We start from the raw sequence: 226454 nt of genomic DNA on the forward strand, positions 1-226454 counted from the left end.
AGGGGGAGGCGCTCCATATCGGCCCGCTGCACGCCCTTTCACCCACCCGGCGCAACAACCTGCTGCGCTACTGGATCCGCCGTCAGGGGGGGAGATGCCATCCCGCGAGCAGCTTGCCCGGTTGTGGCAGGAGGTAGCGCTGGCGCGCGGTGATGCCAATCCCCAGCTCAACTGGGGGCACCAGAGCTGCCGCCGTTTTCAGGAGCGACTCTATCTGGTGAGCCCTGACCTGCAACCTTGCCATCAGGTATTGCCGCTGACCGTGGGTGAGCCGCTGGCCCTGCCGGACGGTTTGGGCGAGCTGGTGGTGCGCATGGCGGAGCACGGCGAGGATCTGCTGCGTTCCCCCCGGCCGGACGAGCCGCTCTCGGTGCGTTTTCAGGTAGTGCCCGGGATCCCCCTCAAACCGGTGGGGCGAAGCGGCAGTCGGCGGATGAAGAAGCTGCTGCAGGTATGGCGTGCCTTCGTGGCAGCGGGGGCGCATCCCCATCCTCTACTATGGCGAGCAGGCGGCGGCGGTGGTGGGGCTCTTTGTCTGCGACGGTTTTATGGCGCAGGGGGCCGGGCTGGTGTGCCACTGGCAGGGGAGCTGTGCAGCTCCGGTTTTGCCCGAGCAGGATCTTTCCTGAGGTGATCGGTGTGAGCGGGGACCCCAAAAAAAGAAGCTCCGGTCACATGGCGCGCATGTGCCGGAGCAAAGAAGAGTTCGGGATTATTCGTTAGGGCTGGCCTTGCCTGCTTTCTTGCGGGCGTAGAGGTGACTGTCGGCCGCCTCGTAGAGGCTCGGCACATCGACCCCGGATTGCCAGCTGGCGGCGCCAAGGCTGCATCCGACCGAGAAGGTGCTGAGCTCCTTGTTGGTCATCAGCATGTGCTGCAGTCGCAGCCAGACCGGGCGCCACGCCTCGGGTTCGGCCGGTTGCAGCAGCAGGGCAAATTCATCTCCCCCAAGCCGGAAGGCTTGATCCGTGCTGCGGATACACCCCTTGAGCAGCTGGGCGAAGCGGCTCAGCACCAGATCCCCCACCGGATGGCCCCAGGTGTCATTGATCTGCTTGAAGCGATCGAGATCCAGCAGCACCAGCACCAGACCGTGGGGCTCGCGGCTGTGCTGTTCGATGGCGCGACCGATGGCCTCGTCAAAGTAGGAGCGGTTGCCAAGGCCGGTCAGGTGATCGAGCCTGACCAGCTGATCCAGTTTTTCCAGCCGCAGATAGAGGGGCAGCAGCAGGCAGAGCAGCTGATGGTATTGCATCAGTACCCGTTGCTGGCTGCCGCTCATCGGATGTTCCAGCTCGTAGTGGAGCTGGCCGAGCAGCTGGCCATGCTGACCGCGCAGTTCGAACGGATAGTTGTGCAGGTTGAGGGTGGCCAGCGGCGGGTGCTGGATCAGCACATGGGGCTGGCCACAATCGAGGTAGAGACCGTGGATCCTGACAATTCTTGCCGCACGATCGGCAAAAGTTGTCAGCAGACCGCCGAGATCGCTCTGCCCCAACAACTGCTCGAGCAACTGGTTGCGTTCAACGCTGGGCAACGGCGTGAGCCGCTCCATCTGGCGAACCCACTGCTCGATGCCATGGCTAAAGCCATTAAGTGACGACGTATTTTCCATGGTCTTCCACCTGTAACACCTGACTACTGTCTCCTCCCTGCAATTGGCATGCCCAATATATCTTTCCTGCCCGCCAGATCGGCTGACTAAGCTTAAGTCGATAAAAGGAGAGGGAAATTTGTACACCGACCTGTTGATCCTGCTGTTCGCCGCCGTCCTGCTGGTGGCAACTTTCCGGCGCCTCGGCTTGCCGGTCATCCTTGCCTACCTGATTGCCGGCGTCTTGCTCGGCCCCCACGGGCTGGCGGTGATCACCGGCCAGTCGATCATGCAGACCATTGCCGAGCTGGGGATCGTCTTTCTGATGTTCTCGCTGGGGCTGGAGTTTTCTCTGCCGAAATTGCTGGCGATGCGCCGGTTGGTGTTGGGGGTCGGGATGTTGCAGGTGCTGCTCACGTCACTGCTTTTCTTCGCCATCGGCTGGTGGTGGGGGTTGGGTCTGGCCCAGTCGCTGGTGGTGGCGGGGACGCTAGCGCTCTCCTCGACGGCTGTGGTGATCAAGCAGCTCGGCGAGCAGAAGCAGCTCCATACCCGCCGCGCCCAGCTGGGGGTGAGCGTGCTGCTGTTTCAGGATCTGGCGGTGGTGCCCCTGCTGGTGATGATCCCGATCCTCGCCCAGCCGGAAGTGCAGGGGAGCGCCCTGGCCGCCGAGATCGCCTGGGCCACCCTCAAGGGGCTGTTTGCTCTCTTCACTCTGCTGGCGGTGGGCAAGTGGTTGCTGCCGCTGCTGTTTCACGAGGTGGCGCGAGCCCGCTCCGACGAGTTGTTCGTGCTGAGTGCCCTGCTGGTGGCACTGCTGGCTGCCTACATGACCCATTCGCTCGGGTTGTCGATGGCGCTGGGGGCATTTCTGGCTGGGATGATGCTGGGGGAGTCTCACTACCGTCATCAGCTGGAGGTGGACATCAAGCCCTTTCGCGACGTGCTGATGGGGCTCTTCTTTATCACCATCGGCATGGCCATGGAGTGGGAGCTGGTAGCGCGGGCATGGTGGCAGGTACTGATCTGCGTGGTGCTGCTGGTGCTCTGTAAATCCTTGCTGGTGCTGCTGGCCGGGCGGCTGATGGGGGAGCGCAAGCGCGACAGCATGGCCGCCGGCATCATGCTCAGTCAGGTGGGGGAGTTCGGCTTCGTGCTGCTGGCACTGGCGCTCCACCACGGCCTGCTGGATCAGCAGCTGGTCTCCCTGCTTATTGGCATCGGCATCATCTCCATCGCCATGACCCCCTGGCTGGTGACCCAGGCCCATTCGCTGGCCCGCAGCCTCACCGATCCGGCGCTGCTGACCCGCTCCGAGGTGGCCCAGTCGGGCCTGAGCAAAAACCAGCATGTCATCATCGCCGGCTTTGGCCGGGCCGGGCAGACCTGTGCCCGCTTTCTCAAGATCGAGGAGATCCCTTTTCTGGCCCTAGACCTCGACCCCGAGCGGGTGAGCGAGGCCAAGCTGGCGGGGGAGCAGGTGGCCTTTGGCGACGCCAGCCGCCGCGATATTCTGCTGGCCGCCGGGTTGTTGCGGGCACGGCTGGTGATCATCACCTTCGATGATCGCAAGCGGGTGGAGGCGATGCTGGCACTGATCCGCGAACTGGCGGGGGATCTCAAGGTGCTGGTGCGTACCCGCGATGACAGTTTTCTGGAGCAGTACAAGCAGGCGGGGGCCTTCGAGGTGATCCCCGAATCCCAGGAGGGGGCCCTGATGCTGGTCTCCCACCTGCTGCTCAATTGCGATATCCCTATCGGCCGGGTGATCCGTCGGATGGAGCTGGAGCGCAGCAGTCAGTATCGCTTCCTGCACGGCTTCTACTGGGGGGATCAGAGCGCCAGCAATCTGGAGGCAGATCAGCTGCTTGAACGCCTCCATCCGCTGTTGCTGCACGATCAGGCGTGGGCAGTAGGTCGTGAAGTGCGCGAGCTGCCGCTCGATGAGGTGCGGATCAAGGAGGTGCAGCGCGGGGATCAGAGCCTAGAGCCCAGACCCGAGCTGGTGCTGGCGGCTGGCGATCGGCTGATCCTGTTTGGTACCGTGGTGGCGATGGAGCAGGCGGAGCAGCGTTTGCTGGAGGGGCGCTGAGTTCCCTCGGACTCATCGGCCGCGCCCTTTATTCCCGCTCTTTTGGTAGCCCTTCGATATCGAGGAAGGCGACGACCCGCTCCCGCTCCCTCAGGGTGTCCTGATAGCCCAGCTTGATCAGCTGCTGACAATAACCCGGATAGAACATCAAAAAGCTGGCCAGACTGCTGGTCTCATCCCCCTTCACACCCAGCACCCGCAACAGGCGGCGCAACTTTAGCGGCAGTTTGCGCAGGTAGGCCAGTGCGATGGTATCGAGATCCTGACTCGGTTTCAGCACGCAGGTTTCCACCCGCTTCAGCTTGAGGCGGTTGCGTTCCCGCTCCGGGATCAGATCCAGAGTCTGGTTGATGCGCCACAGCCGCTCCAGATCGGAGTTGAGAGTGTCGGTAAAGACGGTATCGAGCAGATGGCTGGCGATATTGGAGCTGGTGAGATGGCCGTGATGATGGGTCGGCGCCGAGTGCGCTGGCGGATCCAGGGTGATCAACAGGAGCCGCTCCGCACCCAGATGGATGGCGGGGCTGAGCGGGCTCAGCTGGTGGATGGATCCGTCGCCGTAGAACTTCTCGCCGATCCGGGTGGCCGGAAAGACGAAGGGCAATGCCGAGGAGGCGAGCAGGTGCTCAGATGTAAGCACGGTGCGTACCCCGCGTCGTCTGGCTCGCTCCCAAGGATGGTGGTCGGCTCGCCCTTGAAAGAAGGTTGTGGAGAGGCCGTCATCGTAATCCGATGCCGTGATGGCCAGTGCCTCCAGACTGCCGTAGAGGATGTTGTCATCAATGCGGTGATAGTCGATGAGTTGATCCAGCAGGCGGTGCAGCGGCGCGTTGTCAAAGAGGTGAAAGGCGTGGTTGGTGTGGGGATTGATCAGCCCTGCCGACCCCTCGTACATCAGCCGCCACAGCAGGCGACCGGGATGAAAATCGAAGATGTGGTGGGTCTCGAAGCGGCGCCAGACCCACTCCAGCTTGCGCACCCCCAGATGGAAGCAGGAGGCGTAGCAGGCCAGCGCGGTGACATTGATGGCCCCCGCCGAGGTGCCACACAGGATGGGAAAAGGGATGCCGAGATTGCGCGGGTAGAGCTCCGCAATCGCTTTGAGGGCGCCGACCTGATAGGCGGCGCGAGCACCGCCACCGGTGAGCAACAATGCTGTATTGGGTCTGGCCATATGCTGGCGCCTTATCGTGTTCTGACAAGAATGTTCCCACTGACAAATTAACTATAAGGCGCTGTATCAAATATAAAAACGGGCGCTTGCCCGTTTTTTTCATGGCCCCATGTCAAAGGGCGCGGTGAGGATTTTCCGGTCGCGCCAGCTGATCGAAGGCGGCGAATACCGGGGCGCTGGCGAGGATGCGACCGTGGCCCAGTCCCCGGGTGCTCACCAGCCGGGTATGACCATCCTGACTGGCCCGCAAGGAATCGCCGTGCGGTGCAAATCTGTCCTCCTCGTCGTGCACGATCATCGCCGCGCCGCTGCGACTGGCGAGCCGCCCCAGCGGATCGACCGTGCTCAAGGGGTGCTGGTACTCTTGCTCAATCTCCTTGACCACCGCATCGAACAACCGGATGGAGTAGCCGGAGCGTGCCACCATGCCGTAGAGCTGGGGCACATAGTCGAGCACCGGTGAAATCAACAGCAGCGGCAGGGTATCGATACCCGGCTGACGGCTGGAGAGAGTGACGGCGCCTCCCATGCTGTGGGCGATGACCCCGTGCAGCGGGCCTGCTTCGCTGGCCAGCTTGGTCGCCAGCTTGGTCGCCAGCTCGTCGAAGGCGCGTACGAAGCGGGGCAGGTGGCCAGTGTTGCCTGCGCTCTGGCCGTGGGCCGGATGATCGTAGGCAATTGCGGTGAAACCCTGCGCGGCGATATGGCTCATCAGCGGATAGAACTGGCTGGCGCTGCCGGACCAGCCGTGCATCAGCAGCCACAGCGGCCCCTGACCGAGCCGATAGCTCATCAATACCCCTTCGCTGGTATGGACGGCCTGCTTCACCAGACCGGCTGGTTCGTGGCCACCGCGCTGGTTGCGCTGGGGGGTGAGCAGCAACTTGCTGGCGGTGCGCTTGGCATGGGTGGGGGCGAGTCTGTGGTGCAACCGGGTGCCGATCCCCAGCAGCCATTTGCTCGGGCTGAAGCGGCGGGTGTTGAAGTAGATCTTGCTGCTCATGGTCATCCTGTGGTTTTTATGTGCGAACGGTCGTGCTTTTTTGTCGGTTTTTAAAAAGTCGTGTTGAACGGATGCTAAAACATCAGCGCCAGCTGGCGAGCAGAGCATCCACTTCGGGCCAGAAGTGGCGAGCCGGATCCTGACACAGTTCGAGATCGTTGAACACCTGATCCGCCAGATAGAGGCCATAGAGGCGATAAACGGCGCGCCAGGGATCCATCTCGCGTCGCCACTCGCCTGCGGCCTGACCCTGCACCACCTGACGGGCCAGATAGTCGAGCCAGAAGCGCACCAGTTGCCGGGCGGCTTGCTGCACCTGGCTCTTTTGCTCATGGCCATCCTGCACCGAGGTCCAGGCGTCGAGGAACATGCAGCGTCCGGCGAAGCAGTGGTTCCAAGCCTGCCAGGCACGCAGCAGGGCGATCAGCTTGTCGTGCTGGCTCTGGTGCTCCTGCTGGCGTACCGGCTGGATCACCCGCAGCCGGAACACCTCGGCGGCGTACTCCAGCACGGCTATCTGCAGATTGTCTCGGGATTGAAAGTGGGCAAACAGGCCGCTTTTGGACATCTCGCAGGCGCTGGCCAGCGAGCCGATGGTCAGGCTCTCCAGCCCTTGCTGGCTCGCTTGCTCAAAGGCTTTCTGTAAAATGTTTTCCCGGGTCAGGCGCCCCTTGCTCATCACTCTCTCCTCGTTGGCGCTGGCAGCATAAAGTACGATCGTGCTAATTGTCGAGCAACAAATAGCCAGCATGGCTGGCTATGTCGTCTCGCGCGTGTCACTGCGCGCGGTGTTCAGCTCTCCTTGATATCGAGCTGTTGCAGGGCGATGACTGCCTGAGTGCGGTTCTTGACGCCCAGTTTTCTGAAGATGGCGGTGATATGGGCCTTGATGGTGGCCTCGGAGACATTGAGCTCCCAGGCGATCTGCTTGTTCAGGCTGCCATCGCGCAGCATGATCAGCACCTTGTACTGCTGGGGGGTGAGGCTGGCCAGCTTGCTGGCGAAATCGGGGCCATCTTCCGATTCGGGATGAAGCGAGATGCCTTCCGGCACCCAGTTATCCCCCCCGATCACCGTATTGAGGGCGTTGACCAGCTCCTTCATCGGCACCGATTTGGGAATGAAGCCGAGCGCACCGAGCCGCAGCACCTGTTGGATGATGGCCGCATCTTCCGAGGCGGAGACCACCACGATAGGCAGGTCGGGATACTGGCCGCGCAGGTGGGCCAGCCCCTCGAAGCCATTGGCTCCCGGCATCTTGAGATCGAGCAGCAACAGGTCGACCTCGGGGTGCTCGCCGAGCAGGTTGGTCAGGCTGTCGATGGAGTCCGCTTCCAGCAATTGAGCGTCGTTGATGGCCATGTGCACCGCTTGGTAAAGGGCGCCCCGAAACAGGGGGTGGTCATCTGCGATGACGATGGTAAATTGGCTGTCCATATTTCGGTTAATGGCTCACATTGTTGCTAACTGATTGTTTTGAAAAATCAAACTAGCATCGCTCACCAAGAGGGTCAAACCCGCCGGTGCGCAAATGTGAAGCGACCATCGGATGTTTTGCCATCAGGGCAGATCGGCCGGTCGCAGGCAACTCATGCAGGAGGCAACAGATGGGATCCTTGGTATTGGCGGTGGGCACCGGCTCCACCTGGGCGATGCGGGCGGCACTGGTGCTCGCCATGAGCGGGCTGACGTGGCAGGAGCAGGTGTTCGATCTGGAGGATGCCAAGTCGCTGGCGCGGCTCAAGCGGCTGGCACCGGCTGGGCTGGTGCCCTGGCTCGAACACGATGGCGTGCGGGTTCACGACTCGCTGGCCATCGCCGAATATGTTCACGAGCTCTGTCCCGACCGTCAGCTCTATCCCGTTTCGCTGGCCGAGCGGGCACAGGCTCGCAGCCTCTGCGCCGAGTTGCATGCAGGATTTCGGCAGATCCGTTCTCTGCTCCCCTTCTTTCTTGGGGCACCAACCCGTATCGATCCCCCGGTGGAGGCGGTCGGCGAGCTGGCCCGTTTGCAGGAGATCTGGTCGCAGGCGCGGGGCCCCTTCTACTTTGGCGAGGCGGGCATTGTCGATGCCTTCTATGCGGTGATGGCCTATCGGTTGGCCAGCTATGGCATCCTGTTGCCCGGTCAGGCCGGAGCCTATCAGCAGGCGCTGCTCTCTTGGCCTCTGTGGCAAGAGATGTTGGTCAAGGCGCGGTTGCAGTGGCCAGCGGCGGCGCGCCAGCCACAGTGAACCGTGGCAGATAGATAAACGAGAGAGGGGAGTCAGTGGCTCCCCTCTCTGTTGCTGGTCAATGTGGCTCAAGGGTTACTTCTGCCGACCGGCAAAGACCACCACCACCTTGTCATCCCCCTTCTCCCGCACGAAGGCGTAGGGTGCATCCGAGAGTTTCTGGTGACTGCCTGCCGCAATGGCCGGATGGGCGGCGCGGAACTGGCCCAGTTGCTGCCAGTGCTTGACCAGCTCAGCCTTGTCTCCGCTGGCCAGCTCCTGCCAGTTCATATCCGAGCGCAACGCCTGATCGAACACTCCGCCATCCTTGGCAAGCCCGCGGCCGGACTCGTCGCCGTAGTAGAGCTGGATGCCGCCCGGCAGCAGCATAAAGCTGTTGGCGACCCGGCGCTGTAGCGGCACATCCTGATAGTCGCCAAAGAACAGCTTGGTGTCGTGGGAGCTGATGTAGCTCAACACGTTGAACTCGGGATCCTGATTGATACGGCTGGCGTAGCTGGCATAGGTGGGCTCGGCGCTGGCCATGCACTGGGCCTGGGGCAGGGCAAACTCGCGCTGATAGTCGAAGTTGATCAGGGAATCGAAACCGTTCTGATACCAGAAATCCTTGGCCACCCCGTGATCCCACACCTCACCCACCATGTAGAAGGGCAGAGCGTCGAGGGCCTTGTCCGGGTTGGCGGCTTTCCACTCCTTGAGTGCAGCGGTGCCCGCCTGCTTGAGCTTGGCCCACACTTCGGGCTCCAGATGCTTGACGGTGTCGGCGCGGAAGCCGTCGATGCCAAAGCGGCGCACCCAGTCGGTGTGCCAGGCGATGAGATAGTCACTCACGGTAGTGTCGGGCAGCGCCTTGGCGAGGGTGTCTTTTTTCGCGGCCAGCAATGGCGGCAGCCCTACCGGTTTGGCCGATTCGGTCAGAAAGTCCGGCAGCCCCGCCACCGAGCCGGTGACATCGTCGGTGCCGGGCTGCGGGTAGCCGGGCAGACCGGCGCGCACCCAGTCACCACTCCACCACTTGTTCCACGCGGGTGATTGATAGTCGATGAACTGGTTGTAGCCATGCCAGTTAAGGCCGCCGCTCGGGCGCCACTGGTTCCAGACGGTTGGCAGTTTGCTGCTGTTCTGGGTCAGTTCGGTGAGCCCGAGATCTTGCAGATCGGCGAGGGTGGCGTAACCGGCGTGGTTCATCACCACGTCGAGGATGATCCGCATGCCGCGCTTGTGGGCCTCGTCCACCAGGGTTTTCAGGCTCTCTTCATCGCCGTAGTTGGGGTCAATCTTGGTGAAGTCGAGCGCCCAGTAGCCGTGGTAGGCGTAGAAGGGGAAGTTGCCCTGCTCGCCACCGCCGATAAAGCCGTGCACCTGCTCCACCATGGGGGTGATCCAGATGGCGTTCATGCCGAGGCTCTTGATGTAGTCGAGCTTCTCGGTCAGCCCCTTGAAGTCACCGCCGTGCCAGGTGGCCACCTCGTCCTGACCATCCTTCTGGCGGCCGAAGCTGTGGTCGTTGGCAGGGTCGCCGTTGTGGAAGCGATCGGTCAGCAGGAAATAGACGCTCGCATGATCCCAGCTGAACGGTGCTGACTTGGCTGCCTTGACCGGCTCGAGCAGCAGCAGGCCGCCGCTCTCTTTGCTCGGGGTCAGGGTCAGCTTGCCCTGTTTGACCTCCGCCTCCTGTTTCGAGTAGGCATCCCGCAGTCGGGTGCCGTCGGGCCAGACCCCTTTGAGCGACACAGTGACCGGGCCGCCATTCCAGCTGATGCAGGGCTCTTGTGGTGGCTGGCGCTTGAACTCGCTCTTCTTGGTCGCCCGCAGCACCTTGAGGCTGGGAGTATCCGGGTTGAAGGTGAACTGATACTCCCCGGCCAGCATCACCCGCAGGGTAAAGCTCTGATCCTTACTGCATTTGTCCATTGGTTGGGCGGTGCCGAAGGGAAGTTGCTTGCTCTCGCTCGGGCCAAAGCTGGTGCCGCAACTGTTGCCTGCGTCGCTGATGCGGATCTGGTGGCTCCCCTTGGCAAGGGGATGGGTCAGCTCCACCGTGCCCTTGTCCAGCGCGATCGGAGTCGCCACCGGCTGACCATCCACATAGAGGCGAACCTCGGGGGCGGCTATCGCCTGTTGGATGAACAGAGGGGCGGCCAGCAGGGCGAGCCAGAGAGGGGATAAGTGATGAGCACGACGCATAAGCCATTCCTTGAGCAGGGCAGTTCGGACAAGGGCCCATTCTAGGAGCAGCAAAGCGCGCCTTGGATCGGCAAAACGCCGATTTGTGACATCAGTTCAAATGGTTACGTTTTCAAGCCGAGGAAAGTGTGACGGGGAAGTGGTGGGATGCTTTGTCGATAAAAATAGCGGCCATAAAAAAATGCCGGTCAGGTGACCGGCATTTGGTGTATCAGGCATTGTCGTCACATCAGACGGTGAAAAACTTGAAGTTGACGAAGGCCACCGCGATGAAGGAGGCCACCATGCCGCTGATGCAGAGCACAGCAGGGCGGATGGCTGGCCAGCGATGGGTCAGCAGAATGATGGCCAGCAGGGTCGGGTAGAGCCCGAACATGTAGCGTGGCATGGCGTTGAGGCCGGTCATCAGCGGGATGGTGCAGCAGATGAACATCAGGGTCGCTTCCGCCCAGCGTTTCTGGCTGAACAGGTAGCCGTTCAGGCACCAGCCGAAGATCACCATGATGGAGAGATAAGCCTTGCGGCCGCCCAGCTCGAAACCGCTCAGCCACCAGTCCAGCGGGCTGTCCATGTAGCGACCCCACGCCACCTGAATGTGCTTGAAGGCAAAGGCATCGCCGGTCAGATGATAGAGGTAGACCATGTAGGCAAACAGGCCAAACGGGATCATCCAGAGGGTGAACACCACCTTGAAGGCGCGCTCGGTGAAGTGGAAAAATTCCCGCCAGCCGTAAGCCTGCAGCGCCAGGATCAGCACCGGGAAGACCATCATCACCCCCAGATTGCGGGTGGCGGAGATACAGACCCCCAGCACAGCCACCATCAGCCACTGCTCCCGATAGGCGAACAGGAACATCCCCAGCATCAGCGCCATAAAGGTCGACTCGGTATAACCGGAGACGAAGTAGGCGGAGAAGGGGGAGAAGGCGAGCAGCCAGACGCCGAAGCGGGCGGTATCGTCCCCCAGCTTGAGCTGACGCAACACCAGCAGCATCAGCGGCAGGCTGGCGAAGAAGGAGATATTGGTAACAATGATGAGGCCGATCAGGCTCTCGACATTGAACAGGTTGGAGATGGCACCGGAGACCATCGGATAGAGCGGCATAAAGGCCCAGTTGGCCGCATTGCCCTTGCTCAGCCAACGCGGGTAGAGATCGTATCCGTTCTCGATGATGCGCTGGAACCAGACGCAGTCGAACTGACAATAGGCCTGCAGCGGGCCTATGTCGGGGGAGCCATAGAGCTGGACACCGAAGTAGCCCATGCCATACAGCGCCACCCGGCTCAGCATGAAGGCGGCGATGATCATCAGCCAGTCACGACCGCTGATGCGCAGTGACGGGCGATAGGGGAGTGCAGCCCCGGTTAGCGGGACAGTATTAGTCATATCATTCATCAGGCAAAAACCCAGACGCGAGAGAGAACGTAAGTGAGGACGGTAACGGTCAGGGTGGCGATGACCACCGGCAGCAGACCGGAGAGCCCTGCAAACAGCAGGCCGCTCAGGATCAGGTTACGCACCGCCAGCGAGAAGAGGGCGACCAGCAGAAACTTGCTGGCGGCTCCCTGCTTTTGGAAGGTGATGTAGCGGTGACCAAAGAAGGAGAACCAGAACGCGATGGCAAAAGCCAGCGTGGTAACCAGGTGCTCCGAGATGGTGGGCCAGGTATGAAACAGTGCGATGGAGGTGCCAAGGTCGACGAGGGTAGCCCCCCCGCCGACAAAACCGAAACGTACCAGCCGCCAGAATTCCTCGCGGGAGATCATTGAGGCGCTTACTCCTGCTGCTCTTGCGGGTTGCTGTCAGCGCTCTGCGGTTTGGCCGCATCCTGCTTGGCATACTGGCCATAGACCCCTTCAATGAGGTAGACCGGGCGCTGTTTCACTTCCACGAACATGCGGCCGATGTACTCGCCGATGATGCCGAGCGACAGCAGCTGGATACCGCCGAGGAACAGCACTACAGACATCAGGGAGGCGTAACCGGGCACGTCGATGCCGAAGAAGACCACCTGGGTCACGATCTTGAGGATGTAGAGGAAGGCGACGAAGGAGACGCCGACACCCACATAGCTCCAGACCCGCAGCGGCCAGCTGGAGAAGCTGAGCAGACCGTCAAGGGCGAAGTTCCACAGTTTCCAGTAGTTGAACTTGGTTTCACCGGCGTGACGGGCCGGGCGCTCGTAGGGGACGCCAACGGCACGGAAACCGGCCCAGACAAACAGACCCTTCATGAAGCGGTTGCGCTCCGGCAGCAGCTTGATCGCCTCGACCACGCGACGGTCGATCAGGCGGAAGTCACCGGCGTTTTCCGGCAGCTTGGTGCTGGTGGAGAGGGCGTTGAAGAAGCGGTAGAAGCCACCGGCAGTCAGGCGCTTCATCGGGGTATCGGCGCTGCGATCGACGCGGATGCCGTAGACGGTGTCATAGTCACCGGTCTGCCACAGTTTGACGAATTCCAGGATCAGGGCGGGAGGATCTTGCAGATCCACGTCCATCGGCACGATGGCATCCCCTTTGGCCTGATGCAGACCGGCAGTCAGGGCCGCCTCTTTACCGAAGTTGCGCGCCAGGTTGACCAGTGTCACGCGCGGGTCACGGGCGATGGCCTGTTCGACCACTTCACGGGTGCGGTCACGGCTGCCATCGTTGACGAATACAATTTCAAGCTGGTCTTTCAGCGGGGCCAGTTCGTTGTCTATCGCGTTGATGAAGGCATCGATGCTCTCTTCCTCGTTGTAAACGGGAACGACCAGAGAGAGTCGAAAATCTGGATGCGACATAAGAACGTCCTTATTTGGGATAGTTGTTTTTATAAAATGGTATTCGGGGCAAGGATCACTGGGCTACGGTCAAACGTACCGACTGCACATTGATGGGGGTCGGGGCCGAGAGCGCCAGAAAATTGGGGTGCTTGGGGTCTGCCGTGAGCGAGTCGCCGGGCAGACTGAGACGGATTTCGTTGATACCCGCCTTGGCCAGTTTCACCGTGGTGGTGAAGTCGTGACCCAGCGCCACTTTCAACAGGGCCCCGGCTTGCGGGCTGTTGATGCGGGCGTGTACGGTGAGCTGATCCGGATTGGCCGCCTGTTTGGGCAGCACGAAATAGAGACCGCCCTGACCGCTGAGCAGGGTGCCTTCATCGCTCGGCTTCTTGGCCCAGCCTTCGCTGGAGAGAAAGCGGCTCGGCTTGGTCAGATTGAGCTCGTTACCCGGCTGATAGGTCATGCTGGAGTTGTGTTCCCAGAAGCGGGTTTTGCCTTCCAGATAATAGAGTTTGTAGGCCAGGCTCACGTTGGGGTGAGCAGCCAGATAGAGGGTGTAAAGATAAAAACCGCTTAACGCCAGAATGGCAGTCAAAAAACCGAACTTTTTGTACGTCATATCACTCTCTACGCCTGACAGAATTGGTAGGCCGATGTCGCGCATATGCTAATCCAATTGCAAAAAAAGCATAGTGGATCACAAAAAAATATTTGGTCACATATTAACCCCTTTTTCCCTCTGTTCCAAATGTTGCTGTTTGCTGGTCAAACAAGGCTGGCGGGGCGCAAGTAGCCAGTGGCAAGGGGCGCTCCGGCAGGCAGTTTGGCAGATAGAGATACATTGCTGCGTCATTTTCTAGCGGATGCGATAGTCCGCTGGCCTCTATCGCCATTTTGCAGGGGGCGATTTATGATGACTCACCTTTTCGTCAAGGATGACCTATGAAGTGGCTCTCCCTCTCTCTGCTGTTTGGATTATGGGCGCCAATGGCCTTTGCCAAGGCGCTTTGCCCCGAGCCCATTCAGGTCGGTTACGATAACTGGCCCCCTTACCATTACTATGAGGCTGACTCACCGCAACAGGTGCGCGGTTATGCCGTCGAGGTGCTGACGGCCGTGCTCACCGCCATGCACTGCAAGGTCAACTATGTGGAGCTGCCCTGGAAGCGGGTACTGCATGAGATGGAGTTCGGCGAGATAGACATGGCAATGGAGGCAAACATCAACGATGAGCGCGCCCGTTATGCCTGGTTTTCCGACTCCTACAACCCGGGACGCACCTTGCTGTGGGTCAGCAAGGGCAGCCACTATCCCGAGCAGGATCTGGCGAGCTGGCTGGCCAAGGGGTACTCCCTCGGCGTCACCAAAGAGTACTTTTATGGGGATGAGGTGATGTCGCTGCTCGGCCGATATGCCAAACAGGTGAGTGCGGTAAGCGACAAGCAGAATTACGAGAAGCTGGCCCGCGGGCGCATCGACGGTTTCCTCGGCGACATGCTGGCGACACCCAGCGCCCTTAACAAGGAGGGGCTGAGCGGTCTGTTCACCAGCCACCCCATGGTGGTATCTGAATCGCCGAGCTTCTTTATGTTGGGCAAGCGCAGCGTTTCGCCGCAGTTCTTGCAACAATTCAATCAGGCGTTGGCGCGGTTCAAGGAGACAGATGCGTATGACATTATCTGGCAGCGTTATGCCCCCGGGCGCTAGCAAAGTATTGGCCGTTCACGCATCATGAGCGGCCTGAGCATCGGGTCTGCTTGTCAGGCCCGACAGAGTGAACAAACCGTTTTGAGGTACCCATGGGGATGAAGTATTGGCTGGCCCTTGCCAATCTGGTGTGGCTGGGATGTTTGCCCGCTGGCGCGGTACATGCGACCGAAGCACAAGTTGTGGTGGCGGCCAGTGAAACCGGGCATGACTGGTATCAGGGCCGTCGGGCCGAACAGGCCCGTGTCGAGCTGGAGCAGCAGTTGCAAGAGGCTGTGCTGGCTCAGCTGCACCCCGATTTTTTCACCTTGTGGAAGCGCCTGCAGGCCGCCCCTGCCGCCAAGCGTGGCGCCATCTATGATGACATTTTTGCCAAGCTGAGCCGTTTCCAGCATGCCTGGCGGGGGATGGATCTGGTCTCTCGCGAGCAGATGAAGACCCTCAAGCTCGATTTGAATCGCCCTGTGGTGACCAAGCCCGGCAGTGATGACCTGCTCACCCAGGTGAAATCCCTGCGCCCCCAGGTGGCGGAATACGAGGCGGTGCGGGCCAAAGTGCACAAGCTGCTGGCGATGCCGATGGCCAGCAAGTGGCCGACCCTTGATATGCCGACCCTGCGGGCCGGAGAGAGCGCCGCCGAGCTTGGCCAGATCCGCGCCATGCTCAACGAGCTGGGCGACAGTGCCCCGAGCCATGGTGATCTGATTTACGATGGCGATACCGAGCAGGCCATCAAACAGTTCCAGCGTCGTCATGGCCTTACCGCTGATGGCATCATCGGCCGTCAGACTCGCTCCTGGCTCAATACCGGCCCGCAAGTGCGCGCCAGCCTGCTGCTGCGCAACCTGTGGCGTCGCGATCTGGTGGATCAGCTCGCCGCTGGCCGCTACGTGCTGGTCAATATTCCCGACTACCGCCTGAGTGTGGTGGAGTCCGGCAACGAGGTGTTCACCAGCCGGGTCATCGTCGGCAAGGAGCAGCGGGCCACCCCCATTCTGGCCAGCGAAATTCGCTCCATCGTGCTCAACCCCTCCTGGCATGTGCCGCGCTCGATCCTGAGCAAGGACATTCTGCCCAAGCTCGGCCGTGATCCTGCCTACCTCAATCGTGAGCAGTTCGAGGTGATCGACAGCGAGGGTAACCCGGTGCAGTTCACCGAAGAGGGTTGGCATCAGGCGCTGGCCGCCGGTTTCCCCTATCGCCTGCGGCAAAAACCGGGTGATCACAATGCCCTGGGGCGCTACAAGTTCTACCTGCCCAACAATGACGCCATCTATCTGCACTCCACTCCGCGCAAGGCGCTGTTCGAGCAGGGGGCGCGCGCCTTCAGTTCGGGCTGCATCCGGGTGGAACATGCGGACGATCTGGCCGAGCTGTTGCTGGCCGATTCCCGCTATCAGCCGGACAAGGTGGCCAATATCCTCAAGGAGAGCCAGACCAAATGGTTGCCGCTCACCACGCCGATCCCGGTCTTTACCGTCTACTGGAGCAGCTGGATCGACGAAAATGGTCGCCAGCAACTGCGCAACGACATCTACGGATTTGATCGGGTCAGCTTCCAGAGCCGCCTGCTGTGATCCCTGCCACAGAGTGAAAAGCCCGGCCTGTGCCGGGCTTTTCTGTGGGCGATTGAGGTTTGACAGGCCCCCCCGCCGGAGGGTAGTTTCAAGCGCCTGTATGACATTCACTCAGTGAGCTTATTCACCTATTTTCGCTTGAATCTGCGATGGACGAACCCCTTATGCTGGAACAAGAGATAAGTCGACGTCGCCTGTTGCTGGGAGCCGGTTGCCTGTTGGGCAGCTCGCTGATCTCCTTCCCTGCACTGGCAAGCCGCAGTACCACCGGGCGTGAACTCAGTTTCTTTAATCTCAATACCGGCGAGCGGGTGCGCGCCAGCTATTGGGAGAACGGCCACTATCTGAGCGACGGGTTGGCCGAGCTCAACCACATCTTCCGCGATTACCGGCGCAATGAAGTGTTCAACATCGACAAGAAGCTGTTTGATCAGCTGTTCCTGTTGCAGCACAAGCTGGGTCGGCGCAGCGAAATTCAGCTGATCTCCGGCTATCGCGCTCCGGCCACCAATCGCCAGAAGCGTCACAAGAGCCGCGGCGTGGCCAAGCACAGCTACCACACCCTGGGGCAGGCGGTGGATGTGCGGATCCCCGGCGTACAGCTGGCCCATCTGCGCAAGGCGGCGCTCCAGCTCAAGGTGGGTGGGGTTGGTTACTATCCCCGTGATAACTTCGTTCACCTCGATACCGGCCCGGTGCGCAGCTGGTAAAGGGGTTGGCAAACTGCCAAGCTCTTCCCACCAGAGAGGAGATAGCGATGAAAAAGATAGTGATTGGCGGTCTGATAGCCATGTTGTTGACCGGTTGCAGCAAGCTCAACCGTGAAAATTACGACCAGTTGAAGATGGGGATGAGTTACGCCGAGGCCAGCACCATTCTGGGCAAGGCGGAGCGTTGTGATGATGCCTTGGGCACTACCAGCTGCCTCTGGGGCGGGGAAGGGAAGAACATCAAGGTCCGCTTTATCGCCGACAAGGCGACCTTCTTCAGCTCGGAAGGGATTAACTGAGTCGCAGACCGTCCATGAAAAAAGCGCCGCTCGGGCGCTTTTTTGTTGCTCGCAATTCAACCCGCCTCGCCAGAAGCTGGCGTACTCAGTGGGTCGCGTACTGGTAGTTGAAGGTGGGCAGACCCCACTTGAAGCGAACCGCCAGCAGTCGTAGTACAAAGCCGATCCCGATGGAACCGAACGCGGCCCAGTTGGTCGGCAAGCCCTGATCCAGCGCCAGACAGTAAAGCGCTGCGGTGATCAGCGAAATGGCTGCATAGAGCTCGCGACGAAATACCAGTGGAATGCGCTGGCAGAGCAGATCCCGCAGCACCCCGCCAAAGACCCCGGTCACTACCGCCATGATGCAGGCAATACCGGCGCCGTGGCCCATATCCAGCGCCCGGGCCGCACCGAAGATGGAGAAGACCACCAGTCCCAGGGCATCAAGGGCCATGAACAGCTTGCCGAGATAGCGCATCAGGGGGGCGGAGACCACACCCGCCATCGCAGCTGCGGCAACCAGCAGCACATATTCCGGATGTTCAATCCAGAGCAGCGGATAGTGGCCGAGCAGCACATCACGAATGGTGCCACCACCGATGGCCGTCGCCGAGGCGATGATCACCACACCAAACAGGTCCATCCGTCGCCGACCCGCGGCCAGCGCGCCGGTCATCCCTTCGGCCACCAGGCCAACCAAGAAGAGTGCATGTAACATGAGATATCCCAGGGAACGAGAAAGGCCAGAATCCTACCAACTCGTGTCATATGGGACAAGCTATCGAATGCATGCATTAATTTAATTCATGCTAAATGCGAAAAAGGCACCGTTTCGGGTGCCTTTTTCTAATCAATGTTCAAGGGTTAGCGCCCCAACTGCTCCTGCCGGTAGTGATCGACCCACATGGCGGTGGCACCACAGATGGCGACTGGCATCACGAAGAGGTTCACCACCGGAATGGCGGAGAAGAGGGTCACCAAAGCGCCGAAGCTCAGACACTTGCCGCGGCGTTGCTTCAACGCATCGCGCATGGTGATGAAGTCGATCTTGTGGTTGTCGAAGGGATAATCCACATACTGGATCGCCATCATCCAGGCGCTGAACAGGAACCAGAGCACCGGCGCCAGGGTCTGGCCCACCACAGGGATCAGGAACAGGATCAGGCAGCCAATGGCCTTGGGCAGGTAATACTTCAGCTTGGTCCATTCGCGGCCGAAGGTGCGTGGCACATCCTTGACGATATCCAGCACACCGCTGTCATTGGCGGGCTGGCCGGTGAGGATCTGCTCCACCTTCTCCGCCAGCAGGCCGTTGAAGGGGGCGGCTACCCAGTTGGCAACCGAGCTGAAGATAAAGGAGAAGACCACCAGTATGGTGATGAGGGCGATGGGCCAGAGCAGGTAGTCCAGCCAGTCGAGCCAGGCGGGGATCTGCTGGTGGAGCCAGGCGAACAGGCCGTCCAGTTGCAGCAACAGGGCATAGAAGGCCCCGGCAAACAGCACGAAGTTGACCAGCAGGGGGATCAGCACAAAGGTGCGGATGCCAGGTTGGCGAATAAGGGAAAAACCGCGCAGAAAGTAGTCTGCACCGCTGATTGAATCTTTGACCATATGGGGTGATTGGCTCATGTGAGCTCCATCTATGCATGGGAGAACTGCCAGCATATTACAAACAAGCCTTTGATTTGGTAAAGTCGCCGACTATTCCTTATTTCGTGCCGTGGAGACCAAAAATCGGGCATGAATGGGGATGATGCCTGCATATTACAAACAAAGCCGGGTCTGGATTTGGTAAAGTCACCTGCCCGCATCCTCTTTATTTAGCCACTGATACAGGTCGCCATGCGTCTGAAACTGATCAAACTCGCCGGCTTCAAGTCGTTCGTCGAGCCGACCCGCATCGAACTGTCGGCAGACATGACTGCCGTGGTGGGCCCCAACGGCTGTGGCAAATCCAACGTCATCGACGCGGTGCGCTGGGTGCTGGGGGAGAGCTCAGCCCGCCATCTGCGCGGCGAGAACATGACCGATGTTATCTTCAACGGCTCTATCAATCGCAGTGCACACGGGCGCGCCTCGGTCGAGCTGGTGTTCGACAATCCCCATAACCGGGTGCCCGGCGAGTTCGGCCGCTTTACCGAGATCTCGGTGCGCCGCGAAGTGCTGCGCGACGGCTCCAACCACTATCAGATCAACGGCCAGAAGTGCCGCCGCAAGGATGTGACCGACCTCTTCCTCGGCACCGGTCTTGGCCCTCGCAGCTACGCCATCATCGAGCAGGGCACTGTCAGCCGACTGGTGGAGTCGCGTCCGGCCGATCTCAAGCTCTTTATGGAAGAGGCCGCCGGGGTTTCCCGCTACAAGGAGCGGCGCCGCGAGACCGAGCAGCGCATTCGCCACACCCAGGAAAATCTGGAGCGCCTCGGCGATATTCGCGGCGAGCTGGGCTCGCGCCTTGACCACCTCAAAGCCCAGGCCGAAACAGCCGAGCGCTACAAACAGCTCAAGAGTCGTTCGCGCGCTGCTCGTGCCGAGCTGATTGGCTCCGAGTTGTGGGCGCTGGAGACGCGCCTTGGCGAGGCCAAAACCGAACTGGCGCAGGCCGAGCAGGCGCTGGCGGCGCTCGATGCCAAGCGCACCGCCGATGAGGGGCGCCACGTCACCCTGTCGGTCGCCAGACAAGAGGCGCAAGCCGAGCAGGCGAGCCGTCAGCAACAGATTTTTCTCGGTGGGCAGGCTATCGCCCGCCTCGAACAACAGCAACTGCACCAGAGTGAACTGGGGCGCGACTGGCAGGCCCGTGCAGAGGCGCTGGGCGAACGGATCGCCACCCGCAAGGCGCAGCTTGCCAGCCAGCAGGATCAACTGACCGAAGGGGTATTGCGCGCCGAGCAGGAGAGCGCCCGGCTGGAGCAGTGTGAGCAGTTGCTCACCGAGCAGCAGGAGGCCCGCCAGCACGCCAGCGAGCAGCTGGAACAGGCCCGCTTGCGCCAGCAGCAGTGGCAGCAACAGTTGGCCGGGTTGCAGGGCCAGCTCAACCAGACTCGTGCCCGGTTGGGTGGCTTGCAGGAGTTGCAAGCCAAGACCCGGCTGGCCCGCCTCAAGCTGGAAGATGAACGCGCTGGCCCCCTCGGCACAGAGGCCGACGATCTGCAACCGGCCCTCGATGCCCTGAGTGGTGAGCTGGAGCTGACACGGGCGGCCAATGGCGAGCTGACCGAGCAGCTGGCACAGGCGGTCGACGCCCATGAACAACTCAAGCAGCAGCATGGCCAGCAGTTGAGCCTGCAACGGGAGCTGGAGGCGCGGCTGGCGACCCTGGATCAGATCCTCGGCGAGCAGATGGAGGGGGCGACCCTGGCCGACCGGTTGCAGGTTGCCCCCGAGTGGGCACAGGCACTCGACAAGGTGCTGGGTCGCTGGCTCACCGCAACGCCGGCGGACGAGTGCAATCTGGCGCAAGAGGGACTCTGGATTGGCCCGGCGCAACCGGCGGTTGCCGGTACGCTGGCGGCGCAACTGGGTGGTGCGCATATTCCTGCCTTCCTCAACGCCATCTGGCTGGTGGAGAGCCGGGAGGCCGCATTGGCCCGCCAGCCAAGCCTTGCGGCCGGTGAGTCGGTACTGACTCCTGCTGGCGACTGGCTGGGGCCAAACTGGGCAGATTTGGGACAGGGCGCGGCGCTTGGCACCATGGCGCTGCTGGGTGAGCGTGAGCGGTTGCATACCGAGCAGGAGAAGGTTGCCGCGGGGCTGGCACAGCTGAGCGAGCAACTTGTCTCAGCCGATGCCCGGCGCGCCCAGCTTGCCAGTGCGCAGGAGTTGTCGCAGCGAACCTTGCGCGAGCAAGAGCAGAAATGGCAACAACTGCGCGAAGCCTGGAGCCTGCAACAGGGTCAGCGGCAGGAGCGGTTGCAGCGGCTCGGTCAGCTCGGCGAAGAGCTGATCCGGCTTGATCAGGAGCAGGCCGAAGAGGCAGAGCGACTGGCCAGCGCCCGTGAACAACTGGAACTCGATGAGGCACGCCTTGCCGAGTTGCAGGAGCAGGGGGAGCCGCTGAAGCAAGGGTTGCAGCTCGCTCAGGAGCTGCTGACCCGCTGCGAGCGGGCGGTCGACGAGGCCCGTGCGCGCCGCGAGCAGCAACAAGCGGCCTGCCAGCGTTTGCAACTGGAGTTGGGCAATTTGCGCCAACTCATAACCCTGGGCGAAGAGGAGTTGGCGAGGCTCGGGCTGGAGCTGGCCGGGCTGAAAGGGCCGGATAGCGAGGCAGTGCCGGATCTGGCGCCCCTGCTGGCCGAGCAGCGTAATCTGGAGGCGCAGCAGCTCGCCTGCCATCAACGGCTTGCGGAGCTGGAGCGCCAGCTCGGTGAGCTGGAGCAGGCCAGAAGTGCCGATCACAAGCAGCTGGTGACGTTGCAGGAGAAGCTGGCAACTCTGCGCCTTGAGCGCGAACGCAACCTCACCCGTCGACAGGGGCTGCATGAGCAGTTCGAAGAGCTTGGGGTGAGGCTGGTGGATCTCGATCAGGCGGTGCTGATCGCCGCAGATCGCGGCAAGCTGCGGCAGGAGATCCAGACCCTGGAGGCGCAAGTGGAAGCGCTTGGCGCCATCAACCTGGCGGCGCTGGAGGAGTACGAAGAGGCGAAAAACCGGGCAACCTATCTTGAAAATCAGTGTCAGGATCTCGAGCAAGCGCTGGAAACCTTGAGCCAAGCCATTAAAAGAATTGATAAAGAGACACAAATACGGTTCCGGGACACTTTCGATAAGGTCAACGAAGATTTAAAATCCCTGTTTCCAAAAGTGTTCGGTGGGGGCAGTGCCTGGCTTGAGCTCACCTCCGATGATCTTTTGGAGGCCGGAGTGAGCATCATGGCGAGACCTCCGGGTAAGAAGAATGCTACCATTGCCCTGCTTTCCGGGGGGGAGAAGGCGTTAACCGCGCTTGCGCTGGTTTTTGCCATCTTCAGACTCAACCCAGCACCTTTTTGTCTGCTGGATGAGGTGGATGCACCGCTCGATGAAGTGAACGTCGGTCGCTTCTGTTCTCTTGTCAAAGAGATGTCGAGCACAGTACAGTTCGTTTACATCAGTCATAATAAGGTCTCCATGGAGATGGCTGAGCAGCTGGTTGGCGTCACAATGCAAGAGCCCGGGGTTTCTCGCATTGTGTCGGTCGATATCGGTGAAGCCGTCGCTTTGGCTGAGCAAAACTAGAAAGAGAAGCAGCTAATGCAGGAATTGCGTTACATCTTGGTTGCCCTGGGCGGTATTGCTATTGCGGCATTGCTCATTCACGGGTTGTGGAGCAACAAAAAGAATCGTCAGGCACCGATCAAAGAGAAACCGATTGGACGGATGGACTCCAAGTCGCGGGATCGTGATAACGACGCCTTCGACAGCGATGGCATCGGCCAGGTACGTGTGGTCAGTGGTGGCCGTCGTGCCGAGCCCAAGCTGCGCAGTGAAGAGAGCCGCCAGCCGGAACTCGGTCGTCGCCCTGCCGTCCCCGCCTTTGATGATGAAGATGACGAGGACGATCTGCCGCCGCCCGTAGTGCGCAAGCCTGCTGCCCGCCCGGTTCCGCCGCCTCCTGTCTATGAAGAGGAAACATTCGACGAACCGCTGCCCGAGGAGATCGACGAGGCGCCCGCCGCGCCGGTGCGCAAACCTGCTCAGGTCAATCGTCGTACCCCGGTCTACCGTTCCCGTCCCCAGCGCGAGCCCATGATGCAGTCGCTGGACGACGAGCCGCTGGTCGAGCCCGCTTACGCGACCGCCCCGACTTTTGGTGCCCGTGCAGAGACAGTCCGTACCGCTGACACCGTTCGTGCCGAGCCGGTGCGAGCTCCCGAGCCGGAATATCAGCCGCAGCCCCGTCATGTGGCTCCCGAGCCTGTTTATGAAGAGCCGGCCTATGTGGCACCTGCACCTGTGGTGGAAGAGCCGCGCATGGCGCCCCAGCCGGTCGAGAAGATCTGGCAGGATGTCTATGTCATCAACCTGATGGGCCGTCCGGGTCACGACTTGCAAGGTGCAACCCTGCTCTCATCCCTGATGGCGCAGGGCTTCAAGTTTGGCGAGATGGATATTTTCCACCGTCACGAAGATCCCAACGGCAAGGGTGAAGTGCTCTTCTCCATGATCAACATGGTCAAGCCGGGTACCTTTAACCCGTACCGGATGGAGCAGTTCACCACGCCGGGTGTCTCTCTGTTCATGCAGTTGCCGCTGCGCAGCAATGCCGCGTTTGCCTTCGAGGACATGCTGCAGGCTGCCGATCAGCTGGCCAGCGATCTCGATGCCATGCTGACCGATATGGATCGCAGCCCGCTGAGCGACGAGACCATTGCCCGTTACCGTCACGAGCTGGCTGCCTACGAGGCCAGTCGCGACTAATACGCCATGCGGGTCGAGTGAAGAAAAAGTGCGGTACCCTGGTACCGCATTTTTGTTTCTACCCCGGCCGTACGTTCAATCACACTTCGAGACTTTTTCATGAGCGACACCCTCTCCCGCCACCGTCAATTGTGTGAACTGCTTACCGAATATGGTCACCAGTACTATGTGCTGGATAACCCTACAGTGCCGGATGCCGAATACGATCGCCTGATGCGCGAGTTGATTGCGCTGGAGGCCGAGCATCCCGAGCTGAAAACACCGGCGTCACCCAGCGTGCGGGTCGGCGGTCAGCCGCTGACGGCCTTCAAACAGGTGCGCCACGAGATCCCCATGCTGAGTCTGGACAACGTCTTTAGCAGCGAAGAGTTGCAGGCGTTCGAACAACGGATGAGCGATCGCCTCAAGCGTGACGTGCGTTTCACCTTCTGCTGCGAGCCCAAGCTCGATGGTCTGGCGGTGAGCCTGCTCTATGTAAATGGTCAGCTGGTGCAGGCGGCCACCCGGGGCGATGGCGCCACTGGTGAGGAGATCACCGAGAACGTGCGCACCATCAAGGCCATTCCGCTCGCGCTGCGTGGCACTGGCTGGCCCGAGCGGCTGGAGGTGCGTGGCGAAGTCTTTATGCCCAAGGCCGGTTTCGAGGCGATGAACGCCAAGGCGCTGGCCGCAGGCGAGAAGGTATTCGTCAACCCGCGCAATGCAGCCGCTGGCAGCCTGCGTCAGCTTGACTCGCGTATCACCGCCAGCCGTCCCCTGAGCTTTTACGCTTACGGTGTCGGTGTTGGCGGCGAGCTGCTCGGTGGCTCTCACTTTGGTCGCCTCAATCAGCTCAAGGAGTGGGGGCTGCCGCTCAGTCCCGAGATGAAGCTCAAAGAGGGGGCCGCCGGTTGTCAGGCGTTCCATGACGACATTCTGGCCCGCCGTGGCGAGCTTCCTTACGAGATCGACGGCGTGGTCTACAAGGTGGATGCCATCGCTCTGCAGGAGGAACTCGGCTTTGTGGCCCGCGCCCCGCGCTGGGCGACCGCCCACAAGTTTCCAGCGCAGGAGGAGATGACTCTGCTTGAGAACGTCGAGTTCCAGGTCGGCCGTACCGGCGCCGTAACCCCGGTGGCCAAGCTCAAACCGGTGTTTGTCGGCGGCGTCACCGTCTCCAACGCCACCCTGCACAACGCCGACGAGATCGAGCGCCTCGGCGTCATGGTCGGCGATACCGTGATCGTGCGCCGGGCAGGAGATGTGATCCCGCAGATCGTCGCCGTGGTGGAGGCGCAGCGCCCTGTTGATGCGCGCGAAATTCTCTTCCCGACCGAGTGTCCGGTCTGTGGCTCTGCGGTCGAGCGGCTGGAAGGGGAAGCGGTTGCCCGCTGCTCCGGCGGCCTGTTCTGCGAGGCGCAGCGCAAGGAGGCGATCAAGCACTTCGCCGCCCGTCGCGCCATGGATGTGGACGGCCTTGGCGACAAGATTGTCGAGCAGCTGGTAGACAAGGAGCTGGTGAAGACTCCCGCTGATCTCTTCAGCCTCAACGCCATCCAGCTGGCCGGTCTTGAGCGGATGGGGCAAAAATCGGCCCTCAATCTGGTAGCCGCCATCGATGCTGCCCGCAGTACCACCTTGCCGCGCTTCCTGTTTGCTCTGGGGATCCGCGAAGTAGGGGAGGCGACTGCGCTCAACCTTGCCAACCACTTCCTCACCCTGGATGCCCTGCGCGCAGCTTCGGTGGAGCAACTGCTCGAAGTGGCCGACGTGGGCGATGTGGTGGCCAAGCATGTCTACTACTTCTTGCGTCAGCCGCACAACGTGGAGGTGCTGGAAGCCTTGCTGGCTGCCGGCATCCACTGGCCGGCCATCGAGAAGAAAGAGGCCGCGGAGCAACCCTTTGCCGGCAAGACCTTCGTGCTGACTGGCACCCTGACCACCTTGTCGCGCAACGATGCCAAGGCGGCACTGCAGGCGCTGGGAGCCAAGGTAGCGGGTTCGGTATCTGCCAAGACCGATGTGCTGGTCGCGGGGGAAGCGGCCGGTTCCAAGCTGACCAAGGCGCAGGAGCTCGGCATTACCATCTGGACCGAAGAGGAGCTGCAACAGGCGTTGCAGGGCTGATAGCCCTCACCAAGCCTGCTAACCGCAGCACCCGATAAAAGAGAACCCGGCATGGCCGGGTTCTCTTTTTTTGTTTCGGCGGTTACTCACGCCAGAGGATCTTGTGGCGCCATTTGTCGGGCACGGTGAGCTGCCAGCGGGCCAGCTCACTCTTGCTGAAGACATATTCGCCGCGCAGGGCCGCGCGCGGGGAGATGGTACGGGGCAGGGTGCCCGCCAGTATGGTGTTGATGAGGCTGGCTGCCTGTATCCCCTGATCGTGGCCGTCCAGCACCAGCCCACCGATGGCCATCCCCTTGCCGACGGTAAACTCCCAGAAACAGAAGAGCGGCACCGGCGTGTTGGCGCTGGTCCACTCCAGCACCGTCTTTTCGCTTACATGCTTGCCATTGTCATCGACCAGCGTGTGGTAGAGGCCGAGGAAGATCGCCTGATAGCCGTTCTTCTTGGCGTTGAGCACTGCCTCCTGCCATAGGCTGTAATCCCCCATCAGCTGGCTGTTGATCCGGGTCTGACCGACCCGCAGCTCGGTCTGGGTCTTGAATTCATCCTCAATGGCAGTGAGGGCCACATTGCTGGAATCAAACAGCACCAGTGCCTTGTCGAGCCCTCCCATCATCTGGCTTATTTCGCTGATGTTGCGCTTGAGCAGGGGGCGCTCCAGCACGCCGGTGATCTTGGGGTGGCCGACAAAGCCCTTGAGACGCGGATTCTCGTTCATGCCAAGAAAGACCACCGGGGTGCCCAGCGAGGCGATCTCGTTGGCCAGATAGTTGATGGCGTTGTCATCCCCCAGTACTACCAGATCCGGTTTGCTCTTGAGATAAAAGGCGATGGCTTGCTGGGCTATTTCGTCGAACTTCTCCCGTGGATGGCGTTTGGTATCCATATAGAAGTGGGTGATCTTGTGCTCCCCCTGCAAGCCATCGAGCAGCCCTTTGTTGTAGCTTTGGTCCCACAGGTATTCGGGATTGTAGCTGCTGATCACCAGAATGTTGGCAGCCCAGAGCGGCAGAGAGAGGGTGGATAGCAGTAGCAATAGCAGGGAGGTGCGCATGGGTTGTCCCTTGTCGAGGGGGAAAGAGTTCTTGTTCAGTATGGGCGGTTTTGGTTGACGCTGTCATCTCGAAACCGGTGCGGCGGGGGGCGATTTTTTTTCGGGTGGGTGGATCGGACGCCAGCCCGCACCCCGCTTGAGGTTGGATTTGAATGGGGCTCCTTTGGGTTGGTCGTGAACTGTCCCGCTCGCTGAAAAACCTGTTCTGGATCAAGAAATGAGGCTGCGCTTTGGTGCCTAATAGACACCACATATAGGGACGCATTCGTTTTTAATCCCTATATGTTGTGTTATTAAGCTGTGTATAAGCTGTTCCTCTCCTATCTTCAGCCCAGGCTTGTCAAGCCTCGGCTGAATTTATTTGCGTCCAGGACGAGATGCCGGGAGGGGGGCCCAACAAGGGTGAGCCAGAGGCAAATGCCTGGCCTTTTAACGGGGAAAATCCATGAAACCGGTTGTGATCAAACGTGACGGATGTCGCGCACCATTCAATGCCCAGCTGATTGCAGAGGCGGTCAGCCGAGCGGCGGAAGCGGTCAATCAGGCCAATCCGGCACTCGCCTCCCGCATTGCCAATGCCGTGAGTCAGGAGCTGGGAGGGCGTGGTGAAGTTGATATCCACGAGATCCAGAACCGGGTCGAAAACCACCTGATGGCTTCCGACGACAAGGCCATCGCCCGTGCCTATATCGAATATCGCCACGACAGGGATCAGGCCCGCGAGGCGCGCGGCCGTCTGGCGCAGGAGATCCGTGGTCTGGTCGAGCAGACCAACGCTGCCCTGCTCAACGAGAATGCCAACAAAGACTCCAAGGTGATCCCGACCCAGCGCGACTTGCTGGCCGGTATCGTCGCCAAGCACTATGCCACCAGCCACATGCTGCCCCGTGATGTGGTTCAGGCTCATGAGAGCGGTGATCTGCACTTCCACGATCTCGATTACTCTCCTTTCTTCCCGATGTTCAACTGCATGTTGATCGATCTGAAAGGGATGCTGACTCACGGCTTCAAGATGGGCAATGCGGAGATCGATACTCCGAAATCCATCAGCACCGCCACGGCTGTGACCGCCCAGATCATCGCCCAGGTGGCGAGCCACATCTATGGCGGCACCACCATCAACCGCATCGACGAAGTGCTGGCCCCCTATGTGACCATCAGCTGGCAGAAACACCGTGAAGTGGCCGAAGAGTGGGGCATTGCCGATGTGGAAGCCTACGCCATGGCCCGCACCGAGAAAGAGTGCTACGACGCCTTCCAGTCACTGGAGTACGAAGTCAACACCCTGCACACCGCCAACGGTCAGACGCCGTTTGTCACCTTCGGCTTTGGTCTGGGGGACAGCTGGGAGTCGCGGATGATCCAGCGCGCCATCCTCAGCAACCGTATCGCTGGTCTTGGCAAGAACAAGAAGACCGCGGTGTTCCCGAAACTGGTGTTCGCCATCAAGGATGGCCTCAACCACAAGCAGGGCGATCCCAACTACGACATCAAGCAGCTGGCGCTGGAGTGTGCCTCCAAGCGGATGTATCCGGACATCCTCAACTACGACCAGGTCGTGAAAGTGACCGGCTCCTTCAAGACCCCCATGGGGTGCCGCTCCTTCCTCGGTGCCTACGAGGAGAATGGCGAGCTGATCCACGAAGGTCGCAACAACCTGGGTGTGGTGAGCCTCAACCTGCCGCGCATTGCCCTGAAATCCCGTGACGAAGCAGACTTCTGGGATCGTCTCGATGCCTCCCTGCGGGTCGCCAAGAAGGCGCTGATGTACCGCATCACCCGTCTGGACGGGGTGAAAGCACGGGTTGCTCCGATCCTCTATATGGAAGGGGCTTGCGGCGTGCGGCTCAAGGCGGACGACAACGTCAGCGAGATCTTCAAGAACGGTCGTGCCTCCATTTCCCTCGGTTATATCGGGGTTCACGAGACCATCAACGCCCTGTTTGGTGACAAGGTGCACCTGTTTGACAGCACCGAGCTGCAACAGAAGGCCATCGCCATCATCGCCCGTCTCAGGGCAGCCATTGACGAGTGGAAAGAGGAGACTGGCTACGGCTTCAGCCTCTACTCCACCCCGAGCGAGAACCTCTGCACCCGTTTCTGCCGCATCGACGCCAAGGAGTTTGGCGTGGTATCCGGCGTGACCGACAAGGGTTACTACACCAACAGCTTCCACCTCGATGTGGAGAAGCAGGTCAACCCGTACGACAAGCTGGACTTTGAAGCGCCTTATCCGCCCATCGCCAGTGGCGGTTTCATCTGCTACGGCGAGTACCCCAACATCCAGCACAACCTAGAAGCGCTCGAAAACGTCTGGGATTACAGCTATGACAAGGTGCCCTACTACGGTACCAACACTCCCATCGACGAGTGCTACGACTGCGGCTTTACCGGAGAATTCGAGTGTACCTCCAAGGGCTTCACCTGCCCGCGCTGCGGCAACCACGACCCGGCCAAGGTATCGGTGACCCGCCGTGTCTGCGGCTACCTCGGCAGCCCGGATGCGCGCCCCTTCAATGCGGGCAAGCAGGAAGAGGTGAAGCGCCGCGTCAAACATATGTAAGCGTACAGGCGATGAAGAGCTGGCCCCTGACTCAAGGGGCCATTTTCATTGGAGGGCGGCAACCACGCCGCCTTCCCGTGAACGAGGCAGGAAACAAGCGATGCACTACCACCAATACTACCCGGTCGATGTGATCAACGGCCCCGGCACCCGTGCCACCCTGTTTGTCTCCGGCTGTGAGCACCAGTGCCCGGGTTGCTACAACCAGAGCACCTGGCGGCTCGATGGCGGCAGGCCGTTCGATGAGGCGATGAGCGATCGCATCATTGCGGATCTCAACGACAGCCGCATCAAACGGCGAGGTCTGTCGCTCTCCGGCGGCGATCCGCTCCACCCGGCCAACGTGCCCCACGTGCTGGCGTTGGTGAAACGGGTGCGCGCCGAGTGTCCGGGCAAGGATATCTGGTGCTGGACCGGCTATCTGCTCGGCGAGCTCTCGGATGCCCAGCGCGAGCTGGTCGCCCTGCTGGATGTGCTGGTGGATGGCAAGTTTGAAAAGGCGTTGGCGGATCCCGGTTTGCTCTGGCGTGGCAGCAGCAATCAGCAGATCCACGACCTCAACGCCTGGCGTGATGCCGGTGAGCGAATTCCCTGTCTGGTTTGCAGTTGAAGTCCGGGATGTTTATGGTTAGCCCATTCCAATCCTGACGACATTTTTGAAAAGGAGAGCCGAGATGAACAATCTGCTCAAGATCCTGCTGGCCATTTTCCTGCCCCCGGTGTGCGCGTTTATCCAGGTGGGCTTTAGCCTGCACTTTTTAATCAACATAGTGCTGACCCTGATGGGCGGTCTGCCGGGCATGGTCCATGCGCTCTGGTTGGTGGTGAGCGACAAGCGCGGCTGATGCCAGCGTATGGTTAGTGAGCTTATTGACGATAAAAGGGCCAACCTCTCGGGGTTGGCCCTTTTGTTAATGTTCATACGAATACTTTTTCGTTAGGATGGGTGACTGACCAAGCGGGCCGCGTTGAGCGGCCCGCAGTCCGGCAACAAGCACCGGCAGAGAACAAGGAGCGTTACATGAAGTGGAAAGTCGCAGTATGGTCAGGTCTGGCAGTGACACTGTTACTGGGGTGCTCATCCCGTCAGGAGGTAGCGCACGAGCGCGCTCCGATCGCTATCCCTCTCGAGCAGTTGTCCAGCTACTGGGTTCAGGAGAAGCAGTGGTCATGGCTTGGCAATGACGAGCCGGCCCTGCCGGCCAAACCGGTCAAGGGGTATGTGGAAGTTCGCTATCAAATCGACGCCAGCGGCACGCCGGTCAAGCCGGAAGTGGTGGCGGCCGAGCCCCCCGGCGAGCTGGAACAGAGCGCGCTGGCGACCCTCTCGCGGATCCGCTACAGCCCGGCAGAGGGCAATCCGGATGCTATTCCGGTCGAGGTGACCAACCGCTTCGAAATCGAGATCAATTGATCCCCCACCACTCTGATGCCAGAGAAAGAGAGACCCCGGCCAGGCCGGGGTCACGTTTATTGCTGTTTGCAGTCGTTGTAGGCGGTCTGCCACTCGCCATCCTGATCCCGAAGCTCGACAAAGCCCTCATCCCCCTTGTTCCACCAAACGGCCTCATGTTCGTCCGTATAGCGGGCGCCGGAGGCCGAAATGGCCTGGGGCAGGGTGTAATCCTTGCCGTCCGGCAGTGACAGCTTGATAAAGTTGAGGCTCTCGTCGGAGAGAGAGAAGTAGCGCACCTGCACCTTCTTGCCCTGTTCGCACTGGTAACTGACCGGTTCGCCACCAGTGACTGAGAGGGTATTGCCCTGATTGCAGCCAGCGAGCAGGCCGAGGGCCAGCGCACCAGCGGCCATCATATGTACCTTATTCATGATTACAGCTCCATTGGTGTCATACGGGCGTGAGCCTAACAGGTTGCCGTGATTGTGCAATCAGCGGGGCCATTCGGTGCGTCGCTGGCTGTCCGGCATACCGCGCGAGTATGAGGGGGCGCTATCAGGAAGGAATCGTCAATCAGTAGAGGCCAAGTCTGGTTTCAAACTGGCGGATCAGCGTCTCATAGATGCCGTTGTTCTTGATCTTCTGCAGCCCCTGTTCGAACTGTTTGGCCAGCGCTTCCCCTTGCGGGTGGTGGCGGGAGAATGCGAGCCAGAAGCCATCGGTGGAGAGTTTGCCAACCTTGACCACCTTGCCGGTCAGCTGCTTCTGCTGGATCTTGAGGTAGCCCGGCATGCCGTTCATCAGGATGTAGTCGACCCGGCCGCGCACCAGCATCTCGAGGATCTGGGCATCGGATTTGGCCTGAAAGCGGGTGATTCTGGGGTTCTCCATAAAATCGGTGGGGTAGGTGTAGCCGAGGGTGATGCCCACCCGCTTGCCCTCCAGCGAGGTGAGCTTGAGATCCCGTTGCGGCTCGCTGGCGAGGGCGAAGATGGCAAGATCCTCCTCGAACATGGGGGTATCGTGCCAGTGGTACTGGTAGCGGTTCTCTTCGGTGATGGTGGCGTTGAAGCACCCCGCAAGTTTGCCGCTTTTCGCATCGTGCATGCAGCGGGCGAAGGGGAGGGTGCGAAAGACAATCTCGATCCCTTCGGCGGCGAACACCGCCTTGACCAGCTCAGGCGCCAGTCCGTGGGGCTGGTCATCCTCATTGTCCTTGTCGCGCTCGCAGTAGGGGGCCCAGTCATCTTCGGCACCAATGACAAGCGGGGTGGCCCCGAGCGGGCTGGTAGCCAACAACATCAGACAAACCAGCCATTTTTTTAACAACGGAACCATAAGTGTGCACCTCATCGACAGCAGCCTTACAAGCATAGCCACACTTCTGCGCTGACTTGTAGTGGCAGGAGTATTGGTGAGGGATGTCAACGAGCGAGAGAAAAAACGCCCCGGCAGGCGACGGGGCGAAAGAGAGCTCATCCATGGGCTGACAACAGTGCTTACAAAAGGAGATCAATAACCGAAGCGGGTCGCCTCGAAGCGGTTGAGCAACCGGTGGACGAGGTAGCAGGCCAGCAGGGTGACCACGATGGCAAACAGGATGCTGCTCACCCGGTAGAGGGCGCTGAACACCAGATCGTTGCCCGGGGTGAGGTACTGGCCAAACAGGATGCCGAGGGTGGTGAGGGCGCCAAAGCCGACCCCAGAGCCGCCTGCCTCCTTGACGTGGGCATGGCTGAACAACATGGCGCCGAGCCACAGCAGCGGAGCGACCAGCAACAGTTGCCCTGACCAGTCATAGAGCACCAGCTGGCCGAGCAGGCCGAAGGTGACCCCCAGCAAGGTGCCCATCGCCCGTTTGCGGGCATAACTGAGGGCGCCGTTCCAGTGCATGGGGAACAGCACCAGCAGGGTTGTGGCCTGGGCAGACATGGAGTCGCGCAGGTCAAACACCTGAAATACCAGAAACGACAGGGTGGCCACAGTGGCCCCCAGCAGAGCTTCATGGCGCATCCGGTGCGGCGCCTTGGGGGCCGAGGCTGGCTTGGGTCTGGCTTCCACATCCGGGATCAGCATGGTCATCAGGTAGGCGATCAGCACCGACAGCACGCTCGCCCAGATATTGTTGAGGATCAGGTCGTTGAGGTCGGTCTGCGGATAGCTGGCAAAGTGCAGCATGATGCTGAGGCTCAGCACCCCGTTGGCCCCGAACAGAAACAGGCTGCCCCGCGACATGGCGGCGAAGCGGTAGAGAAACAGCATGAAGGCGATAGGGGTCATCAGCGCCGGATGGCTGCCAAACAGCCCCCCCAGCAGCCCGACCTCCACCCCACAGACCACCGCCGCCGCGATCAGCTGGCGTGCGGCATGGCCATTCATCACCGGCACCATTCCCAGCAGCAGCACCGGCGTGACCGTATAGAAGACCCCGTAATTCCAGCCAAACAGCTTGCAGAGCAGAAAGCCCGTGGTACAGCCAAAGGCGATGCGCAGGCACTGGCGCAGCTCGTTGCCGGTGAGGGGCCGATACCAGAGGTGGGTGGCAGCACCACCGGCGGGGTGTGCTGGGGCGGTATTGGCCGACGGGTGAGTGGCGTGGTTAGTAGACATAATGGAGCAGGCTGAGCAGGTGGATCTGGCCCCGTGCCAGCATGGCGGTCAGGGCATTGTCCGGCAGCAGTTGTACCGTGGCCCGCGCCCCGGCTGGCAGATGGTCGGGGAGCTGCTCCAGCTCGAGGTGCAGCCGCATCCGCTGGGCATCTCTTACCCAGCGATCAGACTCCACCGGTGCGGCCAGTCGACCATTGGCATCAAACTGACCGGCGCTCACTCCGGCATCCAGACTGCTTACCCGAGCAGGATAGAGCTGACCCGGCTCGCCATCGAAGGCGACCAGTGCGCGGGTTTGCTCGCCAACATGGCGCAGGCTCTTCTCCCGAAAATCGGCAATGACATCTACCTGTTCCGACACCAGTGCCAGCAGCGGGCTGCCGGTGCTGGCGATACTGCCCGGCTTGAGCTGCAGGTTGGTGATGGTGCCATCCTGATCCGCGTGGACCTGGCTGTAAGAGAGGGCCAGTTGCGCTTGCGCCAGCTTGTTGCGGGCCTGGCGCAGCAACAGATTATCCTCACCGGTCACGCCACGACTGGCCTTGATCTGGGCCAGTTTGGCCTGACTGGCGCGCAGGTTGGCCTGGGCGCTGCGCAGGGCGCTGTCAGCTTCATCTTTTTGTTGCAGCGAAACCATGTGACGTTGGTACAGCGCATCGATCCGCTCAGCCTCGCGCCACTTCTGGCTGGCCAGGGTCTCCTTGGCGTTGATCTCGGCAACGGCGGCGGTCAGGGCGGCATCCAGTTCACTGTTCTGCTGCTCTGCCTGTGCCAGCGCAAGGCGGGCCTGCTCCACTGCCAGTTCAAAAGGGGCCGGATCCAGCCTGAACAGCAGATCCCCCTTCTTGACCTGCTGGTTGTTGTGAACGGCGACCTCGATCACCTTGCCGCTCACCTGGGGGGCCAGCTTGGTGACCACCCGGGTCGCCATCGCCTGAGGGGTGAGGGGCATCAGCAGGTCGGCTATCAGAAAATAGGCAAACAGGGTGGCAAAGCCAGCCATGGACCATTTGATCCAGCGGGTAAATTGTTGATCCGGAGTCATCTTATTCTCTCTCTGTGTCGGTCTCGGGAGGGCTTGTATCGCCTCCGGCTTGTCGGTCGTGGTGTTGTTCAATTTTGCTGAGGGCGTTGGCCGAGATCCGCTGCACCGTGGCTTCAAACAGCTGCAGGGTCTGCTCGTCGATGCCCCCCAGCAGCTCGCGGCGGATATTCATGATGCGGTCGGCGATCTGATCGAGCAGGGTCTGGCCAGCCGGGGTCACGCAGACGATGCGGGCCCGCTTGTCCTGACTGCAACAGTGGCGCTCAATCAGCCCCTGCTCTTCCAGCTGGCCCAGGGTGCGCATCAGGGAGGGGAGCTCTATCTCGAGGGCTTCGGCCAGAGTCTTCTGGCTGACATGGCTCCCCATGCGGGAGAGCTTCCACAGCGCGGTCCAGCGGGGATGGGTGAGGCCAAGGGGGGCCAGCTCCAGATCGGCGGCAGTACGCCATAGCCGGTGCATCCGCGCTATCTGCTCGGCGAGCGACAGCTCGCGCAACCTTTCCAGATCCGTCATCTTCTCATCCTCAATCTACTTAGCCTGCTAAGTATCATACTTGTTTAGCAGGCTAAGTAAATAGTGTGATGCGGATCATGTTTCTGGTCGGATCTTTCGCTGGTGCGAGTTAGCATCGTTCGAGCCCCTGATATTATTCTCGGGGCTGATCCACTCGAGGCTCTCTTGCCGATTCGGATATTGCGCCGTGAATAGAGGATATCCGGTGGTTATTTTCATGAAATTTTCAGCTTCAGCGAGTAGCTCTTTTTTTATCCGCTAATATTGATGGGGTTATAAAACAAGGGGGAAACGGGTTGTGGATGGATATGACAGTGGATGTGTGTATCTGGCAATTGAAGCGCTGTTGAGTGATGGGGAATATGGTGCAGAATCACATCATGGCGTGAATCGGGAAGGTGCTATCAGCTGTACCGATATCAGTCATGATTTTGACCCCGCCAATATTCCATTGCTGTTGGCAGAATAGACCTGACCGTGTGTGATCCTTGTGAGCTCAAGCCAGTGCTCTGGTATTCGCTGGCTTGGCTCATCACTATTTCAATCTCCCCTTTTTGCATCTTTCTCCTCACCCTTTTTCATCGTGCGTGCTTCCTGCACGCCGACTCAAACCCTGATGTGGCATACCGTGGCACTCGCGTTATGGCAATGACATAGCCCGCTGATTATCACTCACAGGAGCTGTGACGATAAATGGTCGCAGAGCTTGTCATCTGGCTCTGTTATTTCTCCGAAGGGGGAGAGATCATCGCATCGTTATTACTGCTGATCACCCAAATATCCATCATTGGGTTCGCTCGTTTTATCGCCCTATTTCCTGGTCGAGCAGGGCATCGATGGTCTGGTGTTCTATTGTGCAGCGCACGTTGGCGGCACCATGATGTTTAAGTTTTTAATGTTTTTATATGGCTTTGCAATCTGGCTAACCGACAGGGGCGAGGGGGATCAATAAAGTAGCGGCCACAATCACACGCAGAGTACATAACAATGAAAAACCTCTCCCCCCTACAAACCACACAAGAAAAGGCCGCCTTTATGGGCGGCCAACAAATTGCCGGTATGCCGCTCTTTATATTTCTGGGGTTGGCGACCTGCGTTCTCTTTTCCGGCTGGAACGGCTCGCTGCCGCTGGGCATGGTCGGTGCGCTGGCACTGATGTTTGTGCTGGGCACCCTGCTGACCGAGCTGGGGGAGCGGATCATGCCGATCCGCGAATACCTGGGGGGTGGCACCATCCTCGCCATCTTTGGCGGCGCCGCCCTGTTCGAATATCAGCTGCTGCCGGTGCAGGCAGGGCAGGTCATCACCAACTTCATGAAGGAGGGAGGGTTTCTCAACTTCTTTATCGCCAGTCTGGTGACTGGCTCCGTGTTTGGCATGAGCGGCGCTTTGCTGAAAAATGCCGCCATGCGTTACCTGCCGGTCATTCTTGGCGGCGTGGCGCTGGCACTGCTGAGCGTGGGGTTGGTCGGCTCCCTGATGGGGTATGGCTTCAAGAATGCGGTGCTGCTGATCGGCCTGCCCATCATGGGCGGTGGCATGGGCGCCGGTGCGGTGCCGTTGGTGGAGATCCTCTCCGGCCCGATGCAGATGTCCAGTGCGGATCTCTTGTCGCGCATGGTACCGGCGGTGGTGATCGCCAATACCCTGGCCATTCTGGTGGGCTCCCTGCTGGCGCGGCTCGGTCGCCGTTACCCCTCCCTGACTGGCAACGGCAAGCTGATGGTCAAAGAGAATAGCCAGAGCATTGCTGACGAGCAGGCCGAAGCGCCGACCCTGCAGAGTTTGGGTATGGGCCTTTTCATCAGCTCCAGCATGTTTGTGCTGGGCTCCCTGCTTGGCAACTTTATCCCCATGCACCCCTTCGCCCTGATGATTTTGGCGGTCGCCTTTATCAAAGTGAGCGGCCTGCTGCCGCGCCGTTATGAGCAGGCTGCGGCCGACTGGTATCAGTTTGTGGTGAGCAACCTCACTCCCTCCCTGCTGGTGGGGATCGGCGTCGCCTACACCAGTATTCCCGAGCTGATCAGCGCCTTCTCCATCAGCTACTTCGTGCTGGTCATGGTCACCGTGATCGGTGGCGCCCTTGGCGCGGCACTGGTGGGGCGGATGATCGGCTTCTACCCCATCGAGGCAGCCATTACCGGCGGACTCTGCATGGCCAACATGGGCGGCACCGGCGATGTAGCAGTGCTCTCGGCGGCCCAGCGGATGAAGCTGATGCCCTTTGCCCAGATCTCCTCCCGTCTCGGCGGTGCCGTGATGCTGATCTTGGCGACCGCTCTTATCTCCCTGCTTGCCTGATACCGGATTGAGGAACACACAAAATGAACGACATCATGATGGGCACCAGCCTGCCCTATGCCGAGCGCAAGCGTCAGGGCGTGCGGGGGCGTATGCCCCACAAGGAGGAGTCCCTCTCCCAGCAGCGGCGGCGGATCTACCGATTGGTCAGCGCCATGCAGAGTCCGTTTGACCAGCATCTGCTGCTGCGCCAGCTGCAGGAGGACAATCCTGTACTCTTCTACGATCTGGTGCGTCACCACCTGCCGGAGCTGCTGCCGATCATCTACACCCCGGTGGTGGGGGAGGCGTGCCAGCGCCACAGCGATCTCTATCTGCGCAGCCACGGCCTCTACCTCTCCTGGCATGATCGGGACGATCTCGACGACATCCTCGAGTCAGTGGAGCAGGAGGTGGACGTGATCGTCATCTCCGACGGCGAGCGGGTGCTGGGGCTCGGCGATCTCGGCATCGGCGGCATGGGCATCTGTATCGGCAAGCTGGCGCTCTACTCCGCTGCTGGCGGCATCAATCCGGCGCGCACCCTGCCGCTCTGTGTCGATGTAGGCACCAACAACCCCGAGCTGCTGGAGGATGACTCCTACCTCGGCTGGCAATCCCCGCGCATCGACGGCGAGAGCTACTACCACTTCATGGACAAGGTGGTGGCCGCCATTCGCAAGCGCTGGCCGCAGGTGGTGCTGCAGTTTGAAGACTTTGCAGGCAAGCATGCCGCCAACCTGCTGACCCGTTATCGGGACGAGCTCTGCATGTTCAACGACGATATTCAGGGCACGGCGGCGGTCGCCTCCGCCTGCGTGCTGGCCGGGTTGCAACAGGCGGGGACCCCCCTCAGTGATGCCCCGGTGCTGATCGTCGGCGCGGGCTCTGCCGGTTGCGGCATCGCCGCCATGCTGGCCCAGCTGGCGGGGAGTCACGACGGCGTCTGGCTGTTTGATCAGGATGGGGTGGTCTGCGCCGATCGTCCCAACTTGACTCGCGCTCAACAGCCGTTTGCCCGTGCCGTGGAGGAGGGGAGCAGTTCGCTGCTGGAGACCATCCGGCAGGTGCGTCCGGCGGTCTTGATTGGCGTGAGCGGGCAGGGCGGCCTCTTTACTGGCGAGGTGTTGCAGGCGATGGGGGAGGTGTGCGATCAGCCGGTGATCCTGCCACTCTCCAACCCGACCCGCAGTGCCGAGGCTACCCCCGAGCAGGTGTGGGCGGACACAGATGGCCGCGCCCTGCTGGCCACCGGCAGCCCCTTTGCGCCGGTAACGGTGGCCGGGGAGCGGCGGGTAGTCTCCCAGTGCAACAATGTCTATGTCTTCCCGGGGATTGGTCTCGGTGCCTGCGCCGTCAAGGCGCGCCGCATCAGCGATGGCATGTTGCTGGCCGCGGTGCGGGCTGTCGGCGCCTATCCGCTGGTGGCGGGTAGGCTGCTACCCCCCATCGAGCAGGTGGGAGAGGTGGCCCGCGCCGTCGCCAGAGCGGTGGCACTCTGTGCCCGCGAGGAAGGATTGGCCGATTTTGTCGGCGATCCGGCACCTTTGATTGACCAGACCTGGTGGCATCCGCACTATTGGGCAGCGTCCTGACGTTTTAAGGTATGTGCATGAAACTTCGCCACCAGTTGGTCACCCTCTCTCTTGGGCTCTCCCTGCTGCTGATCCTCATTCTGGGCAGCCTGCTGGCCCTCTTTATCCGTCATCTGCTGGAGAGCAACCTGCAGGATAAGGGGAGCGATCTAGCACGGGTCATGGCGGCGGACACCCGGGTGGTCGAGGCCCTGCGTCAGGGCAGTGATCCTACCCTGCGCGACTATGTGGAGGCGGTCTGCAACCGCACCGACGCCACCTATATGGTGGTGACCGACGAGCATGGTCGCCGCCTCAGCCACCCCAACCCCGATCTGGTGGGTCAGAAGTTCCGCGGCGAGGATATCTGGCCCGCGCTGCAGGAGCGGCGCAGCTACTGCTCCAAGGATCGGGGCACCATGGGGCCAGCGATCCGCTGCTTCTCCCCGGTGGTTGGCGGGGATGGGCGCGTCATGGGGGCCGTGGTGGTGGGCTACCTGATGCAGCAGGTGGAGGGCATCTATATGGAGCGGGTGGCCCTGCTCATCAGCGCCATTGTGGCGGTGCTGGGGTGCGGCCTGCTGCTGGCGCTCTGGGTGCAATACCTGCTGCGCAAGACCCTGCTCGATCTGGAGCCGGAGGCGATCGTGCGCCGCTTTACCCTGCAGGATCTGGTGCTGGAGCACATCACTGAAGGGGTGATTGCCCTCGATGGCCGCGGCAACATCAACATGATCAACAGCACCGCCAGCTATCAGCTACGGCTGCCGGTTACCGGGCGCCATGCCCTGCAGGGGCAGTCGCTGGCGGAGCTGGTGCCACCCCTTGCCCCCTGTCTGGAGCAGGAGGGTGGGGAAGTGAGCTTCACCATTCAGGGGGAGTCCTTCGTCGGTCGCTGGCAGGCGGTGCAGGGCAAGGCACCGGGGCGGCTGCTGATCTTCAGCCGCCCAGAGGTGGCTGCCAGTCTGGGGGTGCAGGTGACCCACCTGCGCCAGTATGCCGAGATGCTGCGGATGCAGAGCCACGAGTTCGCCAACAAGCTGAGCAGTCTCTCCGGCCTGTTGCAACTGGGCCATGTGGATCAGGCGGTGGAGCTGATCCAGCAGGAGAATGAGGCGTGCCAGACCATGCTGCAGGAGCTGCTGCGGCTGATCGACAACAAGCCGGTGGCGGGGCTTATTCTCGGCAAGTTCAGCCGGGCTCGCGAGCTGGGGGTGACCCTGGAGCTCGATCCCGATTCGGCGCTGGCGGAGTATCCGGCCTCGGTCTCGGCCGATCTCATCACCCTCATTGGCAACCTGCTGGACAACGGCCTGCAGGCGGCCTGGCGCAACCGCCAGCAGCGACCGCCGCGGGTGCTGCTGTCCCTGTGCGATGTGGGGCGGCGACTGGTGATCGAGGTGGAGGATAGCGGCGAGGGGGTCGACGAGGAGCTGGCCGATCATCTGTTCGATTACGGAGTGAGTCGCCAGAGCGGCGATCACGGGGTGGGACTGTTCCTGGTCAAGGAGACCGTGGGTCGGCACGAGGGTGTGATAGAATGGCGGCGAACCGCCGAGCAGACCACCCTGTTTGGTATCTACTTGAATAAAAACCAATTAATGTGAGCCATGGACCCAATAATCACGCTTGTTATTGAAGATGACGATCGGATCGGTGCCATCTTGTCAGAACTGGTAGCGGCGACACCCGGTTTCTCCCTGCTGGGGCGGGCCGGCACCCTGGCCCAGGCCGATGCCATGATGGCCGGTGTGGTGCCCCAACTGCTGCTGGTGGATGTCTCCCTGCCCGATGGCTCCGGCCTTGAGTGGGTGAGCCGCCTGCGCAGCCACAACCGCGAAGCCTATGTCATCATGGTGACCGCCTCGCGGGATGTGGAGACCATACAGCAGGCCCTCAATCTGGGGGTTCATGACTACGTCATCAAACCATTGCGGCTGTTTCGCATTCAGCAGAGTCTGGATGAGATCCTGCAACTGCACAGCCGTCTATGCGAGCGGGGTCGGCTGGAGCAGGAAGATCTCGACAAGTTGCTGGGCAAGGGGGGGCGCTCCCAGATCAAGGAGATGCGCGTCACTCCCAAGGGGATCGACAGCATCACCCTGCGTCAGGTGCTGGATCTGCTGGCGGGCGAGCCGGAGAACGTCTTCTCCACCGACACGGTGGCGCTGCGGCTCTCCCTCAGCCGCACCACGGCGCGCCGCTATCTGGAGTATCTGGAGTCGGAAGATCGGGTGGATGTAGATCTCAACTACGGTCAGCGGGGGCGGCCGGAGCGGCGCTACCGCTGGCGCCGGGCCGGTTGAGATGCGCACTGGAGTGCATTGCAGAAACAACAAGGGAGCCATGGGCTCCCTTGTTGTTTCCGGACGATGTTGGTTCTCAGGCGGTTTCCCGTTCGGCTACCGGCGCACGCCCCTTCAGCTGGGAGGTCATCACCCCGCCCAGGATCAACCCTCCACCCAGCAGGTGATAGCCGTGGATCGGCTCGCCCAGACCGACGACAGCGATAAGCGCTGTACAGAGTGGCATCAGGTTCATAAAGACCGAGGTGCGCTCTGCCCCCATGCAGGCGAGGCCGCGCATCCAGCAGTAAGCCGCCAGCAGGGAGGAGGCGAGCCCGGCGAAGAGCACCAGTCCCCACCCTTCGGCCGGCACCGCCATCGAGTCGGCGCTGAGAGCGAGCGGCACCAGCAGCAGTACCGCCAGCAGGATCTGCATATAGAGGTTGAGCCAGGGGCCAAACGGCAGTTGCCAGCGGCGGATCAAGAGGCCGTAAAGGGCGTAGCTGGCGGAGCCCAGCAGCATCATGCCATCCCCCGGGTTGATGCCGTTGTGGAGCAGGGCGAGCGGCTCGCCCTTGCCAAGCAGCCAGAGCACCCCGAACAGGGAGATACTCATGCCGAGCAGTGCCTGTTTGCCGGGACGCTGGCCGAAGAAGAGCGCCCCTTGCAGCAGAGTAAGCAGTGGAATGAGGGAGCCGATCACCCCCATATTGGTAGCCGAAGTGCTGTGAGCGGCGTAGTAAGCGAGGCACTGGTAGAGCACCATACCGAGCGCCGTCAGCACCAGCAGCTTGCCGAGCCAGGGGCGAACCTCACTGCGGCGGCGCCACAGCTGCGGCAGGCAGAAGGGGGTCAGCGCCAGGGCGGCGATCACCCAGCGATAGAAGGAGATAGCCGCGGGGTCCAGCACACTGGCGGCCGCCTTGGACACCACGGTATTGGTAGCCCAGATCAGCACCGCCATCAGCGGAAAGAGAAGAGGGGAAAAGATTCGCATCAGAGGCTCCTTATTAACAGGGGGCCAAGTCTACCCTTGTCTTTATATTATCAAGTAGCGTAAAACAGACAGATGACCCAGCAGAAAAGACAACTCTTTCTGATGTACCTTATTCCGGCCCACACGGGCTGCGTCAGCCCGCAACTGATGGCTGCTTTTGGCCTGTGCCGGAGACCGAGCCAACAGGGCGTTGCATCACGCCTGCTCCTCTCTCTCGCTGACAAGGGGCGCTGATGGCCACTCACCACTTTCAGCCGGTAGATGTCGTTCTGCCCGCTCCCAATCCGCTCTATTTCAGTTACCAGCAGATGCTGGCCGACAGCGCGACCGTGCTGCACTCCCACCCCTGGGGCCAGCTCAACATGATCAGCCTGGGGATCATGGAGATAGAGCTGGGGGATCAGCGACTGGTGGCCCCTGCCGACTACCTGATCTGGGTACCGGCGGATCTCGACCACACCTCCTACAACGAGCAGACCCTCGACTACACCTCCATCTACGTCAGCCACGAGCTGGCGGCCAAGCTGCCGCCAGAGCCCAGATTGCTGCTGCTCACCCCGCTGATCCGCGCCCTGCTGAGCGATTTTTGCGAACGGCGGGTAGGCCATATGGTGGATGAGTGGGATCAGCGTCAGGCCGAGTTGCTGGTGGAGCGACTGGCGCGCACCCGCTGTCAGGAGAGCTACCTGCCGATGAGTCAGGACAAGCTGCTGGCTCCCATGCTGGCGGCGTTGCACAGCGATCCTGCCGATCCCCGTACTCTGGCCCAGTGGGCCGGACAACTGCACACCACAGAGCGCACTCTGGCGCGGCGCTGCCTGCGGGAGCTGGGGATGAGCTTCGGTCAGTGGCGGGCGCGGCTGCGGTTGCTCAAGGCACTGGCCTGGCTCAAGGGCGAACTGCCGGTGCAGGAGATTGGCTGGCGGCTCGGTTACGGCTCCACCTCGGCCTTTATCGCCATGTTCAATCGGGAGCTGGGCTGCTCGCCCCAGCGCTATCGCCAGCAGCTGGGCATCGGTGCCGGGCAGGCGGCGCTCTAGCAAGGAACGCTCCAGCAATGAAAAGGGCGCCCGCAGGCGCCCTTGTTGATCATAAGAGGGGCTTAGAAGAAGCCGAGGGGATTGATGTCGTGGCTCACCAGCAGGTTCTTGGTGTTCTGGTAGTGGTCCAGCATCATCTTGTGGGTCTCGCGGCCGATCCCTGACTTCTTGTAGCCGCCAAAGGCCGCGTGCGCCGGGTAGGCGTGGTAGCAGTTGACCCAGACCCGGCCGGCCTGAATGCCGCGTCCCATGCGCCAGGCCAGGTTGCTGTCACGGGTCCACAGGCCCGCCCCCAGCCCGTACTGGGTGTCGTTGGCAATCGCCAGCGCCTCCGCCTCGTCCTTGAAGGTGGTGACCCCGAGCGCCGGCCCGAAGATCTCCTCCTGGAACACCCGCATCTTGTTCTGACCCGAGAAGATGGTGGGCTGGATGTAGAAGCCCCCCTCCAGCCCGCTCACTCTGGCCGGGCCGCCGCCGATCAGCATCTTGGCCCCTTCGCCGCGGCCGATCTCCATGTAGCTCAGGATCTTGTCGAACTGCTCGCGCGACGCCTGAGCACCGACCTGGGTGGCGGTGTCGAGGGGGTTGCCCTGCACTATGGTGCGGGCGCGGGCCAGCACCTTGTCCATGAAGTCGTCATAGATGCTGGCCTGCACCAGGGCGCGGGAGGGGCAGGTACATACCTCGCCCTGGTTGAAGAAGGTCATCAGCATCCCTTCCACCGCCTTGTCGATGTAGCTGCTCTCGTGCTGCATCACGTCGGCGAAGTAGATGTTGGGGGACTTGCCGCCCAGCTCCACGGTGGAGGGGATCAGCTTGTCGGCGGCGCAGCGCAGGATATGGGCGCCCACCTCGGTGGAGCCGGTGAAGGCGAGCTTCTGGATGCGGTTGCTGGTGGCGAGCGCCTGGCCCGCCTCGGCGCCGAAGCCGTTGACCACGTTGACCACCCCGGCAGGCAGGATGTCCTTGATGAGATCCATCATCAGCATGATGGTGACCGGGGTCTGCTCGGCGGGCTTGAGCACGCTGCAGCAGCCGGCCGCCAGCACCGGGGCCAGCTTCCAGGCCGCCATCAGCAGCGGGAAGTTCCACGGGATGATCTGGCCGACTACCCCGATGGGCTCCTTGAAGTGGTAGCTGACGGTGTTCTGATCCAGCTCGGCGGCCGAGCCCTCCTGGGCGCGGATGCAGCCGGCGAAGTAGCGGAAGTGATCCACCACCAGTGGCAGGTCGGCGGCCAGGGTCTCGCGCACCGCCTTGCCGTTCTCCCAGGTTTCGGCGATGGCGAGCACTTCGATGTTCTGTTCGATGCGATCGGCGATGCGCAGTAGCAGGTTGCTGCGCTCGGTGACGCTGGTCTTGCTCCAGCTGGCGAACGCCTTGTGGGCGGCGTCCAGTGCCAGCTCGATGTCGGCGGCGTCGGAGCGGGCCACTTCGCAGAACACCTTGCCGTCCACCGGCGAGATGTTTTCAAAGTAGCGGCCGGCGCGCGGCGCCACCCACTCACCACCGATGAAGTTGTCGTAACGGGACTTGAAGCTGACCAGGGCACCTGCCTGACCGGGAGCGGTATAAATCATCTCATCATCCTTTATGTGTGTGGTCCTGACCGGGCTGGCGGGCAACCCGGTTGCTGCTGTGTATCGCAAGGGGCGTGCCAGAGGGTCTGACCAGCACAGGGAAAGTTACAAAAACGTTATCAAACGAGGTGCGGCAGCGTATCTTGGTTAACCAATGACCAGGGCGAAGGTGAGGAAACTGTGCCGATTCTGGACAGTGACCGTGACAGTCGTGCCGTTTGTGAACAGGAGGCGTGATGAGCGAATTATCTCAATCCAGTGCCAGCCCGATCGAGCGTTCCTGGCAGCGCTGCCTGCATCAGGGGCTGAGCCGCCGGCAGAGCGCCGAGCTGGACTTGCTGCCCCAGGGGGAGCTGTCGGCCCGTCAGGAGCAGCACAGGGTGCTGATCGCCAGCTTCCAGCGCTTCGTGTTGCCGCTGTTTGGCCAGTTGCTGGCAGGGCGCCCCTGTCGGTTGCTGCTGTGCGACGGCGAGGGCGCCATCCTGGCCGCCAGCGGTGACGACGGCTTCGCCCGCCACGCCGAGCGCATTTTTTTGCGCAGCGGCGCCCGCTGGGGGGAGGCGAGCAAGGGCACCAACGCCATCGGCACTGCACTGGCCGAGCAGAGCGAGGTGCAGGTGCTCGGCAATCAGCACTTCTTCGCCCAGCACAGCTTTCTCAGCTGCAGCGCCTGCCCGTTGCTCGGGCCAGACGGGCAACTGCTCGGGGTGCTCGACATCTCCACTGACGCGGCCCATCACGATGGCGACATGCTGGGCACGGTGCGACTGTTGGCCATGACGCTCGAGAACGCCCTGCTGGCGCGCCAGCCGGGCTGGTTGGTGGATCTCGAGCCCCAGAGTCTCTGGTCCGCCCGTCTGCTGCTGGGGGAGGAGGGCGAACTGCTCGGGGCCAACCGGGCCGGTCGGCTCTGGCTCGGCCAGCACCCCTTCGACGGCAAGCAGCTGCTGCGGGATCGGCGCGGCTTGCGGCTGGTGCCAGAAGCGGACGCGACATCTTCCTGCACCGCGCTGCCGGGTCACTCAAGCCCGGTGCCACATCCGCAGCAGGTGCCGCTCAAGATGCTGGAGCGCGGCATTTCGCTGCTTATCGAGGGGGAGACCGGCAGCGGCAAGGAGCATCTGGTGCGGGCCCTGCACCGAGCGTCGAGTCGGCGGGATCAGCCACTGGTGTGTGTCAACTGTGGCGCGTTACCAGCAGATCTGGTGGAAGCCGAGCTGTTTGGGTATGTGGGCGGGGCCTTCAGCGGTGCCCGCAGCCAGGGCAGTCAGGGTTATCTGCGCGCAGCCCATGGCGGCATGCTGATGCTCGATGAAATTGGCGAACTGCCGCTGCATGCTCAAACCCGACTGCTGCGGGTATTGCAGGAGCGCAGCGTGACGCCGGTTGGCAGTCACAAGCCGGAGGCGGTGGATTTCTGGCTGGTCAGTGCCAGCCACCGGGATCTGGCGGCCATGGTGCAGAGTGGCGCATTTCGCGAAGACCTCTATTACCGGATCTGCGGCTGGCGCCAGCAGCTGATGCCGCTGCGCCGTTGGCCTGCCGCTGAGCGTCTGGGGCTGATCCAGCGACTGTTGGCGGAGATGGACCCGACCCTGCGTCTGACCCGCGATGCGGAGCAACAACTGCTGGCCCATCCGCTGCCCGGCAACGTGCGCCAGCTCAAGCAGGCACTGGAAGTGGCCTGTGTGCTGGCAGAGGGGTTGGGTTGGATAGAACCCGCCCACCTGCATCTGCCCAGTGTGGCCACTGAGCCCGGCGCCTTGCCGATGGGGGAGGCGACCAGCTTGCGTGAACAAACCCGGCGGCAGGTACAGCAAACGCTGACGGCATGCGGCGGCAATGTCAGCGAAGCCGCGCGCCAGCTGGGGATCAGCCGCACCACCCTCTACCGGACGCTGCGCGAAGCCCCCTGAGTGCTCACTCCTCCTCACCGGTCGTTTTCAAGACGCATATGACGGCTGGAGCCCTGCCCATCCAGCCGCTATGATGCGCCCTTGCCGGGGCATTGCGCCCGTTGACTCATCCGTTGAGGATTTTCTGCCATGTCACAACACATAGGGGCGCTGACCCTGCTGGTGGCTGATTACGATCAGGCCATTCGCTTTTTTACCGAGGGACTTGGCTTTGCGCTCCTGGAAGACACCCGGCTCGATGAACCGGGCAAACCGGGCAAGCGTTGGGTACGGGTTGCCCCCAAAGGCACCCCCGGTTCCGCGTTGCTGCTGGCACAAGCGGCCAATGCGCAGCAGCAGGCCGCCATCGGCCAGCAGGGCGGTGGCCGGGTATTTCTGTTCCTCGAGACCACTGATTTCTGGGGGGATTACCAGCGCATGCAGGCGTACGGTGTTCATTTTTGTGAACAGCCTCGCGATGAACCATATGGCACCGTGGTGGTGTTTGAGGATATCAGCGGCAACCGGTGGGACTTGTTGCAACGTACTGCTGCCAACTGAATCTGAAAACGTTTATCATCCCGCCTGTCATAAAGTCATAAAAGTGTCACAGAAAATTCTAATAATTGGCGCACCCATCTTCACAGAGGAGAGAGAAGGGAATGGCTAAGCGAATTCTGGTGGTCGAGGACGAAGCACCGATCCGCGAAATGCTCTGCTTCGTGTTGGAGCAGAAGGGATATGAGACGATTGAAGCGGAAGATTACGCCGATGGACTGGCGAAGGTGCGCGAACCCTACCCCGAACTCATCGTGCTCGACTGGATGATGCCGGGCGGCAGTGGCATCCAGTTTATCAAACAGCTCAAGCAGGATGAGGTGACGCGCCAGATCCCGGTGGTGATGCTCACCGCCCGCGGTGAAGAGGAGGACAAGGTGCGTGGTCTGGAGGCCGGAGCCGACGACTACATTACCAAGCCGTTCTCGCCCAAGGAGTTGACCGCTCGCCTCCATGCGGTGATGCGCCGCGTGTCGCCCACCTCGGTGGACGAGGTGATCGAGGTGCAGGGGCTGAAACTCGATCCTGTCTCCCACCGGGTCAGTGCCGAAGAGAAGGCGCTCGACATGGGGCCGACCGAATTCAAGCTGCTTCACTTCTTCATGACTCACCCCGAGCGGGTCTACAGCCGTGAACAGCTGCTCAATAATGTCTGGGGTACCAATGTGTACGTCGAGGACAGAACCGTGGATGTGCATATTCGTCGCCTGCGCAAGGCGATTGAAGAGACAGGGCACGACAGATTGATCCAGACGGTGCGTGGAGCCGGATACCGCTTCTCAACCCGTCTCTAGAGGCAGTTATGTTGCAACCTTACGCCTGGCGGCGACAGTTGTGGCGAATGGCGTTTTTTTACGCCCCCTTCGCATTGGTTGGCTGGTTGATTGATCATCTTGCCCTCTGCCTGTTGGTGGCGGCCGTGTTGCATCTGGGCTGGCACTATCGCTTCCAGAAGCGGCTCTCTGACTGGCTGTGGCATGACCGCAGCCTGGTGCCCCCCAGCGGCAATGGCAGCTGGGAGTACATCTTCAACGGTATCTACAAGCTGCAGCAGCGTCATCGTGCCCGTCGCCGCGAGCTGGCGGGGCTGATCCGCCGCTTCCGGGAGGGGGCCGAGGCGCTGCCCGATGCCGCCGTGGTGTTTCGCACCGATGGCAGCATCCTCTGGTGCAACCGGCTGGCGGAGCAACTGCTCGGTTTTCGCTGGCCGGAGGATGCTGGCCAGCATATCGGCAACCTCATTCGCAATCCGGCCTTTAACGCCTATCTGGGCAAGGGAGCGTATGACGAGCCCCTCGAGATGCATTCCCCGGTCAACGAGGAGAAGTTTCTCGAGTTTCGCATCATGCCCTACGCCTCCGATCAGGCGATGCTGGTGGTACGGGATGTCACCCGCTTGCGCAGTCTCGAGAAGACCCGCAAGCACTTTGTCTCCAACGTCTCTCACGAACTGCGCACTCCGCTGACCGTGCTCAAGGGCTATCTGGAGATGACCGAGGAGCCGCCCCCGCCCGCCATGTGGGCCAAGGCGCATCGGGTGATGATGGAGCAGACCATCCGGATGGATAATCTGGTCAATCAGCTGCTTACCCTCTCCCGTATCGAGGCGGCCCCGACCGTGGATCTCTCCCATCTGGTGGACATGCCTGCCATGCTGGGGCTGCTGGAGCAGGAGGCGCGGGCGCTCTCGGGCGAACGGGCCCACCAGCTCGAATTTGTGGTGCAGCCCAATCTGTTGGTGCGCGGGGATCAGGAGCAGCTGCGCAGTGCCGTCTCCAACCTGGTCTACAACGCCATTCACTACACCCCGGCGGGGCGAAAAATTACCGTGGAGTGGCGCAAGCAGGGGGCGATGGCGCTGTTTGCCGTGAGCGATGAAGGGGAGGGGATTGCCCCCGAGCATCTGGCGCGGCTGACCGAGCGGTTCTATCGGGTCGACAAGGCACGCTCGCGCCATACCGGCGGCTCAGGCTTGGGCCTTGCCATCGTCAAGCATGCCCTCAGTCATCATGACTGCCAGCTCGATATCGAGAGTCGGGTCGGCCTTGGCAGCCGCTTCAGCTTTCTCATCCCGAGCCGCATGGTGGTGATTAAATAGTCTTTCATGGCAATGAGTTAGCTGCAAAAAGAGGGCCTTTGAACGGGCCCTCTTTTCATTTGTTCAAATCTGTCGCTATGTCATTAAAGTGTCACATTAAATCCATAAATTTGTCACTGCCAGGTCAGATACTGGCGCCGTCTTAAGAACGGACCTTCTGTAACTTTGGAGAGATTGGATGAAACTCAACAAACTGGCTGGTGTAATCGGATTCACCGCAGCAACCCTGTTTTCTGTCAGCGCCCTGGCTGCCGGTGTGGATAAAGACCTGCCGGATTACACACCGACCAGCGGCATTTCGGGCAACCTGTCCTCTGTCGGCTCGGACACCCTGGCCAACATGATGACCCTGTGGGCCGAAGAATTTAAGCGCTTGTACCCCAACGTCAACGTGCAGATCCAGGCCGCCGGTTCTTCTACCGCCCCGACTGCCCTGACCGAAGGTGTTGCCCAGTTCGGTCCGATGAGCCGTGCCATGAAGGCCGGTGAAGAGGAAGCATTCGAGAAGCGTTACGGCTACAAGCCGACTGCCATCCGCGTTGCAGTCGATGCCCTGGCGGTGTTCGTCAACAAGGACAACCCCATCAAGGGGCTGACCATGCCGCAGATCGACGCCATCTTCTCCAGCACCCTCAAGTGCGGCGAAGCCAAGGCTGCCACCAAGTGGTCTGATCTGGGTCTGGACGGCAACTGGTCCAGCAAGGATCTGCAACTGTTCGGTCGCAACTCCGTATCCGGTACCTACGGTTACTTCAAGGAGCACGCCCTGTGTAACGGCGACTTCAAGAGCGGCGTGAACGAGCAGCCGGGTTCTGCCTCCGTGGTGCAGTCTGTCTCTGCCTCCCTGAACGGCATCGGCTACTCCGGTATCGGTTATGTCACCTCCGGCGTGCGTGCAGTACCGCTCTCCAAAGATGGCAAGACCTTCATCGAAGCGACCTCTGATAACGCCATCACCGGCAAGTATCCGCTGTCACGCTTCCTGTACGTTTACGTGAACAAGCATCCGAACAAGCCGCTCTCCCCGATGGAGCAAGAGTTCGTCAAGATGATGCTCTCCAAAGCAGGCCAGAACATCGTTGCCAAAGATGGCTACGTGCCGGTGCCGGCCAAGGTGGTACAGGCTGACCTGAAAAAGCTGGGTATCATGTAACTGCCCGCAGTCAGCATGCCCTGATAAAACGAGCCCCAAGCGGGCTCGTTTTGTTTTTGGCGGCTGTCAGTTTTGTTAATAGCGCAGGATGGATATTTTTCCGCCAGCCGGGGGCTGGCTCCCTTGCGCAGCCGGGCGGCATTTCCGAGAATAGGGCAACGTTATGGCAAAGGATCCCTTCATGATTGCGTCCCTCTCCAAGTTTGGCCTGGTAGCCCTCTGTAGTTCCCTGCTGGTTGCTTGCGCCCAGTCGCCGACCGGCCGCAGCCAGATGCTGCTCTACTCTCCCCAGCAGATGAACCAGCTGGGAGCCGACTCCTTCGAGCAGATGAAGAAGCAGGAGAAGGTGAGCAAGGATGCCAAACTCAACGCCTATGTCTCCTGTGTCGCCAAGGCGGTGACCGCCCAGGTGCCGGCCAGCTATGGCATCACCAACTGGGAAGTGGTGGTGTTTGACTCCAAACAGGTCAACGCCTTCGCCCTGCCCGGCGGCAAGATCGGGGTCTACAGTGGCCTGCTCAAGGTGGCCAAGAATCAGGATCAGCTGGCGACCGTCATCGGCCACGAGCTGACTCACGTGCTGGCCCAGCACTCCAACGAGCGACTCTCGCGCAGCCAGCTGGCGGGGATCGGTCTGGCGGCTGCGGACATTGCCATGGGCACCAGCGAGTATCGCGGCGCCACCATGGCCGCCCTTGGCCTCGGGGTCGAGGTGGGGGTGATGTTGCCCTATGGCCGCACTCAGGAGAGCGAAGCGGATCGGCTCGGACTTGAGCTGATGGCGCGTGCCGGGTTCAATCCGGCCGAGGCAATCCCCCTGTGGCAAAACATGAGTGCCGCCGCCGGTGGCAACACCCCGCCGCAACTGCTCTCCACCCACCCGAGCAACGAGAACCGGATCGCCGAGTTGCAGGCGCAACAGGCGCAAGTGTTGCCGCTCTATGAGCAGGCCCGCGCCAACGGTCTGGTGCCCCAATGCAAGGCATAAGCCTGCGCATGGCGCGCAGCGACGATGCCGCCGCCATGACGGTGATGCAGCGAGCCAGCTGGCTCGCTGCCTATGGCCAGGTGCTCGGTGCCGACCTGCTGGAGCAGCTGGACGTCACCGCCCATCTGCAGATTTGGCAGAGCCGTCTGGCCGAGCCGGGCCCAAGGCCCATGCTGCTTTGCCTCGATGAGGTGGTGATTGGCCTGCTCTACTGGCAACCACAACAGGAAGCGGGGCAGAGCCATGCCCTGATCCGCGCTTTTTACCTCCATCCCGACCACTGGCGACAAGGTTATGGCAAACGGCTGTGGCAGGCGGTGGCGATGCAGATGCGCCGCGCCGGTTGCCATAGCGTCAAATTGTGGCTGCTTGATGGCAACCACATCGGCGAGGGGTTCTACCTGCGCCGCGGCTTCGTCTTTGACGGCGAGGAGCGTACCCTGATAAGCCTCGGGCAGCCCTGCCTGCAGCGACAAATGAGCCGTTTGCTCTGATCACTCTCCCGTTTTTCGCCTTCGGTCACTTTATTTTTTTTGCGAATTAATACAATGTCCCCCTTGGAACAGAGTTGGATAAACACGGGCTGACAAGGGAGTGCTGGCATGTATTACGGCTTTGATATCGGTGGCACCAAGATCGCTTTTGCGGTCTATGACGGTGCATTGAACCTCTGCCACGAGGAGCGCATGAGCACCCCGGGCAACGATTATGAGGGGCTGCAGCAGTTGATCCGCTCCCGGGTCGAGCTGGCGGATGCCCGCTTCGGGGCTCGGGGCTCGGTCGGTATCGGTTTCCCCGGTGTCATCAACAGCCAGGATCACAGCATAGTGGCGGCCAATCTGCCCTCCATCAATGGTCGCCATCTGGGGGCCGATCTGGCCGAACTGCTGGAGCGGCCGGTCAAGGTGGATAACGACGCCAACTGCTTCCTCTGGTCCGAAGTGCATCAGGGTGCCGCCGACGGCGCAGGCAGTGCGCTTGGTGTCACCATCGGCACCGGCATCGGCGGCGCCGTTTATCTGGCGGGCAAGCTTATTCAGGGGCGCAACTGGCTGGCTGGCGAGATTGGTCACTACCCCTTGCCCGCGACCATGCTGATGAAGTACCCCGATTTGCCCCGTCCCCGTTGCGGCTGCGGCCGTCTGGTCTGTTTTGAAACCTATGCCTCCGGCACCGGTCTGGAGCGTCTCTATCATCATTTCCATGGCCAGCGCGCCACGGGTCACCAGATTGTGGGGCGCTTCGAGGCCCATGAACCCCATGCGGTCGAGACGGTCGACTGCTGGCTGGAGATCATGGCCGCCGGGCTTGCCACCGCCATTTCGGTGATTGATCCCGAGGTAGTGGTATTGGGGGGCGGCCTGAGCGGCCTGCCCGCCCTCTATGAACAGCTGCCGCTGCGTCTGCCCGGTCACTTGCTGCCCGGGGTCGCCCTGCCCGAGATCCGCCAGGCCCGCTTCGGCGGTGCCGGTGGTGTGCGCGGCGCAGCCTTGCTCAATCTATGAGATCAGATGTGGGGTCTGATCTCGCCGAAAAAGGAGTCCTCATGACCCGTCTTGAAATCTGTATCGACAACCTGGAATCCCTGTTCACCGCCCAGCAATCCGGGGCGGATCGCATCGAGCTCTGCTCTGCGCTGGGTCTGGGTGGCCTGACCCCCTCCTACGGCTTTATGCAGCTGGCAGCCCGCCACGCCAGCGTGCCGGTTTACGCCATGATCCGCCCGCGTGCCGGGGATTTTTGCTTCAATGACGGCGAGTTCGAGATGATGCTGCAAGATATTGCGGCCGCACGCGCTGCCGATCTGCAAGGGGTGGTGGTCGGTTTGCTGGATGAGGAGGGGCGGGTGCCTGCCGCCAAGCTCAAACAGCTGGTGGATGCAGCAGGACCGTTGGGGGTCACCTTCCATCGCGCCATCGACCTCTCTTCCGACTGGCGCCTCGATCTGGAGACCATAGTTGCGGCCGGTTGCGAGCGCATTCTGAGCTCGGGCCATGCGCCGACCGCGCTGGCTGGGCTGGAAACCCTGCAGGAGATGCAACAAGCGCTGGCGGGACGTGCCAGCCTGATGCCGGGGGCCGGGGTCAATGCCGACAACGTGCGTACCATCATCGAGTTCACCGGGGTGAGCGAAGTGCATATGTCCGGCATGGGCTGGCGCGGCGGCATGGTGCCGCACGGAGTGAATATGGGCACTTCGGATGATGGTCGGGTCAATATCACCGATGGCGCCAAGGTGGCCGCGGTCAGAGCCTTGCTGGATCGCGGTTAAGCAGATCGCCGCCGTTGGGCGGCGTTCATCCGCATCTTGTGTGAAGTTCCTCCCACTGACGGGGAAATCAGGGGCACCCCCGGCAGCACCCCGGCCAAAAGTCTGATATTATCCCGCCTCTTTACTACATGGATCTGGAGCAACATCTCAATGTCCCAATACGACTCTATCGAACAGAAGGCCAGCTATGGCATCGGCCGCAACATGGGTGATCAGCTGGCGCAGCAAGCCTTCGCCGGTCTGGATATCCCGGCTCTGCAACAAGGTCTGGCAGATGCCCTGAATGGTCTGGAGTTCGCGGTCAGCCGTGACGATATCAATGATGCCTTCCAGGTGATCACTGCGCGTATGCAAGAAGAGCAGGAAGCCGCCGCCAAGGCCGCCGCTGCTGACGGCGAAGCCTTCCTGGCTGATAACGCCAAGCGCGCTGAAGTGAAGGTGACCGACTCCGGTCTGCAGTACGAAGTGCTGGTAGAAGGCAACGGTGCCGTTCCGGTAGCCGGTCAGTCCGTGCGTGTGCACTACCACGGTACCTTCACCCACGGTGGCGTATTCGACAGCTCCGTCGCTCGCGGCCAGCCGGCTGAATTCCCGGTGACCGGCGTGATTGCTGGCTGGGTTGAAGCGCTGCAGCTGATGCCGGTTGGTTCCAAGTGGAAGCTCTACATCCCCCACGATCTGGCCTACGGTGCCCGTGGCGCGGGCTCCATCCCGCCTTACTCTGCACTGGTATTTGAAGTCGAGCTGCTGGACATCCTGTGATCCTGCTGGCTTGATGCAAACGGCGACCCTCGGGTCGCCGTTTGTTTTTGGGCTATGTGATAGACAGCATTTGTCGCGACCAGCGGGCTGGAGAGCAGAAAAGGGCGGCACTTTTGCGCTTTTTACTGGTTTTTTCAGAAACGGGAACAGGCATACTGCGACTCATTAGAGAGGATAAGGAGAACCCGATGAGCAAGAAGATGAAGAAAGTAGCGGGGCTTGCTCTGTTGCTGCTAAGCATTCCGGCCAGTGCCGATGCCATGCGCTGCAAGAACGCCCTGATCAGCGAGGGTGACAGCACCGCCGAGATGCTGCTCAAGTGCGGCGAGCCGATGTTGCGGGAAGATATTACCCGTAACGAGGAGAACCAGTTTGGCAACATGGTACAGGTCAAATATGGTGAACGCTGGACCTACAACTTCGGCAAGAACGAGTTCATGCGCTTCGTGACGGTACGCAATGGAAAGGTGACTGACATCGAAAACGGCCCGCGCGGCCAGTAGCCGGCGGGCAAAGCATGGATGCACAACAGACAGTAGGGCAAGACCCTTTGACTCACATGTCCGGCAAGGGGTCGCGGTGACCAAGTTGTCTGACAGCCAGATTGATCTGGCGAGCCAGTCTTAGCCGCTGGCGGCAGGTCAGGCCATGGAGGCTGATCCTGCCCGCGTTGAATTCAAATGTCCCCAGCGACTCGATGGCAAAATAGCCTCGATGAAAGCTCTTGATGTAGCGAGCGATCTGCCGTGGGGATAACTGCTTGAATACCTTCATCACACGGTTCCCTGATTGCCTGGACAGGGCACACTATGGTGTCGGTCGATGACACTGATATGACGGTTTATCAAGATTTGCATGAATCCTTATTTTGCCAGTGAGTTCGGCAAATTGACGGCGTCATCGAAAAAGTTGTGCCATGACAAACCACCGCACCGATATACTGCGGGCTTGAATGGAACAAATAAAAGGGCCTGTGCGTGGAATGGGTTGATGTGGTGGACGGGAACAACCGGGTGATTGGCGTGGCCGAGCGAGCCAAGGTGCGGCGGGAGAATCTCTGCCATCGTGCCAGCTATATTCTGGTGCTCGACGACGCGGATCGGATCCTGGTGCAGCGACGAACCCTCAGCAAGGATTTCTGCCCCGGCATGCTGGATGCCTGCGCCGGTGGCGTGGTCACCACCGGTGAGGAGATGGAGCGCTCCGCCCGGCGCGAGCTGGCCGAGGAGCTGGGGATTATGGATGTTCCTCTGCAGGGCTTTGGCAGCTTTTATGCAGAAGGGGAGGGCTACCGGGTCTGGGGCGGCCTCTTCAGTTGCCGTTATCAGGGGCCGTTGCAGTTGCAGGCCGAAGAGGTGAGCGCGGTGCACTGGATGAGCCTGGCCGAGATCGCGGAGCGCGCCAGCGAGTTTACCCCCGACTCCCTGCTCGCCATCGCCACCTGGCAGGCAAGGCGCTGACCAACTTCATATATTCTCTTCTCCAGAGACAAGACGGGCAGCCTGATGGCTGCCCGTCTGCCTTTGTGCATTTTCTTGGTCTGCTACACCAGCTTGAGGCGCCGGTTGGTGCGCCCGCAAGCGCTCGGTTTGGCGAGCCAGTGCCCTTGCCAGTCGGTGGCCAGACGCAACAATGGATACTCCAGATCGAGCCGGGTCACCACCAGCTGGCCCGTTTCATCTCCACTCACGGGATTGCCGCTGGCGGGATCGATGATCTCGACGATGCAGCTCTCGTTGACGATAAAGCCCTGACCGGGCTGACTCTCGTAGGCCACCACCCCCACATCCTGCCACACCAGACAGTTGAGGGCCGCAATGCCATGAATGGCGCGCAGCGGCGCGGTTTCAGGATGGGTGGCTTCGCACAGTAGGGCGCGGCGCAGCGAGTCGCTCGGGATCTCCGCCGCTTCGGCCGCTTCCAGCAGGTCGAGCAGGGTCACCAGCGGGCCGACATAGCCGGTGGGTTGATAGCGCAGTAGAGCCTCCAGCTGGCGCTGTGTATCGTGGGGGCCGCAGGGTACCACGGGAGCCCCCAGCTGGCGGGCGCCGTTATCGAAGATAAAGGCGGTGGGGCCAGCATGATAGTCGTGGCCGTTAAGCATCACTTCCCCCGACTTGAAACCGGCGGCAAACAGGGCCCGGGCGGCGCCCCACCAGTCTGCCCCGGCATATTCGGGGATGGCCAGTTGGCCCGGACAGGAGAATACCCGCAGCGCCTGACTGGCCGGACGGCCGGTGAGACCGGCGAAGGGGGGATGAGCCTGCTGGGCGGCAAAGAGCTCTTTGCTGTCGAGCAGTGGCAGGGTGGCCAGCTCTGCCAGATCCTCGAGGCGGCACTGGCGATAGGCGCTGGAGTAACCGGCGCAATATTGACTGACATGGGTAAGCTGATGATTGAGCTGGTCCAGTTGCTGCTGTTCGCGCATGGCGGGGGGACGAATTTCCAGACCATCGTAATAGTGTTGCATGGGGCCTCCTGGCGCCGTGAAACCAGCTCAAGAGTAGTCTGCCCAAGGGGAAAATGCCTGCCGCTATCCATGGTCAGGATCAGAGCCGCTGTTAGGCGGCATCGTCACTCTGGGATAAACTGGCGACTTCCCATCACGACTCAGGACGAGAAATCATGATTGCTGTAGGACACCCCCTGCCTGCGGGCGAATTTACCTTTATCACCGCCGAGGGCAAGCAGCTGCGGGATAGCCAGACGCTGTTCGCCGGTAAAAAAGTGGTGCTGTTTGCGGTACCCGGCGCCTTTACTCCCACCTGCTCCAATGCTCATCTGCCCGGTTATGTGGTGCTGGCCGATCAGTTCATGGCCAAAGGGGTGGATGCCATCTGTTGCCTCTCGGTCAACGATGCTTTCGTGATGCGGGCCTGGCAGACGGCCCAGAATGCAGAGGCGATCACCATGCTGGCGGATGGCGACGGCAGCTGGACCCGGGCGCTGGGTCTGGCCAAGGATACCGGCGCCTTTGGCGGCATCCGCGCCCAGCGCTTTGCGTTGATCGCCAATGATGGTGTGGTCGAGCAGCTGTTTTTGGAGGCGCCGGGCAAGTTCGAGGTCTCTGATGCCGCGAGCCTGCTGGCTGCACTGTGAAATGTTAATCACGGTTTGATTTCCCCTTGAAATGGGAGGTGGCACAGCTACACTGGCGCCACTTTCCCATGGTGCCTGCCCGTTTGGGCTGGCGCTTCGTTGCAGATCACAAGAGATGAAGATCCTATGACCCTGGCTTTTGTTGCCCTGATTGCCGGACTGGCGCTGCTGGTCTGGAGTGCAGACAAGTTTGTCGACGGCGCTGCCGCCACCGCCCGTTATGCGGGGATGCCGCCGCTGCTGATCGGTATGGTGATCATCGGTTTTGGTACCTCGGCCCCGGAGATGGTGGTCTCGGCGCTGGCGGCGTCCCAGGGCAATCCCGGGTTGGCGCTCGGTAATGCCTATGGCTCCAACATCACCAATATCGCGCTGATCCTGGGTCTGACGGCACTGATCAGCCCTATCGCGGTGGCCTCTCAGGTTGTGCGCAAGGAGATCCCCATTCTGCTCGGTATTACCCTGCTCTCCGGCGCCTTGCTGATCGATGGCCATCTGGGCCGGATGGATGCGGTCATTCTGGGGGCCGTCTTCGTTGCCCTGATGGGCTGGTCCATCTGGGCTGGCATGAATGGCAAGGGAGATGCGCTGGATACCGAGACCGCCGAGGATATCGAGAGCGAGGGGATGTCCCTCAAGAGCGCCATCTTCTGGCTGGTGGTCGGGCTAGTGCTGCTGATCGGCGCTTCCCGTCTGTTGGTCTGGGGGGCGGTGACCATCGCTCAGGCGCTCGGCATCAGCGATCTGGTGATTGGTCTCACCATAGTCGCGGTAGGGACCTCCCTGCCGGAGCTGGCCTCGTCTCTCATCGCCATTCGCAAGAACGAGCATGATCTGGCCCTTGGCAACGTGCTCGGCTCCAACCTGTTCAACACCTTGGCGGTGGTGGGGATTGCGGCGGGCATCCACCCGCTCGATGTGGCGCCGGAGGTGCTCACCCGTGACTGGAGCATCATGATGGGGCTGACCCTGCTGCTGCTGGTGATGTGTCTGGGCCGCAAGGGACAAGGCCGTATCAACCGGTTGGAGGGGGGCGTGCTGCTCACCTGCTTCGTCGCCTACACCGGCTGGCTGCTGACCAGTCAGTTTATCTGATAGGGGTTGGTGAAATGAGAGAGGGGGAAGCGCAAGCTTCCCCCTCTTGTTTTTGCCCAGTGAACCTGTTGGCGAGCGAGCGGTGTGCTCAGGCTACTGCCACCAGCTTCTGCCCCTTCTGGCTGCTGTCCAGAATGAGGATGCTGGCCTTGGGGAAGAAGTTGAAGGTGGAGGCTGAGGCCCAGGTGTAGGCGCCCATCACCTTGCCAACCACCAACTCGCCGATAGCCAGATCCGGCAGCATGATGCCATCGCGGATCACATCCACGCTGTCGCAGGTGGGGCCGGAGAGCACCGAGTTGTGCTGCTCGCCACAGGCATAAGGCGTGCTCACCGGATAGGTAACATGGTCATAGAGCTGGCCGTTGTAGCTGCCGTAGAGACCGTCATCCAGGTAGTACCAGATCTTGTCGCCGCGGTGGGCCTTGCCCATCACGCTGGATACCGAAGTCATGGCCGGCGCGCTGATAAAGCGGCCCGGTTCGGCAATCTTCTGCACGGTAGCGGGCAACTTGGCCAGCGCTTCGCGGATCGGCGCGCAGAAGCCGTCGATATCGAACTCGCCCCCCTCATAATCGACCGGGAAGCCGCCGCCGATATCCAGCACCCAGGGCTTGAGCCCGAGCGCCCAGGCCTGCTCCATGATCTCGCGGCAGGCGTCGATGGCCTGCACATGGCGACGGGCATGAGGCACTTGCGAGCCGACGTGGAACGACAGCCCCATCACCTTGATCCCCTTGGCGTGGGCCAGTTGCAGCAGCGGCAGCGCCTGCTCCGGAGTGCAGCCGAACTTCTTGGAGAGATCGACCTTGGTCTCGGGGTTCGGGAAGCTGACCCGCAGCAGCAGTTTCACTTCGTCCTTGTAGGGAATGAACTTCTCCAGCTCCAGCGGGTTGTCGTAGACAAACACGGTGCAGCCGAACTCGAGCGCATAACGGATATCGCTGTCGCGCTTGATGGGATGGGTATGAATGCAACGGCCCGGGCGAACCCCCTGACTGCGCACCAGATCCACTTCGCCATTGGTGGCCAGATCGAAACAGGCCCCCTCTTCCTTCAAGACAGAGACCACCGCCTCATGGGGCAGGGGTTTGAGTGCATAGTGCAATCGTACATCGGGCAGGGCGGCGGCCAGGGCCCGATACTGTTTGCGGACGGCTGCCTTGTCGAGCAGCAGCAGGGGGGAGCCGAATTGTTCAACCAGCTGACGGTAATCTTGTGCGACCACATCTTTTGCAACCAGGGCGTCGTTCATTCTCTTTTGAAAGTCCTTAGGGGGCGTGATATGCCCAAGCCATATGCGATTGAACCGGCGACGGCCGGGTCAGGCGAGCGGTCCGGTGGGACCAACCGAACACAGTGCATAAATTGATAACAAAGTGCTTGGTTATGCAGCGGATTATCGGCTTATTGATTCTGTGTGCAAGCATTTTGATTGGATATGTCGGCAAGATTTTCTTGGCGAAACGAGAGGGATCACTGTTCTCTATCCGCCATTTTTCCCGTTTGGGCCACATTTGATCCGTGAGAGCCTAACTTGTTGATAGTTAACTAACATTTAACATTCTTGCCGCGGTTCTGGCGGTCACTAAAAAAATATAAATGGGAGTGGCCAAGTGCGAGACAGCTCACATTTTTTGGATTAACATGCCGACTTCCTAATCCAAACTAGTTCGGATGAAGGTAGCAGGAGAGCGATGGGCAACCATCCACCGAAGAAGTGAATCTTTCAGGTACCGGGCAACCGGTGTGGACTGCTACTGGACGATACTCTGGAGAGACCCGTTAAATCGGGCGCCGAAGGAGCAAGGCACCATGACTACCCGCAAGGGCAGGCTGGCGCCGGAAACTCTCAGGCAAAAGGACAGAGGGGATGGGATGGTTGTACCTGGGCTTGGCCCGCATCCGATCGCCTCTGGGGATCGCGACACCTATGGGAAGATCATCCTTCTCCTCCTTAATTTCTGTTTCTTAAGGAGGATGCATGTCATCAATTCAATCGGCGTTAACCGCCATCGATAGCTTTATCTGGGGGCCGCCCCTGCTGATCCTGCTGGTCGGGACCGGTATCTATCTCACCCTGCGTCTGGGTCTGCTTCAGGTCGTGCGCTTGCCGCTCGCTCTGCGGCTGGTCTTTGGTCGCGATCAGGGGCAGGGCAAGCAGGGGGATGTCTCCAGCTTCGGCGCCCTCTGTACCGCCCTCTCTGCCACCATAGGTACCGGCAACATCGTCGGGGTGGCCACCGCCATCAAGCTGGGGGGCCCGGGTGCCCTGTTCTGGATGTGGATGGCGGCGCTGTTCGGCATGGCCACCAAGTACGCCGAGTGTCTGCTGGCGGTGAAATATCGCGAGCAGGATGCCAACGGCCAGATGGCGGGTGGTCCCATGTACTATCTGGAGAAGGGGCTTGGCTCCAAGCCGCTCGCCAAGTTGTTTGCCCTGTTCGGCATCGGCGTGGCTTTCTTCGGTATCGGTACCTTCCCGCAGGTCAATGCCATCTCCGACGCCATGAGCCTCTCCTTCTCGGTGCCCCGTGAAGCGACCGCCGTAGTGCTGACCCTGATCGTGGCGCTGGTGACCCTGGGAGGGATCAAGTCCATCTCCAGCGTGTCGAGCAAGGTGGTGCCCTTCATGGCCATCTTCTACATCGTCGCCTGTCTGGGCGTGCTGGTGAATAACGCCAGCGCCTTGCCCGATGCCGTCATGCTGGTGATCGAGAGTGCCTTCACCGGCCATGCGGCGACCGGCGGCTTCGTCGGTGCCAGCATCATGCTGGCCATTCAGTCCGGGGTGGCGCGTGGGGTCTTCTCCAACGAGTCAGGGTTGGGCTCTGCACCCATCGCGGCGGCGGCGGCCAAGACCGATTCGTGCGTGGAGCAGGGGCTGGTCTCCATGACAGGTACCTTCATCGACACCATCATCATCTGCACCATGACCGGCCTGACCCTGGTGGTCACAGGCGTGTGGAGCGGCGATGCAAGCGGCGCGGCCATGACCAGTCTGGCCTTTGCCCAGGGGCTTGATGCCCATGTCGGCCAGTATCTGGTGAGCATTGGCCTCCTGTTCTTCGCCTTTACCACCATCCTTGGCTGGAACTACTACGGCGAGCGCTGCACCGAATACCTGTTCGGGGTGAAGGCGATCAAGCCCTACCGCCTCATCTATCTGGTGCTGGTGGCGAGCGGTGCTTTTCTCCATCTGGATATGATTTGGCTGCTGGCCGATATCGTTAACGGTCTGATGGCGGTGCCCAACCTCATCGGCCTGATTGGCCTGCGCCATGTGGTGCTCGCCGAGACCCGCGCCTACTTTAGTCGCGAACAAGATGGTGAAGCCGAACCGGAGCCGCAGACGGCCTGAACGCCTCGGCCCGTTTCACGTGTCCATTGAAAAGAAAAAGCCACGACTCCGGTCGTGGCTTTTTTGTGCGCCGTGTCTATGGACGGGGACTTTCCCTCTCCCTTCGGAATAAGGTCAGGATGGGGGGGGTAGCCCCTCGCTCAGCAGGCTATCCAGACGTGCTCGCACTTTCTCTACCAGTGCCTGATCGCTACCGCGCCAATCGATGCAGCTTGCCAGCGTGGTGGAGGTTCCCGTCATAAAGCGCAGCTCGCCGCCCGCCAGCTCGTAGAAGCGGCTCGCCATCCTGGTTCCCTCATCCACATCACCCGCCACCAGCAGCATGGCTTGCGCCAGCACGGCGCCCTGGTGATCCTGCCCCGGCGCCAGCCAGCGCTGGGCGGTACCGGTGATCTTGCGTCCTCCGATCACCAGATTGTACTGACCATCGCAAAAGGAGCCGGGCACGAAGTCATAGCTTCCCTCAAGGCCGTACTCCGCCAACAGGGTCAGCAGCGGCGCCCCCAGCAGCCGGTAGTAGTGGGCGAGATCTGCGGTGGTACGAGGCAGCAGCAGGGATAGGTTGAGGATCCCCGCCCCGTGGGGCACGGCGGTGCCGCCGCTGTCGCGCACATGTACCGGCCAGCCTTCAGCTGCAAGTTGCTGGCAGGCGGCTTCGTAATGGGGGAGGCGGGTATCCTTGCGGGTGACAATCAGGCATTGGGGCGCCTGCCAGAGGTGAGCGCGGGGCTGGCCGTCATGGGCACAGTCGCGCAGCCAGCACTGCTCTTGCGCCAGTATCTGTGCGGGTGAAGCGGTATCGTGGAGGGGGGAGAGCAGGCGATAGGGCATTGCGGCATCCTCAAAAAAGGCTGCCCAGCACACTACCCGTGGCGACTGGCAAGGTAAAGCCCCGCAGTGCGGGGCTTGGGTTGGCTATCGGTGGACGATGTCTCAGGAGTGGCGCGCTTCGCGCTTGGGCAGCAGCAGGTTGAGCACGATGGCGGTGATGCCACCGGTGGCGACGCCGTAGGAGAGCACACTCTTGGCCAGCTCCGGCAGGTGTTGCAGCACTTCCGGCACCTGTGCGACCCCCAGCCCCATGGCCAGCGACACCGCCAGGATCATCAGGGCGCGGCGATCCAGCTCCTCGCGGGCAATGATGCGCACGCCAGCGGCAGCGATGGTGCCGAACATCACGATAGTGGCGCCCCCCAGTACGGGCTCGGGGATCTGCTGTACCAGGCTGGCGACCGCCGGGAACAGGCCGAGCAGGGCCAGCATGGCGGCGATAAAGAGACCGACGTGACGGCTGGCGACGCCGGTCAGCTGAATGACGCCGTTATTCTGGGCGAAGGTTGACATGGGGAAGGTGGAGAACACTGCCGCCAGCATGGAGTTGGCACCATCAGCCAGCACGCCGCCTTTGATCCGCTCCATATAGACAGGCCCTTCCAGTGGCTCGCCAGAGATATCCGAGGTGGCGGTCATGTCGCCGATCGCTTCGAGCGCCGTGACCACGAAGATGATGGCGAGCGGCACGAACAGCTGCCAGTCAAAGCCGAGACCGTAGTGAAGCGGAATGGGCACCATCACCAGGGGGCCATCGAAGGTGGGGGCGCTCACTTTGCCCAACAGCAGGGCCACGGCATAGCCCGCCAGCATGGCGATCATGATGGCGGAGAGGCGCAACCAGGGGTTGCGACTGCGTTGCAGCAACACGATAAGGCCGAGCACCAGCAGGGAGAGGAAGAGGTTGGTGTGACTGGCGAAGCTGCCATCAGAGAGGGCTGCATAGCCGCCGCCCATGCTGATCAGGCCCACTTTGATCAGGGTCAGGCCGATCAGCAGCACCACTATGCCGGTGACCAGTGGGGTGATGATCCGTTTCACCAGATGGAGGAAGCGGCTCATCACCACGATAGTGAGTGCAGCAACCATCATGGTGCCAAACAATGTGCCCAACAGATCCTCGGTGGGCATAGCCGCCTGTTTGAGGGCGAGACCGGAGGCGATGATGGGGCCGAGGAAGTTGAAGCTGGTACCTTGCACCGAGAGCAGGCCGGAACCGATGGGGCCGAAGCGGCGGGTTTGAATGAAGGAGGCGATGCCGGACATGACCAGCGACATGGAGACGATATAACGGGTGTCGGCGGCAGGGAGGCCGAGGGCATTGGCGATAATCAGGGGCGGGGTAATGATGGCGACAAACATGGCGAGCATATGCTGCAGGGCGGCGAACAGCGTCTGGGGCAGAGGCGGGACATCCTCTATGCCATAGACCAGTTCGCTATGGGCTCGCCTGGGTGGATGTGCCTCTCGATTGGCGCGTGTGACAGCAGCCTGTTCCATAAGTACCTCGAATTGTGTGGGGAGGGGGAGAAAATTGGGCGCTATTGTAGTGATTGAAATGAGGCTGACCAGCGCTAATTATGCAAAAAAAGGTTTATTTTTTGATGGGTTGAAACGTTTGCGCACTGCGATTATCATCTGTCGGTTTGTGTGATCAACCTCTCCTTTTTATTCTCCCCGCTAATGACATTTTTACCACTTTGTAGGTGTAGAATGAGCCCTCAGTATTCATCGTGGAGACTCTGGATGCTCAAGTTGTCAGAGTTCTGGAGTGCGAGGGTTCACTCCGAAGACTTTACTCGTACACGCATGGGGTTTATGACGGTGCGTTTGCGCCTGCTGACCTGCTTGCTGATGCTCGGATTGCCCGCCTGGGCCGTGGTGGATTGGTTGACCTTGCCCGCCGTTCATTTCGAGCAGCTATTCCAGGCCAGGATCTTTTGCACCCTGGCGCTCTCGCCACTTATTCCGCTCTCGTACCTCATCCACTTCAAGCGGGAACGGATGAAGCTGGCCCTTGGCTACCTGATGGCCGTGATGATGCTCTTTTCCCTCTTCTGCCTGAACAGCTTTGGCGCCGGACAGGAGTTACAGGCGGGCTATGCTGCCTTTCCCTATCTGCTGATAACCCTGTTTGCCATCTTCCCCATTCCCCTCTCCCTCGGCTTGCAACTGGCAGGCGTGGTGCTGGTGACCATGCTGCTGGGCCACTGGCTGCTGGTGGGCCAGAGCATCTGGAGTCAGGCCACCCTGAATCAGGTGTGGGTGCTCGGCATGTTTACCATGGCCAGCTGCTGGGTGCAGTGCGGCCAGCTCAACATGCTGCTGCGGCTATATCGGGAATCGACCACCGATGAGCTGACCGGCATGATGAACCGCCGCTTGCTGATGAAGCAGCTGGAGCAGGCCAGAATCCGGCTGCAACTCAAGAAGAAGCCCTTTGCGGTGATGCTGCTGGATCTCGATCGCTTCAAGCGGATCAACGATATCTACGGCCATCTGGCGGGGGATGCGGTGCTCAAGGAGGTGGCGACCACCCTGGGGGAGCAGCTTGAGCCTGATATGGTGCTGGGGCGCTATGGCGGCGAAGAGTTTGCCATCCTGATGCACAACTGCGCCGATCCGGCACTGGCGAGCAAAATGGCCGAGCGGCTGCGCATTGCCGTCGAGGCGCGGCTGGTGAAGAGCCCCACTTCGGACGAATTGCTGGAGGTGACGGTAAGTATCGGGATTGCCATGGCTCGTTCCGATGACACCATCGATATTCTGATCAACCGTGCCGACGAGTGTCTCTATCAGGCCAAGATGGCGGGACGCAACTGCGTGGTGGTCGAGGGGCAAAACCGCGCAAAAACAGATGCCGCCTGAGGGCGGCATCCTGTTGGCAATGAGCTGGCGAGATCAGGCCAGCTTGTACTTGCCGGAGAGCTGCTGGGCCAGCAGCTTGAACATGTTGAAGACCGCCATGGTCTTGCCGGTCGGGGTGCCGTCTTCGGCCAGGAAATACTCCCCCTTGAACACCAGAATATCCCCCTTCTGCTCCACCGAATCGGCGCGCATACCGTGGATGAAGTCTTCATGCTCCTTGATGATCTTGTTGGCCATCTCAAGCAGGGCCGTCTCGGTGATCAGCTCTTTCTGTGGTTGCATGCTCGTCTCCTTAAACGACTACTGGACAGGGAAACCGTGGATCCCTGCCTCTGATTGAAGAGGCGCCAAGCATACTGCAAACAGGGTTTTTCTGTCATTGATATGACCCCGATTTGTGGCTGTTTATCCGATCACCAGATTCTTCAACCAGCAGCGTTGGCGAATACGGCGCTGCACCAGCAACACCTTGCTGAGCTCCTCCAGCAAGACCACCGCCACCACCCAGGAGAGGGGCCAGCCGAGCAGCGTGACAGCCACCCAGGCGAGCGGGATGCCGATGCACCACATGCCGACGATGTCGATAAAGATGCTGTAGTTCACATCGCCGCCAGAGCGCAGCACCCCGATGATCCCCACCATGTTGAACACCTTGAGCAGCATCCCGAGGCACATGATGCCGAGCACCTGTCCCGCTTCTGTCATCAGCTCGGGGGGCAGGTTGCCGACCCACTGCAACAGGTTGGCTTGCAGCAGCCAGACGATGATCCCCACCAGCAGCGCGCCAATCGGTGCCAGCAGCAGGAACAGCTGGGAGTGCTGCCAGGCGACCTCGTACTCCTCGGCCCCGAGCCGGTGGCCGAGCAGGGTGGAGCAGGCTACCGCCAGTCCGAAGAAGAGGGAGATAAGGATGCTCTCCAGGGTGCCGAGTGTGGTCATGATGGCCAGCGAATCGGTGCCAAGATGAGCGTAGAGAAAGCCGTAAATCAGCATGCCGAAGGCCCAGAGGCCGTCATGGAACAGCAGCGGCAGGGCGATCAGGGTAAAGCGCACCACCTCCTTGCGCTTGAAGGCGGCCAGCCAGTCTGGTGCGCGCGGGATCAGGCGCGCCTCATAACGCTTTACGTAGAGCAGCAGCAGGGCTGTCTGCAGCAGCCGGGAAATGGTGGTGCCCCAGGCCGAGCCGGCCACCCCCATTGCCTCGAAGCCGAAGTGACCGAAGATGAGGGCGTAGTTGAGGATGACGTTGGCGATGATGGCGATAATGCCGATGCGGGTCGGCGCAGCGGCATTGCCGACCGAGCGCAGGGCTGATTCCAGCGGCACCACGATGGCGGTACAGAGGATGGTGGCGCCGGTGATCATCAAGAATTGATCCGCCAGAGCTCGCAGTGCCGGATCCTGACTGGCAAAGCCGAGTACGCTGCCCGGTGATAACACATAGATGAAGGCAAAGGGCAGGGTGACCAGCAGGGCGCCCACTATTGCCAGCGCCAGGGAGCGGCGTACCCCGGCCATCTCCCCGCGCCCGAAGTATTGTGCTGCCAATACCGAGACCCCGCCCGCGAGGCCCGCTATCACCAGCAGATTGAAGAAGAAGACCCGGTTACCCAAGCCGACCGCCGCCACAGCCGTGGTGCCAAGCTGGCTCACCATCATGATATCGATGAGGCCAAGCAGGGAGAACATCATGGATTGCAGCGAGACAGGCAGGGCCAGCCGCCACAATCGGGTCATGAACTCGCGATCGGTGGTTTGTTTTAAAATCGCTTGCCAATAATTCATAGTTGTTAACCGGGTATGAGAAAAGCAAGGTTTGTCAGGGGTATGATAGGGGCTGACGAGGCTCTTCTCACTGTGAGTAGCTCTCGGTTTTCTTGTGTAAAACTATCCTGTTGAGGTGTTATGCCATTTGCCAGCGAGTGTCTGGAGATAGCGCCAGCCTGTGAAGAGCAGATGCTGGGACGTGAAGGGCTGCCCCTGCTCGGTGAGGCGGGGATCTTCCTGACCGGCCTCTCACGGGTGCGGGATCACTACCTCATCCGCCGCAATCGCCCCGAGTTTCACATTCTGATGGTGAGTCACGATGAGGGGGGGGCGCTGCTCACCGACGAGGGGGAGCAAGCCATTCCGGCCGGATCGCTGATTTTCCTGCCCGCCGCCGTACCCGGTGGGCTCAAGCTGATTGGCGAAAGCTGGCAGATCAGCTGGATTTTGCTCGATGACGTGCCACGCTGGCAGCACCTGCATCGCCTTGGTCACCGTATCTGGCAAGGGGATGGCGGCGATCAGCTCTACCATCTGCTCAGCCTGATGCAGGGGGAGGGGGTTCGCTCTTCGCTGCAACCTCAACTGCTCAGCCTGTTGCTGGCGCTGTTGGAGCGCACCCTGCAAGGGGAGGTGCGCGGTACCCCTGAACTCAGGTTGCAGGCACTGTTTCGCCGGGTGGAGGCGCGCCTGGATGAACCCTGGAGCGTCGCCCTGCTGGCCCGACAGATGGCCTGCTCGGTGCCCCATCTGCACCGGCTCTGTCAGCAAGCGTTCGGTATGGGGCCGATGGCGAGGGTGACCGAGCTCAGAATGAACAAGGCGCGCCAGCTGCTGCTCTATACCAACTGGCCACTTGGCGAGCTGGCGGCCCGGGTCGGTTACAGCGATGGGGCCAACTTTGCCAACCGCTTTCGTCGTCTGACTGGTCAGACCCCAGGCGCCTTTCGTCGACTGGGTCGCAAACCTTTTGCAACGGATGTGCAAACTCTTTGAAATTAATGAGACAAGCCCCTAGGATCGGCGGGTCCCTGCGTCTAGCTAATCGTTTAGGTACCAAGATCCATGTTTGAAGATAATAACCAGAAACGTCCTCTCTACATTCCCTACGCCGGTCCCGCCCTGCTGGAGACCCCTTTGCTCAACAAGGGTAGCGCCTTCACCAGCGAAGAGCGCAGCAACTTCAACCTCGAAGGTCTGTTGCCCCAAAATATCGAGACCATCGAAGAGCAGGCCGAGCGCGCCTATCGCCAGTTCATGGCGTTTGGCAACGACATGGACAAGCACATCTACCTGCGCAACATCCAGGATACCAACGAGACGCTCTTCTACCGTCTGCTGCACAACCACCTGACCGAGATGCTGCCCATCATCTACACCCCGACGGTGGGCAAGGCGTGCGAGGAGTTCTCCAACATCTATCGCCGCGCCCGTGGCCTGTTTATCTCCTATCCGGACAAGGACAGGATCGATGACATGCTGCAAAACGCCACCAAGCAGAACGTCAAGGTGATCGTGGTGACCGATGGCGAGCGGATCCTGGGTCTGGGTGACCAGGGTATCGGCGGCATGGGCATTCCCATCGGCAAGCTCTCCCTCTACACCGCCTGTGGCGGCATTTCGCCCGCCTACTGCCTGCCGGTGGTGCTGGATGTGGGCACCAACAACCAGCAACTGCTCAATGACCCCTTCTATATGGGGTGGCGCAATCCGCGTATCTCGGGGGATGAGTACGCCGAGTTTGTCGATGCCTTCATTCAGGCGGTCAAGCGCCGCTGGCCCGATATCCTGCTGCAGTTCGAGGATTTCGCCCAGAACAACGCCATGCCACTGCTCAACCGCTACAAGAACGAGCTCTGCTGCTTCAACGACGATATTCAGGGTACTGCTGCCGTGACCCTGGGCAGCCTGATCGCCGCCTGCAAGGCCTCCGGCGCCAAGCTCTCCGAGAAGCGGGTTGCCTTCCTCGGTGCGGGCAGCGCCGGTTGCGGTATCGCCGAGCAGATCGTGGCACAGATGAAGGCCGAGGGGCTGACCGATGCCCAGGCCCGCAGCCGGGTCTTTATGGTGGATCGCTTTGGTCTTATCACCGACAAGATCCCCAACCAGCTCGACTTCCAGCGCCGTCTCTCCCAACCGGTGGAGCGCATCGCCGACTGGCCGGTGGGTGACAACATCTCCCTGCTGGAGGTGATGGAGCATGGTCGCCCGGATATCCTGATCGGGGTCTCCGGTCAGCCGGGGCTGTTTACCGAAGAGGTGGTCAAGACCATGCACAAGCACTGTGCCCGTCCCATCATCTTCCCGCTCTCCAACCCCACCTCCCGGGTCGAGGCGACGCCGGCAGACCTTATCCGCTGGACCGACGGTCAGGCGCTGGTGGCCACCGGCAGTCCGTTTGCACCGGTGGAGCACAAGGGCAAGCGCTACGTCATCGCCCAGTGCAACAACTCCTTTATCTTCCCGGGGATCGGCCTTGGCGTCATCGCCTCCGGCGCCACCCGGGTAACCGACGCCATGCTGATGTCGGCCAGCCGCGCGCTGGCGGAGTGCTCGCCGCTGGTGAAAGGGGAGGAGGGTTCTCTGCTGCCGGATCTGGCGGATATCCATCAGGTCTCCCGCTACATCGCCAAGATGGTGGCCAAGACCGCCATGCTGCAGGGCAAGGCGGTGCAGACCCCGGACGAGGTGATCGATCAGGCCATCGACGCCAACTTCTGGCATCCGGAGTATCGCCGCTACCGCCGCACCTCGTTCTGATTTCTGCGGGAAGTGGCAAAGCAAAAGGGATGCGCAAGCATCCCTTTTTACTGCACGTCTGACATGGTTATCGCCTCAAGATCAACTACTCGCTGCCACCCTGTACGCCGGTGACACGCACCTCTACCCGGCGATCCGGCCCAAGGCAGTCGATGAGCGCCGCCTTCGCCTTGATGGCATCACACTGGTTGCCGGTGACCGGATTACTCGCGCCATTGCCCTGGATGCTCACCTTGTCGGCAGGCAATCCTTTGCTGATCAGAAAGTCGGCAACGGTTTGGGCCCTAGCTTCTGACAACCGCTGATTGTTGGCATCCGAACCGATACGGTCGGTATACCCCATCACGACCGCACTGCCATCCTTGGGCTGCACGTCGACGATCTGCTGGTAGAGATCGTCCAGCGCGCTCATCCCCTCCTGTTTGAGGTCCGCTTTGCCAAAGGCGAACAACACATCGGAACTGAGGTTGAAGGTCTGATCCACCACCTCCGGTTCGGCCGGTGGCGGGGGAACCACGACCGGGGCGGGCGTGGGGGCCGCTTCTTTGGGTTGGCTGCGGTTCGGGTGGATCACCAGTTCCAGCGTGGCGGTGCTGATGTCGCTGACCCAGCGCTGGGTGCCGCTGTTGGCTTTGCCGTTATCCGGATCATCGCCAACGCGCACTATGTAACGGTAGCGTGCCTGCAGATCGACCCAGTCATGGAGCCGGGCCGTCACTCCCAGGCCTGCCAGCGGCGCCAGGTTGTCGTCCCCGCCATTGACCGATTCGACGTGATAGATATAGCCACCGCCTTCGGCAAAGAGCGAGAACATCTCGCTGAGCGGCAGGCGGCCAATGACTGACAGCGTGGCTCCCTTGCTGTTGAAGTCATGGCCGCTGATATCCCAGTCACCAGTGGAGAGATAGCCAATCTCTGCCCCCAGATTTTCCGTGAAGTTGTAGCCGCCAAACAGGGAGAGCGCAGTCGCATCCTTGCCGACATCCTGACTGAAATCATTCAGATTGTGGGCAATGGCCCAGCCACCGCCGACCCCGGCATACCAGTCGTGAACCGGTTCCGCTTGTGCGCCTGTGCTCGCCAATGCCAGTGCAATCCACACAGGTTTTACTCTTATGTTCATCGCGTATCCTCGTCGATGTTTGGTGTAGTGGGGTTGCCTGCTGGTCAAACCCCACACTTATGTATAGGTGACGGGCTGTTTTTAACCACCAAAGAGGTATAGGGGGGGCGACACGCCGTGAACTAGGGCGCGAGACGGGAAGAGGAAGGGGGGCAAAAGAGGGTTGCAAGGTGGGTGAAATAAGCGCCAAGAAAAAGGAGGCCAGGTGGCCTCCTTGTTATGTCGGACTGCAGGATTACTGTTGTACTTGCTGCACGCCGGTGACGCGTACTTCTACACGGCGATCCGGCGCCAGGCAGGAGATCAGCTGAGCCTTGCCCTTGACACTGTTGCACTGGGTACCGGTGACCGGATTGGCTTCACCGCGACCTTCGATGGCAACTTTGCCAGCCGGCAGACCTTTGCCAACCAGGAAGTCGGCCACGGTACGGGCACGCGCTTCGGAGAGTTGCTGGTTGTAGGCGTCAGAGCCGATACGGTCGGTGTAACCGACGACCACGGCGCTGCCATCTTTCGGCTGAACATCAACGATCTGTTGATACAGGATGTTGAGCGCTGCGACACCTTCTGGCTTGAGGGTGGATTTGCCAAAGGCAAACAGCACGTCAGAACTCAGTGCGAAGTTCTTGTCGACCAGTACCGGCTCGGGAACCGGCTCAGGCGCAGGGGCGGCCACCGGGGCAACATAAGAAGTGCGGTTCGGGTGCATCACCAGCTCCAGGGTCGCGACGCTCATGTCGCTCTCCCAGGTTTTCTGCTCGTCACCCAGATTCCACAGATAGCGGTAGCGTGCTTGCACATCGATAAGGTCGGAGAGCTTGGCAGTCAGACCCAGGCCCGCCAGCGGCGCAGTGCCGTTGTCGCTGTTGCCATTGCCGTTGACGTGATTGAAGTAGGCACCACCTTCAGCAAACACCGAGAAGATGTCGCCCAGCGGCAGGCGGGCGATACCGGAGAGGGTGGCACCCTGGGTTTTGAAATCGGCACCGTCAACGCCCGCTTTACCGGCGTAGAGGTAGCCCAGTTCCGCTGCGTAGTAGTCGTTGAAGTTGTAACCGCCGAACAGGCTCAGCGCGGTGGCGTCTTTGTCAGTGTCTTTGCCAAAATCATCCAGACCGTGGGCATATGCCCAACCTGCACCAACACCGGTATACCAGTCATCGGCAGCCTGAGCTGTGGTGCCTGCGGCGGCGAGCGCCAGTACGATCAGGGTAGGAGCCATTTTGAGTTTCATCGGTTTATCCTCGTTGTGTTAGCCCATGTCGGGCAATGCACTTATTGTTATTGCTGCGAAAAATCGCCAGCAAAGTGGATAGCGAAGGCTCTGGACTCTCATGATGCAGTGGCGTCATGGACAACAGACCGGACAAGAAGCGCTTTTTAGTGCTTATCCAATACCTTACAGGCGCAACTACTTTATGCTTTCGAGACGGGGCAGGCAAGGGCAGGGAGGCGGGAGTGAGGGATGCAAGCGAGAACCATACAAACAAAAAGGGATGCCGCAGCATCCCTTTTTTTCGCACTACCTGAACGAGGTCAGATTATTGCTGAACTTCTTGTACGCCAGATACGCGAACTTCTACGCGACGATCCGGAGCCAGGCAGGAGATCAGTTGAGCTTTAGCCGTTACGCCGTTGCACTTGGTACCGGTAACCGGGTTGGCTTCGCCACGACCTTCGATGGCAACCTTGCTGGCAGCCATACCTTTGCTCACCAGGAAGTTGGCAACGGTACGGGCACGGGCTTCAGACAGCTTCTGGTTGTAAGCGTCGGAACCGATACGGTCGGTGTAACCAACAACAACAGCGTTGCCATCTTTCGGCTGGAACTCAACGATTTGCTGATAGAGACCGTTCAGGGCTGCAACGCCTTCCGGCTTCAGGGTGTCTTTGCCGAAGGCAAACAGCACGTCTGAGTTCAGGGCGAAGTTCTTCTCTACCACTTGCGGAGCAGGAGCCGGAGCCTCTTCAACAACCGGTGCCGGAGCCGCTACCGGCGCTACGTAGGAAGTACGGAACGGGTGGTATACCGCTTCCAGAGTTGCAACACTCTGGTTGGACTTGTAGTGGAAACCATCGTTATTCAGGTCAGCTACGTCCCACATGTAGCGGTAGCGAGCTTGCAGATCCAGCGCGTCACTTACCTTGTAAGTCACACCGGCACCGGCCAGCGGGGAAACTTTAGTGTCGCTGATGCCCAGACCATCGGTGTGAGCCCAGTAGGCGCCGCCTTCAGCGAACAGGGAGAAGTTGTTGCCAACCGGCAGACGAGCGATTCCGGACAGGGTGGCACCCTGGTTCTCGTAACGCTCACCTTCAATGTTGCCACGACCAGCGTACTGGTAACCGAACTCGGTACCGAAGTTCTCGGTGAAGTTGTAACCAACGAAGGCGTTGGCTGCAGCAGCATCTTCAGTACCTTCGTAACCGCCGCCATCGATCTTGTTCAGACCGTTGAAGTGAGCAGCACCGACACCGGCACCGAAGTAGATGTCGTCAGCGGCGTGAGCAGCGGTAGCACCCAGAGCAGCCATGGCGATGGCGATCATGGAAGGAGCCATTTTCATCATAAAAAAATCCTCGTTGAGATCGCACGTTATTCACGTGCTTCACACTTTGTAATTTATGTAAGCTGCAGGCTCCGCCGTACGGCTGGCGTCGAGTCTGGCAGATGACCCGGCAGAACCGGGTTGCACACTCTCCTGGTGTGTCGAGTCCGCTGGCATGGCACGCAATGCGTGAGAAACCACGGCCAAGCAACTGATGTCATTCCGATGACGAGGCGCACTCTATGCCGAATTTAAAACATGATCAAGCTCACAAATGAGCCTTGTGGCAAATTGTGTCGTGCCCTTAACTGGCTGTTTATTTTGATTAATTAGTGATCCAGATAGGCCCTGTGCAGTTTCTTCTCCAGCTTCATATAAGCCTGAACCCAGTCTGGTTGCGGGTTGGCCGGATTCGCTCTGGCGGCAAAGACCGCGAGGTAATCAGCCTGGGTTACGTTCTGCAGCAGGGGGGTAAATGTCATCAAGAAATGTCGGGCCAGATAGGGGTCAAGGGGCCAGATGTTGAGGAGGGCGCGAGCCACAGGCTGAACCGCAGCTGAACAGATGAAGTGGCGGTGTCCCGCCTCCAGCCAGTCGGCCATTTCGCACATGCCCGATTCGGGCACCAGACCACCATCACCCGGGGTAGTTGCCAGCGCAATAACCTGACCATTTACCGTGATGAGCTGCTCATTGTTATGCAGGGTGCCGTCGTGGCTGCGCAGGGCCAGGTCCGGGCATGCCTGTTCAAGAAACAGGCTGCAGCTCTCCGGCAGGGCGGCCAGCAGTTCGCTGGCGTGGCTGGACATCAAGGCCGGAAGCCAGAATGCTTCGGCGCGATATTGTTCACCTTGCAGGCGCTGTTGTGCCAGTTCTTCTGTGCTGGATACGGGGTGCAGGCGAGAGATAATGCCGGGAAACGCCATACTTATTCCTCTTAATGGGTAGCTGGCGGATTATACGAGTTATTGGGGGGGTCACAATAAAGGTTTCTTTTCGAGACTGTTTACCTGAGGCGGCTGAGCGATTAACATCCCCCCTTGAAGGCAAGGGTTGTCGCCGAAAGGCGCTCATAAGATAGAGGCTCGACCATAACGAGTCCGAACAAAACTGATACACTTGACTACGAGTCGTCGCGAAAAATAAAAGGCGGAGTAAATCCGCCAAACGGAGTATGGAACATTATGAATTCAAATATCGTCACTGTTGGCAAGAAGATCCGTCAGATCCGTGAAGCGGTCGGTTTGAGCCGTCCGAAGTTTGCAGATTTGCTGGGTGTTCCTCCCACCACGCTGAAAAACTACGAGCTGGGTTACCGTGAAGTTGGGGGCGCCTTCCTGGTTGCCCTGGCGCACCACCCGGATCTGCACAAGTTCACCCTCTGGCTGCTGGCAGACAAGAAAGTCGCCGAAATCGGCCAGATTGGCCCGGATGACCTCGCCAAGGCGTGATCATCGATGTGAATAGAAATGCCGCCTTCGGGCGGTATTTTTTTTGGGTTGCCGATCGATATTTTGATCTAACACGCTTTGAATTATCCATGCAGGCCAACGAGAATAAGCGGCCCCGAAAAGTGGGCCCCTGGTGGTATCTGGCCACCCGAACACTATTACATTCAGGATGATATGAGCAATCGTATGGAGTATGGGTATGAGCAGTAATGAGTTGGATAAACGCTATGGCCTGATGACTGCCATTGCGATGGTGGTCGGCGTGGTGATCGGCTCCGGTGTCTTCTTCAAGGCCGATGATGTACTGCGTCTGACTGGCGGTAATCTGGCCATTGCGCTGCTGGCATGGGCGCTGGGGGCATTTTCGATGATCTTCGGCGCGCTGGTGTTTGCCGAGTTTGCCCAGCGGATCGAAAAGTCCAACGGTATCGTCGATTATGCCGAAGCGGCATACGGCAAAATGTTTGGTTATCTGGTGGGGTGGTTCAAAGGCGTACTCTATTACGCCCCTCTTTCCGCCATCCTTGCCTGGGTCGCCGCTCTGTACACCATGATCTTGTTCGGTAGTGATAATCCGACCAACTCTGGTGCGACCTGGATACTGGCGGCTGTCTATATGACGGTCACCTATCTGATCAACTTCTATACCCCGGTCCTGGCGGGCAAGCTGCAAGTGGGTTCTACCCTGATCAAGTTGATCCCGCTGATCCTGGTTGCCATTGTGGGCACCATTTCAGGCTTGCTCAATGGTGTCACCGTGACCAACTTTGTGCAGGCAATGGATGGGATAGGAAGCACCGGAGGCACTCTGGCCACGGCCGTGGTTGCCACCGCCTTCGCTTATGAGGGGTGGATTGCCGCCGTGACCATCAACAGCGAAATTCGCGATTCCAAGAAGAATCTGCCCAGAGCGCTGGTGATTGGCACCCTGATAGTCTTTGTGGTCTATGTCACCTATTTTCTGGGGATCGCCAGCGTCTTGCCGACGGACGAGATAGTGGCGCAAGGGGATAACGCGGTAAATCTCGCGACAACCAGCCTGTTTGGCGGGACTGCCTCGACCATTTTGACCGTGTTCGTGATTATCTCCTGCCTCGGCACCCTCAATGGTCTGGTGTTGGCGACCATGCGTATTCCCTACTCGCTGGCGATCCGCAATCAGGGTCCTGCACCCAAGTGGATGAGCCGTATCGAACCGCATCACCACATGCCAATCAACTCGGCCCTCGCGGCAGCCTTGTTGTCGGTGATCTACTCAGTGCTGTGGTACTGCAGCATCAACGAGACATTCGGTCGTTACATCGCCCTGGACGAGATGCCGATCGTGCTGATTTATGGCCTCTATCTGTTCCTCTATGTCTGGTACATGCGCACCTTTACCGAGTTGGGCTGGATAAAGCGGTTTGTGATCCCGACCTGCGCCACCCTGGGCGCGCTCATCATTCTGTATGGCGGTATCACCAATCCCAGTCTGGGGCTCTATCTGCTGGTCTCTGTGGGGGTGATTCTGCTCGGGTTGCTCTTCTATCGTAAGGAGTGACCGGGTCAGTGAGTCGAAAAAAAAGGCGCCGAATGGCGCTTTTTTCATGTGTAAACCACGGTATGTCGACAACTAACTGCCCAACAACCCGAGGCGGCCCAGTTCATCCTTGAGCTGATCGAGGTTGCGCTCGACGCAGGCTTCCCCCTCGTTGATGGCATCGCTGGCGCGATGAAAATCCATGATGGAGAAGCTGCCAAGGCGCGGGCAGAGCTGGATCTCCGGCGGGTCACCGGCCATCCGGGCGCGGGTGATCCGCTCCTGCATGATGTTGATGGAGCCACTCATCACGCTCCACAGACCGGGGGTGGCTGGCGCAGACTCACCGCGATTGAGCCACTGGCTGAGCAGGCCGCCGCTGCCGGGTTGATCCGGCTCGTCGGTCCAGGGTTGGTGCATATCGGTGTTGAGGTTGACCGCAATCACCACCTCGGCCCCCATGGCGCGGGCCAGCGAGATGGGCACCGGATTGACCACGGCGCCATCGACCAGCCAGCGGTCGTTGATCCGGGTCGGGGTGAGGATCCCCGGCATACCGCAGGAGGCGCGCACCGACTGGCGCAGCGGGCCCTGTTGCAGCCAGATCTCGCGGCCGGTATCCAGCTCGGTGGCGATGCAGGCGAAGGGGATGGGCAGGTTCTCGAGATCGGGATCCCCCAGATGGCTGGCGGCAAGGCCAAACACCTTTTCGCCGCGAAACAGCCCACCGGAGAGGGCCGGGTCGAGCAGGCTGACCACTTGCAGGCGGGTAAAGCCGCGCACCCAGGTTTCCAGCCGATCCAGTTCTCCGGCGGCATAGGCGGCACCGACAAAGCTGCCGATGGAGCAGCCAGCGATCAAATCCGGTTTGATGCCGAGACGTTCAAGGGCGCGGATGACGCCGATATGGGCCCATCCTCTGGCGGCGCCGCTCCCGAGAGCGAGCCCTACGCGGGGTTTACGTGGCACGACAGTCCTCCAAAAAAGGGGTTGAGGGCTCAGCTTACTCCGAGAGTCAGGAGGCGTCACCCTGCCATCTTTCGCTGCGGTTGCGACCGTTGGCCTTGGCCTGATAGAGCGCCACATCGGCGCGGCGTACCGCTTCGTGCAGGGGAAGGTTCTCCTGGTGGGGCAGATAGCCGAGGCTGATGGTGACCTCCAGCTCGGGCTCGATGGCGGCCCAGTCGTGATCTGCCACCGCCTTTCTCAGCCGCTCCGCCAGTTCGCCGATCTGTGCGGCGTTACTGCGGCCAATCAGCAGCAGAAACTCTTCACCCCCCCAGCGGATCAGGCGATCAGTGGGCCTAAGCTGCTGCTGGCAGATCTGCACCAGCCGGATCAGCACGATATCGCCGACGGCATGGCCGAAGTTGTCATTGACCCGTTTGAAGTGATCCGCATCGAACATCAGGATCCCCGCTTGCAGCCGGGCCAGATCGCCCGCCTGCTCCAGCAGCACCAGATAGTGGCGGTTGAAGGCGCCGGTGAGGGCATCGTGGCAGGAGAGATAATTGAGCCGCTGGTTGAGGCGATGGGATCTCAGGTTGGAGAGGGCGGCCAGCAGCATAAAGAGGATGGCGAGCAGGGTCGGCGTGGATTGGCAGAGCATGGCCCACACCAGCGGGAGCAGGGTGACGTTGTGCACCAGTCGCAACGGGGTATCTGGGATTGCCATGGTCAGCTGCAATGCCCCTTGCCGCCACTGGTATTCGTCGGTCGGCTCGGGGTCTTGCGGCACCACGGGCTGGCGCGCGCTGCTGGCCAGCACCTGATGGTACTGATTGAGCAGCAGATACTCACCCAGCGCCGGCGCCAGCTGATTGAGCTGCGATTGCAAGCGTGAGAGCAGGATGTCCATGCTGATCATCCCCACCAGCGAGCCGTCCTTGTAGAGAGGCTGGGACATGGTGACCATGGTGCCCAGTCCGGCAAAATCTTCGTAGGGGCGGGAGAGAATGGTGTCCCGGCTGGGGTTGGGTGACATCAGCGCATCCTGCCAGTAGTGCTTGTCATAGATGCTGCGGGCAAAACGAAACTGGCTGGAGGGGATCCAGGGATAGAGGTAGATAAAGTTGTCCACGCCGGTGAAGTAGGCCCAGGCGATCTCGCTGCCCAGGCGCTGGCTTGCGGTGGACAGCAAGGGAGAGAGGCTCAGGGCCAAATGAAGTTGCGCCTCCCGCGCACTGCCGGGGGGCGGCAGCGGACCGTCACCGGTGAGGTTGCCCGCCAGTCCGGCCGGTAAATCGCCGGGGAGCTTGTCGAGAGCCAGCCCCTCTGGCAGTACCTCGATATGGCCATAGAGCTGGCGGGTGAGCACCGACTGGGGGTCGCTGCGCAGTCGCTCTTCGGCCTGCCCGCGCATCGCCTCCAGAAACACTTCGGTCTGTTTGAACCGATCCCGCAGGTAGATGGCGCTGTTGAGGGTATCGCTCTGGTAGAGGCGTTCTATCTGTTTCAGGCTTTGCCGCAAGGTCAGACCAATCAGCAGGATGACCACGGCGAACAGGAGCCAGGTCAGGCGTGTGAGAAAGCGGTGGTCAGACATTTTGGGCATAGGCAGTCAGTCGGGTTGCGAAGGAAATTGTCGTTAGTGTATGCGATGTGGCGTGAAAACAAACGGCGCGACCTGAAACAGAGTGAGCTTATCCCGCTCTTGTTACGTTTTGTCACATTTATACATAGTCACGGCATAGTCTGGGGCTAAAATGGCCCCAATCTGGATTTACCCTCTCACTCTTCATGGACTGTTCGATGAAAATGCGTATCTGGCTCGGCTTGGGCCTTCTTCTAATTGTGGTTGCCGGCGTCTGGGCGCTGCGTCACAGCGAACCCGCCGCCAAAGCACCGACCAGACAGGTCAATATCCGCACTCAAACCGTCAAGCAGAGTCTGGCCGAGCCGACCCTCAAGCTGGTGGGCAAGCTGGCGGCCAATCGCTCCGTCATCATTAGCCCCGAAGTGACCGGCCGCATCGTCAAGATTGCGGTGCAATCAGGCCAGAGCGTGGCGAAGGGGGAGACCCTGATCGCGCTCGATGCGGGCAAGCAGCAGGCGGAGCTGGCCGAGCAGAGCGCCAGTCTGCGCGACGAGAACCGCAAGCTGAGTGATATGCGCAAGCTGGTGGCCCGTGGCGCCGTGACCCAATCCGAGCTGGAGGGGCAGGAGGCCACCGTGGCCCAGGTGCAGGCACGCCTCGATGCCGCCCGCTACGAGCTCTCCCTGCGTACATTGCAGGCGCCCTTTGCCGGTACCGTGAGCCTGATTGACTTGAGCGAAGGGGCGCTGGTCAACAGCGGCGACACCCTGCTGCATCTCGATGAACTTGATAAACTGCGCCTCGATCTGGCGGTGCCGGAGCGTTACCTCTCCCTGCTGCGCCCGGGCATGGCGGTTACCGCCACCAGCACTGCCTGGCCGGATCAGCAATTCAACGGCACCCTGACCACCCTCGACAGCCGCATTTCCAACGATACCCAGAACATCAAGGCGCGGGTGATGATCCCCAATGGCAATGGCCAGTTGCGCCCGGGCATGCTGCTCAATGTGGAGCTGGCGCTGCCTGCCCAGCAGCTCACCCTGATCCCCGCCCAGTCGGTGGAGTACGCCGGTGAGCAGCGCTTTGTTTACCGTCTCGAGGCCGATGGTCGGGTCAAGCGGGTGCCTGTGGTGCTCGGCGAGACCGAAGGGGAGACCGTCTGGGTCACCGAGGGGCTGAAGGTCGGCGATCGCATCGTGGTCGAGGGGCTGGTCAATCTGCGTGATGGGGTGCAGGTGCGTGATCTGGCCGAGGTGAACGGCTGATGTGGCTCTCCGATATCTCAGTTCGCCGCCCGCTGGTGGCGGTGGTGCTCAGCGCCCTGCTCACCGTGTTTGGTCTGGTCGCCTTCAGCAAATTGACGGTGCGGGAGATGCCGGACGTGCAGATCCCCTCGGTCTCCATCACCACCACCTATGAGGGGGCGGCCCCCTCGGTGATGGAGAGTCAGGTCACCAAGCCCATCGAGGATCAGCTCTCCGGCATCAGCGGCATCAAGAACATCAACTCCATGACCCGCAAGGGGCGCTCGATGATCACCGTCGAGTTCAAGCTCGGCTGGAACATGGTGGAGGGGATCTCCGATGTGCGCGATGCCCTCTCCCGCGCGCGGCCCCGGCTGCCCGATGATGTGGACGAGCCGCTGGTAACCAAGGACAGCGGCAACGGCGATGTGGCGATCTGGCTCAACTTCAGCAGCAGCCAGATGGATCGCACCGCCATGACCGACTACGCCAACCGGGTGCTGGTCGACCCCCTGAGTCTGGTGGACGGGGTGAGCGAAGTGGCGCTCTCCGGCGATCTCACCCAGGTGATGTATGTGCGGCTGCGCCCTGCCGACATGGCCGCCCGTGGCATCACGGTGAGCGATGTGGAAGATGCCCTCAAGCGGGAGAACATCGAGCTGCCGGGTGGGGAGATCCGCAACAACTCCATGACCATGGCGGTGCAGATCGCCCGTCTCTACCACACAGCGGAAGATTTCCAGCAGCTGCAAGTCACCACCGCCGCCAACGGCCAGAGCGTCTATCTGGCCGATATCGCCGACGTGGAGGTGGGAGCCAAGAACGAAGACAGCGCCTATCAGCGCAACGGCAAAGAGAGTCTGGGTATCGGCATCGTCGCCCAGTCCACCGCCAACCCGCTGGCTGTCGCGCAGGGGATCGAGAAGAAACTCGGTGAGATGCAGCGCTTCCTGCCAGAGGGGGCCAAGCTCGAGGTAGATTACGACTCCACCATCTTTATCAAGCAGGCGATCGACGAGGTTTACGAGACCCTGGCCATCTGCGCCGTGCTGGTGGTGGCGGTGCTCTATCTGTTCCTCGGGCAGGGGCGCACCACGCTCATTCCAGCCATTACGGTGCCGGTGTCGCTGATTTCTGCCTTTATCGGCGCCTGGTATTTCGGCTTTTCCATCAACCTCATCACCTTGCTGGCCCTTATTCTCGCCATCGGCCTGGTGGTGGATGATGCCATCGTGGTGGTGGAGAACATCCACCACCATCTGCAGCGGGGGGAACCGCCGCTGCTCGCCGCCTGGCACGGCACCCGCGAGGTGGGCTTTGCGGTCATCGCTACCACCGCCGTGCTGGTGATGGTGTTCGTCCCCATCGCCTTTATGGATGGCATGGTGGGGCGGCTCTTTACCGAGTTTGCCATTCTGCTCTCGCTTGCGGTGCTCTGCTCCTCGCTGGTGGCGCTGACCCTGACCCCGGCCATGGGCTCCTGGCTGATGCGCCCGCTGGATAAACCGAACCTGCTGACCGCCGGGCTCGATCGCGGGCTGGGCTGGCTGGAGGGGCACTATCGCCACCTGCTGGCGTGGGTGCTGCGTCGCTCCCGCTGGACGCCGCTGCTGCTGTTGTTCTGTCTGGGCGGTATCGGTGCCCTCTTTACCCAGCTGCCGACCAGCCTTACCCCGACCGAGGATCGCGGCGTCATCTATGTCTTCGTCAAGGGGGCGGAGGGGACCAGTATCGAGCGGATGAAGCGCAACATGCAGCAGGTGGAGTCCGCCATCATGCCGATGCTCGGCAAAGGGGTGGTGCAGGCGCTGAGCTTCAGCACCCCCGCCTTTGGCCGTGGCGGCGATCAGACCGGTATGGTGATCATCCAGCTCACCGACTGGGCCGAGCGCGACGTCACCGCCACCGAGTTCTCCCGCTCGCTGGGTGCCAAGCTCTCCGGCATTCCCGATGTGATGATCCGCACCTTCCAGCCCGGTTTCCGCGGCGGCTCCACCGCGCCGGTGCAGTTCGTGCTGCAGGGTAACGACTATGCCGAGCTCTACCAGCAAGGGTTGGCGCTGCAACAGGCGGCGCAGGGCAGCGGCCTGATGCTGAGCCCGGATCTCGACTACGCCGAGAAGACCCCGGAGCTGCAGGTGACCATCAATCGCGACAGCGCCAGCCAGCTCGGCATTCCGGTCTCCACCGTGGCCAACAGCTTACAGACCCTGCTGGGCGGGGCGAGCAAGACCACCTATGTGGACAGGGGCGAGGAGTATGACGTCTACCTGCGCGGCAACCAGACCGAGTTCAACGGCATCTCGGATCTCGGTCGCATCTATCTAAAAGCCGCCAACGGCGAGATGGTCAGTCTCTCGACCCTAGCGACCGTCAAGCAGGTGGCGACCGCCAACCGCCTCAACCACTACCAGCGGCAAAAGGCGATCACCCTGACTGCCGACGTGCACCCCGATCACACCCTGGGTGAGGCCCTCGATTTCCTCGATGGCTGGGCCAACGCCAACCTGCCTACCGGCATGACGGTGGATTACGCCGGTGATTCCAAGGATTACCGCGACAATCAGGGGGAGATGGTGCTGGTCTTTGGCCTCGCCCTGCTGGTGGTCTATCTGGTGCTGGTGGCCCAGTTCGAGAGCACCCTGACCCCGGCGGTGGTGATGGTGACGGTGCCGCTCGGCATCTTCGGTGGTCTGCTTGGCCTCTGGCTGACGGGGCAGGAGATGAGCATCTACAGCCAGATCGGCATGATCATGCTGATCGGCATGGTGACCAAGAACGGCATCCTCATCGTCGAGTTCATCAACCAGCTGCGCCAGCGCGGGGAAGGGTTCGAGGAGGCGATCATCGCAGGCTCGGTGCGCCGCTTGCGCCCTATCCTGATGACCTCGCTCACCGCCATTATCGGCGCGGTACCGCTGATGCTCTCCATGGGGGCCGGCTACGAGAGCCGGATGGCGGTGGGGACAGTGGTCTTCTTCGGATTGTCGCTGGCAACCCTGGTTACCCTGCTGGTGGTGCCCGCCATTTACCATCTGATCGCCCGTCACGCTGGCATGACAGGGGCACGGGATCAGCAGGTAGACGAAGCGTTGGCCGCCAAGGGGGCAGGGGAGTCGCAGCCTCCGGCGCCCTGATCAGCACTTTGGCCTCAATCCTGGCCTGAACCCTGACCTGCGCGCTCAAGCGGGGGCCAGTTATTAGCCTCCATCATCACAAGGGCGCCTGCGGGCGCCCTTGCTATTGTGGGCGGCGGCCTATTCCGCGGGATCTATAGGGACAAAAAGCCATCGCCCCCCTTGGCCGCAACCGGTATAATGCGCGACCCGAATTTTTCCAGGTGTTTAAAATGCAGCCGGTACCCAACCTTTTCTCCTATCCCCGCTATTGGGCCGAGTGCTACGGCACGGCGCCCTTCCTGCCCATGTCCCGCAAAGAGATGGACAAGCTCGGTTGGGACAGCTGCGACGTCATTCTGGTGACGGGGGATGCCTATGTGGATCACCCGAGTTTCGGCATGGCGGTCATCGGCCGCATGCTGGAGGCGCAGGGCTTTCGGGTCGGCATCATCGCCCAGCCGGACTGGTCATCGAAGGATGACTTTATGCGTCTGGGCAAACCGAACCTCTTCTTCGGGGTGACCGCGGGCAACATGGACTCCATGATCAACCGCTACACCTCCGACAAAAAGCTGCGCCACGACGACGCCTACACCCCGGGGGATGTGGGCGGCAAGCGGCCGGATCGCGCGACCCTGGTCTATACCCAGCGCTGCAAGGAGGCCTTCAAGGAGGTGCCCGTCGTTATCGGCGGCATCGAGGCTTCCCTGCGCCGTATCGCCCACTACGACTACTGGTCCGAGACCATCCGCCGCTCCATCCTGCTCGATGCCAAGGCCGATATCCTCATCTACGGCAACGCCGAGCGGCCGCTGGTGGAGGTGGCCCACCGCATCGCAGCGGGGGAGACCATCGACACCATGCAGGATATTCGCGGCACCGCCGTCATCCGCAAGGAGCCGCTGCCGGGCTGGAAAGGGGTGGATTCGAGCAAGCTCGACCAGATTGGCCGTATCGATCCCATCATGAACCCTTATATGGAAGGGGCACCCTGCTCGGATGACGCCACCGACGCGGCACCTGCCGCGCAGGAAGCCCAGCCTGTGCTGGTGCAGCCGGCCAAGCCCAAGCCGTGGGAAAAAACCTATGTGAAGCTGCCGGCGTTCGAGCGGGTGAAAGAGGACAAGGTGCTCTACGCCCACGCCTCGCGCATTCTGCACCACGAGACCAACCCCGGCTGTGCCCGCGCCCTGTCGCAGGCTCACGGCGATCGCATCGTCTGGGTCAACCCGCCCGCCTTCCCGCTCGAAACCGAGGAGATGGACGGCGTCTTCGGCCTGCCCTACCAGCGGGTGCCGCACCCGGCCTATGGCAACGAGAAGATCCCCGCCTTCGAGATGATCAAGACCTCGGTCAACATCATGCGCGGCTGCTTTGGCGGCTGCTCCTTCTGCTCCATCACCGAGCACGAAGGGCGCATCATCCAGAGCCGCTCGGAAGAGTCGATCCTCAAAGAAATCGAAGATATCCGCGACAAGGTGCCGGGCTTTACCGGCGTCATCTCGGATCTCGGCGGCCCTACCGCCAACATGTACAAGCTGCGCTGCAAGAGCCCCAAGGCCGAGCAGACCTGCCGTCGAGCCTCCTGTGTCTGGCCCACCATCTGCCCGCACATGGACACCGACCACAGCCCGACCATCAACCTCTATCGCAAGGCGCGCGACCTCAAGGGGATCAAGAAGATCCTGATCGCCTCCGGCGTGCGTTACGACATCGCGGTGGAAGATCCCCGCTATATCAAGGAGCTGGCCAAGTACCACGTCGGCGGCTACCTCAAGATCGCGCCGGAACACACCGAGGAGGGGCCGCTCTCCAAGATGATGAAGCCGGGCATGGGCAGCTACTACCAGTTCAAGGAGCTGTTCGACAAATACTCGAAAGAGGCGGGCAAGCAGCAGTACCTGATCCCCTACTTCATCTCAGCCCACCCGGGCACCACCGATGAAGACATGATCAATCTGGCGCTCTGGGTCAAAGAGAACCGCTTCAAGCTCGATCAGGTGCAGAACTTCTACCCGTCGCCGCTCGCCAACGCCACCACCATGTATTACACGGAGAAAAACCCGTTAAACAAGGTGAGTCGCGAGGGGGGTGATGTGTTCGTCGCCAAGGGCGAGCGCCGTCGCCGCCTGCACAAGGCGCTGCTGCGCTACCACGATCCCGCTGGCTGGCCGATGATCCGCGAAGCCCTGCTCGCCATGGGCAAAGGCCACCTGATTGGCAACGGCCCCGGTTGTCTGGTGCCAGCAGAAGGGCGCAACGAGCGCGCCGCCAGCGGCAAGGGCATGAAACCGGCCCTGACTCGCCACAGTAACATTGCCCATCAACGCGGCAACGGCGCAGGCAACAAGCCGACGGGTGGCAAGCCGGTGGGCTCCCAGTTGCAGAAAGGGGCGGCTAATGGCAAACCGGCCGAAGGCAAGAGTGCGGGTAAAAGCAAACCTGCCGGCAAACCCGCCCATAAGGGCAAAGCGCCGACCCGCGCTGGCTCTGCCAAGCCCGCAACTCAGGGCGGCAAGCCAGCTGCCAAAGGGAATGGTGCCAAGCGACCGGCGCGGTAAGTTTTCCTGATTGGAAAGCGATAGAAATAAAAAGGCGACCAGATGGTCGCCTTTTTATTTGAACGTATTATATGGAGTGTATGGAGAATGATTAATGTAGTGGGTGCAGGCTATTTTAAAGTTATTACAGTATTCTCTATTTAGTTATATTATTTCTCAATGATTAACTGATCTTAAATAGACATAATTTTTCACAAAATATTTGAATGATTCTTTTTCGTTCAATATTATATTGCCAATACGCTTGATCTAATTTTTTTATTTTGTCTGTACCATCGATTGCTTCATATTCTTGATCAGATAATATCGTGTATCTAACCCAATTCATCATCCAAGAAAGAGCGGTGTCCATAATGGATTCATCTTCATTCGATAGGCCAATTGCAGAGCTCAGCGCAGTATAGGAAATGCTACCTTGGGAAACTTTTTTAAATAATCCCGGATTAACTACTTTTAGCGTGCTTACGAAAGTAATAATAGGAACCAATCTGAGATGGTTTTTTTCTGATGTACTGTAAATAATAGCTAGGTTTGTAAAAACCTTTTCTAGTTGTCGGAGTGATAAATTGAAGTGTTGACCGAGAGGCTTTAGACAATCATGTATATTATGTTCATCTCCCCATAGTTCTAGTTCATGCAATTGTAGCAATCTATTTATATAGGCGCTTATGTCATGGCCATGATAGCTATTTAATCTTTTGGGAAGAGAAGTTTCAATGTTTATAAATTTATGTAAATAAGTGTGAGCATCAATATTTTCACCATATACAGACTTAATCGCTTCTTCTAGCTGTGATTTATGCATAACCAGAACAAAAACAACATTTTTTACGGAGAAAAAATGTTTAATTTTCTCAAGGATCTCTACAGCGAATGATGGTCGACATCTGTCTAATTCATCAATAATAATAACTAAACGCCCACTTCTATTTTCTTTTATAGCGTTTGGAATTTCTGACAATGACTCTTTGAAGCTTTGAATAAGCTCACTCTCTTTTGTATGTGAGCTCAGTCTTTCTTGAATTAATGCAGAAATACTTTCCGATGTGTCAGAAGCAATATCACTCCCTATTTCTGACAGAGCTTCGATATCTGAGCCCTTGATAGCACCAAGAGTAGCCGCCTTTATTCCTATTTTTGCACTCCACGAGAGAAGGCGAATACCTACTTTTTTTGCCTTATCTGAAAAATGGGCTTTAGCCTCAGTTTCGGGAGCGTATTGTTCTACATATGTATTTATAGAACTGGCTATTGATATAAAGGCATCATCAGTGTAGTCATTCTGAAATGCATCAATGTATATGCTAGGAACTCCATTTTCTTTCAAAAGCCCTTGCCACATCTTAACGAAAGTTGTCTTACCTTCTCCCCATTGACCATCAATGGATATTACAAGGTCATCTGTAGTTCTTGTTACCATATTTGATAAAGCTTGACCAAAATATTTTCTCTGAAGCACATCATTCTTAAATCCATCACCCTGTTCAATTACAAGGCTGGGTGTTACGAATTTCATATCATTCCTTTTTATCGATAGAAAAAATCTTTACACTGCGATTGCTGACCGTGAACTTTAATTTTGCATGACTAAAAATATTTTTTGATAAACTCATCCATGGGCATTGGAAGAAGTTGGTCATTTATTCTAATAATGGCCATTAGTAAGCGTTCCCTGATGGCTGATCTCGGTTTTCTATCCTCAGAATTGTCTATTGCAATCAGTATGTCGCTGAGAATTTCAGTGATTTTTTTAGTGTCCGCCTTGTGATTATTTATTTTTCGATAAATTATTTCATCTATAACAGTGTGAGTGGATACTTTGTTTTCTTTATCGCAAGGACATATGCATTTTCGTTCACCTTGATAAAGTTGAATGCCTGTCCATATGTACATGGGGTCTTTGTATTTTACTGATATGCCATGTTCATTTGTTGTTGGGTACCCATCATCAACATTATAGTGACCTTTGTTATGGCAACTGGTATGCCGAGTCACCTTATATATTCCGAAATGTTTTGATGCTAGCTTAAAATAAGTACTATATATGTTTTCCAGTTTATTCTTAATCATGTAATTAGGGGTTGTATTATCCCAGTAAATACATCCACCTGAATTTTCCACTCCACTAATAACTTTCAGTAAATCGCCTCTTAGCTCTAAGTAAAAACTATTGACTTTCATTGTTTCTCACAATTAATTATTTCAGTGATATTAACGCAGTGAAGGAATATTTTGAGTCTCCTTCATTTCGGAGTGGAGCTTCCACGCTACCGCCCGTGGATTGCAGCTTCCAATATGCTCCCTTGACCCGCGCTGGCTGTAACCCATCGCAGCTCAACAGGTTCTGGATGGCTATGGTAAGCCAAACGAAACTGCCGAGGCGAGTCATTAAATAACTTAACTATCAGAAATTAATCATTTTTTGCGCTTGATCAGCAAATGGAACCGGAAGGCGGCTTTATAGCCATATCCCGCTTTGGCAAGCAGGGAAGGGGAGTGAATTGGGGCGACCTGCTGGTCGCCCCTGGTGATTGCCATATCCGGCGTGCGAGGGGCTAGCCGTTATAGCCGTAGCAGCGTTTGAGCTCCTCGAAGTCGTAGTAGTGGCTGCCGCTTTGGTAGGGCTGGCAGCCCGTTTTAAAGGCGATCTCCTTTTCGTTGTAGAGCATCTTGACCAGCACCTGCCGCTGCCCGTTCTGGTAGATATCCCACTGAATATTGGCGGTATAGGGGGAGACCCAGCCGCCGCGCCACTCGTTGTTCTGCTGGCTGAACAGCTGATCCGGGCTGGCCCCCTGACGGCTCCCTTCCAGCTTCATCAGGGCGGCGAGGGGGATAACGGCTTCGGCGTGGGCAAAGCGCAGGGTGGCCCGTCTGCTCTGCTCGCCTTCCACCACTTGACGTTGCACCTCGCCAAACAGGCCGTCGAGCAGCGGCTGGGCAATGGCGTAGGGGGCGCTCTGGTTAGCAAAGCTCGGCCCCTTCTCGTAGAAATCTTCCGCATCGGAGAGGTAGGAGAACCAGGCAGACTCTTCCGGGGTGAGGAACTGCTCCAGCGCCCAGGGTTCGCTGCCCTGAGCCTGCGCTTCGCGGATCATGCCGGGGCCGATGATAAAGAGGTTGTAGAGCATCAGGGCGGCATCCACTTCGTCGCGCACATAGGTCATGCCGCCATCTTCCGGGTTGACGGCGACAAACTCGACGCCGCCCGCCAGATAGTCGACAAAGCCCTTGCTGTAGATACGCTCCAGCATGCTGCGGGCCATCTCTTTGGTCTTGCTCAGGTTTTTAAGCTGATCCAGCGCCCTGGTCAGCTCGGGGGCCGGGGCGATCCCGGCATCTTCGTCGCCGATAAAGCGCTGGTAGCTCTCATAGGCGGGCAGGTAGCGGGCGTAATCCCCCTCGGGTGTGGTCTTGTGGAAGTAGAGCTCGAACTTGTTGACCAGCTTTTTGTCGATCTTCGAGGGGTCATCCTGCGTGAGGTAGCACTGCGCCGAGTCGCTGACATAGCTCACGTTGCGTTTGAGGCTCTCCATAAAGTAGAAGGCGCTTTCGTTGGCCCTGTCCTTGCCCGAGGTGACCACCTTGATGCAGTGGGGCTCGCTGCTGTTGAGCAGGGTCGGCAGCCGCGCCGCCAGTTGGGTGGCGAGATTGGCGTGCTCCTCCTTGCCCAGCGCCGAGAGCAGGCCATAACCCAGTTTCTGGTTGGCGGCCGTCACCAGATCGACCTTGCCTCCCAGCCCCTGCCCGAGAGTGGTGAGCGCCCCCTGACGCTGCGCCTCTTCCCATACCAGCTTGGTCAGCACGTCATATTTCGGGCTGGAGAGGGAGCGCGAGCCGTGGCGAGCCACCATCTCGGTAAAGACCGGGCTGAACCCCTGGGGCGCTGGCTCGTAGCTCTCCGCCTGCTGTTGCGGGCTGTAGACCGCTTTGGTGCTGTATTGATAGGCGGTTTTGTCCTGGCTGTCGGCAGACGATTCATTCTCTGACTGGCAGCCACCAAGCAAGACCAGCGAGACGGCCAAAGCCACATAAGAAGAGCGCGGGAAAGTCATGATGTTCCTTATCTATCCATATGAAAAATAAGTGAAAAACTCTATGGCTTGAAAATGACCGCGGGATGTCAGCCAGATGACAGGCTGATGACTTCTGATAAAGCAGTAAGCAAGGGGACAGACGTGGCGAGCATGCCCATCAGGGAGCGCTTCTGTTATTTTGGCCTGCCCGGTAGATGGGCTTGGGGCCCGTTCATGACGTGTTTGGCAGGAGCAATCAGATGGCAATAAAAACGCGATCCCGCAGGGAGAAGGTGGGCAGCAATGAAAATAACAAGGGCAACCGGTTGGTCGCCCTTGTGTGATGGGGTTGAAGCGTGGAGCTCTGCCTGTGGATGTGACGGTTACTGCAAATCCGTGCTCAGGCTGGGGGCTCCGAAGTTCACCAGAGTGGCATCGGAGTGCTCGAAGTACTGTGACCAGAAGTCACCAAGTGCATCCATGGTCTTGCCGGAACGATAGGCATGTTTCACCGCGTCTGTCACCAGACCGGCGCCCGTGACGTAGACTCGAGCGCCTTGCAGATCGGCAAACAGCCCCTTGCTCTTGGCCTGCTTGAGCTCGTTGCCGACATTGAGCTGCTTGATCTTGTTGGTGGCATAGAAACTGGTGTAATCGGAGTGCTCCAGCATGTCCGAAATGAGGAACACGACGCGGTCACTGACGCCTTGCTCGGCCTTCATATCCTCACCCACTTTTCGCAGCGAGTTCATGATTTCGCTCTTGGGGATGTCTTGGCGGGCATCACGCAGTGCTTTCACGAACTGTTTGCCAAAGCCGTTACGAAAGACCTTGGTCTGCGTCGTCAGGCAGGTGTCCAGACCGCGCAATTTACGCATGCTGACATCGTCCCGGACTTCCCCTTCCAGCGGCATATCCAGTTGCCCCGCATAAGTCAGGCGAAGGTATTCACCAGGCAAGAAGGCGGAGAAGGTATAGAGCTTGACGCGATCACCGGCTTGGACGAACCGTTCGATCTGCCCCCAACTGCTTCGTTGCAGGTCTTCAGGCATCGGAATGGTCTGGTCGATGATGACTACCAGCTCGCGGCCGGTGCCCGCAGGTTTCATGTCGGCCAGGCCATTACGCTCATAGCAGCTCTGTATGTCGTTACGCTCGGCCGCCAACGCTGCACAAGGCAGCGTCAACGCCAGTAGCAATATATGGGTGATCTTCACGATTAGGCACTCTGCTTGGCGGGAAAGAGGCCCAGGGTCTTGAGGGCCATCTGCTGCTCACGGATATCACGCAACTGAGCTTCATCAACACCCAGTGCGCGGCTGGCCGCGGCCAGGCTCTCTTCGGGCAGGCCAGTGACATCATGGAAATCGGCGGCCTTGACGCTAGGTCCGGCTTGGCTGGGGGCATCAGTGGTTGATAGGACCTCCGTTTCTGCTTGAGCAACCGCAGGTTGTACGGCCGGTGCAACCTCGGCTTGCGCTGCCGGAGTTGCCTGAGGGGCAACCTTGGATGGTACAGTGCTCGGCCTTTCAATAAAGGCCAGGAAGTTACGACGGGCAGATTTCTCCCCTTCCAGCGCACCTAGCACAGCAGAGTTGGTATGGTCACGGCTCGACAACAGGGTCTGCAAACGGCGGAGTTTGTCATCGGCATGGCTGGCAATGGCAGTGCGTTGCTGGTCCATCGCGTCCAGCATCTCCTCGGCAGTCGCATACTCGTGAGTCAGACGCCAGGCTGTTTTGGAATGGGTGCCCGCAAAATGGTATTTGCTGGCAAGCCAGATGCTGATCCCCTGGATGGCGATGTAGATGAGCGACAGCATGACGTAGGTGGTCAGGCTGGCCTCACGGATTGCCTGCATCTTGTCTTCGATGGTGGCTTCTTCCGCCTCGTTGTTGATTGCCTGAGACTCTTCCGGCAGGTCAAATGGCGAACTCATGCTGCTGTCATGCTGGGCCGTTGTTTCTGCACGCATGTTGTTGACCATCTCGGTTTCGATGCTATCGAGGGTCGCGGAGCGTACCACGAAGGCGCCAACAGCCATGCAGGCAACAAATGAAGCACAGACAATCAGCCAGACAAACTTGCGGCTAACATTGGAATTCACATCCTTCAGGCGTGCCAGCAGCTGTTCATAGTCAGGTTTGTCAGAATCCGAGAAGGAGTCTTCCAGATTGATGGCCTTGTTTGCCTTGAGGGTACGAGAGCGTTTGGATGGCTCTTCCCCTTGCCACCAGTGGCGCGCACGGGCTATCAGACTGTTGTGATGCAGGGAGTGCCCGGCAACTTCCGCTAGAAATGCGGATGCGACGGCAAGCAATAGCGCAGTCGCGGCCGCCAGCAGGTGACGGTCATTGGTTGATGCATCCATGTTCATCCAACCTGCGAGCACGTAGGCAAACCCCATTGCCTCGACCAGTACCAGTACTAGCACCAAGGCCAGAACCCACGCAGGGCGCGGGGAACGACCAGCCTCTCCTGCCTTGGCCAGGTAGTCGAGGGAGGCGTTGTAGGCATCTGTTCCTTTTAAATGCTTCTTGTATTCGCGGTAATACACATTGGACAGGGTCACTTCATGGTTGATCCAGCCATTTCCATCGACCGATGCGGGTTTGCGCGCTAGGCGAGCAACGGTGCCGATGAGAGGGAGGCTGTGCCATACCCGGATCAGGAAGTAGGAGACATTCTCCCAATGCCGCCATACCACAACGGCACTGATGAGGAATGAAACAAGGCCAACGGTCAGCATCTGGTTGGCGAGGATCAGCGCTTTGAGCGCTGCCAAAGAAAAGTCTTCCACTAAGTTTCTCCGTTTTCTTATTTGGAATGGGTGGCGGGAATGGGCTTGTAGGAGGCAACATAAGCCTCGGAACCTGCCGGATAGAACAGGGCTCCCTGGCTTACCTGGGCGTTGCCTTTGCTGAACACGAGATCCATGCAGGACACAGATGCCTTGGGATCGCTGGTGAAGACGCGGTAAAGCACTTCACTTTCTCCCTCATAGGTGTTGGCCACCGCCTTGAGGGTTTGAGGCTTCTTCTGATTCGAAGATTTGTAACCCTGAACCACCTGCAGGATCGGTTGACGATCGACCTTGGCGTTGTCACGCAAGATGGAAACCGGAGAAACAGTCACCAGGTGGCCGTTGACGGTATTGGCCCAGACACGATTGTTATAGCCGGGCATGTACTCCTTGGTGGCATGACGTGGGAGAGGTTTGTCGTCCGCCATGCTCAGTACCTGGCCAGCACTGCGCGGCTTATCTGCCTCACAGCTCGACATCGGCATGTCGCTTGCGTATGCGCTGCTAATGAGTGCAAAACCGCTCGCTTTGGGCTTGATGTTCTGAGCCATGTTCCACTGATAGGTTTCAGCAGGCTTGCCGCCGAAGTCCACTGCTGCCTTGGCGTTGGGGGCGGCCTTGGCCATGCTGGTGTCTGGAGCGCTCTGCTTGGCTGTTGTGTGACGAGGTGCTGTTTGCGACGTGGTCGTCACCTTGCCTGAACCGCTTGCGGACTGAGCCGCAGGTCTGGTCGCAGCCACACGAGGTTTGGCGGTCTCGGAAGTCCCATAACGCAGATATCGGGTATTGCTCTCTTCGGATTGGGCTCGCATGACCAAGGCCTGCTCGTTTGCCAGTTCTACAATTTCGACCCGGCGATTCTGACCGCGAAGCAAGGGATCACTGTTGTCTGCTATAGGGCGAGAAGAACCAGCACCTTGATAATAAATGGAAGAGGCCGGGATACCCGATGCGACCAAGATCTTGCCGACGGCTCTTGCCCGTTGCTCGGACAGTCGCAGATTCAGTTCTGCAGGGCCGGTGGCGTCACTGTGGCCGACGAGGAGAATGCGGCGCGCATTCGAGGCGTCAGCGGCGGCGGGTTTGGAATAGAGCTGGGCCAGTTTTGTGACCACTCGCAGACCGCTCTCTGTCAATTGAGCAGAGCCAATTGCAAACATGCCGGAATCGTGTATCTGAGCTACCAGTCCTGCATCCTGTGGCACTCCCGTAACTGCAGATGGCTCGGCAACGGTCAGTTTCTCGGTGGCAATGTTGAGATTTTCTTCCTTGGCTATCCGGTCAAGCTCTTGTAGCCGTGACTGCCACATATAGCCTGCAGCACAGCCTAGCGCCCCCCCGATGGCGCCCCCTGCAACAGCACCTTTCTTTCCGTTGAGCGCGTAGCCTGCAGCGCCCCCGGCTATAATGCCAGCCCCACAAAGAACCGGCATACCGTAATCTTTGCCAATGTCATTGACAGTAGATTTGAAATTCTGCATCTGCTGAGAACTGCAACCAACAGCCACGATCAGCACACAGCTGATAGGCGCAAGACGAAACGATTTATCCATAGCTATTCCTTGCCATTTTTATTTAATAGCGAGATTTAGACATACCAATAAAGTCGGCATCAAAGCTTCTTCGGGGGCGGTAAAATATCGACAGCTATTGACTTTGGACGCATTAGCGCTGGCAGCTTTTGATTATCAGCGCTCAATGCATTAATTCACTTCAATTGCTGTGTCTTATATGACCTGATTATCAGAAGAGGCAATATCTATGCGTTCTTATAGGTATCGAGTGGCTATGATAAGCCAAATGAAGCTGTGCAAGCGAGAGTAAAAGTGATGTAACCATCAGAAAAGCTTCGCCTTTTAAAATCTGTTATCAAGTTGTTTTTTATTGGTGACGGGAGGGGCTCTCATGTGGTTCGTGAAATGTCAGCTCTCTTCGGGTCATATTGGTTTGAGATACAGTCAAGACGGATCATGGGCGATGGCAACCTACTGCCTGACTTCCTGCCCCTTGGCGTTCTGCAGGGTGTGAAACAGGTAGTGATCGTCCCGATCGTAATAGACGGTAATGGTGTGGCGCTGGGTGTAGTCCGCCGCGACCCCGGCTACTGTCATCGGCACCAGGATCAGCTCCCCCAGCCCCAATGTCACGGCGCTCGCCGTGGCCTGGCCATTGCCGTCAGCGCGTTTATGGATCTTGCCGAGCACGGTAAAACGATCGCACCCCTTGACCTGCGGCGTATCCAGATATTGGCCTTGTGTACAAGGCTGCGGTTCGCCCAACTCGGCACGGATATGTTCTCGGGGTTGTCCCTGTGTCAGGGTCTCGCGAAAGCGCCCCGAATAGTGATCGATGGCGGCAGCGCAGCCACCTAGCAGCAATGGCAGCGCGAGCAGCAGCGGATGAGAAATACATACAGGACGATTCATAAGGGCAAGACTCCGTTATTGCGCCAGTGACGCGCTATCTTGGCCACGTCGCTCCGGCTCGCTGCGATGCAAAAAAGTGGTCAGGGTATCGCGCGGCGGCGTGATGCCGCACTGCACCAGAATCCGCCCGATGGCTCCCCTGTGATAGCCGCCATGAGTCACCAGATGGAGCAGCATTTCATCGCGGCTCATCTGCCCCTTGTCACCATCGACAAAGCGAAACGAGAGCGGGGTTGCCCCCTCTTGCGGGCTCAGCGACGTGACGTAATCCACCAGCCAGTTATCCAGCTTGGTGACTGCGCCACGCAGTGCGGTGAGGGTCGGCGTCTCCGGGGTATTGGTGGCGGTAAAGCTGTGGCGTTCCCCCAGCAGATTGGCCTGGAAGATGGTATCGACCACATGGATATGGTTGAAGATCCTGAGGCTGGTGTGGTGTGCCTCGCCATATTGCTGCGCATCGAGTGTGGCGATCGCATCCAGCAGTTCGCCATCGGCCCAGCGTTTGTAGTGAAAGAGGGATTGCAGTGTCTTGTTGCTCATCGCGTCCTTGCCCTTGTCGCTTCGTGAAGTGCGGCATGTTAGCCAAAATGGGTTCAATACGAAACCCGTTCTGCTGCTGTTCTGCCCCCCACCATACAAAAAGCCCCGAGAGCTGGCGCTTTCGGGGAAGAGGAAAAACATCGACAAGGCATTACAAAGGCATTGGGGTCACACCTGAACCGGATCAGGCATCGACATAGAGCACCTGACCGCTAATAAAGCCATCGACGGAGCGCTCAAACGCCTTGCCGACCAAAGCGCCCGGCACCGGCTGGAAGCCTGGCATCATCTCGCCATATACGTCCCACGCCTCTTCCAGCACCGTCGGGTTGACCACATTGATGCGAATGCCGCGGGGCAGCTCGTGGGCCACGCACTGGACAAAGGTATCGATGGCGCCGCTGGTGGTGGCATCGGCAATGGCCAGCGGGATCGGCTTGATATTGAGGATGCCGGAGATCAGGGTGAAGGAGCCCCCCTGATTGATGTAGTTGAGGCCGATATTGACCAGATTTATCTGCCCCATCAGCTTGCTCTGGATGGTGGTTTGCCACTGCTCGTCGCTCATCTCGCCAAAGGGGGCGTATTCGCAATAGCCGGCGGTATTGACCACCGCATCGAAGGAGCCCACGTTTTGGTAGAGCCGCTCGATAGACTCTCTGCTGGTGATATCCACCTGAAAATCACACCCCTCGCCGGAGCGGCTGGCGGTGATCACCTTGTGCTTGCCCAGACCACTGAGGGCGGCTTGCCCCATTTTCCCCTGAGCACCAATCAGAATGACAGTTTTCATCGTTAACCTCGCTTTGCTGGAAGAGCTGCAAGGTTAGAGAGCCACTGATACAATGTAAATCATGGGTGGTTTGTATATGATACAACTTTAATTGGTGAGGTAAGGGTGGAGAAGATCGATATCAGGCAGATGCGGGTGCTGGTGCTGCTGGTGAGATACAAGAGTGTGTCGCGGGTGGCCGAGCTGCTGGAGATCTCCCAGCAGGGGGTGAGCAGCCATCTGAAAAAGCTGCGCGACCTCTTTCCCGCCGAGCTTTTTATCCGCCAGAGTGCCGGGTTGCAGCCGACCGACTACGCCTGCGAGCTGGCTGACAAGTTCGAGCAGATCCTGGCCGATATCGACGGGGTTTTTGTGGCCGCCCCCTTCGATCCCGCCAGCAGCCAGCGCACCTTCAGGGTGATGGCGAACGAATATGCCCAGCTCGCTATTATTCCAAGGCTGGCGAGCGCCCTGCGCAGTCAGGCACCCTCCATCCGGCTAGATGTGGTGGACTTTCAGACCGAAAATCATCTGGACGCGCTGGCCAGCGGCGAGGTCGATCTGGTGATTGGCTTTGATGCCTATCTCGACCCGGGGTTGCTGCGTGCCACCCTGCGCCGGGATCACTACTGCTGCGTGCTGCGCCGCGACTCCCGATATCTGCCGGACAAGGCCCCGCAGGATATGGCGGCCATCCCCTTTGTGCAGTTCGCCAACAGCGTCGGCAATTTCGAAGGGCAGATGAGCCCGCAGCAGGTCGCCAGCTTGGCGGTGGCGACGCTCCCCTGTTACACCTCGCTGCAAGCCTTTATGTCGGTCAATGACGTGGCGGCCTGCATTCCATCAGCTATCGCCGCCCTCGGGGATTTTCGCGTGCTGGAGCTGGCCGGAGCGCCCCAGCCGTTCGAGGTGGTGGTCGGCAAACACCGCAAAAGTCAGGGCAATCTCGCCATCGAGTGGCTGGCCGAGGTGATCAAGTCGGTCTGCGATCTTGCCATGCCGAGATAACATCGCCGTTTGCACAGATCTGCACACGCCAGCCAGTGCGCTAACGGCAGGCTGGATCTGCGGGAGAAATCCTGCGATGGTGCGGGCAGTTATCCGCTTGTCCCGTTATCGAGTGAAAAGGAGTTGAGATGCGCATTGCCATGATTGGTCTGGGGGATATCGCCCAAAAAGCCTATCTGCCGCTGCTGGCGAGCGATGAGCGGGTCACCCCGCTGCTCTGCACCCGCAATCCATCTGTGCTGGAAAAGCTGGCCCGCCAGTATCGGGTCGCCGAGTGCTTTACCGATGTGGCGGCCCTGCTTGCCAGTCGCCCCGACGCCGTGATGATCCACGCCGCCACCGCCGTTCACCGCGAGCTGGCCGAGCAGTGCCTGCGGGCAGGGATCCCCACCTTTGTCGACAAGCCCCTGTGCGACAATCTGGCCGAGGCAGAAGCGCTGGCCAACCTCGCCATCGCGCAAGATTGCGCCCTCTTTACCGGCTTTAACCGCCGCTATCTGCCCGCCATGGCCGAGGCACGGGCCCAGCCGCTCACCGAGCTTAACTGGCAAAAGCACCGCTTCGCCCTGCCGGGCAAGGCGCGGGATTTTATGTTCGATGACTTTATCCATGTGCTCGACAGCCTCTGCTTCTATGGCGGCGTGCCGGGCGGCGACTTTCATGCGGTATTGCGACCGGATGCGAAGGACAGCAGCCTGTTGGCCGGGGTTAGCGTTAGCTGGCAGAGCGGGGATCGCGCCATCAGCGGCAGCATGAACCGCAGCGCCGGCATCACCGAGGAGCGCATCGATGCCTACGGCGACAATCTCTCCCTGCACCTTGAAAACTGCACCCGTGGCATCATCGCCCGCGACAAGCAGGCGCAGATGCTTAGCCCCAGCGACTGGCAGCCGGTGCTGGCCCAGCGCGGCTTTGCCGCCATGCTGGAGCACTGGTATCAGCAGATTGAAATCGGCAAGGCGGATAGCGAGCTGATCGCCTCCTACCTGCACGGTCACCGGTTGGCAGAGCAGCTGGTGGCGCAGGCTGACAAGCGGGGATAAGGCTGGCTGGAAGCCTGAGATATATGAATGGGAGGTGCGCGAAGGTAGCGCACCAAAAACAACGGGGGCCGCAGTTGCGGCCCCCGTTGTTATGGGATGAGATGCATGGGATCAGATGCACTTCACCGGCTTGGGCAGGCCGCCAATCTTGGTTGCCTGCTTGGCGGGCCCTTCCGGGAACAGTTTGTAGAGATAGCGGCTGTTGCCCTTCTCGGGGCCGTACTGCTTCTCCATCGCCTTGACCAGTGCGCGGATGGCGGGGGAGGTGTTGAACTCCAGATAGAAGGCGCGCACAAAGCGCACCACTTCCCAGTGCGGCTCCTCAAGCGTGATCCCCTCCTGCGCAGCCAGTACCAGTGCCAGCTCCTCGCTCCAGTCGTTGCTGTTGAGCAGGTAGCCCTTGGCATCGGTCTCGATGAGTTGGCCGTTGAATTCCAGCTGATGTTTTTCGGACGCAGACATGAGGGCTCCTCGCTAATGGGGCTATCAGGATTGGGCGGGCATGGTAGCGCCTTGATCCCCGGTGAGCAACCGGCTCTCGTTGGCCAGATGCAGCAGCTGATCTGCCAGCTCGCTGATCAGGTTGAGCTGCTGGGTCAGCATCAGCTGCTCCTCGCTGCTGTCCGGACTGCTGTCCGTGCAAAGAAGGGGGCTCTGACCACCGACGGAGCTGGAGGGGTTGCCCGCCAGATGACCGGCGGCCTGCTCCAGGGTGTGGCAGATGTGGTGGCGCACCTCATCCAGCCCGCTGATGGCCTCCAGCTTGTCGCGATGGGCCCCCAGCGCCGAAATGTAGGAGAGCAGGGCGTGGTTGCGCCAGGTGAGGGTAAAGCAGAGATCGAGGAAGCGGCGGCGCTTTTGCGGCTCCACCAGCATGCTCTGCCAGGCGGTGGCCAGCTCGCTGTCTGCCAGATGGGCGCTCTTGCGCGCCACCCGATAGTCGATGGACTCGTCCCGCTGCTGCTTGAGGCTCGCCAGCACCGCCGAGAGGTAGCGGGCGTTGGCCGAGAGCGAGTTGGCGATCAGGGTCGGTAACCGCTTGTACTGCCAGTCAGGCCACAGCCAGGCTACCAGCCCGTAAGAGATCAGGCAGCCGAGCAAGGTATCGAGCAGCCGCGGCCCCAGAATGGCAAAGCCGATGCCATCAAGCAGGTTGAACGCCATCAGCACGTAGAGGGTGATAAAGCAGACCGCGGCGCTGTAGTTGTTGCGCACCTGGGTGAAAAACAGGAAGGCGGCCAGCCCCATCACCACCAGCTGAACGTGCAGCTCGGGAAACAGCCAGAGCACCGGAATGCCCACCAGTATGCCGGCGAAGGTGCCGAGCATCCGCTGCACCAGTCGGCGGCGGGTGGCGCTGTAGCTGGGCTGGCAGACAAACAGCACGGTCAGCAAAATCCAGTAGCCCTTATCCATATCAAAGGTTTGCAGTATGCCGTAGCCGATCACCAGTCCGAGCGACAAACGCAGCGCGTGGCGAAACACCATGGAGTGCAAGGTGAGGTGCTGCTTGAGCTGGGCTAGCAGCGGCAGGCGGGGGGGGCGCGCCAGCGCTGGCAGATCCTGCTCCGGCTGCTCGGGGTTTTGCAGCACTTCGGCGCTGCCCAGCAACTGGTTGATGCTGGCCAGATTGCGGCGCAGGAATTTCATCGGCGTCAGCAGGGTTTTCGGGTAGTGCTGCTTGAGATTGGTGAACTCCAGCTGATCGCCTAGGGCCTCCAGCGTCCAGTGGATGCGCTTGTTATGGGCGTAGGGCTTGTGCACCAGAATGGCGTAACCCAGCCGCTGGCATGCCTCGGAGAGTTGCAGGAACACCTCCTGAAATCCTTCCAGTACGATGCCTTGCTTGAGCTCCGCTTCCAACCGGCTGTAGGGATAGTGGCTGGAGGTGGCGCGCTCGTGAATCTCCAGCGCCAGAAGATAGAGGCGCAGCAGGCTGGCCAGCTCGGGGCTCGCCGGATGGCGGCGGCTCAGGCGGGCGTTGAGGGCCGACTTGGTGAGGGTCAGCGCGCTCACCAGATTGATGTTGAGCTGGGCCAGATTGTGGCGAATGGCCTGGGCGCCGTGCTCGTCCGCCGGGAAGAAGCGGGACTTTTCCAGCAGGTAGCGGCCAAGGGCGAAGTAGCTCTGGGCCAGTTGCTCGTGCAGGGTCTTGTAGGGCAGCAGCCAGAGCCAGATAAACGAGACCAGCCCGTACCAGAGGGCGCCGGCGCCGAGTGCCAGCGGCTGGTAGAAGAGATCCGGCGCCTTGGCGGCCCCCAGCATGGTGTAGATGGCGATCAGCAGCGAGCCAAAGCTGATGGTGGCGTAGCGGGCACCGAGGGCCCCCACCATCACAAAGATAAAGGTGGAGCTGGCCAGCCCGATGGCAAACAGCCAGGGGGTGGGGTAGAGATACTGCACGCACAGGGACGCAAACATGAAGCAAATCAGCGTCATGGCGAGGTTTTTAAGGCGTCCCCACAGGCTGTCGTCGGTTTCGGCGATGGCGCCCGCCACGACCCCGAGGGAGAGCAGCACGGTGAGTTGGATATTGCCTGTGGCCAGGGTGAAGGCGAGCAGACCGAGAATGGCCAGCAGCACCTTGAGGGCGAAGTAGATGTGACTATCGGTCAGCAGTCGGCGCAGCAGGCCAGAGAGATCCATCGGCATGAAACAGGAACAACCCTTGAACGAAACGAGGGCAGGATGTTACCCCGCCGAAGCGGGGTTTTTGATTAGTTGCGGTTGCCGCCAAGCAGGCTCAGCAAGCTCAGGAAGATGTTGTAGATGGAGACATACAGAGTGACGGTGGCAGAGATGTAGTTGGTCTCGCCGCCGCGCACGATCTGCTGGGTAGTCAGCAGGATGGCGCCGGAGGAGAAGAGCATGAACATGGCGGACAGAGCCAGGCTCAGGGCGCTCATCTGCAGGAAAATGTTGGCAATCATGGCTACCAGCAGTACCCAGAAACCGACGAACAGCATGCCGCCGATGAAAGAGAGGTCACGCTTGGTGGTCAGGGCATAGGCCGACAGACCGAAGAAGGTGAGCGCGGTGCCGCCAAGGGCGGTCATCACGATCTCGCCACCACCATTGTTCATGTACATGTTGATGATGGGGCCCAGGCTATAGCCCAGCAGACCGGTCAGGGCGAAGGTGAAGACCAGCCCCATGCCGTTGTTGCGATTCTTCTCAGTCAGGAACATCAGACCGTAGACACCGATCAGGAACACGGCCCAGTGCAGCGGCGGCATGTTCATCACGGTAGCGACCCCCGCCACCACGGCAGAGAAGCCCAGAGTGAGGGAGAGCAGCATATAGGTGTTACGCAGCACCTTGTTGGTATCGCGTACGGCACTTTGGGTGCCAGTGTAGATAGAACGGGTATCCATCTTGGGTGTCCTCTTGATGTCCGGGTGAGACGGCGAGCAGCCGCCTCGTGATCGCTGTTTGTTACTGCATGTTTACGCATTGTATGTAGAACAAATAGGGATGACGAGGAACAATTTCAAGCCACCTGCCATTTTGCTCCCGCACACTATCCCACAGGAAATATGTATTGCATATGAACAAGGGCTTAGCGTAGTATGCACGCCGTTCGGAGGGGTGGCAGAGCGGCTGAATGCACCGGTCTTGAAAACCGGCGATGGGCGACCATCCGTGGGTTCAAATCCCACCTCCTCCGCCATATTCAAAGAGAAAGCCCAAGCGATTCAATCGCTTGGGCTTTTTTGTATCTGCGGTTTTTACCGGTCCACCTGATGGCCTGCGGCTATTGCCACTCCCGATAGCTGGCGAGGCGGTAGCCGCGCTCGGCGATAAGGGCGGGCAGGGACGGGTCGGTCAGGATCGCCAGTTCGTTGAGGCGGGGCTGGCAGTAGGAGCTGCCCTGCATTTCAAGATCGACAAAGGAAGGGTGGCACATGATCTCGAGCGAATGGGCCCCCAGTTCACTGGCCTCATCGAGCAGTTGCAGCAGGCTGGCTTGGGTCAGCTGCGTGCCGTAGAAGCGGTCGTCGAACCGATCGCAGCTCTGCGGGTGGGTGACGGTCAGGCCGTGGCGGGCTATTTCGCCCCGGTCGATGCGAAGGGGCAGGCCATGCGCCTTGGCGAAAGCCTCCACCAGCGGGTAGAGTGTCGGCAACATATGAACATGGTGGTGGCTGTCGATATGGGTCGGCTGCTTGCCGAAAATCGCGACAAAGCGCTGATACTGACTCGCCAGCTCACCGGATATCTCGGCCAGATCCAGCTCTCCCGCCTCGCTCTTGTGCCAGATCCCCTTGTTGAGCTCGCCCTGCTCGTTCACCAGCGAGGTGAGCGGCGTGAGCGGCTTCCCCCAGCTGAGCATAAAGTGCAGCCCGACTGGCAATTCGGGGAAGCGTTCGGCCAGCCAGGCGGCGTGTGCGATAGCGGGGGAGGTGACGATGGCGCTGGTGGAGCTGACGACCCCGTGCTCGAACGCCTCTACGATGCCGTAGTTCTGGGCGCGGCAGAGGCCGAAGTCGTCGGCGTTGATGATCAATCTTTTGCTCATGAGGATTCCCTTGCGGTTAAGCACCCCGCCAGTTCGGGCGGGGCGTGTTGGCCTCAGGCGAGGGCGTCGATAGCGGCGGCGAAGTTGGGCAGGTGTTCGCGGTGGGCCAGCAGCAGCTCGCGGGCGACGATGCGGGCATCGTTGTCGGAGTGGATCAGCGGGTTGAGGTTCATCGCCAGCAGCAGGTCATCGAAGTCGCCGCTGATGGCAGCCTTGGCGGCGGCTATCTCGAAGCTCTTGATGAGGTGCACCAGCCCGTTCACCTTGTCGTCAAAGCGGGTGAGGCGCGGGTGGGGGATGGCGCCATCACGCCCGATCAGGCAGCTCATCTCCACCGTCCAGTCGGCCGGGATATTGGTGACATGGCCCTGATGGGGCACGATGACGTAGTGCTCGCTCTGCTTGTCGTTGTAGATGGCGCTGATCACCTCGCAGGCCGCATCGGAGTAGTAGGCGCCGCCACGCAGCTCCAGCTCCTTGGGCTTTTCGCACAGCTCGGGGTTCTGGTAGAGCTCGAACAGCTTCTTCTCGACCTGCTGCACCACTTGAGCCCGGGCACCGCCCTTGTAGAACTCGCCCATCTCGATCCCCAGCATCTCTTTCTCCTTGAAGTAGTAACGCAGGTAGGAGCAGGGGAGCAGGCGCAAGCCGCGGATAAAACCGGGGTCGAACGGCAAGTCGAAGATGTTTTTGACCGAGCTGGCGCGGGTCAGGCTGCCATCGGCGACCCCTTCCAGCAGCTCGTCAAAGCGGGATTCGCCGTTGACCAGCACATCGCCGATAAAGACCAGATGATTGAGGCCGAACAAATCCATGGAGAGGTGATCATGCTCGGTGAGCTGGAGGGCATCGCGCACAAACATCTGCATGCCGACCGGAATGTTGCACACCCCGATAAAGCGGCGGAAGTTGGTATGACGGCGCACCGCTTCGGTCACCATGCCGGCCGGATTGGTGAAGTTAATCAGCCAGGCATCCGGGCAAAGCGCTTCCACGTCGCGGATGATGTCGAAGATGACCGGTATGGTGCGCAGTCCCTTGAACAGGCCGCCTGCGCCGTTGGTCTCTTGCCCCAGCATGCCGTGGCTCAAGGGGATGCGCTCATCCTTCTCCCGCGCCTGCAACTGGCCGACTCGAAGCTGGGTGGTGACGAAGTGGGCGCCCACCAGTGCCTCGCGGCGATCCAGGGTTTTGTGCAGGGTCATGGGGATGCCCGCCTGACGGATCATCCGTTGGCAGAGGTCGAAGATGATGTTCAGTTTCTCTTCGCCAGCGGGAATATCCACCAGCCACAGCTCGCTGATGGGCAGCTCGGCATAGCGCTTGATGAAACCATCGACCAGCTCGGGGGTGTAGCTGCTGCCGCCGCCTATGGTGACTACCTTGATCTTCTCGCTCATAAATCCCTCTTTATCGATCTTTCTAGGTTTGATGGTGGCCGCTCAGTCATCAGGGTGAGAGGGGCCGCAGCCGCCTGTGGCAGGGGCTGGTGACAATGGATTGGTTCTCTTGAACCGGGTTGTTTAGGTCAGCAACTCGCTGGTCTCAGGCTGAACTTTCGAATTTCGGATAGAGATATTTGCGGTAACTGCCGGGGGTAAACGAGGTGAGCTTCTTGAAGTTTTTGATAAAGAGGCTGACGTCGTTGTAGCCGGTCTCGAAGGCGATATCGGCCACCGAGTTGTTGGTCACCTCCAGCTGCATCTTGGCGTAGTTGATCCGGATCTCGTTGATGATCTGCATCGGCGTCTTGTTGTAGTAACGCCGGGTGGCCCGGGTCAGATACTCCTGGCTCTTGCCACAGAGGGAGACCATGTTGGCCAGCGCATCCTCGGCAAAGAGGGGGCGATCGTGCATCCGCTCCACGGTTTCATGGAGCCAGAGTGGAAGATCATCGCTGGCGGAGGTGTCCTTGTAGTGACGCAGCCGGTTCATCACCGCGTAGGTCACCACTTCGAGAAATTCGGTCAGCGCCTCTTCCCTAAACCCCGGTGAGACCAGCACCGACTCGATGTAGCTGAGGAACTCGCTCTTGAGCGGATAGGCCTGTGAGGCGACGAAGTGTTCCGGCAGCAGGTATTTGAAGTGCTCGTCAAAATAGGTACGAGTGATCCCGACGTTGAAGATGCGGGTGGTGCCGAACTCGTAGAAGCTTTGATGGCGGGAGCCGAGTGGGATAAACACCACGTCCCCCCGCTCCAGCAGCACCCGCTTGCCGTTGACCTCCTGATAGTAACGACCGGTCAGTACCAGGGTGAACTCGTAGTAGTCGTGCTGGTGCAAACCGGTTCCGCTCACCTGTTTGTTGTAGATGAACATGTGGAACGGTTTGTTGTTAAACAGTTCGGTTTCCCGGATTGTTTTAACGCTCATGAGTCGCTTCCTGATCTGCGGGCCGATGACGGGGCCTCTCGCCCCGTCCGGAGGTTATTGGTTCTGCAGCTTTTCGTGCAGCTCGATCAGCTCGCTGATCAGCTCACGGGCCAGCATGGAGGTCATCAGGTGATCCTGGGCATGGACCAGAACCAGGGTGACCGGGATCTTGCCTTCGCCCTGATCATCCTCGATCAGCTGGGTCTGCACCAGATGGGCGGCATTGAGTGCCTCGCGGGATTGGGCCATCAGCTGGTGGGCGGCGGCCAGATCCCCCTCCTTGGCTTTTTTCAGCGCGGTGTAGGCGAGACTGCGGGCCTGTCCGGAGTTGATGATGAGCCCCATCACCACCTCTTCCAGATCGTTGCAGGTGGCGGCCTCTTCAGTGATGTTGTCCAGATCGAACATGTGTCGTTCCTTACGTGAATGCGTTAATTGAAACCGTTAGTTGAAGCCGTTAATTGAAACCATGGTTGCGCGCGACCTCGGCAAACCAGTAGCCGCTCTTCTTGATGGTGCGCTGCTGGCTCCCCAGATCTAGGCGGATCAGGCCGTAACGGTTCTTGTAGGCGTTGAGCCACGACCAGTTGTCGATAAAGGTCCACAGGTGGTAGCCGCGGCAGGCGCTGCCCTCTTCCAGGGCGAGATGCAGCCACTCGAGGTGTTCGCGAATGAACTGGATGCGGTAGTCATCCTCCACCCGACCCTCGGGGCCGATAAAGCGATCTTCCCCCTCTACCCCCATGCCGTTCTCCGAGATGTAGCAGGGCAGGTTGCCATAGTTGACTCGCAACTCGGTGAGGATGTCGTAGATCCCTTTTTCGTAAATCTCCCAGCCGCGGTGGGGGTTCATCTTGCGACCCGGCATCTTGTAGTAGTCGAACAGGTCGTCAGGGGTGCGGGGCAGCCCCTGCCAGGGTTCCTCTTTGGCCTTGATCCGGCGTGGCTGGTAGTAGTTGATGCCGAGGATATCCACCTTACCGGCGGCGAGCAGTGCCTTGTCACCCTCTTCGATCTGCGGCAGCAAGTCATACTGCGCCAGCAGGGCGACCAGCTCGGGGTCATAGCTCCCCTTCATGGCCGGATCGAGGAAGCTCTTGTTGAGCAGCAGATCCGCGATGCGGGAGGCGGCGAGATCTGCCGGATCCTGCGAACGGGGATAGGTCGGGCTCAGGTTTAGGATGATGCCGATCTCGCCATCATGCTGACAGGCGCGATAGGCCTGTACGGCACCGGCATGGGCCAGCGCGGTGTGGTAGGCAACGGTGGCCGCCCGGCCGAAATCGACCACGCAGGGGTAGTGATAGTGGCCAAGATAGCCACACTCGACCGGCACGATCGGTTCGTTGAAGGTGAACCAGTGTTTGACTCGGCCGCCAAACAGGTCGAAGCAGCGGGTGGCGTAGCGCACATAGGCGGCCACCACTTCCCGACTCTCCCAGCCGCCACGCTCTTGCATGCACATCGGCATGTCGAAGTGGTAGAGGTTGATCAGCGGGGTGATCCCCTCGGCCAGCAGCCGATCGAAGACGGCGTTGTAGAAGCTGACCGCCTCCTGATTGACCTCGCCGACTCCGTCCGGGATCAGCCGTGACCAGGAGATGGAGGTGCGGAAACTGTTGTGTCCAACCTGTTTGAGCAGCTTGATGTCACTCTCGAAGTTGTCATAGAAGGTAGAGGCATCGGTCGGACCGACCCCGTTGTGGAAACGTTCGGGCTCAATAGAGAACCAGTAGTCAAAGATATTGGCGGATTTGCCGCCGCGGTTGGCGGCGCCTTCCATCTGCGGGGCCGAGCTGGCGCTGCCCCACCAGAAGTTATCCGGAAAACGATACTGCATGGGTGATTTCTCCAGGCTGATGGGGGAGGAGTCTTGCTCCTCCCTTGCTGTCATTTGAATGGCTGTTATCAGAACTTCAGGGCCAGAGCGATATCCTCTTCGCTCTCCTCTTCTTCATCGATGACGTTCTGCGCCTTGTTGGCAATCAGCACGAAAGGCATATACATCAGGGTGGCGACCCCCAGGTTGAATATCGCCAGACAGAAGGCGGCCACGCTGCCGTTGGTGGTGAAAAAAGCCATCAGGCCGGTTGGCATGGTCCATGGCGCTGTGTTGGTGATGGGCGGGATGATCCCGGCGGAGTAGGCCGCCATGGTGATCCCCATCAGTACCGGGTGCACCAGCAGGAATGGCACCATCAAGACGGGGTTCATGATGACTGGCAAGCCAAACAGGATGGGCTCGTTGATCTGGAACATGCCTGCTGGCAGACCCAGTTTGGCGACCTGACGGTAGTCATCGCGGCGGGAGACCATAAAGATGGCGATGATGAGGCCCAATGTGGCACCGGTACCGCCAAGGAAGACGAAGGAGTCGGTGATCGGCTTGGCCCAGAAATGGAACTGATGACCAGCTGCGATTGCTGCGTCAACTGAACCGTAACGGTTGAATAGATCGATGTTTTCGAGTGTGAAGGGGCCCAGTACGCCGGACTCCAGCGCGGTGAGTGCCAACATACCGTGCACACCGAAGAACCAGAGGAAGGAGGAGAAGACCACGTAGATCCAGCCTACCAAGTCACTCATGTTGGACAAAGGTTTGGAAATATTGTCCATGATCAGCTGGTGGAAGTTGGTACCGACGCCGTTCAGCAGATAGGCAATTACCCCCATGATGGAGAGGATGATAAAGCCCGGGATCAGCGCAGAGAAGGAGCGGGAGACCGAGGCCGGTACGCTGTCTGGCAGGGTGATGACCCAGTTGCGACGGACGATAAAAGCAAACACTTCGGCAACACCAATACCGAGCAACATGCCGGAGATGACATTGGTACCACCCAGCCAGTTGGCGCCAACCGCATAGGCGTCGCCCACGCTGAACGGTGTGACCGTCATAAAGGCTGCCACCGCGAGCAGGCCGGCGGCCAAGGGATCGGCCTTGCGCTCTTCCGCCATCGCCATACCGATAAAGAAGGGGGTCATCAGGGACATAATCCCCATGGTGCCGTTATAGACGTTACCACCAATTCCTTTGAGCCCGTCCAGAATGGCAATGGTGGCGGGATCGAGCCGTATCCCGATGGAGTAGAAGAAAGAACCTTCGCCAAAGCTCAGAAAGACACTATTGATGAGGATAAACATTGCCCCGACCAGAGAGAGGGGCATCATTTTGATAAAGCCGTTCTTGATGGCGTTGACATGAGGCTGCTTACCCATCTTGACGGCGATGGGCAGAACGACCTTTTCCAACGATGCGATGATGTTGCTCACAGGGATCTCCTTACTGCGCGAGGCTCTTCTTGATGGAGGCGACGGCAGCCTTCAGCACACCCAGCCCGTCGACCTTGCCGTAGAGCAGGGTGTCGATCACCTCAACCGGCTTGCCCGGCAGCTGTTGCTGGATGTCAGGCAGCATGTAGGCGATTTGCGGGCCCAGCAGTACCAGGTCGGCATCCTGCCCCTTCTCACCGGCCAGGGTCTCCGGGTAGGCATCGATCAGCACCGGCACATCATATTTTTCCGCCTGCGCTTTCATCTTTGAGACCAGCAGTGACGTGGACATCCCGGCAGAGCAAAACAGGTAGATACGCTTCTTTTCCATAACTCTTCCCTCAACGCTTGATAACCAAATGAACAGATCGGTCGAGATGCTTGTTTGTCGCACTTGCAAGACAAATCAATCATCTTCAGTTGACCTCATTGTATCGATCCCTGGTTTTCATCTGGTATTTCGATATTTATATCAATAGTCTTTGGTTGACCATCTGTTTTGCCGTTGCTCACATTTTTGAGGGTGGGGATCAAAGTGAGTACACAAAAAACAGCAGACACAGATGATGTAGTGAACAGATAAGTTGTTATTTTTCATGCGATTAATGTTTTTCATGAGATATGGCATTCTACTTTTCATATAAAACACTCATAACTGGCGAGAGATCACATTTTTAGCAATGTGCAACGTGGTTGATATTTTTCTTTTTTGGCTCAAAGGTTCGCTACCAGTAATGAAGTGTGTGCTAATTGACTATTTATTCGCAGCTGAAGTTGTGGTGACCAAAACCAGCCGCTTCATTGTGATGTGTCGATGGCGCAGAGTTTCACTTCATGCCACTTCAAACTGGGTGGTGATGAGGTCGGGGCGGGGCGTCCTCCTGCATACCCCGCAAGAAGTAACAACACAGATACCCGGTCAACAGACCACTTTCGAGCGACGAGAGCCCACTATTTAGCCCGTTTACTCCTGTATAAGGAGCTCAATAAATTTTCAGCAATCAAGTGATACTTTGGTGTCAGTGCCGTGATTTAAATCACGAAAAAAACCGTTTTTATGGATTAGCATAATCACGCATGACGAATTGTATCGGATGATTGCTTTATTTTTTAGTGGCTTGGGGAACGCAGATGAAAAGCGTGGTCGGATTGATAGAAAGCAAATTGATGCCGCTGGCAGGGCGCCTTGCTCAACAGCGTCATTTGGGGGCAATTCGGGATGGCTATATCTCGTTTATGCCATTCATCATCGTTGGTTCGATATTGTTGGTTATCTCATCGTTCCCCAGCGACAGTTATAAAGCCTTCATGGCATCCATATTTGGTGAACAGTGGGGGAGCACGATTGAGATCCCGTTCAATGCCATCTTCTCGACGATGGCTCTGTTTATCTCTTATCTGGTGGCCTATCGTCTGGCTGAGCGTAATGATATCGACAAGAGTTCTGCCGGGATCCTGTCTCTCTCCTGTTTTCTCATCCTGACACCATTTAGCGTGGATGCGCATGGAGCAGCAGTGATTCCGATGGAGTGGATCGGTTCCAAAGGACTGTTTGTTGCCATGTTGGGGGCCATTGTCTGGACTGAGACCTTCACCTTATTCTTGCGTCGCAACATTGTGATCAAAATGCCGGAGGGGGTGCCACCAGCGGTACAGAAGTCATTTGCTGCGCTTATCCCTGCGTTGATCATTCTTTCCATGGCTCTGGCCATCCGGGTCTTCTTTGCAGCCACCTCTTACAACACCATTCATGAGTTTATCTACTCCGTTATTGCCATGCCGGTTCGCCATTTTGGGACGTCCTATTTTGGTGCGATTTTGACGGTGCTCAGCATCAGCTCGCTCTGGTCGGTCGGGATTAATTCCGGTTCCATGATTAACGGGATCTTGCGTCCCTTCTGGATGGACAATCAGGCAGAAAACCTGGCAGCTACCCATGCCGGCTTGATGCCCCCCCACGTTGTCACAGAGCAGTTTTACGACATGATCTGGATGGGGGGATCAGGGGCGACCTTGTCGTTGGTGCTGGCAATGCTCATTTTTGCCCGTAGCCAGCACATCAAGAAAATGACCCGACTGGCCGCTGGTTCCTCCATCTTCAATATCAACGAACCCATCCTGTTTGGCCTTCCGGTCATCATGAACCCCATCATGCTGATCCCGTTCAATCTGGTTCCTGTGGTTCTGGTGACTATTCAGTACATCGCGATGGCATCGGGTGTGGTCTCAACGACAACCGGGGTTTATATCCCCTGGACGCTGCCCCCTGTCATCAGTGGTTTTATTGTCACTGGTCATCTGAGTGGAGCCCTCATCCAGTTATTCAATCTGGTGATTGGCGCCATGATTTATCTGCCTTTCCTCAAGGTTCTGGATCGCCAGTATCAGGCGGCAGAGCACCCGGCCGAACATCATGGGGAGTCGTCACATTCACTTCAATCGCATAAGAAGGTAAGCAATGGTTAATCATCAATGGGGCATTATCGCCACCTGGCGGATGGCTTACGAAGGCCTGAGTGCCAGTGCAAAACTGCTGGCTGACAAAGGGGATGCCCGCTCTGCCGTATTGCAAGCAGTCAAACAGGTAGAGGATTACCCACTTTACAAGTCAGTCGGGTACGGTGGCTTGCCAAATCAGGATGGTGAAGTCGAGCTGGATGCGGCCTTCATGGATGGCGACTCATTGGCCATGGGCGCCGTGGCTGGCGTACGCAATCTGGCCAATCCGGTCTTGATCGCTGCGGCGTTGAGCGAAGAGCGATTCAACAGTTTCATGGTGGGTGGCGGTGCGGAACAGTGGGCTATCCACAAGGGATTCGAGCAAAAACAGATGTTGACCGAACGGGCTTTGCAGCACTATCGCAAGCGTTGCCGAGAAACACTTGCTCGTGGCCTCAACCCTTATACAGGGCATGACACAGTCGGGATGATTACCCTGGACCAAAACAGCAAGATTTGTGTAGCAACTTCAACCAGCGGTCTCTTTATGAAGCGGCCAGGACGGGTGGGAGACTCCCCGGTCTCCGGTAGTGGTTTTTATGCCGACAGCACCATGGGGGCCGCGACGGCCACTGGCCTGGGTGAAGACTTGATGAAGGGGTGCATCAGTTACGAGATTGTTCAACGCATGGGGCGGGGGATGACGCCGCAGATGGCGGCCGAGTCTGCCGTCTATGAGCTGGAAGCCCGTCTGCTGGACCGCTATGGGCGTGCCGGGGATCTGTCGGTCGTCTGCATGAATCGCGAAGGCGAGTTCGGTGCGGCAACCAATATTGATAGTTTCTCTTTTGTCGTGGCCAACCACACCCTTGCACCAACAGTTTTTCTGGCTCGGCGTGAAGGCGATCATACCCTCTACAGCGAGGCGGATGAGACTTGGCTGAATGCCTATCTTGCCCGTATCAGCGCCCCCGTGGAGGAACCCCATCATGCTTGATGCATCAGTCACGCTCTGGTCTACCCCTTTGCCTGCGACGACGCATTTGCTGCTGTGGCAGGGGGGGGCTCATGGCTATCGGGAGCAAGCTGTCTTGCAGCCCATCGCGACACTATTGGCTGAGTTGAACGGTCGTCCGAGCACCACGCTCGATGTCGGGTTGGCGGGGCTGTGCCAGCGTTTGACATGGCTGGCGGCCGACCATCAGACGCTGCTGGAGCCGGCGGGATTGCGCGAGATGACCGATGTATTGATCCGTGCAGTACCCGCTGACGGAACCGGGTGCGTTGCCCTCGACATCACCCCCTTTTCGCTGGAAAACCCGGCGCAACGGGCTGCGCTGCGCCACTGCATCGTAACGTTGCAAAACCAGTTCTACCAACTGCCTCTGCTCGGTTATCGATCCGCCCCAAGCCGTGCAGAGCCGGCACTGCGGCTACTGGCTGCGCCAGAGCAGTATCCATTGGCCGAGGCGCTGCTGAAGGAGTGTTGTGCCATCAGCTGCGGGATGCGAGTTGCCCGGCGTATGGCTGATCGGCCAAGCCAGGATTGTACACCTGTGAGTGTGGCCGATGAGTTAGCAAGCTATGCCGCTCAGCATGACGAGGTCAGCTGTGAAATTCTCGATGAGGATGCGATCCGTACCTTGGGATTGGGAGCATTGCATGCGGTTGGCAAGGGGAGCGTGAATCCTCCTCGCCTGATCTTGCTGCGTTATCAGGGGGGCGGTGATGCCCAACCTTACGCGGTAGTGGGCAAGGGGGTTACCTTTGACAGCGGCGGCCTCTGGCTCAAAGAGGGCGAAGGCATGCGTACCATGAAGTACGATATGTGCGGTGCAGCCGTGGTATTCGGACTGATTGATACCGTGCGACGTTTGGCGCTGCCGCTCAATCTGGATGCCATACTGGTATTGGCTGAAAACATGCCAACGGATCGCGCCATGCGGCCTGGCGATGTCGTCACCACCTATGCTGGTCACACCGTCGAAATCATCAACACCGATGCCGAGGGGCGGCTGGTATTGGCGGACGGGATTGCCTTTGCGGATCGTCAGCTCTCTCCTCGCTGCATTATCGATGTGGCCACGCTGACCGGTGCCGTCGTCAAGGCGTTGGGTTATGACATCAGCGGCTTGATGAGTAATGATCCTGCGTTGGGCACTGCCCTGACCCGGGCGGCTGAGTCGAGTCGGGATCGTCTATGGGCATTGCCGTTTGATGACAGTTTTGAACCGCAAATCAAGAGCTATATAGCAGATTTCACCAATACTCCCCCTAATAACGCGGCCATTGCTGTCTCTGCGGGCTATTTTCTGAGTAAATTCTGTGGCAACCGTCCATGGGCTCATCTGGATGTGAGTGGTACAGCACTGCGCCGTGGTGACTATACCCAGGCCAGTGGTCGCCCTATCCCCTTGTTGACGGAATTTCTAATCCAGCAAATCGCGCCCGCCATGAATGGGTGAGCAGAAGGAGTTAAAAATGAAAAAGATTTTATTGGTATGTGATATGGGCATGTCTACCAGTCTGGTAGTGAAAAAAATGCAGGATGTAGCGGCCCGCCGTCAACTTGAGATCGACATTCAGGCCAAAGGCATGCAGGAGTTCAAAGAAGCCATACAGTCGTTTGACTGTGCACTGCTGGGCCCGCAAATTAGCTATAAATTGGCAGCTTGCAAGGAACAAGCCGCTCAATATGGTAAAAAAGTCGAGTCTATCAATATGATGCACTACGGGATGCTGGATGGGGAAAAGATCCTCGACCATGCGTTGACGCTGATCTAAGGAGCAATCATGGAGCTCGAAGAACAGGTCATGACCCTGATTGTCAGTGCAGGTAGTTGCCGCAGCATGTTGATGGAGGCCATGAGGCATTCACGTAACGGGGAGTTTGAACAAGCGGAGCAGTTGGTCGAGCAGGCGCGGGGCGCGCTTCACGCCGCTCACGCAGTGCAAACACAACTGATTGAAGCCGATGCAGGGGAGGGAAAACTGCCCGTCCAGATCGTGATGGTACATGCTCAGGACCATGTGATGAATGCGGTCCTGCTGATGGATTTGACTCAGGAGATGATCGCGATCCATCGTCGTTTACCCCCTGTGGCGACAAGCTGCAGTCCATCCGCGGCAATCGCCTGCTAACGGTATTTCTGCTGCCACACTTAAGGTCAAAAGAGGGAGGCATCAGGCCTCCCTCTTCTCATTACCGTGACATACAACGCTGAGGATTTTGGTCTATCAGCCATGCCTAGTCTTGTGGCTGCAGTTGGCGGATGTAGGTGCTCGGCGTAAGGTTCTTCAAGCGATTTCGCAATACCCTGTGGTTGAGAATATCTTCGTACTCAAGTAACACGGCTCCTAGGCTAAGGCGTTTGTCAAAACGCTCACCAGCTAGAATGTCTGCCAGTGATTTAGAGCATGTAGTCGAGTCGAACAACTCGTTTGATATTGGCAAAGAGGCTGACGTCACCGATGTGCATAGCGTGTTGGCAATAGCCTGAACGTCGGGGAGTGGACTGGTGACCTCAATGCTTTTGATCGTGTAGGGCAGTTCTGCTTGCAAATAGTTGACGAAACCATTCAGGGTCTGCCCTTTCTCGTCTGGCGCACAGAGGGCAAATGAGAGATGGCCGGTTAATTGTTCTGTGAGCATCAGCAGCAAAGACTGATTGGCTGTCAGCCCAGCTGGGAGGTAGACAGCATCCAGCCACATTCTCCCTAATCCCGATGCCGGATCAGGCTTTTTTAACCGATCTTGTTGATGCTTTTGTAGACAGCGACTCAGGCCTGCCCGTGAGACGTCGGCGCGGATCAGTAAACGCGTGACCTCCAGAAGTTCATCAAGAGACAGGTGCAGCCGATGGCGGAGAAACAATACCAGCCACTCCTGCTCCGGCTGCAGCTTGCGATGGATAGTTCGTGGTCGATGGGATTTGTCATAACAATCCTCACGATTGCGCCAACGTCTTACTGTATCAATCGAGATGTTCAGCTCTTCGGCTAGCGCTGCATCCGACTTGGTAGACGTCTGGATATACTTGCGGGTCCGGGGCGTTGTGGTTGCGTTCTGGTGCAGCTTTATTTCCATCTTGCGTACTCTTGGACTAACCGTGCGGGCCGGGCGAAAAGAGGTGAGATTATATCGTAATAAACGGTATCTGACATATCGGCCATGGGCTGGATGGTGAAGTCAGCGTAGCCTGGATATAAACAATCAATAACGAGTATCAGCTCACATTGCATCTCCAATGCAACCCATTGCCGTACTGACCGGGCTTGTGGCAAAGGTGAGCGGCTCTGCTCCAAGGGAAATTGCGGCGAGGGAGTCAGTGCAGTGAGAGGAGCGGGCACCAAGGGGGAAAAACCGACCCCGGAGTGGCTCCGGGGTCGGTGGGGGATGGCGTCAGATCCGCCCCTGATAGCGCAGGGGGAAGCGGCCCTGACTGTCGGGCTGGCCGAGGAAGGGGAGCCCTTGCTGCATCTGCGGCGGCAGTTCGGGGCCCGGCTTCAGGGTGCCCTGGAACAGGTACTGGCCATAGGCTTGCAGCTCGAGGCGACCCATGGTCTGCACCGCATCTGAGCCCTGCTTGAGTTCGGCCACCAGTCTGGAGTCGAGGCAGGTGAGTTTCAGCTCGGGGTCGGCCAGATCCAGCTTGCCCGCCGGAGTATCGGCGCTGGCGTTGTACCAGTCGAGGTTGCCGTAGAGGTTGTCACACCAGGGGTTGCCCTGGGCAAACTGCTCCACTTTAAGCTGCAGCTGACCGGTGACGGTGAGCGGGATCGGCAGGCGCATCGGCACCCGGCTCAGCAACCAGGGGGCGGGGGCGTTGAGGGTCAGATCCCGGCCGAAGGCGGCGCCATTCCAGCCGACAACGCCTTGACCATTGAGGCCGTTGCGATCGCCAAAGCGAATGGCCACTTCGGGGGCGAAGCGCAGCAGCGACCAGCCGTTGAGATCCCAGCGCAGCTGGCTCACCGATTCGCTGGCATATTGCAGCCGGGCGATCTGGCCGCTCCAGAGGGTGCCGCTCACCCCTTCCAGTTTCAGCAGATTGGTGACGTTGGCAGGCAGCGGCAGATAGCGTGCCACCAGCGCCGCAGGCAGGGTCGCCAGCAGGAAGACGAAGTAGGCTGCCAGAAACAGGCTGGCAATCAGGATGCGCTTTTTCATTGGGGACGACTCAACTGCAAACGTCTGACCTTGACCAGACCCGGGGCCAGGTCCTCGCGGGCGATCTCGATGATTTGCACCTGAATGCCATGCTGCTCCACCAGGGTGGAGAGCCAGAGCAGCAAGTCATCGAACTGGACCGTGTCGATCCACACCTGCAGCTCCTGCGCCTGGGGTTGCAGCCGGGCAATCTTGATCTTGTGGTTGAAGGCGGTGCGGTTGACCACCCCTTCCAGGGTGCCGCTGGTGTCGATCTGGCGACCCGAGCCACCCTGCATGGCCAGCACCTCTTCACCCTTCTCCTTGAGCCAGGCGAGGGTCTGCTGCTGGTTCTGCACCTGCCGCTCCCGCTCGGCAATGCGATTATTGATCGGTTGCCAGACGCTCCAGTAGAAGAGACCGACCAGCAACAGGGCACCACCCGCGACCACCAGCCGCTGTTCCCGTGCTGTGATGCCGTGCCACCAGCTCTGCAATTTTTCCATCATGATGATTTACCCTTGAGCACCAGTGCGCCCTCTACCTTGCCCTCGGTGCTGCGCACCTCGCCCTGTTGCACCTCGAATTGCTTGCCTGCCAGCTCGCGGAACCGCTCGATCTCGGCAAAGCCGGGAGCGGTGACTTGCAGCCGCAGCTCGCGGCGACTGGCATCAAAGCGCATCACCTGTGGCTTGAGGCCGGGCACTTCGGCAAAGGTCGGGGCCAGCTCGGTGAGCATCAGCAGTACGCCGTTTTGCGGGGCCTGTCCCATCTGTTGCAGATGCTGGGTCATCTGGCTGCGCACGTTCACGATGCGGCTCTCCCCCGGGAAGATGCGGGTATAGACGGCACGGATCTCCGCCTTGAGCGCCTTGTCCTGCTCTGCCAGTTGATGCAGCTGGACACCGCGCTGGACGAGTGCCACCACCAGCAAGAGCGCGGCGGTAATGGCCACCTTGCGCCACTGCAACCAGTAGCGGGCATATTCGGTCTGTGGCCGGTAGGGGCCGGTCAGCAAGTTGGCGCGGCAGGTGAGGGCCGCCTTGGCCAGCAGCAGCATGGGGAGCTCGGGCTCGGCCGGCAGCCAGTTGGCCGCCGCAATGGCAGGCGCCGGGGTATGGCTGTGAATGGTAACGGGTTCGGCTTCGGCGGCCAGCAAGATGGCCAGCAGCGACTCGTCGGCCACAATCCCCTGACAGGCGTTCTGGCGGATCAGCCACTCGGCGCCGAGCTGCAGGGCAGACCAGCCCTCTGCAGCCTGCGGCAGTGCCAGCACATCGGGCAGCAGTTGCTGACTTCTAAGGCCGGCAGCGTCGAGCCAGCCGAGCCACTCGGCCATCTTCTGGCGATCCACCGCCATCAGGTCGACCTGCGGGCCGTCGTGGGCCAGCACCACCAGATGCAGCTCATCCACGTCGGAGGCGATCTGCTCTTCAAGCAGATAGGGCAGGGCCGCCGCCGACTGGCGGTTATAGCGTCCCGGCAGGGTAACGCGGCGGAAGATCAGATCGCTGCCCGGCACCAGGGTAACCACGGGGCGGCCGCCAGCGCGCTCCTGCAGCTCGGCCAGCGCGTCAGCACAGGGGAGCTCGCCGGAGGCGATGATCTCCTGCTCCTGACTCGACCAGACCAGCCATGCGACCGGTTGTTGTTTGGTGGTCCCCAGACGGATGACCAGACTCTCGCTCACGCATCTCTCTCCTGCGATACCGGTTCGCGCGGGCCAGGCCAACGCAACCGGTGCGCAGCCCGCAGGCTGCATCCAATGTTTGCCCTGTCGGGAGTTGCTCCCGCCAGCGCTTGTTTATTCGGTGCCGCTATTGAGGCGGCGCAGCATGACCAGCTTGTTGTCCTTGCCCCGCTGGAAGATGCTCTCCAGCCAGGCGCGGTTGTCGCCGACCTCGGCAACCACGCGGGCCTCGAAAAAGTCGCTTTTGACCACCAGCGCCTCTTTAAGCCCCTTGACGCTCTCAAGAGGCGCGGGCAGCTGATCCGTCATCAGCTTGGTCTCTTTCCACCCCTTTTTTGGCCGCTCGGTCAGTACCCGCTTGGCGTCATCGCTGCCAATCTTGCCCAGATAGAGGGCTGCCAGCAGCTCGGGGCGTTCCGGCAGCAGGGTGTTGATATTGATCTTCAGCTTGTCGCTTGGCAGCGTGCAGACATAGGGGGCCAGTTTGGCATAGACCCTGGCCGTTACGCCGCGCACCGACCGCAATTCATCCTTGCCCAACATCCACTGGTTGGCGGTGAGGTAAGGTGGCTTGAGTCCCTCGTAGTAGGCATCCTCGGCGCCGAGGCTGGAGACCAGCACCGTATCCTTGTCTGTCCAGTCGCGAATGGCATCGGTGAGCTGGGCCGCCTCGTAATCATCCATCGCCAGCTCCTTGAGCAGGGCGCGAAACACCTGCACCGGATAAGGTTGCTGCGCCAGCTCCTCGCCGCTTCCCGCCTTGGAGGCCACGCTCAGGCTGTTGAGGTTGAAGCAGGATTGCAGGTCGGTCACCTCGCCCTTGAGCTGGCCATCGTCCACCGGAAATACAGTGTTCTTGCGGGCCCAGTTCTGGCTGAGGTTGACCACCTCGGGATTGTCCTTGAAATCCTGCGTCAGCACCTTGCTCACCAGCGCTTCCGCCGAGAGGGCATACCACCATGCCTGTTTGCCGGTGGTGATGTTGGCGGTGCGGCGCAGCTCAAGCTGCAGGCGGCCGCTCATATTGCTGGCGATGATCACCATCACCGAGAGGATCAGCAGCACCACCAGCAGGGCCATACCGCTCTGGCGGCCGGGGCGTACAGGGTTAGTTCGCATTGGCGCTCCCCCCGTTCTGGCTGTCACCATTACCGCCATTGGTATTGCCGTTGCCGCCGTTGTTCCCGTTGTTGTTGCCACCTTGGTCGGGGTTGCTGCTCTGGCTGTTCTCCTCGGCGCGCTGGCCACCGGCACCAATCAGGAACTGGCGGCGAATGGTGCCGTAATCTTCCAGATCCAGCTCCACTGCCAGCCCGTGGGGCAGCACGCTGCGCTGGGTCCACTCCTCTTTCCAGTTGCCCTTGTCGAAGAAGTAGAGGCGAAACGCCGTGACCCCCGTCAGCACCGGCTGGATGCGCGGCTCGGTGCCGATCACCGGATCCGGATAGAGGTAGCTCAGGCGCTCCAGCTTCTGATCCTTGAGGCGCCAGCCGACCCGCTGTAGATGGGAGCGGGGCAGCATGCCGTCCGGGTTGAGCCAGCCGCTGCGCATAAAGGCCATGCCCCAGTCATCGCTCTGCTGGCCGAAGCGGGAAGCCGCCAGCAGCACCTTGTTGTTCTCCCCCTCGATGCGACCGCTGCGCGGCACCATCTGGGTGATGTCTCGCTCCAGCAGGGTGAAGGCGAGCTGCAATTCGTTGAGGCGGGTCTCCTTGCGCTTGGCCACCTCGTCGCTGGTGAGCACCCCCTGCAGCACCTGATAGGCGCCCATGCTGAGAGTGGCGAAGATGGCGATCGCCACCAGCATTTCGAGCAGGGTGAAACCGGCGTGACGGACGGGGCGAGGCGTGCGTGCGGATAGCTGGGTCATCGGCTGATATAGGTCCGCATCATGGCGACCGGGTTCTCGGCCTTGGCCTCGGTACGCACTTCCATATCGAGCGCCCGGAAGTTGTTGTCGGCGGTGGCGACACCGCGATAGCGCCAGTACCAGGTACTGCCCGCCATCTGCTCATCCCCTTCCACCCAGCTGTCACCAGGCCACTTGTTCTCGAGCTTCTGCTGCACCAGCTGGTTCTCCACCACCCAGGTGGCGAGGGTCTTCTGCTCCAGATAGTTGAGGGCCGAGAGGTGTTCGCTGGCGGTTTTCATTACCGCCAGTCCCGCGATGGCAAAGACCGCCAGCGCTACCATGACTTCGAGTAAGGTCATACCGCGGGCGTTCATTCGCTCACCTCTTCATCTTCATCGCCGGTGAGCAGGGTGAGGTGGCCGAACTCGTCCCCCTTGACGATGCGGGTGTAGCGGGCATCCTCATCCTGCTGGGTGAAGGTGAGCACGAACGGGCTCAGCTCGCCGCCCGGGAAAATAAGCAGTTGTGGCGTGCGCTCCTTCTCGTCGCGCTTCTGTTCGGTTTTCTCGTCGGGGTCGGGCTGCCAGCCGAAGCCTTCCAGCTCCAGTGCCAGCGTCATGTTCTCGGCCAGTTGTACCGGCCCCAGCTGCTTGTCGCCAGTCAGGGCCAGCCACTTGCGATCCTTGGCCTGACGCTGCATAAACTGCCAGCCGTTATCCTCGATGCGAATGCCTACCAGCCGACCATCCATCACCGCATACTCCTGCGCCAGCTGCAGCGTCGCCATCAGGCGACGCGCCTGCTTGTCCAGCTCCCGATCCCCTCTGGCGCCTCCCATACTGAGAGTGACGGCGGTGGCCACTAGTCCCATCAGCATGGCGACCAGCAGCACCTCCAGCAGAGTAAAGCCGGATTGGCGATGAAAGGAGAGAGAGCGCTTCATGCAGTCAGCTCACAAGGAGTGCGGTGGCGACATATCACTTATTGGAAATCCTTCAGGTTCCAGTTGCCGATGTCGTCATCGGTACCGGCTTCACCATCCAGACCCATGGAGAAGATGTCGATCTTGCCGAACTGGCCTGGGCTCAGCAGCTGGTACGGGTTGCCCCAGGGATCTTGCGGCAGGCGCTTGATGTAGCCGCCATCGCGGTAGCTGCGCGGCGCCGGATCGATAGAAGGCTTGGTCACCAGCGCGTCCAGACCCTGTTCGGTGGTCGGGTAGCGGTTGTTGTCCAGCTTGTACATGTCGAGGGCATTTTCCAGCGCCACGATATCTGAGACCGCTTTCTGCTGGTCAGCTTTCTCCTTGTTGCCCATCAGGTTGGGCACCACCAGACTGGCCAGAATGCCGAGGATCACGATGACCACCATGACTTCCAGCAGGGTAAAACCGGATTGACGACGTTTGTTCATGAGTTGCTCCGTAACGAATGAGATGGGATAGCCCATCAGAGAGTGATCACTGGGTGGGTTCGACGGGCCGCCAGCGGCGCCACCGAACGCCGGAAACTTACATATTCACCATATTGTTGAGCTCGAGGATCGGCTGCAGGATCGACATCACGATAAACAGCACCACCCCGGCCATGGAGACCACCAGCATGGGTTCGAACACCCCGAGGGCGATATTGACCTGGGATTCAAACTCCCGATCCTGGTTGTCTGCCGCCCGCTCCAGCATGCTGTCGAGCTCGCCGCTCTGTTCGCCGGAGGCGATCATGTGCAGCATCATAGGCGGGAAAATCTTGGTCTCGGTCAGCGACTTGCGCAGACTGGTCCCCTCGCGCACCCGTTCGGCGGCTTCGAGAATGCGCATTCTGGCAAAGTCGTTGGAGAGCACTTCGCCGGAGATCTTCATCCCCTCCAGCAGCGGTACCGCACTGGCGTTGAGGATGCTTAACGTGCGAGCGAAGCGGGCGGTGTTGAGACCGCGGCTGACCCGGCCAATCACCGGCAGGCCGAGCAGCACCTGATGCCAGCGTCGGCGACGCTTTTCATCGGTGAGCCACCAGCGCCAGACAAAGCTGCCAAGGAAGATCAGCAGCAGGAACCAGAGGCCGTAGGCCTGCATCAGTTCGCTGGTACCGATGAGAAAGCGGGTGGTGCCCGGCAACTGTTGACCCATGTGTTCAAACTGGGCCACCACCTTGGGTACCACGGCGGTAAGGAGGATCGAAATAACCCCGATAGCGACACAGGTGAGCACTATGGGGTAGATCATCGCCTGCAGCAGCTTGGTGCGCATATGCTGGCGCTGCTCGGTGTAGTCGGCGAGGCGGTTGAGCACCTTCTCCAGATGGCCCGATTTTTCACCGGCCGCCACCATGGAGCGAAACAGCTGGTCGAACACATGGGGAAAAGCCCCCAGCGAGTCGGCCAGCGAATAGCCTTCCACCACCTTGCTGCGCACAGTGGCCACCAGAGATCGCAAGTGGGCCTTTTCGCACTGCTCGGCTACCGCTTTGAGCGCCTCTTCGATGGTGAGACCGGCCCCCACCAGGGTCGCCAGCTGGCGAGTGATCAGAGCCAGCTCGGCAGTGCTGGCACCGCGCCGAAACAGGGCGAAGCGGTTCGCCTCCCGTTTCGCCTTCTCGGTGGTCTCGTTCACCTCGAGGGGGGTGAGCCCCTGTTCGCGCAGCAGCTGGCGCACTTGGCGGGCCGAGTCGCCCTCCATCACACCGCTCTTGCTGCGTCCCTTGTTGTCGAGGGCCTTGTATTCGAATGCCGCCATCTCAATCTTCCCGGGTCACGCGCAGTACCTCTTCGAGGCTGGTCTGCCCCTTGAGGACCTTGTCGATGCCGTCACGGCGGATGCTGGGGGTGTGGCCGCGGATCAGCCGCTCGATGGCGAGCTCGCCGCTGGCGCTGTGAATGGCTTCACGCACTGCTTCGTCGATCACCACCAACTCGTGAATGCCGGTCCGGCCACGGTAGCCGGTGTGGTTGCACAGCTCGCACCCGACCGGACGCCACACCTGCTGATCGGGAGCCAGCTCGATGCCCATGGCGAGGCGCTCCTGCTCGGTGATGGGACGCGGGGCGCGGCAATCGGGGCAGAGGGTGCGCACCAGCCGCTGGGCCAGTACCGCCAGCAAGGAGGAGGAGAGCAGGAAGGGCTCGATCCCCATGTCACGCATCCGGGTGATAGCGCCGATGGCGGTGTTGGTGTGCAGGGTCGACATCACCAGGTGGCCGGTCAGCGACGCCTGTACCGCGATCTGGGCGGTTTCAAGGTCACGAATTTCCCCCACCATCACCACATCCGGGTCTTGACGCAGGATGGCGCGCAGGCCGCGGGCGAAGGTCATGTCCACCTTGGTGTTGACCTGGGTCTGGCCCACCCCTTCGAGGTCGTATTCGATAGGGTCTTCCACCGTCAGAATGTTGCGATCCCGCGAGTTGATTTCAGACAGCGCCGCATAGAGGGTGGTGGACTTACCGGAACCGGTCGGGCCGGTGACCAGAATAATGCCGTGGGGCTTGCGAATAAGCTCGCTGATGATGGTGCGGTTGGCCGCGGTCATCCCCAGCTGCTTGAGCTCGAGGCGCACGTTGTTCTTGTCGAGCAGACGCAGTACCACTCGCTCGCCGTAGCTGGACGGCATGGTGGAGACCCGCACGTCGACGGCGCGACCGCCGATACGCAACGAGATACGGCCATCCTGCGGCACCCGTTTCTCGGCGATATCCATCCGCGACATCACCTTGATCCGCGAGACCAGCAGTGATGCCAGCTTGCGATGGGGGCGCAGGATCTCCCGCAGCACCCCATCGATGCGAAAGCGGATTACCAGCGCCCGCTCGAAGGTCTCGATATGGATATCGGAGGCCTCCTCCTTGATCGCCTCGCTCAACATGGCGTTGATGAGACGAATGATGGGGGCGTCGTCATCGGCGTCCAGCAGATCTTCGCTCTGGGGCAGCTCTTCGGCCAGGGCGAAGAAGTCCATCTCGTTGCCGAGATCTTCCATCAGCTGGCGCGCCTCGGAGGAGTCGCGCTGATAGTGGGCCATCAGCAGCTCTTCGAAGGCCTCGTTGTCGAGCTGCTCCACCGCGAAGCTGCAACCCGCGACCCGCCGCACTTCCAGCAGGGCCTGCGGGGTGACGCCGGGGCGGCACTGCAGCACGGGGGCGCCGTCCCGCTCAATCAGGATCACCCCGAAATTGCGGGCAAAGACAAAGGGGAGCTCGGGCAGTGGCGCAGGCCCGACGCTTCCATCCAGATGGTAGGCACTCATCAGGGCTTACTCTGCACAAACGGGGCGGTGGTCTCGACAGTGCTTTGCTGTCTGCTCCGCATCTCGTTGATCTGCTTCTGGATCTCTTTTTGCAGCTCGGGCGACACCATCACATCCTGGCCATAGGCAGGCAATACCTGACGGGCGGGGGAGGTGAGATACCCCTCCTGCGAGGCGGCATTGAGCTGCTCGGCGCGGAACAGGCTGTATTTGTTGCTGGAGACACCGGTATAGACGTCCGCATCACGCAAGATGGTCGGCCGGATAAAGACCATCAGGTTGCGCTTGGAGGTGGTGTTGGAGGTAGAGCGGAACAGATAACCCAGCACCGGGATATCGCCCAGCAAGGGCACTTTGGAGACCTGCTCCTTGGTCTGTTCGTCCATCAAACCGCCCAGCACCACAGTTTCGCCACTTTTGACCAGCACCGCGTTCTTGACGGTACGGGTGTCGAAGGTGGGGCCAAGGTTGGCAGTACCGGTCGCCTGGGTCTGGGCGACGCTGGAGACCTCCTGCTCGATATTGAGCAGCACCGAATCCCCTTCGTTGATCTGCGGGGTCACCACCAGCTTGGTGCCCACCGTCTTGCGCTCGATGGTGTTGAACACCTGATCGCTGGTGGTGGAGCTTTGCGAACCGCTCTGGACCGGGACCTCCTGACCGACGTTGAAAGAGGCCTCCTTGTTGTCCATGGTGACGATACTCGGGGTGGAGAGAATATCGTTCTTGGTATTGGAGGCCAGCGCCGTGGCCAGCATGGCCCAGTCGCCGTGATAGAAACCGGCGGCCATGCCGTTGAACTCTTTCAGCAGACCGGCAGCGGTGTCGGTCTTGCCATTCTGGTAATCCTTGCCCGCCGCAATGGCGCTGCCGAGAGGCAGACCTGAGTTGGTGAACTGGGTGCCACCGCCGTTGGCATTGCCCCACTGGACGCCAAGGGTGAGGCCGTCGCCATCCTGCATCTCGACGATGATCGCCTCCACCAGCACCTGGGCGCGGCGGATATCGAGCTTGGCCACCACCTGCTCCAGTTCGGACATCACGTCCGGCTGGGCGGTGATGACCAGCGCATTGGTAGTCTCGTCGGCTGAGATGGCCAGCTTGCCTCCGCCGATGCTGGCGCCACCTGTGGTTGCGCCGCCGCCCTTCTTGTCGGCCTCGATGCTGGAGCTAACCCCCTTGAGCACTTCGACCATGTCTTTGGCCTTGCCATATTTGAGGTAGAAGACCCGGGTGTTGCCCTGGCTTTGCAGGTCGCGGTCGAGCTGGCGCACCATCTGGATGATGCGGGCGCGCGCTTTCGGCTCACCACTCACCACCACAGAGTTGGTGCGCTCGTCGGCCACCACCTTGGGGGAGAGCAGCAGGGAGGCGGTGCCCCCCTGCGGGTTGCCATCCTTGTTGAGGTTGGTTACAAGCCGCACCATTTCACCCGCCGAGGCGAACTTGAGCTTGATGATGTCCACATCCTGATCGCCTGCGCGGTCGACCCGGTTCACCACCTCTACCAGACGATTGACCACGGCGGCGCGGCCGGTGATCAGCAGCACGTTGGAGGGCTCGTAGTGCACCACGTTGCCACCACCGGCGTTGTCGTTGAGCTGGCGCAGCAGCGGCGCCAGTTCACGGACCGAGACGTTGCGCACCGGCACTACTCTAGTCACCATCTCGTCGCCGGAGCCCGGGTTGCTGCCATCCACCACCGGAATGGCGGAGGTCTTGGCATCCCGCGAGCGCAGCACCTTGAGCACCCCGTTGTCCATCGGCACCACGGCAAAGCCGTAGACGTCGAGCACGCTCAGGAAGAACTGGTAGTACTGCTCCTCATTGAGCAGGTCGTAGCTGCGCACGTTGATCTTGCCGCGCACCGATGGCTCTATGATGATGGTTTTATTGAGGTTCTTGCCCACCGTATTGATGAACTCTTCAATGTCGGCGTTCTTGAAACTGGCAGAGTATTCGGTGGCCCAGGCTGAGCCCGCCATCATCAGTGCCGCTGCGATAGAGGCCAGACGCCAGCTTTTCCCTTTAGTGGTCATTATTGGTACGACTCCAAATCATTATTCTGACAAGCGCACATAGATGTCGAACTGTTCGCCCTGTCGCTCGACGGTCACTGTCATTTCCGTTGCGCCAGCCATCTGCTGCATCGCCTGCATGGCTTGCATGTTGTCCCGTAAATCCAGCCCGTTGATGCTGATGGCCAAGTCATTGGCCTGCAGCCCGCTCTGGTTGAAAAACTCAGGATTGCTGCCCGGATTGAGGCGATAGCCGGTCATGCGGCCATCCACCTGAACCGGTGAAATATTGAGGTAATCGGTGATCTTGCCCGGATCAGCCATCAGCTCGCTGCGCAGGGAGCCAAGGGGGGCGGCGTTGGTCTGCGGCAGCGGCTTGCCATACTCCTCGCCATCCAGCATCAGGGTCTCGTCGCGGCCATCCCGCTCGATGATCACCCGATCCGGATAGACCTGCCGGATCCGCGCCTGGGTGCCGTCAATCATGTCACCGACCCCGTAGGAGTTCTGGATGCCGGACATGGCGATGATGGCGATGGATTTGGCGGGATCCGAGCTTGCCAACACTCCGTTGAGCTGGGCATTGAGCTGGGTACGCGGCGCATTGGCGGCCACGGCGGCTTTGGCTTGCGCCTTGGGGATCGCCTTGCCAAACAGTGCCAGTCGGCTTACCTCGCCCAGTTCAAGGCGCGGGTTGCTCTGGCCGTTGACCGCCACTGCGGAGGGTTGCCACGGTTGACTGGTTTGCGGGCTTGCCAGGGTGAGCAGACGCCAGGTGAGGGCGGCGCTCTGCTGGGCCAGTATGATCAGCAGCGCCAGAAAGGCCACCTGGGTGACTCTGGTCATGGGAAGCCGCCGGCACTGGGCCAGCAGCATGGTCAAGATGTCATCCCTGAATCGTAGCGTCATATTAATCAACAAATTCCAGGCTCTGGGGCGGCTGCGTATTGTGTACGGCCGGTGGCTGCGACACAACGGGTCCGGGCGCGCCAAACCGTAAAAATGGATATTTCATCACATCGTAAACCTTTGAATGCTCACAAAAGTGGCACTCAGGTGAGGTGCATCCTGCTTGCCAGCGAACATCAGGGTACGGTGCGTACTCATCCTCGCCAATCCTGCAGCGCCTTGAGGGTCACGCTCTGTCCGGCGACCTGCAGCACTATGTATTGCTGGTCGATGGTGGCGAGCACGACTCCCGGGGCGATTTCGCTCCCTTCCCGGTATTCCCGGCCATTGAGCACCACGGCGCGCTTGGCGGGGTTGGAGGAGAACACATGAGAGCCATAGCTCAGCTGCGGTACCTGCTGGCGCACCGACTGGGGTGCCGAGCCCAGCGCCATCAACTGGGCCGGTTGCACGTTGTTCTGGCCGGTGGGGTGTGGCGTCTCCTGCAATGGGGTTTCATTGAGGGCTTTCATCAGCTGCTCGGCCAGACTCAGCGCGGGGGTATTCCCCTGACTGGTCCCTTCGTTTTTGGCTACTGCTCTGGGTTGGGCCACCGGCTCCGGCAGGGGCGGGGGCAGCGGACGGGTCACCATCGCCTTGGGTTCGACCCGCACGAAGGGCGGGGTGATCACCTCTTTCACCTCCACCTTCTCCTCGATGGGGCGCAGGTGGATCAGATGCCAGCCATAGTTAGCGCCCGCCCCCAGCAGCAAGGCCAGGGGAGCCAGCAGCCAGCCGATGCGGCGTGGGCTGCGCTCCTCTTCCCGGGGCATGGGCAAGCCCATGGCCGGAATATGGGCGGAGAGTTGCGGTTGCTGCGCACGGCGCAGCGCCTTGAGCAGGGTAGACATCAGGAGGCCTCCTCCAGTCTGGGCATGGGTTCACCGGAGAGGGCGTTGAGACGCAGCAGGGTGTTGCTGCCCGCGATGCCATCAGGGGTCAGCCCCTGATCCCGCTGGAACTGCTGCAGCTTGTTCTTGAGCTCGCCATCGAAACGGCGCACCTTGCGCTCGGGTTGTTGCAGCGCACGGCTCAGGGCGTTGTCGAGCCACTGGATCTGGGTCTGTCCGGCATTGCTGGCGATCAGGCTGACGCCCCCTTTCGGCATGCGCCAGAGCAGGGTATAGCTGCCACCCCAGTTGTCGCTGAGCCACTGGCGATCCACTTGCCAGCTTTGGTTGCCGATCATCAGGCTGGCCTTGCTTGGCCCCAGATTGACCAGTGTCGCGTAGTAGAGGCCGCCAGTCTGGTCAGTGAGCGTGATCATGGCGGGATGCTGCAGGGCGCGCAGCTCCTCGAGGCTTGCCTCTCCCTCCTGGCAGCGCAGACCGGCGCGAGGGGCGTTGTCACAGGTGGCATCGAACGGTTCCGGTTCATAGCCCCAGACCCGATAGAGATTCTGCATGGCGCTCTCGGGGTCGAGGGCCTGATTGATCGCCTCGGTTAACTGTTCCTGTTGTTCGGCGGTCTCGTCAACGGTGACAGGCACCTCGACCTTGACCACAGGCCGTTCGGGGAATACGCCGAAAAATTGCCAACCCCACCAGCCTGCAGCTACCAGCAAGGCGCCAGCCAGTGTCACCATCAGACCGGAAAGCCAGCTCCCCTCATCACGGACGCCGCTCACCTCGAACGCTGCCTGGCTGATGTCGCCATGAACAATCTTGTAGCTGCCACGGGCGAAGGCGGCGAGCAGGGCGCGATCGCAGATGAGGTTGAGCAGGCGCGGAATGCCGCCGGAGAGCCGATGCAGCGTCTGGATCGCTCTGGGGGTAAAAATGGGCTGCACACAACCGGCTACTTGCAGCCGGAAGCGGACGTAGGCATCCACATCGGTGGCGGAGAGGGGCAGCAGGTGGTAGCGGGCGGTGATGCGCTGGGCCAGTTGGCGCAACAGGGGCTGGCGCAGCATCTGTTGCAGTTCGGGTTGGCCGATCAGCACGATTTGCAGCAGTTTTTTCTCGTCGGTTTCCAGGTTGGTGAGCAGACGCAACTGCTCCAACACCCCGGGCAACAGATGTTGGGCCTCGTCCACCAGTACCACGCTGCGCTTGCCTGCGGTCAGGTTGGCCAGCAGGTGGTCGCGGATCAGGTCGAACAGTTGCTTGATCCCGGCCTCGGCGGGGTAGGGGAGTTGAAACTCGTCGCAGATGGCTGCCAGCAGATCCCGTTCGGTCAGGGAGGGGTTGAGGATGTAGGCGATCTCGGTATCTGCTGGCAACTGCTGCAGCAGGCAACGGGAGACGGTGGTTTTGCCGGTGCCCACTTCGCCGGTCAGCAGCACAAAGCCGCCACCATCCTGCAATCCGTAGTTGAGGTGAGCAAGGGCTTCGCCGTGGCGCTCACTCATATAGAGGTATTTGGGATTGGGCGAGATGGAGAAAGGCGGTTCCGATAGGCCGAAGAACTGTGTGTACATGAGGGGATTCTTTTGTAGCCGGCGACAGATAAGAAATGTCTCCGGATGATAGCAAACCTCGAATTCATTGGAAGCCATCATTGGCGCCGGAGGGCAAATTGCGGCCTTTTCCTGCCATCTTGTGATCCCGGTTGCGTCATCGGCACGAATCCGGATCACAAAATGACAAAAAATAGCTGTAAATAAAGGGAAATATCAATATGGGGACGGCGTGGCAAAGGCCGTCAGCATGGTGCTGAGTCGGCCATGGTCAGACCTGTTTGTGTACAATTTATGACGCCGGTTGCCCTGTCAGCCATCAGGGCAAGCTGGTCGGCATGTACTTGCTCAGTGGTGATCCTGAAACTGCGCGGCAATCTCCCTGAACTGCGCTTCGCAGGCGAGAAACGCCGCGACAATGCCGGGATCAAAATGGCTGCCGCTCCCCTTCACGATGATCTCCTTCGCTTCCTCATGGCTGAAAGCAGGTTTGTAGACTCGTTTCGAGATGAGGGCATCGTAGACATCTGCTACCGCCATCAAACGCCCGGAGAGGGGAATCGCCTCACCCGCCAGCCCAGCCGGATAGCCGCTGCCATCCCACTTTTCGTGGTGGGTGAGGGAGATCTCCCGGGCCAGCCGCAAGAAGGAGTTGGAGCCTAGCTGCGCCTCGGCACTCGCCAGCGCATCGGCGCCGATCTGCGGGTGGCGCTTCATGATGGCGAACTCTTCGTCGGTCAGCTTGCCCGGTTTGAGCAGGATGGCATCGGGAATGCCCACCTTGCCCACATCGTGCAGCGGGGCCGACTTGAACAGCAGATCGATGGTGGCGTCATCGAGCGGATAGCGATCCCAATCACTGCGACTGAGGTATTGCGCCAGCGCCTTCACATAATGCTGGGTGCGGATGATATGGGCGCCGGTCTCGTTGTCCCGGGTCTCCGCCAGCGAGGCGAGGCCAAGGATGGCCACGTCACGGGTCAGGTTGAGCTCGTCGCTGCGGGATTTCAGCTCACCGATCATCTGATTGGTGCTGGCGGCGATAAGGCCAAACTCGTCATCCCGGGTGACCGGCACCCGGGCGTCGAAGTCACCACACTGTACTCTGGCCATTGTGCTGGTCTGCTGGCGCAGGGATAGGCCGAGATTGCGACCATAACCGTGAATAATGAGGGCGAGATAACAGAAGGTCACCGTCATCACGAAGGCGATCTCCCACAGGATGTAGTGCTGGGCATCGACCCTCGGCAGGCTGCGCTCCACCGTCACCAGCCACTCCAGATCCTTGTTGAACAGCAAGAAGAAGACGCCTCCCTGCAGGGTGAGGGTCGCCAGAGTAAAGAGGGTGAACTTGCGTGGCAGCGGCATGGCCAGCGGGTGGCTTAGTGCCAGGCTCTGCTCGGCTTGCCGTGCTCTGGCCCGATGCAAGTCTCGCTCCAGAGTCAGATCGGCCGCTACCAGAAAGCCGAGGGTGGTCATCCCCAGCAGCACCTTGAGGTGACTCTCCAGCGGGAAGTTGTGGGCCAGGGCGTTGTAGCCCGAGAGCAGCAGTGCCCCCAGCAGGTAGAAACCCACCTCCAGTCCAAACCCGTCCAGCCCGTTGCGCGGCAGGGGCCGCCTTGAGAGCAGCCAATTGCGTACGGCGAACATGATGGCGAACGTCACCAGGGTCGGCCCCAGCAACTGGGGCAGGGTGAGACTCTCGAGAAACGGGCAAACCTGCCAGCCATAGAGACAAAATAGTGACAGGGTTACCCCGTAGTGCAGGGCGCAGCGCCCCGTGATCCTCTGCATATTCCCACCCATGTTGCTGGTTATTGTTATGTCGGCGGGAGGCCCGCCATTACAGGCGCCGCAGCAGCAGGCTACCGATGGAGTAGCCAGCGCCAAAGGAGCACAGTACGCCGCGAGCCCCCGCAGGAAGGTCGCGATTGTACAGATGAAACGCGATGATGGAACCCGCCGAGCTGGTATTACCATAGCTATCAAGAATGACCGGCGCCTCCTGCTGGCTGGCATCGTGGCCCAGCAGCTTGCGACCGATGAACTGGTTCATAGTGAGGTTGGCCTGATGGAGCCAGAGCCGGTTCAGGCTCTCGGCGGGCCAGCCCTGCTCATCGAGCTGGTTGGCTATCTGGTCGCACACCAGCGGTAACACCTCCTTGAACACCTTGCGCCCCTGCTGGCGAAACAGCTTGTCGTCACTGTAGCGGGTACGCGGGCTCAGCCGGTTCAGAAAGCCGAAGTTGTTGCGGATGTTGTTGGAGTATTGGGTCACCAGCTTGCTGGCCACCAGTTGCCACGGGTTGGCCACCTTGCAATCTTCCGCTCGCTCCAGCAGCACCGCGGTGCAGGCATCGCCGAAGATAAAGTGACTGTCTCTGTCCCGGAAATTGAGGTGTCCCGAGCAGATCTCCGGATTGACCACCAGCGCCACGTTGGCGGTGCCTGCCGCCAGCATGTCGGCGGCCGTCTTGATGCCGAAGGTGGCAGACGAGCAGGCCACGTTCATGTCAAAGGCCATGCCGCTCGCCCCCAGATAGTGCTGCAGCTCGATGGCCAGCGCCGGGTAGGGGCGCGGCATGTTGGAGGCGGCCACGATCACCAGATCGATCTCACCCGGCTCGCGGCCGGCGGCGATCAGCGCCTGCTCGGCGGCGGCCACCGCCATCTCCACCATGATGGAGGGCATCTCATCGGGCCGCTCCGCCAGCAGCGGCTGCATGATGTCGGGGTTGAGCACTCCCTCTCGGCTTACCAGATAACGGCTCTTGATGCCGGACGCCTTCTCGATGAACTCGCAGCTGGAGTGCTGCTTGGCGGGGAGCTGGCCGGCATCGATGGCGGAGGCGTTCTCCTCGTTGTAGAGATCCACATACTGGTTGAAGGCGGCCACCAGCTCTTCATTGCTGACGGCAAAGGGTGGGGTATAGAGGCCTGAGCCACTGATCACGATAGAGGTCATCTTTGCTCCTCGCCGGGTGCGTTCCCGGCTTGTCGGTTTATAGGGGTGAGAGGGTTACAGCTGGTCGATCGCCGCAGCGAGACCCGCCAGGGTCAGCGGATGCATCCGTCCGCCAACCACGTCATTCATCAGTTTGATGGAGGGATGCCAGAGCCACTCCCGCCGCGGGGTGGGATTGATCCACACCAGTTTGGGAAAGTGTTGCTGCAAGCGGGTGAGCCACACCTGACCCGACTCCTCGTTCCACTGCTCGACACTGCCGCCCGGCCAGGTGATCTCGTAAGGGCCCATGGTGGCATCCCCCACCAGGATAACCTTGTAGTCGCTGCCATAGGTGCGCAGCAGCCGCAAGGTATCGAACCGCTCCTCAAAGCGGCGGGCGTTATCCTTCCAGACGAAGTCGTAGAGGCAGTTGTGAAAATAGAAGTACTCCAGATGCTTGAACTCGTGGCGCAGGGCGGAGAAGAGGCGCTGCACCTCGGCCACGTGGGCATCCATGGAGCCTCCCACATCGAAGAAAACCAACAGCTTCACCCCGTTGTGGCGCTCGGGCCGCAGTTTCACATCGAGCCAGCCCTGGCGGGCAGAACTTTTTATGGTGTCGTCGAGATCCAGCTCGTCCGGGTTGCCCTTGCGCACCCAGCGCCTGAGTTTGCGCAGTGCCAGCTGGATGGCGCGCTGGCCGAGCGGCGAGTCATCGCTGAAGTTGCGATAATGTCGGGCCTCCCACACCTTGACCGCCTGACCGTGCTGCCCCTCTCCACCCATGCGCACCCCCTCGGGGTGAAAACCGCCGTGGCCAAACGGGCTGCTGCCACCGGTCCCCACCCATTTGTTGCCGCCGGCGTGGCGCTCTTTCTGCTCGCTTAATCGCTGGTTAAGGGTCTCCAGCAGCTTGTCGAGTCCGCCGAGGGATTTGAGCAGCGCCTTCTCCTCTGGGCTCAACAGTCGCTCGAACTCCTTGCGCAGCCACTCCTCGGGCAGGCTTTCCGGCAGCAGGGGGATGGCGTCCAGCCCCTCATAGTATTCGGCGAAGGCGCGATCGAAGCGATCGTAGTGGGCCTCGTCTTTTACCAGCAGGCAGCGGGAGAGCTGGTAGAACTCGTCCATATCGATGGTGACCAGCCGGGCTGCCAGTGCGGCGTGCAAGTCCAGCAGTTCGCGCAGGCTGCAGGGGAGCTTGTGGCGGCGCAGATGGGTAAAAAAGTCGATCAGCATGGGTCAGCTGCCGCGCCGGGCCAAAAAGGCGAGCTTCTCGAAGAGATGCAGATCCTGCTCGGTCTTGAGCAGGGCGCCATATAGTGCGGGCACCAGCTTGCCCGGCTCGCGGGCGCGCATCGCCTCAGGGGCGATATCGTCGGCCAAGAGCAGGCGGATCCAGTCCAGCAGCTCCGAGGTGGAGGGTTTCTTGCGCAGCCCCTCTACCTCGCGCAGCTCGAAGAAGAGGTCCATTGCCTCGCCAAGCAGGCTCTCCTTGAGGTCGGGGTAGTGGAGCTTGACGATGGCCTGCATCTCGGCCTTGTCGGGGAAGCGGATGTAGTGGAAGAAACAGCGGCGCAGGAAGGCATCCGGCAGCTCTTTTTCGTTGTTGGAGGTGATGATGACCACCGGCCGCTGGCGCGCCTTGACTCGTTCGCCGGTCTCGTAGACGTCGAACTCCATCCGATCCAGCTCCAGCAGCAGATCGTTGGGGAATTCGATGTCGGCCTTGTCGATCTCGTCGATCAGCAGCACAGGTCGCTGCTCGGCGCTGAAGGCCTGCCACAACTTGCCTTTACGAATGTAGTGACTGATATCGGCCACTCTGGGGTCGCCGAGCTGGGAGTCGCGCAGCCGGGCCACCGCATCATATTCGTAGAGTCCCTGCTGGGCTTTGGTGGTGGACTTGATATGCCAGGCAATGAGATCGGTGCCGAGATGGTCGGCGACCGCTTCTGCCAGCACCGTCTTGCCGGTGCCCGGCTCCCCTTTGATCAGCAGCGGTTTTTCGAGGGTGATGGCGGCATTGACCGCCATCTTCAATGCATCGGAGGCGAGATACTGGCTGCTTCCTGAAAATCCCATAACGTCGGTTCCTTTGACGATTGGCGCCCGGAGTCAGGGGCCAGAGAGAATAAGCTCTATATGTTGTAATACCATATGGTTATAACGAATAGTCACTTCTCATTCAGAAACCACAGGGTAATCTTGTTTCATCGTCGTAACAAACACAGGGATAGCACCATGAGCAAAATTTTTGAGGACAACAGCCAGACTATCGGTCACACCCCGCTGGTTCGTCTCAACCGTGTTACCAAAGGCCGCGTGCTGGCCAAGATCGAGAGCCGCAACCCCAGCTTCAGCGTCAAGTGCCGGATCGGCGCCAACCTGATCTGGGATGCCGAGAAGCGCGGCATCCTGACCAAGGGTAAGGAGATCATCGAGCCCACCAGCGGCAACACGGGTATTGCTCTGGCCTTTGTCGCGGCAGCTCGCGGCTATCCTATCACCCTGACCATGCCGGCCACCATGAGCCTGGAGCGCCGCAAGCTGCTCAAGGCGCTCGGTGCCAATCTGGTGCTGACCGAAGGGCCGCTCGGCATGAAGGGGGCCATTGCCAAAGCCAACGAGATCCTCGAATCCGAGCCGGGCAAGTATGTGTTGCTGCAACAGTTTGAAAACCCGGCCAACCCGGAGATCCACGAAAAGACCACCGGCCCAGAGATTTGGGATGCCACTGACGGCGAAGTGGATGTGTTCGTAGCCGGGGTCGGTACCGGCGGCACCATTACCGGGGTCTCCCGCTATCTGAAGCAGACGAAAGGCAAGGCGGTGGTCTCTGTCGCGGTCGAACCGGCCGAGTCGCCGGTCATCAGCCAGAAGCTGGCTGGGGAAGAGATCAAACCGGGCCCCCACAAGATCCAGGGGATCGGCGCCGGCTTTATCCCGGGCAACCTGGACCTCTCCCTCATCGATCGGGTGGAGAAGGTGACCAGCGATGAAGCCATCGAGATGGCTCGCCGCCTGATGGAGGAGGAGGGGATCCTGGCCGGTATCAGCTCCGGTGCTGCGGTGGTGGTTGCCAGCCGTCTGGCCGAGCTGTCGGAATTTGCGGGCAAAACCATTGTGGTCATCCTGCCGAGTGCGGCGGAGCGTTACCTCTCCAGCGCCCTGTTTGCCGGGGTGTTCAGCGAGCAGGAGCTGCAGCAGTAACTGATCGGAATCTTTCAAAACAGCGGCGCTCCCAGGAGCGCCGCTTCTTTATGGGCTAGACTCAACCCCTGTTAGTGTCACTTGATCCTTATTTTTTGGGGTAAAATAACAAGTTCCGGAGTGAGAAAAAAAGCAGACATTCCGCTCTAAATCTCATATCCTGTGCGGCGTCACGCGGTGTTTGCTGGCTGGGTATCACAAAGTAACAAAGTGTTATTTTTCGTTATAAAATAATTTCAGGCCAGTCCTGATGCGGCTTGTAGCCAAATAACTGAAAATTGCCAACCAGCGCGCCGATTACTGCACAGAAACTTGACCTGGATTAAACCATTGCGGGTCTGCTTTCGTTACTTTACAACATATCCATACTGACACGGTGGGTCAGGTTGCTTCAAAAACGACCAATCCACCAAAAAATATCAATAATATGGGGTGAAACCATGTACGAGAAGTCTGTTGTTATTACTGCTGAAAACGGCCTGCACACCCGTCCGGCAGCTCAGTTCGTGAAAGAAGCCAAAGAATTCCAAAGCGAGATCACTGTGGTCTCCGGTGGCAAGTCCGCCAGCGCCAAGAGCCTGTTCAAGCTGCAGACCCTGGGCCTGACCAAGGGTACCAACGTAACTATCCAGGCTGATGGCCCGGATGCTCAGCAAGCTGTTGAGAAGCTGGTTGCCCTGATGGACGAGCTGGAGTAATCCAGCTTTAGATTCCTCCCCCACAGTCGTTTTAATAGGAAGGATTATGATATCTGGCATTCTTGCGTCCCCCGGTATCGCATTCGGTAAGGCGCTTCTTCTTAAAGAAGATGAAATCGTTATCAATCAGGGCAAAATCTCTGCTGACCAGATTGATGTCGAGATCAACCGTTTCCTCGAAGCTCGTACCAAGTCAGCTGCCCAGCTGGAAGCCATCAAAGAGATGGCCGGTCGCACCTTCGGTGAGGAAAAAGAGGCCATCTTCGAAGGCCACATCATGCTGCTCGAAGATGAGGAGCTGGAAGGGGATATCAAATCCTTCATCAAAGACAACAAGGCTTCCGCTGACAAAGCCATCTATGAGGTGATCGAACAGTACGCCAAGATGATGGCCGAGCTGGATGACCCTTATCTGCGCGAACGCGCTACCGACTTCCGTGACATCGGTACCCGTCTGGTCAAGAACGTACTGGGCATCGCCGTTGTCAACCTGAGCACCATCGACGAAGAGGTGATCCTGGTCGCCAAAGACCTGACCCCGTCTGAAACCGCTCAGATCAACCTGAAATATGTGCTGGGTTTCGTTACCGACATCGGTGGCCGTACCTCTCACACCTCCATCATGGCCCGCTCCCTGGAGCTGCCGGCCGTGGTAGGCACCAACGACATCACCGAGCGCGTCAAGAACGGTGACATGCTGGTGCTGGATGCGATCAACAACCAGATCATCATCAATCCGACCGCTGAACAGCTGACCGAAGCCAAGAAGTTCCAGGCTCAGTTCCAGGCCGAGAAAGATGAGCTGGCCAAGCTGAAAGATCTGCCTGCCATCACGCTGGATGGTCACCAGGTCGAAGTCTGCGCCAACATCGGTACCGTCAAGGATACCGAAGGTGCCATCCGCAATGGCGCCGAAGGCGTGGGTCTGTACCGTACCGAGTTCCTGTTTATGGACCGTGACGCGCTGCCGACCGAAGAAGAGCAGTTCAAAGCCTACAAAGAAGTGGCCGAAGCGATGCCGGATCAGCCGATCATCGTGCGTACCATGGACATTGGCGGCGACAAAGAGCTGCCATACATGAATTTCCCGAAAGAGATGAACCCCTTCCTGGGCTGGCGTGCCGTGCGTATTTTCTTCGACCGCGAAGACATCATGCACGCTCAGCTGCGGGCCATTCTGCGCGCCTCTGCCTTCGGCAAACTGCGCATCATGTTCCCGATGATCATCTCTGTCGAAGAGTTCCGTAGCCTGAAAGCCACCGTAGAGACGCTGAAAGCCGAACTGCGTGCCGAAGGCAAAGCCTTTGATGAATCCATCGAAGTGGGTATCATGATCGAGACCCCGGCCGCTGCCGTGATGGCTCATCATCTTGCCAAGGAAGTGGATTTCTTCAGTATCGGTACCAACGACCTGACCCAGTACACTCTGGCTGTCGATCGTGGTAACGAGATGATCTCCGCCATGTACAACCCGCTGTCACCCTCCGTCCTGACCTTGATCAAGATGGTTATCGATGCGTCCCACGCCGAAGGCAAGTGGACCGGTATGTGTGGTGAACTGGCTGGTGACGAGCGCGCTACCCTGCTGCTGCTGGGTATGGGTCTGGATGAGTTCTCCATGAGCGCCATCTCTGTACCGCGTATCAAGAAGCTTATCCGCAACACCAACTTCGAAGATGTGAAGGCAATGGCTGATCAAGCACTGAGCTTTGCCACCGCCGCTGAAATCGAAGCATGCGTAGATAACTTTATTAAGCAGAAAGCAGTCTGCTAAGATCGGCTGCAAACAGCGACAAATCATCTCTAGGAGCTTTATATGGGTCTGTTTGATAAACTGAAGAAACTGGTTTCCGACGATAGCTCTGACACCGGCGGCATCGAAATTTTTGCTCCGCTGTCTGGCGAAATCGTGCCGATCGAAGATGTGCCTGACGTTGTCTTCGCCGAGAAGATCGTTGGTGACGGTATCGCCATCAAGCCGGCTGGCAACAAGATGGTTGCGCCGTGCGATGGTACCATCGGCAAGATTTTCGAGACCAACCACGCATTCTCTCTGGAATCCGACTCCGGTATCGAGCTGTTCGTTCACTTCGGTATCGACACCGTTGAACTGAAAGGCGAAGGCTTCAAGCGTATCGCTCAGGAAGGTCAACAGGTCAAGCGCGGCGACACCATCATCGAGTTCGATCTGGCCGTTCTGGAGGCGAAAGCCAAGTCTACCCTGACTCCGGTTGTCATCTCCAACATGGACGAGATCAAAGAGCTGATCAAAATGACTGGTGCTGTGACTGTGGGCGAGACCCCGGTTATCCGTATCAAGAAGTAATGCCCGGCTGGCTCACGCCAGTTGCGCAGTAAAAAACCGAAGCCTTGTGCTTCGGTTTTTTTATGGCTGCGAGTCAGCTTTCCGTTCTGGTTACCACTCTATTCCGTTGAGATGACAACCCGGTTACGGCCCTGATCCTTGGCCTGATAAAGGGCCCGGTCTGCCATCATCAGCAGATAGTCGATGCTCTCCTGCCCCTTCATGCTGGCACACCCCAGACTGATGGTGAGGGAGAGCTGCTTCCCCTGCCATGGCAAGCGGGTGGTACTGACATGCTGGCGCAGCTGTTCGGCGCGCCGTGCTGCCTGTTCAATATCGCAACCAGGCAGGATCAGCAGAAACTCCTCTCCGCCCCAACGGGCCAGACTCTCCCCCGGCAACAGCTGGCTCGCCATGGCGTGGGCGACGGCGCAGAGCGCGGCATCACCCGCAGGGTGGCCGTAGCGGTCATTGACCTGTTTGAAATGGTCGATATCTCCCAACACCACCGAGAGGGGCTCACCTTGCAACCAAAGGGCCTGCAGCTGTTGCTGGGCGCCACGCCGGTTGGTCAGTTCGGTGAGCGGATCGGTGCAGGAGAGGCGGCTCACCTCTTCCACCATGCACTGCAGGTCGTGGATATCGCGAAAGGTGACGATATGGCCATCCGGGATGGCATCGGCTCCCAGCTGGGCAGTGACGATAAACCAGCGCGACTGACCGCTCTTGCAGCGGATCAGCGCAGGCATCTCGGCAACCTCCAGCCCTTGCGACAAGCTCTGTTCCACCTGGGAGTGCCAGGAGTCGATGATGGTGCGGCGATACCCTTCATCCGGGTAGACGACCTGAAACCAGGAAGCCATGTCCGGCAGATCGTCAAGGTTGTAGCCCAGCTGCTCAATGAAGGCTTTATTCAGGAAGCGGTGGCGCCGCTGCGGGATCATGTCGGGTGAGCAGCCATCGTGACGGGCAATGGATTCGGACACCAGAATAGGCAGCGGGATCACATCGAAGGAGCGAAACAGGATCTGTTGCAGTTCTCGGTCATTCATAGGAAAAGCAGCTCCACGATGCATCTTTTATATGCTTTACCATAGGTCAGACCAGTGTGGTGGTAAACCGATTTATGGCGGTTACGCCGCCGGTTTTTCAGCCAATGGCAAAGGCGAGAAAATAGCGGAGTTGTTTGCCGTGGCCGTATCGGGTGAAAGCAGGGCAGGCTGAGGAGAAGGGGCAGAGCAAAAGGGTCAAAAAAACCCACATGGTCAGGCACATGTGGGTCGGGAAAAACCAGACAGGGTAAAACAGACACTCCCTGTGTCGGTCATCTTCAGCTCAGGTGGAGGTGGTCCATCTGCTGGAGCTTTTCGGGCCAGGGCCCCTGCTGGTGGTCACCAAATCTTCACACGCTCGGAAGGTGGCAGATAGAGCTTGTCTCCCGGCTTGATGGCAAAGGCGCGGCAGAACGCTGGCATGTCATCCGGTATCCGTGTCTGGGCCCGCGCAATGAGGCTGGCGATCATGCTGCGTTGCTGTTTCATCGTGTGTGTCCTGTATGGGGGGCCAGTAGTGAATTGGCTGTAACCGCTGGTCAATCAGCTGCGAACGACCGAGAGGAAGCGACCGTCGTGATTGAAGGTGCAGGTAAAGTCGACCAGATTATCATCGGTCTCGTACTGGCCATGGACCTTGTATCTCTGGCCGCTCTCTTCTGCCGACTCGGTGGTGATATCGCGGGGGGAGACATGGAATTTGCTGGCCGCTTCCCCCGAGCAGTAACGGGGCATCTTGCTGGTGGCCATATGCTGGTCATCGCTATCGTCATGCTGGCCATCATGCTCGTGTTTGTTATCGCTGTGCTTTTTCCCGGCGTAATAGCCAGCAGCGCCGATGGCACCCAGCGCAGCTGCACCTATCAGGACTTTCTTGGTGTCCATATTCTGGCAGCCACTTAATGCCAGACAGGTGGCTATTCCCATTACCATCAAGGGGTGTTTCATCTCTCGGATCCTTTCAATTATCAAATGAGCAAGTCGGTGTCAGCCGGGCGGTGGTCACAGGGCCCGGCGCTGGAATGGCGCTACTTTGCAATGGTCAGGATGAAGAGGACACTCAAATAAAATTAAAAAAAGTTATAAAAATCCGGGAGCCGGAGCGAGCGCGGTATGGGGGCGCGGTGAGGGGAGAAGGGCGCAGGTTTCATCCATGCGGTAAGTAGTGGTGTGGGGCAAGTGTCTGTTTTTAGACTTTTATTTCTCTTTATATTTTATCAAGGGTGATGGCTGCCTGTTGTGCGGCAGCCAGCCATGCTGGCGGTGGATAGCCGTCTCTATCTTCATAAACTGGCATAAAAAAACCGCTCACCTGGGTGAGCGGCTGTTGTCATCAGATCAGTGCAGTTCGCTATCAGGCTGGCTGCTTGCCATCTTCCGCGGGAGGTGGCAGAGCGGCGGAGTTGGACTCCACCTTCTGCTCTTCGCCCTGCATGTTTTTGATGTAGACATCCATCTGGTTGAAGGCGATCTCGATGCCGTTCTCGCGGAACAGCTGGTCGATCTTGCGGTTCAACTCGTCCACCGCCGGGTTGCGATCACCCAGTTCGCTCACGAAGAAGCGCAGCTCGTGATCCAGCGTGCTGGCGCCAAAGGTGAGGAAGTAGACGATGGGGGCCGGGTCTTTCAGCACGCGGCTGTTTTCGTCGGCAGCCTGTTTGAGCAGGGTGCGGGTCAGCTCCAGATCCGAGCCATACGCCACGCCCACCCGTACGATCACCCGGGTGACGGTGTCACTCAGCGACCAGTTGATGAGCCGTTCTGTCATCAGCTGCTGGTTGGGGATGATCACCTCTTTGCGGTCGAAGTCGGTCAGGGTGGTGGCGCGAATGCGGATCCGCGAGACGGTACCGGAGAAGGAGCCGATGGTGACGGTGTCACCGATCCGCACCGGACGCTCGAACAGGATGATGATGCCGGAGACGAAGTTGGAGAGGATCTCCTTCATGCCGAAACCGATACCGACTGACAGACCACCCGCTACCCACTGCAGCTTGTCCCACTGCACGCCCATCATGGAGAGAGCGGTCAGGGAGCCAAAGCCGATCAGCACGTAGTTGAGCATGGTGGTGATGGCGTAGGCGGTCCCCTGAGCCAGGTTGAGCTTGGAGAGCACCAGCACCTCCAGCAAGCCCGGCAGGTTGCGCGCCAGTGACCATGCCCCGCCGAGCAGCAGGAAGCCAATCAGCACGTCACTGAGGCTGATGGGGAACAGCACGGCGTTGGCGCCGGTGCCTTCACTGCGGTGCCACAGCACCATGCTGTCGAGGTAGGAGAAGACCGCGACCAGATCGGACCAGAGCCAGTAGAAGGCGACACCGAAGATCAGCATCAGCACGGTACGGGTCAGACGCAGGGACTGCTGGCTGACATCCTCCAGATCCATGGGCTGCTCTTCGATGGACTCGCCACCTTCCGCATCTTCCGAAGATTTGTGCTCACGCTTGGCCACCGCACGACGGTAGGCCAGACGACGGGCAGCCAGCTCCAGACCACGCAGGGCGGTGCGGTAGACCAGGCTCCAGATGATGATGAGGTAGAAGGATTCGATCAGGCGACCGGTCAGCTTCAGCGCGGTGTAGTAGTAACCGAGCACGGCCAGCACGATCAGCGCCACCGGTGCCAGCGCCAGGGCGATGGCGATCAGCGACTTCTGCATGCTCGCCTCGCCCTTGATGCGGGCGCGGGAGATGGGGAACACCAGATAGGCGGCCAGCCCCAGCAGGGTCAGGGTCATGGCCTGGCCGATCACGTCGTTGCCCAGGGTGGAGGGTTCAACCACCGCCTTGGTTGCGAGCATGATGAGCGGCAGCAGTGGCAACCAGATGTAGCGCATGCTGTTGCGCTTGGCCTGCAGCTCCGCTTTCGGGATCCGGAAGTGGGTTTCGGCGATGCCGCCCGGGCGCATCACCGCCAGATAGACGCTGAACACCAGATAACCGAGGGCGAGGTTCAGGGTGATCTGGAACATCAGCTTGGGACTGAGCAGACCGCAGTAGGTGAGCAGCAGACCGCCAGCCAGAATGAACATGCTGCCCGGCAGGCGTTGCAGCACGGTATAGAGCAGGGCGCGCGGGGTGTGCCACTGGCTGTCCTGACGGAAACGGCCAAGGTCCTTGGTGATCTTCTTCTCGCGCTCAACCAGCGCCGGACGTTTCCAGACCAGCAGGCCGCCGATCAGCAGCAGCGGGAAGGCGAGCAGGGAGATCCCCAGCAGCTCTTCGCGCCAGCGTTTCCAGTCCGGTTTCAATACCCAGTCGGATGCCTGTTTGTATGCTTGGGCGGGCCAGCTGATAAACCACTTGCTGTCGATGGGCTTGTTGCTGCTTACCCAGAAGATGTGTTGCTGCAGGGTAAATTCGATAGAGGCATAGACCCGCGCCAGCTGCTGCTGGGTCAGCTGCAGGCTGATGGCGTTGGTGAGCTGGCTGTCGAGTTGGCGGTTGAGCTGATCGAGCAGATTGATGCGGGTATCGAGCAGCTTGGCAAGGTTCTCCTTGTCCTCCTCGCTGACCGGTTCCTTGCTGCCGGCGATCAGATTGTCCAGATAGAGGTTCTTCTGGAACAGTTGGTCACGCTGCTGGCTCAGTTCAAACTGGGCCAGATGCAGATCGGCAATCTGCTCTTCCAGATTTTTGACGGCGATGGTGGGCGCCGCTTCCAGCTGCTGGTAGAGCTGATAGAGGATGCGTGACAGCAGCAGATTGCCCTTGAGCATCTGCACCTGTTCATTGAGGTTGCGCTCGGTCTGGATGCCGCGCTCCAGCCAGCTCTTGGCTTGCAGGTTTTTCTGTACCAGTGAGTTGAGGCTGGTGGTGGCACCGATCAGCTGCTGGCTGAGCTGGTGGTTGAGCTCCTGCTCTTTTTGCACCAGCGGGCTGTCTTCGGTTGCCACCAGTTCACCGGTCTGCTCGGCGGTTTTTTCGGTGTCGCCAAGGCGCTTGGCGCTGCTCTGATCCTGCAACAGCTGCAGTTTCTGCTCTTCGCTGGCGAGACGGGCACTCTGGTAGTCGCGCTGCTTGATCGCCAGATCCTGCATGCTGGTACGGTTATCCAGCTCCTTTTGCAGGTGGGCCAGTTGCAGGTCGAGCAGGGCCAGTTCGGCACCGAGCTTCATCTTCTCGGCGCTGGAGACGCTTTCACCTGCGTTGAGGCGGGTACGGATCTCCTGACTGCGCTGGTAGGCACGGCTCATGCTGGCCTGGGCCCGTTCCGGCAGGGTCTGCAAGCTGGTGAGCTGGCTGCCGATGGCGCCGAGGGCCTCCTGCGCCGCCTGCATGTTGGCCAGCACTTCCGGCTGACGGCTGTCGAGCTCTGCCAGACTCATGCTGGCGTATTCGCTCTTGATCTGCTCGGCACTCTTGCCCTTGGTCAGAGCATCGAGCTTGGCGCTGATCTCTCTGAGTTCGGTGGGCAGGTTGCGGATCCGCTGGGCCTGAGTCTTGGCCTTTGCCTCTTCCTTGTCGATGCTGTCGAGCAGGCCGAGGGTTTCGGTCAGCAACTTCTGATCCGCTTGCTGACTGACGGTCAGGGTCTCTGATTTACCCAGACCATCAAGCGCTCGCTGAACTGCGTTGCGAGAGGGGACATCTTGCGCCATGGCTTGCGGGACGCAGAGGCTGGCGAGGAGACAGAGCAGCGGCAACAGGGTGGCCGAGACTCTTTTAAAACGTATTGAGGGCATATAACTTCCGGGTTATTACGCGATATTCGGGAGATTTCCCGCATAGATTAAATTCGCGTGGATTCTAACACCGGGCTTGTCAGGTAAGCAGGGGGGAGGGACAAAAAAAACGGCGCCCGCAGGCGCCGTTTTCAACTCGTTCAGCTCTGATTAAAGAACGTGAACAGAAGCGGTGTTTGTGGTGCCGCTCGGTACCAGAGCACCGGAGACCATCACAACCACGTCACCTTTCAGACCCATGCCGATTTCCAGCGCGGCTTCTTTACCGATGCGATAGAAATCGTCGGTAGAGGCGATGCTGTCAACCACGTGAGCAACCACACCCTTGGTCAGAACCAGCTGGGCAGCAGTTTTCTTGTTGGTGGTGATAGCCAGGATCCAGGCTTTCGGGAAGTACTTGCGAATGGCCTTGGCAGACTTGCCGCCTTCGGTAGCAACCACGATCAGCGGGGCGTCCAGCTTCTCGGAGGTCTCTACGGCGCCTTTACATACGGCTTCGGTGATGCGCAGCTTGTTGCTGTCGTTGGCAGCAGACAGGTTGGACGGCATCACGGCATCGGTACGCTCGCAGATGGTGGCCATGATGGTCACGGCTTCCAGCGGGTACTTACCTTTGGCGGATTCACCGGACAGCATCACTGCGTCGGTACCGTCCAGGATGGCGTTGGCCACGTCACCAGCTTCGGCGCGGGTCGGACGCGGGTTCTTGATCATGGAGTCCAGCATCTGGGTGGCAGTGATAACCACTTTGCGGGCTTTGTTGCACTTGGCGATGATCATCTTCTGGGCGAAGATAACTTCTTCAACCGGGATCTCTACACCCATGTCGCCACGAGCAACCATGATGCCGTCGGAAACAGCCAGGATCTCGTCGAAGTTGTCCAGACCTTCCTGGTTTTCGATCTTGGAGATGATCTGGATGTTCTCGCCACCGTGGGCTTTCAGGTGCTCACGGATTTCCAGAACGTCTTCTTTCTTACGGATGAAAGAAGCAGCAACGAAATCAACGCCTTGCTCGCAACCGAAGATCAGGTCGCGCTTGTCTTTCTCGGCCAGGGCCGGCAGCTTGATGGAGACGCCCGGCAGGTTAACGCCCTTGTTCTCGCCCAGGTCACCGTTGTTCAGCACTTTACAGATAACTTCGCGCTCGGTGATTTCGATAACGTCCAGACCGATCAGGCCGTCATCAACCAGGATGCGGTTGCCGACGCGCAGATCGTTGGCGAAACCTGCATAGGTCACCGCCACTTTGTCTTTGTTGCCAACCACGGTCTGGTCGGTGGTGAAGGTGAAAGTCTGGCCAGCGACCAGCGCGACGTCGTTGCCGCCTTCCAGCTTCATGGTACGGATTTCCGGACCCTTGGTGTCCAGCAGGATAGCTGCGTGCTTGCCGGTCTCGGCCATCACAGCGCGCAGGTTGCTGATGCGGCTGCCGTGCTCGGCGTAGTCACCGTGGGAGAAGTTCAGGCGCATGACGTTCATGCCGGCGTCCAGCATTTTGGCCAGCATTTCTTTGGATTCGGTCTTCGGACCGATGGTGCAGACAATTTTGGTCTTTTTCATGTCAATCTTCATGGTTAAGGAATTTCCGCCGAGCAATATACACCAGTTTTTGGAATCTTTTTATGATCCAGAAACAACGTTTTGACCAGATAACGTTTTCTTTTCAGGGATAACGTTTTCCTGTGAGTCACATTTTAGAGCATACGGCCACAGGTTCGGGCTGAAGGGATACAAATGTTGCCATCTGTGGTTGTTTGGCCGGGTTGAGGTTCAGATGTTGTAAAATGACCACCCGTCCGCTGTCACCGTCTTGTCACCGGCTTGCGCAAAAATGTTAGTTCATTGGCGCACGGGTGAAGGAGGCAGGGATGAAAAACAGCCATGAAACCGGATGGGCTCTGCTCTTGCTAGGCGCCGCCCTGCTGCTGGTTCAGACGCTGCCAGCTCGCTACTGGCCTGATAATGCCGGTCTGCTGGCGATCTTCTCCCATCCAGTGAAAGGGGAGGCGGCCGCCGAGGGATTGGCGTGGCGAGAGTGGCAGGATCACAGTGCAGCGACCCGGATGGCGCTTCGTGTAGCCCGACAGCTGCCTGAAGCGCCGCAGCCTTGATATCTATTGCTGCTTACCGGTCGTGAAAGCGTGAAATTATCAACCATTAGTTGATAGTTCTTATCTATCTTGCTGGATTGTCCACCTTTCATGGCAGGGGGATAATCGATTCCAACAGCGATATCCCCTCCGGTATCGCCCCCTGATACTTTGTTGTAGTCTGCTTTATGTCCCTCGCCCCTGTCTGGTTTATCTCCCACGGCGCACCGGATCTGGTGCTGCGTGAGCAACCCGCCACCCGCTTTCTGCGAACCCTGCGTCTGGGTGAGCTCAAGGGGCTGGTGGTCATCTCCGCCCACTGGTTCAGCCGCGAGCTACAGATCAACGTCGAGCCCAAACCGGCCTTGATGTACGACTTTTACGGTTTTCCCGAGCCACTCTATCGGATGCGCTGGCCTGCCAGCAGCCCCGAGTGGCTGCAACAAGGGGTGAGCGACCAGCTGGCACTGGCCGGACTGACCGCCACCCCGGTGCTGCGCGAGCTGGATCACGGGGTCTGGTCGCCGCTCTCCCTGATCGACCCAAACAGCGAGATCCCGCTGGTGCAGATCTCCATTCCCGCGAGCTTCACCCCGGCCCAATTGTGGCAGTTGGGAGAGGTATTGGGGGCGCTGCGCAGTCAGGGGATTGGCATCCTCGCCTCTGGCGCCATCACCCACAACCTGCGGGCGCTGGCACCGGAAGGCTCGCCAGTGCCGGAGTGGGCCAGCCAGTTTGTCGACTGGCTGGAGCAGAAGATGGCCGACGAGGATCGGCTGGCGCTGCTCGACTATCGCCGGCAGGCCCCCGGAGCGGTGGAGTCCCATCCCCACGATGACCACCTGCGCCCGCTCTTTGTGGCGTTGGGGGCGGCCGATGGTGTGGCGCCCACCCGGCTTCACGAAAGCTGGGATGGTGGCAGCCTCTATATGGGCGCCTACCGCTTCGGCTGATAGCCTCTCAACAAGACCCCGCCAATTGGCGGGGTCTTGTTATTTCCGGCGTAGTGATTTAGCCGATGGTACTGGTGATTGAGCTGATGCTACTCAGGGGACCACTACCCGGCTCTCGCCGCCGCCGAGGGCTTCGACCCTGATCTGCACGCCAATCCGCTCCACCAGCGTCTGGACGTGGGAGATGACCCCGATCTGGCGACCGGCGGCTTGGAGGGAGTCGAGGCTGGCGAGCGCCAGATCCAGACTGTCCGGATCGAGGGTGCCAAACCCTTCGTCAATAAACAGCGACTCGACCTGGGTCTGCCGTGACGAGAGGCTGGAGAGGGCCAGCGCCAGCGCCAGCGACACCAGAAAACTCTCGCCACCGGAGAGGGAGTCCACCGAGCGCACCTCATCCCCCATGTCGAGATCCACCACTTGCAGCGCCAGATCGGTGCCGGGTACCCGCTCCAGCCGGTAGCGCGGTGATAGTTCGGCGAGCTGGGCGTTGGCCTCCAGCAGCAGACGCTCGAGGGTGAGGCTCTGGGCGAAGGTGCGGAACTTGGCTCCGTTGGCCTGCCCGATCAGATCGCACAGCTGCTGCCAGTGGTCGGCCACCGCCTGCTGGGCGGCCAGCTCCTGTTGCAGGCTGCCCGCCTTGAGCGCTGCGGCTTCGGCCTGTGCCAGCTTGCTCTTGCTCTCGAACAGCTGTTCTTCAAGGGTGCGACAACGGGCATCGAGAGCCACCAGCTGCTCGCTCAGCTCTGCATCCGGCAGGGTGGCCAGCTCGGGGTGATGCTCCCGATAGCGATCCCGCTTGCTCTCCTCCAGTGCCAGCGCCCGTTGCCGCTCGGCAAGGCGGGTGCGCGCCTCGCCAAGGGCATCTTCCAACCCTTGCAGGGCAGTGCGGCGAGCCTTGAGTTCATCGGGGCTGATGGCGAGCAGACGGCGCAGGTCGTATTCGGCGATGCCGAGGGTACTGGCGTGGGCAGCCCAGCGCCCCAGCACCTCCCGCTTGCGGCGGCTGCTGGTCTGCTTTTCCTGCTCCACATGAGTGAGGCGGGTCTTGAGCTCGGTCTGCCGCTCCCGCAGAGCACGGCCGCCGCTTTGCATCAGATCCAGTTCGCTGGCGAGTTGTTGCAGACGCTGTTGCCAGCGGTTCTCGACCAGCGGGATCTCCTCGCCACCGAGACAACCGCTGCGGCTGGTGAGCAGCCTCTGCCGCTGCTGTTCGTGCTCCTTGTAGTCCCGCTCGAGTTTGTGCAGCAGCTCGCGCTGGGTCTGCAGGCGTGCCTCCTGCGCGCTCAGGGCGGGGGTGAGGCTGGCGATCTCGCTGGCCAGACGCTCCCACTCGCTCTGGCCGTGCAGCCAGGCTTCGCAGGCTCGCTGCCACTCTTGCCACTGCTGGCTGCCGAGCCATTGGCGCCACGGTTGGCCGCCCATCTGCTCGTCGAGGCGGTGGGCGCCTTGCTCAAGGCGCTGGCGCAGGGTCGCCTCCTGCTCGCCCATCCCCTTCACTTCCCCTTCCAGCGCGATGCGCTGGCGGTCGGCCTCCTGCCACTGCTGGTCAAACTGCTGGTGCTGGGCAGCCAGTTGGCTCAGTTGCTGACGCACCCCTTGCAGCTGTTGTTGACCAAGCTGGGCCTGACGCAGCTGCTGCTGGCTCTGGGCCAACCCTTGCTCCAGCGCCTGGCCACGGCCAAGCAGGGTGCTCATCAGCTCGTTCCACTCAATGGGGCTTTGGCGCAGCGGCAGCGGATGGCCGAGCAGGGTATCGCCACCCAGCTGTTGCCAGCGCTGGGTCAGCTGCTCGGCGCGTGCCTCCAGCTCCGGCAGATGTTGCTGACGCACCGCCAGCTGGCGGGCCAGCTCCTGACGCTCGCTCTCGCATTGAATGTACTGATGGTTGAGCCGCTCCCACTCCAGTTCCAGACTGCGGGCCCGCTCCGCCAGCTGACCCAGGATCCCCGCCACCTGGGGCTGGCTCTGGCTGTAGGGGTGCTCCTCGGAACCGCACAGCGGGCAAGGTTCGCCATCGCTCAGGATATGGCGATACTGCTCGAAGCTGGCGATGGCGCGGGACTGCTCCAGCGCGTGGCGCGCTTCATCCCGCTGCAGTGCGAGCCGCTCGCGGGCGGGGGCCAGCTCTTCGCTTAGGGAGGCGAGCTTGCCAAGGGCCTGCTCCAGCTGGCCAATCTCCTGTTGCAGGCGGGTATGCTGCTCGCCGTGGTTGCGGCCGTAATCGGCCAGCTCCAGCAGCTGGCGCAGCTGACCCAGTTGTTCAGTCTGCTGCTGCCACTGCTCCTGCGCCTTGGCGAGGCGGCTCTCCCACTGTTGCTCCTGCAGCTCGTTCTGTTGCTGTTGCAGCCGAGCTTGTTCATGTTGCCAGTAGTCGCGCTCTTGCTGGCCTTGCTCCAGCTGGCGCTGCAACTGTTGCAGGGCGCGCAGCTTGTGATCCCGCAGGGTGAGCAGTTGCTGCAGCTTGTCGGCATCCTCGGCCCAATCCTGCATTGCGCTGAGCAGGGGCTGCCACTGGCGGGCCACCGGTGCCAGCTCCTTGTGCTCTTCGAGCCAAAGTCCCCACTGCTGGTGCTGCTGCTTGAGCAGTTCCACCTGTCGGCTCTGCTCGCGCCAGCCCTGCTCCAGCGTGAGTTGCACTTCTCGCTCCTGTGCCCCCTCCTGCTGGATCTTCTGCAACTGCTGCACTTTCTCCCGGATGCGGGTATCGAGCTCTTGTGCCCGCTTGAGTTCGGGTTGCAGGGCGCCCCATTCCCGCTCGGCGGCGATCTTCTCCGCCAGCAACTGCTGTTCGGTCAGCGCGCTCTGCTGGGTCTGCTCTTCGAGTTTGGCCAGCTCCGGCCCCAGCTCTGCGATCACCTTCTCCTGCTGCTGCACTTCCAGAGTGAGGCGGGCCAGCTCGTCGTGATCGGCGCGGGCCACCTGGGCCTGTTCGGCACGGGCAAACTCCTCGCGCTCGGGGGCCGCGGCGCCGTGGGCCTGCAGGGCGGCATCGAGCGCCGCCTGTCCCTCGGCGCAGCCCTGCAACTGGGCTGCAATGCGGCTGTTGAGGTCGCGCAAGTCCTGCATCAGCTGCTGCTGTTGCTGCTCGTGCTTGAGGGTGGTCGAGAGGCTTACCTGCTGACTTACCCAATGCTCTCGGGTCGCTTCGTCCATCAGCGCCACGTCGCCGAGGCGCTGGGCAATAGTGGCCAGCTTCTGCTGCTCTTCCCGCGCCCGTTCATAGGTCTGGATGGAGATGGCGGAGTAGAGTTCGGTGCCGGTCATCCGTTCGAGCAGGGCGGAGCGCTCGTTGGCGTCCGATTTGAGGAAGGCGGCAAACTCCCCTTGCGGCAGGATCACCGCGCGGCGGAACTGCTCCCAGGAGAGACCCACCAGCTCGTCGATGCGATCCTGCAGCTCCCGCTTGCTGCCGGAGAAAACTTGCCCGGACTCCACATCGGTCAGGGTGCGCTCCTGCGCCTGAAAGCGCCCCTCCGAGCGGTTTCGCGCCCGGCGCACCGCCCAGCGGGCCAGCCAGATGCGACCATCGCAGCCACGAAACTGCACCTCGGCAAAGCCGCTGGCGTGGCCGCGGCTGAGGATGCCGCGCACGTCGTTGGCCTTGAGCTTCTCCTCGTCATCCATGCGGCCCACTTCGGCCACGTTCTTGCGATTGGCAATAAAGCGCGGCATCTCGTCGTAGAGGGCCAGACAAATGGCGTCGAGCAATGTGCTCTTGCCGGCGCCGGTGTTGCCGGTGATGGCAAACAGACCGGCGGCGCCGAGCGCCCCCTGGGTAAAGTCGATGGTGAAGGGGCCGGTCAGACTGGCCAGATTCTCACCTGACAGAGACAAGATTTTCATTGGTTTGACTCCTTCACCTGCTCCAGGATCTCTTCAAACGAGGCAACCAGCCCCGCCTCGGGCTCCCCTTCAAACTGGCGCTGATAGCAGAGGCGAAACACCTCGGTGGGAGAGAGCTCATCGAGCCTGCGCCGCTCGCGACCATCGGCCAGCCCTTCGCCCGAGCCCTGATACTGGGTGCTGATGCGGGCCAGCCGCACCGGTTTGTCTGCGATGGCGGCGAGAATCCGCTCGCGAATGCGCGCTTCTGGCTTGGGCAGCAGCAGCCGCACTTCGAGGAGGGTTGTGCCTCTTGTGGACAGACAGGCAGCTCGAGCGAAGCGATGGCTTTGAGTGCGTCGTCGAGGGTGCTCTGGGGCAGGCGGATCATCTCCACCGCGCGGGGCACCGGGATCCGCTCCAGCCCGGCCAGTTTCCCCTCCGCAAAGGTCACTTCCAGCACCTGATGGTTGTAGTTGGCTTCGGCAAGCGAGAGCGGTAGTGGCGAACCGCTGTAGTGCACCCCCTCGGCAGGGCTCTGGGCCAGATGGAGGTGGCCGAGCGCCGTGTAGTCTGCACCGGCAAAGAGTTCGGCGGGCAGGGCATGCTGGTTGCCGCCAAGCACCCGCCGCTCCGACAGCTCCGAGAGCTGGCCCGCCGCCAGATAGGCGTGGCCCATGGCAATCAGTGGCAGCGCTTCCCCGCAGCGAGCGTGCCCTTCGGCCAGCACCTCGGCGTAGACCTGTCGAACCCCTTCGATCAGCCTGTCTTGTCCTTCTGCCAGCTGTTCCACCCGCAGATCGCTGCTGCGCAGGAACGGCACGGCGGCGCACCAGGCGGCAATGTTGCCCTCCTTGTCTTGCAGCGGTACCAGCAGGCGGTCGGTCTCGAGCTTGCCCTCACTATCGCGGCTGATGCTGCCCACCAGATGCAGATCAAAGGCGCGCAGCAGTTCGTGTGGGGCATCGAGCTTGGAGGGGGAGTCGTGGTTGCCGCCGATCAGCACCATGTTGAGGTGGGGCATCTCGGCGCGCAGCCGCGCCAGAAAACGGTAGAGTTGCTGCCAGGCGCTGGCGGGGGGATTGGCGGTATCAAACAGATCGCCCGCTACCAGCAGGGCGTCGATCTCGCGCGCCTTGAGGGTGTCGCTCAGCCAGTCGAGAAAGGCATCGTGTTCAAAACGGCGGTCATGACCATGAAGTTGGTGGCCAAGGTGCCAGTCGGCGGTATGGAGGATTTTCATTGGAAAGCAGCCCGGTTGCAGGGACGGTGCCTGTGGCACCCGATGAGGACAAGATGAGGATGCCCCGTGCTTTTTTCAAGTAAAACAGGGGGCTGGCATCGATTCAGGCAGGTTCGCAGCACATCCGGTATTGGGGGTGGCCCGTAAGGGGATCGGACTCCTCGGCCTCAATGACGAAGCCGTGGCGGCGATAGAAACGCACTGCCTGATCATTCTCGACGAAGACCCGGGCGTGGAGCGACGCCCCCTGACGCTTGGCCTCCTGCAGCAGGGCGTGGCCGACGCCGCGGCCCTGACGGTCGGGGCGTACGAAGAGGGCGGCGAGATAGTTGTCCACCAGCGCCATGAAACCGAGCAGATCGCCACGCTCCTCAAACACCCAGATGGCGGCGCGATCGAGATAGCGGGTACGCAGATCCTCCTGGGCCTGCCACCAGCAGGAGGCATCGACGAAATCGTGGGCCTGCAGGGAGGCCAGCAACCAGATTTCGACGATCTCTTCCATGTCTTCCGGGCGACTGGGCCGCAACATACCTTCATCCTTATTAACAATTTACTTTCGCAGTCTAGGAGAACTTGATGAACAAACCGGTGACATAAATGAGACCCTGTGAGGTCGATCGCCCTTTATTTAGCGAGAATGATTGGCTGATCACAAAGCGCCTCTCTAGTACAATGCCCGCCGGACAATCTAGAGACCGAGGACGCCATGTGGTTTAAAAACCTGCAGATTTATCGCTTTACCCGCCCCTTTGACCTGACCGTGGATCAGCTGGAAACCCAGCTGGAAGCCTGTGCCTTCACCCCTTGCGGCAGTCAGGACATCTCCCGTTTCGGGTGGGTCAAGCCCCTTGGCAAATTCGGCTCAACCCTGACTCACTCTGCCTCCGGTCACATCCTCATCTGCGCCCGCAAAGAGGATAAGATGCTGCCCGGTACCGTGGTCAAGGAGATGCTGGCCGAGAAGGTAGAGGCGATCGAGTTCGAACAGGGACGTGCCCTCAAGAAGAAAGAGAAGGAGGCGCTGAAAGAGGAGATCCTCCACACCCTGCTGCCCCGTGCCTTCAGTCGTACCAGCCAGACCTTCGCCTGGATCAATCCGGCCGACAATTTGATGGTGGTGGACGCAGGTTCTGCCAAGAAGGCAGACGATCTGCTGGCGCTGCTGCGCAAATCCATCGGCTCCCTGCCGGTGGTGCCGGTGGCCCTCAAGAACCCGCCCGAGATCACCATGACCGAGTGGTTGAACGAGGGTAACCTGCCTGCCTCCTTCACTCTGGAAGATGAAGCCGAGCTGCGCAGTGCCATGGAGCACGGCGGCATCATCCGCTGCAAGCAGCAGGATCTGATGACGGATGAAATCAAGAACCACCTGGCCAACGACAAGCTGGTGACCAAGCTGGCCCTCAACTGGGGCGAGACTGTCAGCTTCGTGCTGGGGGATGATCTCTCCATCAAGCGCCTGAAATTCAGCGAAGAGCTGCGCGAGCAGAACGACGACGTCAACAGCGAAGATCCGGCCGCCCGTCTGGATGCGGACTTCGCGCTGGTCACCGCCGAGCTGTCCCAGTTTATCCCGGCGCTGTTTGCCGCCTTGGGTGGCGAAGAGCAGTCCATCTAACCGGACTTGCGCCTGTTTGGCCTCTGCCATCCCATCGTAAAAGCCGCCTTCGGGCGGTTTTTTTATATCTATTGCGGATAGCCATTATTGATAGATGAGTAAGATATTGATCTTGTTCAATAACTTGAGCTGTCAGCGCCAATCGTGACATAGTCCCTCTTCATGGTCATAAAACAGACAAGGAGAGTGTCATGTTGCGCAAACCTCTGGGGCTCGCTATCGCCCTTGCCTTGCTGGCCGGTTGTGCCAGTGACAACGGCTTTCACTACACCCCGCCAGCCCAGACCCTGATTGCGCCGGAGGCGGCCAGTGGCTGGACCGACAAGCAGGGCTGGCAGGGCCATGATTTCATGGTGGCGGCCGCCAACCCGCTGGCGGTGGATGCGGGCTACCAGATCATCAAGGCCGGTGGCAGTGCCGTCGATGCTGCCATTGCGGTGCAGCTGGTGCTGACGCTGGTGGAGCCGCAATCCTCCGGGATCGGTGGCGGAACGCTGCTGCTGGTGTGGGATGGCCGCAAGGTGAGTGCGGTGGATGGCCGCGAGACGGCGCCGGCTGCCGCCACCGACCAGCTGTTTATGCAAGATGGCAAGCCGCTGGCGTTTTATGACGGGGTGGTGGGGGGGCGCTCGGTCGGCGTTCCCGGCACCCTGCGCGCTCTGGCACTGGCCCATCAGCGTTATGGCAAGCTGCCCTGGGCTGTGCTGTTCCAGCCCGCCATCACGCTGGCAGAACAAGGATTTGTGATAAGCCCACGGCTAGCCACATTGCTGGCCAAGGATCCCTATCTGGCACGGGATCCGCAGGCTCGTGCCTACTTCTATCAGGCGGATGGCAGCCCCAAAACGGCGGGCTCCCGGCTGACCAACCCGGCGCTGGCCAAGGTGCTGCGCACTCTGGCCACAGAGGGGGCGGATGCCTTCTATCGGGGGCCGCTGGCGGATGCCATGGTGGCCAAGGTTCGCCAGCATCCCACCAATCCCGGGGTACTGGCGGCCACCGATCTGGCCAGCTATCAGGCCAAAGTGCGGGATGGCCTCTGCTTTGACTATCGCCAGAGCAAGATCTGCGGTTTTCCCACTCCCTCGTCCGGCACCCTGGCGCTCGGCCAGATCTTCGGCATGCTGGAGAGCCGCGATATGGCGGCCCTCAAGCCGATCACCACGAAAGAAGGGGGGCTGGCAGCCTCCAGCGAGGCTATCCACCTCTACAGCGAAGCGGCGCGTCTGGCCTTCGCCGATCGCAACCAGTACGTCGCCGACAGCGATTTTGTCAGCGTGCCAGTGAAGGGGCTGCTGGACAAGGGCTATCTGGCCGAGCGGGGCAAGCTTGTCGGTCAGCACTCCATGGGGATTGCCAAGCCCGGCACGCAGCCACTGGCGCTGGCGCGGGGCCAGGATGCGACCCCGGAACTCCCCTCGACCAGCCATGTCTCGATCGTCGACAAGGCGGGGATGGCCATCTCCATGACCAGCTCCATCGAGGATGGTTTCGGATCGCGTCAGATGGTCAACGGCTACCTGCTCAACAACCAGCTCACCGATTTCTCCTTCACCTCGGTGGATGCTGCCGGTCTGCCGGTGGCAAACCGGGTGGAGCCGGGCAAGCGGCCCCGCTCCTCCATGTCACCCCTGCTGGTGTTTGACAAGCCAAGCGGCGAGCTGACCATGACGCTGGGCTCGCCGGGGGGCTCCGCCATCATCAACTACGTGGGCAAGACCCTGCTCGGCACCCAGGATTGGGGTCTGAACCTGCAACAGGCCATCAATCTACCCAACTTCGGCAGCCGCAACGGCCCCACCGAGCTGGAAGCGGGACGCACCCCCATGTCGGTGGTAGAGGGATTGAAGGCGAGGGGACATGAGGTGGTACTGAACGAGCAGACCTCCGGCCTGCAGGGGGTTGAGCGCAACGCTGGCGGCTGGTTTGGCGCTGCGGATCCGCGCCGGGAAGGGATCGCCAAGGGGGAGTGAGGTTCCCATAGCAACAAGGCCAGCATGATGCTGGCCTTGTTGTTGATGGAGCGTTCTGCGCGGTTACTGGATACCCAACAGCTCCACTTCAAAGATCAGGACGGGCGCTCAGTGGGATATTGCCACTGGAGCATCCTGCGCGGTTACTGGATACCCAGCAGCTCCACGTCGAAGATCAGGACTGATCCCGGCGGGATTTTGCCAGCGGCGCGGTCGCCGTAGGCGAGGTTGGCGGGGATGTAGAAACGGGTCTTCTCACCTTCCACCATCAGCTGCACCCCTTCGGTCCAGCCTGCAATCACCTGATTGAGGCCAAACTCGATGGGCTCGCCACGGGCGACCGAGCTGTCAAAGACGGTGCCGTCCAGCAGCTTGCCCTCGTAGTGCACCTTCACCTTGCTGGTGGCAGTGGGATGAACGGTGCCGGTGCCCGGGGTCAGCACTTCGTACTGCAGGCCGGAGGCGGTGGTGGTCACCAGCGGTTTCTCCTTGTTGCTGGCGAGGAACTCGGCGCCAATCCGCACGTTGTCGGCCGCCAGCTTCTTGTTGTTGCTGCTGGAGTAGAAGTAGTAGGCCACACCGGCGATGAGCAGCGCGATCAGTATGAATTTCATCGGTTTTTCCTGTTCCATGAAATGTAAAAAGTGCAATGAGGGCGCCATCTTATCGCGCACCGACCCTGATGGCGAGCCACAGGGCGGGAGGATGTGAGCGGGCAGGCAAAGCTCGGAGACGCAGACGCAAAAAGGGGCGAGTCGGTGACTCGCCCCTTGTCATGGCGGCGGCGCTTACTTGGCGGCTACCATCATCAGGGCGGGCAGGGCGAAGAAGAGACCCGTCACATAACCCAGTGCCAGCAGCTTGTTCTCGCTGCCGACCCGGGCCAGCCCCTCGGCGGCGCGCACCGGCAGGTCGCGCAGGAAGGGGATGCCATAGATGATGACCACGGCAAAGAGGTTGAACAGCACGTGGACCAGCGCGATGGTCAGGGCCAGCTGGGCACCGGCTCCGCTGATGGCGGTGGCAGCCAGCAGGGCGGTGATGGTGGTGCCGATATTGGCCCCCAGGGTGAAGGGGTAGAGCTGACGGGTGCTGAACACGCCGCCGCCGGCCAGCGGGATCATCAGGCTGGTGGTGGTGGAGGAGGATTGCACCATGATGGTCACCAGCGCACCGGAGGTAATGCCGGTCAGCGGGCCACGGCCCAGCGCCTTGTGCAGCACCTCTTTGGCACGGCCAACCAGTACCTGTTGCAGCACTTTGCCCAGATAAGTGACGCAAGCGAGGATCAGCAGGATACCGATGATGATGGTCGCGATGGCGGCGCCCTTGCCCGGCAGGAAGGCGACAGCGCTGTCAATCAGCTGCTGGGCCGGTGCGGTCAGCGGCTTCATGAAATCCATGCCCTTCATCGACATGTTGGCGGAGCCTACCAGCAGGTTGGCCAGCCACTCGGCGCTATGTTGCAGCAGGCCGAACATCAGTTCCAGCGGCAGGAAGATGAACACCGCCAGCAGGTTGAAAAAGTCGTGCACGGTGGCGGCGGCGAAGGCGCGGCGGAACTCGGCGCGATCCCGCACATGGCCCATGGAGACGATGGTGTTGGTGATGGTGGTGCCGAGGTTGGCACCCATGACCATGGGGATGGCCATGCTGATGGGCAGGCCGCCAGCCACCAGACCGACGATCACCGAGGTGACGGTGCTGGAGGATTGCACCAGCGCGGTAGCGAGAATACCCAGCAGCAGGGCGACAAAGGGGTTGTTGGCAAAGGCGAAGATCTGGGCTGCGCCCTCGGCACCGCCGGAAAAATCTTTGAAGCCGTGGGAGATGGCGCCCACGGCAACCAGGATCAGGTAGACCAGTACGATGACACTCATCCAGTTGAACAGGGCGCGGGTCGCGGGCGGCTGTGACAAGGAGTGATGGTGTTGCATAAAGCCTCTTGAGACGGTCGTTCCGTCTTGGGTTGTTGATGACCCGCGCATTTAATCAGTGGTTAATGACAGAAATATGACAAGGTGACACTTTTATGATGGTTTTATGACTTGCGTTGGTGGTTTGTTCGCCAATAGATGATGGGGATGGCGAGAGATATGGCTGGTGACGCCATCCGCCCTGTCTGTTCCTTGCCGACCAAGCAAGTGCGGGAGAGTGGCAATAGTCGAGCCCCATATTCAGCCCGTCAAATAGCAAGAAGGGGAGCCGTGGCTCCCCTTCTGTCTATCCGTTATCCGCAAAGGATCAGGCGTCAGCCGCTTCCTCGTACTGACGGAACGGGATGCGGAACACCGCCAGACGCAGGAACAGATAGGTTGCACCGAGGCCCGCCCAGATCAGACCCAGCTCCAGCGAGCTCTGCTCCAGGTTGATCCACAGAGCACCGATGGTGGCGGCACCGAGCAACGGCATCAACAGGTAGATGACGTGATCCTTGAGGGTCTTGTTGCGCTTCTCGCGCACCCAGAACTGACCGATCACCGACAGGTTGACGAAGCTGAACGCCACCAGAGCGCCGAAGTTGACCAGCGCCAGCGCGGTATCCAGATCAAACGACACGGCGGAGAGGGCCAGACCGCCCACCATCAGCACGTTGATGGCCGGAGTACGGTATTTCGGGTGGATGTAGCCAAACACCCGCTCCGGGATCATGCGGTCACGCCCCATCACGTAGAGGATGCGCGACACACCGGCGTGAGCCGCCATGCCGGAGGCCAGTACCGCGACCGTGGTGCAGACCAGCACCACGGACTGGAAGAAGGTGCCGCCAACGTAGAGGGCGATCTCCGGCAGTACCGCATCCGGATGCTGGAAGCGGGCAAGGCTCGGGAAGTAGAGCTGCAGGCAGTAGGAGACCACCACGAAGATGATGCCGCCGATAAGGGCCGTCAGCACGATCGCCTTGGGGATCACCTTGCCAGCGTTCGGAGTCTCTTCAGAGAGGGAACTCAGACCGTCAAAGCCCAGGAACGAGAAGCAGAGGATGGTCGCACCGGTAAAGAGCGGTACCAGCTGTGCTGACTCGAAGTGGAACGGACGGCTGCTCATCAGGGTGCCAGCCCCTTCACCGTGGTAGATGCCCCACGCCATCAGGCCGATAAAGAGGGTGATGATGGCCAGCTGGATCACCACGATCAGACCATTGAAGTTGGCTACCAGATTGATGCCACGCAGGTTCAGGAAGGTCATCACGGTCACCAGACCGAAGATGAACACCCAGGGCTCAACGCCCGGGAACATGGCGGTCAGGTAGATCTTGGCCAGCAGGATGTTGATCATCGGCATGAACATGTAGTCGAGCAGGGATGACCAGCCGACCATGAAACCGACGTAGGGGTTGAACACCTTCTGGGCATAGGTATAGGCAGAGCCCGCAGAGGGGAACTTGCGTACCAGATGTCCGTAGCTGAAAGCGGTGAGCAGGATGCCACCCAGAGCCAGCAGATAGGCGGTGGCGACCCGGCCATCGGTGATGTCACCGACGATGGCGAAGGTGTCGAAGACAGCCATGGGGGTCAGATAGGCCAGACCCATCACAATCACTTGTGTCAGGGTAAGGGTCTTGAGCAGCTTGGCGTTTTGCGATGCCATTACGCTTTCTCCTCAATCAGTGCCGCAGCACGTGCTTGCAACGAGCGCAGGGATACGATGGATTCGCAAGCCTGTACATCAAGGGCGCCGGGGAGGCGCATACCGGGCTGTACCGGCAGGAAAGCATTAAAACGCCCCATTGTTATCCTCTCAACGTCGGGAGATTGTTTGGCAATCTCGAATATCACTTCCGGAAACGTTCCGGCCTCTTGTGGTGGGTTTGTACTGCACTTCAAAAATACAAAAACCGATGTCGCAGTGAACATCGGTCCTTTATTGGCGGCGTATTGTGCATTCGGTCAGCCCCCTTGACAAGCAAAAAAGGGCGGATTAACGCATTTTTTTGCATACGCACGGGGCAGGTAAGTGGTCACTCGCCCCCTGCAGCCGTCCCCGAGCTGCTCCCCCTTTTTCGGGGGGAAGAGAACCCTGTCGTAACGTATGAAAAGTCGGCAAATCGGGGCTGCAGGGTGCATAGCGCCTCAACATTGATCCTGATCATATTTGCCGGCGCTCCCCCGGGCTCGAGTCCAGCGAACTTATCGGCTGGCGGGGGATGGGAGGGGGGAAGTGGAAAAAGAGTGGTTGCATATCCATTCACATTGATGACTGAGGATAGGGGGCGACGCGGCTCGGGCCATGGCCCGGCGAGCGGTCCGGCTGGGTAGTTATTTGAAATCAGTCACACTTCCTGCAGAAACCGCATTTCTGGTAACCCGTGCAGCTGGCAACCAGAACACCGCAAAAACAACAAGGAGCCCGCAGGCTCCTTGTTCGCTATCGGGGGGAGGGGCGCCAGCGGTTACTGGGCGATCTCCACCTTGTCGGCGGTATGCAGCGGGATGCGGAACACGGTCAGGCGCAGGAACAGGTAGATGGCACCGAGCGCCGCCCAGATCAGCCCCAGCTCGAAGGAGGAGGGCTCGAGGTTGAGCCACAGTACCCCGATGCAGGCGGCGCCACAGAGCGGCAGCAGCAGATACATCAGGTGATCCTTGAGACACTTGTTGCGACCGAGCTTCACATAGAAGTGGGCAATCACCGCCAGATTGACGAAGGTGAAGGCCACCAGAGCGCCGAAGTTGATCAGGGCCAGCGCGATCTCCAGATCCAGCGACACCGCAGAGAGGGCCAGCAGGCCGACCAGCAGCACGTTGAACGCCGGGGTCTGCCACTTCGGATGGATGTAGCCGAAGAAGCGGGCAGGCAGGGCGCGATCCCGTCCCATCACGTAGAGCAGGCGCGATACACCGGCGTGGGAGGCGAGCCCCGAGGCCAGCACCGCTACTGTGGTGCAGACCAGCACCACCGCCTGAAACAGCTTGCCGCCGACATAGAGGGCGATCTCCGGCAGTACCGCATCCGGATGCTGGAAGCGGGAGATGTCCGGGAAGTAGAGCTGCAGGAAGTAGGAGGTAGTGACGAACAGCACACCGCCGATCAGCGCCGTCAACACGATGGCGCGGGGGATCACCCGATCCGCATCCGGGGTCTCTTCCGACAGGGTGCTGATGGCGTCAAAACCGAGGAACGACAGGCAGAGGATGGAGGCCCCCATCAGCAGCGGTGACACCTGGATCTGTTCGGAGAAGAAGGGACGGCTGCTGGCCACGGTCCCCAGCCCCTCACCGTTGTGAACGCCCCAGGCGATCAGGCCGATGAAGATGGCGATGATGCTGAACTGCATCACCACGATCAGGCTGTTGAAGTTGGCCACCAGCTTGATGCCGCGCAGGTTGAGGGCGGTCATCACCGCCGCCAGACCGAAGATATAGGTCCAGGGCTCTACGTTCGGGAAGAGGGCTTCCAGATAGATCTTGGCCAGCAGCATGTTGATCATCGGCATGAACATGTAGTCGAGCAGGGAGGTCCAGCCCACCATAAAGCCGACATAGGGGTGAAACACCTTCTGGGCATAGGTATAGGCGGAGCCGGCTGACGGGAACTTGCGCACCAGATGGCCGTAGCTCAGGGCAGTGAACAGCATGCCGATGAGAGCAAACAGGTAGGCGGTCGGCACATGGCCTTCGGTGATTTCGGTAACGATGCCAAAGGTGTCGAACACCGCCATGGGGGTGAGGTACGCCAGTCCCATAACCACGACCTGCCACAGTTTGAGGGTCTTTTTCAGACCAACCTGCTGGGCCGCCATTATGCATGTTCCTCATGCAGTGCCAGAGTGGCACGGTCCATCAACGAAACCGGGAGAGAGGCCCGGGAATCAAGGGCGCCAGGGCGGCGCACACCGGCCATGGCCGGTTGGAAAGCATTGAGATGCCCCATGTTGTTCCTCACTAGACTTGGTGTCGGGAGACTGCTGCCAATCTCGCTATCTTTTCCGGGGGTGATCCGGCCTCGTTTATGGGTGTGTTCACTGTTTAAAAAAGAACCGATGCCATTGTTTTACATCGGTTCTTTCAGTGGCGGCGCATTGTGCATTTGCAGGGCCCCCTTGACAAGAAAAAAAGGGGGCAAAATTGCATTTATTTGCACAGGTGAGTGGTCACTTTCCTGCTGGTCAGGCCAGCACGGCCTCCAGTGATTTTTCAAGGAGTTGCAGCCCCTCGTCAATCACTGCCGCAGGGGCTGTCAGGGGGGCGAGAAAACGGATGACATTTGCGCGCACCCCGCATGAGAGCAGGACCAGACCGCGTTTGCCTGCCTCGGCCACCAGTCGCTTGGTAAGGTCGGGATCGGGCTGACTGGCATCACGGCGTTTCACCAGCTCCATGGCCACCATGGCACCGGGGCCGCGAATTTGACCTATGCAGTCAAAACGCTCGGCTATGCGTTCCAGCCCCGCCTTGATCTGCTCCCCCTGAGCCAGCGCTTTCTGGTTGAGTTTCTCCTCGTCGATCACCTGCAATACCGCCAGCGCGGCGGCGCAGGCGATGGGGGAACCGGCATAGGTACCACCCAGGCCCCCCGGCTTGGCCGCGTTCATGATCTCCGCCTTGCCCACCACGGCTGATAGGGGGAAGCCACCCGCCAGACTCTTGGCCAAGGTCATGATGTCCGGCTCGATGCCGGCATACTCGGTGGCGAAGGTCTTGCCGGTGCGGCAGAAACCGCTCTGGATCTCGTCGCAGATGAGCAGAATGCCGTGCTGGTCGCAGACGCTGCGCAGCTTCTGCATAAAGCTCGGGGAGGCGGGATAGAAGCCCCCTTCGCCCTGTACCGGCTCGATGATGATGGCGGCAACGCGGGAGGGTTCTATGTCGGCGCTGAAGCAGAGCTCGAGGGCGTGCAGGGCATCCTCCTCACTCACCCCGAGATAATCGGCGGGGAAGGGGATGTGGTAGACCTCCCCCGGGAAGGGGCCAAAGCCGGTCTTGTAGGGGACTACCTTGCCGGTGAGCGCCATCCCCATCATGGTGCGGCCGTGAAAGCCCCCCTTGAAAGCGATGGTGCCGCTGCGACCGGTGTGGGCGCGGGCAATCTTGATGGCGTTCTCGACCGCTTCGGCGCCGGTGGAGAGAAACAGGGTGCGCTTCGGCGTCGGGCCAGGCACCAGGGCGTTGAGCTTTTCGGCAAGCTCGATATAGCCCGGGTAGGGGGTGACCTGAAAGCAGGTGTGGCTGAATTTTTCCAGCTGCTCGCGCACCGCCGCCACCACTTTCGGGTGGTTGTGGCCGGTATTGAGCACGGCGATGCCGGAGGCAAAGTCGATGTAGCGGTTGCCCTCCACATCCCACAGCTCGGCATTTTGCGCACGCTCGATGAAGACCGGCAGCAGGGTGCCAACGCCATTGACCACTGATGCTTCGCGGCGCGCTTGCCACGCCTTGTTTGATTCTGACTGACTCATCTTTCCTCCCTGAGGGGCCGCAGCCCCCGATATTCCCTGAAAATGTGGCAGGCGTTTTGGCGCCCATCACCGCCGATCAGCCCATCGGGCCAGATCGGCGGCGCCTTGTCTCTCTGTTGCTGCCCTAGCGAATGGCGCCAAAGCAGAGGTATTTGGTCTCCAGATACTCCTCCAGTCCCTCGGCTGCACCCTCCCGACCCAGACCCGACTCCTTGATGCCGCCAAAGGGGGCCAGTTCGGTTGAGATGATCCCCTCGTTGATGCCAACCATGCCGTACTCCAGCTGCTCGGCGACGCGCCACACCCGGGCGATATCGCGGCCATAGAAGTAGGCGGCGAGCCCATAAGGGGTGTCGTTGGCAATGGCGATGGCCTCGGCTTCCGTCTCGAAGCGCACCAGCGGCGCCACCGGGCCGAAGATCTCCTCCTGCAGGATGGGGTTGGTTTTATCCACCTTGCCCAAAATGGTGGGTTGGTAGAAGAGGGGGCCGGCGGGGTGGGCTTCGCCCCCCAGCAGCACTTCGGCACCAGCGGCGACCGATTGCTGCACCAGCTCGGCCACCTTGCTGGCGGCAGCCGGGTTGATGAGCGGGCCGATCTGGGTGCCTTCCGCCATGCCATCTCCCACCTTGAAGGTGGCAACGGCGGCAGTCAGCTTCTCGGCGAAGGCGTCGTAGACGCTGGCCTGCACCAGAATCCGGTTGGCGCAGACGCAGGTCTGCCCGGCGTTGCGGTATTTGGAGGCGAGCGCCCCGGCAACGGCGGCGTCGAGGTCGGCGTCGTCAAAGACGATAAAGGGGGCGTTGCCACCCAGCTCCAGCGACAGCTTTTTCATGGTGTCGGCGCACTGGCGCATCAGCAGTTTGCCGATACGGGTGGAGCCGGTGAAGGAGAGCTTGCGCACCACCGGATTGCTGCACAGCTCGTTGCCCACCGCGCTCGCCTGATGGCTGGTGACGATATTGATGACACCGGCGGGGATCCCTGCCTGCTCGGCAAGCAGCGCCAGCGCCAGCGCGCAGAGCGGCGTCTCGGCGGCAGGTTTGATGACGATGGTGCAACCGGCTGCCAGCGCCGGGCCCGCCTTGCGGGTGATCATGGCTATCGGGAAATTCCACGGAGTGATGGCGGCGACCACGCCCACCGGCTGCTTGATGGTTGCCAACCGGCGATCGCCGCTAAAGCCCGGGATGGTGCGGCCATAGGCGCGCTTGCCCTCCTCGGCGAACCACTGGATAAAGCTGGCGCCATAGGCCACCTCGCCCTTGGCTTCCGCCAGCGGCTTGCCCTGCTCGCAGGTCATGATGCGGGCCAGCTCGTCGCTGTGGGCGGTGATGGCGGCAAACCAGGCGTAGAGCTTGTTGCTGCGCTCCTTGGCGGTCAGCGCAGCCCAGGCGGGTTGCGCCGCGTGGGCGGCCGCGATGGCGCGGCGGGTATCCTCGGCATCCATGTCGGGTACCTGGGTAATGACGGCACCGCTGGCGGGGTTGGTGACCTCGAAGGTGCGGCCGCTAGCGGCCTCGCACCACTGTCCATCTATATAGGCGCGGGATGTGATCAAGCTGGAGTGGGATGTTGTTCCTGACATGAGAAGCCTCGAGTGTGGGTCAGAGCAGCTGGTTGCCGGAGTGAGCCGACCCTTCCTGCGCCGCTGCCGTATAAAATAATAAGCACAGGAAGACCATAATTTGAGCTGAAATGTTTTTCAAGTGTTAAATATATTTGAATTGCTGGGGGGCGCCATGCTAGAAAATGGGCTGTGTAGCGCGCTTTATCCGGCTCGCTTGCAGGCTGCAAGTGGGCAGACGACCGGGAGATGGTAAATCAGGTGTGCAAAATAATGAACGGTTGTGCTGTGTAACATAGTGAACGGCAAGGGAAAGCTGGTCGGCTATTTTAACCAGCAGGGTAAACAGGCAGCGCCTGATCCGATGCGATCACGCGCAAGCAGGAGAGGCTGATGATGCAAGGATGCAGACATGGCGCAGCAGGGGGCCTTTCATGAGTGGGCCACAGAGTCGGGAGGGCGTGGCTCGACCGTTGAGTGGGGCTGACGCCGGGGCGCGCACCATGGGGGAACGGCTGGCGGCGGTACGCCATCAGCTGGGGCTCTCCCAGCGGCGGGCGGCCGAGCTGAGCGGCCTGACCCACGGCGCCATCTGCATGATCGAGCAGGACAAGGTGAGCCCCTCGGTCGCCTCCCTGCAAAAGCTGCTCACCATCTATGGCCTGCCGCTGTCGCGCTTTTTCGCCGAGGAGGAGAGCCGCACTCCGGAGGTGGTGATCAAGGCTGATCAGCTGATCGAGCTGGGCAGTCAGGGGGTCTCCCTCAAGTTGGTGCACAACGGCAACAACCGTCGCCAGCTCGGCTTTATGCTGGAGACCTATCCCCCCGGCACCGACACCGGCGGTCAGGTGACCCATCAGGGGGAGGAGGTCGGCACCGTGCTGGAGGGGTCGGTGATCCTGACGGTGGCGGGCCAGAGTTATCAGCTGGAGGCGGGCGACAGCTATGTGATCGACACCGGCGAGCCCCACAGCTTCAGCAATCCGTCGGGGGAGACCTGTCGCATCGTCAGCGCCCACACCCCGGCGAGCTTTTAATCCTGACAGTAGTTTGGCAACCGAACCGGTAAGGAAACAGGGATCATGACCGAACATGTAAACAGTTACTACGCAGCCAGCGCCAATAAACACGCGCCCTATCCGATATTGACCGAGCAGCTGGAGTGCGATGTCTGCGTCATCGGTGCGGGTTATACCGGCCTCTCCAGCGCGCTGCATCTGGTAGAGAAGGGCTACAAGGTGGTGGTGCTGGAGGCAGCCCGTGTCGGCTTTGGCGCCAGCGGCCGCAACGGCGGCCAGATCGTCAACTCCTACAGCCGCGACATCGACACCATAGAAGCGAACTGCCCGCCGGATCAGGCCAGGCTGCTCGGTTCCATGTTGTTTGAGGGGGGCCAGATCATCCGCGAGCGGATCAAGCGCTACAACATCCAGTGCGATCTGCAGGAGGGGGGCGTCTTTGCCGCCGAGACCGAGAAGCAGCTGCACGAGCTCAAATCCCAATACGCCCGCTGGCAGAAGTGGGGCAACGACCAGCTGGAGCTGCTCGATGCCAAGGGGGTGCGCGAGGTGGTCGCGAGCGATCGCTACGTCGGCGCCCTGCTCGACAAGAGCGGCGGCCATATTCACCCGCTCAATCTGGCGTTGGGGGAGGCGGAAGCCATCCGCATCCAGGGTGGGCAGATCTTCGAGCAGTCCGCCGTCACCAGTATCACCCCGGGTCAACCAGCACTGGTCAAGACCGCCAAGGGGGCGGTGAAGGCACGCTTTGTGGTGGTGGCGGGCAATGCCTACCTCGGCAATCTGGTGCCGGAACTGGCCAGCAAGAGCATGCCCTGTGGCACCCAGGTGATCGCCACCGAGGTGCTGGGAGAGGAGCGGGCCCGGTCACTCTTGCCGCAGAACTACTGTCTGGAGGATTGCAACTACCTGCTCGACTACTACCGCACCTCCGGCGATCACCGGCTGCTCTATGGCGGCGGCGTTGTCTATGGCGCGCGGGATCCGGCGGATATCGAGCGGCTGATCATCCCCAAAATGCTCAAGACCTTCCCGCAGCTGGCCGACGTCAAGGTGGAGTACACCTGGACTGGCAACTTCCTGCTCACCCTGTCGCGGCTGCCGCAGTTTGGTCGCATCGGCCCCAACATCTACTACATGCAGGGCTACAGCGGCCACGGCGTCACCTGTACCCATCTGGCGGGCAAGCTGCTTTCGGAGGTGCTGAGCGGTCAGGCGGAGCGCTTCGATGCCTTTGCCAAACTGCCGCACTACCCCTTCCCGGGTGGCCGCCTGTTCCGCATCCCCTTCACCGCCGCGGGCGCCGCCTGGTACACCCTGCGCGACCGCTTGGGGGTATAAGAGCTGCCCAGCGAGAAATGTGGGCTGGTGGTTGCCGCTTAGATAACGCTGACGCCAGTACCAATACCGGAAACAACAAGGCCACCGCGAGGGTGGCCTTGTTGTTATCAAGCAGCAGCGTGCTGATTAGCTGTAGAAGGCTTCAACGGTGCCCTTGAGCTTGATCAGGATGGGCTGACCGCGACGATCCAGCGCTTTGGGGGAGGGGATCTTCACCCAGCCTTCGCTGATGCAGTACTCCTCGACATCGGTGCGCTCTTTGCCGTTCAGGCGAATACCGATCGGGTGCTCGAAGCAGGCGGCCACATAGTGAGGGCTGCGGGGATTGCAGGAGAGGTGATCCGGCAGAGCCGGTTTGGTGCTGGTATCGCTCATCGATATAACCCGAAATGAATAAAAAGTGGGTCATTGTAGAGAATGCCGCCATGGCATTCAAGGCGGCCACAAAACAGGCAAAGGATACCCGCCATCGCTATGGGCGACCCGCTTATCCTCGTTGCCAATGCATCACCAATTCGGGGTGGCCGCTATGCTCGCACAGCTGCTGCTCACCCTCTTTAAAACCATTGCGGGAATAGAAGCGCCGCGCCTGCTCATTTTCGGCGTAGACCGTCAACTCGAGCCGGTCATATTGGGCTTTGAGGTGCTCGAGTAGTTGGCGACCCAGCCCGTGTGACTGCTGGTCAGGGGAGATAAACAACGCCGCCACAGTACCCTGATACCAGGAGATAAAGCCCAGTAGCTGTCCATCCTCCTCATAGACCCAGCTATGGCTGGCGGTCAGATAGATATCCCGCATCGCTGCCCGTTGCTCATGCCAAAAGGCGGCGGGAATAAAGTCGTGGGCTTGTACCGATGCCTGATACCAGAGCTCGACGGCGGCATCCAGATCGGTTGTTAATAATGGGCGGATCATAGTGGCCTCGACTGTGAAGAGTGGTCGCACGATATGCCCGATCCATGTCGTGTTATCGGGCATATCGTCTATCGCAGGCTGGCTACTATTTGCGGGTCAGCTTGTCGAGGTAGCCCATGGCGAAGGCCGAGAGGACAAAGGTGATGTGGATCAGCAGGTACCACTTGATCTTGTCGTTGGGGAGATTTTCGGCATTCATAAACACCTTGAGCAGGTGAATAGATGAGATGGCGACAATGGAGGCGGCGACCTTGTTTTTCAGAGAGCCGGCATCGAGCTTGCCGAGCCACACCAGTTTGTCGCTCTCATCCCCGACATCGAGGCGCGAGACGAAGTTCTCATAGCCGGAAAACATCACCATCACGATAAGTCCCCCCACCAGGGTGATATCGATCAGCGACAGTGTGACCAGCACCAGATCCACCTCTTTCATCTCCAGTATGTTGGGTAGGATATGGAGGATCTCCTGAAAGAATTTCACTCCCAGTGCCAGCAGTATGAGGCTGAGCCCAAGATAAATGGGGGCCATGATCCAGCGGGATGCGTACATCAATCTTTCAAACATGTTTTCCATAGTGCGATTACAGGTCCATCAAATGGTTAACAAACGAGTCGGCCATAGCTTAACCGAGATGCCTCACATCTCAAGCATCTCGATAGCATATTGCTGAATTGGGTGGTGTCAGGCAGGAGTTTTTAACCTTGGGTAGGGCTGTGCAGCGGGTGGCAGAGGGCCCGTGGTCGGGCCTATCAGGTGTCAGGGAAGATCCAGGGTAAAGCGGGCGCCGCCGAGGGGGGATTCATCGACCCGGATCTGGCCGCCGTAGCTGTGGACGATTTCGGTCACCACCGCCAGTCCGATGCCCTGACCCGGCGAGCTGTCAGCCCGCACGCCGCGCTGGAAGATCTGCTCCGATTTGGCCGGATCGATTCCCGGGCCATCATCTTCCACTTCGATACGCAGCCGCTCGAGATGGCGACGCACCGTCACCTTCACTTCGCTGATGGCAAACTTGCAGGCATTGTCGAGCAGGTTACCCATCAGCTCCATCAGGTCGCCCTGTTCGCCGTGGAAGAGGGCGTCATCGTCGAACTTGAAGTGGGTTTGCAGCTTCTTGTGGCGATAGACCTTGGTCAGGCTGGCCAGCAGTTTTTCAATCAGCGGTACCGGCTCGGTGCCCTTGCTGGCAAGGCGCTGGCGGCCGGTCACGGCCCGTCTGAGCTGATACTGGATCATCTGATCCATGGTGAGGATCTGCTCGTTGATGTTGTCGTGGATCTCCCGCCCCAGCTTCACTTCGCGGGTGGTGATCTGGATCAGCGCCAGCCGGGTTTTCAGGCTGTGGGCGAGATCGTTGAGGGCGTGCTGGTAGCGCTGGGTCTGCTGGCGTTCGTTCTCCAGCAGCTGGTTGATGGAGTCGGTCAGCGGGGCCAGCTCCCGCTCAAAATCGCTCGAGAGGTCATCGCGCTTGCCGGCCCGAATATCGTCGATCTGACGGGCGATGGTGCGCAGGGAGCTGAGGCTCCAGAAGGTGGTGAGCAGCAGCAGCCCGGCCAGCAGCATATAGGCGAGCAGCGCCTGTTTGGCGGTCTGGTAGAGGTAGGTGCGGGACTCTTCGTGATAGCGTTTGGCCGAGTCGATCATCACCACGTAGTAGGCGGTGGTGCCGCTACCGGGATTGCGGATAAACCGCAGGCTGTAGACGAAGTAGCTCTCGCCGTTCTTGATGGTGTGCTTCTTGAAGAAGTAGTCGAGATCCATCCCCCCCAGATACTTCATCAGATCGCCGCAGATGGTTTGTTTGGCCTTGATCACCTCCGGCATATGGAGGCTCGACCAGACCAGATCGCCATCGGCGCGGCAGATCAGGGTATCGAGGTTGCGATCCCCCGCACCACGGGATATCCGCCCCAGCTCGACGTTCGACCCCTTGTCATCCGGCTCGGTGGAGGAAAACAACTTGGCCAGGTTCTCCTGCATCCGGGCGCTGGCCTTCTGGGTCTGCTCCTCGACGTGGCCAAGATAGAGGGCGTAGACGGCAAACCCCATGATCAGCGCGATGACCAGCAGCGAGCTGAGCAGCAGTTTGATGTGCAGTGAGCTGCGGATCATCTTGATGGGGCGCGGCAGATGAAACTGCATCAGTTACAGGAGAGGTTGAAGATATAACCCTGACGCCGGATGGTGGAGATGGGTTGAATCGTCCCCTCCGGATCCAGCTTCTTGCGCAGGCGGCTCACCATCACCTCGATGGTGTTGGGGTCCCCTTCGCCGTCGCCGTAGAGCTGGTCGAGCAGTTGCTGCTTGGATACCACCTGACGGGCATTGCGCATCAGGTACTCCAGAATGAGGTATTCAAAGCTGGTGAGCACCGCCACTTCTCCGGCGATGGTCAGCTCCTTGCGGGAGAGATCCAGCTCGTAATCACCGGCCTTCACCTTCGGCGAGATAAAGCCGGCGCTGCGCCGCACCAGCGCATTGAGTCGGGCCAGCAGCTCATCTTTCTGGAACGGTTTGACCAGATAGTCATCAGCCCCTGCTTCCAGTCCTTCGACCTTGTCCTGCCAGTTGCCACGGGCGGTCAGCACAATGATGGGGAAGGGGATCTGCCGTTCGCGCAGTTGCCGGATCAGTTGCAGGCCGTCCATATCGGGCAGACCGAGGTCGATGATGGCCACATCAATGGGATAGTCGGCGGCGTAGTGCAGTGCAATCCCGGCCTGGTCGGTGCTGTAGACCTGATTGTCGGCTTCGGTCAGCAGAGAGGAGAGGTGGTGATTGAGCAGCTTGTCGTCTTCGACCAACAGAATTTTCATGATGTGAGCGGTCATAGGGATCCAGGCTGTCAATTAGAAAGTGTATGTCGCTTCGAGTCAATTCGAATCCTAATGCATCCCGGCTGTATCGGGACTGAATCAGCGGGACTTCAGAGTTCGCGCCAACTGGTCGTTTAACCATGGTCCGGGTTGTCGATGGCATGCTGGTCGGCAGTCATGTTGCGAAAGGTTTGATGTGATGAGAGAGATGGCCGGGAGGTTGCTGGCGCGACTGCAACAGTGTGAGCGCAGCGACCTCCTCTATATTGTCTGGCTCTGCTGGGGGGCAGCCTTGCTGCTCTACGTGCTGGGGTCGCCCTGTTTTCTGTGGCCAGTGGCGCCGATGCCGCTGGTTCTGCTTGTGTGGTTGGTGGAGAGAGTACGGATGTTTGGAAGAAACAAAGGTGGTGCGGCTACTGGGTCGGCGGGGGCCACCGTGATTGCAGCCGGTGCCCGCTTCAAGGGCGAGTTGCAGGTGGAGGGGGATCTGGAGGTGCGCGGTCAGATCAATGGTACCATCCAGCTCATCGGTGGTGTGCTGCGCATCATGCAGGGCGGCAGTGTTGAGGGAGAGGTGAGTGCGCCCCACGTGATCATCAATGGTCTGCTGGAAGGCACCTGTACCTCCGCCGAGGTGGAGATCCTGGAGAGCGGCAAGATGCAGGGGATCTTCAAGGGGGGCAGTCTCTCCATCTGCAAGGGCGGCAACTTTGTTGGCCAGTCCCAGCCCACCGTGGCCGGCAAGGCCGATCCCGTGTTGCAAGCCTTGTCTGAAAACAGTTCGTCCGGGAGCAAGCAGCCGGAGAGCAAGAGCAATGTGAAAAAGCTGCCGCACGAGCCGAAAGGCAAGCCGACCGAGGAGCTGGCCAAGCAGGCGTGATGTCGTTTGCCAGCGGTGCTGTTCAGGAAAACAGAGAGGGGGCCACGATGGCCCCCTCTGTATTTCCTCGTTAGCCGTTAGCTGCTGCGCGGCGGCAGCATATTGGTGAGGGTGTTGTCTTTGAGAATATGGTGGTGATAAAGGGCTGCCACCGTGTGCAGGCCGATCAGGGCGTAACCGATATTACCCAGGGTCTCGTGCACCTCCTTGATCAGCCCCTTGAGATCCGGACTGGGGGAGAGCAGGGCTGGCAGCTCAAGCCCGAAGAAGGGGATGGGCTTGCCCGCGGCGCTCAGCAGCAGCCAGCCAAACAGCGGGGTGAGAATGAGAAAACCGTAGAGGGCGAGGTGGGCCAGTTTTGCCAGCTTGTGCATGACCGGGGAGAGCTCGGGCACGATACGGGGTGTCGGGCTCATCCAGCGCAGGGCCAGTCTGACAAACACCAGGGCGAAGATAAGCAGCCCCAGCATAAAGTGCCACTCCTTCATCAGATCACGGCCAGGGTCCCCTTTGGGGAAGATATCGCGAAATTCGATCAGGGCGTAGACGGCGATCATGGCCCACAGGGTCAGCCAGTGCAGCCCGATATTCAGAGTGCCATAACGTTGTTCACTGTTCATCAGCATAGGTTTGTTCCTTCGAAGTGCTGTCACATCCGTGTGGCATCCCCGCACTCAAGCGTGTCGGAGCGAGGCCAGATCCTTTGGCGGCAACAGCCGGGCTGCCATGCTTGCCATACATCGATAGCCTGCTGCTGGCATCAGTCAGAGAGGAGATGCCCTCTGCTGTCTGCATGGTATCACTGGCAACCGGGTGGATAGTCTGATCAATGCCACACAATTTACAGGCTCATTAAGCCCCTTGTGACGTGAAGAAGGCGTGAAATAGCATCAGCGATGTCGGCCCGCCCAGGTTCAGGCGGGCTCGATGGCCAGCACCACGCAATCCGGCTCGCTGATGCGAAAACGGACGTTGCAGTCAAACAGCCGCACCCCGTACTCCTTCTCATCGGGCTTGCCTTTCTTGTAGGCGGGGCGCGGATCTTGTGCCAGCACTTCGCTCACCAGCTGGCGCAGCTCGGGATGGGCCTTGAGCCAGGGTTGCAACTGCTGCTCGGCCTCGGCACTGAAGCTCACCGCTAGCGGCGGGGTGGGGGCGTCGGGGGCAAAACCACCACGGGCATTCGGCAGGCTGTCGGCATAGGGGATGTAGGGTTTGATATCGACGATGGGGGTGCCATCGAGCAGATCCACCGCCCCCAGCTCTAGCCACAGCTTGCCCCGCTCGCGACCGACCCCGTGCAGCTCGACCACCGAGAGGCCAAGCGGATTGGGGCGGAAGGTGGAGCGAGTGGCAAAAACCCCGACCCGCTCGTTGCCGCCAAGGCGCGGCGGGCGCACCGTTGGGTGCCAGCCCTGCGCCATGGTCTGGTGAAAGACGAAGCTTAGCCACAGATGGGAGAACTGCTCGATGCCGCGCAGCACATCCGGCTGATCGTAAGGGGGGAGCAGCTCGAGGCGGGCGCGGGCCGATTTGACCAGTCCGGGCTGGCGGGGGATGGCGAACTTCTCCTTGTAGGGAGAGCGGATGATCCCGAGGGTATCGATTTCGAACTTCATGGCGGATCCTGACTGAAAACCTCGGCAATTTAGCACAGGCGGCCCCAAAACGCAGGCTTGGCCTCACTACGCCCTTTTTTGCGGCGCTGCCGTGATCCCTGTCCCATCCCGGCCAGTCGGGGGCTGTACCCGCACGCCGAGTTGCGTAGGGTGGAGGCATTGGCGTGTCAGGATGAAATGTGCGCACTCGCGCCGAAGGGGGAGGGAGAGGGATGAAACTGCTGATTATCGGTGGCACCGGCTTTTTGGGGCGCCACCTCACCGCGCTCGCGCTAGATTGGGGCCATGAAGTGACCCTGTTCAATCGCGGCCTGCACCAGCATCCGGACTGGCGCGATCTGGTGCAGCTCACCGGCGACAGGGACAAGAGCCTGAGCGCCCTGCAAGGGGCCGGGTTGCAGTGGGATCTCGTCATCGATACCTGCTGCTATCGCCCCGAGCAGGCGGCGAGCCTCTCGGCAGCTTTGCTCGGGCGCTGCGCGCGGTTGATCTTTATCTCCACCATCAGCGTCTATCGCGATTTCTCACTGCCCGGGATGGATGAGTCTGCGCCGCTGCACCCTATCCCCGAAGGTGAAATGCCCACTGACTATGGCCCGCTCAAGGTGTTGTGCGAGCAGGAGTATCGCGCCCACTGGGGCGAGCGGCTTTGCATCCTGCGCTCGGGCGTGTTGTGCGGCCCCCATGATCCTACCGGGCGCATGGCCTGGTGGATTAAGCGGGTGCAGCAGGGCGGGCCCTGGTTGCTGCCGGGCAGTGGCGAGGATCGCTTGCAGTATCTCGATGTGCGCGACTGTGCCGAGTTTGTGTTGCGTGCGGCGGAGCAGCAGTTGGGGGGCACATTCAACTTGCTCAAGCCCGGCATTACCCTCTGCGACTGGCTGGAGCGGCTGAGCGCCCGGTTGCACCCCGCCCGCCCCATCCAGCCCGAGTGGTTGCCCTGGTCGACCCTGATGGCGGCCAGTATCGAGCCCTGGCAGAGCTATCCCACCCTCTTGCCCTGCGCGCAGGCGGAGTTTGCCGGTTACGGCTCTATAAGCGCCGAGGCGGCCATCGTCCACGGGTTGAATTTCCGGCCGCTGGAGGAGACCGCCGCCGACCTTGCCCACTGGCTGGCCATCGAGCCTGCCGCCGGGGGGGCGGAACATGCCATGACTCAGGCCGAGGAGACTTCGTTACGGCAGCAGCTGCTGGAGCCCAGTCTGCAATAGGAGAGGTGCATCGAGCCGCTGCTGCCGAGCGTGGCGCGGCAGGTGTGAATACAACGAGAGAGGGCATCCCGCGGGATGCCCTCTCTGTCTATCCATGCCTGATGGTTGCCGAATACAGGCTGACGCGATTCCCCATCCCATCGCTGTCGCTCGCCGAGTTAGCGGATGGCGGCCCCCGCGGCTACCAGCAGCTCTTTCAAAATTGTGCGATGGCAGCGGGACTCCTGCTCGCAGTAGCAACCCACCGACAGATTGGTGGTGTGGGAGAGGGCGGCCAGCAGCGCCAGATCATGCCTGGCGGCAGGTTGCGCCATCTCGGCCTTGTACTGTTTGCCAAACGCCGCCCATTGGGCGGGTGTCTCGGCTGCCTGCCCCAGCTTCATGGTTTCGCTGCTGGGGGCCAGATTGGGGAACCAGACATCGTACCAATGCTGGCTGGCAAATTCGCTCTTGGGTACGCCGCGGGGCGGGCGGCGCACCGTGCCGATCCGCAGCCCCTCATCGGGCAGGCGCGGGCTGCCAAGGCGAACGATAGCGAGGGCCATGACAGCGGTTACTTCTCTTCGGCCACTTTCAGCGCCTGCCCGTAGCAGATCACCTGTTTCAGGCAGCCCGGGGTGTCGCTGAACTCGGCGCACTTGTCGATGGTGACGCCGTTGCCGCCCATGTCGGCGGCGCGGCGGCGGGCCAGGGTGCGTGCTTCACCGGCGTTGGGCACCGGCTGGTTGGCATCGGCCTGGCAGGATTCACCCTCGATGGTGCCGAGGTAGAGGTAGTTGAGGTCAGCCAGCTCATCCTGTTCATAGATGCGCACGCTACCGGGTTTGAAGTATTCGTCGAAGTTCTCTTTATCCAGATTGCTGTTGAAGGCGTAGTTGGCACAGCCGGAGGCAATCAGGGGCATCATCAGGATCAGGCGTTTCATCGTCTCGTATCTTGTGTCGGTGATGAGGACAGTAGAAATGCGCAGGCGCTCCATGTCGGCATCTTGTTGAATAATGAGGGGGACATTATAGGGGCCAGCCGCCTGCGGCGACCAGCCCCGTTTTGCGCCCGGTTGTCGGGGTGTGACCCCCATCAGCCTGATATCAGGCTGATATCAAACAGGAGCCAGCCGCTGATAGAGGCTGCGGTAGTAATCATCCGCCAGCAGTTCGTTGTGAGGGGCGCAGAGGCGGATCTGTCCCTCTTCCATCAGGGCAATCCGGTCCATCTGCTCCATCCCCAGCAGGCGGTGGGAGATAAGCAACAAGGTGCGATCAGCCCCGAGCCGGAACAGCAGATCCATGATCTCCCGCTCGGTCTGACTGTCGAGCCCTTCGGTCGGTTCGTCCAGCAGCCAGAGCGGCGCATCGTGCAGCAGGGCGCGGGCGATACCGATACGGCGACGCTCACCACCGGAGAGGGGGCGTCCGCCGTCACCGAGCCAGGCATCGAGGCCCGCCTCATCTTCCAGCAGATTGGCCAGTCCGACCTGGGTCAGCACCGCAATCAGCTGCTCGTCAGAGGCGGTCGGGGCGGCCAGTTTGAGGTTGCCCCGCAAGGTATCGGCAAACAGATGCACCCGCTGGCTCACCACCGAGATGGAGGCGCGCAGCGCCCCTTCGCTGTAGTCGGTGAGCGGCTTGCCACCCAGCAGGATCTTGCCAGCCTGCGGGCTCCACTCCCGGGTCAGCAGCCCCATCAGGGTCGATTTGCCGCAGCCGGTCTGGCCCAGCAGCGCCAGCTTCTCACCGGCGTGCAGTTGCAGGGTGCAGCCACGCAGCACCGGCTGGAGGTTGCCGGGGTAGCCAAAATAGAGGTCATTGATCTGCAGCGCGCCAGCGGTGGCATGGGTCTGCTCGTCGCCCCACACGGGGGCTTTGGCCTCTTGCAGGATCTCGTTCAGGCGGCGTGCCGAGGTAAGGCTGGTGGAGAGGTGCTGGAAAGCCCCCGCCAGCGGCATCAGTGCCTCGAAGCTTGCCAGGGTGGCAAAGACCATCAGCGCGGTGATGGGGTCGGGCGCAGCACCCGCTACCCCATGACCGGCCAGCCAGAGCATCAGGGTCAGGGTCCAGCCGCTCAGCAGTTGCACCGAGAAGTTGGCCAGCCCGCTCACCTTGGCCATCCGGGCCTGCGCGACGAGCAGCGCCTGTTCGGCTTGTTGCAGCTCAACCAGCGCCTTGGGAGCGGCGGCAAACATCTGCAGTTCGGCCTGACCATCCAGATAGTCCACCATCCGGGTGCGCAAGGTCGATTTTTCTGCAATCAGCGCCTGACCGGGGCGACGGCCGAGGAAGTAGAACACCAGCGGCAGGGCGATCATGCCAAATAGCAGAATGGCTCCCAGGGTGAGGGCGAGGCGACTGTCGAAAAACGACAGGAAGAAGACCAGTCCGGCGGTGCTGAGCAGGGCCGCGCCTATGGGGGTGATCAGCCGCAGATAGACGTGGTCCATCGCATCGATGTCGGCCACTAGTCGATTGAGCAGATCCGCCTGACGGAAACCGGCCAGGGTACCGGTGGAGAGCGGCGAGAGTTTCTGCCAGAACCAGACCCGCAGTCGGGTCAGCACCCGGAAGGTGGCGTCGTGGCTCACTACCCGCTCACCCCAGCGACCGGCGGTGCGGACGATGGAGAAGAAGCGCACTCCGCCTGCAGGGGTCATGTAGTTAAAGGCATGGGTCGTCGCAACTGTCATCCCCGCCACGGCAGCGGCGGAGAGGAACCAGCCGGAGAGGGAGAGCAGCCCCATGCCAGCGGCCAGGGTCACCAGCGCCAGCAGCAAACCAATGGTGAGGCTGAGCCAGTGTTGGCGATAGAGGCGCAGAAACGGCAACAGATCACTCATCGAGAGAACCTCCGGAACGTTGGGAGAGCAGGCGGGCAAAAGGCCCCTGCCCAGAACTAAGTTGCTGGAAGCTGCCTTGCTCCACCAGCTGGCCGTGGGCCAGCACCATTATCTTGTCCATCTTGGTAAGCTGGTCGAGGCGGTGGGTGATCATCAGCAGGGTCTGGCCAGCCATCGCCTGCTCGAGGGTGGTCATGATGGCGCGTTCGGAGTGGCGATCCAGACTGGCGGTCGGTTCGTCGAGCACCATCAGCTGGGTTGATTTGAGCAGGGTTCGCGCCAGTGCGAGGCGCTGGGCCTGACCGACCGAGAGGCCGCCAGCCTGATCGCCGACCGGATAGTCGAGTCCCTTCTCCATGGCAAATTCCCACGCCTGCGCCCGTTTCAGGGCATCTTCCAGCTCGGCATCGCTGGCCGTTGGCTTGGCCAGCAGCAGGTTGTCGCGCAAGGATGCGTGGAACAGCTGCGGGTTTTGCGAGAGCCAGCCCAGTTGCAGGCGCCACTGGCTCATGTCGAGGGTGGCAAGCTCCTGTCCGTTGACCTTGAGCTCGCCACGATAGGGGGCAAAGCCGAGCAGGGCGTTGACCAGCGAGCTCTTGCCTGCGCCGCTGACGCCGATGAGGGCGGTGCGCGAACCGGCTTCCAGGGTGAAGTCGATGGGGCCGACCAGCACCTTGCCCTCGGCGCTCAGCACTTCAAGGCCTTTTGCTTCTACCTTGACCGGGCTGTCGGCATGGAACTGCGCCGTGCCTGCGGCCGGTTCGCTCACCTCGGCTTCAAGGAACTCCAGCAGCTGCTCGGCTGCGCCGATAGCCTGCGCCTTGGCGTGGTAGTGGGCACCCAGTTCCCGCAGCGGGGCGTAGAACTCGGGGGCGAGAAACAGCACGAACAGACCGGTAAAGAGGGTGACCTTGACCCCATAGCTACCAAAGTTCAGATGGTCGATATAAGAGAAGCCGAAATAGACGGCGACCAGCGCCACTGAAATAGCGGCGAAGAACTCCAGCACGGCGGTGCTCAAAAACGCCAGGCGCAGCACCTCCATGGTGCGCTCACGAAAATCTTCCGAGGCATCGCGAATGGCGTCACCTTCCGCTTGGGTCCGCATAAAGAGTTGCAGGGTACGCAGCCCCTTCAGCCGATCGAGGAAGTGGCCGGAGAGGCGAGCCAGCGCCTGAAAGTTGCGGCGGTTGGCATCGGCGGCGCCCACACCTACCAGGATCATAAAGATGGGGATGAGGGGCGCAGTGCCGAGCAGGATCAGACCTGCCGCCCAGTTGACCGGGAACACGGCCACCAGAATGACCACCGGAATAAAGACGGCGATGGCCATCTGCGGCAGATAGCGGGAGAAGAAATCCTGCATGTTTTCAATCTGTTCCAGCAGCAGGCTGGCCCAGCTACCGGCCGGACGGCGCTGGATATAAGCAGGGCCGAGGCGACTCAAGCGAGTGAGCACCAGCTGGCGGATGGTCTGGCGCACCGCGCTGCCCGCCTTGAAACTGGCCACTTCGCGGCCATAGGCCAGCGCTGCCTTGCCAAGCGTCACCAGCAGCAGGGTAATAAAGAGCGTGATGGATTGCTCGGGCGTTGAGCCTTCGATGATAAAGCCGTGCAACAGGGTCGCCAGCAGCCAGGCTTGCGCCACCATCAGAATGCCCTGGCCAAGGCCAAAAGCGATGGATATCGTGATCCAGCGGCGACCGTGACTCGATTGCTTGCGCAACCAGCCATAGAGACGTTTTTGCGTTTTTTTATCCATTACCACCATCCTCGCGTCGAGTGGCGCAAGACTATCCTTGCCGTTTGGCCTTGGCAACCTTGTAAATTATCTGTGTTGAAAATGTTTGATTGAAAAAGCAACCGTCTGTTCAATCCTTGTCCGAACAGATTGATTTATTGAAAAAAGTGGCAAAGGCGCCATTGCGCTCGGCGGCAAAATGCATATAGTAGGAGCCCTGACGCGGGTGTAGTTCAATGGTAGAACGGTAGCTTCCCAAGCTGCATACGTGGGTTCGATTCCCATCACCCGCTCCAAATTTCAGATGCCAGGCGGGCATCGTATAATGGCTATTACCTCAGCCTTCCAAGCTGATGATGCGGGTTCGATTCCCGCTGCCCGCTCCAGCTTCAAAACAAAAAGCCCACTCCTGCGAGTGGGCTTTTTGTTTTTCATCTGCCTTGTGTGGCGTTCGACGTCACGCTCACGGTTTCTCAGCGTTTAAGGCAAATCGCAGAGACAGAAAAGGCGCCCGAGGCGCCTTTTCAGATCAACAGCGTAGCGGGAGCTTATTCCTGCTCCAGCTCACCACAGAAACGGTAGCCTTCGCCGTGGATGGTGGCGATGATCTCCGGAGTATCGTTAACGCTTTCGAAGTGCTTGCGAATGCGACGGATGGTCACATCGACGGTACGGTCGTGGGGCTTGAGCTCACGGCCGGTCATCTTCTTCAGCAGCTCGGCACGGGTCTGGATCTGGCCCGGGTTTTCGCAGAAGTGCAGCATGGCGCGGAACTCGGAGCGCGGCAGCTTGAACATGTCGCCAGTCGGGCTGACCAGTGCGCGGCTGTTGATATCCAGCGCCCAGCCGTTGAACAGGTAGCGCTCAACCAGCTTCTTCTCTTCGCCACCGGCTGCCACGTTCATGGTGCGGCTCAGCAGGTTGCGGGCACGGATAGTCAGCTCGCGCGGGTTGAACGGCTTGGTGATGTAATCATCGGCGCCGATCTCCAGACCCAGGATCTTGTCCACTTCGTTGTCACGACCGGTCAGGAACATCAGGGCGATGTTGTCGTTCTCACGCAGCTCACGGGCCAGCAGCAGGCCGTTCTTGCCCGGCAGGTTGATGTCCATGATCACCAGATTGATGGTGTGGGAAGTGAGGGCCTGGTGCATTTCGTCGCCGTTGTTGGCTTCGAGCACGATGTAGCCTTCGGCTTCAAAAATGCTTTTCAGGGTATTGCGTGTGACCAGCTCGTCTTCGACGATCAGAATGTGTGGTGTTTGCATGAGTATTCCCAGATTCTTATCAGTTAATTATCTTAAATTTAACACTCTTTGGCGTTTCAAACCGATTTCCTGACTGATCCTGAAAATTTATTACGTCATCCTGGGTATGAGAGTCAGGTCGGAATATCGCGAATTAGGCATCAGTACCGGCAAGTATCCCTGTGCCACTTATAGGTTCCCGACAAGTCTGGTCGAGCAGAGCCTGGAAAGGTCGTCCATTACGAAAGTGGCCGCATTTTATCAGTTAACAGGAGCATAACAACACTCTTTGCCGTCAGATAGCAACTTTTTAACTCTGATTTGATATAGGTCAAACCCTAGTACAGCTGCATCATACTTGGCCTGAACCGGGTTTTCGCCCCTACAAAATGTAATGGAATGTAACATGTGATTGACATGAATTTGTGGGAAAACTACAAGAAAATCTGCTTTATCGCGCCATTTGAGCCACCAGACAGGTCTGCCTTTGCCATCATCACAGCCTGGAATCCGGCCAGTCAGTGGGTCACAGAACGACGCAATCGGCGGCGGGAGCTGGCATTGTGGCGCCATCTGACCGTGGATTTACAGGTGCCCGTAGTGGGGCCGTTTTGGGGATCTGATCCCAACGAGCGCTGGCAGGAGTCATCGCTGGCGGTGGCGCTCTCCCTGCCGCAAGCCTGTCAGCTGGCAGCGTCTTTTGGTCAGAATGCCCTTTACTGGGTGGAGGATGGCCAGCTCTGGCTGGTGTCGGTATTGACTGATAAATCAGCAGTTTGTCTGGGCAATATTGAATCCTTCTGGATTGCCAGAAACCTTGTCTGATGAAAGAATGAACACCTTCATGTATCTGAAAGGAATCAAATCATGCTGGATCTCCTGCCCGACCTCTGCGATCAACATGGCGACTTGCTGCAAGTAGCCGACCCGGTGTTTCAGGATTTTGGCGGTAAGGCCATCTTCTATGGTCGCGCCGTAACGCTCTCCTGTTATGAAGACAACAGTCTGGTGCGGGATCTGGTGACCCGCCACGGTCACGGCAAGGTGATGGTGATCGATGGTGGTGGCTCGCTGCGCCGTGCGCTGCTTGGCGATCAACTGGCGGTCAAGGCGGTGGAGCAGGGGTGGGAGGGGATCCTGATCCACGGTGCGGCCCGGGATGTGGGCACCCTGGCGACATTGGCACTCGGGGTCAAGGCGCTGGCGGCCTGTCCGGTCAAGACCGAGAAGCGAGGATTGGGAGAGCTGGGGGCTGTGGTCAGCTTTGCCGGTGTGACCATCCACGAAGGGGATTATGTCTATGCGGATCGCAACGGCGTGGTGGTGAGCGCCACGCCGCTGTTGTGATCATCAGAAATTGAAGCCGACCCCCAGACTCAGTGCCTGATCGGCAGTGATGGCGCTGACCCCGTAGTTGGCGGTGAGGGAGAGTCTGGGGGTCAGCAGCAGGCTGGAGTTGAGCTCCAGCAGGGTGCTGGCCTTGTTGAGATCGAGATGCTTGATCTGGCTGCCGATATTGAATGCCGGAGAGAGCTGGTAGCGTACCCCCGAACTCATATTGAAACCTGATGTGCGATTCTGATCCGCCACCGCCGGGCCCGCTTCCATAAAGAGGGTCACATCATCCACCACCGGATATTGATAGCCGCTATTGACCAGCCAGAGATCAAAACTGTCGCTGTGATGGCTATGGCCATTGAGCAGCACACCCGAGTAACTTTTGACATAGAGAGACGGATTGGATTGCGGCTGAACCACTGCCCAGTCGGCGGCCTGTGCGGCCATGCTGGCGCAGGTTGCAAGCAGTGTGATGATGAGCGATTTGACCATTCGTTTCCCCTCCCTGGGTCCGGAACTGAGCCTAAGCATGGCACATGCCAGCTGGTAGTAAAGTGAAGGGAGATCACAATAAAATCCTTTGGCATGGGCGCCAGCCATGTTAAACAGGCTGCCGTATTGATGGCTCTAATCATTAAGAGGTGAATCCATGAACAAGAAACTGACTCTGCTGGCCGCGCTGGCACTGGGAGGCTGCGCAATGGCAACAGGTTCCAGCATGGCTCAACTGCAAGCATCCAGCTGGCAGCTGCAAGGCGCCACCGGCGATACCTTCACCCTGCAAGTGGTCGACGGCAAGGTGGCGGGCAAGGGCGGCTGTAACCGCTATTTTGGCGGTATCACCAAGCAGGGTGACGGTGTCTTGACGCTGGGCGCCATGGGCTCCACTCGCATGATGTGCATCGGCGACGCCATGAACAAAGAGACCGAGTTCCTGCAAAAGCTGGAGAAGGTGGCAACCTACTCCATCAACGGCAACCAGCTGACTCTGAGCGATGCCAACAAGGCGGCCCTGCTCACCTTCAACGCGGTGCCAGCTGCCAAATAAGGCACGCCTTTGTCTGATTGCCCCGACAGCGCTGACTGTGCTGCCGGTCAAACGCTCTGATACGCCCTCCGTCTGGAGGGCGTCTGTTTATCTGCGATGAACCCTGTGTGGTCGTCCGCTACTGTTGTTCACTCGTCGTCCCCCTTTCTGCCTGTTTGATGCCAGAACCTCATATCTTCGCTTCGGTACGTATCTTGATCATTTCAATAATTCTTGTATAGTTGAAATAAAGGTCGCACCAAGGGGAGTGAAGATGAACAAAGAGATGGCCACCAAGGTCTTTGAATCGCTGGCATCCGGCATCCGGCTCGATGTATGGCGGCTGCTGGTGAAGGCCGGGCTGGAGGGGCGGGTCGCCGGTGAACTGGCCAGCGAGCTCGATATTGCCCCCAATACCCTCTCGTTTCACCTCAAGGCGATGCTCAACACTGGTCTGCTGTCGGTGGAGCAGGAGGGGCGCTTTCTGCGCTACCGCGCCAATATTCCCCTGATGCTGGATGTGATCGCCTACCTCACCGAGGAGTGCTGCGCCGGTCATCCCGAGGCGTGCGGCGTGATGCGTGCCGAGTCAGCCTGCTCCCCCCATGTTCTGCCTGTGCAGCCCTGCTGCAACAAGGAGTAATGCCATGTCCTCCATTCAGATTTTTGATCCCGCCCTCTGCTGCTCCAGCGGTGTCTGCGGTACCGAGGTTGATCAGGCACTGGTCACCTTCGCAGCAGACCTCGCCTGGGCCAAGGAGCAGGGCGTTGCCATCGAGCGTTTCAATCTGGCCCAGCAGCCGATGCAGTTTGCCGAGACGCCTGCCGTCAGCGCTTTTCTGACCCACGCCGGGGAGGAGGGGTTGCCGCTGGTGCTGGTGGAGGGACAGGTGGTGTTGACCGGCCGTTATCCGAGCCGCAGCGAGCTGGCTCGTTATGCCGGGCTGCCAGCGCCGCAAGCGGCCATCAAGGGGATCGTCAAGGGTGGCTGCTGCTCTGGCAGCGGTTGCTGCTGAGTCGCGATGCACCATTCGGGAGAGGCTATGTACCATTTTCAGACCAATCCACCGCCGTTTCTCTTTTTCACCGGCAAGGGCGGGGTGGGCAAGACCTCGCTGGCCTGCGCCAGTGCGGTGGCGCTGTGTGATATTGGCAAGCGGGTGCTGCTGGTGAGCACAGATCCTGCCTCCAACGTGGGGCAGGTGTTTGCCACCGAGATCGGCAATCGCGTCACCACCATCGCCGCTGTGCCCGGTTTGTCGGCGCTGGAGATAGATCCCCCCGCGGCGGCCAAAGCTTATCGGGAGCGGATTGTCGGGCCGGTGCGCGGCAAGTTGCCCGAGAGCGTGGTGCGCAGCATCGAGGAGCAGCTCTCCGGCGCCTGTACCACCGAGATCGCCGCCTTTGACGAATTCACCGCCCTGCTGACCGACCACACGCTGCTGGCCGAGTATGACCATATCGTCTTTGATACGGCCCCAACCGGCCACACCATCCGGCTGCTGCAACTGCCGGGCGCCTGGAGCGAATTTCTGGAGCAGGGCAAGGGGGATGCCTCCTGCCTGGGCCCGCTGGCGGGGCTGGAGAAGCAGCGCAGCCAGTATGCCGACGCGGTCGCCGCCCTGGCTGATGCCACTCGCACCCGGTTGGTGCTGGTGGCGCGGGCCCAGCAATCCACTCTGCGGGAAGTGGCTCGCACCCACGAGGAGCTGGCCGCCATCGGCTTGTTGAATCAGCAACTGGTGATCAATGGCCTCTTCCCCGAAGGCGCCATTGCCGCAGATCCGCTGGCAATGGCGCTCTGGCAGCGCGAGCAACAGGCTCTCGCTCAGATGCCGCAAGGGATAAAGGGGCTGGCGCAGGATCATATCCCGCTGCTGGCCACCAATCTGGTGGGGGTCGACAGTTTGCGCCAGCTGCTGCAATCAGAGGGAACAGCCGCCCAATCCCCGACAGTACAGTCCACTGTCAAGCAAGCCCAGCCCGAGTTGAGTTCGCTGGTAGACGAGCTGGCCGCCGACGGTCACGGCCTTATCATGCTGATGGGCAAGGGCGGGGTGGGCAAAACCACGCTGGCGGCCGCCGTGGCGGTGGAGCTGGCGAGCCGCGGTTTGCCGGTGCACCTCACCACCTCGGATCCCGCCGCGCACCTGAGCGAGACGCTGGCAGGTAGCCTGCATCATTTGGAGGTGAGCCGCATCGACCCCCACGCCGAGACCGAGCGTTACCGCGCCCAGGTGCTGGCCACCAAGGGGGCGGCCCTGGACGAGCAGGGGCGGGCGTTGCTGGAGGAGGACTTGCGCTCCCCCTGTACCGAGGAGATCGCCGTGTTTCAGGCCTTCTCGCGCATCATTCGCGAGGCGGGCAAGCGCTTCGTGGTGATGGATACTGCCCCCACCGGCCACACCCTGCTGCTGCTCGACGCCACCGGCGCCTACCACAGGGAGATCGCTCGCCAGATGGGAAACAAGGGGCTGCACTTCACCACCCCCATGATGCAGTTGCAGGACCCCAAGCAGACCAAGGTGTTGATTGTGACGCTGCCCGAGCCGACGCCAGTGCAGGAGGCGGCCAATCTGCAGGCCGACCTGCGCCGAGCCGGTATCGAGCCCTGGGGCTGGCTTATCAACCACAGCTTGCAGCAAGCCGCGGTCAGCTCACCGCTGCTGCAACTGCGGGCCGAGCGCCAGTTGCCCCATATCGAGGCAGTCGAGCAGCAACACGCCAGCCGCTACGCCGTGGTGCCACTGCTCGCCGAAGAGCCGGTGGGGCCCGATGCCCTGCGCCGCCTCTGCCAGCATCATTGAGTCGCCGCCCCGGTCTGCTGCCGGGGCGGCTTGAATATGCCGTTACTTGTTATAAACCTGTGTTTTGAACCAATAGAAGATGCGGGATTGCGCCGCATCGGGAGCTGTGATGTCTGCAACATGTGATGCCAAGGCCGTGCCTGCCATCGGCTTTTTTGAACGTTATCTGACCGCCTGGGTCGCCCTCTGCATTCTGGTGGGGATTGGTCTCGGGCAGGGGTTGCCGGATCTCTTCAAGGCGATCGGCGCCATGGAGGTGGCCAAGGTCAACCTGCCGGTGGGGCTGCTGATCTGGGTGATGATCATCCCCATGCTGCTCAAGATCGATTTTGGCGCCCTGCATCAGGTGAAGGGGCACATGAAGGGCATTGGGGTCACCCTCTTTATCAACTGGCTGGTCAAGCCCTTCTCCATGGCCTTCCTCGGTTGGCTCTTTATCCGCGTGCTGTTTGCCGACTGGTTGCCGGCTGATCAGCTCGACAGTTACGTAGCGGGGCTGATCCTGCTGGCGGCAGCCCCCTGCACCGCCATGGTGTTTGTCTGGAGTCGCCTCACCAACGGCGATCCCTACTTCACCCTGTCGCAGGTGGCGGTGAACGACCTCATCATGGTGTTTGCCTTCGCGCCGCTGGTGGCGCTGCTGCTCGGGGTCTCCAGCATCATAGTGCCGTGGGATACCCTGCTTACCTCTGTGGTGCTCTATATCGTCATCCCGGTCATCATCGCCCAGCTGCTGCGCAAGGCTTTGCTGAAAAAGGGAGAGGCCCATTTTGACGGCGTTATGACCCGCATCCAGCCCTGGTCGGTGGCGGCCCTACTGCTCACTCTGGTGCTGCTGTTTGCCTTTCAGGGCAACGCCATCATTGAGCAGCCGCTGGTTATCGCCCTGTTGGCGGTGCCTATTCTGATCCAGGTGCTGTTCAACTCCGGGCTGGCTTACTGGCTCAACCGCAAGGTGGGGGAGAAGCACTCGGTCGCCTGTCCTTCCGCCCTGATCGGCGCCTCCAACTTCTTCGAGCTGGCGGTGGCCGCAGCCATCAGCCTGTTCGGCTTTCACTCCGGCGCGGCGCTCGCCACAGTGGTCGGGGTACTGATCGAGGTGCCGGTCATGCTGCTGGTGGTGCGGGTGGTTAACGCCAGCAAACCCTGGTACGAAGCAGGGCTAAGCCGCTAACTGATGACCGTTAACAGATGGCCGCGAACTGATGCTATCCATTTTCTATTCACTTGATTAATGAGAGACACGCAAATGAGTGCAATCACCATCTATCACAACCCGGAATGTGGTACCTCCCGCAATACCCTGGAGCTGATCCGCAACAGCGGCGTGGAACCCACCGTCATCCACTATCTGGAGACGCCCCCCTCACGCGACCAGCTGGTGGCGCTGATCGCCGCCATGGGCATGCCGGTGCGCGATCTGCTACGCAAGAACGTGCCACCCTACGAGGCGCTCGGTCTGGCGGAAGATCGTTTCAGTGATGAATCGCTTATCGATGCCATGCTGGCCCACCCCATCCTCATCAACCGCCCCATCGTGGTCACGCCGCTTGGCACCAAACTGTGCCGCCCGTCGGAAGTGGTGCTCGATATTCTGCCCGATCAGCAAAAAGGGGCCTTCGCCAAGGAGGATGGCGAGCAGGTGGTGGATGCGAGCGGCAAGCGCCTCAAGTAATCATCTGAGTACTCAAGTACGGATTGAAACAGGGCCAGCTTCACGCTGGCCCTGTTTCGTTGTGTGAACAAGTTGAAAAAGTTACTCCGGCCAATCGTTTTACCGCTTTTTCTGTGACGATGATCACTGTACCATCGCCGCCCGACCTGCCACCCGGCCGCATCTCCCCCTGCGACGGCGCTGGCGTCACCCGATACATGCTGTCACCCGGAACGTGAATGACCCCAGGATGGGACCCGCCACTAACCTGTAGGTTTGTGGTCTGCGTGTCGCGTGGGTCGGCACTTCTCCCGCCGGATCGCCCGCGACGCCTGTCTGCAGACTTGCCATATGAAACTCCTCTCTTCATAGGTGCAAGATGACACTGTTATTGAGTCTGGTCGGTATGCTGGCCCTGATGTTTATCGCCTGGCTGGCGAGTGAAAACCGCCGAGCCATCCGCTGGCGAACCGTGCTGGGTGCACTCGCCCTGCAAACCGGTTTTGCTGCCCTGGTGCTCTATTTCCCCCCCGGACAAATCATGCTCGGTGCCATGAGCAATGGCGTCTCCGCTCTGCTCGGCTTCGCCGACAGCGGCATCCGTTTCGTGTTTGGCGATCTGGCCAGCAACGGCTTTATCTTCGCTGTGCGGGTGCTGCCGCTGGTGATCTTTATCAGCGCGCTGATCGCTGTGCTCTACCACTTCGGCATCATGCAGTGGGTGATCCGGGTATTGGGCGGCGCCATCCATCGCCTGCTCGGCACCAGCCGCGCCGAATCCCTGGTGGCCACCGGCAACATCTTCCTGTCGCAAGGGGAGTCGCCGCTACTTATTCGCCCCTTCCTTGCCGGCATGACCCGCTCTGAACTCTTTGCGGTGATGACCTGCGGCATGGCTTCGGTGGCGGGTTCGGTGCTGGGCGGTTACGCCGGTCTGGGTGTGGATCTGAAATACCTGATTGCCGCCTCCTTTATGGCGGCGCCCGGTGGCCTGCTGATGGCCAAACTGCTGGTGCCGGAGCAGCAGCAGGTGAGTGATCAGACCGAGATCACCCTCGACAAGAGCGACTACAGCAACGCTATCGACGCACTGGCGGGCGGCGCCATGGGCGGCATGAAGATCGCCGTGGCCATCGGCACCATCCTGCTGGCCTTTGTCAGCGTCATCACCATGATCAACGCCGGTCTCACCACCGTCGGCGAGTGGTTCGGCTGGGCCGATCTCTCCCTGCAACAGCTGCTGGGTTATCTGTTTGCCCCGGTGGCCTGGCTGATTGGCGTACCTGCCAGCGAGATGATGGCGGCAGGCTCCCTGATTGGTCAGAAGGTGATCATGAACGAGTTCGTCGCCTATCTGGACTTTGCCAATATCAAGGAGGGCCTGAGCGCCCATACCCAGATCATCATCACCTTCGCACTGTGCGGTTTCGCCAATCTGGGCTCCATTGCGGTGCAGCTCGGCTCCATCGGCACCATGGCGCCGGAACGCCGTCACGATGTGGCCAATATGGGCTTCAAGGCGGTGCTGGCTGCGACCCTCGCCAACCTGATGAGCGCCACCCTGGCCGGGATCTTTGTCTCCCTCTGATGAGATAAAGCCAGGCTGCGCCAGTAAAAAAAAGCGCCCGCCCCATCTGGGGCGGGCGCTTTGCTTTATGGGGCTTTATGGGCCGGGTGCTAGCGAGCGTTCGCTTCCCCCAGCCGTGGGTTGAGGGAGAGGATACGGGTCTTGCTGACCCGGTGGCGATAGATCTCCCGCAGATAGAGCAGCGCCTTTTTCACCGATTCACGACTGAGGCGAATATCGTTGATGGAGACGAACTTCTCTTTCTCGCGGATAAGCTCCCGATATTTCTTCTCATACATGGGCTTGATGGCGTACCAGTTGGTATCGAGGATCTTGGCCGGGTTCTCGAACTCGTTGAGCATGCTGTCGAGCAGCGCATCGTTCCACTCCTCATTGCAGATCATCTCGATCACCGCCTTGTCCAGATGCTCATCGAAGCGATAGTGATCCTTGGCAAAGCAGCGCTTGATAAAGGCCACGATCAGGGTCAGGAAGTCATCGCTCAGGCAGGGGCTCTTGACGATCAGGGTGGTGAGGGAGATGTTGGCCGACGCCCCGATGACCAGCGCATACCGCTTGAGGGTGGTATTGGGGAAGAGCCCGTTGAGGTGAGACTTGAGCCGGTTGAGATCCATATAGGAGAGCTTGTACTCCTTGGGCAGGGAGATGATCGACACCACCGATGAGCAGTTCTTGAAGAAGTGCAGCTCGTTGAGGTGGGCCGGGTCATGGCCACTTTTCACATAGTCGTCCAGATACTCCCGATAGTTGCCCGCCTCGATGGGCAGCAGACTGATCCCCTCAATGGCCTGGGTCATCTTGTTGAAGTGGGGCAGCTCGATGGAACGGGTGAAGAGATCGTCCACATTGAGCCCGTCCTCCTTGTCAAACAGGCCGCCGGGGGGCGAGATGGACTCGGCATATGCCACCGCCACCGGCCCCGCCAGACTCATAAAGAGGTCGTTGGCATCGAGACGAATGGTTTCGCTGATGTCGATGCCCGCCCGGCGAAAGTAGTTCTCGTCGTAGTCGGTGGTGACGGCCTGGGCGGTGAGGATGTTGAAGATCTGCTGGGAGATGTATTGGTTGGCGTACTTCTCCATGGTGTTGACGTCAACGTGCTGGATTTCGCCATCGTCGCTCTCTTCGGCGTAGCGCATGATGTCGTTGGAGATCAGCATCATGGCATTCCAGGGCCTGATCCGCTTGAGCATGCTGGCATCGCACGCCTGCTCGTTGTCGAAGTGATAGGAGAAGTCCCACTCCTCGGCCAGATACTTGCACAGCAAACGCCCGGCGTTGATGTGCAGCGCTTCCGAGATCTCGATCCCCCGATCACAGATATTGGGCAGGATGCAGATGCCGCTGGTGAAGATGGGATCGAACATAAAGTGCTCCCCGAGGGAGAGGTGCTCCTCCTCTTCTGACGGGGGGGAAAAGGTCTTGCTCATGTAGGAGTACTGCTGGGCCAGCCCGAACTCGGAGGCCATGCCGGAGCCGGTGCCGCCCCCGGCACTGAAGATATAGAAATAGAGGCGGGACTGGTTGGCCTTGATGCCGCAGGAGTCCACCAGATAGGTATGAATGGCCTGCCACTCGGAGTTGGCGAAGTAGTGGGGACTCTTGTTGAGGATGATCTTGGCCAGATACTGGCCAAGGATGGGGGCGTTACCCGCGCCTCCCGCGTGGATCTCCGACAAGTCCATCACCCGCATCTTGGCGTAATCACGCAAGGAGCCACCTTCGCCGCTGCGATTGGAGTGGCGGATGCGGCCATCGATGTCCTTGTCCAGATCCCCCAGCATCACCATGGGCTCGATCAGAAAGACCGGCCGAGCCCCGTTGTTTGGTAGCCGCAGGTTGCGCCGGATCCAGCTCACCGGGCCAAACTCCTTCTCCCGCTTGCGTTGCTCTTCACTGTTGAACTCATTGAGATAAAAGCTGCGGGCGTTGTAGACCAGCGAGGCCACATCCTGCGCGATGTTGGAGCCGCAGCGCCCCAGCCCCACCAGACAGACGGACGGAAAGTTGTGGGGCACGGTGGCGCCCGTTTCACTCTCTCCGATGGCGGCCGGAAACACCGCGTGGCGCAGCTGTTCCAGATTGGCAAGAATGCGGGCCAGATCCCCTTCGGTGTAGTAGAGGTAACGGTTGCCTGCGTCCTGCTCATCATCCGTGCTGATAGGTAGCAGATCGATATGCTCGGTCATGAAAAAAGATCCCTCTTGGCGGCGAATGTATATAAATCAGCAGCTTTGCACTGCCCGCTAACTCTAGATGATAAAAAGCGGGGACGCGGTGAGAGGAGGGCGAGAGTTGTGACTGTGTGATCATGGGCACAGCAACACCCCGGAAATCTGCCGGTACTCCTCACCGGACGGATGGTGCAACGGCGCCTCATTCCCCTGAAAAGAAGGGCGACCACACTCAACAACGTGTTGACCCCGTGCCAGATGATCCCGCTCTGAGCGGCCTGTTTCCCTTGCGCTTGCGTGGTGGAATAAACACGGAAAAGAATTTTTAGATTGATTTCAGCACTTCCAATCGATTATTTGATTGGGCAGTAACGGCATTAGCGGTGTCAGATTAGGGGAGCAGGTTGGCCAACGCGCCGTCAGCCAGTCTTTACGCGGTCACACAAGGAGACACTCTGATGGAAACACTTGACCAGAAAATCGACACCATGCGAGAAGCATTCATGCAGCAGGAGCGCAAACAGGCCCACGACAAGTGGCAAGCCAGGGTCGAAGAGCTGCTACAGATACGGGGTGAGGAGAGACAACCGGAGGAGCAGGAAGAGTAGTGCTCGCTCCCGGGCGAAAGTTGAGGTAGCGAACGCTTCGTATCGGCTACCCGTTATCTACCACCGATAAAAAAACCACCGACCTTTTGCAGGTCGGTGGTTTTTTTATGGATAGCGGCTGATTGGATGGCCTGACTTCCGGGCCGAGCAATGGGGTCACATCCAGGGGCGTAGGGGCGCGACTACTTCGAATGGGTGACGGGCTCTTCGGAGAGCAACTCGTTAACGAGTCCTGCAGCCAGATGAATATTCGACTCCATCTTGTCGCCATCCACCGCGTTCGCTTTCCACGATTCGGGGGCTTCGGGGTGTGGCCCGGAAACGGCCACCTTGCCTTTCCCGTATGAGCTGATCAGCGCGGCAATATGATGGTTTTGAAAATGGGCGATGACCTTGACCTGCTCTGGGCTTGGCACCGGCGTAAATTGCGGGCCGGCCTGGTAATACATCTGGCGCTCTTCACCAAGCCAGGTGATCGGGAAGATCCTGGCGCTAAAGTCGCCGTCATAATCATCGGATGTGGCAGGAACAAGGCCCAGCGCCGGCACAAAGCCCTCCTCCTCAGACCAGCCTGTGGATGCCACAAATGCGCCCCCACAGATCCCGAGATAGCGACCACCGCTTAGCAAATAGGCTTTTAACGCCAAACGAGCGTCCGCGGTGAAGGCGTTGAGCAGCGGCTCAACATCGTCCTCAGTGCCGCCAACGATAAACACTCTGGCATTATCGAGCGCTGCAGGCAGCTCCCCGATATTGGAGAGATACCTGACTGGTAACCCCACCTGCCTGACCACATCTGCAATCGCCTTCGTGCTATCCCCATCAGAAACCGGCCCGTTATAGATCAGCGCATACGGCTCTTGCTGCGGCTGCGCAGAGGCTGCCTCTGCCATGCATCCTGTCATTAACCAAAGGCTGATAACGCTCGCAATCCGCACGACGCTTTTTGATACATTCATCGCTGCCACTGTCCCTGTGATGTGAACCGAAGAGACTACTTATCACGATCCCGTTCTGCATGTCAGCCGCAGTTAAATGAACATTTCAAGTTAACGTGCCAACGCTGATTGGGCCTGTGTTCGACACACAACGAACGAGCCAATACAGAGGGACAAACCACAGGATTTCGGCCCCTGCTTCGGAGCGCGTGCAACAGCTTTCCTGTGTGACGCCTCTTATGGATGATGGATAAGGATTCGAGGGGGAATACAGCAACATAAGAGGGGCACTTCACCTTCACTTCACCGAGCGGGGATAAGGTAGGCCCACGTTTCAGTTGGAGCTTCATTATATGCCCACCATCGTCACTCACGCTGCCGTCCCTCTCTGCCTTGGACTCGGGCTTGGCAGCCGGATTATCCCGCCCCGCCTGCTGTTGGCTGGGGTTGCCATCGCCATGCTGCCCGATGCCGATGTGCTCGCCTTCAAACTGGGGGTTGCCTACGGCCATGTCTTTGGCCACCGCGGCTTTACCCACTCCCTGTTGTTCGCCTTTGCCTTGCCCACCCTGGCCATGTTGTTTCACCGCCAATTTCGGGCCCGCGCCGCCACCGTCTGGTCGTTTCTGTTGATCTCTCTGCTCTCCCACAGCCTGCTCGATTCACTTACCACCGGCGGCAAGGGGGTTGGCTGGCTCTGGCCGTGGCGTGACGAGCGTTTCTTCGCCCCCTGGCAGGTGATCCGGGTCGCCCCCTTCAAGCTGGAGGCCTATCTCACCGCCCGAGGTGAAGCAGTGATCCTCTCCGAGCTCTACTGGGTCTGGCTGCCGGGGGCTGTATTGATGCTGGTGTTGATGGGATGGCGGGTGTGGGGCAGGGAGCTGTAGGAGTGGGATTAGTAAGATTGATTGGATATATCGAGGATGAGCAAAAAAAATTGGACCCCATCTCTTGGATTCTTCCTATACGACGTCTGGCTCAGAATGATGGGGCCTGATTTTTTTCCTGCTAGGGTTGAGGTAGCGAACTTTCTGTATCTACTACCCATTTATCAAGCCACCGATCTCCTGAAGGTCGGTGGTTTTTTATGGACTGGTGTTGATAGGCTGTAGGGGAGATAATCGAGGAGGGGCTCCCCATCGGGCTTTTCTTAGGTATGATCATCTTTTGGATACTGCCGATACAGATGTTTGCTCAGAAAGGTGGAGGGCATTCATCTTTTTGAGTGTTGGCTATGCTGCGCTTTGTTCAGAAGGCCACTCCGCTTCTTCAATTAGTTCCATTCACGTTGCATCGTTTGGGCAACAACGCTTTCAGAAACCTATGATGTCCCCCGACATTGATTGGGCATTACCGCTGATATTTGTACATGTAATGTCGCCACTCATTGTCTCTACATTGCCATGAACATTCCCACAACAAACATCGCCATTTGAAGTTGTGATCTGGCCAACAGAGCCGTTAACTATCACATCTCCAGATGTTGACTCGAGTATCTCAACATCACCGTAAACCTCAACTTTAATCTCTTGGTTAGGTACAATACTTACATCCTGAGTAACCCCATCGACGGAAATAGTCCCATTTTGTATATTGATACTATTACCTGAAAATGCTATCCCATTAATTTCGACTGTGCCATTTTTCAAGTTAATTCTCATGTACTCTCCTTAGCTAATAACTTTGTATTGTTAATGTCTGAAATGTCTGAGCTCGTAAATTTCCAAGTAAAACCAAGAAATAGCTCTTTAAACAAAGGAAGTATTGGCTCCTATTTTTCACCATTGACGGCGTGCATATTATTTAGCTCGACGTAATCTATTTATTTGTGTTCTTTGTTCAAGGCGCTGGTGCCAGTCTCTTCCTTTTTCTCCGCATCGGTCACGAATTGCAGCTTTTAGTTCTGCTGTCTGTGCATTAAGGCGTTTTACTTCAGCAAGAAGGCCGTCTCTTTGCGACTCCATTTTTTCCTTGTCTTCTAGAACCTTACCTATAAAGTCATTCAGCGACCGGATTTCTGTTAAATACTCCTTCTTTAGTTCTCGAGTAGAAGTTTCCAGTTTGGATTTTAATTCATTTTTTTTTGTGAATGCTTGGTTGAGTATTCTGATCGTAGCACCAAAAGATTCTCTGGCGTCATTTAAAATTTTATAGGCGCTGTCAGCAACTCTGTGGGATGAATAATGAAGGTCGGTTAAAAAATGAAAATCATAGGATTGTTGTGCTTTTTTAAGATGTATTTCAATATTTTTTCTATGTTCTTCAACGGTTTTCTTGACTTCCTCACGTTTTGACTCCCAATTTCTGCGTGCATTTCTTTCGTGTTCGGATGCTGAAGACATAATTGCCGCCACGACTCCAGCGGCTACAATTGGTGCGATTATCCAAAACATCATCAATCTCCTGAAGGAAGTAAATGATCTGGCATTGAAATGGGAGGTAAACTTTTTACAAGGACATCCAAGCTTTCATTTGCTTTGCTACCAAAAGCAGATAGCTGAGAGATCAGCTCTGTTGCCATATCCTTGAAAATTATTTTATGTTCGCTTGGAGTGTTGTTGGAAAATGCCATCTCCGAAGCACGTTCAGCCATTTCTAACACTTTCATTCTTTCAATGTGAAGTAGTTTTAATTCACCTTGAACTGTGTCATAGAACCGTTCAATTTCGAGACGCCTCTGAGACAATTCTTCCATTTTTAAACGATAAGTTTTATCTAAGGCGTTATGGATGACGCCTGCCTGTATATTTACTCGTTGTATTTCGGCGTCAAGGCGCTTGGCTTCCAAGCGATAGGCCAAGGTTCTAGCATATGCCTCTGCTACAAATCCAAGAGGGTTAAATGCCTTTGCTACTGTGATCCAGTTATTTTCTGCTTGAACTGGGCTGGGCGCATCAATAGCATCAATCGTTACTCTACCTGACTTTCTAGTTTTTTCTTGTGACATAAAGAATCCTTGTGATGAAACACAAATCTAGGTTTTTTGGGCAGTTTAACCTCCCAATAACTGGCACAGTAGGTACGTATCTCGTATGTTGAGCTAAAAATCGTAAGTTGGTGCTGAACGAAGTGAAGCCCAACGTTTACTGCGAATATATCTGCAAATCTGTTTTATGGAGCTGCAACATCCATCTTTATCCCGCTTAGGTTGGCTTAATAATGTTCGCCTGTTGGACTTCGCTACACACTGCGCCAACCTACAAAAAACCACGCTACCGCCCCTGAGTGACAGTTCCCAGTCCGCTGCTGTTAACCTGCGAGATAGCAACAATCGCTGTCATGGCGTTCTTCCGAGAGGTTGATTGTCATTCGGGTATCTTAAGGGGGAGGGGGGGCGTTGAGAAGCGTGTTTTGGCGGGAATCTGTGTTGGATCAACAAATTGGTCATTAAGGCGTGGGGGTGAGTGAGCATCTTGCTTGACTGGAAATGCACCATCCCCTCACCCCAGCCCTCTCCCAAGGGGAGAGGGCGTGTATCAGCTGTTAGAGGGGGGAGAAGACTTTTGGTGACTTTGGGTCTTTCCAAAGTCACTCGCCCAGGCCCGAAGGGCGGGCGAAACCCCGTCGAGGGCGGCGCCCTCGCGTCCTGCGTGGTAAAGCCATGCCATCAGGAATATCCGCTAGATCGGGCGTTAGGATTAACTCCGCCTGGATCGCGAACGTCCGAATACGCTGCGCTATTCGAACCTACGATTCGATAACGCCGGGGTATGATGGTTCCCTCACCCTGACCTCTCCCAAGGGGAGAGGGGACAAAGACGTTGGGAGCGGCAACAAGCAGGAAATAGAAAGGGAGCCTATCAGGCTCCCTTTCCTCAGAAACGGCCAATGGCATGTGACCCATGCAGCCCCTTATCTATTGGTCGCCGCCTTCATCCCTTCCACAAACTCTTTCAAACGAGTGAGCATATGCTCCGGGTTCTGGTGGTGGGTCTCGATGATCTTCACCACGGCGGAGCCGGAGATGGCACCGGCGGCGCCAGCGGCAATGGCTTCACGCACCTGAGCCGGTTCGCTGATGCCAAAGCCGAGCAGGGCGGGGGGGGCGTTGAACTCGCGCAGGGTATTGATGAGACCTTCCACCGGCATGCCGGCCTTGGTCTCGGCACCGGTGACACCGGCGCGGCTCACCAGATAGGTGTAGCCATTGCCGAGCTCCGCCACCTGTTTCAGGGTCTCGGCGTCGCCATTGGGCGGGGCGATAAAGATGCTGTCGATGCCGAACTTGTCGGCCGCCGCCTTGTAGGGGGCGCACATCTGCACCGGCACGTCGGCAACCAGCACCGAGTCCACGCCCGCCTGCTGGCACTTCTCGTAGAAGCCGTCAATTTTGCGCACATAGACCAGGTTGGCGTAGACCAGCAGGCCAATGGGCAGCTGCGGGTACTTGGCGCGGATGCGGCCAAGCAGCTCGAAGCAGTCATCCGGGGTGGTGTGGCTGGCAAAGGCGCGCAGAGCGGCGCCCTGAATGGTGGGGCCGTCCGCCACCGGATCGGAGAAGGGAATGCCGAGTTCGAGGGCATCGGCGCCCCCTGCGACCAGCGCATCGACGATGGCCAGTGACAATTCGGGGGTGGGATCACCCAGCATCACGAACGGCACAAAGGCGCCCTGATTGGCCGCGTCCAGACGGGAGAATAGTTGTGCGTAACGGTTCATGACAAGGTTCCTTCTTTTTCAAAGATGTCAGCGACGGTGAAGATATCTTTGTCGCCACGGCCGGAGAGGTTGACGATAAGCACCTGCTCTTTTTCCGGTTCACTGCGGGCCATCTTGAGGGCGTGGGCCAGCGCGTGGGAGGACTCCAGCGCGGGTATGATGCCTTCGGATTTGGCCAGCTCCTGGAAGGCGTCCAGCGCCTCCTTGTCGGTCACCGAGGGGTACTCGGCGCGGCCGATGGCGGCCAGATGGGCGTGCTGCGGGCCAACGGAGGGGAAATCGAGCCCCGCCGAAACGGAGTAGGACTCCTGAATTTGGCCCTGATTGTCCTGCATCAGGTAGGAGTGCATGCCAAAGAAGACCCCCTTGCTGCCGTGACCGAGTGGCGCGCCGTGCTCGCCACTTTCGATACCGTGACCGCCCGGCTCGACGCCGATCAGGCGCACCGACGGCTCATCGATAAAATCGGCAAACATGCCGATGGCGTTGGAACCGCCGCCGACGCAGGCGATCACTGCGTCGGGCAGTCGCTCCTCCTTCTCGAAGCACTGGGCCTTGGCCTCTTCGCCGATCATCTTCTGGAACTCCCGCACGATGGTGGGGAAGGGGTGCGGGCCGGCGGCGGTCCCGAGCAGGTAGTGGGCCGACTCGTAGTTGGCAGCCCAGTCGCGCAGCGCCTCGTTGCAGGCATCTTTGAGGGTGCTGGAGCCGGAGTGCACCGGAATGACGGTGGCGCCCATCAGCTTCATGCGAAAGACGTTGGGCTTCTGGCGCTCGCAATCCTTGGCGCCCATATAGACCCGGCACTTGAGGCCGAGCAGGGCGCAGGCCAGGGCAGTGGCGACGCCATGCTGACCGGCACCGGTCTCGGCGATGATCTCGTTCTTGCCCATCCGCTTGGCGAGCAGGGCCTGACCCAGCACCTGGTTGGTCTTGTGGGCGCCGCCGTGCAACAGATCTTCGCGCTTGAGATAGAGGCGGGTCTTGGTGCCCTTGGTCAGATTGCGGGTCAGGGTGAGCGGGGTCGGGCGACCGGCATACTCGGTCAGCAGGGACTGAAACTCGGCGATAAAGGCTGGATCATCCTTGGCATCGACGAAGGCTTTCTCCAGCTGGAGCAGGGCCGGGATAAGGATTTGGGGCACATACATGCCACCAAATTCACCGAAAAACGGGTTGAGCAGGGTCATGGCTTCTTCCTTGTATTAGCTAAATCGAAACGTCAAAAAGGGTTGCGTTACAGGTTGCGCAGTGCGCCGAAGGCGGCTGCAATCTTGTGCGCATCCTTCTGGCCCGGGGCACTCTCTACCCCGGAGTTGAAATCAAGGCCGAGGCAGCCCACTTGTGCCGCTTGCAGGGCGTTGTCGGGGTTAAGGCCGCCCGCCAGCATCAGCTTGGCTTTATCGAGCTTGGCCAGCAGGGCCCAGTCGAACGCCTGACCGGTACCGCCGCTCTGGCTGCCTACTTTGGTATCCAGCAGCAGGCGATCCGCCGGGTAGTCGAGGGCGGGCAGCGGCTCGCCGCTTGTGACTCCGATTGCTTTCCAGATCTGGCAGCCAGCGGGCAGCAGTGGGCGCAGGGTATCGATATAGGCGGCATCCTCATCCCCATGCAGCTGCACTGCAGAGAGCCCCAGCGCATCCACCGTCTTGGCGATGGTGGCGGGTTGGGCATTGCGAAATACCCCCACAAAGCTAAGCGGCGCACCCGCCATCACGGCGCGGGCGGCGGGGATGTCTACATAGCGCGGGCTTTTGGAAACAAAGATCAGGCCGCCAAATACCGCGCCCGCCTGATGGGCTGCGGCGGCATCTTCGGCGCGGGTCAGGCCGCACACCTTGTTCTGGCCCAGTATCAGCTTGCGTACAGCCGCTTCCAAATCCGGCTCGGCCATCAATGACGAGCCCACCAGAAAGCCCTTGGCGTGGTGGCGCAGATCCGCCACCTGAGCGCGGTGATTGATGCCGGACTCGCTGATCACCACCCGATCGCTCGGAATATCTTTAGCCAGCTGTTTGGTGCGGGCGAGATCGACGCTCAAGTCGCGCAGATCCCGGTTATTGATGCCAATCACCGGTGCCCCCAGCGCGATGGCGCGGGTCAGCTCCTCCTCGTTGCTCACCTCGGTGAGCACGCCAAGGCCCAGCTCTTTGGCCACCGCGAACAGGGCGCGATAGCCCTCGTCGGTGAGCACCGAGAGCATCAGCAGGATGGCGTCCGCCTGATAGTGGCGGGCCAGATAGACCTGATAGGGGTCAATCATGAAATCTTTGCAGAGCACCGGCTGCGATACGCGGCTGCGCACCCGCGGCAAAAAGGCGAAATCCCCCTGAAAGAACTTCTCGTCGGTCAGTACCGAGATGGCGGTGGCGTATTTGCCATAGATATCGGCGATGGCCTCCGGGCTGAAGTCATCGCGGATCAAGCCCTTGGAGGGGGAGGCCTTCTTGCACTCCAGAATAAAGCGGGTGGAGCCCGCCTTGAGGGCCCCGACGAAATCCCGATCGCTGGGGGTCAGCGTGCTCTGGAAGCTCTCCAGCGGCTGGGCCTGCTTGCGGGCGGCAACCCACTCCTGTTTGGCCGCCACGATCTTGCCGAGGATGGTCTGGCTGATGGAGGCCATGTTCAGAAAAGCATGGGGGGCAATAAGGTCTGACATCTCGTTATCCTTGCGAAACTGGCTCTTGCCCGGCGGGCGTTCTGAATGACTGCTGTGCAACGTGGTGGCTGACATCATGCCTCCTGATTATCCGCGTCCTGATGGCTCAAAGTGGCGAGCCGAGCAGCCAGATCCGCTGCCTTGCCGCTCGCCAGCACGGCCAGCACCTCGGCCGCCGCGCTCTTGAGATCGGTCGCCTTGCCCGCCATCAACAGCAGCGGCGCCACATTGGCGGCAATGGCGGCGTTGTGGGCTGGGGTGCCACGCCCTTCCAGAATGGCGGCGGTGATGGCGCGGTTCTCTTCCGGCTCTCCGCCCTGAATGGCGCTGACCGGGTAGGTCTCCAGGCCAAAGTCAGCCGGGGTGAGCAGAAATTCGCGGATCTCGCCGTCACGGATCTGGGCCACCTGGGTCGGGCCGTGGATGGCAATTTCATCCAGCCCGGCGCCGTGAACCACCATACCGGTTTTCAGCCCCAGTGCCAGCAGGGTTTCTGCGATGGGACGCACCAGCTCGGGGGCATAGACCCCCATCAGCTGATAGGTGGGACGAGCGGGGTTGATAAGCGGCCCCAGCACATTGAACAGGGTGCGGGTTTTGAGGGCCTGACGCACCGGCATGGCGTGGCGCACCCCGGCGTGGTACTGGGGGGCGAACAGGAAGCAGATGCCGAGCTCGTCCAGGCAGCGGCGCGCCTGCGCCGGGCTCATGTCGAGCTTGATGCCCATCTTGTCGAGCAGATCGCTCGAACCCGACTTGCTCGAGACCGAGCGGTTGCCGTGCTTGGCCACTTTCAGGCCGCAGGCGGCGGCGACCAGCGCCGAGGTGGTGGAGACGTTGATGGTGTTGAGGCCATCGCCACCGGTGCCGACGATGTCGCAAAATTCATAATCCGGACGCGGGAAGTCGCGCGCTTCTGCCAAGAGGGCCTCGGCGGCGCCGGCGATCTCCTCCGGGGTCTCACCCTTGATCTTGAGGGCGGTCAAGAGGCTGGCGAGCACGATGGGATCCACTTCGCCACGTACCACCTGGCCGAAGGCGTCGCGGGTACTTTCACGGCTCAGAGACTGACCCTGATAGAGGGTGTTGAGATGATGATGCATGTTGGTCTCCTTACCGCACGCTGCTTTCTGGACGGGTGATATGGGCGAGCGCCTGGGTCAGCAGACGGGCCCCTTCCGAGGTCATGATGGATTCCGGGTGGAACTGGAAGCCCAGTACCCGCTCATCCTGCTGCTCGATGGCCATGGGCATGCCCTGATAGTGGGCAATCACCGTCAGCTCTTCCGGTACATAGGTGGCGACCAGCGAGTGGTAGCGGGCCACCGGCAGCGGGCTCGGCAGACCGGCGAAGGCGCCGTGGCCGTTGTGCTCAATCAGGGAGCGCTTGCCGTGGACGATTTCGCCCGCCGCGCCGACGGTGCCACCGTAGGCTTCGCACAGGGCCTGATGACCGAGACAGATGCCGAGGATGGGCACCTGACCGCGTGCCAGCTTGATCAGGTCAATCAGGCAACCCGCCTCATGGGGGGCGCCCGGCCCCGGCGATAGCACCAGCACGGCGTCCCCTTCACAGGCGGCGATTTCGCTCATGATGCGGCTGGCCGGCAGGCTGTTGCGATAGATCCGCACCGGATAGCCGAGGGAGCGGAACTGGTCGACGAGGTTGTAGGTAAAGGAGTCGAAGTTGTCGAGCAGGAAGATGTTAGTCATGGCTCACGTCCTTATGTTGCTCCTGCTGGGCGCTCAGGGCTTGCAGGGAGGTGCCATGGCTGGCTGCGATGGCGGCCAGCACGGCGGCCGCCTTGGCGCGGGTTTCGTCCGCTTCGGCCTGGGGCTTGGAGTCATAGACCACCCCGGCACCGGCCTGTACGTGGGCCACGCCATCTTTCACGAAAGCGGAGCGAATGACGATGCAGGTATCCATCTCGCCAGCGCCGTTGATGTAGCCGACCGCGCCGCCGTAGCTGCCGCGGCGCTTGCCTTCCACCATGCGAATAAGCTCGCTGGCGCGGATTTTGGGGGCGCCGGTCAGGGTGCCCATGTTCATGCAGGCCTGATAGGCGTGCAGGGCATCAAGGTCTGAGCGTAAGGTGCCGACCACCTTGGAGACCAGATGCATTACGTGGCTGTAGCGATCTACCTTCAGCAGCTCCTTGACGTAGCGGGTGCCGGGCTCCGAGATGCGGGCGATGTCGTTGCGGCCCAGATCCACCAGCATCAGGTGCTCGGCCACCTCTTTCTCGTCCTGACGCAGTTCCAGCTCGATGCGGCCATCGAGATCCCGGTTGATGCTGCCATCCGGGTTGAAGCCGCGGCGGCGGGTACCGGCGATGGGGTACATCTCCACATCGCGGCTGGCGGCGCAGAATTTCACCGCGCTCTCCGGCGAGGCGCCAAACAGGGTGAAGCCCTCATCCTGCACGTAGAACATGTAGGGGCTGGGGTTGGTCTGCTTGAGGCGGCGATAGGCGGCCAGGGGGCTCGGGCAGGGCAGGGAGAAGCAGCGGGATGGCACCACCTGGAAGATGTCGCCACGGCGGATAAAGCCCTTGAGCTTCTCCACCTCGGCGCAGAACTGTTTGTCGCTCTTGTCCACGCTCATGCCACCGGTCAGGGGCTGGGTGGTCAGCTCGGCGCAGAGGGGTTGCTGGCAAATCTGTTTGAAGTCGGTGAGCCGTTCGGTCAGGCGGGTGTATCTGTCTTCCACCTGGCTCTCGTCGCTGTCGCCGCCAAAGATGCAGGCCAGCAGTTGAGTGGTGCGCTCGATATGGTCGATGGTGATCAGGGTTTCGGCCACATAGAAGCAGTAGTCGGGGCAGCTGTTGCTCCCTTCCGGCACGTCGGGCAGATCTTCAAATGAGGCGATGAGGTCGTAGGCGAAGCTGCCCGCCATAAACAGTGCCTCTTTACCCAACTGGCAATCGAGCTCCCGCTGCAGGGTGCGCAGCACGTCCAGCACGCTGCTCCCCTTGAGGCGGGAATCTTCGTCCAGCTCCCGATCGGAGGCCGGGAAGTCGAGTTGCAATTCGCCATCTACCAGCGAGCGGGCCACCACCACGGGCAGCCGTTCGGCCAGCAGGCTCTGCAACTGGGCGCCGTTGTCGTTCAGGCTGCGCACCCGCACGGTGCGGCCACGGCACTCGATGCGCAGGCAGGCATCGACCAGCAACAGGCTCTGTTTGCCCGCCTTGGAGTCGATCTCCACCGATTCCAGCAGCAGGTTGTTGGGGCGGCCCTGACAGAGGCGGGTATAGAGCGTCAGCGGATCGGCCACATAGGGGGCGTTGAGTTTGAGGGTATCGAATTCACCCAGAGGAAGGCGATGTGTGGCTGTCATAGTGCGTTCCCTTGCGTGTGATGCGTGTTACCGATGTTCATGACGTTGAATTCCTTAGAAATTTTATTGGTCCGGGGTGGCTGGTTTAGGGGCGCCATCGCCAGGTCAGCTTGCTTGTCTGAATTCTCGGTTTCATCACAGGTCCATTTGCCGGATAATAAAAAAGCCCGCTGGGGTCAGCGGGCTTTTTCTTTGGGTTCTTAATTTGCTGTCAGATTACAGGTACAGCAACGACCACACGCCCGCATGTCAGGGAGTGTGCCACCACCAGATGGTCAGGATGGAAGTCGTTTGCATGATAAAGTCCTGTAAAAAGATGTTTGCAATGAAGTGCCTACAGAAAACGATAAAGCCGCGGCCAAGTCAAGTCGCTTTTTAGCCTTCTTTCACCGATTTGCCATGAATGGTGACCTGACCACGAGAGCGGAATAACCTGATGAGATTCGATCTTCACTGCCATACCACTGCCTCCGACGGGGTGCTGAGCCCAGCCGAACTGGTGCGCCGCGCCGCCGAGAAACAGGTCGAGGTGTTAGCAGTTACTGACCACGACACCCTCGCCGGGCTTGATGAGGTGCGCCGCACCATCGAAGCCGAGCAACTGCCGCTGCGACTGGTGAGCGGGGTCGAGATCTCCACCGGCTGGGAGCATCACGAAATTCATATCGTGGCGCTGGGGGTGGATGAAAAAAATCCGCAGCTGTTGGATTTTCTGGCCGGTCAGCTGGCACGACGTGAGGCGCGCGCGCTGGAAATCGGGCGTCGTCTGGAGAAGTGCCTCATCCCCAGCACCTATGAAGAGGCCAAACAGCTCGCCGGTGATGCTGCCGTGACCCGTGCCCACTTTGCCCGGGTGCTGGTGGCACGCGGGGTGGCCGACAACATGCAGAAGGTATTCAAAAAGTACCTGAGCCGTGGCAATAAAGGCTATGCCCCGGCCGAGTGGCCCGAGATGAGCGAAGCCATTGCGGCCATTCACGCCGCCGGTGGGCTGGCGGTGCTGGCCCACCCCAGCCGCTACGATCTCACCGCCAAGTGGATCAAGCGGCTGTTGGTGGCCTTCAAGGCGGCCGGTGGCGATGCCATGGAGGTCTCATTGCCCCAGCAGAGCCCGCAGGAGCGGGCCAATCTGGGCCAGTGGGCCAAGGATCACGACCTCTATATCTCGGTGGGATCGGATTTTCACTTCCCCTCCAACTGGACCGAGCTGGGCCGCCACCTCTGGCTGCCAAAGGAAGGCATGCCCGTCTGGTTGGCCTATCCCGGTCACTTCGGGCTCACCACCGAACAGCATGCCGAGCTGCTGGCAAGCCGGTAACGGCGCCAGCGAAATAGGGAACAAGCCGGGCAAGAGGGGATTCCCATAGTGTGGCTTGCCTATCCCGGTCACTTTGGGCTCACCACCGAACAGCATGCCGAGCTGCTGGCGAGTCGGTAACGGCGCCAGCGAAGCAGCCACAAACAGGTTAAGGTAGTGTCATGGGTCTTTGACCCGTGACCATACGAGCGGGCAGGTATTGCTGCCCCCATTGCGAGAACAAGCTATGAGTCAGCATTTTTACGTACATCCGGAAAACCCCCAGGCCCGTCTGATCGGTCAGGCGGTACAGATCATCCAGAACGGCGGCGTCATCGTCTATCCGACCGACTCCGGTTATGCGCTGGGTTGCCAGATGGGTGACAAGGGCGCGCTGGAGCGCATCTGCCGCATCCGTCGCCTCGACGCCAACCACGACTTCACCCTGGTGTGCCGCGATCTCTCCGAGATCTCCACCTACGCCAAGGTCGACAACAGCGCGTTTCGCCTGATCAAGAACAACACCCCGGGCGCCTACACCTTCATCTTCAAGGCGACCAAAGAGGTGCCGCGCCGCCTGATGAACGAGAAGAAGAAGAGCATCGGCATCCGGGTGCCGGACAACAAGATTGCTCAGGCGCTCTTGGAAGCACTCGGCGAGCCGCTGCTCTCCACCACTCTGATCCTGCCGGACTCCGAGATGGCCGAGTTCGACCCGGAAGAGATCTTCGACAAGCTGGGCAAGCAGATCGATCTGGTGGTCAACGGCGGTTATCTGGGCGAGCAGCCCACCACTGTGGTCGATTTCTCTGACGACGAGCCGGTATTGCGTCGTCGCGGCGCCGGAGACCCGACCCCGTTTGAGTGATGTCGCTGAACCGGTGACAGTCCCTTCCGCCGAGACGGGGACTGGCGCCGCGCTACCCATCGCGAAAGTCCTGGGGCAGCCCTATCACGAGCTGCCTCAGGACCTGTTCATCCCGCCCGATGCGCTGGAGGTGTTCCTCGATACCTTCGAGGGGCCGCTGGATCTGCTGCTCTATCTCATCAGGCGCCAGCAGCTCGATATCCTCAACCTGCCGATCCTGCAGATCACCGCCCAGTACATGGAGTACGTGGAGCTGATGCAGGGGCTCAACCTTGAGCTGGCGGCCGAATACCTGCTGATGGCGGCCTGGCTGGCGGAGATCAAATCCCGCCTGCTGCTGCCCAAGGCGCCGGAGCTGGAGGATGAAGAGGAGGGAGAAGACCCGCGGGTGACCCTTATTCGCCGCCTGCAGGAGTACGAGCGCTACAAGGTAGGGGCGGAGAGGGTCAATGAGCTGCCACGGGTGGAGCGGGAGATTTATATCGCCGCTGCCTTGCCCCCCGATTTTGGCGCCCTCAAGCCACTGGCGCCCGATGTTTCGCTGGTTGAGCTCGCCCTTTACATGCAAAGTGTGGTAAAACGCGCGACTCATTTCGAACATCACCAGATCCGCCGCGAACAGATCCCGACCCGGGTGCGCATGGCGGAGATCCTTGCCATGCTCACGCTGGGGCAGACCCTGCGCCTTGAGCAGGTGCTGCGTGCCGAAGAGGGGCGCATGGGGGTACTGGTGACGTTTCTGGCCCTGCTGGAGCTGTGCAAGGAGCAACTGATCTGGATCCTGCAGGCAGAACCGCTGGGACCAATTCATTTCGCATTGGCCGAGCAGAGCGAGGAGGGCAACCGTGGCGCTGCCCACTGAACGACTCAAGACCTTGATCGAAGCGGCGCTGTTCGTGGCCGGTCGTCCGCTCAATGTCAGCGAACTGAAAAGCAGCGTGCTGGCGGATTATCCGGTGACCAGTCGCTATGTTCAGCTGCTGTTGGCCGAGATCAGGCAAGATTACAGCTCGCGGGGCGTCGAGCTCAAAGAGGTCGCCTCCGGCTGGCGCTTTCAGGCGCGTCAGGAGTATGCCGAAGAGCTCTCGCGGCTCTGGAGCGAGCGGGCGCCGCGCTATTCGCGCGCCGTGATGGAGACGCTGACCTTGATCGCCTATCGCCAACCCATCACCCGGGCCGAGATCGAAGCGATCCGCGGGGTGGCGGTGTCGAGCCAGATAGTGAATACCCTGAAAGAGCGTGGCTGGGTGCGCAGCATAGGCCACAAAGAGGTGGCGGGTCGCCCCGAACTGCTCGCCACTACCAGAGAGTTTCTGGATTACTTTAATCTGCAGAGTCTGGAGCAGCTCCCCGAGCTGGATCCTGAGCTGCAACCCCTGTTGCCCTCTGCGGTGGACGGGGAGAGCGATGCCCGGTGAATGGCGCCCAAGCGTGCCGATTTCACCGAGATATACATTTTTCAACTGTGGCAAACGCTCCAACCGACGTTTGTTACAGTTAACCCCGTTGCCCCTTTTACCAGTGGGCAGCGATCAACAATCAGGTAACCCCGATGAGTGAAAAACTGCAAAAAGTGTTGGCCCGCGCGGGTCACGGCTCCCGTCGTGAGATGGAGGCCCTGATCACCGCAGGTCGGGTCAGTGTGGATGGCAAGGTCGCCACACTGGGGGATCGCGTCGAAGTGAACGCCGTGATCCGGGTGGATGGTCACCAGGTCAAGACCCGTGCCGCAGAGGAAGTGATCTGCCGCGTACTGGCTTACCACAAGCCGGAAGGGGAGATGTGTACCCGTCACGATCCGGAAGGTCGTCCCACCGTGTTTGATCGTCTGCCCAAGATGGAAGGTGCCCGCTGGATCGCGGTCGGCCGCCTCGACGTCAACACCTCCGGTCTGCTGCTGTTCACCACCGATGGTGAGCTGGCCAACCGTCTGATGCACCCGAGCCACGAAGTGGAGCGGGAATACGCGGTACGTGTCTTTGGCGAAATCACCGAAGCCATGCTGCAGCGTCTGCGCAAGGGCGTGCAGCTGGAAGATGGCACTGCCAAGTTCAACAAGATCAAACCGGCTGGCGGTGAGGGTCTGAACCAGTGGTTCAACGTCACCCTGACCGAAGGTCGAAACCGTGAAGTGCGCCGCCTGTGGGAATCCCAGGAAGTGCAGGTGAGCCGCCTGATGCGGATCCGCTACGGTGACGTCAAGCTGGATCGCGGTATCCCGCGCGGCGGCTGGCAAGAGCTGAAACTGCCGGAAGTGAACTACCTGCGCGGTCTGGTCAACCTGCCGCCGGAGACCGAATCCAAGGTCGATCTGCAGCAGGATGGCAAAACCAGCCGTCACAAGCAGGCCGCCCAGATCCGTCGCGCCGTGCAGCGTCACAAAGAGATGCAGGGCAAAGAGCCGCGCGCTCGCGCCACCACCGCCCGTCGCAAGCCGCAAGCCTCTACCCGCAACTCAGGTACCGGCAGCAAGTAAGCCGATAGCCTGTTGCGAACTGCGCGCCGTCAAATAGCGCACAGTCGGCCAAGCAAAGGCCCGCACCAACTGGTGCGGGCTTTTTTGTATCAGCGCCCCTTGGCTGGTAAAAGGGTGGCTGGTGAGAAATTGAGGGGGCATTTCTGTCGTCAGCTTGCCCGCTAAGACGTGGCCGAGGTTGCTCTGCTCCGGTGAGCTTGTTAGCCTGTGCGGCTCTGACAGAGGAGTGAACAATGAGCAAGGTACTTGATGGGCTGCTGGCGTTGCTGGCGCTGGAAAAAATCGAGGAGGGCCTGTTTCGGGGCCAGAGCCAGGATCTCGGTCTGCGGGCCGTGTTTGGCGGACAGGTAATGGGGCAGGCCTTGTCAGCCGCCAAGCAGACGGTCGAGACCGGCCGTCAGGTTCACAGTTTTCACTCCTACTTCCTGCGTCCGGGGGATGTGACCCGTCCCATCGTCTATGACGTGGAGAATATCCGTGACGGCCAGACCGTCTCCACCCGCCGGGTCAAGGCGATTCAGGGCGGCAAGCCCATCTTCTATCTCAACGCCTCGTTTCAGGTGCCGGCCGATGGCTTCGAGCATCAGGCGCAGATGCCGACCGGCATCACCCCGCCGGAGGAGCTCAAGAGCGAGCTGGAGCTGGTGCGCCCCTACGAGAACCTGATCCCGGCCTCCCTGCGGGACAAGATCCTCTGCGAGCAGCCCATCGAGATGCGCCCGGTGACCCTGGTCGACCCTATTCGGCCGACGGTGCAGGACCCGGTGCGTCACGTCTGGTTCAAGGCCAATGGCCAGATGCCGGACGATCTGCGGGTGCACAAATACCTGCTGGCCTACGCCTCCGACTTCAACTTCCTGCTCACCTCGCTGCAGCCGCACGGGGTGTCGTACTGGGAGCCGGATATGCAGGTGGCCACCATCGATCACTCCATGTGGTTCCACCGGGATTTCCGCTTCGACGACTGGCTGCTCTACGTGGTAGACAGCCCGAGCGCCAGCAGCGGTCGCGGTCTGGTTCGCGGCCAGTTCTTCACCCGCGATGGTGTGCTGGTGGCGAGCACCATGCAGGAGGGGGTGATCCGCCGTCGCGGCAGTTAAGGCGCAAAGCGGATAGCAAAACGGGGTGGCTTGGGCCACCCCGTTTTCGTTGCTGCCATTTGCGCTGGGCCAGCGGGATCAGCCGCCGCGCTGGTATTTGAAGCGCTTCTTGCGCCGGTAGGGGTAGACATCCTCGAACACTCCCACCTTGATATTGCTCTGCAGCATCTTCCAGTAGTTGGCGTCGAACATCTCCTTGTGCAGTTGCAACATGATCTCCCGCACCTGCGGCTTTTGCAGCAGGAAGGTGGCGAACTCCTCGGGGAAGATGTCGTTGGGGGCCACCGAGTACCAGGGCTCGGCGCTCCACTCATCCTCGGGGTAGCGCGGCGGCGGGATCTGGCGGAAGTTGCACTCCGTCATGTAGCAGATCTCGTCGTAGTCGTAGAAGACCACCCGGCCATGGCGGGTGACGCCGAAGTTCTTGAACAGCATGTCCCCCGGGAAGATGTTGGCCGCCGCCAGCTGCTTGATGGCGTTGCCGTACTCCTCCAGCGCGAGGCGGGTCTGCTGTTCGTCCGCCTTGTCCAGATAGAGGTTGAGCGGGATCATCTTGCGCTCGGTGTAGAGGTGCTTGATCACCAGCTTGTCATCCGTGATGGTGAGGGCCGACGGCGCCACCGTCTTGAGTTCGGCAAGGAGTTCGGGCGAGATGCGATCCAGCGGAAACTCGAAGTTGGTGAACTCCTGGGTATCGGCCATGCGGCCAACCCGATCATGCTGTTTGACCAGCCGGTACTTCTCTTTGACCTGCTCGTGGCTCACCTCCTTGGGCGGGGTGAACTCGTCCTTGATCACCTTGAACACCACATCGTAGGAGGGGAGGGTAAACACGCTCATCACCATCCCCTTGATGCCCGGCGCGATGATGAACTGATCCCGACTCTGGGCCAGATGGTGGCGGTAGTGGCGATAGAGCTCGGTCTTGCCGTGTTTCTGGCAGCCGATGGCGTTGTAGATCTCGTAATCGGGCTTGTGGGGCATGATTTGGCGCAGAAAGGCGACAAACAGCGCCGGTTCACGGGCATAAACCATAAAGTAGGCGCGGGCGAAGCCAAAGACGATGGAGGCGAGATCCGGCTCGAAGATGACGGTGTCCACATAGATGCTCTGGCCGGTGCTGAGTAGGGGCAGGATAAAGGGGAATACCTGCTCCTTTACCCGAATAAGCCCCACCAGATAGGCCCCCTTGTTGCGGTAGAACACCTCTTTCAATAGCTCGATGGCAAAGGGTTCATCATGGAGGATTTGCGGGCCGTTCTCGGCAAGATGGCGGTGGATGTCGACAATATCCCGCTGCTTGTCCTCGTAGGGGAGGGTGAAGCTGTAATCCCCCAAAAGCTGGCTCAGGGTCTGCGGCAGGTGGGCCAGATCGGTGCGATAGATGCGCAGCAATGCGCTGAGATCTGGCTTGTCGCCACGGCTGACGAAGGGGTGGATATAGAGGTTCTCGTCGCGGATGTTGCGATGGCGAAAGATCCGGCGATAGACGGAGTTGAAGAAGGACTCCGCCACCTCGAAGTTCTCGCACTTGGGCAGCAGATCGCTAAAGGCCCCCTTGACCCGCTTGAGCAGCTCCTGGGTGGCGTGGTGCTCTCCCATCATCTGGCGGATGGAGCTGGCGGTGGCCCCCACATGGTGGTCATAGAGGCGAATGCGCTCGCGCCCCGCCAGCTGCACTCCCAGCCAGTCACTGTTCTCGAAGCGGCTCTTGCTGCCGCGAGTGATCTCGAGAAACCGGCTGTAAAACGACTCGAACCGTTGCAAGATGGTCTCGGCGACGGCCTGTTCCAATGGCTGCTGCATCTCTCTCTTCCTTGTGATTCTTCGGACCGAATGCGCCGGAAAACGGGCGCAAAAAAGGCGTGCGTCAGGCCACTATGGCAACATTGAAACGTCTGTTCAAGTGGCAATTTTCGCGGATAAACGGTAGATTGCGCCCCTGTTTTGGCGATGGTTTAGCGACTGTTTGCCGTCTGTTTGAGAGGCCGTCCGGCCTGTGAGGAAACCCGATGAAGCTCTATTTTGTCCTGGTGGCACCCGCCCGCCCCGCCAACGTCGGCGCCGCCGCCCGCGCCATGAAAACCATGGGCTTTGATGCCATGCGACTGGTGGCGAGCCGGGTACACGAAGAGGAGGAGGCGAGCTGGGTGGCCCACGGCGCCCAGGATATCCTGACTCAGGCCGAGGCGTTCGAGACTTTGCCCGAGGCGCTGGCCGACATGGATCTGGTGATCGCCACCACCGCCCGTGAGCGCGGCCGTTACCAGCACTACCTCACGCCGGGGGAGATCCGCGAGCAGATCCGCAGCAAGCCTTCACTCAACAAGGTCGCCATCGTCTTTGGCTGCGAGGAGTCGGGGCTCTCCAACGAGCAGCTGGCCGAGGTCGATCTCATCAGCTATCTGCCCCTCAAGGTGAGCTACCCGTCTCTCAATCTGGGGCAGGCGATCATGCTCTACGCCTACGAGATGAGTCAGCTGATGGATGAGCTGAACGCCGACGGCGCCACTGCGGTAGCAGAAAATTTTGATAACACCGGGCAGGTTCGTGTGCTGAAAAGCAAAACAGCAGAATTGCTTGGTGAACTCGGGGTTTCGCAGGATGAAAAACTACATCAATGGGTGATGGACCGGGTACCCATGCTGCCGCAGCGGGATTTGAACATGCTCCACCTGCTCTGCAAAGACCTTGCGCGCAAACTTGGCAAAGAGGTTTAAGTTGACAGCCCATCGCCAGCCGCGGTATTGCTAAAAGCCAGCTTCGTCAACGAGTGTTCGTCATGCAGTTATTCACCAACGTCATCACCACCACCATTATTACCGGTACCACCACAGGTGGCACTGGGGCCGGTTGATGCGCTGACGAACAAGCACAGAAATCAAAAAAGGCCCGTACCCACCCAGTACGGGCCTTTTTGTTGGATTGGTTTTTAGATTGAATTTCATAGATTTACAGGGAGAGAAAGCGATGAGAGTGTTGAAATTTGGCGGGTCTTCACTGGCCGATGCAGAACGTTTTTTACGGGTGGCCGATATCGCGGTCAACACCCACGGCCAATCTCAGGTAGCCCTGGTGCTGTCTGCTCCTGCCAAGGTGACCAATCATCTGGTGGCGCTGGTGGAGCAGACCAGTCGCGGCATGGATGCCAGTTCCACCCTGTTTGAAGTCAATGGCATCTTCTCCCGCCTGCTGGCCGGGTTGAAGGCGGCCTATCCGGCGCTCGATGACAAGGCGCTGCTGGCCCGCCTCACCAGCGAACTGGATCAGGTGGAGCGGCTGATGCAGGGCATCCGTCTGCTGGGCCTCTGCCCGGACAACGTGCAGGCGCGCATCCTGAGCCGTGGCGAGAACCTCTCCATCGCCTTTATGCACGAGCTGCTGCGGGTACGCGGTCTGGATCTGGAGCTGATCATACCGGAAGAGCTGCTGGTCACCGACGGCGGCTATCTGGAAGCCCATGTCGACATCGAAGCCTCCCGCCTGCGCTTTGCCGCCAAGGGGCTGCGTAGCGACTGTCTTTACCTGATGCCGGGCTTTACCGGTGGCAGCGACAAGGGCGAGACCGTGCTGCTGGGTCGTAACGGCTCCGACTACTCCGCCGCCGTGCTGGCTGCCTGCGTCGATGCCGAGTGCTGCGAGATCTGGACTGACGTCGAAGGCTGCTACAGCTGTGACCCCCGTCTGGTACCGGATGCCTATCTGCTGAAAACCCTCTCCTACAAGGAGGCGATGGAGCTCTCCTACTTCGGCGCCAAGGTGCTGCACCCGAAAACCATCGCGCCGGTGGCCCAGTTCCATATTCCCTGCCTCATCAAGAACAGCTTCAACCCGCAGGGGCCGGGCACCCTGATCGGCCCGGAGAGCGGCGATGATGACCTGAAAGTGAAGGCCATCTCGGATCTCTCCGGTATGTGCATGTTCAACGTCTCCGGTCCCGGCATGAAGGGGATGGTCGGCATGGCCGGTCGCATCTTCTCAGCCGTCTCCCGCGCCGGGGTCAGTATCGTGCTGATCACCCAGTCCTCTTCCGAGTACAGCGTCAGCTTCTGTATCCACAGCTACGACCAGGAGAAGACCCGCAAGGTGCTGGAGCGCGAGTTCGAGCTCGAATTCAAAAACCAGCTGCTGGAGCCGCTGGATATCATCAGCGATCTGGCGATCATCTCCCTGATCGGTGACGGCATGCGCACCAGCAAAGGGATGGCAGCCCGCTTCTTTACTTCGCTGGCGCAAGCCTCCATCAATATCGTCGCCATTGCGCAGGGGTCGAGCGAGCGCTCCATCTCGGCGGTGGTGCGGGATCGCAAGGTGGCGGAAGCCATCAAGGCGTGTCACCAGAACTTCTTTGGCAGTCAGCAGTTTATCGATCTCTTTGTGGTCGGGGTTGGCGGCGTTGGTGCCGCGCTGGTGGATCAGATTGCCCGCCAGCAACCGGTACTGGCCGAGCAGGGCACTGGCCTTCGCGTGGTCGGCATCGCCAACAGCCGCCAGATGGCGGTCAACAAGGATGGCCTGAACCTCGCCAACTGGCGTGAACAGCTGGTGGAAGCCCGCGACAGCTTCTCGCTGGAAGGGGTGAAAAAGCTGGTGGAAGATAGCCACATCATCAACCCGGTGATCGTCGACTGCACCTCCTCCGAGGCAGTAGCCGTCCAGTATGCCGACTTCCTCGCCGCCGGTTTCCATGTGGTCACCCCGAACAAGAAGGCCAACACCGGTTCGCTCGATTACTACAAGGCGCTGCGCCGCACCGCCCGCCAGACTCGCCGCAAGTTCCTCTATGAAACCAACGTGGGGGCTGGTCTGCCGGTTATCGAGAACCTGCAGAACCTCATCAAGGCCGGTGACAAGCTGCGTGCCTTCGACGGCATTCTGTCCGGCTCCCTCTCCTTTATCTTCGGCAAGCTGGATGAAGGGATGGCCTTCTCTGAAGCCACCAAGATTGCTCGCAGCAACGGCTTTACCGAGCCGGATCCCCGCGACGATCTCAACGGCATGGATGTGGCGCGCAAGCTGCTCATTCTGGCTCGTGAAGCCGGCATGGCGCTGGAGCTCTCCGATGTGGAAGTGGAGCAGGCACTGCCGCCCGGCTTTGACGTGAGCGGCGACGTGGAAGCCTTTATGGCCCGCCTGCCCGAAGCCGATGGCTGGTTCCGCGACCAGTTCGCCGCCGCCCAGCGTGAAGGCAAGGTGCTGCGCTATGTAGGTTCCATCGAGGGTGGCAAGTGCAAGGTCGCCATCAAGGCGGTCGGTGGCGACGAGCCGCTGTTCAAGGTCAAAGACGGGGAGAACGCGCTCGCCTTCTTCTCCACCTACTACCAGCCGATCCCGCTGGTGCTGCGCGGCTACGGCGCCGGTACCGAAGTGACTGCGGCGGGCGTCTTTGCCGACGTGCTGCGCACCCAGAACTGGAAGCAGGAGTTGTAAGCATGAGTTCAGACATGTACCAGAGCAGTAGCGTCGTCGCCTACGCGCCCGCCTCCAGCGCCAACCTGAGCGTGGGATTCGATGTACTGGGGGCGGCGCTCGCCCCCGTGGATGGCTCTCTGCTCGGCGATCGGGTGCAGGTAAAAGCGGCTGACGTGCCGTTCGCCCTCTCATCCGTGGGCCGCTACGCCCACAAGCTGCCGGACGATCCGAAAAAGAATATCCTCCATGACTGCTGGGTCGCCTATGGCGAGGCGCTGGAGAAGCGCGGCCTTAAACTCAAGCCGCTCGAAATGGTGCTGGAGAAGAACCTGCCGGTCGGCTCGGGTCTGGGTTCCAGCGCCTGTAGCGTGGTGGCGGCCCTTGAAGGGCTCAACGCCTTCCACGGCGAGCCGCTCAACGAGCACGACATGCTGCTGCTGATGGGGGAGATGGAAGGCAAGATCTCCGGCTCCGTTCACTACGACAACGTAGCCCCCTGTTATCTGGGCGGCATGCAGCTGGTGCTGGAAGAGCACGGCGTTATCAGTCAGGGTATTCCGGTGTTCGATCAGTGGTACTGGGTGGTCTGTTACCCGGGTACCGTGGTCTCGACCGCCGCGGCCCGCGCCATTCTGCCGGCCCAATATCGCCGTCAGGATTGCCTCACCTATGGTCGCCGCTTGGCTGCCTTTGTCCACGCCAGCTACACAGGGCAGGAGGGATTGGCGGCGAGCGTCTTGAAAGACGTGATTGCCGAACCCTACCGCGCGGCGCTGATCGAAGGCTTTGCCGAGGTGCGGGCGCAGGCGGCCCAGAACGGGGCGCTCGCTACCGGCATCTCCGGCTCCGGCCCCACCGTGTTTGTGGTGATGAAGGATCTGGCGCAGGCCGAGCGGATGAAGGATTGGATGGAAGCACATTTCGTGCAGAACGAAGATGGATTTGCCCGGGTCTGCAAATTGGACATGGCCGGGGCACGGGTAACAGGAAGCGAGCTATGAATCTCTACAACATCAAGGACAACAGCGAACAGGTGAGCTTCGCGCAGGCGGTGCGTCAGGGCTTGGGTCGCGAACAGGGGCTCTTCTTCCCCGAACAACTCGAACCGCTCGCCGATGTGGATGCCCTGCTCGATCTGCCGCTGGCCGAACGCTCTGCCCGCATCCTGAGCCACCTGCTGGGGGACGAAGTGCCCGGCGCCAAGGTCAGCGAGCTTATCAACGCCGCCTTCACCTTCCCAGCGCCGCTGGTCAAATTGAAAGACGGCACTTACGCCCTTGAGCTGTTCCACGGCCCGACTCTGGCGTTCAAGGATTTCGGTGGCCGCTTTATGGCCCAGTGCCTCGCGGCCTTTAGAACCAACGACAAGATCACCATCCTCACCGCCACCTCCGGCGACACCGGCGCCGCCGTGGCCCACGCCTTCTATGGGCTGGAGGGGATCGAGGTGGTTATCCTCTATCCCAAGGGCAAGATCAGCCCCTTGCAGGAGAAGCTCTTCTGCACCCTCGGCGGCAATATCCGCACCATCGCCATCGACGGCGACTTCGATGCCTGTCAGGCGCTGGTAAAACAGGCCTTTGACGACGAGGCGCTGAAAAAGGCCATTGGCCTCAACTCCGCCAACTCCATCAATATCAGCCGTCTGCTGGCGCAGGTTTGCTACTACTTCGAAGCGGTGGCCCAGTTGCCGAAAGCCGATCGCGCCAAGGCGGTGATCAGCGTGCCGTCTGGCAACTTTGGCAACCTCACTGCGGGCCTCATCGCCAAGGCGCTGGGGCTGCCGGTGAAGCGCTTTATCGCCGCCACCAACGCCAACGATACCGTGCCGCGCTACCTGAAAACCGGTCAGTGGGAACCGCGTCAGACAGTGGCCACCCTGTCGAACGCCATGGATGTGAGCCGCCCCAACAACTGGCCACGGGTAGAAGAGCTCTGCCGTCGCAAGGGCTGGGCGCTGGAGACCCTGGGTTCTGGTATGCGTGACGACGCCCAGACTCGCGATGCGCTGAAACGGCTGCACCAGCTGGATTACCTCTGTGAACCCCACGGCGCCATTGCCTGGGATCTGCTGGGCGAACAGCTTGCCGAGGATGAAGTGGGGGTGTTCCTCTGCACCGCCCATCCCGCCAAGTTCAAGGAGTCGGTGGACGAGATCCTGAGTCTCGATGTGCCGCTGCCCGGCCCTCTGGCCAAGCACGCCGAGCTGCCGCTGCTCTCCGTTAATTTGCCTGCGGAGTTTGCCCGGTTAAGGGCATTTTTGGTGGGTTAAGCTGCCTAGCTGAGATAACCGATAGAAATAAAAATCTCCCCGGTAACGGGGGATTTTTATTTTCTGGATAGGGAAAGGTCAATCAGGTTTTATTGGGGGTCGATAAGCCGTGCAACCATGTGGTTCACCATTCGTACCAGCTGCTGGTTTCCTATTCCCCCTGATTTGCTACCTGAGTGTGGATTGAAAGGGAATATTGGTTTGGGAAGAGTTAATCAATAACGAAGACGTCCCCACAAAATAGTGGGGAGGTTTTTCCATTTTCTTAAACTAATCAAGTTAGATGTGCTAGTACTTTATTAAAAAACCTTTAGTGTATTATTCATCTGTTTCTGCTAGCGCATTTAGTTCATCCTTATACGATGAAATAGGATTGTAGAGATTGTGAAAGGCTCTACCAATAGCACCATGAAACAACTTCATGTGAGGTTGTAAATCTGTACGACCTGCTGACAGAATGTGTTCGAATGATATTCCTGGATAGGGATCAATATAAAAAATCCTTTTAATACCTAATTGATACGCTTTTTTTGCACATAGTTCACATGGACTTGCAGTTGTAAAAAGAAATCCTCCTTCTATACCTGTCCCCCCATCTTTTGATAACTGTAAGAAAGCATTTTCTTCAGCATGTAGAGATCTTGTGTGAACTTGATTTTTATCTTTCTTAATTGAATTGTATTCTGATTTGAAACAGAAAGATATGTTGTATCCTTTTTGCTCAGCGCGTTGAAATTTTACGCTTCTTGTAGAAATTCGTTCCTTGAACGTAGAATTGTTTCTTTCAAATGGGCTATATGCATCTTGGTCTGTATCATTTTTTAAGTCCCCCATAGAGCGAAGATTACAGGGAACTTGTCCATAAGGGGTGTCATTCCAACCTACAGCCTTGATCGAATAGTTGTTTTTGGTGATTACAGCGCCAACTTTTCTAGATAAACATCCAGAATTTAGTTTTGCTGTATAAGCTATTTGCATACAGCGTTCTTCTGCACTTGGAGTTATAATGCCTGGTTTTTGTGCCAAGCATACAAATTTAATTAATTGATTTCCGATGCTTACTTCGCTTTCATCACCACTATTTATATATATGTCTGCCTTCTGGAGACAACCTTGAATATCTTGATCTGTAAAGCTTCTTTCATCATCTATATCCAAGCTAGAGTATTCATTTTTATCAATGTTATCTATGCTTTCTTGCGATAGACCTTTGGCTTTCAATCTGCTGGATCTTGTAGCTTCAGAGCATGAAATAGCTATTAAATAGAATGATGAATAGCGTTCTTGAAAATAGCTGGCTTCAAGAGGATTTCTAATCGCATCGATTACTATGTATGTATTCTTCCTATTTTCTTTATCCTCTTTTCTTAAGTTTGATAAAGCGATTTTTATTTTTTCCGCAACAGTAAAAAACATGCCATTTTTAATTTTGCTATCAGTTACACAACCAGATCTTCGAGCGTTTTTACCTAGAAGTTGATAAAGCTTTATAAAACTTACGTCTTCAATTGATTGTTTGATTTTGTTAGTAATGGCAGGTAAGATTTCAGTGTATAATTTACTGGTGTTACATTTTGTTTTTTCATTTTTATAAAACACCAGCTGATCGATGATGAAATCGACATCAGAATTTCTGATATAATCTTGGGCCTTCAAAAAATCCTTGATTGTAGCTTCATTGTCTATATCTAAAAGCATCTGTGTCAGTATGGATGTTACTTTGAGGTGGATAAATGCTTGCCAGTTTTTATTGTAGTGTTGAATTAAAATACGTTGCTTTCTTTGTATGTTATCTTGCGGCTGCGTGCCAGAGAACAAAGAATGTTCAATTTTTTCTTTGGAAAGCATTTCTGATGCATAAGTACAACCACTTCCAGTTCTGCCCGTCATACCGAAAATGATAAAATCATCATTTTTGCTATGTAACTTCTCTAATGCTGAAGATAAGTATTCATTTGTTTTCATGTTTTTATTTTTCCAAACCATTAATATTTTCAATGTGACAAGACATATAATTTATTAATGTCTTTTTATCTACAATGTTATTTTTTAGGCCAAAGTTGTATCAATGTAAATAAATATTACCGTCCCAGATTACAGCTTCCAAAATGCTCCATTAACCAGCGAGGGCAGCAGCCCATCACGGATGAATAGGCACCGGATGGCTATGTTAAGCCAATCGAATCTGGCCATACCAGTCAAAAAGTGACGTAAGTGTCAGTAATGACTGATTTTTTGCGCTGGCTCAATAAAAGGGGGTAGCTGGAGGCGGGATTCCCATGGTCCTTGATTCTATTGGTGTTGGTGGGCGTGGGTGGGAATAGGGTGGCGTGCTTGCCGTTGGAGAAGGCTGGGAGGGGGCAATCTCACTCTGGCAATCGGCGCTATAGTGCGGGCGATGGTTGCCCTGTGCTCCGTGTCCCAAGTTGGCGAGGCGGGGGATCTGCGGCAACAATCAGCTGTTGCAATCACAGCCATTTGCAACACATCGTCATGCCAATATGACCATGCAAACACATCACCAGATAGAGAGGAGATCTCCCATGAAGCGTACCATCCTGTTCGGCCTGCTCTGCGGCAGCGTGCTGCTGGCCAATCCGGTCTTTGCCAACGACACGGCCCAGTTGCAGTGCGAGGCGCAGGCCGCAGCCAAAAAGCTTAACGGCGCCGCCAAGACCAGCTTTGTCGGCAAGTGTGTGAAAGATGCCGCTGGCGCGGCGACCGGCGAGTGCGAGAAGGCGGCAGCCGACAAGAAGCTGGCCGGTGCGGCCAAGAACAGCTTTATCCAGAAGTGCGTGAAGACGGGCGCGGCGGTGGATCCGGCGGCCAAGTGCGAGAAGGCGGCGGCCGACAAGAAGCTGGCTGGCGCGGCCAAGAACAGCTTTGTCCAGAAGTGCGTGAAGGATAGCGCCGCCAAGTAAGGTATTTTCTCATCCGGTGTGTTTGCGGGGGGCCATCAGGCTCCCCGCGCTTTTTGGGGCGCAGGGGCGTTATCGCTAAGCGGGTGATGCGAGCTTGCAGCAAGGGCAGGGGTTGGATTGTGCGGGGCGGACAAACGGCTGCGAAGGCGGGCAAGCGGGGTGGCCCCGGAGAAGTTGCCGGAACTGGGATCTCGATCGGGGCAACAGGACTTTTGTCCTGCAAGGGGCGAGGGGGCGGGGGCTAGGATGCCCTCATCCACACGAGTCAAACTGGAGCACAACAATAATGACCGCTCATATCAATGCCAACCCGGGCGATTTCGCCGAGACCGTCATCATGCCGGGAGATCCGCTGCGGGCCCGCTATATCGCCGAGACCTTTCTGACCGATGCGCGCGAGGTGACCAATGTACGCAATATGCTGGGCTACACCGGCTACTACAACGGCCAGCGCATCTCGGTGATGGGCCACGGCATGGGGATCCCCTCCATGGTGCTTTATGCACACGAGCTGGTGAACGACTTCGGGGTCAAGCGGATCATCCGTATCGGCAGTCTGGGTGCGACCCAGCGCCACGTGCAGATGCGTGACGTGATTCTGGCGCAGGCGGCGGGCACCGACTCCCCGACCAACGCCAAGCGCAGCGCCGGTTACCAGATGGCCACGTCGGCCGACTTCGCTCTGCTACACAAGGCCTTTACCAAGGCGCAGGAGAAGGCGATTCCGGTCAAGGTGGGCAATATCTTCACCGGCGACCTCTATTACGATCCGGACGAAAACCTCATTCCGGCGCTGGAGAAGTTCGGCGTGCTCGGCATCGACATGGAGGTGGCCGGTCTCTACGGGCTGGCCCATCAGCAGGGGATCGAGGCGCTCGCCATCCTGACCGTCTCCGACCACTGTCTGACCGGTGAAGAGACTACTGCCGAGGAGCGGCAACTCTCCTTCAACCAGATGATCGAGCTGGCGCTGCACACCGCGCTGTAAGCGCCGCAGCCCGCCCAACCCTACACGCACCCTGACCTTATGAGAGATCCAATATGAACAATAAGCTCTCCCTCACTGCCATCAGCTTCCTAGCCAACTTCGTGATGGCCGGTTTTGCGACCCAGTTCGGCATGCTGATTGACCCCATCGCCGCCAAGTTCGGCGCCGACGTCAATCAGGTGGCCTCCATCTTCTCCCTGCTGAACGGCGGGGCACTGGCGGGCACCATTGCCGCCTTCTTCCTCATCGAGAAGGTGGGCCTCAAGCGGATGACGCTGCTCTGCTATGGCCTGATCGCGCTGGCGGCGGCCTCGCTCCATCTGACCGGCTCGCTCTATGTGGTGATGACGGCCATGACGGTGATCGGCCTGTGCGGCGGGGTGGGGCTCTGCATTGCGGGGACGCTGGTGGTGAGCGTCTGGCAGGCGCGAATGCAGAGCACCATGCTGGTGGTGCAGGATGCCACCTTCAACGTGGCTGGGGTGGTCTTCCCGCTTATCACTACCTACACCCTGACTCACGCCATGGCGTGGAGCTGGAGCTATCTGGCGGTGGGTGTGGTGGCGCTGGCGACCATGCTGGTGGCGGTGCTGACCAACTTCCGCAGCTGCGAGGCGGGCGGCGAGAGCGCTGGCAACGAGCACTCGGAGTGGAACCTCGGCATCATCAGCGGCGGGCTTGGGCTCTTTCTCGGCATGCTGGCGCTCTACACCTTCCTCACCTGGGCGCCCATGTTCGTGAAGAACAAGTTCGGCATCCCCTTCGAGGAGGCGGGCAATATCATCACCCAGTACTGGACGGCGGCCCTGCTCGGCGCGCTGGTCTCGACCGCTATCGTGACCCGCGTTGCGATCCGCACCTTCCTCTTGGTGATCATCACGCTGGCGATGGGGATGACGGCGCTTATCGTCACCACTGACAACCTGAGCCAGCTGCCTTACCTCACCTACGGTTACGGCTTTGTTTGCGCGGCGCTCTACAACGCCTTTATCGCCTACGGGGTGTCGTTTGTGCGTCAGGCGTCGAGCAAGAACGTCTCCTATATCCTCATCAGCGGCAGCGCGGGGGCCATGTTCAGCCCGGCCATCAGCGCCCTGTTCGAGCAGGTGATCGGCCTGCAGGCGGTGATGTACGCCATCCCGCTTATCTACGGCGTGATCCTCGCCATGCTGGTGGCGTCGCTGCGCATGGCCCGGCCCCAGCCTTGTCTGGCCTGAGCGGGAGAGTAAACAGCAAGAGGGGCGGTATCGACCGCCCCTCTTTTTTGTTGCTGTTCCGCTTGTTGCTGTTCCGCTTGTTGCTGTTCAGGCGGCGACTGATACCCGCGATTTATGGCTGCTCCAGAAAGGCCTTGAGCCCCGCCAGATCGCGGATCTGCAACCCCTCCTCGCCGCGCTCCACCAGTCCCTTGTCCATCAGATCTTTCACCGCCCGCCGGTAGACCCTGTCCGTGGTGCCGAAGCGTTCCGCCTCCTGATACCCCTTGCGAAAGCCGCTCACCGGGTTGTCGTGGCAGTGGCTGTGATAGAGGTCGAGGGCGATGTTGTAGCTGATGGGGTAGAGCATGCGGCAGGTGAAGATATCCACCGTGTCCTGATAGTCGATGGCAATGGCGGTGGCAAAGAAGAGCGCCACCTTGGGGTGGGCGACCAGCGCCTGTTCCAGCTGCTCGCCATCGATGCGGGCCACTTCCAGCGGCTCCTCGGCGATGATGTCGAGCTGGCAGCGGTAGCCGGTGAAGAACTCCATCTCGCCAAACAGCTGGTTGTCGCACTCAAGGGTGCCGAGCTGAAAGCGGCGACCATTCATGGCGGTGTGGCCCATGGCGATGCGCCCGCCCGGCACCAGCACCAGATCCCGCAATAGCTCCCCCTGACGCATCAGGGGTTCCCCCTCGGGGATCAGGCGCCGCTCCGTGACGCAGGAGATGACCACCTGTTCGATAAGATCGTGGCTGGCCTGCCAGTGGGGCTGAAAGCGCCCCTTGAGAAGGGGTTTGAGTTGCATGGCGGACTCTTTGACTGACTTGTACAGGCGGCTATTACACATGTTCGCCCCCCGATAAGCCAGCCTCGCGGCGGTGGCGGCCCGGTTGGCGCCAATCCTCCATGTGGGCTTTGCACTGCAACCGGCTTATGGGGCGGCTGGCAATTGGCTAACACGGGGGCGGAGTGATAAATTAACGCCCTGATTTGCAAGGTTTATCAAGGTAGCAAAATGTTCAGACGCTCGGCTGTGCTGGTGGCGCTGCTGCTAATCGGGGGCGTTCACGCGGCTCCGGCCGTTTTCTCTCCCGCCGCCAAGGTGGTGTGCGACAAGAAGGGCGGCTATTGCGCCGACCCGCAGGGGATCTCCATCGGCCTGACCCGCGCCCATCTCGGGGAGCAGGCGGCCAGCCGTTTGCAGAAGAACCTGCAGGGGGCCGACCCTGGCAGCTACACCCTGAGCAACGGGGTGCATTGCGAGAGCAGTGAGCAGCAGTGCTACAAGGATCGCTACTTCCCGCGCACCAAAGAGAGCCACTTCACCGCCATCCTCTTCAAGCAGGGCAAGTAAGCGGGTCGCGGCTGGCAAGTTGGCGAGACAACAGGAGTTGAACGAGATGATGGAAGGGACGCAGTGGCGCTGGCTCAATGAGCCTGCCGAGTGGCGCCAGACTAGCGATGGCTTGCAGGTGGTGACAGACCAGCAGACCGATTTTTGGCGCAGCACCTGGTATGGCTTCGAGCGCCACAGCGGCCATGTCTATGGCTGCGAGGTGGCGGGTGAGTTTACCTTTCAGGTCTGCGTCGAGGGGGAGTTCACCACCCTCTACGATCAGGCGGGGCTGATGCTGCTGCAAGACGAAGCGCACTGGCTCAAGGCGGGGATCGAGTACAACGACGATCAGCCGATGATCGGCAGCGTGTTGACCAATCCGCGCTCTGACTGGGCTACCGGTATTTTTACCGGCAATCCGCGCCGCTTCTGGCTGCGGCTGACCCGGCTGGCGGACTGTCTGCGCCTGCAATACTCCACCGATGGCAAGGTGTGGCCGCTGCTGCGCCTCGCCCCGTTTCCGCCAAGCGAGAGTTGCTTTATCGGGGTGATGTGCTGCACACCGGAGCGGCAGGGGCTGGCGGTGCACTTCTCTGATTTGCGCCTCACGCCGCCCCTTGGCAAGGCGCTGCATGACCTGAGCTAGGCCAGCGGTTTTGCCTGCGACATTGAGCCAATAAAAAAGCGCCCGAAGGCGCTTTTTTATTTGGCTGGTAGAGCCTCAATTAGCTGATCAGGCTGGCCCACAGGTCATATTCGTCGGATTCGTCGATCCGTACCTTGACCATGTCGCCCGGTTTGAGGCCGGTTTCGCCGTTGAGGTAGACCAGACCATCGATCTCCGGTGCATCGGCGAAGGAGCGGCCGGTGGCGCCCTCTTCGTCCACTTCGTCGATGATAACGGTCAGCTCCTGACCCACTTTTCGGGCCAGCTTGCGGATGGAGACCTGCTGTTGCAGCTCCATAAAGCGCTGGAAGCGCTCTTCCTGAATCTCTTCCGGTACCGGATCCGGCAGCTCGTTGGCCAGCGCCCCTTCGACCGGGCTGTATTTGAAGCAGCCGACCCGATCCAGCTCCGCCTTGTCGATAAAGTCCAGCAGCATCTGGAAATCTTCCTCGGTCTCGCCCGGGAAGCCAACGATAAAGGTGGAGCGCAGGGTGATCTGCGGGCAGATCTCGCGCCACTTCTGGATCCGCTCCAGAGTGCGCTCGACAGTACCCGGGCGCTTCATCAGTTTCAGGATGCGTGGGCTGGCGTGCTGCAGCGGAATATCGAGGTAGGGCAGTACCTTGCCATCACGCATCAGCGGGATGACGTCATCTACGTGCGGGTAGGGGTAGACGTAGTGCAGGCGCACCCAGATATCGAGCTTGGCCAGCTCTTCGCACAGGGCGACCATGCTGGTCTTGACCGGCATGCCGTCGTAGAAACCGGTGCGGTGCTTCACATCGACGCCGTAGGCGGAGGTGTCCTGGGAGATCACCAGCAGCTCCTTCACGCCTGCCTCTTTCAGGCGCTTGGCTTCGGCCAGCACGTCGCCGATGGGGCGGCTCACCAGATCCCCGCGCATGGAGGGGATGATGCAGAAGGTGCAGCGGTGGTTGCACCCTTCGGAAATCTTCAGATAGGCGTAGTGGCGCGGGGTCAGCTTGACGCCATGGGCCGGTACCAGACTGGTGAAGGGGTTGTGCTGCGGCTTCTCCACATATTTGTGGACGTGACCCAGCACCTCTTCATAGGCGTGGGGGCCGGTGATCTCGAGCACCTTGGGGTGGATCTCGCGGATCTGATTCTCTTTGGCGCCGAGGCAACCGGTGACGATCACCTTGCCGTTCTCGGCCAGCGCTTCGCCGATCGCTTCCAGCGACTCTTGCACCGCGCTGTCGATAAAGCCGCAGGTGTTGACGACGACCAGCTCGGCATCGTCATAGCTGGGCACCACATCGTACCCTTCGGTACGCAGCTGGGTCAGGATGCGTTCTGAATCGACCAGGTTTTTGGGGCAACCCAAGGAGACGAATCCTACTTTGGGGGCCTGTTTTGTGTTGGACATCGCTCAATCACTCTTAGGTGGCTCTTCTTTAAGGGCGCGGATTTTACCGGAATGGTTAACCAAAAACTATACAGCCAGCATGGCAGAACCGAACAATATCTCCGACCAAGCAAGATTGGGCCGCACCTACAGCCGTTGATGGCGCGCCCTGGGTAGGGCTATTGCCTCTGCCATGCGGGCTTGTTGTGGGGAAGCTGCTTTGTTGATTTTTCTGTCAATTTTGACGCTGTGGCGGGGAGAGCGTCAAAGGGAGTCACTATACTTCCATCACGGGGTCCCGTTGGAGAAGGCGATGGAAAGTTCATTTGGCGAAAAAATGCAAAGCGTACACGCCACGCTCAGGCAGCGCTTTGACAAGCTGAGTCGGGTGGCCATCGCGATTTACGATCCCCATACCGATCAGCTCAAGACCTTTGCCCACAGCACAGAGGGGCCCTCGCCACTGGTGCAATATGAGGTGAAGCTGAGCGATGTTCCCTCCCTGAGTTATCTGGCGGAGCACAAGCAGCCCCGGGTGCTCGGCAATCTGGATGCCCTGCGTGGCTCTGCGTCGGAGCACAGCCGCAAGGTACTGGAGGCGGGTTATGCCTCCAGCTATACCGAGCCGCTGCTGTTCAACAGCAAGCTGTTTGGTTTTCTGTTTTGCGATGCCATGGAGCCG

At 59.7% G+C, this 226454-nt stretch carries 200 protein-coding genes, 3 tRNA genes, 3 pseudogenes and 1 riboswitch (2 of these 207 only partly in view); of the genes and pseudogenes, 92 read left to right on the plus strand and 114 right to left on the minus strand.

Annotated elements, in window-relative coordinates; all coding sequences use genetic code 11:
* Positions 1–629, plus strand: a pseudogene (tilS, locus tag ACTG2S_RS07130) (tRNA lysidine(34) synthetase TilS); it begins 727 nt to the left of the window's first position.
* An 83-nt stretch (positions 630–712) separates the two neighbouring features.
* On the opposite strand, the gene ACTG2S_RS07135 reads toward tilS, so the two are convergent.
* Entirely contained in the window at positions 713–1615 is a 903-nt protein-coding gene (locus tag ACTG2S_RS07135) for a GGDEF domain-containing protein (protein WP_043818917.1), read from the minus strand.
* Positions 1616–1733: 118 nt separating this feature from the next.
* Here ACTG2S_RS07135 and ACTG2S_RS07140 point away from each other — a divergent pair, with 118 nt between their 5' ends.
* The gene (locus ACTG2S_RS07140) at positions 1734–3686 is read left to right on the plus strand and encodes a monovalent cation:proton antiporter family protein (protein ID WP_005338473.1); all 1953 of its coding nucleotides are present in this window, start codon (positions 1734–1736) and stop codon (positions 3684–3686) included.
* Positions 3687–3714: 28 nt separating this feature from the next.
* On the opposite strand, the gene ACTG2S_RS07145 is transcribed toward ACTG2S_RS07140, so the two are convergent.
* The 4 genes from ACTG2S_RS07145 to ACTG2S_RS07160 all read right to left on the minus strand — a co-directional run bounded on the left by ACTG2S_RS07145 (position 3715) and on the right by ACTG2S_RS07160 (position 7300).
* Positions 3715–4860 carry a patatin-like phospholipase family protein gene (locus ACTG2S_RS07145; protein ID WP_274160675.1) on the minus strand — a complete coding sequence of 382 codons (1146 nt, stop codon included), beginning with the start codon at positions 4858–4860 and terminating at the stop codon, positions 3715–3717.
* Between the two features lie 112 nt (positions 4861–4972).
* Positions 4973–5863 carry an alpha/beta hydrolase gene (locus ACTG2S_RS07150; protein ID WP_274160676.1) on the minus strand — a complete coding sequence of 297 codons (891 nt, stop codon included), beginning with the start codon at positions 5861–5863 and terminating at the stop codon, positions 4973–4975.
* An 82-nt stretch (positions 5864–5945) separates the two neighbouring features.
* Positions 5946–6542, minus strand: a complete 597-nt coding sequence (locus ACTG2S_RS07155; protein ID WP_274160677.1) for a TetR/AcrR family transcriptional regulator — start codon at positions 6540–6542, stop codon at positions 5946–5948.
* A gap of 113 nt (positions 6543–6655) precedes the next feature.
* Positions 6656–7300 carry a response regulator gene (locus tag ACTG2S_RS07160; RefSeq protein WP_076492859.1) on the minus strand — a complete coding sequence of 215 codons (645 nt, stop codon included), beginning with the start codon at positions 7298–7300 and terminating at the stop codon, positions 6656–6658.
* A gap of 170 nt (positions 7301–7470) precedes the next feature.
* Between ACTG2S_RS07160 and ACTG2S_RS07165 the strand changes: the two genes are divergently transcribed.
* The gene (locus tag ACTG2S_RS07165; protein WP_201955244.1) at positions 7471–8097 is read left to right on the plus strand and encodes a glutathione S-transferase; all 627 of its coding nucleotides are present in this window, start codon (positions 7471–7473) and stop codon (positions 8095–8097) included.
* Positions 8098–8172: 75 nt separating this feature from the next.
* Here the strand turns inward: ACTG2S_RS07165 and ACTG2S_RS07170 are convergent, their stop codons facing one another.
* The 5 genes from ACTG2S_RS07170 to ACTG2S_RS07190 form a co-directional block, all read right to left on the minus strand.
* A complete protein-coding gene (locus ACTG2S_RS07170; protein ID WP_439982211.1) occupies positions 8173–10284 on the minus strand; it encodes an alpha-amylase in 2112 nt (703 codons plus the stop codon).
* A 229-nt stretch (positions 10285–10513) separates the two neighbouring features.
* Positions 10514–11680 (minus strand): hypothetical protein, encoded by a 1167-nt coding sequence (locus ACTG2S_RS07175; protein WP_439982212.1) that lies wholly within the window; start codon positions 11678–11680, stop codon positions 10514–10516.
* Positions 11680–12051 carry a GtrA family protein gene (locus ACTG2S_RS07180; protein ID WP_005338463.1) on the minus strand — a complete coding sequence of 124 codons (372 nt, stop codon included), beginning with the start codon at positions 12049–12051 and terminating at the stop codon, positions 11680–11682. Before ACTG2S_RS07180 ends, ACTG2S_RS07175 begins: the two co-directional genes overlap by 1 nt.
* A gap of 8 nt (positions 12052–12059) precedes the next feature.
* The gene (locus ACTG2S_RS07185) at positions 12060–13067 is read right to left on the minus strand and encodes a glycosyltransferase family 2 protein (RefSeq protein ID WP_439982213.1); all 1008 of its coding nucleotides are present in this window, start codon (positions 13065–13067) and stop codon (positions 12060–12062) included.
* A 55-nt stretch (positions 13068–13122) separates the two neighbouring features.
* Entirely contained in the window at positions 13123–13668 is a 546-nt protein-coding gene (locus ACTG2S_RS07190) for a hypothetical protein (RefSeq protein ID WP_042058565.1), read from the minus strand.
* A 323-nt stretch (positions 13669–13991) separates the two neighbouring features.
* Between ACTG2S_RS07190 and ACTG2S_RS07195 the strand changes: the two genes are divergently transcribed.
* From ACTG2S_RS07195 to ACTG2S_RS07210, 4 genes are all read left to right on the plus strand, one after another.
* Positions 13992–14756 carry a substrate-binding periplasmic protein gene (locus tag ACTG2S_RS07195; protein WP_439982214.1) on the plus strand — a complete coding sequence of 255 codons (765 nt, stop codon included), beginning with the start codon at positions 13992–13994 and terminating at the stop codon, positions 14754–14756.
* A 92-nt stretch (positions 14757–14848) separates the two neighbouring features.
* Complete coding sequence (locus tag ACTG2S_RS07200; RefSeq protein ID WP_042657994.1) at positions 14849–16333, plus strand: L,D-transpeptidase family protein; 1485 nt, start codon at positions 14849–14851, stop codon at positions 16331–16333.
* A gap of 164 nt (positions 16334–16497) precedes the next feature.
* Positions 16498–17043: a DUF882 domain-containing protein gene (locus ACTG2S_RS07205; RefSeq protein WP_005338458.1), complete on the plus strand. Its 546-nt coding sequence runs from the start codon at positions 16498–16500 to the stop codon at positions 17041–17043.
* 47 nt (positions 17044–17090) lie between these two features.
* A complete protein-coding gene (locus tag ACTG2S_RS07210; RefSeq protein WP_274160682.1) occupies positions 17091–17342 on the plus strand; it encodes a DUF3862 domain-containing protein in 252 nt (83 codons plus the stop codon).
* Positions 17343–17427: 85 nt separating this feature from the next.
* Here ACTG2S_RS07210 and ACTG2S_RS07215 read toward each other — a convergent pair whose 3' ends face one another.
* Together ACTG2S_RS07215 and cysZ are read right to left on the minus strand one after the other, a co-directional pair.
* Positions 17428–18042, minus strand: coding sequence for a trimeric intracellular cation channel family protein (locus ACTG2S_RS07215; protein WP_005338456.1), 615 nt, complete (start codon positions 18040–18042; stop codon positions 17428–17430).
* Between the two features lie 146 nt (positions 18043–18188).
* Positions 18189–18953, minus strand: coding sequence for a sulfate transporter CysZ (gene cysZ / locus ACTG2S_RS07220; protein WP_047435742.1), 765 nt, complete (start codon positions 18951–18953; stop codon positions 18189–18191).
* 213 nt (positions 18954–19166) lie between these two features.
* Between cysZ and ACTG2S_RS07225 the strand changes: the two genes are divergently transcribed.
* The 3 genes from ACTG2S_RS07225 (at position 19167) to ligA (ending at position 25829) form a co-directional block, all read left to right on the plus strand.
* Positions 19167–22541, plus strand: coding sequence for an AAA family ATPase (locus ACTG2S_RS07225; RefSeq protein ID WP_274160683.1), 3375 nt, complete (start codon positions 19167–19169; stop codon positions 22539–22541).
* Between the two features lie 15 nt (positions 22542–22556).
* Positions 22557–23723, plus strand: coding sequence for a cell division protein ZipA (zipA, locus tag ACTG2S_RS07230; RefSeq protein WP_139410026.1), 1167 nt, complete (start codon positions 22557–22559; stop codon positions 23721–23723).
* A 99-nt stretch (positions 23724–23822) separates the two neighbouring features.
* Entirely contained in the window at positions 23823–25829 is a 2007-nt protein-coding gene (gene ligA / locus ACTG2S_RS07235) for an NAD-dependent DNA ligase LigA (RefSeq protein ID WP_274160684.1), read from the plus strand.
* An 82-nt stretch (positions 25830–25911) separates the two neighbouring features.
* On the opposite strand, the gene ACTG2S_RS07240 is transcribed toward ligA, so the two are convergent.
* Positions 25912–26886: an ABC transporter substrate-binding protein gene (locus ACTG2S_RS07240; RefSeq protein ID WP_439982218.1), complete on the minus strand. Its 975-nt coding sequence runs from the start codon at positions 26884–26886 to the stop codon at positions 25912–25914.
* A 445-nt stretch (positions 26887–27331) separates the two neighbouring features.
* Between ACTG2S_RS07240 and nrdD the strand changes: the two genes are divergently transcribed.
* The 4 genes from nrdD to ACTG2S_RS07260 all read left to right on the plus strand — a co-directional run bounded on the left by nrdD (position 27332) and on the right by ACTG2S_RS07260 (position 30863).
* Positions 27332–29449, plus strand: coding sequence for an anaerobic ribonucleoside-triphosphate reductase (gene nrdD / locus ACTG2S_RS07245; RefSeq protein WP_439982220.1), 2118 nt, complete (start codon positions 27332–27334; stop codon positions 29447–29449).
* Between the two features lie 100 nt (positions 29450–29549).
* Positions 29550–30059 carry an anaerobic ribonucleoside-triphosphate reductase-activating protein gene (nrdG, locus tag ACTG2S_RS07250; protein ID WP_274160685.1) on the plus strand — a complete coding sequence of 170 codons (510 nt, stop codon included), beginning with the start codon at positions 29550–29552 and terminating at the stop codon, positions 30057–30059.
* A gap of 64 nt (positions 30060–30123) precedes the next feature.
* Positions 30124–30294: a YqaE/Pmp3 family membrane protein gene (locus ACTG2S_RS07255; RefSeq protein ID WP_005338440.1), complete on the plus strand. Its 171-nt coding sequence runs from the start codon at positions 30124–30126 to the stop codon at positions 30292–30294.
* 176 nt (positions 30295–30470) lie between these two features.
* Positions 30471–30863: a TonB family protein gene (locus tag ACTG2S_RS07260; RefSeq protein WP_005358848.1), complete on the plus strand. Its 393-nt coding sequence runs from the start codon at positions 30471–30473 to the stop codon at positions 30861–30863.
* A gap of 56 nt (positions 30864–30919) precedes the next feature.
* On the opposite strand, the gene ACTG2S_RS07265 is transcribed toward ACTG2S_RS07260, so the two are convergent.
* The 5 genes from ACTG2S_RS07265 to ACTG2S_RS07285 form a co-directional block, all read right to left on the minus strand.
* A complete protein-coding gene (locus ACTG2S_RS07265) occupies positions 30920–31276 on the minus strand; it encodes an MliC family protein (RefSeq protein ID WP_005338437.1) in 357 nt (118 codons plus the stop codon).
* Between the two features lie 142 nt (positions 31277–31418).
* Positions 31419–32183 (minus strand): substrate-binding periplasmic protein, encoded by a 765-nt coding sequence (locus tag ACTG2S_RS07270; RefSeq protein ID WP_120415013.1) that lies wholly within the window; start codon positions 32181–32183, stop codon positions 31419–31421.
* 174 nt (positions 32184–32357) lie between these two features.
* Positions 32358–33455: a DUF2955 domain-containing protein gene (locus tag ACTG2S_RS07275; RefSeq protein WP_274160686.1), complete on the minus strand. Its 1098-nt coding sequence runs from the start codon at positions 33453–33455 to the stop codon at positions 32358–32360.
* Entirely contained in the window at positions 33445–34500 is a 1056-nt protein-coding gene (locus ACTG2S_RS07280) for an HlyD family secretion protein (RefSeq protein WP_201991749.1), read from the minus strand. Before ACTG2S_RS07280 ends, ACTG2S_RS07275 begins: the two co-directional genes overlap by 11 nt.
* Before the next feature lies 1 nt (position 34501).
* Positions 34502–35014, minus strand: a complete 513-nt coding sequence (locus ACTG2S_RS07285) for a MarR family transcriptional regulator (protein WP_064337040.1) — start codon at positions 35012–35014, stop codon at positions 34502–34504.
* 298 nt (positions 35015–35312) lie between these two features.
* Here ACTG2S_RS07285 and ACTG2S_RS07290 point away from each other — a divergent pair, with 298 nt between their 5' ends.
* The 5 genes from ACTG2S_RS07290 to ACTG2S_RS07310 all read left to right on the plus strand — a co-directional run bounded on the left by ACTG2S_RS07290 (position 35313) and on the right by ACTG2S_RS07310 (position 41177).
* Entirely contained in the window at positions 35313–35483 is a 171-nt protein-coding gene (locus ACTG2S_RS07290) for a hypothetical protein (protein WP_274160687.1), read from the plus strand.
* 518 nt (positions 35484–36001) lie between these two features.
* Positions 36002–37318 (plus strand): 2-hydroxycarboxylate transporter family protein, encoded by a 1317-nt coding sequence (locus ACTG2S_RS07295; protein WP_013724001.1) that lies wholly within the window; start codon positions 36002–36004, stop codon positions 37316–37318.
* Between the two features lie 23 nt (positions 37319–37341).
* Positions 37342–38892: an NAD-dependent malic enzyme gene (locus ACTG2S_RS07300; RefSeq protein WP_274160688.1), complete on the plus strand. Its 1551-nt coding sequence runs from the start codon at positions 37342–37344 to the stop codon at positions 38890–38892.
* Between the two features lie 17 nt (positions 38893–38909).
* The gene (locus ACTG2S_RS07305) at positions 38910–40478 is read left to right on the plus strand and encodes an ATP-binding protein (protein WP_005358863.1); all 1569 of its coding nucleotides are present in this window, start codon (positions 38910–38912) and stop codon (positions 40476–40478) included.
* Between the two features lie 3 nt (positions 40479–40481).
* A complete protein-coding gene (locus ACTG2S_RS07310) occupies positions 40482–41177 on the plus strand; it encodes a response regulator (RefSeq protein WP_005338420.1) in 696 nt (231 codons plus the stop codon).
* 76 nt (positions 41178–41253) lie between these two features.
* Here ACTG2S_RS07310 and ACTG2S_RS07315 read toward each other — a convergent pair whose 3' ends face one another.
* Positions 41254–42153 carry a DMT family transporter gene (locus ACTG2S_RS07315; protein ID WP_274160689.1) on the minus strand — a complete coding sequence of 300 codons (900 nt, stop codon included), beginning with the start codon at positions 42151–42153 and terminating at the stop codon, positions 41254–41256.
* Positions 42154–42386: 233 nt separating this feature from the next.
* Between ACTG2S_RS07315 and ACTG2S_RS07320 the strand changes: the two genes are divergently transcribed.
* Entirely contained in the window at positions 42387–43193 is an 807-nt protein-coding gene (locus ACTG2S_RS07320; protein WP_439982223.1) for an AraC family transcriptional regulator, read from the plus strand.
* Between the two features lie 62 nt (positions 43194–43255).
* Here the strand turns inward: ACTG2S_RS07320 and exaC are convergent, their stop codons facing one another.
* Positions 43256–44773, minus strand: coding sequence for an acetaldehyde dehydrogenase ExaC (exaC, locus tag ACTG2S_RS07325; protein WP_005343899.1), 1518 nt, complete (start codon positions 44771–44773; stop codon positions 43256–43258).
* 236 nt (positions 44774–45009) lie between these two features.
* On the opposite strand from exaC, the gene ACTG2S_RS07330 reads away from it, so the two are divergent.
* The 11 genes from ACTG2S_RS07330 (at position 45010) to ACTG2S_RS07380 (ending at position 55002) form a co-directional block, all read left to right on the plus strand.
* The gene (locus ACTG2S_RS07330) at positions 45010–46689 is read left to right on the plus strand and encodes a sigma-54-dependent Fis family transcriptional regulator (protein ID WP_439982225.1); all 1680 of its coding nucleotides are present in this window, start codon (positions 45010–45012) and stop codon (positions 46687–46689) included.
* A gap of 129 nt (positions 46690–46818) precedes the next feature.
* Complete coding sequence (locus tag ACTG2S_RS07335) at positions 46819–47229, plus strand: VOC family protein (protein WP_106842433.1); 411 nt, start codon at positions 46819–46821, stop codon at positions 47227–47229.
* 101 nt (positions 47230–47330) lie between these two features.
* On the plus strand, positions 47331–48020 hold the full coding sequence (gene phoB / locus ACTG2S_RS07340) for a phosphate regulon transcriptional regulator PhoB (RefSeq protein ID WP_005338414.1): 690 nt from the start codon (positions 47331–47333) through the stop codon (positions 48018–48020).
* Between the two features lie 8 nt (positions 48021–48028).
* Positions 48029–49324 (plus strand): phosphate regulon sensor histidine kinase PhoR, encoded by a 1296-nt coding sequence (gene phoR / locus ACTG2S_RS07345; RefSeq protein WP_005338413.1) that lies wholly within the window; start codon positions 48029–48031, stop codon positions 49322–49324.
* 178 nt (positions 49325–49502) lie between these two features.
* The gene (locus tag ACTG2S_RS07350; protein ID WP_005338411.1) at positions 49503–50477 is read left to right on the plus strand and encodes a PstS family phosphate ABC transporter substrate-binding protein; all 975 of its coding nucleotides are present in this window, start codon (positions 49503–49505) and stop codon (positions 50475–50477) included.
* A 181-nt stretch (positions 50478–50658) separates the two neighbouring features.
* On the plus strand, positions 50659–51465 hold the full coding sequence (locus ACTG2S_RS07355) for a M48 family metallopeptidase (RefSeq protein WP_040066701.1): 807 nt from the start codon (positions 50659–50661) through the stop codon (positions 51463–51465).
* Positions 51453–51959 (plus strand): GNAT family N-acetyltransferase, encoded by a 507-nt coding sequence (locus ACTG2S_RS07360; RefSeq protein ID WP_005338408.1) that lies wholly within the window; start codon positions 51453–51455, stop codon positions 51957–51959. The genes ACTG2S_RS07355 and ACTG2S_RS07360 overlap by 13 nt, the downstream gene beginning before the upstream one ends.
* A gap of 108 nt (positions 51960–52067) precedes the next feature.
* Positions 52068–52970 (plus strand): ROK family protein, encoded by a 903-nt coding sequence (locus ACTG2S_RS07365; RefSeq protein WP_274160693.1) that lies wholly within the window; start codon positions 52068–52070, stop codon positions 52968–52970.
* A 41-nt stretch (positions 52971–53011) separates the two neighbouring features.
* Positions 53012–53737, plus strand: coding sequence for a copper homeostasis protein CutC (locus tag ACTG2S_RS07370; protein ID WP_274160694.1), 726 nt, complete (start codon positions 53012–53014; stop codon positions 53735–53737).
* A 150-nt stretch (positions 53738–53887) separates the two neighbouring features.
* Positions 53888–54499, plus strand: coding sequence for an FKBP-type peptidyl-prolyl cis-trans isomerase (locus ACTG2S_RS07375; protein ID WP_005338405.1), 612 nt, complete (start codon positions 53888–53890; stop codon positions 54497–54499).
* A gap of 188 nt (positions 54500–54687) precedes the next feature.
* Positions 54688–55002: a DUF2845 domain-containing protein gene (locus ACTG2S_RS07380; protein ID WP_274160695.1), complete on the plus strand. Its 315-nt coding sequence runs from the start codon at positions 54688–54690 to the stop codon at positions 55000–55002.
* 52 nt (positions 55003–55054) lie between these two features.
* Here ACTG2S_RS07380 and ACTG2S_RS07385 read toward each other — a convergent pair whose 3' ends face one another.
* On the minus strand, positions 55055–55273 hold the full coding sequence (locus ACTG2S_RS07385) for a DUF1107 family protein (RefSeq protein WP_005338403.1): 219 nt from the start codon (positions 55271–55273) through the stop codon (positions 55055–55057).
* Between the two features lie 203 nt (positions 55274–55476).
* Between ACTG2S_RS07385 and yfcD the strand changes: the two genes are divergently transcribed.
* On the plus strand, positions 55477–55959 hold the full coding sequence (yfcD, locus tag ACTG2S_RS07390; RefSeq protein WP_021229132.1) for an NUDIX hydrolase YfcD: 483 nt from the start codon (positions 55477–55479) through the stop codon (positions 55957–55959).
* An 83-nt stretch (positions 55960–56042) separates the two neighbouring features.
* On the opposite strand, the gene ACTG2S_RS07395 is transcribed toward yfcD, so the two are convergent.
* The gene (locus ACTG2S_RS07395) at positions 56043–56969 is read right to left on the minus strand and encodes a phenylacetate--CoA ligase family protein (RefSeq protein WP_216977245.1); all 927 of its coding nucleotides are present in this window, start codon (positions 56967–56969) and stop codon (positions 56043–56045) included.
* A 155-nt stretch (positions 56970–57124) separates the two neighbouring features.
* On the opposite strand from ACTG2S_RS07395, the gene ACTG2S_RS07400 reads away from it, so the two are divergent.
* Both ACTG2S_RS07400 and ACTG2S_RS07405 read left to right on the plus strand, forming a co-directional pair.
* The gene (locus ACTG2S_RS07400; RefSeq protein ID WP_216949474.1) at positions 57125–57598 is read left to right on the plus strand and encodes a peroxiredoxin; all 474 of its coding nucleotides are present in this window, start codon (positions 57125–57127) and stop codon (positions 57596–57598) included.
* 126 nt (positions 57599–57724) lie between these two features.
* Entirely contained in the window at positions 57725–58693 is a 969-nt protein-coding gene (locus ACTG2S_RS07405) for a calcium/sodium antiporter (protein WP_005343920.1), read from the plus strand.
* 88 nt (positions 58694–58781) lie between these two features.
* Here the strand turns inward: ACTG2S_RS07405 and ACTG2S_RS07410 are convergent, their stop codons facing one another.
* Entirely contained in the window at positions 58782–59948 is a 1167-nt protein-coding gene (locus ACTG2S_RS07410) for a type III PLP-dependent enzyme (protein WP_274160697.1), read from the minus strand.
* 507 nt (positions 59949–60455) lie between these two features.
* A riboswitch (glycine riboswitch) is annotated at positions 60456–60571 on the plus strand.
* Between the two features lie 106 nt (positions 60572–60677).
* Between ACTG2S_RS07410 and ACTG2S_RS07415 the strand changes: the two genes are divergently transcribed.
* Complete coding sequence (locus ACTG2S_RS07415) at positions 60678–62054, plus strand: alanine/glycine:cation symporter family protein (RefSeq protein WP_274160698.1); 1377 nt, start codon at positions 60678–60680, stop codon at positions 62052–62054.
* 114 nt (positions 62055–62168) lie between these two features.
* Here the strand turns inward: ACTG2S_RS07415 and ACTG2S_RS07420 are convergent, their stop codons facing one another.
* Together ACTG2S_RS07420 and ACTG2S_RS07425 are read right to left on the minus strand one after the other, a co-directional pair.
* Entirely contained in the window at positions 62169–62885 is a 717-nt protein-coding gene (locus ACTG2S_RS07420; protein WP_274160699.1) for a lipoyl protein ligase domain-containing protein, read from the minus strand.
* Between the two features lie 102 nt (positions 62886–62987).
* Positions 62988–64385 carry a nucleobase:cation symporter-2 family protein gene (locus ACTG2S_RS07425; protein ID WP_040066712.1) on the minus strand — a complete coding sequence of 466 codons (1398 nt, stop codon included), beginning with the start codon at positions 64383–64385 and terminating at the stop codon, positions 62988–62990.
* Between the two features lie 246 nt (positions 64386–64631).
* Here ACTG2S_RS07425 and ACTG2S_RS07430 point away from each other — a divergent pair, with 246 nt between their 5' ends.
* Positions 64632–65753 (plus strand): GGDEF domain-containing protein, encoded by a 1122-nt coding sequence (locus ACTG2S_RS07430; protein WP_005349944.1) that lies wholly within the window; start codon positions 64632–64634, stop codon positions 65751–65753.
* Between the two features lie 33 nt (positions 65754–65786).
* Here the strand turns inward: ACTG2S_RS07430 and ACTG2S_RS07435 are convergent, their stop codons facing one another.
* Positions 65787–66035, minus strand: coding sequence for a YciN family protein (locus ACTG2S_RS07435; RefSeq protein ID WP_005338382.1), 249 nt, complete (start codon positions 66033–66035; stop codon positions 65787–65789).
* Positions 66036–66158: 123 nt separating this feature from the next.
* Positions 66159–67538, minus strand: coding sequence for an MATE family efflux transporter (locus ACTG2S_RS07440; RefSeq protein ID WP_005338381.1), 1380 nt, complete (start codon positions 67536–67538; stop codon positions 66159–66161).
* A 120-nt stretch (positions 67539–67658) separates the two neighbouring features.
* Here ACTG2S_RS07440 and ACTG2S_RS07445 point away from each other — a divergent pair, with 120 nt between their 5' ends.
* Both ACTG2S_RS07445 and ACTG2S_RS07450 read left to right on the plus strand, forming a co-directional pair.
* A complete protein-coding gene (locus tag ACTG2S_RS07445) occupies positions 67659–68516 on the plus strand; it encodes a helix-turn-helix transcriptional regulator (RefSeq protein ID WP_005338380.1) in 858 nt (285 codons plus the stop codon).
* Between the two features lie 69 nt (positions 68517–68585).
* Positions 68586–70280, plus strand: coding sequence for an NAD-dependent malic enzyme (locus ACTG2S_RS07450; RefSeq protein ID WP_005338379.1), 1695 nt, complete (start codon positions 68586–68588; stop codon positions 70278–70280).
* A gap of 85 nt (positions 70281–70365) precedes the next feature.
* Here the strand turns inward: ACTG2S_RS07450 and ACTG2S_RS07455 are convergent, their stop codons facing one another.
* From ACTG2S_RS07455 to ACTG2S_RS07470, 4 genes are all read right to left on the minus strand, one after another.
* Positions 70366–71403 carry an OmpA family protein gene (locus ACTG2S_RS07455; protein WP_123173541.1) on the minus strand — a complete coding sequence of 346 codons (1038 nt, stop codon included), beginning with the start codon at positions 71401–71403 and terminating at the stop codon, positions 70366–70368.
* A gap of 235 nt (positions 71404–71638) precedes the next feature.
* Positions 71639–72637: a porin OmpA gene (gene ompA, locus ACTG2S_RS07460; protein WP_376888600.1), complete on the minus strand. Its 999-nt coding sequence runs from the start codon at positions 72635–72637 to the stop codon at positions 71639–71641.
* A gap of 307 nt (positions 72638–72944) precedes the next feature.
* Positions 72945–73973: a porin OmpA gene (locus ACTG2S_RS07465; protein WP_103251496.1), complete on the minus strand. Its 1029-nt coding sequence runs from the start codon at positions 73971–73973 to the stop codon at positions 72945–72947.
* Positions 73974–74281: 308 nt separating this feature from the next.
* Entirely contained in the window at positions 74282–74878 is a 597-nt protein-coding gene (locus tag ACTG2S_RS07470) for a hypothetical protein (protein ID WP_376888598.1), read from the minus strand.
* Between the two features lie 258 nt (positions 74879–75136).
* Between ACTG2S_RS07470 and ACTG2S_RS07475 the strand changes: the two genes are divergently transcribed.
* Both ACTG2S_RS07475 and ACTG2S_RS07480 read left to right on the plus strand, forming a co-directional pair.
* Positions 75137–75403: a helix-turn-helix domain-containing protein gene (locus tag ACTG2S_RS07475; protein WP_005338367.1), complete on the plus strand. Its 267-nt coding sequence runs from the start codon at positions 75137–75139 to the stop codon at positions 75401–75403.
* 199 nt (positions 75404–75602) lie between these two features.
* Positions 75603–76943, plus strand: a complete 1341-nt coding sequence (locus tag ACTG2S_RS07480; RefSeq protein WP_088869883.1) for an APC family permease — start codon at positions 75603–75605, stop codon at positions 76941–76943.
* Positions 76944–77015: 72 nt separating this feature from the next.
* On the opposite strand, the gene ACTG2S_RS07485 is transcribed toward ACTG2S_RS07480, so the two are convergent.
* Both ACTG2S_RS07485 and ACTG2S_RS07490 read right to left on the minus strand, forming a co-directional pair.
* On the minus strand, positions 77016–77891 hold the full coding sequence (locus ACTG2S_RS07485; protein ID WP_005338362.1) for a patatin-like phospholipase family protein: 876 nt from the start codon (positions 77889–77891) through the stop codon (positions 77016–77018).
* Positions 77892–77937: 46 nt separating this feature from the next.
* Positions 77938–79476, minus strand: coding sequence for a sensor domain-containing diguanylate cyclase (locus ACTG2S_RS07490; protein ID WP_439982230.1), 1539 nt, complete (start codon positions 79474–79476; stop codon positions 77938–77940).
* A 197-nt stretch (positions 79477–79673) separates the two neighbouring features.
* Here ACTG2S_RS07490 and ACTG2S_RS07495 point away from each other — a divergent pair, with 197 nt between their 5' ends.
* From ACTG2S_RS07495 to ACTG2S_RS07505, 3 genes are all read left to right on the plus strand, one after another.
* Positions 79674–80723 (plus strand): efflux RND transporter periplasmic adaptor subunit, encoded by a 1050-nt coding sequence (locus tag ACTG2S_RS07495; protein ID WP_005338352.1) that lies wholly within the window; start codon positions 79674–79676, stop codon positions 80721–80723.
* The gene (locus ACTG2S_RS07500; RefSeq protein WP_439982232.1) at positions 80723–83839 is read left to right on the plus strand and encodes an efflux RND transporter permease subunit; all 3117 of its coding nucleotides are present in this window, start codon (positions 80723–80725) and stop codon (positions 83837–83839) included. Before ACTG2S_RS07495 ends, ACTG2S_RS07500 begins: the two co-directional genes overlap by 1 nt.
* Positions 83840–84051: 212 nt before the next feature.
* Complete coding sequence (locus ACTG2S_RS07505) at positions 84052–86382, plus strand: YgiQ family radical SAM protein (protein ID WP_439982234.1); 2331 nt, start codon at positions 84052–84054, stop codon at positions 86380–86382.
* Between the two features lie 163 nt (positions 86383–86545).
* Here the strand turns inward: ACTG2S_RS07505 and ACTG2S_RS07510 are convergent, their stop codons facing one another.
* The 9 genes from ACTG2S_RS07510 to ACTG2S_RS07550 all read right to left on the minus strand — a co-directional run bounded on the left by ACTG2S_RS07510 (position 86546) and on the right by ACTG2S_RS07550 (position 96960).
* Positions 86546–87898, minus strand: a complete 1353-nt coding sequence (locus ACTG2S_RS07510; protein ID WP_439982236.1) for a KAP family P-loop NTPase fold protein — start codon at positions 87896–87898, stop codon at positions 86546–86548.
* Between the two features lie 71 nt (positions 87899–87969).
* The gene (locus tag ACTG2S_RS07515) at positions 87970–88563 is read right to left on the minus strand and encodes a hypothetical protein (RefSeq protein ID WP_439982237.1); all 594 of its coding nucleotides are present in this window, start codon (positions 88561–88563) and stop codon (positions 87970–87972) included.
* 374 nt (positions 88564–88937) lie between these two features.
* Entirely contained in the window at positions 88938–90437 is a 1500-nt protein-coding gene (locus ACTG2S_RS07520; RefSeq protein WP_439982239.1) for a histidine-type phosphatase, read from the minus strand.
* Positions 90438–90781: 344 nt separating this feature from the next.
* Complete coding sequence (locus ACTG2S_RS07525) at positions 90782–91615, minus strand: hypothetical protein (protein WP_270819234.1); 834 nt, start codon at positions 91613–91615, stop codon at positions 90782–90784.
* Between the two features lie 2 nt (positions 91616–91617).
* Positions 91618–93198: a hypothetical protein gene (locus ACTG2S_RS07530; RefSeq protein ID WP_270819235.1), complete on the minus strand. Its 1581-nt coding sequence runs from the start codon at positions 93196–93198 to the stop codon at positions 91618–91620.
* A gap of 17 nt (positions 93199–93215) precedes the next feature.
* Positions 93216–94754: an OmpA family protein gene (locus ACTG2S_RS07535; protein ID WP_439982243.1), complete on the minus strand. Its 1539-nt coding sequence runs from the start codon at positions 94752–94754 to the stop codon at positions 93216–93218.
* A gap of 432 nt (positions 94755–95186) precedes the next feature.
* Positions 95187–95627, minus strand: a complete 441-nt coding sequence (locus ACTG2S_RS07540) for a hypothetical protein (protein WP_201947496.1) — start codon at positions 95625–95627, stop codon at positions 95187–95189.
* A gap of 15 nt (positions 95628–95642) precedes the next feature.
* Positions 95643–96167 (minus strand): DinB family protein, encoded by a 525-nt coding sequence (locus ACTG2S_RS07545; protein ID WP_184232527.1) that lies wholly within the window; start codon positions 96165–96167, stop codon positions 95643–95645.
* Positions 96168–96351: 184 nt separating this feature from the next.
* A complete protein-coding gene (locus tag ACTG2S_RS07550) occupies positions 96352–96960 on the minus strand; it encodes a short chain dehydrogenase (RefSeq protein WP_033113045.1) in 609 nt (202 codons plus the stop codon).
* A 105-nt stretch (positions 96961–97065) separates the two neighbouring features.
* Here ACTG2S_RS07550 and ACTG2S_RS07555 point away from each other — a divergent pair, with 105 nt between their 5' ends.
* Together ACTG2S_RS07555 and ACTG2S_RS07560 are read left to right on the plus strand one after the other, a co-directional pair.
* Entirely contained in the window at positions 97066–97947 is an 882-nt protein-coding gene (locus ACTG2S_RS07555; protein WP_439982246.1) for a LysR family transcriptional regulator, read from the plus strand.
* A gap of 128 nt (positions 97948–98075) precedes the next feature.
* On the plus strand, positions 98076–98990 hold the full coding sequence (locus ACTG2S_RS07560; RefSeq protein ID WP_439982248.1) for a Gfo/Idh/MocA family protein: 915 nt from the start codon (positions 98076–98078) through the stop codon (positions 98988–98990).
* A gap of 111 nt (positions 98991–99101) precedes the next feature.
* Here the strand turns inward: ACTG2S_RS07560 and ACTG2S_RS07565 are convergent, their stop codons facing one another.
* From ACTG2S_RS07565 to ACTG2S_RS07575, 3 genes are all read right to left on the minus strand, one after another.
* The gene (locus ACTG2S_RS07565; RefSeq protein WP_019446869.1) at positions 99102–99452 is read right to left on the minus strand and encodes a TusE/DsrC/DsvC family sulfur relay protein; all 351 of its coding nucleotides are present in this window, start codon (positions 99450–99452) and stop codon (positions 99102–99104) included.
* Between the two features lie 24 nt (positions 99453–99476).
* Positions 99477–101642: a YccS family putative transporter gene (yccS, locus tag ACTG2S_RS07570; protein WP_439982249.1), complete on the minus strand. Its 2166-nt coding sequence runs from the start codon at positions 101640–101642 to the stop codon at positions 99477–99479.
* Positions 101643–101707: 65 nt separating this feature from the next.
* Positions 101708–102364, minus strand: coding sequence for a Bax inhibitor-1/YccA family protein (locus tag ACTG2S_RS07575; RefSeq protein ID WP_005338308.1), 657 nt, complete (start codon positions 102362–102364; stop codon positions 101708–101710).
* Between the two features lie 208 nt (positions 102365–102572).
* Here ACTG2S_RS07575 and ACTG2S_RS07580 point away from each other — a divergent pair.
* Positions 102573–102660 (plus strand) — tRNA-Ser (locus ACTG2S_RS07580).
* 84 nt (positions 102661–102744) lie between these two features.
* Here ACTG2S_RS07580 and chbG read toward each other — a convergent pair.
* From chbG to ACTG2S_RS07615, 7 genes are all read right to left on the minus strand, one after another.
* Positions 102745–103509: a chitin disaccharide deacetylase gene (gene chbG, locus ACTG2S_RS07585; protein ID WP_439982250.1), complete on the minus strand. Its 765-nt coding sequence runs from the start codon at positions 103507–103509 to the stop codon at positions 102745–102747.
* Positions 103510–103562: 53 nt separating this feature from the next.
* On the minus strand, positions 103563–104909 hold the full coding sequence (locus ACTG2S_RS07590) for a 6-phospho-beta-glucosidase (RefSeq protein WP_421249321.1): 1347 nt from the start codon (positions 104907–104909) through the stop codon (positions 103563–103565).
* Positions 104910–105054: 145 nt separating this feature from the next.
* Positions 105055–105882, minus strand: coding sequence for a transcriptional regulator ChbR (gene chbR, locus ACTG2S_RS07595; RefSeq protein WP_069554568.1), 828 nt, complete (start codon positions 105880–105882; stop codon positions 105055–105057).
* Between the two features lie 54 nt (positions 105883–105936).
* Positions 105937–106290: a PTS N,N'-diacetylchitobiose transporter subunit IIA gene (gene chbA / locus ACTG2S_RS07600; RefSeq protein ID WP_005347548.1), complete on the minus strand. Its 354-nt coding sequence runs from the start codon at positions 106288–106290 to the stop codon at positions 105937–105939.
* Between the two features lie 49 nt (positions 106291–106339).
* A complete protein-coding gene (locus ACTG2S_RS07605) occupies positions 106340–107722 on the minus strand; it encodes a glycoside hydrolase family 1 protein (protein ID WP_439982252.1) in 1383 nt (460 codons plus the stop codon).
* A 68-nt stretch (positions 107723–107790) separates the two neighbouring features.
* Positions 107791–109152, minus strand: a complete 1362-nt coding sequence (chbC, locus tag ACTG2S_RS07610) for a PTS N,N'-diacetylchitobiose transporter subunit IIC (RefSeq protein WP_075113378.1) — start codon at positions 109150–109152, stop codon at positions 107791–107793.
* A 10-nt stretch (positions 109153–109162) separates the two neighbouring features.
* Positions 109163–109483, minus strand: coding sequence for a PTS sugar transporter subunit IIB (locus tag ACTG2S_RS07615; protein WP_411613973.1), 321 nt, complete (start codon positions 109481–109483; stop codon positions 109163–109165).
* Between the two features lie 800 nt (positions 109484–110283).
* Between ACTG2S_RS07615 and ACTG2S_RS07620 the strand changes: the two genes are divergently transcribed.
* The 5 genes from ACTG2S_RS07620 to ACTG2S_RS07640 are packed head-to-tail and all read left to right on the plus strand — an operon-like array spanning position 110284 to position 114732.
* The gene (locus tag ACTG2S_RS07620; protein WP_075113376.1) at positions 110284–111618 is read left to right on the plus strand and encodes a PTS sugar transporter subunit IIC; all 1335 of its coding nucleotides are present in this window, start codon (positions 110284–110286) and stop codon (positions 111616–111618) included.
* The gene (locus ACTG2S_RS07625) at positions 111611–112588 is read left to right on the plus strand and encodes a N(4)-(beta-N-acetylglucosaminyl)-L-asparaginase (protein ID WP_182939145.1); all 978 of its coding nucleotides are present in this window, start codon (positions 111611–111613) and stop codon (positions 112586–112588) included. The genes ACTG2S_RS07620 and ACTG2S_RS07625 overlap by 8 nt, the downstream gene beginning before the upstream one ends.
* Positions 112581–114056: a leucyl aminopeptidase family protein gene (locus tag ACTG2S_RS07630; RefSeq protein WP_411613969.1), complete on the plus strand. Its 1476-nt coding sequence runs from the start codon at positions 112581–112583 to the stop codon at positions 114054–114056. The genes ACTG2S_RS07625 and ACTG2S_RS07630 overlap by 8 nt, the downstream gene beginning before the upstream one ends.
* Positions 114057–114072: 16 nt before the next feature.
* Positions 114073–114375, plus strand: a complete 303-nt coding sequence (locus ACTG2S_RS07635) for a PTS sugar transporter subunit IIB (RefSeq protein WP_075113450.1) — start codon at positions 114073–114075, stop codon at positions 114373–114375.
* A 9-nt stretch (positions 114376–114384) separates the two neighbouring features.
* Entirely contained in the window at positions 114385–114732 is a 348-nt protein-coding gene (locus tag ACTG2S_RS07640) for a PTS lactose/cellobiose transporter subunit IIA (protein ID WP_439982254.1), read from the plus strand.
* Between the two features lie 106 nt (positions 114733–114838).
* Here the strand turns inward: ACTG2S_RS07640 and ACTG2S_RS07645 are convergent, their stop codons facing one another.
* From ACTG2S_RS07645 to ACTG2S_RS07735, 19 genes and pseudogenes are all read right to left on the minus strand, one after another.
* A complete protein-coding gene (locus ACTG2S_RS07645) occupies positions 114839–115678 on the minus strand; it encodes a hypothetical protein (protein WP_411613966.1) in 840 nt (279 codons plus the stop codon).
* A gap of 315 nt (positions 115679–115993) precedes the next feature.
* Entirely contained in the window at positions 115994–116761 is a 768-nt protein-coding gene (gene exeN, locus ACTG2S_RS07650; protein ID WP_439982256.1) for a GspN family type II secretion system protein ExeN, read from the minus strand.
* Entirely contained in the window at positions 116758–117249 is a 492-nt protein-coding gene (exeM, locus tag ACTG2S_RS07655) for a GspM family type II secretion system protein ExeM (protein ID WP_275057722.1), read from the minus strand. Before exeM ends, exeN begins: the two co-directional genes overlap by 4 nt.
* The gene (gene exeL, locus ACTG2S_RS07660; protein WP_439982258.1) at positions 117246–118430 is read right to left on the minus strand and encodes a GspL family type II secretion system protein ExeL; all 1185 of its coding nucleotides are present in this window, start codon (positions 118428–118430) and stop codon (positions 117246–117248) included. Before exeL ends, exeM begins: the two co-directional genes overlap by 4 nt.
* Positions 118431–118544: 114 nt before the next feature.
* Positions 118545–119549, minus strand: a complete 1005-nt coding sequence (gene exeK / locus ACTG2S_RS07665) for a GspK family T2SS minor pseudopilin variant ExeK (RefSeq protein WP_439982259.1) — start codon at positions 119547–119549, stop codon at positions 118545–118547.
* A 103-nt stretch (positions 119550–119652) separates the two neighbouring features.
* Positions 119653–120300, minus strand: a pseudogene (gene gspJ, locus ACTG2S_RS07670) (type II secretion system minor pseudopilin GspJ); the annotation flags it as partial.
* Positions 120297–120656, minus strand: coding sequence for a GspI family T2SS minor pseudopilin variant ExeI (gene exeI / locus ACTG2S_RS07675; protein WP_005338301.1), 360 nt, complete (start codon positions 120654–120656; stop codon positions 120297–120299). The pseudogene gspJ and the gene exeI, both read right to left, overlap by 4 nt.
* Positions 120653–121225 carry a GspH family T2SS minor pseudopilin variant ExeH gene (gene exeH, locus ACTG2S_RS07680; protein WP_274160719.1) on the minus strand — a complete coding sequence of 191 codons (573 nt, stop codon included), beginning with the start codon at positions 121223–121225 and terminating at the stop codon, positions 120653–120655. The genes exeI and exeH overlap by 4 nt, the downstream gene beginning before the upstream one ends.
* Before the next feature lie 38 nt (positions 121226–121263).
* Positions 121264–121695, minus strand: a complete 432-nt coding sequence (exeG, locus tag ACTG2S_RS07685) for a GspG family T2SS major pseudopilin variant ExeG (RefSeq protein WP_005338297.1) — start codon at positions 121693–121695, stop codon at positions 121264–121266.
* A 97-nt stretch (positions 121696–121792) separates the two neighbouring features.
* Complete coding sequence (gene exeF, locus ACTG2S_RS07690) at positions 121793–123013, minus strand: GspF family T2SS innner membrane protein variant ExeF (protein ID WP_274160720.1); 1221 nt, start codon at positions 123011–123013, stop codon at positions 121793–121795.
* 1 nt (position 123014) lies between these two features.
* Entirely contained in the window at positions 123015–124520 is a 1506-nt protein-coding gene (exeE, locus tag ACTG2S_RS07695; protein WP_005338295.1) for a GspE family T2SS ATPase variant ExeE, read from the minus strand.
* Positions 124520–126559, minus strand: coding sequence for a GspD family T2SS secretin variant ExeD (exeD, locus tag ACTG2S_RS07700; protein WP_274160721.1), 2040 nt, complete (start codon positions 126557–126559; stop codon positions 124520–124522). Before exeD ends, exeE begins: the two co-directional genes overlap by 1 nt.
* 21 nt (positions 126560–126580) lie before the next feature.
* Positions 126581–127414, minus strand: coding sequence for a GspC family type II secretion system variant ExeC (gene exeC / locus ACTG2S_RS07705; protein WP_274160727.1), 834 nt, complete (start codon positions 127412–127414; stop codon positions 126581–126583).
* A 227-nt stretch (positions 127415–127641) separates the two neighbouring features.
* Positions 127642–128337, minus strand: a complete 696-nt coding sequence (gene exeB / locus ACTG2S_RS07710; RefSeq protein WP_267512133.1) for a GspB family T2SS assembly factor variant ExeB — start codon at positions 128335–128337, stop codon at positions 127642–127644.
* The gene (locus ACTG2S_RS07715) at positions 128337–129905 is read right to left on the minus strand and encodes an ExeA family protein (protein WP_439982262.1); all 1569 of its coding nucleotides are present in this window, start codon (positions 129903–129905) and stop codon (positions 128337–128339) included. Before ACTG2S_RS07715 ends, exeB begins: the two co-directional genes overlap by 1 nt.
* 327 nt (positions 129906–130232) lie before the next feature.
* Positions 130233–131678, minus strand: a complete 1446-nt coding sequence (locus tag ACTG2S_RS07720) for an HD domain-containing phosphohydrolase (protein ID WP_439982264.1) — start codon at positions 131676–131678, stop codon at positions 130233–130235.
* 49 nt (positions 131679–131727) lie between these two features.
* Positions 131728–132849, minus strand: a complete 1122-nt coding sequence (locus ACTG2S_RS07725) for a beta-ketoacyl-ACP synthase III (RefSeq protein WP_429138743.1) — start codon at positions 132847–132849, stop codon at positions 131728–131730.
* 54 nt (positions 132850–132903) lie between these two features.
* Positions 132904–134067 carry a vWA domain-containing protein gene (locus ACTG2S_RS07730; protein WP_274160723.1) on the minus strand — a complete coding sequence of 388 codons (1164 nt, stop codon included), beginning with the start codon at positions 134065–134067 and terminating at the stop codon, positions 132904–132906.
* Between the two features lie 3 nt (positions 134068–134070).
* On the minus strand, positions 134071–134913 hold the full coding sequence (locus ACTG2S_RS07735) for an AAA family ATPase (protein ID WP_013723987.1): 843 nt from the start codon (positions 134911–134913) through the stop codon (positions 134071–134073).
* A 159-nt stretch (positions 134914–135072) separates the two neighbouring features.
* Between ACTG2S_RS07735 and cysK the strand changes: the two genes are divergently transcribed.
* The 4 genes from cysK (at position 135073) to crr (ending at position 139065) form a co-directional block, all read left to right on the plus strand.
* Positions 135073–136041 (plus strand): cysteine synthase A, encoded by a 969-nt coding sequence (gene cysK, locus ACTG2S_RS07740; protein ID WP_274160724.1) that lies wholly within the window; start codon positions 135073–135075, stop codon positions 136039–136041.
* A gap of 440 nt (positions 136042–136481) precedes the next feature.
* Positions 136482–136739 (plus strand): HPr family phosphocarrier protein, encoded by a 258-nt coding sequence (locus ACTG2S_RS07745; protein WP_005338266.1) that lies wholly within the window; start codon positions 136482–136484, stop codon positions 136737–136739.
* A gap of 46 nt (positions 136740–136785) precedes the next feature.
* Positions 136786–138513 (plus strand): phosphoenolpyruvate-protein phosphotransferase PtsI, encoded by a 1728-nt coding sequence (ptsI, locus tag ACTG2S_RS07750; protein WP_204383759.1) that lies wholly within the window; start codon positions 136786–136788, stop codon positions 138511–138513.
* A gap of 42 nt (positions 138514–138555) precedes the next feature.
* Positions 138556–139065 carry a PTS glucose transporter subunit IIA gene (crr, locus tag ACTG2S_RS07755; protein WP_005338264.1) on the plus strand — a complete coding sequence of 170 codons (510 nt, stop codon included), beginning with the start codon at positions 138556–138558 and terminating at the stop codon, positions 139063–139065.
* A 98-nt stretch (positions 139066–139163) separates the two neighbouring features.
* Here the strand turns inward: crr and ACTG2S_RS07760 are convergent, their stop codons facing one another.
* The 5 genes from ACTG2S_RS07760 to pykF all read right to left on the minus strand — a co-directional run bounded on the left by ACTG2S_RS07760 (position 139164) and on the right by pykF (position 146343).
* Positions 139164–140096, minus strand: coding sequence for a GGDEF domain-containing protein (locus ACTG2S_RS07760; protein ID WP_274160725.1), 933 nt, complete (start codon positions 140094–140096; stop codon positions 139164–139166).
* A gap of 339 nt (positions 140097–140435) precedes the next feature.
* The gene (locus ACTG2S_RS07765; RefSeq protein ID WP_201947982.1) at positions 140436–140585 is read right to left on the minus strand and encodes a hypothetical protein; all 150 of its coding nucleotides are present in this window, start codon (positions 140583–140585) and stop codon (positions 140436–140438) included.
* 54 nt (positions 140586–140639) lie between these two features.
* Positions 140640–141044, minus strand: a complete 405-nt coding sequence (locus ACTG2S_RS07770) for a hypothetical protein (RefSeq protein ID WP_201947984.1) — start codon at positions 141042–141044, stop codon at positions 140640–140642.
* A gap of 406 nt (positions 141045–141450) precedes the next feature.
* Positions 141451–144780 (minus strand): mechanosensitive channel MscK, encoded by a 3330-nt coding sequence (mscK, locus tag ACTG2S_RS07775; RefSeq protein ID WP_236368500.1) that lies wholly within the window; start codon positions 144778–144780, stop codon positions 141451–141453.
* A gap of 150 nt (positions 144781–144930) precedes the next feature.
* Complete coding sequence (pykF, locus tag ACTG2S_RS07780; protein ID WP_031227651.1) at positions 144931–146343, minus strand: pyruvate kinase PykF; 1413 nt, start codon at positions 146341–146343, stop codon at positions 144931–144933.
* 308 nt (positions 146344–146651) lie between these two features.
* Here pykF and ACTG2S_RS07785 point away from each other — a divergent pair, with 308 nt between their 5' ends.
* Positions 146652–146894, plus strand: coding sequence for a hypothetical protein (locus ACTG2S_RS07785; protein WP_021230511.1), 243 nt, complete (start codon positions 146652–146654; stop codon positions 146892–146894).
* Between the two features lie 167 nt (positions 146895–147061).
* Entirely contained in the window at positions 147062–147826 is a 765-nt protein-coding gene (locus ACTG2S_RS07790) for a DODA-type extradiol aromatic ring-opening family dioxygenase (protein WP_274161587.1), read from the plus strand.
* Positions 147827–147919: 93 nt separating this feature from the next.
* Here ACTG2S_RS07790 and ACTG2S_RS07795 read toward each other — a convergent pair whose 3' ends face one another.
* The 3 genes and pseudogenes from ACTG2S_RS07795 to ACTG2S_RS07805 all read right to left on the minus strand — a co-directional run bounded on the left by ACTG2S_RS07795 (position 147920) and on the right by ACTG2S_RS07805 (position 153426).
* Positions 147920–151672: an AAA family ATPase gene (locus ACTG2S_RS07795; RefSeq protein WP_439982269.1), complete on the minus strand. Its 3753-nt coding sequence runs from the start codon at positions 151670–151672 to the stop codon at positions 147920–147922.
* Positions 151669–152894, minus strand: a pseudogene (locus ACTG2S_RS07800) (exonuclease SbcCD subunit D C-terminal domain-containing protein). Before ACTG2S_RS07800 ends, ACTG2S_RS07795 begins: the two are co-directional and overlap by 4 nt.
* Before the next feature lie 103 nt (positions 152895–152997).
* The gene (locus ACTG2S_RS07805) at positions 152998–153426 is read right to left on the minus strand and encodes a GNAT family N-acetyltransferase (protein WP_005338252.1); all 429 of its coding nucleotides are present in this window, start codon (positions 153424–153426) and stop codon (positions 152998–153000) included.
* 177 nt (positions 153427–153603) lie between these two features.
* On the opposite strand from ACTG2S_RS07805, the gene rdgC reads away from it, so the two are divergent.
* Positions 153604–154515 (plus strand): recombination-associated protein RdgC, encoded by a 912-nt coding sequence (gene rdgC, locus ACTG2S_RS07810; protein ID WP_274161584.1) that lies wholly within the window; start codon positions 153604–153606, stop codon positions 154513–154515.
* A 191-nt stretch (positions 154516–154706) separates the two neighbouring features.
* The gene (gene ggt / locus ACTG2S_RS07815; protein WP_439982271.1) at positions 154707–156488 is read left to right on the plus strand and encodes a gamma-glutamyltransferase; all 1782 of its coding nucleotides are present in this window, start codon (positions 154707–154709) and stop codon (positions 156486–156488) included.
* A gap of 143 nt (positions 156489–156631) precedes the next feature.
* On the opposite strand, the gene ACTG2S_RS07820 is transcribed toward ggt, so the two are convergent.
* The 7 genes from ACTG2S_RS07820 to ACTG2S_RS07850 all read right to left on the minus strand — a co-directional run bounded on the left by ACTG2S_RS07820 (position 156632) and on the right by ACTG2S_RS07850 (position 165475).
* A complete protein-coding gene (locus ACTG2S_RS07820; RefSeq protein ID WP_005347462.1) occupies positions 156632–157102 on the minus strand; it encodes an FKBP-type peptidyl-prolyl cis-trans isomerase in 471 nt (156 codons plus the stop codon).
* A gap of 174 nt (positions 157103–157276) precedes the next feature.
* Positions 157277–158425: a sodium:phosphate symporter gene (locus ACTG2S_RS07825; RefSeq protein WP_005338243.1), complete on the minus strand. Its 1149-nt coding sequence runs from the start codon at positions 158423–158425 to the stop codon at positions 157277–157279.
* 307 nt (positions 158426–158732) lie between these two features.
* Positions 158733–160079, minus strand: coding sequence for an APC family permease (locus ACTG2S_RS07830; protein ID WP_021230506.1), 1347 nt, complete (start codon positions 160077–160079; stop codon positions 158733–158735).
* A complete protein-coding gene (locus tag ACTG2S_RS07835) occupies positions 160079–160345 on the minus strand; it encodes a hypothetical protein (RefSeq protein WP_021230505.1) in 267 nt (88 codons plus the stop codon). The genes ACTG2S_RS07830 and ACTG2S_RS07835 overlap by 1 nt, the downstream gene beginning before the upstream one ends.
* A 536-nt stretch (positions 160346–160881) precedes the next feature.
* Positions 160882–162231 (minus strand): APC family permease, encoded by a 1350-nt coding sequence (locus tag ACTG2S_RS07840; RefSeq protein ID WP_439982273.1) that lies wholly within the window; start codon positions 162229–162231, stop codon positions 160882–160884.
* Between the two features lie 366 nt (positions 162232–162597).
* The gene (gabT, locus tag ACTG2S_RS07845) at positions 162598–163887 is read right to left on the minus strand and encodes a 4-aminobutyrate--2-oxoglutarate transaminase (protein WP_439982276.1); all 1290 of its coding nucleotides are present in this window, start codon (positions 163885–163887) and stop codon (positions 162598–162600) included.
* A 124-nt stretch (positions 163888–164011) separates the two neighbouring features.
* The gene (locus ACTG2S_RS07850) at positions 164012–165475 is read right to left on the minus strand and encodes an NAD-dependent succinate-semialdehyde dehydrogenase (protein WP_439982278.1); all 1464 of its coding nucleotides are present in this window, start codon (positions 165473–165475) and stop codon (positions 164012–164014) included.
* Between the two features lie 413 nt (positions 165476–165888).
* Here ACTG2S_RS07850 and puuR point away from each other — a divergent pair, with 413 nt between their 5' ends.
* Entirely contained in the window at positions 165889–166491 is a 603-nt protein-coding gene (gene puuR, locus ACTG2S_RS07855) for an HTH-type transcriptional regulator PuuR (RefSeq protein WP_047440589.1), read from the plus strand.
* Between the two features lie 45 nt (positions 166492–166536).
* Complete coding sequence (locus ACTG2S_RS07860; RefSeq protein ID WP_274161578.1) at positions 166537–167814, plus strand: NAD(P)/FAD-dependent oxidoreductase; 1278 nt, start codon at positions 166537–166539, stop codon at positions 167812–167814.
* Positions 167815–167940: 126 nt separating this feature from the next.
* Here ACTG2S_RS07860 and ACTG2S_RS07865 read toward each other — a convergent pair whose 3' ends face one another.
* From ACTG2S_RS07865 to ACTG2S_RS07885, 5 genes are all read right to left on the minus strand, one after another.
* A complete protein-coding gene (locus tag ACTG2S_RS07865) occupies positions 167941–168189 on the minus strand; it encodes a DUF3297 family protein (protein WP_005338226.1) in 249 nt (82 codons plus the stop codon).
* Between the two features lie 112 nt (positions 168190–168301).
* Positions 168302–168730, minus strand: a complete 429-nt coding sequence (locus ACTG2S_RS07870; protein ID WP_088869887.1) for an N-acetyltransferase — start codon at positions 168728–168730, stop codon at positions 168302–168304.
* 85 nt (positions 168731–168815) lie between these two features.
* Positions 168816–169295 (minus strand): TIGR00645 family protein, encoded by a 480-nt coding sequence (locus tag ACTG2S_RS07875; protein WP_227096060.1) that lies wholly within the window; start codon positions 169293–169295, stop codon positions 168816–168818.
* 192 nt (positions 169296–169487) lie between these two features.
* On the minus strand, positions 169488–170873 hold the full coding sequence (locus tag ACTG2S_RS07880) for an ATP-binding protein (RefSeq protein ID WP_005338217.1): 1386 nt from the start codon (positions 170871–170873) through the stop codon (positions 169488–169490).
* Positions 170873–171547 (minus strand): response regulator transcription factor, encoded by a 675-nt coding sequence (locus tag ACTG2S_RS07885; RefSeq protein WP_040066247.1) that lies wholly within the window; start codon positions 171545–171547, stop codon positions 170873–170875. Before ACTG2S_RS07885 ends, ACTG2S_RS07880 begins: the two co-directional genes overlap by 1 nt.
* Positions 171548–171746: 199 nt before the next feature.
* Between ACTG2S_RS07885 and ACTG2S_RS07890 the strand changes: the two genes are divergently transcribed.
* A complete protein-coding gene (locus tag ACTG2S_RS07890; RefSeq protein WP_201947997.1) occupies positions 171747–172427 on the plus strand; it encodes a bactofilin family protein in 681 nt (226 codons plus the stop codon).
* Positions 172428–172504: 77 nt separating this feature from the next.
* Here ACTG2S_RS07890 and ACTG2S_RS07895 read toward each other — a convergent pair whose 3' ends face one another.
* Both ACTG2S_RS07895 and tsaA read right to left on the minus strand, forming a co-directional pair.
* Complete coding sequence (locus ACTG2S_RS07895; protein WP_274161576.1) at positions 172505–173053, minus strand: cytochrome b; 549 nt, start codon at positions 173051–173053, stop codon at positions 172505–172507.
* Positions 173054–173341: 288 nt separating this feature from the next.
* Positions 173342–174046, minus strand: coding sequence for a tRNA (N6-threonylcarbamoyladenosine(37)-N6)-methyltransferase TrmO (tsaA, locus tag ACTG2S_RS07900; RefSeq protein WP_005350137.1), 705 nt, complete (start codon positions 174044–174046; stop codon positions 173342–173344).
* Between the two features lie 212 nt (positions 174047–174258).
* Between tsaA and ACTG2S_RS07905 the strand changes: the two genes are divergently transcribed.
* Positions 174259–175257 carry an NAD-dependent epimerase/dehydratase family protein gene (locus ACTG2S_RS07905; protein ID WP_439982280.1) on the plus strand — a complete coding sequence of 333 codons (999 nt, stop codon included), beginning with the start codon at positions 174259–174261 and terminating at the stop codon, positions 175255–175257.
* A 158-nt stretch (positions 175258–175415) separates the two neighbouring features.
* Here ACTG2S_RS07905 and ACTG2S_RS07910 read toward each other — a convergent pair whose 3' ends face one another.
* From ACTG2S_RS07910 to cydD, 4 genes are all read right to left on the minus strand, one after another.
* The gene (locus tag ACTG2S_RS07910) at positions 175416–175802 is read right to left on the minus strand and encodes a DUF488 domain-containing protein (RefSeq protein WP_005338205.1); all 387 of its coding nucleotides are present in this window, start codon (positions 175800–175802) and stop codon (positions 175416–175418) included.
* Positions 175803–175810: 8 nt separating this feature from the next.
* On the minus strand, positions 175811–176182 hold the full coding sequence (gene rcsF / locus ACTG2S_RS07915; RefSeq protein ID WP_013723982.1) for an Rcs stress response system protein RcsF: 372 nt from the start codon (positions 176180–176182) through the stop codon (positions 175811–175813).
* Positions 176183–176356: 174 nt separating this feature from the next.
* Complete coding sequence (gene cydC / locus ACTG2S_RS07920; protein WP_139733877.1) at positions 176357–178087, minus strand: heme ABC transporter ATP-binding protein/permease CydC; 1731 nt, start codon at positions 178085–178087, stop codon at positions 176357–176359.
* Entirely contained in the window at positions 178080–179849 is a 1770-nt protein-coding gene (gene cydD, locus ACTG2S_RS07925; RefSeq protein ID WP_201948005.1) for a heme ABC transporter permease/ATP-binding protein CydD, read from the minus strand. The genes cydC and cydD overlap by 8 nt, the downstream gene beginning before the upstream one ends.
* 201 nt (positions 179850–180050) lie before the next feature.
* Here cydD and ACTG2S_RS07930 point away from each other — a divergent pair.
* Together ACTG2S_RS07930 and ACTG2S_RS07935 are read left to right on the plus strand one after the other, a co-directional pair.
* A tRNA-Gly gene (locus ACTG2S_RS07930) sits at positions 180051–180124 on the plus strand.
* 15 nt (positions 180125–180139) lie between these two features.
* Positions 180140–180214, plus strand: a tRNA-Gly gene (locus ACTG2S_RS07935).
* A 162-nt stretch (positions 180215–180376) separates the two neighbouring features.
* Here ACTG2S_RS07935 and arcA read toward each other — a convergent pair.
* A complete protein-coding gene (arcA, locus tag ACTG2S_RS07940; RefSeq protein WP_005338193.1) occupies positions 180377–181096 on the minus strand; it encodes a two-component system response regulator ArcA in 720 nt (239 codons plus the stop codon).
* A gap of 396 nt (positions 181097–181492) precedes the next feature.
* On the opposite strand from arcA, the gene ACTG2S_RS07945 reads away from it, so the two are divergent.
* Positions 181493–181900 carry a DUF3293 domain-containing protein gene (locus ACTG2S_RS07945; protein WP_439982282.1) on the plus strand — a complete coding sequence of 136 codons (408 nt, stop codon included), beginning with the start codon at positions 181493–181495 and terminating at the stop codon, positions 181898–181900.
* A 42-nt stretch (positions 181901–181942) separates the two neighbouring features.
* Positions 181943–182422, plus strand: coding sequence for a putative 4-hydroxy-4-methyl-2-oxoglutarate aldolase (locus ACTG2S_RS07950; RefSeq protein ID WP_201948009.1), 480 nt, complete (start codon positions 181943–181945; stop codon positions 182420–182422).
* A 3-nt stretch (positions 182423–182425) separates the two neighbouring features.
* On the opposite strand, the gene ACTG2S_RS07955 is transcribed toward ACTG2S_RS07950, so the two are convergent.
* Positions 182426–182905, minus strand: a complete 480-nt coding sequence (locus ACTG2S_RS07955) for a hypothetical protein (RefSeq protein ID WP_064338427.1) — start codon at positions 182903–182905, stop codon at positions 182426–182428.
* A gap of 157 nt (positions 182906–183062) precedes the next feature.
* Between ACTG2S_RS07955 and ACTG2S_RS07960 the strand changes: the two genes are divergently transcribed.
* The 7 genes from ACTG2S_RS07960 (at position 183063) to ACTG2S_RS07990 (ending at position 189489) form a co-directional block, all read left to right on the plus strand.
* Positions 183063–183461, plus strand: a complete 399-nt coding sequence (locus ACTG2S_RS07960) for an META domain-containing protein (protein ID WP_005359119.1) — start codon at positions 183063–183065, stop codon at positions 183459–183461.
* 253 nt (positions 183462–183714) lie between these two features.
* Positions 183715–184083 (plus strand): ArsR/SmtB family transcription factor, encoded by a 369-nt coding sequence (locus ACTG2S_RS07965; protein WP_042054961.1) that lies wholly within the window; start codon positions 183715–183717, stop codon positions 184081–184083.
* Between the two features lie 4 nt (positions 184084–184087).
* Entirely contained in the window at positions 184088–184456 is a 369-nt protein-coding gene (gene arsD, locus ACTG2S_RS07970; protein ID WP_005347398.1) for an arsenite efflux transporter metallochaperone ArsD, read from the plus strand.
* A gap of 27 nt (positions 184457–184483) precedes the next feature.
* On the plus strand, positions 184484–186247 hold the full coding sequence (gene arsA / locus ACTG2S_RS07975) for an arsenical pump-driving ATPase (RefSeq protein ID WP_201948010.1): 1764 nt from the start codon (positions 184484–184486) through the stop codon (positions 186245–186247).
* Positions 186248–186356: 109 nt separating this feature from the next.
* The gene (gene arsB, locus ACTG2S_RS07980; RefSeq protein ID WP_005338173.1) at positions 186357–187421 is read left to right on the plus strand and encodes an ACR3 family arsenite efflux transporter; all 1065 of its coding nucleotides are present in this window, start codon (positions 186357–186359) and stop codon (positions 187419–187421) included.
* A gap of 75 nt (positions 187422–187496) precedes the next feature.
* A complete protein-coding gene (arsC, locus tag ACTG2S_RS07985) occupies positions 187497–187922 on the plus strand; it encodes a glutaredoxin-dependent arsenate reductase (protein ID WP_201948012.1) in 426 nt (141 codons plus the stop codon).
* Positions 187923–188280: 358 nt separating this feature from the next.
* Positions 188281–189489, plus strand: coding sequence for a NupC/NupG family nucleoside CNT transporter (locus ACTG2S_RS07990; protein WP_139443907.1), 1209 nt, complete (start codon positions 188281–188283; stop codon positions 189487–189489).
* An 89-nt stretch (positions 189490–189578) separates the two neighbouring features.
* Here the strand turns inward: ACTG2S_RS07990 and ACTG2S_RS07995 are convergent, their stop codons facing one another.
* Positions 189579–191678 (minus strand): hypothetical protein, encoded by a 2100-nt coding sequence (locus tag ACTG2S_RS07995; RefSeq protein ID WP_005359124.1) that lies wholly within the window; start codon positions 191676–191678, stop codon positions 189579–189581.
* Positions 191679–192121: 443 nt separating this feature from the next.
* Here ACTG2S_RS07995 and ACTG2S_RS08000 point away from each other — a divergent pair, with 443 nt between their 5' ends.
* Positions 192122–192271, plus strand: a complete 150-nt coding sequence (locus ACTG2S_RS08000; protein WP_005338159.1) for a hypothetical protein — start codon at positions 192122–192124, stop codon at positions 192269–192271.
* Between the two features lie 182 nt (positions 192272–192453).
* Here ACTG2S_RS08000 and ACTG2S_RS08005 read toward each other — a convergent pair whose 3' ends face one another.
* Positions 192454–193230, minus strand: coding sequence for a BPL-N domain-containing protein (locus ACTG2S_RS08005; RefSeq protein ID WP_201948363.1), 777 nt, complete (start codon positions 193228–193230; stop codon positions 192454–192456).
* Between the two features lie 332 nt (positions 193231–193562).
* Between ACTG2S_RS08005 and ACTG2S_RS08010 the strand changes: the two genes are divergently transcribed.
* Positions 193563–194096, plus strand: coding sequence for a metal-dependent hydrolase (locus ACTG2S_RS08010; RefSeq protein ID WP_201948365.1), 534 nt, complete (start codon positions 193563–193565; stop codon positions 194094–194096).
* A gap of 426 nt (positions 194097–194522) precedes the next feature.
* On the opposite strand, the gene ACTG2S_RS08015 is transcribed toward ACTG2S_RS08010, so the two are convergent.
* The 9 genes from ACTG2S_RS08015 to ACTG2S_RS08055 all read right to left on the minus strand — a co-directional run bounded on the left by ACTG2S_RS08015 (position 194523) and on the right by ACTG2S_RS08055 (position 203867).
* Complete coding sequence (locus ACTG2S_RS08015) at positions 194523–194870, minus strand: hypothetical protein (RefSeq protein WP_201948368.1); 348 nt, start codon at positions 194868–194870, stop codon at positions 194523–194525.
* A gap of 138 nt (positions 194871–195008) precedes the next feature.
* Positions 195009–195605 (minus strand): hypothetical protein, encoded by a 597-nt coding sequence (locus tag ACTG2S_RS08020; RefSeq protein WP_201948370.1) that lies wholly within the window; start codon positions 195603–195605, stop codon positions 195009–195011.
* Positions 195605–196156 (minus strand): hypothetical protein, encoded by a 552-nt coding sequence (locus tag ACTG2S_RS08025; RefSeq protein ID WP_201948372.1) that lies wholly within the window; start codon positions 196154–196156, stop codon positions 195605–195607. The genes ACTG2S_RS08020 and ACTG2S_RS08025 overlap by 1 nt, the downstream gene beginning before the upstream one ends.
* 905 nt (positions 196157–197061) lie before the next feature.
* On the minus strand, positions 197062–197868 hold the full coding sequence (gene trpA, locus ACTG2S_RS08030; RefSeq protein ID WP_042032437.1) for a tryptophan synthase subunit alpha: 807 nt from the start codon (positions 197866–197868) through the stop codon (positions 197062–197064).
* Positions 197865–199058 carry a tryptophan synthase subunit beta gene (trpB, locus tag ACTG2S_RS08035; protein WP_005338139.1) on the minus strand — a complete coding sequence of 398 codons (1194 nt, stop codon included), beginning with the start codon at positions 199056–199058 and terminating at the stop codon, positions 197865–197867. The genes trpA and trpB overlap by 4 nt, the downstream gene beginning before the upstream one ends.
* Positions 199059–199105: 47 nt before the next feature.
* Positions 199106–200602 (minus strand): bifunctional indole-3-glycerol-phosphate synthase TrpC/phosphoribosylanthranilate isomerase TrpF, encoded by a 1497-nt coding sequence (gene trpCF / locus ACTG2S_RS08040; RefSeq protein ID WP_201948385.1) that lies wholly within the window; start codon positions 200600–200602, stop codon positions 199106–199108.
* Positions 200602–201630, minus strand: coding sequence for an anthranilate phosphoribosyltransferase (gene trpD / locus ACTG2S_RS08045; RefSeq protein WP_201948374.1), 1029 nt, complete (start codon positions 201628–201630; stop codon positions 200602–200604). The genes trpCF and trpD overlap by 1 nt, the downstream gene beginning before the upstream one ends.
* Before the next feature lie 10 nt (positions 201631–201640).
* Positions 201641–202240: an aminodeoxychorismate/anthranilate synthase component II gene (locus ACTG2S_RS08050; protein WP_005359135.1), complete on the minus strand. Its 600-nt coding sequence runs from the start codon at positions 202238–202240 to the stop codon at positions 201641–201643.
* Complete coding sequence (locus ACTG2S_RS08055) at positions 202233–203867, minus strand: anthranilate synthase component 1 (protein WP_274161758.1); 1635 nt, start codon at positions 203865–203867, stop codon at positions 202233–202235. The genes ACTG2S_RS08050 and ACTG2S_RS08055 overlap by 8 nt, the downstream gene beginning before the upstream one ends.
* 436 nt (positions 203868–204303) lie before the next feature.
* Here ACTG2S_RS08055 and rnm point away from each other — a divergent pair, with 436 nt between their 5' ends.
* From rnm to tesB, 6 genes are all read left to right on the plus strand, one after another.
* Positions 204304–205185, plus strand: a complete 882-nt coding sequence (gene rnm, locus ACTG2S_RS08060) for an RNase RNM (protein WP_088869814.1) — start codon at positions 204304–204306, stop codon at positions 205183–205185.
* Positions 205186–205411: 226 nt separating this feature from the next.
* A complete protein-coding gene (locus ACTG2S_RS08065) occupies positions 205412–206032 on the plus strand; it encodes an L-threonylcarbamoyladenylate synthase (RefSeq protein ID WP_005338129.1) in 621 nt (206 codons plus the stop codon).
* Positions 206025–206894 (plus strand): segregation and condensation protein A, encoded by an 870-nt coding sequence (locus ACTG2S_RS08070; protein WP_160880718.1) that lies wholly within the window; start codon positions 206025–206027, stop codon positions 206892–206894. Before ACTG2S_RS08065 ends, ACTG2S_RS08070 begins: the two co-directional genes overlap by 8 nt.
* A complete protein-coding gene (gene scpB, locus ACTG2S_RS08075; RefSeq protein ID WP_005350230.1) occupies positions 206878–207450 on the plus strand; it encodes an SMC-Scp complex subunit ScpB in 573 nt (190 codons plus the stop codon). Before ACTG2S_RS08070 ends, scpB begins: the two co-directional genes overlap by 17 nt.
* Positions 207451–207584: 134 nt before the next feature.
* Positions 207585–208508, plus strand: a complete 924-nt coding sequence (gene rluB, locus ACTG2S_RS08080) for a 23S rRNA pseudouridine(2605) synthase RluB (protein ID WP_005347347.1) — start codon at positions 207585–207587, stop codon at positions 208506–208508.
* A gap of 233 nt (positions 208509–208741) precedes the next feature.
* Entirely contained in the window at positions 208742–209608 is an 867-nt protein-coding gene (tesB, locus tag ACTG2S_RS08085) for an acyl-CoA thioesterase II (RefSeq protein WP_042032451.1), read from the plus strand.
* A gap of 78 nt (positions 209609–209686) precedes the next feature.
* Here the strand turns inward: tesB and aceK are convergent, their stop codons facing one another.
* The gene (aceK, locus tag ACTG2S_RS08090; RefSeq protein WP_208736685.1) at positions 209687–211414 is read right to left on the minus strand and encodes a bifunctional isocitrate dehydrogenase kinase/phosphatase; all 1728 of its coding nucleotides are present in this window, start codon (positions 211412–211414) and stop codon (positions 209687–209689) included.
* 206 nt (positions 211415–211620) lie between these two features.
* Between aceK and ACTG2S_RS08095 the strand changes: the two genes are divergently transcribed.
* The 4 genes from ACTG2S_RS08095 (at position 211621) to thrC (ending at position 217292) form a co-directional block, all read left to right on the plus strand.
* Complete coding sequence (locus ACTG2S_RS08095) at positions 211621–212328, plus strand: tRNA/rRNA methyltransferase (protein ID WP_439982289.1); 708 nt, start codon at positions 211621–211623, stop codon at positions 212326–212328.
* Positions 212329–212578: 250 nt separating this feature from the next.
* Positions 212579–215038, plus strand: a complete 2460-nt coding sequence (gene thrA, locus ACTG2S_RS08100; protein ID WP_439982291.1) for a bifunctional aspartate kinase/homoserine dehydrogenase I — start codon at positions 212579–212581, stop codon at positions 215036–215038.
* A 2-nt stretch (positions 215039–215040) separates the two neighbouring features.
* Positions 215041–216021, plus strand: coding sequence for a homoserine kinase (gene thrB, locus ACTG2S_RS08105; protein WP_201948381.1), 981 nt, complete (start codon positions 215041–215043; stop codon positions 216019–216021).
* Complete coding sequence (gene thrC / locus ACTG2S_RS08110) at positions 216018–217292, plus strand: threonine synthase (RefSeq protein WP_201948383.1); 1275 nt, start codon at positions 216018–216020, stop codon at positions 217290–217292. Before thrB ends, thrC begins: the two co-directional genes overlap by 4 nt.
* Before the next feature lie 318 nt (positions 217293–217610).
* Here the strand turns inward: thrC and ACTG2S_RS08115 are convergent, their stop codons facing one another.
* Positions 217611–219257 (minus strand): hypothetical protein, encoded by a 1647-nt coding sequence (locus ACTG2S_RS08115; RefSeq protein WP_201948494.1) that lies wholly within the window; start codon positions 219255–219257, stop codon positions 217611–217613.
* Between the two features lie 578 nt (positions 219258–219835).
* On the opposite strand from ACTG2S_RS08115, the gene ACTG2S_RS08120 reads away from it, so the two are divergent.
* From ACTG2S_RS08120 to tsgA, 3 genes are all read left to right on the plus strand, one after another.
* A complete protein-coding gene (locus ACTG2S_RS08120) occupies positions 219836–220213 on the plus strand; it encodes a hypothetical protein (RefSeq protein ID WP_033115842.1) in 378 nt (125 codons plus the stop codon).
* 286 nt (positions 220214–220499) lie between these two features.
* Positions 220500–221201 (plus strand): purine-nucleoside phosphorylase, encoded by a 702-nt coding sequence (gene deoD / locus ACTG2S_RS08125; RefSeq protein WP_005303072.1) that lies wholly within the window; start codon positions 220500–220502, stop codon positions 221199–221201.
* A gap of 53 nt (positions 221202–221254) precedes the next feature.
* Positions 221255–222418, plus strand: a complete 1164-nt coding sequence (gene tsgA / locus ACTG2S_RS08130) for an MFS transporter TsgA (protein ID WP_201948475.1) — start codon at positions 221255–221257, stop codon at positions 222416–222418.
* A gap of 112 nt (positions 222419–222530) precedes the next feature.
* Here tsgA and ACTG2S_RS08135 read toward each other — a convergent pair whose 3' ends face one another.
* A complete protein-coding gene (locus tag ACTG2S_RS08135; RefSeq protein WP_201948472.1) occupies positions 222531–223208 on the minus strand; it encodes a Crp/Fnr family transcriptional regulator in 678 nt (225 codons plus the stop codon).
* Between the two features lie 210 nt (positions 223209–223418).
* On the opposite strand from ACTG2S_RS08135, the gene ACTG2S_RS08140 reads away from it, so the two are divergent.
* Together ACTG2S_RS08140 and ACTG2S_RS08145 are read left to right on the plus strand one after the other, a co-directional pair.
* Positions 223419–223757, plus strand: coding sequence for a YcgJ family protein (locus ACTG2S_RS08140; RefSeq protein WP_201948469.1), 339 nt, complete (start codon positions 223419–223421; stop codon positions 223755–223757).
* Between the two features lie 46 nt (positions 223758–223803).
* Complete coding sequence (locus tag ACTG2S_RS08145) at positions 223804–224385, plus strand: DUF1349 domain-containing protein (protein WP_274161761.1); 582 nt, start codon at positions 223804–223806, stop codon at positions 224383–224385.
* A gap of 79 nt (positions 224386–224464) precedes the next feature.
* On the opposite strand, the gene rimO is transcribed toward ACTG2S_RS08145, so the two are convergent.
* Entirely contained in the window at positions 224465–225793 is a 1329-nt protein-coding gene (gene rimO / locus ACTG2S_RS08150; RefSeq protein WP_040065937.1) for a 30S ribosomal protein S12 methylthiotransferase RimO, read from the minus strand.
* Between the two features lie 292 nt (positions 225794–226085).
* On the opposite strand from rimO, the gene ACTG2S_RS08155 reads away from it, so the two are divergent.
* A protein-coding gene (locus tag ACTG2S_RS08155; RefSeq protein WP_439982293.1) for an HD-GYP domain-containing protein crosses the window boundary here: on the plus strand, positions 226086–226454 show its start. It continues 756 nt past the right edge of the window; the window shows 369 of its 1125 coding nt (coding positions 1–369); it begins with the start codon at positions 226086–226088; its stop codon lies off the right edge, out of view.

This window comes from Aeromonas sp. 82P, from assembly GCF_051919365.1.
Taxonomy (GTDB): domain Bacteria; phylum Pseudomonadota; class Gammaproteobacteria; order Enterobacterales; family Aeromonadaceae; genus Aeromonas; species Aeromonas veronii.

What these genes read in the sequence shown, in the direction of transcription:
- ACTG2S_RS07335 (WP_106842433.1), top strand. Translation starts at nt 46,819, where the DNA reads ATGTCACAACACATAGGGGCGCTGACCCTGCTGGTGGCTGATTACGAT.
- exeE (WP_005338295.1), bottom strand. Translation starts at nt 124,520, where the DNA reads ATGAGTGCCTACCATCTGGATGGAAGCGTCGGGCCTGCGCCACTGCCC.
- ACTG2S_RS07505 (WP_439982234.1), top strand. Translation starts at nt 84,052, where the DNA reads ATGCAGCCGGTACCCAACCTTTTCTCCTATCCCCGCTATTGGGCCGAG.
- ACTG2S_RS07995 (WP_005359124.1), bottom strand. Translation starts at nt 191,678, where the DNA reads ATGACCGAGCATATCGATCTGCTACCTATCAGCACGGATGATGAGCAG.
- ACTG2S_RS07405 (WP_005343920.1), top strand. Translation starts at nt 57,725, where the DNA reads ATGACCCTGGCTTTTGTTGCCCTGATTGCCGGACTGGCGCTGCTGGTC.
- chbR (WP_069554568.1), bottom strand. Translation starts at nt 105,882, where the DNA reads ATGAGCGTTAAAACAATCCGGGAAACCGAACTGTTTAACAACAAACCG.
- ACTG2S_RS08000 (WP_005338159.1), top strand. Translation starts at nt 192,122, where the DNA reads ATGGAAACACTTGACCAGAAAATCGACACCATGCGAGAAGCATTCATG.
- ACTG2S_RS07265 (WP_005338437.1), bottom strand. Translation starts at nt 31,276, where the DNA reads ATGAATAAGGTACATATGATGGCCGCTGGTGCGCTGGCCCTCGGCCTG.
- ACTG2S_RS07550 (WP_033113045.1), bottom strand. Translation starts at nt 96,960, where the DNA reads ATGAAAACTGTCATTCTGATTGGTGCTCAGGGGAAAATGGGGCAAGCC.
- crr (WP_005338264.1), top strand. Translation starts at nt 138,556, where the DNA reads ATGGGTCTGTTTGATAAACTGAAGAAACTGGTTTCCGACGATAGCTCT.
- pykF (WP_031227651.1), bottom strand. Translation starts at nt 146,343, where the DNA reads ATGAAAAAGACCAAAATTGTCTGCACCATCGGTCCGAAGACCGAATCC.
- ACTG2S_RS07890 (WP_201947997.1), top strand. Translation starts at nt 171,747, where the DNA reads ATGAGAGAGATGGCCGGGAGGTTGCTGGCGCGACTGCAACAGTGTGAG.
- ACTG2S_RS07315 (WP_274160689.1), bottom strand. Translation starts at nt 42,153, where the DNA reads ATGCGAATCTTTTCCCCTCTTCTCTTTCCGCTGATGGCGGTGCTGATC.
- ACTG2S_RS07355 (WP_040066701.1), top strand. Translation starts at nt 50,659, where the DNA reads ATGATTGCGTCCCTCTCCAAGTTTGGCCTGGTAGCCCTCTGTAGTTCC.
- ACTG2S_RS07435 (WP_005338382.1), bottom strand. Translation starts at nt 66,035, where the DNA reads ATGCAACCACAGAAAGAGCTGATCACCGAGACGGCCCTGCTTGAGATG.
- exeM (WP_275057722.1), bottom strand. Translation starts at nt 117,249, where the DNA reads ATGATGGAAAAATTGCAGAGCTGGTGGCACGGCATCACAGCACGGGAA.
- ACTG2S_RS07875 (WP_227096060.1), bottom strand. Translation starts at nt 169,295, where the DNA reads ATGTTTGAAAGATTGATGTACGCATCCCGCTGGATCATGGCCCCCATT.
- ACTG2S_RS07195 (WP_439982214.1), top strand. Translation starts at nt 13,992, where the DNA reads ATGAAGTGGCTCTCCCTCTCTCTGCTGTTTGGATTATGGGCGCCAATG.
- ACTG2S_RS08145 (WP_274161761.1), top strand. Translation starts at nt 223,804, where the DNA reads ATGATGGAAGGGACGCAGTGGCGCTGGCTCAATGAGCCTGCCGAGTGG.
- ACTG2S_RS07795 (WP_439982269.1), bottom strand. Translation starts at nt 151,672, where the DNA reads ATGAAAATCTTGTCTCTGTCAGGTGAGAATCTGGCCAGTCTGACCGGC.
- exeF (WP_274160720.1), bottom strand. Translation starts at nt 123,013, where the DNA reads ATGGCGGCATTCGAATACAAGGCCCTCGACAACAAGGGACGCAGCAAG.
- ACTG2S_RS07225 (WP_274160683.1), top strand. Translation starts at nt 19,167, where the DNA reads ATGCGTCTGAAACTGATCAAACTCGCCGGCTTCAAGTCGTTCGTCGAG.
- ACTG2S_RS07255 (WP_005338440.1), top strand. Translation starts at nt 30,124, where the DNA reads ATGAACAATCTGCTCAAGATCCTGCTGGCCATTTTCCTGCCCCCGGTG.
- ACTG2S_RS07500 (WP_439982232.1), top strand. Translation starts at nt 80,723, where the DNA reads ATGTGGCTCTCCGATATCTCAGTTCGCCGCCCGCTGGTGGCGGTGGTG.
- ACTG2S_RS07210 (WP_274160682.1), top strand. Translation starts at nt 17,091, where the DNA reads ATGAAAAAGATAGTGATTGGCGGTCTGATAGCCATGTTGTTGACCGGT.
- ACTG2S_RS07465 (WP_103251496.1), bottom strand. Translation starts at nt 73,973, where the DNA reads ATGATGAAAATGGCTCCTTCCATGATCGCCATCGCCATGGCTGCTCTG.
- ACTG2S_RS07730 (WP_274160723.1), bottom strand. Translation starts at nt 134,067, where the DNA reads ATGCTGATCGACTTTTTTACCCATCTGCGCCGCCACAAGCTCCCCTGC.
- rcsF (WP_013723982.1), bottom strand. Translation starts at nt 176,182, where the DNA reads ATGAAACGCCTGATCCTGATGATGCCCCTGATTGCCTCCGGCTGTGCC.
- exaC (WP_005343899.1), bottom strand. Translation starts at nt 44,773, where the DNA reads ATGATTTATACCGCTCCCGGTCAGGCAGGTGCCCTGGTCAGCTTCAAG.
- ACTG2S_RS07185 (WP_439982213.1), bottom strand. Translation starts at nt 13,067, where the DNA reads ATGTCGCATCCAGATTTTCGACTCTCTCTGGTCGTTCCCGTTTACAAC.
- ACTG2S_RS07805 (WP_005338252.1), bottom strand. Translation starts at nt 153,426, where the DNA reads ATGTTGCGGCCCAGTCGCCCGGAAGACATGGAAGAGATCGTCGAAATC.
- rdgC (WP_274161584.1), top strand. Translation starts at nt 153,604, where the DNA reads ATGTGGTTTAAAAACCTGCAGATTTATCGCTTTACCCGCCCCTTTGAC.
- ACTG2S_RS07205 (WP_005338458.1), top strand. Translation starts at nt 16,498, where the DNA reads ATGCTGGAACAAGAGATAAGTCGACGTCGCCTGTTGCTGGGAGCCGGT.
- ACTG2S_RS07835 (WP_021230505.1), bottom strand. Translation starts at nt 160,345, where the DNA reads ATGTTCACTGCGACATCGGTTTTTGTATTTTTGAAGTGCAGTACAAAC.
- ACTG2S_RS07430 (WP_005349944.1), top strand. Translation starts at nt 64,632, where the DNA reads ATGCTCAAGTTGTCAGAGTTCTGGAGTGCGAGGGTTCACTCCGAAGAC.
- ACTG2S_RS07395 (WP_216977245.1), bottom strand. Translation starts at nt 56,969, where the DNA reads ATGCAACACTATTACGATGGTCTGGAAATTCGTCCCCCCGCCATGCGC.
- ACTG2S_RS07145 (WP_274160675.1), bottom strand. Translation starts at nt 4,860, where the DNA reads ATGGCCAGACCCAATACAGCATTGTTGCTCACCGGTGGCGGTGCTCGC.
- cysK (WP_274160724.1), top strand. Translation starts at nt 135,073, where the DNA reads ATGAGCAAAATTTTTGAGGACAACAGCCAGACTATCGGTCACACCCCG.
- rnm (WP_088869814.1), top strand. Translation starts at nt 204,304, where the DNA reads ATGAGATTCGATCTTCACTGCCATACCACTGCCTCCGACGGGGTGCTG.
- ACTG2S_RS07630 (WP_411613969.1), top strand. Translation starts at nt 112,581, where the DNA reads ATGCTTGATGCATCAGTCACGCTCTGGTCTACCCCTTTGCCTGCGACG.
- ACTG2S_RS07270 (WP_120415013.1), bottom strand. Translation starts at nt 32,183, where the DNA reads ATGGTTCCGTTGTTAAAAAAATGGCTGGTTTGTCTGATGTTGTTGGCT.
- zipA (WP_139410026.1), top strand. Translation starts at nt 22,557, where the DNA reads ATGCAGGAATTGCGTTACATCTTGGTTGCCCTGGGCGGTATTGCTATT.
- ACTG2S_RS07965 (WP_042054961.1), top strand. Translation starts at nt 183,715, where the DNA reads ATGAACAAAGAGATGGCCACCAAGGTCTTTGAATCGCTGGCATCCGGC.
- ACTG2S_RS07870 (WP_088869887.1), bottom strand. Translation starts at nt 168,730, where the DNA reads ATGATCCGCCCATTATTAACAACCGATCTGGATGCCGCCGTCGAGCTC.
- ACTG2S_RS07175 (WP_439982212.1), bottom strand. Translation starts at nt 11,680, where the DNA reads ATGAATGATATGACTAATACTGTCCCGCTAACCGGGGCTGCACTCCCC.
- nrdD (WP_439982220.1), top strand. Translation starts at nt 27,332, where the DNA reads ATGAAACCGGTTGTGATCAAACGTGACGGATGTCGCGCACCATTCAAT.
- ACTG2S_RS07715 (WP_439982262.1), bottom strand. Translation starts at nt 129,905, where the DNA reads ATGTACACACAGTTCTTCGGCCTATCGGAACCGCCTTTCTCCATCTCG.
- arsC (WP_201948012.1), top strand. Translation starts at nt 187,497, where the DNA reads ATGAGTGCAATCACCATCTATCACAACCCGGAATGTGGTACCTCCCGC.
- ACTG2S_RS07565 (WP_019446869.1), bottom strand. Translation starts at nt 99,452, where the DNA reads ATGTCTGCGTCCGAAAAACATCAGCTGGAATTCAACGGCCAACTCATC.
- ACTG2S_RS07575 (WP_005338308.1), bottom strand. Translation starts at nt 102,364, where the DNA reads ATGGATACCCGTTCTATCTACACTGGCACCCAAAGTGCCGTACGCGAT.
- ACTG2S_RS08025 (WP_201948372.1), bottom strand. Translation starts at nt 196,156, where the DNA reads ATGTCACAAGAAAAAACTAGAAAGTCAGGTAGAGTAACGATTGATGCT.
- exeG (WP_005338297.1), bottom strand. Translation starts at nt 121,695, where the DNA reads ATGAACAAACGTCGTCAATCCGGTTTTACCCTGCTGGAAGTCATGGTG.
- ACTG2S_RS07480 (WP_088869883.1), top strand. Translation starts at nt 75,603, where the DNA reads ATGAGCAGTAATGAGTTGGATAAACGCTATGGCCTGATGACTGCCATT.
- chbA (WP_005347548.1), bottom strand. Translation starts at nt 106,290, where the DNA reads ATGTTCGATCTGGACAACATCACTGAAGAGGCCGCCACCTGCAACGAT.
- ACTG2S_RS07895 (WP_274161576.1), bottom strand. Translation starts at nt 173,053, where the DNA reads ATGCTGATGAACAGTGAACAACGTTATGGCACTCTGAATATCGGGCTG.
- aceK (WP_208736685.1), bottom strand. Translation starts at nt 211,414, where the DNA reads ATGCAGCAGCCATTGGAACAGGCCGTCGCCGAGACCATCTTGCAACGG.
- ACTG2S_RS08120 (WP_033115842.1), top strand. Translation starts at nt 219,836, where the DNA reads ATGAAGCGTACCATCCTGTTCGGCCTGCTCTGCGGCAGCGTGCTGCTG.
- ACTG2S_RS07350 (WP_005338411.1), top strand. Translation starts at nt 49,503, where the DNA reads ATGAAACTCAACAAACTGGCTGGTGTAATCGGATTCACCGCAGCAACC.
- ACTG2S_RS07615 (WP_411613973.1), bottom strand. Translation starts at nt 109,483, where the DNA reads ATGGAAAAGAAGCGTATCTACCTGTTTTGCTCTGCCGGGATGTCCACG.
- ACTG2S_RS07490 (WP_439982230.1), bottom strand. Translation starts at nt 79,476, where the DNA reads ATGCCCAAAATGTCTGACCACCGCTTTCTCACACGCCTGACCTGGCTC.
- ACTG2S_RS07760 (WP_274160725.1), bottom strand. Translation starts at nt 140,096, where the DNA reads ATGAATGACCGAGAACTGCAACAGATCCTGTTTCGCTCCTTCGATGTG.
- tsgA (WP_201948475.1), top strand. Translation starts at nt 221,255, where the DNA reads ATGAACAATAAGCTCTCCCTCACTGCCATCAGCTTCCTAGCCAACTTC.
- thrC (WP_201948383.1), top strand. Translation starts at nt 216,018, where the DNA reads ATGAATCTCTACAACATCAAGGACAACAGCGAACAGGTGAGCTTCGCG.
- nrdG (WP_274160685.1), top strand. Translation starts at nt 29,550, where the DNA reads ATGCACTACCACCAATACTACCCGGTCGATGTGATCAACGGCCCCGGC.
- ligA (WP_274160684.1), top strand. Translation starts at nt 23,823, where the DNA reads ATGAGCGACACCCTCTCCCGCCACCGTCAATTGTGTGAACTGCTTACC.
- ACTG2S_RS07770 (WP_201947984.1), bottom strand. Translation starts at nt 141,044, where the DNA reads ATGAAACACCCCTTGATGGTAATGGGAATAGCCACCTGTCTGGCATTA.
- ACTG2S_RS07295 (WP_013724001.1), top strand. Translation starts at nt 36,002, where the DNA reads ATGAAAAACCTCTCCCCCCTACAAACCACACAAGAAAAGGCCGCCTTT.
- ACTG2S_RS07745 (WP_005338266.1), top strand. Translation starts at nt 136,482, where the DNA reads ATGTACGAGAAGTCTGTTGTTATTACTGCTGAAAACGGCCTGCACACC.
- trpCF (WP_201948385.1), bottom strand. Translation starts at nt 200,602, where the DNA reads ATGTCAGCCACCACGTTGCACAGCAGTCATTCAGAACGCCCGCCGGGC.
- ACTG2S_RS07455 (WP_123173541.1), bottom strand. Translation starts at nt 71,403, where the DNA reads ATGAACATAAGAGTAAAACCTGTGTGGATTGCACTGGCATTGGCGAGC.
- mscK (WP_236368500.1), bottom strand. Translation starts at nt 144,780, where the DNA reads ATGCCCTCAATACGTTTTAAAAGAGTCTCGGCCACCCTGTTGCCGCTG.
- ACTG2S_RS07450 (WP_005338379.1), top strand. Translation starts at nt 68,586, where the DNA reads ATGTTTGAAGATAATAACCAGAAACGTCCTCTCTACATTCCCTACGCC.
- ACTG2S_RS07165 (WP_201955244.1), top strand. Translation starts at nt 7,471, where the DNA reads ATGGGATCCTTGGTATTGGCGGTGGGCACCGGCTCCACCTGGGCGATG.
- ACTG2S_RS07945 (WP_439982282.1), top strand. Translation starts at nt 181,493, where the DNA reads ATGAATTTGTGGGAAAACTACAAGAAAATCTGCTTTATCGCGCCATTT.
- ompA (WP_376888600.1), bottom strand. Translation starts at nt 72,637, where the DNA reads ATGAAACTCAAAATGGCTCCTACCCTGATCGTACTGGCGCTCGCCGCC.
- ACTG2S_RS07540 (WP_201947496.1), bottom strand. Translation starts at nt 95,627, where the DNA reads ATGAATCGTCCTGTATGTATTTCTCATCCGCTGCTGCTCGCGCTGCCA.
- ACTG2S_RS07420 (WP_274160699.1), bottom strand. Translation starts at nt 62,885, where the DNA reads ATGCCCTATCGCCTGCTCTCCCCCCTCCACGATACCGCTTCACCCGCA.
- ACTG2S_RS08010 (WP_201948365.1), top strand. Translation starts at nt 193,563, where the DNA reads ATGCCCACCATCGTCACTCACGCTGCCGTCCCTCTCTGCCTTGGACTC.
- exeB (WP_267512133.1), bottom strand. Translation starts at nt 128,337, where the DNA reads ATGTCTACCCTGCTCAAGGCGCTGCGCCGTGCGCAGCAACCGCAACTC.
- trpD (WP_201948374.1), bottom strand. Translation starts at nt 201,630, where the DNA reads ATGCATCATCATCTCAACACCCTCTATCAGGGTCAGTCTCTGAGCCGT.
- ACTG2S_RS07155 (WP_274160677.1), bottom strand. Translation starts at nt 6,542, where the DNA reads ATGAGCAAGGGGCGCCTGACCCGGGAAAACATTTTACAGAAAGCCTTT.
- gabT (WP_439982276.1), bottom strand. Translation starts at nt 163,887, where the DNA reads ATGAGTCAGTCAGAATCAAACAAGGCGTGGCAAGCGCGCCGCGAAGCA.
- exeK (WP_439982259.1), bottom strand. Translation starts at nt 119,549, where the DNA reads ATGCGAACTAACCCTGTACGCCCCGGCCGCCAGAGCGGTATGGCCCTG.
- ACTG2S_RS07955 (WP_064338427.1), bottom strand. Translation starts at nt 182,905, where the DNA reads ATGGTCAAATCGCTCATCATCACACTGCTTGCAACCTGCGCCAGCATG.
- ACTG2S_RS07190 (WP_042058565.1), bottom strand. Translation starts at nt 13,668, where the DNA reads ATGACGTACAAAAAGTTCGGTTTTTTGACTGCCATTCTGGCGTTAAGC.
- ACTG2S_RS07820 (WP_005347462.1), bottom strand. Translation starts at nt 157,102, where the DNA reads ATGAAATTCATACTGATCGCGCTGCTCATCGCCGGTGTGGCCTACTAC.
- tesB (WP_042032451.1), top strand. Translation starts at nt 208,742, where the DNA reads ATGAGCAAGGTACTTGATGGGCTGCTGGCGTTGCTGGCGCTGGAAAAA.
- ACTG2S_RS07850 (WP_439982278.1), bottom strand. Translation starts at nt 165,475, where the DNA reads ATGTCAGGAACAACATCCCACTCCAGCTTGATCACATCCCGCGCCTAT.
- trpA (WP_042032437.1), bottom strand. Translation starts at nt 197,868, where the DNA reads ATGAACCGTTACGCACAACTATTCTCCCGTCTGGACGCGGCCAATCAG.
- exeH (WP_274160719.1), bottom strand. Translation starts at nt 121,225, where the DNA reads ATGAAGCGCTCTCTCTCCTTTCATCGCCAATCCGGCTTTACTCTGCTG.
- arsB (WP_005338173.1), top strand. Translation starts at nt 186,357, where the DNA reads ATGTCTGCAACATGTGATGCCAAGGCCGTGCCTGCCATCGGCTTTTTT.
- ACTG2S_RS07645 (WP_411613966.1), bottom strand. Translation starts at nt 115,678, where the DNA reads ATGGAAATAAAGCTGCACCAGAACGCAACCACAACGCCCCGGACCCGC.
- ACTG2S_RS07380 (WP_274160695.1), top strand. Translation starts at nt 54,688, where the DNA reads ATGAGCAAGAAGATGAAGAAAGTAGCGGGGCTTGCTCTGTTGCTGCTA.
- exeN (WP_439982256.1), bottom strand. Translation starts at nt 116,761, where the DNA reads ATGAAAAAGCGCATCCTGATTGCCAGCCTGTTTCTGGCAGCCTACTTC.
- cydD (WP_201948005.1), bottom strand. Translation starts at nt 179,849, where the DNA reads ATGGATAAAAAAACGCAAAAACGTCTCTATGGCTGGTTGCGCAAGCAA.
- ACTG2S_RS07200 (WP_042657994.1), top strand. Translation starts at nt 14,849, where the DNA reads ATGGGGATGAAGTATTGGCTGGCCCTTGCCAATCTGGTGTGGCTGGGA.
- ACTG2S_RS07790 (WP_274161587.1), top strand. Translation starts at nt 147,062, where the DNA reads ATGTCCCTCGCCCCTGTCTGGTTTATCTCCCACGGCGCACCGGATCTG.
- ACTG2S_RS07725 (WP_429138743.1), bottom strand. Translation starts at nt 132,849, where the DNA reads ATGACCTCTATCGTGATCAGTGGCTCAGGCCTCTATACCCCACCCTTT.
- ACTG2S_RS07310 (WP_005338420.1), top strand. Translation starts at nt 40,482, where the DNA reads ATGGACCCAATAATCACGCTTGTTATTGAAGATGACGATCGGATCGGT.
- rluB (WP_005347347.1), top strand. Translation starts at nt 207,585, where the DNA reads ATGAGTGAAAAACTGCAAAAAGTGTTGGCCCGCGCGGGTCACGGCTCC.
- ACTG2S_RS07415 (WP_274160698.1), top strand. Translation starts at nt 60,678, where the DNA reads ATGTCATCAATTCAATCGGCGTTAACCGCCATCGATAGCTTTATCTGG.
- ACTG2S_RS07135 (WP_043818917.1), bottom strand. Translation starts at nt 1,615, where the DNA reads ATGGAAAATACGTCGTCACTTAATGGCTTTAGCCATGGCATCGAGCAG.
- ACTG2S_RS07860 (WP_274161578.1), top strand. Translation starts at nt 166,537, where the DNA reads ATGACCGAACATGTAAACAGTTACTACGCAGCCAGCGCCAATAAACAC.
- ACTG2S_RS07905 (WP_439982280.1), top strand. Translation starts at nt 174,259, where the DNA reads ATGAAACTGCTGATTATCGGTGGCACCGGCTTTTTGGGGCGCCACCTC.
- ACTG2S_RS08140 (WP_201948469.1), top strand. Translation starts at nt 223,419, where the DNA reads ATGTTCAGACGCTCGGCTGTGCTGGTGGCGCTGCTGCTAATCGGGGGC.
- ACTG2S_RS07545 (WP_184232527.1), bottom strand. Translation starts at nt 96,167, where the DNA reads ATGAGCAACAAGACACTGCAATCCCTCTTTCACTACAAACGCTGGGCC.
- ACTG2S_RS07425 (WP_040066712.1), bottom strand. Translation starts at nt 64,385, where the DNA reads ATGGAACAGGCTGCTGTCACACGCGCCAATCGAGAGGCACATCCACCC.
- ACTG2S_RS07180 (WP_005338463.1), bottom strand. Translation starts at nt 12,051, where the DNA reads ATGATCTCCCGCGAGGAATTCTGGCGGCTGGTACGTTTCGGTTTTGTC.
- ptsI (WP_204383759.1), top strand. Translation starts at nt 136,786, where the DNA reads ATGATATCTGGCATTCTTGCGTCCCCCGGTATCGCATTCGGTAAGGCG.
- phoB (WP_005338414.1), top strand. Translation starts at nt 47,331, where the DNA reads ATGGCTAAGCGAATTCTGGTGGTCGAGGACGAAGCACCGATCCGCGAA.
- thrB (WP_201948381.1), top strand. Translation starts at nt 215,041, where the DNA reads ATGAGTTCAGACATGTACCAGAGCAGTAGCGTCGTCGCCTACGCGCCC.
- ACTG2S_RS07400 (WP_216949474.1), top strand. Translation starts at nt 57,125, where the DNA reads ATGATTGCTGTAGGACACCCCCTGCCTGCGGGCGAATTTACCTTTATC.
- ACTG2S_RS07360 (WP_005338408.1), top strand. Translation starts at nt 51,453, where the DNA reads ATGCAAGGCATAAGCCTGCGCATGGCGCGCAGCGACGATGCCGCCGCC.
- deoD (WP_005303072.1), top strand. Translation starts at nt 220,500, where the DNA reads ATGACCGCTCATATCAATGCCAACCCGGGCGATTTCGCCGAGACCGTC.
- ACTG2S_RS07160 (WP_076492859.1), bottom strand. Translation starts at nt 7,300, where the DNA reads ATGGACAGCCAATTTACCATCGTCATCGCAGATGACCACCCCCTGTTT.
- ACTG2S_RS07470 (WP_376888598.1), bottom strand. Translation starts at nt 74,878, where the DNA reads ATGGCGTTTCCCGGCATTATCTCTCGCCTGCACCCCGTATCCAGCACA.
- ACTG2S_RS07885 (WP_040066247.1), bottom strand. Translation starts at nt 171,547, where the DNA reads ATGAAAATTCTGTTGGTCGAAGACGACAAGCTGCTCAATCACCACCTC.
- ACTG2S_RS07765 (WP_201947982.1), bottom strand. Translation starts at nt 140,585, where the DNA reads ATGAAACAGCAACGCAGCATGATCGCCAGCCTCATTGCGCGGGCCCAG.
- cydC (WP_139733877.1), bottom strand. Translation starts at nt 178,087, where the DNA reads ATGAGTGATCTGTTGCCGTTTCTGCGCCTCTATCGCCAACACTGGCTC.
- ACTG2S_RS07240 (WP_439982218.1), bottom strand. Translation starts at nt 26,886, where the DNA reads ATGCGCACCTCCCTGCTATTGCTACTGCTATCCACCCTCTCTCTGCCG.
- ACTG2S_RS07735 (WP_013723987.1), bottom strand. Translation starts at nt 134,913, where the DNA reads ATGGGATTTTCAGGAAGCAGCCAGTATCTCGCCTCCGATGCATTGAAG.
- ACTG2S_RS07590 (WP_421249321.1), bottom strand. Translation starts at nt 104,909, where the DNA reads ATGAGCGAGAAGATCAAGGTAGTCACCATAGGCGGCGGCAGCAGCTAC.
- ACTG2S_RS07865 (WP_005338226.1), bottom strand. Translation starts at nt 168,189, where the DNA reads ATGAGCGATACCAGCACCAAACCGGCTCTGCCGGATCACCTCTCCTGC.
- ACTG2S_RS07215 (WP_005338456.1), bottom strand. Translation starts at nt 18,042, where the DNA reads ATGTTACATGCACTCTTCTTGGTTGGCCTGGTGGCCGAAGGGATGACC.
- ACTG2S_RS07280 (WP_201991749.1), bottom strand. Translation starts at nt 34,500, where the DNA reads ATGACTCCGGATCAACAATTTACCCGCTGGATCAAATGGTCCATGGCT.
- ACTG2S_RS07410 (WP_274160697.1), bottom strand. Translation starts at nt 59,948, where the DNA reads ATGAACGACGCCCTGGTTGCAAAAGATGTGGTCGCACAAGATTACCGT.
- puuR (WP_047440589.1), top strand. Translation starts at nt 165,889, where the DNA reads ATGAGTGGGCCACAGAGTCGGGAGGGCGTGGCTCGACCGTTGAGTGGG.
- exeC (WP_274160727.1), bottom strand. Translation starts at nt 127,414, where the DNA reads ATGCTGCTGGCCCAGTGCCGGCGGCTTCCCATGACCAGAGTCACCCAG.
- ACTG2S_RS07510 (WP_439982236.1), bottom strand. Translation starts at nt 87,898, where the DNA reads ATGAAATTCGTAACACCCAGCCTTGTAATTGAACAGGGTGATGGATTT.
- ACTG2S_RS07330 (WP_439982225.1), top strand. Translation starts at nt 45,010, where the DNA reads ATGAGCGAATTATCTCAATCCAGTGCCAGCCCGATCGAGCGTTCCTGG.
- ACTG2S_RS07605 (WP_439982252.1), bottom strand. Translation starts at nt 107,722, where the DNA reads ATGCAGTATCGTTTTCCGGATAACTTCTGGTGGGGCAGCGCCAGCTCG.
- ACTG2S_RS07640 (WP_439982254.1), top strand. Translation starts at nt 114,385, where the DNA reads ATGGAGCTCGAAGAACAGGTCATGACCCTGATTGTCAGTGCAGGTAGT.
- ACTG2S_RS07365 (WP_274160693.1), top strand. Translation starts at nt 52,068, where the DNA reads ATGTATTACGGCTTTGATATCGGTGGCACCAAGATCGCTTTTGCGGTC.
- yccS (WP_439982249.1), bottom strand. Translation starts at nt 101,642, where the DNA reads ATGCCGATGGATCTCTCTGGCCTGCTGCGCCGACTGCTGACCGATAGT.
- ACTG2S_RS08020 (WP_201948370.1), bottom strand. Translation starts at nt 195,605, where the DNA reads ATGATGTTTTGGATAATCGCACCAATTGTAGCCGCTGGAGTCGTGGCG.
- ACTG2S_RS07300 (WP_274160688.1), top strand. Translation starts at nt 37,342, where the DNA reads ATGAACGACATCATGATGGGCACCAGCCTGCCCTATGCCGAGCGCAAG.
- ACTG2S_RS07880 (WP_005338217.1), bottom strand. Translation starts at nt 170,873, where the DNA reads ATGCAGTTTCATCTGCCGCGCCCCATCAAGATGATCCGCAGCTCACTG.
- ACTG2S_RS07445 (WP_005338380.1), top strand. Translation starts at nt 67,659, where the DNA reads ATGCCATTTGCCAGCGAGTGTCTGGAGATAGCGCCAGCCTGTGAAGAG.
- rimO (WP_040065937.1), bottom strand. Translation starts at nt 225,793, where the DNA reads ATGTCCAACACAAAACAGGCCCCCAAAGTAGGATTCGTCTCCTTGGGT.
- ACTG2S_RS07625 (WP_182939145.1), top strand. Translation starts at nt 111,611, where the DNA reads ATGGTTAATCATCAATGGGGCATTATCGCCACCTGGCGGATGGCTTAC.
- ggt (WP_439982271.1), top strand. Translation starts at nt 154,707, where the DNA reads ATGTTGCGCAAACCTCTGGGGCTCGCTATCGCCCTTGCCTTGCTGGCC.
- ACTG2S_RS07840 (WP_439982273.1), bottom strand. Translation starts at nt 162,231, where the DNA reads ATGGCGGCCCAGCAGGTTGGTCTGAAAAAGACCCTCAAACTGTGGCAG.
- ACTG2S_RS07720 (WP_439982264.1), bottom strand. Translation starts at nt 131,678, where the DNA reads ATGCAGAGGATCACGGGGCGCTGCGCCCTGCACTACGGGGTAACCCTG.
- ACTG2S_RS07440 (WP_005338381.1), bottom strand. Translation starts at nt 67,538, where the DNA reads ATGAATTATTGGCAAGCGATTTTAAAACAAACCACCGATCGCGAGTTC.
- ACTG2S_RS07260 (WP_005358848.1), top strand. Translation starts at nt 30,471, where the DNA reads ATGAAGTGGAAAGTCGCAGTATGGTCAGGTCTGGCAGTGACACTGTTA.
- ACTG2S_RS07285 (WP_064337040.1), bottom strand. Translation starts at nt 35,014, where the DNA reads ATGACGGATCTGGAAAGGTTGCGCGAGCTGTCGCTCGCCGAGCAGATA.
- ACTG2S_RS07515 (WP_439982237.1), bottom strand. Translation starts at nt 88,563, where the DNA reads ATGAAAGTCAATAGTTTTTACTTAGAGCTAAGAGGCGATTTACTGAAA.
- phoR (WP_005338413.1), top strand. Translation starts at nt 48,029, where the DNA reads ATGTTGCAACCTTACGCCTGGCGGCGACAGTTGTGGCGAATGGCGTTT.
- ACTG2S_RS08055 (WP_274161758.1), bottom strand. Translation starts at nt 203,867, where the DNA reads ATGACAGCCACACATCGCCTTCCTCTGGGTGAATTCGATACCCTCAAA.
- ACTG2S_RS08095 (WP_439982289.1), top strand. Translation starts at nt 211,621, where the DNA reads ATGAAGCTCTATTTTGTCCTGGTGGCACCCGCCCGCCCCGCCAACGTC.
- ACTG2S_RS07990 (WP_139443907.1), top strand. Translation starts at nt 188,281, where the DNA reads ATGACACTGTTATTGAGTCTGGTCGGTATGCTGGCCCTGATGTTTATC.
- exeD (WP_274160721.1), bottom strand. Translation starts at nt 126,559, where the DNA reads ATGACCACTAAAGGGAAAAGCTGGCGTCTGGCCTCTATCGCAGCGGCA.
- ACTG2S_RS07370 (WP_274160694.1), top strand. Translation starts at nt 53,012, where the DNA reads ATGACCCGTCTTGAAATCTGTATCGACAACCTGGAATCCCTGTTCACC.
- ACTG2S_RS07910 (WP_005338205.1), bottom strand. Translation starts at nt 175,802, where the DNA reads ATGGCCCTCGCTATCGTTCGCCTTGGCAGCCCGCGCCTGCCCGATGAG.
- ACTG2S_RS08015 (WP_201948368.1), bottom strand. Translation starts at nt 194,870, where the DNA reads ATGAGAATTAACTTGAAAAATGGCACAGTCGAAATTAATGGGATAGCA.
- ACTG2S_RS07825 (WP_005338243.1), bottom strand. Translation starts at nt 158,425, where the DNA reads ATGCAACACCATCACTCCTTGTCACAGCCGCCCGCGACCCGCGCCCTG.
- ACTG2S_RS07495 (WP_005338352.1), top strand. Translation starts at nt 79,674, where the DNA reads ATGAAAATGCGTATCTGGCTCGGCTTGGGCCTTCTTCTAATTGTGGTT.
- ACTG2S_RS08050 (WP_005359135.1), bottom strand. Translation starts at nt 202,240, where the DNA reads ATGACTAACATCTTCCTGCTCGACAACTTCGACTCCTTTACCTACAAC.
- arsD (WP_005347398.1), top strand. Translation starts at nt 184,088, where the DNA reads ATGTCCTCCATTCAGATTTTTGATCCCGCCCTCTGCTGCTCCAGCGGT.
- ACTG2S_RS07950 (WP_201948009.1), top strand. Translation starts at nt 181,943, where the DNA reads ATGCTGGATCTCCTGCCCGACCTCTGCGATCAACATGGCGACTTGCTG.
- ACTG2S_RS07375 (WP_005338405.1), top strand. Translation starts at nt 53,888, where the DNA reads ATGTCCCAATACGACTCTATCGAACAGAAGGCCAGCTATGGCATCGGC.
- ACTG2S_RS07320 (WP_439982223.1), top strand. Translation starts at nt 42,387, where the DNA reads ATGGCCACTCACCACTTTCAGCCGGTAGATGTCGTTCTGCCCGCTCCC.
- cysZ (WP_047435742.1), bottom strand. Translation starts at nt 18,953, where the DNA reads ATGAGCCAATCACCCCATATGGTCAAAGATTCAATCAGCGGTGCAGAC.
- ACTG2S_RS07170 (WP_439982211.1), bottom strand. Translation starts at nt 10,284, where the DNA reads ATGCGTCGTGCTCATCACTTATCCCCTCTCTGGCTCGCCCTGCTGGCC.
- ACTG2S_RS08065 (WP_005338129.1), top strand. Translation starts at nt 205,412, where the DNA reads ATGAGTCAGCATTTTTACGTACATCCGGAAAACCCCCAGGCCCGTCTG.
- ACTG2S_RS07520 (WP_439982239.1), bottom strand. Translation starts at nt 90,437, where the DNA reads ATGACTTTCCCGCGCTCTTCTTATGTGGCTTTGGCCGTCTCGCTGGTC.
- trpB (WP_005338139.1), bottom strand. Translation starts at nt 199,058, where the DNA reads ATGACCCTGCTCAACCCGTTTTTCGGTGAATTTGGTGGCATGTATGTG.
- ACTG2S_RS07635 (WP_075113450.1), top strand. Translation starts at nt 114,073, where the DNA reads ATGAAAAAGATTTTATTGGTATGTGATATGGGCATGTCTACCAGTCTG.
- exeI (WP_005338301.1), bottom strand. Translation starts at nt 120,656, where the DNA reads ATGAACGCCCGCGGTATGACCTTACTCGAAGTCATGGTAGCGCTGGCG.
- ACTG2S_RS07305 (WP_005358863.1), top strand. Translation starts at nt 38,910, where the DNA reads ATGAAACTTCGCCACCAGTTGGTCACCCTCTCTCTTGGGCTCTCCCTG.
- ACTG2S_RS08135 (WP_201948472.1), bottom strand. Translation starts at nt 223,208, where the DNA reads ATGCAACTCAAACCCCTTCTCAAGGGGCGCTTTCAGCCCCACTGGCAG.
- chbG (WP_439982250.1), bottom strand. Translation starts at nt 103,509, where the DNA reads ATGAGCAAAAGATTGATCATCAACGCCGACGACTTCGGCCTCTGCCGC.
- ACTG2S_RS07150 (WP_274160676.1), bottom strand. Translation starts at nt 5,863, where the DNA reads ATGAGCAGCAAGATCTACTTCAACACCCGCCGCTTCAGCCCGAGCAAA.
- ACTG2S_RS07785 (WP_021230511.1), top strand. Translation starts at nt 146,652, where the DNA reads ATGAAAAACAGCCATGAAACCGGATGGGCTCTGCTCTTGCTAGGCGCC.
- ACTG2S_RS07535 (WP_439982243.1), bottom strand. Translation starts at nt 94,754, where the DNA reads ATGGATAAATCGTTTCGTCTTGCGCCTATCAGCTGTGTGCTGATCGTG.
- ACTG2S_RS07275 (WP_274160686.1), bottom strand. Translation starts at nt 33,455, where the DNA reads ATGTCTACTAACCACGCCACTCACCCGTCGGCCAATACCGCCCCAGCA.
- ACTG2S_RS08115 (WP_201948494.1), bottom strand. Translation starts at nt 219,257, where the DNA reads ATGAAAACAAATGAATACTTATCTTCAGCATTAGAGAAGTTACATAGC.
- ACTG2S_RS07475 (WP_005338367.1), top strand. Translation starts at nt 75,137, where the DNA reads ATGAATTCAAATATCGTCACTGTTGGCAAGAAGATCCGTCAGATCCGT.
- arcA (WP_005338193.1), bottom strand. Translation starts at nt 181,096, where the DNA reads ATGCAAACACCACACATTCTGATCGTCGAAGACGAGCTGGTCACACGC.
- ACTG2S_RS07620 (WP_075113376.1), top strand. Translation starts at nt 110,284, where the DNA reads ATGAAAAGCGTGGTCGGATTGATAGAAAGCAAATTGATGCCGCTGGCA.
- thrA (WP_439982291.1), top strand. Translation starts at nt 212,579, where the DNA reads ATGAGAGTGTTGAAATTTGGCGGGTCTTCACTGGCCGATGCAGAACGT.
- ACTG2S_RS07385 (WP_005338403.1), bottom strand. Translation starts at nt 55,273, where the DNA reads ATGAAGGTATTCAAGCAGTTATCCCCACGGCAGATCGCTCGCTACATC.
- ACTG2S_RS08005 (WP_201948363.1), bottom strand. Translation starts at nt 193,230, where the DNA reads ATGAATGTATCAAAAAGCGTCGTGCGGATTGCGAGCGTTATCAGCCTT.
- ACTG2S_RS07830 (WP_021230506.1), bottom strand. Translation starts at nt 160,079, where the DNA reads ATGGCATCGCAAAACGCCAAGCTGCTCAAGACCCTTACCCTGACACAA.
- arsA (WP_201948010.1), top strand. Translation starts at nt 184,484, where the DNA reads ATGTACCATTTTCAGACCAATCCACCGCCGTTTCTCTTTTTCACCGGC.
- ACTG2S_RS07560 (WP_439982248.1), top strand. Translation starts at nt 98,076, where the DNA reads ATGCGCATTGCCATGATTGGTCTGGGGGATATCGCCCAAAAAGCCTAT.
- ACTG2S_RS07960 (WP_005359119.1), top strand. Translation starts at nt 183,063, where the DNA reads ATGAACAAGAAACTGACTCTGCTGGCCGCGCTGGCACTGGGAGGCTGC.
- tsaA (WP_005350137.1), bottom strand. Translation starts at nt 174,046, where the DNA reads ATGAAGTTCGAAATCGATACCCTCGGGATCATCCGCTCTCCCTACAAG.